The sequence below is a fragment of the Erwinia persicina genome (assembly GCF_014838825.1).
In the GTDB taxonomy this organism is placed as follows: Bacteria; Pseudomonadota; Gammaproteobacteria; order Enterobacterales; family Enterobacteriaceae; genus Erwinia; species Erwinia persicina_A.
Genome location: NZ_JACYMO010000003.1, coordinates 230,687 through 461,372 on the forward strand (window position 1 = coordinate 230,687; position 230,686 = coordinate 461,372).

Sequence of the window (230,686 nt, forward strand, 5' to 3'; positions counted from 1 at the left end):
TGGCAAATAAATAAGAAATCTAACGTCCTGTACTTTTCTCAAGAAAAAGTAGTTTATATCTTAGGTCCGATGAAAGGGTTTTCTGTAAAAGAAGGATGGGAGCTCAAGACCATATCTCTAACTGGGAATGCGGTTGTAACCGTTCAAGAAATCATCAATTATTTAGAGGGCATACAGCATGGCAAAGAAACCGTTGAAGAAACCCGAAAGTGATCTCCGCGCAAATTTCGCAGAGAATAAGAAAGCCTGGGTTAATGGTGCTAAAACAGTGAACAACACCATAGCAGAACAGGCAGGGCAGGACCTGAAAAACGGTGATGGTCGCTTAATGAAAACTTACAATGACAACAACCGTACAATTGATGACATTGATAAGAATGGCTAACGGTGGGGGCAACTGACTGCTATGAACAGTCCTGCAGTTGTCCTAGCTGGCAACTGGCTCTGGTTTCTGGCTGTACAAGGGGCTGTGTAGAGTGGTCATTGTGCTTATCCTGACGCTTATTCACTCGCTGTATGAGGTACACACGAGACGCTCAAAGCTAGCGCAGCTACAGAAGGAGACTGGGGGCTTTCCGTTATATTGGGGAAATTGCAATATTGACGGCAAAGTCACCAGGTATTTCCAGGGAGATGATAAGGCAGGAAATTTGACGTCTGAAGATGGTTTCACCCAGCACGTCCTAAGACAAAAGACGTTGGCTAGGCACCGGATAAACGCTTCTTCTCCTTGCCTGCAAAAGTCTCTAGGCCCGACAGACGTTTTCAGCACCATCGCCTGCATTTCCGGAGACGGGAACGCGACGTCTAAAATGAGAAAAAACAATGTCCTGTGACCGAAGCGCAGAAATTATTTAGTAATAATCGCCCTAGGCAGAATTCATCAGAGATATCAAAAGCCTAGACATATTAAGTATGAATATCTGACATCGAAATATTCATATTGTACAAGATATAGATACCCCTCATAAAGCCCTAGTGGTCACTAATACTGATGATATGGACTGTCAAATTTTTATGACAATCCTATAGTCCTTCCCTGTGCTTAAGTTTATACTGGTGGTGTAGATTAACGGAGGTTCTCTATGAAACACACTCCATCCCCAAAACAGATCGTCCATACTCTGAATCAAGCACGCAAAGCAGGTAGCGTTCAGTTAACTGGTTCCAGGGATGAACGTAAGGCCCAGCTTCGTGCTCTTCGTGAGAAGGACTTAGCCGAAGAAGGGAAGTTTGTTGGGCACACAATCTGGTAATGCACCTAAGAAGATCTACTTCAGCAAAGTAGAAATCGCGAAAAAGTTTGCATCTTCAAGTGATACGTTCGGATTCGATGTAGAAGTACAAGAATCCTATGATGATGATTTAGTTGATCTCCAAATCTTGATGGAAAAGCAAGGTTACATTGAGATTTACGATCCTCATATTCACGGTTACACCGCATGTTATCCTTTGGCGAAAGATTCAAATTCCGTACCTGGATCATCTCCTGATTATACCGGCCTCTATCATGTGAGATTGCAGAGTAACGGTGATGTTGATCCGCTAGTAATTGTTACCTTTCAGGGGATGATGGTCGATCAAAAGCGCTATGAGAAAGCCGTTATAGAAACCATGATTACGCACGACGTAATGTTTGGTGAAAAGGGATCCAAGTATCCCGCTCTGATGAAATCGCAGCGTAAGTTTGTCCGTTCCACATTAGATAGCCCAGAGTAACACAGCCAAAAAGTGACAGCTGAGCCGCCAATGGCTCTGCTGATAAATCAATGCTTTTTTTCCCTTAGAAGGCGCATTCCCTGGCTTTCCCCCCATTTAGGTTGCTGGTTGAGCATGCCTGTTGCCTTGAACTCCGGCCTCCTCCCTGCGACCCATGCCACTTTTAAGTATGCTTTTCGTGATTCTGAGCCGCTACCCAGTAATCAATATACTTTGATGTCTACGATGTCCGCTCCTGGCACATATGCGACAGTCAACATGAGTATTGTTAGGGACAGCAAAAGTGCCAGACCTGAATTGCTGCTTAGCGGGCATATTAACGCCGTCATTAGCATCACTTACTGGTGTCTTGGCAGTGGCTGGGGAAAGTTGGTTGAGGAGGTGCTTATAACCGATTTTATTGAGAACCGTGAGCAAGGCCGGGAATCCTTTCCTGGATTGTGAGGGGTTGAGCAAGCCTACCGGCGCGGTAGTGTTTTGCACACATCAGAAGCGATGCTGCTTGTCTTCTCCTGACCGGACAAAGACCGGATGCTGCCTTGCTGTGATCAATTCACCAGCAGACATACCGGCTGAAAATAGTGTTTATTGGCAGCGTGAAGACCAGCAGAGGTTGGCAGAGTGCCCGAAAGGGTAGGGCGTCGCTAAAAGGAGATGCTCGGGTCGGACTCAAGAGGTAAAGCAGCGACATCTGCGGTCAATACGACCAGAAATCTACCGGAACCCCAGAAAGCAAGAAACCAGCCCGTAGGCTGGTTTCTTTAAATTTTGGTGCCCGGACTCGGAATCGAACCAAGGACACGGGGATTTTCAATCCCCTGCTCTACCGACTGAGCTATCCGGGCAACGGGTCGCATTAAACCTTATGCCGCTGCCAGCGTCAACGGCTTTATTATGAAAAACCGACCGATTGCACTCTTTTCCACCAGCCAGACGCTGAAATGCTTTTTTCTGGCTGTTTTATCTGCAATTGAGTTTCTCATTACCTGCTGGCTGACAGGCTGGCGATGACCGGAAGCCGCCACTCTTTTCTTTCTTATCCCGGTTGTCCGAAAATTACTTACATCCTTTCATTGGGTTAGGTTGAATCATTCAGCACCGTGCTCGCAGCCGTTTTACTGTATCAATGACCATTTTAGCTTCCGCCCCGGACTGCGCGGCAAACGGGTGAAAAACATGCGCAGGGTAAGGCAGATAAAAGTCTGATGCCGGGGGCTGGCATTGAACCCGCTGCTAAAAAATGCCATTATTGCGCAAATTTTGACATCCCTGTCATCCCTGTACACTGAGGTCGTCGCCATGAGAGGTTCAGCGCTGATAAATCGCTTCTGTAACCCGCATCCGCAGATGCCGTGCCGCCGATCTTCATGTTGTCACACCCTGTCGATACTCTCTCTCACCGTGCGGTGAGGTCTTACTACGCTTTACTGTTGGCCATGCGTAAAAGCAGATGCGATCTGATTTTACTGATGTCTACCGGTCTGAGCGGCGCTTCATCGCTGACAGCCTCTGACACCCACTTATCCTTGAACGCCGGGCATTTGTGCTATGACACCTTTAAAAATTGCAGCCAGTACCACCGTGGCAATCCATCTCCAGACCGGGCGCGAAGTCGTCACGCTGGATAATACCGATTTTACCGATGTGGCAGCGGTGGTGCTGTCTGTTTCTGACGCCAGGAGCGGTATGCTGGCACTGTTACGCCACACGGGATTTAACCTGCCGGTGTTTATCGCGCTGGACGATGCCTCGCAGGCCGACAGTCTGCCTGCGGTGGACGGGGTGCTGACGGGCGAAAAGGGCGATGCTTCACTGCTGGAAGCCGCGGCTTCCGGGTATCAGGCTGACTTACTGCCGCCGTTTTTCCAGACGCTGACCAAGTATGTAGCCATGGATAACACCACCTTTGCCTGCCCCGGGCATCAGGGCGGCGAGTTCTTTAAAAAACATCCGGCCGGGCGTCAGTTCTTTGACTTCTTTGGTGAGAACGTGTTTCGCGCCGATATGTGCAACGCCGACGTTAAGCTCGGGGATTTGCTGATCCATGAAGGGTCAGCCAAACATGCGCAGAAGTTTGCAGCGAAAGTTTTCAACGCGGATAAAACCTACTTTGTGCTGAACGGTACCTCCAGCGCGAATAAAGTGGTCACTAATGCGCTGCTGACCCGTGGCGATCTGGTGCTGTTTGACCGCAATAATCATAAATCAAACCATCACGGCGCATTGATCCAGGCAGGAGCCACGCCGGTATATCTGGAGACCGCGCGTAACCCGTTCGGCTTTATCGGTGGTATTGATGCGCACTGCTTTGACGAGACCTACGTGCGTGAGCGGATTAAAGAGGTGGCGCCGGATCGGGCCGGAGACGCGCGGCCGTTCCGCCTGGCCGTGATCCAGCTCGGAACTTACGATGGCACGGTTTACAACGCGCGGAAGGTGCTCGACAGTATCGGCCACCTGTGCGACTACATCCTGTTTGACTCGGCATGGGTCGGCTACGAACAGTTTATTCCGGTTATGGAGGCCTGCTCGCCGCTGCTGCTTGAGCTGCAACCTTCCGATCCGGGGATCTTTGTGACTCAGTCGGTACACAAGCAGCAGGCCGGGTTCTCCCAGACCTCGCAGATCCACAAAAAAGATAACCATATTCGCGGCCAGCAGCGTTTTTGCAGCCATAAGCGGCTGAACAATGCCTTTATGCTTCATGCCTCTACCAGCCCGTTCTATCCGCTGTTTGCGGCGCTGGATATCAACGCCAAAATGCATCAGGGGGAAGCCGGTCGCCGCCTGTGGCACGAATGCGTGGTGCTGGGGATTGACGCCCGCAAGGCGATTCTGGCGCGCTGTGAGATGATTAAACCGTTTATCCCTGATGAGGTCGACGGCAGGCCATGGCAGGATGCGCCGACGGCCACTATCGCCTCGGACGTCCGTTACTTCAGTTTCGCTCCTGGCGCGGCGTGGCACGGTTTTACCGGCTACGAGAAAGATCAGTATCTGGTTGACCCGTGCAAGCTGCTGCTGACCACGCCCGGTATTGATGCTGCCAGCGGTCAATATGCTGCGTTCGGCATTCCGGCGACCATCCTGGCAAACTACCTGCGTGAAAATGGCGTCGTGCCCGAAAAGTGCGATCTGAACTCTATTCTGTTCCTGCTGACGCCGGCAGAGAGCATGGAGAAAATGGCGCGGCTGGTGGCGAAGCTGGCTCAGTTTGAACAGCACATCAAAGAGGATGCGCTGCTGCGCGACGTGCTGCCGACCATTTACCGTAAAAATGCGGCGCGTTACGAAGGCTACACCCTCAAGCGCCTGTGCCAGGAGATGCACGATCTGTATGTCAGCCATGATGTGAAGGATCTGCAGAAGGCGATGTTCCGCCAGCAGAGCTGGCCGAAAATGGTGATGAACCCGCAGGATGCCAACATCGCGTTTATTCGCGGTAACGTCGAACTGGTGCCGATTGCCGAAGCGGCAGGACGTATCGCGGCAGAAGGGGCCTTGCCTTATCCTCCGGGCGTACTCTGTGTGGTACCGGGCGAAGAGTGGGGCGGGGCGGTACAGGACTATTTCCTGGCGCTGGAAGCGGGGCTGAATCTGCTGCCGGGCTTCTCACCGGAGCTGCAGGGCGTGTATGTTGAAACCGACGAGCAGGGCGTAAAACGGCTTCAGGGCTACGTGCTGACGGCGTGATCATGGGCCGGTGGTCGCCGAAAAAAGGGTCGACCACCGGTCATGAAACCGTCACTTCAGGACGGATTTAACGCGTCTTCCCGTGCCTGGCGGACAATCGCTTTCGCGATCCACTTACCAATATCCTGCAGCTCATCGTTGTCGCAGCCCCAGATATCTTTCATCACCAGAAAGATCTCTGAGCCATACACCAGCGACAGCGAACGAATGACGCGATCCATTAGCTCCGGCGGCAGCTCTTTGCTGAGCGGTTCCACCACCTGCGTTAACATCTCTTTGCGGTTGCCACGCACCAGCTTCTCTTTCAACGGCGGTGCATTCACCGCCTGGGACTGCGCCCACTGCGTCAGTGAAAGATGCAGGGCCGCCCGAAGCGTACCTTCATGCTTCAACATGCGCGGAAAAGCAAAACTCAGCAGTTCATCAATCCGGGCGCTGGCATCTGTTTTGGTCGGCTGCCAGCTTTTAATCGGACTGAGCGTCTCGGAGACAATGGCCGAGACCAACGCACTTTGCGTAGGGAAGTAGCGATAGGCTGTAGCGCGAGAAAGCTGTGCCTCCTGAGCGACTTCAGTAATGGATGGAAATGCGCCGCTATCAAACAGCTTCATTGCCGTATCAATCAGTAAGCGACGTGTTCTGGCCCGGGTGGATGTTAACCCCAAAATGCCAGCAGAATCCCTTTGCTCCACGATAACCTCATTTTCCAGTAGATCTGACTCTGTATCGGTCCGGTAACCATTATAACCATGCTACCGGCATTTTACTGCCGGTGATGCGGGGCTGCACCTTTCTCCGGCGTTATAAGCGTAGTCAAAAACAGCTGTAGTCTCATATTTCATTCAATTGATTTATCAATCTTTAAGGTGCTACTGTGAGCCGCTGCCCTTGAGATGTCTTTGCGCTCCAAAGTTATTTACGTTTTTATTTCATTAATATCAACTATTTATTAATATAAATAACAGGTTATCGTAACGCCAATGAAAAATCAGAATGGATCTATCTACGTTGTTGCGACAGCGGATACTAAAGGAAGGGAACTGTTTTACGTGCGCGATCTGATAGTGCAGACCGGCGTGAAAGTCCTGACAGTTGATCTGTCTACTCAACCACTTAGCGAAACTTTTCGCGCAGATATTCCGGCTGAAATGGTGGCCGATTATCATCCCCAGGGCCGCAGCAGTGTGTTCTGTGGTGACCGTGGAAAAGCCATTGATGCCATGGCACAATCTTTTAGGATTTTCCTTAGCCAGCGTAGCGACGTTGCTGGGATTATTGGGCTGGGTGGTTCCGGCGGGACGGCGCTGATTACTCCCGCGATGCAGGCCTTACCCGTGGGCGTGCCGAAGCTGATGGTGTCAACAATGGCCTCGGGCGATGTGTCTGCCTATGTCGGTGCCAGTGATATCAGCATGCTTTACTCGGTGACTGACGTGGCAGGCCTTAACCGTATTTCCCGCCGCGTACTGGGTAATGCGGCCCATCAGATTGCTGGTGCGGTCAAATTCTCGCTGCCTTCTTCCGGTGACGATAAACCGGCCATCGGTTTGACCATGTTTGGTGTGACCACGCCGTGTATAGAGGCCGTCAGCGCCGGGCTGGAGGCTGACTATGACTGTCTGGTGTTTCACGCTACCGGTAGCGGAGGCAGGGCGATGGAGAAGCTGGCAGACAGCGGGATGCTGACCGGGATGCTCGACCTGACCACCACGGAGGTCTGCGATTTACTCTTTGGCGGCGTGCTGGCCTGCGGTGAAGACCGTTTTGATGCCCTGTCGCGCAGCCAGATACCCGGCGTATTATCCTGCGGTGCGCTGGATATGGTGAACTTTGGTCATCCCTCCGGCGTGCCGGAAAAGTATGCTGCCCGCCAGTTCTACCATCATAATGCCCAGGTGACGCTGATGCGGACCACGGTGGAGGAGAACATCGCCATGGCGCAGTGGATCGCTGGTAAACTGAACCAGTGTGAAGGCGAGTTGCGCTTCCTGATCCCCGAAGGGGGATTTTCCGCCCTTGATGCCCCGGGCCAGCCATTCTGGTCACCCGAGGCCGACCGGGCGTTTATCACCACCCTGGGATCCCACTGTCACCAGACTGAAAAACGTCAACTTATCCACCTGCCGTGGAATATTAATGACCCACAGTTCGCCGCTGAAGCAGTGGCACAATTTCGTCAACTGGCGTCGAGAGGAAGATAATCATGCCCGCTTTTACCCGTCAGCAGCTGCTGACTCATTTCAGACAGATGATTGCCCGCCGTGAGCCGATTATCGGCGGTGGGGCCGGTACCGGGCTGTCGGCTAAATGTGAAGAGGCCGGGGGTATCGATCTTATTGTTATTTATAACTCCGGGCGCTATCGGATGGCCGGGCGCGGCTCACTGGCCGGGCTGCTGGCATATGGCAACGCGAATGAGATCGTGGTCGATATGGCTAAAGAGGTTCTGCCGGTGGTGAAACACACCCCGGTACTGGCCGGCGTGAACGGCACCGATCCCTTCTGTCATTTTGATAAGTTCCTGGATGATTTGAAAGCGATGGGCTTTTCCGGTGTACAAAATTTTCCCACGGTTGGCCTGATTGACGGCAACTTCCGCGCCAATCTGGAAGAGACCGGCATGGGGTACGGGCTGGAAGTCGACATGATTGCGCTGGCGCATCAGAAAGAGATGCTGACCACGCCCTACGTCTTCAGCGCGGAGGATGCCGTGGCAATGACGCTGGCCGGTGCTGATATTATTGTGCCGCATATGGGGCTGACTACCGGCGGCAATATCGGCGCGGCAACGGCATTACAGTTGAAGGACTGTGTTCCCCGGGTGAATGAGTGGGCAGCGGCAGCGAAAGCCGTGCGGGAGGACGTGATTGTCCTGTGCCACGGCGGGCCGATATCCAGCCCGGAGGATGCACAGTACATTATGGACAACTGCCCGCAGTGCGATGGTTTCTACGGTGCCAGTTCAATGGAGCGGCTGCCAACGGAAGTGGCGCTGACCGAAACGACCCGCCGGTTTAAAAACATCAGCCGGTAATGTCTGAGTGAAGTTAAGAAGGGCAGGCAAGGTACAGGTTGCTGTACCTTGCCTGTGTTTTAGTAACGGTGATAGCTCTTCTGCGCGTTATTCACCTTATACAGGTAACGACGTGATTCGGCGGACGGATGGCTGGTGGTCAGCTTCTGGTACACCTCGGCAGGCGACAGGCCGTTAATGGCGCTGAAGGCACGGTCTTTATCGCTGGAGAACACACGCAGCACGCTACCCGCACCGCCGTTGTAGGCGGTGATCACCGCATAACGGCGGGAGGTCGGGTTACTGATCCCGGCCAGGTAGTTGCCCTGTAGCAGCGACAGATAGGCCGCACCGGCATCAATATTATTTTCCGGATCCAGCAGATAGCTGCGGCTGGGTTTGCCCCATTTCCCTTTCATGCGGAACACGTCTACTCCGGCGGTATGCTGCACGACCTGCATCAGCCCCAGTGCGTCAGCATGACTGACCGCGTACGGGTTAAAGCTGGACTCAATCTGCATGATCGCCAGGATCAGCGACTGATCGACGCCGTAGCGTTCGGCGGCCTTACGCACCATCGGCAGATATTTGTGCGCACGTTTATCCAGGTGGTTAGGCACCATCGGAATGGTCACCGACCAGATGACGTGCAGCCCGGAGTTACGGCGCTGAAGTTTATTCTGGATCAGGTAGTCGGCAAAGCTGGCGGCGCGGCCCTGCCAGCGGATCGGCTGGCCGGTATTATCCAGTACCTGGCCGTACAGCAATGGCTCTTTACTGATCTGAATATCTTTGGCGTCGGAATAGAGATCGACATTGCCCGGATCTTCCCCGATCAGCAGGGTGGTGATAATGGCCTGACGCAGGCTGGCCGTCGGATTGGTCCCGGCGATGGTTTCAATCGTAATGCTACCGGCATCGAAGTTAATATGGCTTCGGGTGTAGTACTGATCGCTGTATTTAACGTAGTCTTTCGGACCCGCAATCAGGACTTCGTTAATCCCCCAGATATTTTCGATGTTGTGGGCAAACTGTCCCATCAAAATATCAAAACCGTTGGTGTCTTTAATCCAATTTTCATCAGACGCGTTCTGTTTCTTGCCGGAGCAGGAAACCAACAACGGTGCAATAATCAGCAAACTTATCAGTTTTTTCTTCATTTTATTGTACATGCCCACAATTGAGAGGGCCTCATCAGTGAGGCCCAACGACTTATTCTTCCGGCGGGGTATAACCTTCGATATGCACGTCGTGGCCTTCAAACAGGAATTTAATCATCTCCTGTTCCAGCAGCTTACGGTCATCAGGGTTCATCATGCTGAGTTTCTTTTCATTGATCAGCATGGTCTGTTTTGCCATCCATTTTGACCAGGCTTCTTTGGAAATTTCGTTAAAAATACGTTTACCTGTCTCACCCGGATACAGCTGAAAATCCTGTCCTTCGGCGTCACGTTGCAGGAACGTACAAAAAATAGTTCGGCTCATTACTCTTCCTCTTCCGTTACGCGAGCGCTCAATGCCATGGCGTGTGGCTGGCGCAACTGCTGTAGCAGACGCTCTACCGGCGCGGCCAGCCCCACAGCGGGCGGCTGCGCTAAGTTATACCAGAGACCCGGCCCATCATCCATTGCTGCACGGACAGAAGGCAGATCCAGCCACATTGGCACAATATCCAGGTGGAAATGGCTGAAGGTATGACGGAAGGCGTTCATCTGACGTAATTTTCGGTCATCCACTCCGCGCTGCCGCAGGGCCTGGCGCAGTGCTTCCTCGCTGGAGTACTGGGGAAAGCAGAATAACCCGCCCCACAGGCCGACGGGCGGGCGCTGTTCCAGCCAGACCTCCTGTCCTTGCTGCATCAGAAGCAGATAACCGGTCCGCTCCGGGATAGTCTGCTTCGGTTTTTTTCCCGGGTACTGCGCCCAGCTGCTGTGCGCGTAAGCCAGGCAACCGCTATTCAGTGGGCAGATCTCACACTTCGGTTTTGACCGGGTGCAGACCATGGCACCCAGATCCATCATCGCCTGATTAAACTGGCTGACACCCTCGGCAGGCGTGACGGCTTCACTGAGCTGCCACAGGCGCTTTTCAACCTCTTTCTTTCCTGGCCAGCCGTCCACGGCATAGCAGCGTGCCAGCACGCGCTTTACGTTGCCATCAAGGATCGGGAAGTGCTTGCCCAGCGCCAGTGAAAGCACTGCGCCAGCGGTGGAACGACCGATACCCGGCAGGGCCTCGACCTCCTCCAGCGTTTCCGGGAATACCCCACCGTGTTTATCGACGACGGTTTTCGCTGCTTTGTGCAGGTTACGCGCACGCGCGTAGTAGCCCAGGCCAGTCCACAGGTGCAGCACTTCGTCCAGCGGGGCGGCGGCCAGATCGCTGACGGTGGGAAAACGCGCCATAAAGCGCCCGAAGTAGGGGATCACGGTGGCGACCTGCGTCTGTTGCAGCATGACCTCAGACAGCCAGACTTTATAGGGCGTTTTTTCCAGCTGCCAGGGCAGGGTTTTACGCCCGTAGCGCTGATACCATTCCAGTACCTGATGTGAAAACTGCGCTGGCTGCATGATGTGGGTTCCCGTTGTGCCATTCTGAAAATCAGGCAGGGATTCCAGCACAGACATTAAGGGCTGTAAACCGGATATTCACTGCATTTTATTAACCACCCGATGAGGCCGCGCAGCCACCCGAACGCCGATCGGACGCTATACTGCCAGTCAGCCCTGAAGGTGAGCCGGTAAGGGTGTTCTTTATGTTTTCACTTCCTGAAGGCATAATGCCCGCTTTCTACAGTGCACAGCCGCAGGCAGAATCATGAAAAACGATGTTATCTCACCGGAATTTGACGAAAATGGCCGCGCTATGCGCCGTATCCGCAGCTTTGTGCGCCGCCAGGGCCGCCTGACCAAAGGCCAGCAGCAGGCGCTGGATACGCTGTGGCCGGTAATGGGCGTTGAGTTTCAGCCGGAACCGGTAGATTTAACCGCTCTGTTTGGCCGTGATGCACCGCTGGTGCTGGAAATTGGCTTTGGTATGGGAGCGTCGCTGGTGGCGATGGCAGCCAGTAATCCGCACCAGAATTTTTTGGGTATTGAAGTACACTCTCCTGGCGTGGGTGCCTGCCTGGCCACGGCGGAAGAGGCCGGGGTCAGCAATCTGCGCGTGATGTGTCATGATGCGGTCGAAGTGCTGGATTTGATGATCCCGGATAATTCGCTGCGTATGGTGCAGCTGTTCTTCCCGGACCCGTGGCATAAAGCGCGTCATAACAAACGTCGTATCGTGCAGGTGCCGTTTGCTGAATTAGTACAGCGTAAACTGAAACCGGGCGGCGTGTTCCACATGGCAACCGACTGGGAAGCTTACGCGGAGCATATGCTGGAAGTGATGAGCAGTATCGACGGGTATAAAAACCAGTCAGAAGCCGGAAACTGGGTGCCGCGTCCCGAGTCTCGGCCGTTAACGAAATTTGAGCAGCGTGGGCAGCGTCTTGGCCACGGTGTATGGGATCTGATGTTTGAGAGGATTAAATAATGGCTACACAACGCAGTCGTCGTCTACGTAAGAAAATGCACATCGATGAGTTCCAGGAGTTAGGTTTCTCCGTGGGCTTTACCTTCCCGGAAGGGACTGACGAACAGACTATCGACAGCACCGTTGATGCACTGATCAATGAAGTCATTGATCCAAATGGCCTGGCTTTTGATGGCAGCGGCTATCTGCAGTGGGAAGGTCTGATCTGCCTGCAGAAAATTGGCAAGTGCACCGACGAGCATCGTGAGCTGGTCAAAAACTGGCTGGAAGCCCGTAAACTGAACGACGTCAAAGTGACCGAACTTTTTGACGTCTGGTGGGACTGACGGTCTGCCCTCCGGCGTGACCATATAAGGGGGGCGACCATTTTTCTGGTTGCCCCTTTTTTCATATCAAGGAGACGATTTATGCGTAAGGCACTTTTCAGTGGAGCATTACTGCTGCTGGCCGCAGGCCAGGCTCAGGCGGATTACCAGTGCAGCGTTAATCCTCAGGACGATATCATTATCAGCCCGAACCAGGTGGAAGTGGTGGGTGCCAGCGGTAAGCTGATTATTTCCCCCGTTGGTGACGTGCAGCGTAATGGCAAAGTGGCCAGTATCGATGACGCTACGCGTCAGAAAGCCATCGATTATCAGACCGCGCTGCGCCGTGATCTGCCGTGGATCGATAACGGAGCAAAACAGCGGCTGGAAAAAGGCCGTGTGGCGCTGGATCGGGTGATTGTGCAGAAGCTGGGGCAGGACAGTAACGTGCGTCAGCGCCTGACCTCGCTGGACGGGCAGCTCAAGCAGCAGATGAATCGCATCATCGAGCATCGTAGCGATGGCTTAACCTTCCACCATCAGGCCGTGGAGCAGGTTCGTCAGGAGGGGGAGCGTCTGGTACAGAATGCGATGGGCGGCGTGGTGCAGGACAGCCTGAATGAGATGGGCAGCAAATCGACCGGCGGCGATAACCCGTTGCAGGCGATCATGGGCAATCTGGGGGGCTTACAGCAGGCGATTCAGGCCGAGTGGAGCAATCAGGAGCAGGATTTCCAGAACTTTGGTCATGAAGTCTGTAATCGTGTTACCACCCTGGAAGGACAGCGCAAGGCGCTGATCGCCGGGTTGAAATAACGTGCCATTTGATGTGGCGGGCTGACCGAAAAAGAAGGTCAGCCCCTGCGTCATGGTTTATACGCAGGGGGCGGCCGTTTTTTCCGCTCGCCCCGCGGCGTATTATTCTGCCAGGAAAAGCTCCAGCAGCGAGTTCAGGAACAGCTTCCCTTTCTCAGTAATCTGCCACGCCTCTGCCGTTTCCGTCAGATAGCCTCTGGCGATCGCCTCGTCGAGCTGCGTGCGGATGGTACTTTCCGCCAGGCCGGTGTAGCGCGTGTACTCTTCGCGCGGTGCGGCTTCCAGCAGACGGAAACGGTTCATAAAGAACTCAAACGGCTTCTCCGCATCGGCCACTTCGTGTCGTTTATCCAGATATTTGCCGCTCATAAAACCGCGCGGGTGCTTCGTTTTTGCGGTGCGGATAATGATACCGTCCGGCTGGGTCAGCTTGCCGTGGGCACCACAGCCAATACCCAGGTAATCACCAAAGCGCCAGTAGTTGAGGTTATGTTCGCAGCGATAGCCGGGTTTGGCATAGGCGGACGTCTCATATTGCTGGTATCCCGCCGCTGTCAGCAGCGCATCACCCTGTTCGAAAATATCCCACAGGTCGTCCTCATCCGGCAGGCGCGGCGGCCGCGAGGCAAACAGGGTATTCGGCTCGATGGTCAGCTGATACCACGACAGATGAGGCGGATTGAGCGCGATGGCCTGGCGCAGATCGTCCAGCGCCTCTTCCAGCGACTGATCCGGCAGGCCGTGCATCAGGTCGAGGTTAAAGCTGCGCAGCCCGAGGCCTTCGGCCAGCCGTGCCGCCCGCTTTGCTTCTTCTGGTCCGTGAATGCGCCCCAGACGCTCCAGTTTGGCCGCGCTGAAGCTCTGCACACCTATGGAGATACGATTGACTCCGGCACGCTGGTAGCCGCTGAAGCGCTCTGCTTCGACGGCACCCGGATTGGCTTCCATGGTGATCTCAGCGGCAGGCGACAGGGGCAGACGCGCACGCACGCCGTCCAGCAGCATCTGCATCGCTTCGCTGCTTAACAGGCTTGGCGTACCGCCCCCGATGAAGATGGTGCTCACTTCGCGGCCTGACGTCAGCGGCAGATCGAGATCCAGGTCGTTTAGCAGGTGCTGCACGTACTCTTCGTGCGGCACTTCCCCTTTCAGCGCATGGGAGTTGAAATCGCAGTACGGGCACTTCTGCACACACCAGGGAATATGGATGTACAGGCTTAACGGCGGGAGATTAGCCATCTTTCATGGCACTCAACAGCAGGCTGAGGGCCTGGCCACGGTGTGACACCGCCTGTTTTTCCGCTTTACTCAGTTCAGCTGCGGTTTTCCCCAGCGCCGGCACGTAGAAAATGGGGTCATAGCCAAAGCCGCCGACGCCTGCAGCGGTGCGGGTGATTTCGCCCGCCCAGCTGCCGTGGAACACCAGCGGCGTCGGATCTTCAGCATGACGCAGATAGACCAGCACGCAGTGAAACTGCGCCTGACGCTCCCCGTCCGGCGTGGCTGCCAGTGCGGTCAGCAGTTTTTCCAGATTCTGCTGGTCACTGGCGTCCGGGCCCGCATAGCGTGCTGAATAGATACCCGGCGCACCGCCAAGGGCATCGACCGCCAGCCCGGAGTCATCGGCGATCGCCGGTAAACCGGTCATGGCTGCGGCATGACGTGCTTTCAGAATGGCGTTTTCAATAAAGGTCAGACCGGTTTCTTCGGCAGACTCCACGCCCAGTTCCGTTTGCGCGACAATATCCAGCCCAAACGCGGCCAGCAGGTCAGCCAGTTCGCGAACTTTCCCGGGGTTGCCGGTGGCGAGTACAACTTTTTGCATAATCATTCCAGAGCGATAATTTTTAGAAAACAGATTGAGAAACAGATTGAGAGATATAACCAGGAAGTTTGCCCTTCAAGGGAAAGAATCATGGTTAATCCAATAGCCAAAATAATTGGAGCTGCCGCAAGGCGGCAAGGACATGAGACCCCGGGAACTTACTGTAGTAAGTGACCGGGGCGAATGTACGCAGCCAACGCAGCGGCAGTTTCAAGTATGAAGGCTATTTAAAATTGGGCCCAGCCGGGGATATATTCCAGCCCCAGGAAGTTCAGCATATAGAGAACCAGAATGACGGCCATCGCCGAGAAGTCGATGCCACCCATCGCCGGAATAATGCGGCGTACCGGGGCCATCAGGGGCTCGGTCAGCTGGATCAGCACGTAATCAACCGGGTTACGACCCTGGCTTACCCAGCTCATCAGTGAGCGAACGATAATCACCCAGAACACCAGCATGCCCGCTGCTTTAACCAGAATGACCAGGCCCAGATAGAGGAAAATCGGATCCGGTACAAACAGGCGCAACGTCACCGGCCCCAGCAGCACGCTGACGAGATAGGCCAGCAGCAGCGAGGCAGTATCCACCGGTCCGACAGACGGGATGATTCGGCGCACGGGTTTGACGATCGGTTGAGTGATTTTCACCACAAACTGTGAAAACGGGTTATAGAAGTCACACCGTGCCCACTGCATCCAGACGCGCAGTAATAACACTTTGATGTAAATCGCAATCACCGTTGTGACCAGAAAGATCAACGCTAGCATGGGGTTCCTCAGTTGTTGTGATGAGCGGCGGCATGACCGTAGTCGCGCGCGCCGAAAATAGCGGTGCCAATGCGCACCAGGGTACTACCGGCCGCGATCGCGGCGTCCATATCGTCACTCATTCCCAGCGACAGCGTATCCACGCCGGGGATCTCCTGCTGTAACTGCTTAAATGCCGCCGCCATCTGCTGACACACCGCCAGCTGGCGGGCGTAGTCGGCTTCCGGCGCGGGGATTGCCATCAGTCCCCGCAGCCTGAGCCGTGGCAGCGCGGCAATATCTTGTGCCAGCGCAGGCAGGTCAGTAAGGGGAATACCGGACTTGCTCTGCTCATCGCTGATGTTTATCTGGATCAGAACGTTAAGCGGTGGCAGCGTTTCAGGGCGCTGTTCGTTCAGACGGCGGGCAATGCGCAGCCGGTCAACGGTATGACACCAGTCAAAGTTCTCCGCCACCAGGCGACTTTTGTTAGATTGCAGCGGGCCAATAAAGTGCCAGGTCAGGTCGGAATTTGCCAGCAGCTGGATTTTGTCCACGCCTTCCTGCACGTAATTTTCACCGAAGCTGCGCTGACCGGCCGCTACCGCTTCTTCGACCGCGCTCGCAGGTTTTGTTTTACTCACTGCAAGCAGCTCAATCTCATGTGGATCGCGCCCGCACTGTGTCGCCGCCGCCGCGATCCGCTGGTGGACTTGCTGTAAGTTGTGCTCAATCGAAGTCATAGTCAGGGAAAAAATATGGATATTGAGGAATTAGTGGCCCTTAGTGTAAAGCATAATGCAGGCGATCTGCACCTTTGCAGTGGTCATTCTCCATTCTGGCGCTGCAATGGCCGCCTGACACCGATTGAGGGCACGCCGGAAATGACGAATGAGTGGCTGGAAAGCTTCGCTATACGCTGGCTGACGGTTGTGCAGCAGCAGACGCTGGCGGAGGAGGGGCAGGTCGACTTTGCCCTGACGATGCCCGACGGCGTTCGCCTGCGGGCCAACCTTTTTCGTCAGCGCCACGGTCTGTCGCTGGCGCTGCGGCTGATTGCCAGCCGTTGTCCGGACATGGCGTCACTGTGCCTGCCTGCGGTGGCTCACTCGCTGCTGCAGAGGGAAGAGGGCCTGGTCCTGATCGTCGGGGCGACCGGCAGCGGAAAATCCACCACGCTGGCGGCCATGATTGACGAGATGAACCAGCAGCAGCAGCGGCATATCCTGACGCTGGAGGACCCGGTCGAATATCTGCATCACAGCGCACGGTCACTGATCCAGCAGCGGGAGAAAGGGTTGCATTTTACCGACTTTGACGGCGGGTTAAGGGCGGCGCTGAGGGAAGATCCTGATGTGATCCTGCTGGGTGAGCTGCGCGATGCCGGGACGATCCAGCTGGCATTGACCGCCGCAGAAACAGGGCATCTGGTGCTGGCAACGCTGCACACCCGTGGCGCTGCACAGGCGGTGGAGCGGCTGGTGGATGTGTTCCCGGGCAACGAAAAGAATCTGGCACGCAGCCAGCTGGCAGGCAGTTTACAGGCGGTTATTGCCCAGCGGCTGGTGGCCGCCACCGGCGGCAGAGTCGCGCTGTTCGAGGTACTGGTTAATACCCCGGCAGTGGCAAATCTGATCCGAGAGGGGAAAACCCATCAGCTACCGGCACTGTTACAGACCGGCAGCCAGCAGGGAATGCAGACGTTTGAGCAGAGTCTGGCGGAGTGGAAGAGAAAGGGAGTACTGGCTGACTGACCGAAAAAAGAAGGTCAGCCACTACCGTCCGGTCTGAGCGGGCCGTCCTGTTCACCGTCACCAGCGTTGGTGGGGCTGCGATCTGTTTACGTATAATGATTTTCGAACCAGCTTTCCAGAATAATCACCGCTGAGAGCGAGTCGACGCTACCTTTGCTCAGGGCGCGGAAACCGCCGCGCTCAAACAGTTCAGCACGGGCTTCGACGGTGCTCAGGCGCTCATCGTGCAGTTCTATCTGTACGCCAAAACGGCCGTGCAGGCGATTGGCGAATTTACGGGCTCGCACCGTTAATGGCTGCTCGGTGCCATCCATATTTAGCGGCAGCCCTACCACGACGCGGTCAGGCTGCCACTCTTTCAGCAGTGCTTCAATCTTGTTCCAGTCCGGCACGCCATCGTTGGCTTTCAGCGCCGTCAGCGGACGGGCGGTGCCGGTCAGCTGCTGGCCGATGGCCACGCCAATGCTTTTCGTCCCAAAATCAAAGGACAACATAGTCATACTGCTCATCAGGCGTGTCCTGCTTCACTGGCAATATTGTGGATATCCACGCCCATGCTTTTTGCCGCTTCGCGCCAGCGCTCGGCAATCGGGGTATGGAACAGAATATTGCTGTTGGCCGAGGTCGTCAGCCAGGCGTTTTCCAGCAGTTCACTTTCCAGCTGGTCTTTTTCCCAGGCACAGTAGCCCAGGGCCACCAGCACGTTGTCAGGCTGCTCCGGGGTGCCCAGCGTTTCCAGCACGTCACGGGAGGTGGTGATCACCGTGTTGTCAGAAACGCGAATGCTGGAGGTAAATGTCTTCTGCGCGGAGTGCAGAATAAAGCCGCGATCCTCCGCCAGCGGCCCGCCTGAAAATACCGGTTTATCCAGTCTGGCGTCGGGCTCACGCGGCGTCGGTGATATTTTCAGCTTGGTCAGAATGCCGTCAACCGTCAGATTATCCATCGGTTTATTGACGATCAAACCCATCGCACCGTCACTATTATGTTCGCAGATATAGACCACTGAACGTTTGAACAGCGGGTCCTGAAGCGTTGGCATGGCAATCAAAAAATGATGCTGTAAATTCATACTTAATGTTCTGTAGTCTGGTTAACGCCCGGGCGGGTAGCCGCGGGCGTTAATGGGTGAGCAGGGGGCAGTCCGGCCCCGCCGCAACAATCAGGCCAGGCGTTTTTCGATCGCATCCATCAGCATACCGGTGACAGAAATCGGGAATGCGGCTTCGATCTCACGAACGCAGGTTGGACTGGTCACATTAATTTCAGTCAGCTTGTCACCGATAATATCCAGCCCGACAAAGATCAGCCCTTTCTCTTTCAGGATCGGGCCGACGCGGCGGGCAATTTCCCAGTCGCTTTCGGTCAGCGGACGGGCTTCGCCACGGCCACCGGCTGCCAGGTTACCACGGGTTTCACCTGATTTTGGAATGCGCGCCAGGCAGTAAGGTACCGGCTCGCCGTCCACCACCAGCACGCGTTTGTCACCGTCTTTGATCGCCGGCAGGTAATTCTGCGCCATGCAGTAGAAGCTGCCGTGCTCGGTCAGGGTTTCAATAATGACCGACAGATTCGGATCTTCCTGCTTAATGCGGAAGATTGACGCACCGCCCATGCCGTCCAGCGGCTTAAGGATAATGTCGCCGTGTTCCTGCCAGAATTCACGGATCTGGCTGGCATTGCGGGTGACCAGCGTATCCGGGGTCAGCTCTGCGAACCAGGCGGTGAACAGCTTTTCGTTACAGTCGCGCAGGCTCTGCGGCTTGTTAACGATCAGCGTGCCTTTCTCTTCCGCGCGCTCAAGAATGTAGGTGGCATAGATAAATTCGGTATCAAACGGTGGATCTTTGCGCATCAGCACCACGTTCAGATCGCTGAGAGCAATATCCTGCTCGCTGCCGAACTCAAACCATTTGTCATAGTTCTGTTCAACACTCAGCTGGCGGGTGCGAGCCCGGCCTTCACCGCCGCGCAGATAGAGATCGTTCATCTCCATATAATGAATTTCATAACCACGGCGCTGTGCTTCCAGCAGCATAGCGAAGCTACTGTCTTTTTTAATATTAATAGAGGTGATGGGGTCCATCACGATGCCAAGCTTAATCATTGTGTCTCCAAATTGAGCTATATCGTTAGCGATAATGCTCAAGCTATGCGGAATAATGTCTGAAAGTTAGCCCAGGTCGCCAAAACGTACCTGCAGGGCGGTAATTGCCGTCAGTGCCGTTGTTTCTGTCCGCAGTACGCGCGGCCCAAGCAAAATATCGGTAAATCCGAACTGCGCCGTCATACTGATTTCATCAGCCGTCAGTCCCCCTTCGGGACCAATCAGCAGTCTGATCCGCTCTACCGGCAACGGCAGCGTGTTGATGCTGTGTTCAGCCCGGGGATGAAGATTTAATCTTAACCCGCGATCCGCTTCGGCACACCAGGCGTCAAGTGCCATAACGGGACGAATTTCCGGAATGACATTACGTCCGCACTGTTCGCAGGCGGCAATGGCGATTTTTTGCCACTGCTGCATTTTTTTTAACAGACGTTCTGCATCCAGCTTTACGCCACAGCGTTCAGAAAACAAGGGGGTAACGACATTTACCCCCAGTTCAACGGCTTTCTGGATGGTGAACTCCATCTTTTCACCGCGCGACATGACCTGTCCCAGATGCAGATGAAGCGGAGACTCACGGCTGTCGGCGCGGCTTGCGGTGATTTTCACGCGCACATTTTTTTTATCGGCCTGAGTAATCTCGGCGGCAAAAGTCAGATTTGTGCCATCGAACAATTCCAGGGGCTGGCCTGGCACCATGCGCAGTACGCGACCAACGTGATTGGCGGCGTCTTCGCACAGGGCCGTTTCGCGGCCTGTCTCTAACGGTTCAGGGTGATAAATGCGGGGTATACGCATGGCGATCCTGTCAAATGTAGTGCACGAATGCTGTGCAGTGTAGGTCAGTGATTTTACCGCTGGCAAGCCTGCTGTACATAGGGGTTATGATTCCCCTGCACGCGGGCAATACGCCGATCGCGTTCGCACTCCCAGGGCGTGGCCGGATATTGCTTGCTCCATGCGGTCATCAGCTGGGTCTGCTGTCTGGACATTTGCAGCTGGTACTGGTCGCGCATATAGAACCAGGTACGGGCAATGGCCCCACGGGCGCGAACCGGCGGCTCAGCCAGCTTGCTTTTGAAGTCGACTTTCATCGCGCACTGGCCATACTGGGGTTCGCCGCCGTTCCACTGGCTGTACATAAAGTTACCCCGGTCACCGTTCACTTCTCCGATGGACGGCTGCAGGTTGTGCAGGTCGGTTTCCATGCGGCGGTAGTCATCATCCTTCGCACAGTTTTTACGTCCGCCGTTTTGCCAGCACTGACGCTGATGGCCGAAACTCCAGGCCGGAACCACGTGCTCCCACTCAATGCGGCTGGCACGATTGGCATTTTTACGCACCTGATAACCGCACGAGGCAAGGTCAGGAACCCCTTTTTTTCCCTGCCAGTGAATTTTGCAGCCACAGTAGAACGTGCCGGGCGCGCCATTGTTAATCTGCGCGGCATAGGCTTTCGCCTGGCTGAAACTGTTCTGGTGATAGTTATCCAGGCTGAGGGCGTGGCTGAAAAAGGCGGGTAACAGCAGGGCAAGGGCCACAGTGGCCAAAATTTTGCGAGACATATTCCAGAAAATCTGTAATCCATGAAAGAGGCGTGGGAGAGTAACAGATATCGTGGATATTACGAATCACTGGCAGAGATCGATGGCTTAAATCGCCTGCTTTTCAGCCACTTTGCCGGTTTTTTAAGACTCCAGGAAGTCCCCGGCCCGAAGGATATCGCCGCAGTGCAGGCAGCGGTATTCGCTTTCACCGCGAACCACCCGGTTATGACGCCTGACGGTCAGCTGATGCTGCTGGCAGCGGCAGAAATAGGGGAAGGCCCGGCTGCGCACCGAGGCGATTTCAAACTGGTGAGTGCGGCGGGCCGGCACGTCCAGCACATTCTCCATCATCCATTTCCACTCTTTACCGTGCGGGGCGACGCGGCCGAAATGTTTCCATACCAGCAGGTGTGCCAGCTCGTGAGGAACAACCTCATCGATAAAGGCCTGCTGATTTTCCAGCAGCAGCACCGGATTCAGCCGGATTTCCCAGCGCTGAAGCCAGGCGGTGCCTGCTGCGGTGCCACGCTGCTGATAAATCAGGGCCGGTTCAGGATAGTCGCGCTTCAGCCGCTGGTTGGCCTGCTGCAATTTTTCACGCAGCTGACGCATGACGGCCTGTTGCAGGGCGATAGGAAGTCTGAGGGATTTCATGCTGGCAAGAATACGGGGCGACAGCGGGCAATTCAAGGGGCAGGCGCATCACGCAGCGTGCCTTTTGCGTCACAGTTGCAGGCAGTCCGCTTACGCGTTTCAGGGATGACGACGAAGGCAGGGGAGTGACGGGGGCCTGAAGAACGTCGGTACGGTGAGCCCCGTACCGACGAGTGGTCATTACTTAGTTACGCTGACCGATGTTACGCAGTTTTTTACCGGCTAGCAGGTTACGCTCGATGTGCTCCAGCGAAACATTTTTGGTTTCCGGGATCAGCCACAGCGTCAGCACGATGAAGAACAGGTTCAGTGCGCCGTACACCCAGAAGGTGTTGGCATTGCCCAGGTTGTTCAACATGGTCAGGAAGGTTGCCCCGACAATCATATTCGCGATCCAGTTGGTGGCTGTAGAAACGGTAATACCGAAATCGCGTCCTTTCAGCGGCTGGATCTCTGAGCACAGTACCCAGATCAGCGGGCCGGCGCTCATGGCAAAGCCTACGATAAACATCAGCAGCATGGCTACCGCGAAGTACTGCGCGCTCTGAGAATGAATACCCACATGGAGCATGGTACCCAGAATGCCCATACCCGCAGCCATCACAATAAAGCCTAAGATCAGCGTTGGCTTACGGCCCCAGCGGTCCACCAGACCGATGGCGATAAAGGTCGCCAGCACGTTGATCAGACCAACAATTACCGTTCCCCACATCTGCTGAGTGGTGTTAGTGAAACCGGCAATCTCGAAGATTTTAGGCGCGTAATACATGATGACGTTCATCCCGGTGAACTGCTGCATCACCTGCAACAATACGCCCAGATAGACGGCACGACGGAAGTTGCTGTTGTCTTTAAACAGCGACCAGCCGGACTGTTTGATCTTCAGGCTTTCACGAATCTCATCCAGTTCACGCTTTGCCTGTTCACTGGTATCACGCAGACGATCCAGCACGCGCTGTGCGCTGCGGAAGTCGCCTTTCGCCGCCAGCCAGCGGGGGCTGTTCGGCAGGAAGAAGACGCCGACCAGCAGCAGCAAGGCAGGGATGGTGATCACGCCCAGCATCCAGCGCCACTCGCCGGTATAGCTGAAGGCCGTATCTGACAGGTAAGCCCCGAGAATACCGATGGTAATCATCAGCTGATACAGCGAGATCATGCTGCCACGGATTTTCTCCGGGGCAATCTCGGACAGATAAAGTGGGGCCGTATAAGAGGCGACACCGACCGCCAGGCCCAGCAGGACGCGGGCAACGATCAGCATTTCCGGGTTAGGCGCAAAGGCTGACCACAAGGAACCGATAACGAACAGCACGGCCCCGATCATCAGGCTTTTTTTACGTCCGAGATAGGATGACATCCAGCCGCTGCCGACGGCACCAATTGCCGCACCAAACATCATTGAGCTGACAATCCACTCCTGCTGGTGCGGTGTCACATTGAAGTCTTTGGCGATGAAGGGCAGTGCGCCGGCGATCACGCCGATATCGAGACCGAACAGCAGTCCCGCCAGTGCTGCGAGGAAACAGACAAACAGGGTCATAGCCTTGTTAGATGTCCGGCTCCGTTTTTTATTTTCAGGCATAGTTGCCTCCATTAAGTAGTCCCACTTGTTGTTGTTATAGATGTTAGGTAACCCTGGCGCAGCAGACTGTGCTTCAGATCACATTGGTGTAATCGCTTACACGCCTGAAATCGCAGAAAAACACTTTTTATCATGCTGTAACGCTTTGTAACCAGTAACTCATAGCAGTTTATAGCTTTAACTATTTTCCCCCTGAACCACTATCAGACAACGCTGAAAATAGCGCATTTTAGGAATAAGTTGATAAAGAGGGTTATCATAATAGAATGAAATATAAAGATTTATTTAATGTAATCGTTATCATTCCCGGCCAGTTAGCACGTTGTTACACGCGTAAAAAAGGGCACCCGAAGGTGCCCTGATGCAACCGGCTGAAAATTACTTCAGGCCGGCGGCGTCACGCAGCAGTGCCGCTTTGTCGGTTTTTTCCCACGGGAAATGTTCGCGACCAAAGTGACCGTAAGCGGCGGTTTCGCGGTAGATCGGATGCAGCAGATCCAGCATCTGGATCAGGCCGTAAGGGCGCAGGTCAAAGAACTCGCGCACCAGTAGCGTCAGCTGTTCAGTAGAGATTTTTTCCGTACCGAAGGTTTCCACCATGATGGAGGTCGGTTCAGCCACACCGATGGCGTAGGAGACCTGAATTTCACAGCGGTCAGCCAGGCCGGCAGCCACGATGTTCTTCGCCACATAGCGTGCCGCATAGGCCGCTGAACGGTCGACTTTTGATGGATCTTTACCTGAGAACGCCCCGCCGCCGTGACGGGCCATGCCGCCGTAGGTATCGACGATAATTTTACGTCCGGTCAGGCCGCAGTCGCCCATCGGGCCGCCGATGACAAAACGACCGGTCGGGTTGATGTGATATTTGGTGCTGGCGTTGATCCACTCTGTCGGCAGAACCGGCTTGATGATCTCTTCCATCACCGCTTCCTGCAGATCTTTCTGCGAGATATCTTCCGAGTGCTGAGTCGACAGCACCACCGCGTCAATACCGACGATTTTACCGTTGTCGTACTGGAAGGTGATCTGGCTTTTCGCATCCGGGCGCAGCCATGGCAGGCTGCCACTTTTACGCACTTCAGCCTGACGCTGTACCAGACGGTGTGCGTAAGTGATTGGCGCAGGCATCAGCACGTCGGTTTCATTGGTAGCATAGCCAAACATCAGGCCCTGGTCGCCTGCGCCCTGTTCCAGCGGATCGGTGCGGTCAACGCCCTGATTGATGTCAGGGGACTGCTTGCCGATGGCACTCAGTACGGCGCAGGAATTGGCATCAAAGCCCATATCGGAATGAACATAACCGATATCACGCACGGTCTGACGAGTGATCTCTTCGATATCAACCCATGCGCTGGTGGTGATTTCACCGCCGACCAGCACCATACCGGTCTTCACATAGGTTTCACAGGCCACACGCGCTTTCGGATCCTGCTCGAGGATGGCATCGAGCACAGCATCAGAAATCTGGTCGGCGATTTTATCAGGATGTCCTTCTGATACGGACTCGGATGTAAAAAGGTGTTTAGCCATTTTATTCTTTACCTTGACTCTAACGGGTTGAAAATCGACTGCATAGCGTGAAGACTGGGAACCAGCCTGGAAACTCAGACTTGACGCCCCCCACAGGCAAAGCCATGAGCAGTAATACAGGACGCTTGGAAGTTAACCAGTATAGACGGATTAACTTCTGGACGTCTATTTTAGGTTACTCAATAAGCGGATTGCCAGCGTTTTTTGCTCAATAAAGTTTTAAGTAATGTAAAGAGTGGCAAATTATCCTGACAGAGAGCCCATTCAGCACATTTAGATTTTGCATTTACCCCTTCCGGGCTGTATAAAACGCCGCTGCCCGTTGTTGTTCTCTCCCGGTGCAGCAGATGCCTGTCAGTGACGAACCCTTTCGTGCTGGCCTTCACCCTCAGTCTCAGGTTTTCCATACGCCACTGCGGTGTGTGTGGAGGTGATAGCAGTAATGAACCATGATGTCGTTTCATCCGGTCAGTTACGCCATTCGGGCGTGTTCAGTTTCCCCTCATTTATCACGACTCCTTGCCCTTTGAGCCGAAGCGATTGCTGCGTTGGTCATAATCCCGACACCTGCGGCGGTTAAGCTTTCTATACTCACAGCGGTGCTCTCAGATTATCCTGAGAGTGGTCCTTATTACTTCTCTGACCCGTTACCCGGAGTCCGCGACGTGTCTTACAATGTTATACTTAAGAATCCGCGCTTAATGGCCTTTCAAGCTCCAGGGCTGAAAATACCGGCGGGGAATGGGTTATTGCTGCAGGGGACGCCTGTAGCGGATTGCTGTTTTGCATCATTACAACTTGAGGTTCGCGATGTCTGACGACATGAAGACAATTAAGGGTTCGTCAGCAGGCGAACAGGGTGTACTACGCTCCATGCAGGAGGTCGCCATGAGCGATCAGGATGCCAGCAAAATGCTGCGTACCTATAACATCGCCTGGTGGGGTAATAACTACTATGACGTCAACGAGCTGGGCCACATCAGTGTCTGCCCCGATCCGGATGTACCGGAAGCCCGCGTTGACCTCGCCAAACTGGTTAAAGAGCGCGAGGCCGAAGGCCAGCGTCTGCCAGCCCTGTTCTGCTTCCCACAGATTTTACAGCACCGCCTGCGCTCGATTAACGCCGCCTTTAAACGCGCGCGTGAATCCTATGGCTATCGCGGTGATTACTTCCTGGTTTACCCGATTAAGGTTAACCAGCATAAGCGCGTGATCGAGTCGCTGATTAACTCCGGCGAACCGCTGGGCCTGGAGGCGGGCTCTAAAGCCGAGCTGATGGCCGTACTGGCTCACGCAGGTATGACCCGCTCGGTGATTGTCTGTAACGGCTATAAAGACCGTGAATATATCCGCCTTGCGCTGATTGGCGAGAAGATGGGCCACAAGGTCTATCTGGTGCTGGAAAAAATGACCGAAGTGAAGCTGGTACTTGAAGAAGCGGAGCGCCTGAATGTGGTGCCGCGTCTGGGTATTCGCGCGCGTCTGGCCTCCCAGGGTTCCGGCAAATGGCAGTCAAGCGGCGGTGAAAAGTCGAAGTTTGGTCTGTCAGCCACTCAGGTGCTGAAGCTGGTGGAGATCATGCGTGAAGCAGGCCGGATGGAAAGCCTGCAGCTGCTGCATTTTCACCTGGGTTCACAGATGGCTAACATTCGCGATATCGCCACCGGCGTACGCGAATCGGCGCGGTTCTATGTTGAACTGGCGAAGCTGGGCGTAAATATTCAGTGCTTCGACGTGGGCGGTGGGCTTGGCGTTGACTACGAAGGCACGCGCTCGCAGAGCGACTGCTCGGTCAACTACGGGCTTAACGAGTACGCCAACAACGTCATCTGGGCGATTGGTGATGCCTGCGATGAGCACGATCTGCCGCACCCGACGGTGATTACTGAGTCGGGCCGGGCCGTTACTGCGCACCATACGGTGCTGGTGTCCAATATTATCGGGGTGGAGCGCAATGAGTTCAGCGAGCCTCAGCCGCCGCTGGAAGACTCCCCGCGTCCGATTGTCAGCATGTGGGACACCTGGCAGGAAATGCACGAACCGAGCAACCGACGTTCGCTGCGCGAATGGCTGCATGACAGCCAGATGGACCTGTTTGATATTCACACCGGCTACTCGCAGGGTACCTATGACCTGACGCAGCGTGCGTGGGCAGAACAGCTTTATCTGAGTATCTGTCACTATATTCAGCAGCACCTTGACCCGAGCAATCGCGCACACCGCCCGATCATCGACGAACTGCAGGAGCGCATGGCGGATAAGATTTACGTCAACTTCTCGCTGTTCCAGTCGATGCCGGATGCGTGGGGTATCGATCAGCTGTTCCCGGTGATGCCGCTGGAAGGCCTGAATCAGGTGCCGGAGCGTCGTGCGGTACTGCTGGATATTACCTGTGATTCTGACGGCACTATCGACCACTATATTGACGGTGACGGCATTGCCACCACCATGCCGATGCCTGAATACGATATCGATAACCCACCGATGCTCGGCTTCTTTATGGTGGGGGCGTACCAGGAGATCCTGGGTAACATGCATAACCTGTTCGGCGATACCGAAGCGGTTGACGTGTTTGCCTTCCCTGACGGCAGCGTGGAAGTCCAGCTTTCTGATGAAGGCGATACCGTCGCCGATATGCTGGAGTACGTGCAGCTGAATCCGGCAGAGTTGCTGACCCACTTCCGTAACCAGATCAAACAGAGCGATCTGGATGAAGAGCTGCGCGCGCAGTTCCTGGAAGAGTTTGAAGCAGGCCTGTATGGCTACACTTATCTGGAAGACGAATAATCTTCCGGTGATAACGGGGCCATCCGGCCCCATCATCAGGCATTCTTCATCAGGCATCGTTTGCCTGAACGTTGAGGAATCAGATATGGGTTTACTGGATGGGGTGCTCAAGAGTGCGCTGGCCGGCAAACTGGGCACCGATACTCAGCAGGCTTCTGACCTGCTGGCCCAGTTCCTGCGGCAGTTTGTGGATGGCATTTCACCGCAGGGTGAAGTGAAAAAAGACCTCCCGGCCAGCTCAGCGGATCTGGGTAAGCTTTGTTGACGGTATTTTTAAACGTTAACTCAGCCTGAGCCATTACGACTGAATCCCCCTTGTTGGTTTAGCCGCAAAGGGGATTTTTTTCGAGATGAAAAGGGCTTTAGCGTGTTATCCCTCTTTATCTTTTTAGGGTTTATCAGCCAACTTTTTACTGTCCGGAAACATCTCTGCAATGCGCAATGTATAAACCATGGTGGCATTGGGCGGCACGTTGGGCGGGTAGCCTTTATCGCCGTATGCCAGATGCGGGGGAACCACCAGGGTCATTGAGCCATGATTATGAAGTTTTGTAATCGCTTCCTTAAATACTGGTGGGAATGCGGCAACCGGCTGGGACAGCGTCGCTCCGCTGGCTTCCATATCCTGAATAACGGTGCCATCGGTCAGCATCTCTTTTACCACTACGTCAACGCTTGCCCCCTCCACCAGTGGCGTATCACCGGCATAATCAATGCGGTACCAGAAGCCGCTATCAGCCTGTTTCGCGTTTTTCAGCGTTTTAAAATGTTGCAGATAGTCGGTACCGCTTTTGCTCTCACGGGTGATGGTCGCTGCACGGGCCTGGGTGACTTCATTCTCGGCTTCGCTCAGGGCGGTATTGAGTACTTCTTCGCTCAGTCGACTTTTACCGGCAAAGGTATCGACGATGCCGCTCAGGATCAGCTGCTTATCTGTCTCAACCCCCCAGCGCTGGCGCTCCGCCTGCATTTGTAATATCTCTTCCCCTAAGGATATCCCTGCGGCGTAATCCTGTTTTGATTTTTCGCTGTTCAGACTTTCAGGCGTTATTTCCGCCAGTTGCTTTGAGCGTGAAGTCTCCAGTGCGGCTTGTAACCCGGCAATCTGTTTCGCATGTTCGGCCTGCAGCGCAGATTTTTGCTGTTCCGACTCGCGCAGAGACTGGGATTTCATGTCGGTCAGCTGTAACTTCAGCTGACTGTTTTGCGCTTGCAGCAGGGTCATCTGTTCACCCAGTTGTTTCGCTCGTTGCAACAACATGGCCTTTTCCTGGTTGGCCTGCTTGATTCTGTTCACCGCTTCTGTTTCGTCCGCAGTTCTGCCCAGCGCATGGCGGATATTTTTCGCAAAGAGACTTAATGCCGTCAAATCAACAGGAGCCAATTTTTTATCCGCCTGCATCGCTTCAAACTGTTTAATCTTTCCTTGCAGAGCGGCAATAGTCGATTTCAGGTCGGCGATGGTCGCCCGTTGCTGCATCAACTCCGTATCTTTTATCTTCCATGCTCCCGGCCGGGCCGGGGGGAGTTTACCCGCCGGCGCCACAGCAGATTTTGCAGGAGAGGTCGTGCTATTTTCTGCCCTGCCGGGCCGTTTTTCTGAATGGTTACCGTCAGGAACCTCACGTTCCTGATATTGTTGGGCAAACTGTAACAGGGCCGGAATGTGATTATCCGGCTCAGCATGCGCCTGAACGATCGACAGCGGCAGACTGCTTAATCCCAGTGAAGCGATGATCAATGAAGTCAGCTTCATTTAACCGACTCTCCCTGTGCCGCCAGCGCCACCATCACTGCCTGATCGACCTGAGAACAGAGTTTGTTGACCTTGTAGCGATACAACGCATCGACGGTATCCCGCGTCTCCGTTTTAATTTTTGCGCGAACGTCGGAATATTGTGCGGCACCTTTCATCAGCAGATCAAAGTTCTGTTTATAATTATCAAACTGTTTCTGCTCAACATTGTGCAGAGCGCTCAGGGTCTGCTGGCACTGTTTCAGGTGCAGAGTTTCGACTTCTGCCGCAGTAGCCGCAGCTTTTTCTTTAACTTGCGTTGTATTTTCCGCGTCTACCCTGTTCTGGCAACCGGATAAAACCATTGCCAGAGCCATCAAGTTTAACCCTGTGATCCTGTATAAATTCATTATTACCCTATCCTTGTTTAATTGTTTTTCGGCTAATTTATGCGATGTGGATGCAGATGACTTACTGCGCCTCGGCCATGGAATTACCGATAAACCATTCGTAAAGCTCAGTGCTTTTTGTCATGTTAAGAATGTTCATTGCGTTACGTTTATGGCAGCTGACCGTTTTATTGCTGATATGAAGGATATCCGCAACTTTCTTTGAGCACATACCGCAGGAAAGCAAATAGAGCACCTGTTCCTGGCGCAAGGTCAGGGCTTTTTCACACATTGCAATACTGTCTTCCGGGTGCTTGTCATAATTATTATTTAAAGCGTCTTCAATGATTTTTTGCAGAATTTTCTGGTCCTGATGGCGATAAAAAATAAACGGAAAATTTTGTAATGCCAGCCAGTGTTTTTGCTGAGACATAATTAAAATCAGCTTGCCTCTGTACAACGAACCCTTCATTAATGCTGAAGGTAAGGGGCACTCTGAAGAGTTAGATGCCCAAAATATCAGATCTGCCAGAGGATAATCTTGCGGAGAAGACAGAATAGCAATCGGTATTTCCCTCTCGCTGAAATAGCGTTCAATACAGGTTTTCAGCCCCATAGAGAACAGGTTGTTTGAGTCAACAATCAGTATCTTAATTACGCCATCCATTTTTTACTGCCTCCTGTTATTTAATGCTTTACCTGAAATCGTGGGTCGTCAGGGAACAGGGTGTCAGCCTCTTCCCGTAATTGTTTAAACTTTTCATCCTGGCGGAAAGCCAGGATCGACACCAGCGTTCCATAGACATTGCGATCTATTCTGGTCAACAGATAATTTTCTGCCCAGTGTTGATATTCATCTAAAATTTTCTGGTCGCGGGTTTGATTGAAAAGTAATAACTGGTGCTGCTGCTTATCGTAATGCCAGCGCTGCTGATTAACCCACCGGTCGTAATACATCGCCCGCTCAGCCGGGCTAATCGCCGAAAACTGGCTGCGCTCAAACTGTGTGAGCGCGAAATTTCCATACAGGCCAAAGAAGAAAGCAACCAGAGCCGCCAGCGAAAGAATCACCATAATGCTTTTCACTGCGATAGCGGTGATACGTGCGCAGCAAGAGGCGCGTCTTCCCTGGTTCAAATGACAACCCAACAGGGCTGATAATATTAAAAACAGCATCCAGTGAGGGGTTGAAGAGATAAAAGGATATTCCGTCTGAGTGTGTAGCAGGATTGGCAGCAAGCTGGCCATTAACCCCAGACTGATAAATCCCCGTTCCCGGCTAATGCCCCGTGTGCCGTTGTACTCTCGCCATACGCGCCTGAAAACGGTGGCTCCGGCACCAATAAGCACCAGCAGGCCCAGCAGTGCTGGCACACCGCCTTCTGCCCACCACAGTAAAATCTCATTATGTGGATGGCGGACAACCCCCAGGCCCAGCGTTGATAGCTGCTGTGCAGCGCGAAAATGCTGGAAACTGTACTCAAATCCGCCATAGCCCCAGCCAGAAAGCGGCTTCTGGCCGATCATACTGAGTGTTTCCTGCAGCATGATCCGGCGTGCATGGTTGGACTCGGTATGTGCGACCGGCTGAACCGTGCCGCTGACCTGCAGCATAATGGCCCAGGCGATGCCCGCAGCAATCAGTGTGGCTGCCAGCCAGACGCGCTTTTTCGCCAGCGGGAAACCCATAATCAGTAACAGCAGACAGGTGATGCCGCCGCCCAGCCAGCCAATCCGCGACTGGAGTAGAACCAGTACCAGGCTGAATAACATCAGCAGAGTGGCTGACAACAGATCCCCTGTTTTTGAGCCGATTTTTGCCTTGTTTTCTTCACTCAGTAAAAACCGCATTAAGGTTAAAGCCAGCCCGGTGGCGATAAAACTCGCCAGCAGATTAACCTGCTGAAAGACACCATAAGGGCGATGGCCGGATATCGGATAATTAAAAATAGCCGGGATCCACTGCGGGGCGAATAGCTGACATAACGCAATCCCCGCCTGAAGTGCAGTCGCAAAAATGATGGCAGTGACCACCCATCGCCAATAGTCAAAGAACGGACGGTAGCGCATCAGCGAAATGCAAAATATCACCCCTGCCAGTAATCCAGCCCAGCGGGATAAACCGACTTCCAGCCACGGATCGCGCGTGTAAAACAGCGGAACCGCCAGCATACATACACCCAGTAAAATCAGGCGTGTGGTGGGGCCTGGGTGTGCCATGCTTCCGGCGGAAAGCACGATCCCTGTTATGGCAGTGATTGCCGCCAGCATAGCCCAGCTCACAATATTCATGGGTAGTTTCAATCCCGTGCCCCCCATATTGGGTAAGTAAACGGGCAGCACGGCGACCAGCCATAAGATGATAAGCATTATGGGAAAATAACAGATGAAAGAAGAGAGATGACGCAACGGTTTTTTTACACGTTGGGTTATGCACTTACTGGAAAAATATGTGATTACCATCTTCGTAAGACATCCTGCCTCTGTTCTCAACTCACCCTTCCATTGATCACGAAAAGCGCTCATTAGTTAAGCAAAAAAAAGTAATATTTGAATTATTGTATCGCAATAGGTCTTGTTTGTGGTGTAAAAATTACATATATGAAAAATAACAGCATGTTAGTCTGTGGTGTTGTCATTTTTGTGTGTTTTGCTCTGTTGCTGTTACATTTTCCCTGGTTGCTCAATTAAATATTGCGAAGTTATTCTTCTATTATATTTTGGCTTTGAATTAGTTGGTTAGTTTGCAATAATGTTTTCCGACGAAATGTGTTGAGAGTATTCTTATTGGTAATAATTTGATAAGAATTAAACATGTTTTCTCCTTACGGCGTTTAATGCGTTTTTATAGTGTTGATGCAGGAAGTTATTTCTTCTTCATCGGAAAGCTTTTATACAAAGTCATTTAAAGGAATATAGAATGAAACTGAACAAAATTGTTCTGGGTTTAACCTTAGCTATGGGTATTACTTCTTTCGCTCATGCAGCTGACGTGGTTGACCAGGGGCACGGTACTGTAACCTTCACCGGTTCTATCGTGGATGCGCCTTGTTCAATTGACCCGGAAAGTATTGATCAGACCGTTAATCTGGGCCAGGTGTCCAATGTAGCATTAACGGCAAATGGTAATAAAGGGATCTCTACTCCGAAGAATTTTGAAATTAAGCTGGAAAAATGCAACATCGCTGATAAGGGCAAAGCAGTTACCGCGACCTTTACCGGCGCTGAAGGTAACACCGCAGGTATGCTGGGCATGACCGGTACCGCTAAGGGTGCCAGCATCGCCATGACCGACGGTTCTGGTAAAGTGCTGGAACTGGGCAAAGCCACGACCGCTCAGTCACTGCAGAACGGTAACAACACTCTGTCATTCGCCGCTTACCTGCAGGGTGACGGTGCTTCAAGCGGTATTGTCCCGGGTGATTTCAAAAGCGTGACCAACTTTACCCTGTCTTACCAGTAATTAAGTTATTACGCATGCATGTGGTTTATCCACATGCATTTTTTACCCGCAATCAGCGTTGAGCCGAACGATGTGCAGAAAAATAACCGCCTGCATTTTGCTCCAGGCAATGAGCCTTGCTGCTGCCAGTTCTGTCGCCGCCAGCCAGCCACAGGGATGGGGCCGTGTCGGGATGTTCGGGGCGATTATTGAAACGGCCTGTGCGATAGACACTCTCAGCCGCGATCAGACTATTGATATGGGGCTGTTACCCGTCAGTCAGATTGCCCGAAATGGACAAAGCGTTAACCACCCGTTTTCAATTCAACTGGTGAACTGCATTTTGAGCAAAAACGATAAGAATTTGCCTCAATGGCAGCATTTTCAGATCACCTTTGACGGTCATCGCGATGACCAGGCTTTTAGCATAGCAGGTGATGCGCAGGGGATTGCCCTGCAAATAGCTGACAGCAGTGGCAATATTGCCACCCCGGGGAAGCCATTACCGTTGGCCGAACTGACGACAAATAATATGTTATTAAATTACTCTCTACGCTTAGTGAGTAATAACCGGTTACTACGCGCCGGGGAATACTATTCCACGGTGAAGTTCAAAATGGATTATTACTAATCTGTACCAGTCGTCTAATCAAAGTTAGATTAAGTGCTCTGCTGGATTTTAAATAACTTAGCGCGTATTCATTATTGAAATAATGGAAGTGGCACCTGACGGAATATTATAAAAGGTCTGAAGATAATGGCGTTATCTTACTTTAAGGCATTGCCTTCGCGTCCGCGCGTTTTGGGATTAATCATCAGTTATCTTATCAGCGGGGCGGCCATTGACGTTCATGCTGAGGAGTTTTCTTTTAATACCGACGTACTGGACGTAAACGACCGTAGCAATTTCGATTTAAATCAGTTCTCGCGCAGCGGCTATATCATGCCGGGCGATTACGTGATGTCTATCCATATTAATAAGCAAGAGCTGCAAGAGCAGCCTGTGACCTATGTTGTTCCGGAAAACGATCCGAAAGGAAGTGAACCCTGTATCACCCGCGAGATGGTCGAACAGTTTGGCCTGAAAGACGAGATGAACAGCAAGCTCAGCTGGTGGCATGACCATCAGTGTCTGTTGCTTAACAGCCTGCCGGGAATGAGCGCCAAAGGTGATTTGGGTGCGGCGGTGCTGAACCTCGGCATCCCGCAGGCGTATCTGGAATACAGCTCCGGCGACTGGGATCCGCCTTCACGCTGGGATAACGGTATCCCGGGGATCCTGCTGGATTACAACCTGAATGCTCAGACTCAGCGGCAGATGAAAAATGGCGGCCAGAACGCCAGCCTGAGTGGCAATGGCACCCTGGGGGCGAATATGGGGGCGTGGCGTCTGCGTGCCGACTGGCAGACCCGCTATGACCGTCAGAGTCAGGGGGTTAAAAACAACTGGGAGTGGAGCCGCTATTACGCTTACCGGGCGATCCCGCGCTGGGGGGCCTCACTGACCGTGGGTGAAAACTACCTCAACTCGGATATTTTCGACAGCTTCCGCTTTATCGGGGCCAGCCTGGCTAGTGATGACAGCATGTTGCCGCCTAACCTGCGCGGCTATGCGCCCGAAGTGACCGGGGTGGCGAGAACCAACGCTAAAGTGATTATCAGCCAGCAGGGGCGGGTTATCCAGGAAACCCAGGTCGCGTCCGGGCCATTCCGCATTCAGGATCTGAACGATGCGGTTACCGGCCAGCTTGACGTGCGGGTAGAAGAGCAGGATGGCAGCGTACAGGAATTCAAAATTGATACCGCCAGCGTGCCCTATCTGACCCGCCCTGGCATGGTGCGTTACAAGGTGGCCACCGGGCGTCCGAATGACTGGCAGCACCGCACTAATGGCCCGCTGTTCACTACCGGTGAGTTCTCCTGGGGGATCAGTAACGGCTGGTCGCTGTACGGTGGCGGCGTAGCGGGTGGGGATTATAACGCCCTGGCCGTGGGGCTGGGCCGTGACCTGTTGATGCTCGGGGCGCTGTCACTGGATGCCACCCAGTCGCGCGCCCGCCTGCCGGATGAGGATAACACTCTGTCGGGCGGGTCGTATCGTCTGAGCTATTCAAAACGCTTTGATGACTACGACAGCCAGGTGACTTTCGCCGGTTATCGCTTCTCGCAGCAGAACTATATGAGCATGAGCGAGTATCTGGATGCGCGAACATACGGTACCCGTTCGCAGAACAGTAAGGAGATGTACACCATCACCTTCAGCCAGCAACTGCGCCAGCTGGACCTCAGTGCTTATCTGAACTACAGCCATCAGACCTACTGGGATCGCCCGGCTAACGATCGCTACAACCTGACCCTGTCACGCTATTTCGATATGGGGCGCTTTAAAAACATCAGTCTGTCGCTGACCGGCTATCGCAATAAATATAACGGCACTAACGATGACGGCATGTATCTGTCGCTGTCGCTGCCGTGGGGCAGTACCGGGTCGATTGGTTACAGCAACAGCTACAGCCGTAACCAGAATTCGCATCAGGTGAACTATTTCGATCGTATCGGCAACAGCGATAGCTATCAGATCAGTAGCGGCGTTACTAATAGCGGCGCCAGCGCCAGCGGCAGTTACACCCATCAGGGAGATCTTGCCCAGATCAATACCAACGCCAGCTATCAGGAAGGTCGTTACTCCTCCGTCAGTCTGGGGCTGCAGGGCGGCGCCACCGCCACGATGAAAGGCGCGGCGCTGCACCGCAGCGGCAGCTCAGGCGGTACCCGCATGATGATTGATACCGACGGTGTGGCGGAGATTCCGCTGCAGGGCTACGGCGCCAATACCCGCTCGAACCACTTTGGCAAAGCGGTGGTCACCGATGTGGGCAGCTATTACCGCAACCGCATCAGCATCGACCTTAATCATCTGCCGGATAACGCCGAAGCGGTGAGTTCGGTGGTGCAGGCCACCCTGACCGAAGGGGCGATTGGCTACCGGCGCTTTGAGGTTATTTCCGGCGAGAAAGCGATGGCGGTGATCCGCCTGGCGGATGGTTCGGTGCCGCCGTTTGGGGCCACGGTGCTGAACAGCAAGAAGCAGAATGTCGGCATCGTCGGTGACGAAGGCAGCGTTTACCTCAGCGGTATCAGGCCCGATGAGCGGATGAAGGTGAACTGGGGCGGCAAAGCGCAGTGCCAGTTAGAGCTACCCAAAACGTTAGCCATTAATGACCAGGCCAATTTACTGCTTCCCTGCCACGCGCTGAGCGAAGCAAACCCCGAATAGTGAGTCGGGACGCGCAGGTCAGCGCGCGGCCCGCTAAAACAGACCTTTAACGAGACACAGACCATGAAAATGAAATTTAACGCCCCGATACTGACCGGCAGCCTGCTGCTGGCACTAAGCACTCAGTCGGCATTCGCCGCCATCGCCCTCGATCGCACCCGGGTGATTTACGACGGCAGCCAGAAATCCATCAGCCTGAACGTCAGTAACGAGAACAAGCAGTTGCCCTATCTGGCCCAGGGCTGGATTGAAGATGCCAGTGGTAAAAAAATCTCCAGCCCGCTGACCGTGCTGCCGCCGGTGCAGCGCATTGAGCCGGGTGCAAAAAGTCAGGTGAAAGTGCAGGGACTGCCGGCAGTCAACGCGCTGCCGCAGGACCGTGAGTCGCTGTTCTACTTCAATATGCGTGAAATTCCGCCGCGCACCGATAAGCCCAACACGCTGCAAATTGCGCTGCAAACGCGTATCAAGCTGTTCTACCGTCCGGCATCCCTGATGAATACCGCGGGTGCCATGACCACGCCGTGGCAGGAAAAGATCACCCTGCACAAACAGGGCGACCGTTACGAGGTGAATAACCCCACCCCTTACTACGTCACCCTGGTGGACGGCAGCAGCACGGTGAAAGGCGAATCAGCCAAAGGTTTTGAACCGGTGATGGTGGAGCCCAATGGCAAAGCCAGCCTGACCGTCGGCTCCGGCGTGCTGGGCAGCAGCCCGGTACTGACCTATATCAACGATTACGGTGGCCGCCCGCAGCTGAAGTTCACTTGCAGTGGAAGCAGTTGCAAGGCCGAGGCGGTTAAGGACCGTTAATTCAGAGACGTAACCGTTAATGCCGGGGGGGATGCATGCAACAGAGAAAACGGATGAAGAACATAGCAGGATTTTTACTGGCCGACTGGCGAGGACTGATCGTGACGCTGATTACCACCTTTGGTGCTTCGGCATTAATCATCGCCGGAGTGGTGGTGATAACGCAGGCACGTGCCGCCGATAACTGGAATGTGGATGGTGCTAACGGGGTTTTACAGGTACACGGAGCGCTAACTGAGAGCGCCTGCCGCCTGGATATGGCTTCCGACCGCCAGGATTTTTCATTAGGGGAGATCGGCACCGGGCGGTTACGTCATCTTGGTGACCAGGGAACCCCGGTAGAGGTGCAGATAAAATTGCGCGACTGTCTGGCAGAGTCCACCGGCAGCGTCTATGACCATATCGGCAACCGGCTGTGGAGCCGCGAGCAGCCCGTGGTGACGGTCAGCTTTCTCGGCCCGGCAGATGACAATAACGCGCAGCTGTTGAAAGTGGTCGGTGCCGGAGGGATTGGCCTGCGTATCACCGACCTTCAGGGGCGTGATGTTCGTCTCGGGAGCAGCGGCGAACCGCTGCTGCTGACGCCGGGTCAGAACCAGCTGAATTATACCATCACCCCCGAGCGCACCCGGGCACCCTTAAAGGCCGGGGCTTATCAGGCACAGGTTAACTTTGGGCTGAGTTATGACTAGGTTATTGCGCTGGATTATCAGTTTTTCAGCCAGCATCTGCCCATTATTGCTACTCAGTGACTATGCTGCCGCTAACACCAATGTGACGGTGCGAGTGACGGTATTAGCGCCGTTATCCTGCGTGATAAATGGCAATAAGCCGATCATGGTTGATTTTGGCAATGCGGTGCAGACGGGAAAGGTGAATGGCAGCAATTATATGCAGACGGTGAATTATGATATGACCTGTGAAAGTACCAAGACCAATGCTTTGAAAATGAAAATAAACGCCCAGGCGGCAAGTTTTGATGGTAAGGCGGTTCTCACCAGTAACGGCAATTTAGGCATCGCCTTATATAACGGTAATACCCGGCTGGGCGTCAATGAATGGTTTAACTTTACCTGGCCAAATAAACCCGTATTAAAAGCCGTTCCTGTAAAAAACGCAGGCGCTACCCTTAAAAGCGGAGCATTCTCCGGTGCAGCAGTAATGATGGTGGACTATCAATGAGTGAAAAATATATCAGGCTGCTACAGGCAGGGGCTTTTTGCCAGCTGACCGTCATCCTACTCTACAGCGCCCTTTCCCATGCCGCGCCGGGAGATATGACGTTTAAAGGGACACTGATAGACCAACCGGCCTGTACCATCAGCCAGGGGACTGACCCTTACGTAAATTTTGGCAAGGATATACTGACGACTAAAATTGACGGGGTGAACTACAAGAAAGAAGCAAACTATACCATTGTCTGTAGTAATAATGTCAATAATTCACTGAGGATGCGCCTTGAAGGACAGGGGAGCAGTTTTGACAGCAAAGCGGTGTTGACCAGTAATAAGGATGTTGGCGTGGCAATCTATATAGGCAGCACCCGGGTTGGTGTCAATGAATGGTTTAATTTTACCTATCCTACAAAGCCGGTAATCAACCTGGTTCCGGTTAAAAAAACAAATGTGATATTAAAAGGCGGAAGTTTCTCAGGCGCCGTGCAATTTAAGGTGGACTACCAGTGAATAGCCAAAAAAAAACTGCGTCAGCAGCAGGAATAATCGCTCAGCTCTCTTTTTTTATCCTGTTCAGTCCGGCAGGGTTCGCCGCAGAACCCAGCCTGCGTTTTGATGGCACGATGATTGAACCGCCGCCCTGCGTGATTAATGGTGGCACGCCAATCAGCGTTGATTTCGGCAATGCGGTAATGACCACGCGGGTAGACGGGGTTAACTATATCAAGGAAGTCACCTATGGCCTCAGCTGTACCGAAGCGACCTCTAAAACCCTGCGTTTGCAGATAAAGGGGAGTGCAGCCAGCTTTGACAGCACCCGGCTGGCAACCGATAAGGGGGATCTGGCGATTGCGCTGACCGCCAACGGTAAAGCCCTCCCTGTCAATCAGTGGCTTAACTATACCGACCCGTCAAAACCCGTGCTTAAGGCGGTGCCGGTGAAAAAGACCGGCGCCACCCTGGCCGGGGGCGCTTTTAAAGCCACAGCCACCATGATGATCGACTATCAGTAATTGATAAAGACACGGACAGATGCTTAAAAAAATAGTGTGGACACTGCTGGCGGGGATGTTTATGGCTCATCCCGGCAGGGCAGAGGATAATTTCACCCTGAAAGGGATCTTACTTGAACCGCCAAAATGTGGTTTCAACGGCGGGTTAACGGCGCTGGTAAAATTTGGCGAGCGGGTGGGGGTCAATAAAGTAGACGGTAGTAACTACAAACAAAAATTACCTTATCTGATGTATTGCGAAGAGCAGTCTAAACCCTGGGACATGGCCCTGGTTCTTACCGGTAGCGTCACCAGCTATGACAACGCCGCAATACAGACCAATATTAAGGATCTGGGTATTCGGCTGTTGATTAACGGCCAGCCCTTTGCCGTTGATCAACCAGTGCCGATGGTCTTCAGTAAACCGCCGCTGATTGAAGCCGTTCCGGTTAAAAAGCCCGGCAGCACCCTGAGCACCGGTGCATTTGAGGCAACAGCAACGATAGGGATAAATTATCAGTGATGAACCACCACAGTAAAAGTTATTATCCGCTTACCGGCTCAGTCTGGAAGATCCTCGGCTTGCTGCCGCTGTTATTCTGCTCGTGGGTATATGCTCAGGATAACGTGATCATGCGTGGAGCACTGGTCACTGAGCCCTGTATTATTGCGCCGGGTGATGAAAGTATTCAGCTGGATTTTGGCGCAGTGGTGGATAACTACCTTTATATACATCAGCGGACCCTCGGGCAACGGTTTCAAATCAACCTTACTGACTGCGATCTTACTCTGGGCACCATCGTTAAAGTGGCCTTAAGCGGTACGGAAAACACCCGTTTACCCGGTCTGCTGGCAATCAGCGCCGCCAGCAAATCTGCGGGGATAGCCATTGGCCTGGAAACACCGGAAGGCAAGCCGTTACCGTTCAATGAGCAGGGCGGGGCGCGCGGTCTTTTTACGGGCAGGAACAGAATACCACTGAAAGCCTATATCCAGGCGGAACCGCAGGCGATAGCCAATCGCAGTATTCAATTCGGACCGTTTAGCGCGGTAGCGACATTCAGCCTGGAATATCAGTAAAAGTCTCTCTCTGATGAGGAAACTCTATTCGGTAGAGTTGAATTATCTGTTGGTTAATGAGTCATGCTGATACCCATTTACTTAGGAAGAAAGTGAATCTATTATGCATTCAAAAATAGTGTTTATTATTTTCGTTCTGTTTTCAATGCAGTCGTATGCGGGGAAGTGGCCAATTGCCACCAGTGTTACTATTAAGGAAAAAGGCCGACTTGAACTTAACGCTGAAATGGTGGAGATTGGTGCGGCAGCCGATACTAAATTAGGTGATAATAACTATTGGGGTTATGCAGGGATTGTAACAAGACAGGGGAGGATGCCTGGTGTGCTTGGGTCGATGATGGGAAGTTGCATAATAATAATCCCGAAATCATTTCAAACTCAAGGTAAAACATATGAGGAAACAATTGCCTATGCATATAGAGCATGTAGTAAAAGAATCCAGGTATATGATGAATATAGCTCTTGTATAGGATATGCTTTATTTAGTCCCTATCAACTTGATTGGGACCAGGTGTACAGCCCGATTGGTACCTGTTTTCAACTTGCTGATGTTAATCAATGGTGTTCACTCACCACACCAGAGTTGAACATCAATCATGGGGTGATATCGGTCAAAGAAGCCGCCGGAAATCGGGCAAAACAGACGATGAATATTAACTGCACTATACCGTCCAAAGTTACCTTAACTCTGCTTGGTGGTAAGGACACTATCCCCATCGGCGGGGGAACCTCATACCTGACCTCCTCTTTGGGTGTATTAGGTAAAGAGATATCCCTTCAGGCAGGTAACAACTCTGTGGATATTATCTCTGAACTTAATAACGTGAAGGAAGGCGAGTGGAACGCCAGTGCGGTGATGATGATGGAACTTAACTAACGTTGCATTATTTTAGCGGCGATAACCGTGTGCGACTGCTGCTTCAGAAGCATCAGTCGCATTTTTTTATCCTAAGCACGAGTGGTCATTATACATTTTGGTGGGTATTTCTGAATTAGCCGCTGCCCGCTTAATATAGTTCTGATTAATGCATACGCCATAACGTGGCAGGGTAATGATAAAGTCATCGGGCAGGCCGTTGGCGCTTAACAGGGCGCGGGTGCGACAAATAAGCTGGTTGTAGCTGCTTTCTCTGGCTTCGTAGTCTTCACTGTGCCATATCCGCTTAACAATCTCCTCCCGCTGATTGATCCCTTTAACCAGGTAATCAATTAAACGGGTTTGGTTTTTACTAAGCTTTATTTTTTTATTCTTTGGTTTTAATACCAGTTTTTGAACGTCAATAACCAGTATGTCATTTTCAAAGTACGATATTTTTTCCATTTTCAGACGTGACTCTCCGGTGGCTTAAATTAATCCATTAAAGTGAAGCGTTGTGTTCAATCCCGGCGCCTGGGTTTTCTCTCTGTTTTGCGTTTAACTTCCTGCATGAACTTAAGCGGCTTTTACAGTTGAGAAGGTCATTTTTTGACGAAGCCACTTTAGCAAAAACTAATGATTTGTGGATGTATATAATGCATTATCGAGTTACAATAGATTTTGAGCATTGTTTTTTTATTGTAAATAGATTTTTATTCTGATTGTTACTATAGTCGTACATCTACGATAAAATCAGTCAGCACAGGATGGATTCAGCAGTACCTGAACTGATGCTGTGACAGGACGTTCCACTGGCTGATGGATTAACGGTGATGAGAAAATGAAGCGAACGAAACAAGATTGAGCTGTTGATATATCCCGGGGGAATAAAAATGGAGTACCTGATTAACCATAGTGTGAAGTTCAATCCTGTGGACTGCACGCTGTTCAGTCCGGGATTTACGGTTGATATGATCACCATCACTCGCTTAAGCAGCGACCTGTTGGTTTTATTTGTAGAAAACAATCAGGTGCCGCTCAGCAGAGAGACGATCCTAAATAAACTGTGGGAAAATCGTGGATTAAGTGCATCCAGTAATAATCTTAATAACTATGTTTCAATTCTACGCAAGGTGATGAAGCAGTGCGGCAGTCCCGGCGTTATAACCACTATTCCCAAATATGGTTTTTTATTTAATGCTGAGGTTGTGCGGTTAGATGAAACTGAGGTGGTTCCGGCAGACCGGCCTGTCGAAAGTGCGATAAAAGAGCAGGAAAGTTACCATGATGAAATTAAGCCAGAAACAACGCTAAAAGTCGTACCTGAGGCGGGCGATGTTGACATTAAAAAAAGGAATGTGAATCCTGTCTTGTATTTAATGCTGCCTTTAATGATAGTGAGTTTAGCTATTACAGGACTGTTTCCTGAGGTTTATAACTATTTCAGGCTGAGCTCGATCAGAAGTGAAATACTTCGTATTGATCATTGCCGTGTTTATCTGATTGATGATGTTACCCGCAGAATGGACAGTGATTGGGTAACTGCTGAGATTAACGTTATTTTAAGTCGTGAGGGGATAAGCTGCCACGCCAATACGAATATCTATTTTTCAGGCAGAAGAATTCTCGATGAAAAAAAGGACCCTGCTGTTGGTGCTGTATTGAGCTATTGCCCATTTGCAAGTCAGGCACCTTGCGACAACTACAATTATTACCGTTATGAAGGTGCCCATGACCAGAAAAAATAAGGGCTTTCTGTTTTATTTTTTGCTGCTAATCCTGCTGGCAATCGCCAGTTGGTGGCGATGGGATAATATGAAAAATCCCGAGCAGTTTGACTGCTGGGGGCGTTTACATATTCGCAATAGCCTTGTCAGTTGTGTAAGGGAAACTAACGCGGATATCTTTCTGTCGATGCGAAAAAAAGAACAGGGTTATCTGCTAATCTCTGGTAGTTGGGCCTGTAAGGATCTGCCCTTAAACCCATTAAATGGGTTAGTGCATTTCAGTTATGAGAAGGATGGCAGCTATTACTCTCTTCATATGAAGGAGAGAAATGCCCAGTTAGAAGAGATCTTTGGTATGCTGAAATATCCTCAAATTAAGCTAAAGGTGACCCAGCTGAATTCGGGTGACAATATCCTGTCATTGCGCAATGAGATCCTGATGCTGTGCACTAATGATTAGCCGCGGGTGAGGGGGCGTTCCTTTACGGATACTCAGGTGCCCGGCACAGGCTCCATTAACATTTGCAGTTCACTCGCTACAGCTTCTCCCTTTACCTGCCACTCATGCTAAAATCACTCTGTTTGCATGACCGGGCATCTGCCCCTGAATCCTAATCCCTTCCTCGTCGGGCTTAACGACGCGGCGGGGATTTTTTTCATCTATTGTTTGTTGCGGGTTTTCCCCCGCGCCACCGTTTTGAAAGGAGTTGCTATGAATAACACCCTGGGTAACCAGTACGATAACTCGCTGGTGTCTAACGCCTTCGGTTTTATGCGTTTTCCGGTCAATTTTCAGCCTTACGACAGTGATGCCGAGTGGGTGATTACCGGTATTCCGTTTGATGCAGCCACCTCCGGTCGTCCGGGAAGCCGTCTTGGTCCAGGCGCTATTCGTCAGATTTCCACCAATCTGGCCTGGGAAGGTTGCCGCTGGCCGTGGGAGTTCAACCTGCGTGAACGCCTGAACGTGATTGACTGCGGCGATTTGGTTTATGCTTTTGGTGATTCTCAGGATCTGAGCGATAAACTCCAGGCGCACGCCGAGAAATTGCTGGCCAGCGGCAAGCGGATGCTGACCTTCGGCGGGGATCACTACATCACGCTGCCGCTGCTGCGCGCCCATGCCAAAACTTTTGGTAAAATGGCGCTGGTTCACTTCGATGCGCATACCGATACCTATTCAAATGGCCCGACCTTCGATCATGGCACCATGTTCTATACGGCGCCAAAAGAGGGTCTGATCTCGCCTGAGCACTCGGTGCAGATCGGTATCCGTACCGAGTTTGATAAGTCGCTGGGCTTCAACGTGCTGGATGCTGCGCAGGTCAACGACCGCAGCGTGGAGGACATCCTCGCTCAGGTGAAGCAGATTGTGGGTGACCTGCCTGTCTACCTGACCTTTGATATCGACTGCCTCGATCCGGCCCATGCGCCGGGAACCGGTACGCCGGTGATCGGCGGCCTGACCAGCGACAAAGCCAGCAAGCTGGTACGTGGCCTGCAGGGCATGAACATTGTCGGGATGGATCTGGTGGAAGTAGCTCCGGGTTACGACCAGTCTGATATTACCGCGCTGGCGGCTGCCAGTCTGGCGCTGGACATGCTGCATGTTCAGGCAGCCAATAAGGGCTGATGAGCTGACATTCCGACGCTGCTACCGACGGCGTCGGGATATTTCCCGGTGTGAGCCTTGCCTCTCACCTGACGTACTTCGCAAGATAAATGTTTACCGTCACATCTAGTAATTAACTTCCAGAAATCATCTAAATATAATCAATAAAAAATAACAGACATGACGTTATCGCCTGTCCGCTACAGATAACATCACGTAATATAAGAATAATCCCGTCAATCATGAAGCCTGATACTTCCCCTTCTTCATAAAGCCAAACTGAATCTAATGCCAATAAAAAACCAAAAAAGCCACTGGTGATCATTTAATGAGCAATGTGAGTGTTAGTTTTATGGGTGAAACTTTTTTAATTTTTTTTAGTATTATTTACAGTTTTTTTTAAATTATTTTTTAATCTTGATGATTTGTTTTTTGTTTTAAGTAATTGATTTTAATAATTTTATTATTGGGTTTTATTCGATTATTACATCTCATAACACATTATCCCTATTGTTTTTTAATTGTTATTTGTGGTGCGTCAGTTTTTCTCTGTTGTTCTGGTGGAGTCTGAATTCAATCTGAGAGGATATTCTTTGTTTTTCTTGCAAAAGGATTCTTATCAAATTTATAGTAAATTTTATTTTTCGTGATCGTCTGCACACTTACCCTAAATAAAATGATATGCAAATCCATTTCGCCAATATCGCCTATTGACGCATTGATTATCACTTCTATATTGAGCGTATTAGATAAGGAACAAAGTTTCATATTTGAAACAAATGGCAGGAGTAATGTGAATGAGCTGGAATAATGTCTGTAATATTTCGCAGATACAGGCTGACTTTCCTTTCGCCGCTAATATCGAAGGCCGTGAAATAGGGGTTTATCTGGTCGACGGAGAGTATTACGCGCTGGAAGATGTCTGCCCGCATGCGTACGCCCTGCTGAGTCAGGGTTTTGTTGAGGATGGCAAGGTGGAATGCCCGCTGCATGAGGCGGTCTTTGATATTAAAACAGGTCGCTGTCTTCGTGAACCTGGCGAACGAGATTTGACGCGTTATCCCCTCCGGGTGGTGGCCGGGCAGATTCAAATCAATGTGGTGACAGAGGACCAACCGTAATGAGCAATCAATCCGCGTTTAATCCGCAGCTGCCTGAAAGCCGCCAGTTTACACCGCCCAAAGAGGGCGGGAATGGGGCCATCCATGTCCCGGGCCAGTACCAGAATATTATCTGGCAGACGCGCCGCCGGGAGCCGGAACCTTTTGAAGTGACGTTAATTACTGAGCTGGAAGCGCTGTTCAGCCAGGGCATCGCCACGCTGGCACAGCTGGTGCCAGCGCTTAATCAGCAGCGGGTCTTTGACCGCAGCGGCACGCCATGGACGGAAGAGAGCTTCCGGGATTTCCTCCGGGTCAACGGCTACTGAACAGGGAGTGAATAATGAATGTAAAACAGTATCTTGATGAAGGTCTGCGCGGGCTGTGGTATCCGGTTTTGGCCAGCTGGGAGGTGCATTCCGCCCCGGTAGGTATTACCCGACTGGGGCAGCAGATTGTGGTATGGCGTGATGCACAAGGTCGCCTGCAGGCGCTGGAAGACCGCTGTCCGCATCGCGGTGCACGACTGTCGATGGGCTGGAATCTGGGGGACCGCATTGCCTGCTGGTATCACGGAGTCGAAGTCGCAGGAAGCGGAACGGTGACCGATGTTCCGGCGGTGGATCGCTGCCCACTGGTCGGCCAGAAATGCGTCCGCACCTATAGCGTGCAGGAAGCGCATGGGGCGATTTTTATCTGGTTTGGGGTGACCCATGACGAGGCTGCTTCCGAGCTGGTGTTCCCGCAGGAGCTGGCTGACAGCGAGCACTACAGCCATTTCCTCTGCACGGCCGCATGGAACTGCAACTATCAGTATGCGCTGGAAAATGTGATGGACCCGATGCACGGTACCTATCTGCATTCGTCGTCACACTCGATGGCCGAAGGCGATCGGAAAGCGGATATGGTCCTGGCGCTGACCGACACGGGGTTCCTGTTCCAGAAAGAGGGACAGAAAGGCGTCAACTTTGACTGGGTGGAGTTTGGCGAAAGTGGTGCCCAGTGGATGAGGCTGTCCATTCCCTATCAGAAGCGTTTTGGGCCGGGTGGCCCGTTCTGGATTGTAGGGATGGTGGTGCCGGAAGACACTGACCACTGTCGGGTATTCTTCTGGCGTATTCGTCAGGTTGACGGCTGGCAGCGTGATATGTGGCGCTTCTTCTACCGCAACCGCCTGGAGGGTCTGCACTGGGACGTGCTGGAGCAGGACAGAGTGATCCTCGAGTCGATGGCTCCGGCAGCCCGCGATCATGAGTATCTCTACCAGCACGATGTCGGGCTGTCGCGCCTGCGCCGTCTGATGCAAAAGGCGGCGAAACAGCAGATGGCGACGCTGGCAGAGAACGCTGCCGCACCGGAGCCGCGCTGATGGCCGGGCTGTTGGCCGGCCGGCGTATCGTGGTGACCGGTGCTGCGCGTGGACTGGGCTGGCAGTTTGCCCGGGATATGGCTGCGCAGGATGCACGAGTGGTCATGCTGGATATCCTCGCGGATGAGCTTGAGCAGTGCGCCACCCAGCTGCGTGAGACCGGTGCGCAGGTGGAGCACCGGGTACTGGATATTGCCGATCCGCAGGCGATTGAACGCACCTTTACCGCACTGGGTCAGAGCGGGCCCATTGATGGATTAGTCAATAACGCCGCCCTCGCCACCGGTGTGGGTGGCAAAAATATGCTGGAGTACGACATTGATCTCTGGGATCGCGTGATGCAGGTCAACGTGCGCGGCAGCTGGCTGGTGTCAAAAGCCGCCGTGCCGCTGATGCCCCCGGGGGGGAAAATCGTCAACGTGGCATCCGATACTGCCCTGTGGGGCGCGCCGAATCTGATGGCCTACGTGGCCAGTAAGGGGGCCATTATCGCGATGACGCGCTCAATGGCGCGTGAGCTGGGCGAGCGGGGACTTTGTGTCAACGCTATTGCGCCCGGGCTGACGCGGGTGGCGGCGACAGAGTATGTGCCGGCCGCCCGCCATCAGCTTTATGAGCAGGGACGGGCGCTGCGCGGAGCACAGCATCCTCAGGATGTCAGCGGTAGCGTGATCTGGCTGCTGTCCCCGCTGGCGGACTTCGTTACCGGGCAGCTGTTGCCGGTCAACGGTGGTTTTATTTTTAACTGATGTTCGGGAGTGAGTATGTCTGACGAAACCGGCTGCCGTTACCTGATCCCTGGACTGGATCGCGGTTTACAACTGCTGTTGGCGTTTGGGCAGCAGCAGCGAGAAATGACGTTTACCGAACTGCACCGCCTGGTTTCGATGCCTAAGGCGACGGCTTACCGGGTGGTTCAAACACTGGAATATCTGGGCTTCCTGGAGCGTAACCCCCGGACGAATACCTTCAGTCTCGGCATGATGGTACTGAGGCTGGGATTTGAATATCTTGCCTCGTTGGATGTGGCACGCGCCGGTCAGCCGGTGATTGAGCAGCTTCGTGATGCCAGCCTTTGTAGCAGCCATCTTGCGATTCGCGACGGGTCCGATCTGGTCTACATCGCCCGTGTCAGTGCGGCGGGAACGCAGATCAATCAGGTGAGTATCGGTACGCGACTGCCCGCGCACTGCACGTCGCTGGGCAGAATGTTGCTGACCGACCTCAACCGTAGCGAGTTTGAGCAACTTTATCCTGACCCCATACTGCCGGGCAGTGAGCAGGGGACCTTACAGGATCGTGATGCACTGTGGGAGATGGTCCAGCTTGACAGGCAACGCGGCTACGTGGTGGGTGAATCCTTTTTCCGCTGGGGGATCTCCTCGATTGTCTATCCCGTTTTCGACCGCAACCGACGCGTTTGCGCCGTTGTCAGCATCCTGGTTCCTGCAGGAGAGATCCCTGACGCTGACCGTAAGCGACTACAGCAAATGGTGGCTGATGCAGCAGCAAAAATCTCCGGTTATTTAGGGCACCGTTTAAAAGCGGGCTAATGCGTAAAACAGGTAAGGGTGACGCCGCGACCGTTGCGGTGGGGCATCTGCACGCCAAAATTCAGAAAATTGACCAAAAAAGAGGCAGGATCATGAGCGTATGCGGAATTGAGAAGCTGGAGTTTGGCGTGGAGGATCTGGCGCTGTGCAGCAAGTTTATGGTGGATTTCGGGCTTTCCGCGCGTGATGCCAGCCATTTTCAGACGCTGAGCGGGGCAGAGGTGGTGCTGCACCCTGTCGATTGTCAGGATCTGCCGCCCCCCTTTGAACCCGGTTCTACGCTGCGGCGTGTCACCTGGGGCGTCAGCGATCGTGCTGCACTGGAGGCTATCGCGGATAAGCTGAGTGGCCGGGTGCCCTTTGAAGAAAAGCACGGCGCGTTGCACTGCACTGACCCAAACGGTATGGCGTTATGTATCGCCATCAGCCAGCAGCAGGCGGTCACGCTGGACGTTCCTCCGATGAATCAGTGGGGCGATATACGCCGGGTCGATTGCCCCAGCCCTGTCTACAGCCAGGCGACCCCGATTAACATCGGTCATGTGGTGTTCTTTGTAAATGACCTTGCCGAAACCGAGCGCTTCTATCGTGAGGTGCTCGGTTTCCAGGTATCAGACCGTTACATCAACCGTGCAGTATTTTTGCGCACGCAGCCGTGCGGAGGCCATCACAACCTGTTCCTGCTGCAATTACCCACCGGTAAGCGTGGCCTGAATCACGTGGCTTTCAACGTTCGTGATATTCACGAGGTGGCTGGCGGTGGGCTGGCGATGAACAAGCAGCAGTGGAGCACCTTTATTGGCCCAGGCCGCCATCCGGTTTCCTCCGCTTATTTTTGGTACGTCAACAGTCCGACCGGCGGTGCTTTTGAGTATTACACCAATGATGACTGGCTGACAGAGAACTGGCAGCCGCGTGAACTCGAGCACTCGCTGGTTTCGTTCACCGAATGGGCCGTGGAGGGTGGCATCGACTACACCACCCGCCGTCAGCAAAAGCAGGGGGCAGTATGAGCGCCGGAATTGTCATTATTGGCAGTGGCCAGGCCGCAGGCTGGGCGGCGAAAACGCTGCGTGAGGGCGGATACGATCGGCGTATCAGTATCGTGGCAGATGAACCCTGGGATTTTTACGAACGTCCGCCGCTGTCGAAAAGTGTGCTGCTGGACAATGACCCCTCACTGACCCGCCTGTTTAGCGAGGTATCGCAGGCGGCGCTGGATCTGACCTGGTATCGACCGCTGCGGGCAGAAATGATCGCGCGGTCAGAGCAGCGCGTGATGCTCAGTAACGGGCAAACCCTGCCTTACGATCAGTTGCTGATTGCGACCGGCAGCCGCCCACGTATGCCAGGCCGTGAATGGCAAAACCATCCGCGTATTCATACGCTGCGGAGCTGGCAGGATGCACTGACACTGAGGGCCGGCCTCAGCGACTGCCGGCGGCTGGCTGTCGTCGGTGGGGGATGGATTGGACTGGAGATTGCGGCATCCGCACGTCAGAAAGGCATCGACGTGACGATTTTTGAGCGCCAGCCCGCATTGTGTCAGCGCAGTGTCGACCCGGGGGTCTCTGCCGCCCTGCTGGCGCTACATCAGCAGCATGGCGTTGAGCTGCACACCGGCTGCGGTGAGATCCAGCTCTCTTACCGGCAGAGTCTGCCGCAGATCAGCAGTACGCGCACGGCGGTGCAGATATTTGATCGCGTTGTGGTGGGCATCGGCGTTGAGCTGAATCTTGAACTGGCCCTGCAGGCCGGGCTGAACGTCGATAACGGCATTGTCGTGGACGGGCAGGGACGAACCAGCGATCCGCTCATCTTTGCGGCGGGCGACGTGGCACGTCATCCCCAGCTTGGCATTTCTCTTCAGTCCTGGGCCTTTGCCCAAAATCAGGCCATAGCCACCGCACGGGCAATGCTTGACCCGCAGTCCCCGCCTTATCAGGCGATCCCGTGGCTGTGGTCGGATCAATATGACGTCAATATCCAGATCCTCGGTCTGCCCGCCGAGACGGGAACCCCCGTCACCCGTTCACAGGGGGACAGTACGCTGTGGTTCCGACTGGGAGCGGACTGCTGTCTGCAACAGCTGGTGGCATTTAATGACGCGCGCAGTATCAAACTGGCCAAGCGCTGGATGGCGGCGGGAACCCGGCTGGAGGCTGAACGGCTCGCCGACCCTGATTTCCCGCTGATGTCGCTGCGCTGACCGGAGGCGATACTGATGAGCATATCTGAATATCAGCCTGCCACGGCGGCCGTGGATGCGCAGTGCAGCGGGGAGGTTCGCTGGTCGATCCCGCTGGCCCTGTTTGCCTGCGTACTGCTGGCCTTTTTTGACAAGGTGAGCATTGCTGCGCTGTTTTCTGACCCGATCTTCCAGCAGGCGCTGGGGATTGATTTTGATACCACCCGACTCGGGCTGCTAATGAGCGCCTTTCTGCTCAGTTATGGCTGCTCGTCGGTGCTGTTAAGTGGGCTGGGCGACAGGATTAATCCGCTGCGCTTACTGACCATCATGATGCTGTCGTGGTGTCTGCTGATGATCGCGATGGGCTTTTGTCATTCCTACAGCATGATGCTGGTGCTGCGCGTGGCACTGGGTGTGGCAGAAGGCCCCCTGTTCCCGCTGGCTTTTGCCGTGGTTCGCCTGAACTTTCCGCAACATCTACAGGCACGGGCCACCATGCTGTGGCTGCTGGGTACCCCCATCGGGGCGGCCATCGGTTTTCCACTTTCCCTTTTTCTACTGACGCGTTTTGGCTGGCAGAGCACCTTCTGGTTTATGGCGTTGCTGACGGTGCCGGTCATGGTCTGGGTCTGGCTGGCGCTGCGAAATCTGCGTCAGATGCCTGCGGGATCGCGTCAGGTCAGTCTGCCGCGTAAAGCGGCGCGCAGGCGTCTGTTCCGCAGCGTTCATTTCTGGATTATTTGCGTGACGAACATCGCTTTCTTGACCTACCTCTGGGGGGTTAACGGCTGGCTGCCGAGCTATCTGGTGGAAGGCCGTGGCATCCATCTCAGTGATGTGGGCTGGCTGTCGTCACTGCCCTTTATCGCCATGCTGTTAGGGGAAGGGGCAGGCGCATGGCTTTCCGATCGCTTCGATCGCCGTGCGCTGGTCTGCTTTATCTCCCTGGGCGGCGCGGCGGCTGGCCTGCTGGCGGTACTGCATCTGCAACAGACCTGGATGGTGATCGCCGCCATGAGCGTCAGCACGTTTATGTGGGGGGCGGGAGCACCCAACATGTTTGCGTTACTGGCAAAGGTTACGCCGTCCAGTGTGACGGCAACCGCCGGGGGAATTTTCAACGGTCTGGGTAATTTTGCCGGGGCGCTGGCACCTGTGCTGATGGGGGCGCTGATTGCCTCTACGCACAGCATGGACAGTGGCCTGCTTTTTCTGGTGGTGATGGCCGTGCTGGGTTGCATGCTGTTACTTCCGATGCTGAAACGTTACTGAGGAGAGTTAAACCATGTCAAATACTGGAGAAAAAGCGGCTGTCAAACCTGCCAGCCTGCCCATGGATCAGTGGATTGAGTCCCGCATTGCTCGTTTTTCCGGGCGTAAATATGACTGGGAGGCGCTGAAGTTTCAGGCCGATTTTGACCCCAAATACCGACGGGCACAGATGCGCTATATCGGTACGGGGGCGACCGGGGTTGCCGCCGATGGTAATACCGTCCCTGCGGAGAATTTTACCTTCTCGACAATGGTGTTACCGGCAAAATGTGAAGGCCCGCTTCATCTGCATGACGATGTGGAAGAGGTGTTTTTTATGCTGAAAGGGTGCATCACGCTGATGGTGCAGGACGGCGACGGCTATTACGAAACCGTGCTGAACGAGCGCGATCTGATATCCGTTCCGGCGGGCATTTATCGCGGCCTGTTTAACCACGGCGAGGAAGAGGCGCTGATGTGCGTGATGCTGGGCACGGCGAAACCGCATATTCCGACCTACCCCGCCGGACACCCCCTGTCACGAGTTAAGCGCCAGCCGGTATCGTCATGATTGCGTGGCATGAAGCGGGAAGCGGCCCGGCGCTGGTTCTGCTTCATGGCATCAGTTCAGGCAGCAGTAGCTGGCATAAACAGCTGAACGATCCGCGGTTGCAGGGCTGCTGTCGTATCCTGGCCTGGGACGCGCCAGGCTACGGAAAGAGCCTTGCCCTGACGGAGGCGGAACCCGCCGCCGAACGGTATGCCGGGGCGCTGGCACAGATGCTGGATGATGCCGGAGAGCAACAGGTGGTGCTGGTGGGGCATTCGCTGGGGGCATTGATCGCCAGCGCCTTTGCCGTGAGCTATCCGCAGCGGGTTAAGCATCTGGTGCTGGCCGACCCTGCGCAGGGCTATGGGCGGGCGACGGTGGAAAAACAGCAGCAGGTGCTCATCCAGCGTCAGCAGCAGCTGGCAGGAGGTCTGGAGAAACTGGCTGCCACCCGGGCGGTCAGGTTGTTGCGGCCCGATGCTGATGAACGCGATGTGGCTACCGTTGCCGCCGGGATGCGGCGGCTTAACCCATCGGGTTTTCTGCAGGCGGTATCCCTGCTGGTGCATGAGGATATCCATGGCTGGCTGGCGAAAAACTCCCGCCCGACCGAAGTGTGGTGTGGTGAGATGGATACGATAACGCCGCCGGTTCAGGCTCAGGATCTTGCCCGCGGTCAGGGCTTCCCCTACCTGCCGATCCCCGGGGCCGGCCATGCCAGTTATCTCGACAATGCGGCCTTTTTTAACCGCCAGCTGCGGCGGGTGATCACCGGAGAGGAAAATGGATCTTCACATTAGAGGGCGGGTCGCGGTAGTGACGGGCGGGTCGTCGGGCATCGGATTCGCCACGCTCAAACTGTTGCTGGCGGAGGGGGCCCGAGTCGCGTTCTGCGGCCGCAATACCACCCGACTGGCCAGTGCTCACGCCGCACTGCGCGAGGCCTACCCCGAAGCCGACATGCTGGCACAGCACTGTGATGTGCTGGATCAACAGGCAGTAGAGCGGTTTGCTCAGGCGGTCAGTCAGCGATTTGGGGCTGCAGACATGCTGATCAACAACGCCGGGCAGGGCTATGTGGCTAATTTTAGTGATACGCCACGTTCCGCCTGGTTACAGGAGGCGGAACTGAAGCTGTTTGGCGTGATTAATCCGCTTGAGGCGTTTTTACCGGCGCTGGAGCGTTCGGATATTGCGTCAGTGACCTGCGTTAATTCACTGCTGGCCCGTCAGCCGGAAGAGCACATGATCGCCACCTCGGCGGCCCGTGCGGCCCTGCTCAACCTGACGCTGTCGCTGTCGAAGGCGCTGGTCCACAAGGGCATCCGTGTTAATGCGATTTTGCTGGGCATGGTGGAGTCCGGCCAGTGGCGACGGCGTTTTGAACAGCGAGAAGACCAGCAGCAGAGCTGGGAGCAGTGGGCCACGGCCCTGGCGGAAAGACGCGGTATTCCCCTCGGGCGTTTAGGTAAACCGGAGGAAGCGGCGCGGGCATTACTTTTCCTTGCGTCTCCCCTGGCCTCTTTTACCACCGGTGCGGCACTGGATGTTTCCGGCGGATTCTCGCGGCAGCTATAAGGATACCCATGAAAAAAATTATGTTGATCGGCTTTGGTGTCATGGCGCAGGAGGTGCTTGCGCGCCTGCCGGCAGGCGTCACTCCCGGCTGGATCCTCGCACGCGAACATCATCATCCCGCTATTCTTTCCCGTTTTGACGGGCAGGTTAAGGCTATCGTTTCTCCTGAACAGTGCGACGGGGAGCCTGACCTGGTGCTGGAGTGTGCCAGCCAGCAGGCCGTTGGGGAGTATGCAGAGGCGATCCTGCTGCGTGGCTGGCGGCTGGCCATCGTCTCAACGGGGGCGCTGGCGAATGAGGTGCTGCATCAGCGTCTCCGGCGCGCCTGCAGTCAGGGCGGGCAGCTGATCCCGCTTTCCGGGGCCGTGGCCGGACTGGACGGGCTGGCAGCCGCAAAGGTCGGTGGGCTGTTGAGCGTGATGTACCAGGCCTGTAAAAGTCCGGAAAGCTGGCGCGGCAGCCGGGCGGAAACGCTGCTCGACCTCAATACCATTACTACCCGGCAGGTGTTTTTTCGCGGCAGCGCCCGGGAAGCTGCACAGCAGTTCCCGGCCAATGCCAACGTGGCGGCCACGATTGCGCTGGCGGGGATGGGGATGGATCTGACTCGCGTTGAGCTGGTGGTGGACCCTGACACGTTGCGCAATACGCATACTCTTCATGCCGCCGGCAGTTTTGGTGAGCTGTATCTGGAACTTCGGGGGTGCCCGTTAGCCCGCAATCCGAAAACCTCGTTACTGGCGGCGCTCAGTGCCGTGCAGATCTGCCGTCAGCTGATTGACGCGTGAAGGAAAAAGAGATGGAAACAGTAAAGCTGTACCTTGCCGGAGAGTGGCGGGAAGGGCGCGGGGAACGCTTTTGCAGTACTTTCCCCGCTGACGGGACGGTGAATGCCTGGCTGAATGCAGCCAGTCTTGACGACGTAGAGCTCGCCGTCAGCGCGGCTGAATGTGCCTGGCGTCAGCCTGAATGGCGCTACATGCTGCCGCACCAGCGTGCGGCGATCCTGCACCGCGTCGGCGATCTGATCCTTGCCCGACTGGAATCACTGGCAGTATTACAAACGCGGGATAACGGTAAGCCGCTGGCGGAAACGCGTGGGCTGGTGGCCAGTGCAGCGGCCACTGCCCACTACTTTGCGGCCGCCTGTGAGGTAATGGAAGGTGAACTGCCGCCGCCGCGCAGCGCTGATTTCATCACCTTAAGCCATTACGAACCGATCGGCGTGGTCGCCGCCATCACCCCGTGGAACTCCCCGATTGCCAGTGAAATGCAGAAGGTCGCTCCGGCACTGGCAGCGGGTAATGCTGTCGTGCTGAAACCGGCTGAAGCCACGCCGTTAATGGCACTGCAGCTGGCTTCGCTGTTTGAAGAGGCCGGTCTGCCGCCCGGCCTGTTAAGCGTGCTGCCGGGGAAAGGGTCGGTAGTGGGAGAGGCGCTGGCACGACATCCGCTGGTGAAAAAGATCTCGTTCACCGGCGGCACCCGCACCGGACGTCTGCTGGCACACGTGGCGGCTGACAGGCTGATCGCCACCTCGCTGGAATTGGGGGGGAAGTCGCCGACCATCGTGCTGGAGGACGCTGATATTGAGCAGGCCGCGCGCGGCATCTGTTATGGCATCTTCAGCTCTGCCGGGCAGGCCTGCATCGCCGGAGCGCGCCTTTTCGTTCACCGTTCGCTGTATCAGCCACTGCTTGACCGGCTGCTGACCCTGACGAGGGGATTATCTCTTGGCGATCCGTTACAGCCCGGTACGCATATAGGCCCGCTGATCAGCGCTGCACACCGTCAGTCAGTGGCGGAATATGTGGCACTCGCACGGGCAGAAGGGGGGGAGATCCTCTGCGGCGGCAGGGCTCCGGACGATGCAGCTTTCGCGCAGGGAAACTGGTTCGAACCGACGATTATTGCCGGACTCAATAACCAGGCGCGGGTGTGTCAGGAGGAGATCTTTGGGCCGGTGCTGGTCGTGATGCCCTTTGATGATGAGGCCGGATTGATCGCCCAGGCGAATGATTCGATCTATGGCCTGGCGGCAGGGATCTGGACGCGGGACATCACCCGTGCGCTGCGGCTGGCCGGGCAGCTGGAGACCGGAACGGTATGGATCAATACCTACAAAGTGTTCTCGGTGGCGACCCCCTTTGGCGGCGTAAAACAGAGCGGTCTGGGACGTGAAAAAGGACTCCAGGGGCTCAAAGCCTGGATGCAGCAGAAGAGTATCTATCTGGCGACGACCCCGGCCATTAATGGCTGGAGCGACTAACTTCGGACGGAAGAGCATTATGAGTGAGACGATAACGGTAGGGGAAGCTCTGGCGCGTACGCTGGAACAGTATGGCGTAACCACGCTGTATGGCATTATTTCTATTCATAATTTACCGATTGCTGATGCGATCGGCCAGCGGGGTAAGCTGCACTTTGTTCCGGCACGCGGCGAGGCGGGGGCGGTCACCATGGCCGATGCTCACGGTCGTTTTAGCGGGCTGGGTGTTGCATTAACCAGTACTGGTGCCGGGGCAGGGAATGCGGTGGGCGCACTGCTGGAAGCGATGAATGCCGGCACGCCGCTGCTGCATCTGACCGGCCAGGTGGAGAAAGTCTGGCTTGACGCTGACAGCGGGTTTATTCATGAGGCCCGCGATCAGCTGGGTTTCCTGCGTGCCAGCAGTAAAGCTGCGCTACGGGTGCATTCCCCGCAGCAGGCGGTGGCGGTAGTCCATCGTGCTATTCAACTGGCACAAACCCCACCCTGTGGACCGGTCTCTGTGGAGATCCCGATTGATATTCAGAATAGCCAGATACCCGTAACGCTGGTCACGGCTGCGGTGGGGCCATTATCACCTCCGGCTGCGCCAGACAGGGTGATCAACGACCTGGCAGAGAGGATCAGAGGCGCACGCCGTCCGCTGTTGTGGGTGGGCGGCGGGGCACTGGGCTGTGAGGCGGCGGTTTCGAGGCTGGCCGATGCGGGCGTGATGGTGATTTCCAGCGCGCACGGGCGTGGTATTTTGCCCGATGCACATCCGCGCAGTCTGCGGGCCTTCCATAATTCTCCCCCGGTCGAGGCGCTGATGGCGCAGAGCGATCTGACGCTGATTGCAGGATCGCGCCTGCGCAGTAATGAGACCCGCAGCTGGACGCTGACGCTGCCGCAGCCGAGAATTCAGATCGACCTCGATCCCGCCGCCGCCAGCCGTAATTATCAGGCGGATGCGGTGCTTAACTATGACTGCCGCTCGCTGCTGAATGCGGTGGCGGAGCGGCTGTCGCCACGGGTGGATCCGGCGCTGGATAGCGCTATTGCTGATGCGGTAGCCCGGTCAGAGCAGAGGCTGCGTCAGGAGTGCGGCGTGTATGCCGCGCTGAATGATGCCGTGGCAGCGGCATTACCGGCCGACGGTATTCTGGTGCGTGATATCACCGTTTCCGGCAGCCTGTGGGGCAGCCGTCTGCTGCCTGCCAGCGGACCGCTGCAGAATATTCACTCCCTGGCCGGTGCCATTGGTATGGGGCTGGCGATGGCCATCGGCACGGCGCTGGCGAATCCGCAGCGCAAAGTGGTGGGGCTGGTCGGCGACGGGGGACTGGCACTGGGCCTGGGGGAACTGGCGACGCTGGTGCAGGAGCGGGCTAATGTCACGCTGCTGGTGATGAACGACGGGGGCTACGGAGTGATGCGGGGGATTCAGGATAAATACTTCGCCGGACGGCAGTATTATAACCAGCTGCACACCCCGGACTTTACCCTGCTGGCCCGGTCGATGGGGCTGCGGGCGTGGAGCGTCGATGCTGCCACTGACTTTGCCGGTGTGCTGGCAGAAGCGGTCGCCCTGCCGGGGCCGTCGTTAGTCGTGGTCAATATGAAGGCGATCGGGCCGCTGCACTTTGCCGGGCCACCGCAGAAAACACTGTATTGATACGGCGGGTGGGAGGGGGCTGACCAGAACAGAAGGTCAGCCCCTACAGACCGGGGCGACCTGCGTTTCAGTCGCCCTGTGTCACCGGTCAGGCATTATTTACCGGCGGCAATACGCTGTTTGATATGGTCAGCACGCGCCTGGGAAGCCGGGTGTGAATCAAACATGCTGCTTTCATGCGTCCCTTCCAGTTTGGCTAACTTCTCAAAGCTGGTCACCAGCCCCTGCGGGTTGATGTTACGTTTCTTCAGCAGATCGAAGGAGTAGTCATCCGCCTGGGACTCCTGGCTCTGAGAGAACTGGGCATTGACCAGCTTCTCACCGATATCGCCGAGCTGTGACTGCGACAGCGAGGCCGCCACGCCACCGGCTGACGCAGCGGCAGTACGGATTGCCGTGGTGGAGTAAGCCAGCTGCATCGCTTTACGGGAGTGGCCCAGCGCCACGTGACCCATTTCATGGCCCAGTACGCCTTCAACTTCATTATCGGTCATCAGATCCATCAGGCCGCTGTAAACGCGGATACAGCCGTTTGCCATGGCCCAGGCGTTGACGTCTTTGGTCAGGTAAACTTTATAGTTCGCCGGGGTGCCGTTGATATTGTCGCCGAGTGCGGCTGAGATTTTGCTCAGGCGTTTGGCATAAGTGCTGCTGGCCGGGGCGATCTGCGCTTCGCTGTCCATCTGCTGACAGGATTTATCACTTAACTCTTTAACCTGTGCATCGCTCAGTGTGGCGGCCTGCCAGGCCTGCGTACCCGACTGCATCAGCGTGTTTGCATCAAAATTCTGACACCCGGTCAGGGCAGTCGCCAGCGCCAGCGCGGCAAAAGAAAAACGTTTGTTCATTCCAGTTCATCCATTAAGGTAACAAGGTATTTAAAATCAGAAAGTTGCAAAATTACGCCGGGCGAAAAATCGCCGGCGCGAGATGTGTTATAGCGCGTGTTCACGTGGTTGCATAGTCACCATCCTCTCAAACGGCAACATATGTGATTCTTTTTACATCCCGCGCCATGTACATGTTACCCGTATTTCATGTACATTGATGGTCGACTTTCCTTCGGCTTTGCCTGATAACTCATTCATTACAATAGGTTAAGGACGGCGAAGCGTTAAATCCGACCTGGAGTAGAAAATGTCTTCTCGTAAAGAGCTTGCCAACGCCATTCGCGCATTAAGTATGGATGCGGTGCAAAAAGCCAAATCCGGCCACCCGGGTGCCCCGATGGGGATGGCCGATATCGCCGAAGTTCTGTGGCGTGACTTCCTCAACCACAACCCAGAAAACCCACTTTGGGCCGATCGTGACCGCTTCGTGCTGTCTAACGGTCACGGCTCAATGCTGATCTACAGCCTGCTGCACCTCAGCGGATACGATCTGCCCATCAGTGAACTGGCTAACTTCCGTCAGCTGCATTCCAAAACCCCAGGTCACCCGGAATACGGCTACACCGTCGGTGTGGAAACCACCACCGGTCCACTGGGCCAGGGCATCGCCAACGCAGTGGGCTTTGCCATTGCTGAACGCACGCTGGCCGCGCAGTTCAACCGTCCCGGCCACGATGTGGTTGACCATAACACCTACGTGTTTATGGGCGACGGCTGCATGATGGAAGGCATCTCCCACGAAGTCTGCTCGCTGGCTGGTACGCTGAAGCTGGGCAAACTGGTGGCGTTCTATGATGACAACGGCATCTCTATCGACGGCCACATTGACGGCTGGTTCACCGACGATACGGCGACACGCTTTGAGTCTTACGGCTGGTACGTCGTGCGCGGCGTGGACGGACACGATGCAGACGCCATCAAAAAAGCGGTGGAAGAAGCCAAAGCGGTGAGCGATAAGCCTTCTCTGCTGATGTGCAAAACCGTGATCGGTTTCGGTTCACCGAACAAAGCCGGTACGCACGATTCCCACGGTGCACCGCTGGGTGATGACGAAATCGCCCTGACCCGTAAACAGCTGGGCTGGAACCACGCGCCGTTTGAGATCCCTGCCGATATTTATGCACAGTGGGATGCGAAAGAAGCTGGCCGTGCAAAAGAAGCGTCATGGAACGAGAAGTTTGCCGCTTACGCCAAAGCCTTCCCGGAGCTGGCGGAAGAGTTCTCCCGCCGCGTGAAGAACGAACTGCCGGCCAACTGGGAAGCCGAGTCGCAGAAGTTCATTGAACAGCTGCAGGTTAATCCGTCTAAAATTGCCAGCCGTAAAGCGTCGCAGAATGCCATCGAAGCCTTCGGCAAACTGCTGCCGGAGTATCTGGGCGGTTCCGCTGACCTGGCACCCAGCAACCTGACGATGTGGTCCGGTTCTAAGCCGATCAACGAAGATGCGGCGGGTAACTACATCCATTATGGCGTGCGTGAATTCGGTATGACTGCCATCGCGAACGGTATCACCCTGCACGGCGGTTTCCTGCCGTACACGGCGACCTTCCTGATGTTTGTCGAATATGCCCGTAACGCGGTGCGTATGGCCGCGCTGATGAAAATCCGCCAGGTCATGGTCTACACCCATGACTCCATCGGTCTGGGTGAAGATGGCCCGACTCACCAGCCGGTCGAGCAGATGGCCAGCCTGCGTGTGACGCCAAATATGAGCCTGTGGCGTCCGTGTGACCAGGTGGAGTCAGCCATTGCGTGGAAATACGCGGTTGAACGTCAGGACGGCCCTACGGCCCTGATCCTGTCCCGTCAGAACCTGGCCCAGCAGGACCGTACGGCAGAACAGCTGGCAAACGTCGCCCGCGGTGCTTACGTGCTGAAAGATTGCGCCGGTACGCCTGAGGTGATCCTGATCGCCACCGGTTCAGAAGTTGAACTGGCCGTCGGTGCGTATGACCAGCTGACTGCGGAAGGCCGTAAGGTTCGCGTGGTGTCTATGCCATCGACTGATGCGTTCGACAAGCAGGATGCGGCTTATCGTGAGGCTGTGCTGCCAAAAGCGGTCAGCGCACGCGTCGCGATTGAAGCCGGTATTGCGGATTACTGGTACAAATACGTCGGCCTGAACGGCGCTATCGTCGGCATGACCAGCTTCGGTGAGTCTGCTCCGGCTGAGAAGCTGTTCGATCTGTTTGGCTTCACGGTAGAAAACGTGGTGGCCAGGGCGAAAGGCCTGCTGTAACCGTCCGGCATCGCCCTTCGGGGCAGTAAGCTGCCAAAAAGGCATCGCATTGCGATGCCTTTTTTTATGGCGGCAGTCAGTCCCGCACGATGTCAGCCAACTGCGCTGCATCCAGATCCCAGCCTGCGGTGCCTTCCTGCGGCAGGAAATGACCGTCATCCGTGCCAATTTCCTGCTGATACAGGGTATTCAGTTTCTGATTAAGCCACATGATTAACGGACGTGATGCCTGCGGATCGCGGGCGAGGTTATTCATTTCCTGCGGATCGTTTTCCAGGTCATACAATTCCAGATCGTTCAGCGCCAGCAGCTGATCCCAGGTCTGGGGCATATTGTGCTGGCGCAGAGAGAAGTAGCGGGCAAATTTGTACCGCCCGTCAAAAATCATCCGTATGCCCGTGCGTCGCCTGAAATCAGGGGAGAGGGCTTTCATTGCAAAATGCTTTTCATCCGGGGTCAGCGCCTTATCGTCGCGCAGGCGAAACATCTTACGCAGATACTCGCGGTCGATATACAGCATCATGTCGTAACAGTAGAGGGTGGCGTTGCGTATCTGGTGCAGTGTTGCCTGCTCAGGCTGGCGGATCAGCGGGCTGAAATCCACACCCTTGCGGTCCTGCAGCAGTGAGGCGCGCTGCGCCTGGGGCCGCCCGGTCAGCCCCAGCAGGGTGGGAACCAGATCCAGGTGGCTGGTCAGTGCCTGACAGCGTTTACCGCCAGGATAGTCCGGATGGCTGACGATCATCGGCACGTGCACCTGCTGGTTGTAAACGCAGGTGCCCTTACCGTGCATCTGATGATAACCCTGCAGCTCCCCGTGATCGGAGGTGAATACCACAATGGTTTTCTGCCGCAGGCCCAGCGCGTCCAGTTCTTCCAGCAGGCGAACCAGGTGGCTGTCATGATCGCGGATGCAGTTAAAATAGTAGTCGCGCAACTTCTTCCAGCGGCGATCCTCATCAGGGAACTGTCCGACCAGCATGGCTCTGGCCTGCTGATAGTCCCACTGGGCAGCGGGTCTGCCGGCCTGATCAAAAGGCTGATGACGGCTGTCGGGCAGGGGGCTGGTATCCCAGCGGGCAGCATAGAGGGTATTTTCCGGCGGTTGCGCCGGACTCATCGGCTGATTCTCATTCAGCGCCTGATGCCACTGCACCCTTTCCCCCGGGGCATCGGTATCGATAAACATGACATCGTGCGGGTTAACCAGGTTGACGGCGAGCAGCCAGGGCTGCTGCGCATCGGCCATATTTCGCCCTTTGCCGCGTAGCCAGCTGACAGCCTGCGCGGTGGTCAGACTGTCATAGACGTAACCGCCCTTGCGCAGGCCAATCAGGTCACCGATGCCGGAATAATCGTCAAAGCCATATTTCTGCATCTGCTGATGCAGCGGCGCATGATCCATATCGTCGATGTTGCCGGAAGGAACGCTGTTCAGCGAGTGATCGAGCAGAGTAGAGAGGTGCCACTTCCCTTTGTAAGCGGCATAGTAGCCTAACGGCTTTATCAGCGAGGCGAGGGTACCCAGTTCCGGGGAGAGACTCCAGGGCATCCACGGCATGCCGGCATTATCAAACATCCGCGTCTGTGGCATATGCAGACCGGTATACATCACCGAGCGCGATGAGGTGCAGACGCAGCTGTTGATATAATGGCGGGTGAACGTGGTGCCGGTGTTCATCAGGCGCTCACGGCCCGGCACGGGAAAAGGGTAGTGGTCGAAGTAACGTTCCTGATCGGAAGTGACAAACAGGATGTTATAACCCTCTGGGAGTTGCTGCGGTGCCCGGGGAGGAGGGGAAGCCGGGACGGGGACGGGGACGGGGGCGTTGGCTGTGCCGGCGGCCAGGGCCGGGGGAAGTAACTGGCTGCTGGCGAGGACCCCGGCACCTTTCAGCAGGGTCCGGCGCGAAATGCCGGATTTATCTGGATTGTGTTCGGCCACGGGAGGCTCCTTTCTCTGGTGTGTTAATCAGACGTTAAAAACAGAAAGTAAGCGCTTCCCCAGACCGCAGATAGACATAAGGTGTGATCTGACTAAAAAATGGCCAGTGGGGGTGCCGTGTGGCGGAAAGTCCGGGATTTTTTAACAAGTTTTGTCTGATTTTGTGACGTAGATCGAAAGTTGAGGGGCGTAATTGATCCCGATCATTCCTATTATTCCTGACATCAATTATTCTAGCTGAAGCGTTTCAGTTAGCTGTTCCGCCACGACCCGCTTGCCGGCAGACACGGGTAAGGGGGCAAGAATGTCCTGTACAAATCGTGGTGGCTGGCTCAGGCTAATCCTCCGATTTCATAGTGAATTCTGATGCAGGAGTGATATGACGGTTCGCATTGCCATTAACGGATTTGGTCGTATAGGGCGCAACGTATTGCGTGCCCTGTATGAAACCGGTCGCCGTGCTGAAATCACGGTGGTGGCCATCAATGAGCTGGCAGAGGCCGCCGGTATGGCGCATCTGTTAAAATACGACACCAGCCACGGGCGGTTTGCCTGGGAGGTCCGCCAGGAGCGCGATCAGCTGTCCGTCGGTGATGACACCATCCGTCTGTTACATCATGCTGATATTGACGCGCTGCCCTGGCGTGAGCTGAATGTGGATATTGTGCTGGACTGTACCGGGGTTTACGGCAGCCGTGCGGATGGCGAAGCTCATCTGCAGGCCGGGGCGAAAAAAGTGCTTTTCTCCCACCCCGGCGGCAACGACCTGGATGCCACCGTGGTGTTTGGCGTGAATGAAAAAGATCTCCTGCCTGAGCACAGACTGGTGTCTAACGCCTCGTGCACCACGAACTGCATCATTCCCATTATTAAATTGCTGGATGATGCCTGGGGCATTGAATCAGGAACGGTCACCACCATTCACTCGGCGATGCACGACCAGCAGGTGATTGATGCGTATCACCCGGATTTACGCCGCACGCGTGCCGCCAGCCAGTCGATTATTCCTGTTGATACGCGACTCGCCGCCGGGATCACGCGTTTCTTCCCAAAATTTAATGACCGCTTCGAAGCGATAGCCGTGCGCGTGCCGACCATTAATGTGACGGCCATTGACCTTAGCGTCAGCGTGCGGGATGCCGTCAGTGCCTGCGAGGTTAACGCGCTGTTGCAAAGTGCGTCAGAAGGGGCATTTAGTGGTATAGTTGACTACACGGAATTGCCGTTAGTCTCCATTGATTTTAACCATGATCCGCACAGTGCCATTGTTGATGGCACCCAAACGCGGGTCAGTGGTCAGCACCTGATCAAGACGTTAGTCTGGTGCGATAACGAATGGGGCTTTGCCAACCGTATGATCGATACGACCTTGGCGATGGCCACAAGCGGTTTCAGGTAAGGCGCGTACAGCGTCTGTAAAACTTTGAGAATCAACGAGAGGGTTCACCATGTCTGTAATTAAGATGACCGATCTGGATCTGGCTGGTAAACGTGTTCTGATCCGTGCGGATCTGAACGTGCCAGTTAAAGAAGGGAAAGTGACGTCAGATGCACGTATTCGCGCTTCACTGCCGACAATTGAAGCGGCGTTGAAGCAGGGCGCAAAAGTGATGGTTACCTCTCACCTGGGTCGTCCGACCGAAGGTGAATACAACGAAGAGTTTTCTCTGCTGCCGGTAGTCAACTACCTGAAAGACAAGTTGGGCGCAGACAACGTGACGCTGGCCAAAGATTACCTGGAAGGCGTTGAGCTGACCGCCGGTAAACTGGTGGTGTTGGAAAACGTGCGCTTCAACAAAGGCGAGAAAAAAGACGACGAAGCCCTCTCTAAAAAATACGCTGCACTGTGCGACATCTTTGTGATGGATGCGTTCGGTACTGCTCACCGTGCGCAGGCCTCTACGCACGGCGTGGGTAAGTTCGCGCCGATTGCCTGTGCCGGTCCGCTGCTGGCCAATGAGCTGGAAGCCCTAGGCAAAGCCCTGAAAACCCCGGCGCGTCCGATGGTTGCCGTAGTGGGTGGCTCTAAGGTCTCCACGAAGTTCGACGTGCTGAACTCGCTGGTGAACATTGCTGATACCGTGATCGTCGGTGGCGGTATCGCCAACACTTTCGTGGCTATCGATAACAACGTGGGTAAATCACTGTACGAGCCTGATTTTGTTGAAGCCGCAAAAAAACTGCGTGATGAATACAAAATCCCGGTGCCGACTGACTCCCGCGTAGGCACGGAATTCTCTGAAACTGCCCCGTCTACCGTGAAGAAAGTGTCTGAAGTTCAGGACAACGAAGAGATCATGGACTTCGGGGATGAGACTGCGCTGGCCATGGCTAAGTTACTGAAAGAAGCCAAGACTATTCTGTGGAATGGCCCGGTCGGCGTGTTTGAATTCCCGAACTTCCGTAAAGGCACTGAAATTATTGCCAACGCCATTGCAGACAGCGACGCATTCTCCATTGCAGGCGGCGGTGATACGCTGGCGGCTATCGACCTGTTCGGTATCGAAGATAAAATCTCCTATATCTCTACCGGTGGCGGTGCGTTCCTTGAGTTCGTGGAAGGCAAAACCTTACCTGCGGTTGCTATGCTGGAAGAGCGTGCGAAGCAGAAGTAATTAAACCTCAGTGCGGGGTGCATGACGCCCCGCATGAGAACCGAATCCTTTAATACGACCGAAGAAACAGGACAAGCTAACATGTCTAAAATTTTTGATTTCGTAAAACCTGGCGTTGTCACCGGTGATGACGTGCAGAAGATCTTCAAAGTGGCGAAAGAGAACAAATTCGCCCTGCCAGCCGTTAACTGCGTCGGCACTGACTCCATCAACGCCGTACTGGAAACTGCTGCGAAAGTAAAAGCACCAGTGATCATTCAGTTCTCCAACGGTGGCGCTGGCTTCATCGCGGGTAAAGGCCTGAAATCAGACAAACCACAGGCTGCTGCCATCTTTGGCGCAATCTCTGGCGCACACCATGTGCACCTGATGGCTGAACATTACGGCGTGCCGGTGATCCTGCACACCGACCACTGCGCGAAGAAACTGCTGCCGTGGATCGACGGTCTGCTGGACGCGGGCGAAGAGCACTTCGCTAAAACTGGTAAGCCGCTGTTCTCTTCTCATATGATCGACCTGTCTGAAGAGTCACTGGAAGAGAACATTGAGATCTCCAGCAAATACCTGGCGCGCATGGCGAAAATCGATATGACTCTGGAAATCGAACTGGGTTGCACCGGTGGTGAAGAAGACGGTGTGGACAACAGCCACATGGATGCTTCAGCCCTGTACACTCAGCCAGAAGACGTTGATTACGCCTACACCAAGCTGAACGCGATCAGTCCACGTTTCACCATCGCTGCCTCTTTCGGTAACGTACACGGCGTGTACAAGCCAGGCAACGTGAAACTGACGCCGACCATCCTGCGTGATTCTCAGAAATACGTCAGCGAGAAACATGGTCTGCCAGAGAACTCCCTGGACTTCGTGTTCCACGGTGGTTCCGGTTCATCTGCCGCTGAAATCGAAGAGTCTATCGGTTACGGCGTGATCAAAATGAACATCGATACTGATACCCAGTGGGCAACATGGGACGGTATTCTGCAGTACTACAAAAAGAACGAAGGCTATCTGCAGGCGCAGCTGGGTAACCCGGAAGGCGCTGATAAGCCAAACAAGAAGTTCTACGATCCTCGCGTCTGGCTGCGTGCTTCACAGTCTTCGATGATCGTTCGCCTGGAGCAGGCATTCAAAGAGCTGAACGCAGTCGACGTACTGTAATCTTCCCTTTGGTTAAAAAAGGCCCTGATGGGCCTTTTTTTATACGCAAAATCCGGAATTTTTAAGTAATTGTGTGACTTGTTTGGCACAACAACAAATGTTGTTTACCCTTAACTCCACCGGTTGTCGTTACAGCGGCAGTGAATTGAACGCCCGCTCAGGGCAAACAACAGGACAGGGTAATGGACGAGTTAAATGTGGTAAACGGCCTGAATAATGCAGGCGGATGGCTGGTACGTAACCAGGCATTACTGTTGAGCTATGCAGTCAATATTGTTGCGGCTATTGTCATTGTTATCATCGGGATGATTGCCGCCCGCTTCATTTCAAATGCTGTTAATAAACTTCTGGTAACACGAAAAATCGACCCGACCGTGGCGGATTTCCTTTCCGGTCTGGTGCGTTATGGCATCATTGCTTTTACGCTGATTGCCGCTATGGGCCGCGTTGGCGTACAGACCGCATCGGTGATTGCCGCGCTCGCTGCCGCAGGCTTTGCCTTTGCGCTGGCACTGCAGGGGTCGCTGTCTAACCTCGCCGCCGGCGTACTGCTGGTGACCTTCCGTCCCTTCCGTGCGGGTGAGTTTGTCGACCTCGGCGGCGTCATGGGGACCGTGCTCAACGTGCAGATTTTCTCCACCACGCTGAGAACGGCAGATGGCAAAATCGTGGTAGTGCCGAACGGCAAAATCATCGCCGGAAACATCATCAACTTTTCGCGTGAGCCGGAGCGCAGGAACGAATTTATTATCGGCGTGGCTTACGATGCTGACGTGGACCAGGTACTCAAACTGCTGCGTGAGGTGGTCGATGCCGAACCGCGCGTGCTGCAGGAGCGTGGCGTGCAGATCGGCCTGAATGAGCTGGGCGCATCCTCAGTGAACTTTGTGGTGCGCTGCTGGAGCAAGGCGGGCGATCTGCAGGACGTCTACTGGGACCTGATGAAAAACTTTAAGCGCGCGCTGGATGCGAATAATATCGGCATTCCTTATCCGCAGATGGACGTGCATCTGCATCAGGTGAAAACAGCGGAGCAGGCGACTCACGCTCAGGAGTGAACCCGCACCGTGAAACCGGCCCCCTGACTGAGCCAGCCAGGGGGCTTTTTTTGCCCCAAAATGGTGATGATCGGGCGGGGATACGAACGCCGGGGCGTGACGTTATTCCTGCAGGCACCGGTTTTGCGCGCATTATTAGCATTATTTATGCAGCATTAAATCTTTCAATTTCCCCTAATAATTGAGTCGCTATACACTTTGCCGAAATCGTAAAGGGTGAGGTGATTATTGTGTTATCCATTTTTTTTCAGGGCGTTGCCATGGGTGCCGCGCTTATTCTTCCGCTGGGCCCGCAAAACGCGTTTGTGATGAACCAGGGCGTACGCCGTCAGTATCATCTGATGACCGCTGCGCTCTGCACCCTGAGCGATATTGTGCTGATCTGTGGTGGCATCTTTGGCGGTAGCGCATTGCTTAATCAGTCTGCGCTGCTGCTGAACGTGGTGACCTGGGGTGGCGTCGCCTTCCTGCTGTGGTACGGCTGGGGCGCGCTGCGTACCGCATTCAGCGGCGACGTGCAGCTGGCCTCTGCGGCCGCGCTGAAGCAGGGGCGCTGGCGCATTGTGGCCACGATGATGGCGGTCACCTGGCTTAACCCGCACGTTTATCTGGATACGTTTGTAGTGCTGGGGAGCCTGGGCGGACAGCTACCGGAAGAGGCCCGCCGCTGGTTCGCCCTCGGCTCTGCCAGTGCCTCCGTGCTGTGGTTTTTCGGCCTGGCGCTGCTGGCGGCCTGGCTGGCACCGCTGCTCAATACCGCGCGCGCCCAACGAATAATTAACCTGCTGGTCGGGCTGGTCATGTGGGGGATTGCGCTGAAACTGGCGTTGCAGGCACTCTCCTGAAGTTAACAGGAACTCACTATCAGAATTGATGTCCTAGTGTGACGCGCCAATGCGCACTAAAATATCTTGTACCGCCAGATTTTGACGGAACAATACGCTACCGGAACCCGCTTTTTACCCGGTGGCGTTCTCGCTGATGATGATGACCCCATGGAGGATGCTTTGAAGCTCACTAAACTGGCTCTGGCCGCAATGATTGGATTGGGCACGTTGCCACTGGCTGTACAGGCAGATGAACTACCGAATGGCCCACACGTGGTGACCTCCGGTCAGTCCAGCGTGGATGCTGCGCCGGATATCGCCACCCTCGCGATTGAAGTCAGTGTGTCTGCTAAAGATGCTGGCGAAGCGAAAAAGCAGGCTGACAGCCGCGTACAGCAGTATTTTGACTTCCTGGATAAAAGCGGTATTGAGAAGAAAGATATCAATGCGGCTAACCTGCGGACCCAGCCAGAATATGACTACCTGAAAGATGGTAAGTCAGTGCTGAAGGGCTACCGTGCCGTGCGTCAGGTTCAGGTGACGCTGCGTCATCTGGATAAGCTGAATGAGCTGCTGGACGGCGCGCTGAAATCAGGCCTGAATGAGATCCGTTCGGTGGAACTGGGCGTTGCCAATCCGGAAGAGTACAAAGCGAAGGCGCGTAAAGCCGCCATTGATGATGCAGTGAAGCAGGCCGGGGATCTGGCGCAGGGCTTCGGCAGCAAGCTGGGGCCGGTATACAGCATCCGCTATCATGTTGCTAACTATCAGCCAATGCCGATGGCCCGGATGTACAAGGCCGCTGACGCGGCACCGATGACCTCTGCCGCGCAGACTTACGAACAGCAGAGTATTCATTTTGACGATCAGGTCGATGTGGTGTTTGAGCTGCAGCGTAACCCTTAATGCCGGATGGGCTGACCGATACTGACGGTCAGCCCCTGAGCAGAATTCCACCGGGGCCGGGTCCGACCCTGACAGATTGTTATTCCGTATCCTGACGCAGTACGCGATGGCCGTGCGCCAGCAGTGCGTCAGTCACCTTACGCATCAGGCGGCTTTCCGGAGCAAAGCGGTGCCAGTACAGCATCCGGCGCTGCAACAGGCCCGGGGTTAAATCAATCAGCTCCCCTTCCGCCAGTTCGCGCTCGATTTGCAGGTGCGGGATCATACAGCAGGTGGTGCCCTGACGGGCCAGCTGGACAAAGGCTTCTGACGAGTTAACGATGTGGCAGGGCACGCTGCCCGGCGACAGGTCAAAGTTCTGCTGTAAAAATGCCTGATGCATATCATCCAGATGATCGAAGGCCACTGCCGGGGCTTTCAGCAGCGCCGAGCGCGTCACACCGTTCGGGAAGTAGCGGGCGGCAAACTCCTTCGACCCCACAAAAAGATAGTCGAGCGCGCCGAGCTGATCGACCAGACAGCTGGGCAACGGCTGCGGCTGAATACTCACGGCACCGACCACTTCCCCGCGTCGCAGGCGTTCCTGAGTGCGGGTTTCATCTTCCACCTGAAGATTCAGACGCACCGGGGAATCAGTCAGTACCGTTTTCAGCGCGGGCAGCAGCCAGGTTGCCAGACTGTCGGCGTTCACTGCCAACGACAGCAGCAGGGGCGTGGTGCCGCTGATATCGTCACCCAGCCACTCTTCTTCCAGCAGCTCCACCTGGTGCAATAAGGCCAGCAGCTTCTGACCCTGCTCCGTCGGGCGCGGCGGTACGGTCCGCACCAGCAGAGGCTGGCCGAACATATTCTCAAGCTGCTTGATACGCTGCGAGACCGCTGACTGAGTAATACAGAGCTTTTGCGCGGCACGTTCAAAGCCGCGTTCACGAATCACTGCATCCAGCGCCTGAAGCGTTCGATAATCCGGGCGTTTCATTAATCGTTGTACTCTCTTTCAGGTGTGGTTCTGCACTATGCCATATTTTTCGTGTTTTGCCTTTGGCTGGCATCACTGACCTGTCCGCCACTTTGTGGGGTGGGTTCCATTCCTGTCAATCAAAGACCCTGTTAGGCGGTTTTTTTTCTCAGCCTTGCTTTATACTACGCGCACACAGTGACTGACAGGTTTTAAACATACCATGACACAGGATGAACTGAAAAAAGCCGTAGGCTGGGCAGCGCTGGATTATGTCACGCCGGGCACCATCGTTGGGGTGGGAACGGGGTCGACTGCTGCGCATTTTATTGATGCTCTGGCCTCGATCAAACACCAGATTGAAGGGGCTGTCTCCAGTTCGGAAGCCTCCACGGCTAAGCTGAAAGAGTATGGCATCCACGTTTTTGATCTGAACGAAATCGATGAGCTGTCGGTGTATGTTGACGGCGCAGACGAAATTAACGGTCAGATGCAGATGATCAAAGGCGGCGGCGCGGCGCTGACGCGCGAAAAAATTATTGCTGCCGTGGCCGATCGCTTTATCTGTATTGCCGATGCCTCTAAGCAGGTCGATGTGCTGGGGCGCTTCCCGCTGCCGGTCGAAGTGATCCCCATGGCGAGGTCGTATGTCGCCCGTGAGCTGGTCAAGCTGGGTGGGCAGCCTGAGTACCGTCAGAACGTGGTGACCGACAACGGCAACATTATTCTCGACGTGCATAATCTGAAAATTATCGACCCCGTGCGTCTGGAAACCGCGATTAACGCGCTGCCTGGTGTGGTCACTGTCGGGTTGTTTGCTGCCCGCTGCGCCGATGTTGCGCTGATCGGTACGGCTGACGGCGTGCAAACCATTCAAAAATGATCTGCCCGCTGGCGGTTATTTTTACCTAAAAAACATCTTTTCTTTTGCAGGCAATATTTAGTGACTTATGTCACATTCAGGCTGCCTGAAGCGCGATCCTCCTGATGGTTCGCGCTGCACCACGATTTTCTATCGCAATGTTCTGGCCGACCGTGTTGCCATGCTGGCAGCCAGGCAATCGTTTGTATTGCTGCGGGCGTAAATTTTGTTATTTTGACAGAAGGCTATCTTATATCCCCGCTGTTTTTACCCTTTCTGCAGGCTGACGTTACGCCTGTAAACGGGAAAGCCCGGGGGTGAAGCCACATCTGAAGTCAGCTAAATAGGGTCGGGAAATGGCAAAAGTATCACTGGAGAAAGACAAGATTAAATTCCTGCTGGTGGAAGGCGTTCACCAGAGTGCAGTTGATAATCTGCGTTCTGCTGGCTACACCAACATTGAATTTCACAAGGGCGCACTGGACAGCGAAGCACTGAAAGAGTCCATCCGCGATGCCCACTTCATCGGGCTGCGTTCGCGTACTCACCTCACCGAAGAGATCTTCGCCGCGGCAGAAAAACTGGTCGCAGTTGGCTGTTTCTGCATCGGCACCAACCAGGTGGATCTCAATGCGGCGGCGAAGCGCGGCATTCCGGTGTTTAACGCACCTTTCTCCAACACCCGATCCGTGGCTGAACTGGTTATCGGTGAACTGCTGCTGATGCTGCGCGGCGTGCCGGCGGCCAACGCTAAAGCACACCGGGGCCAGTGGCATAAGCTGGCAGTGGGTTCCTATGAAGCTCGCGGCAAAAAGCTGGGGATCATTGGTTACGGTCACATTGGTATGCAGCTGGGCGTGCTGGCGGAAAGCCTCGGGATGCACGTCTTCTTCTATGATATCGAAAGCAAACTGCCGCTGGGTAATGCGACCCAGGTGCAACATCTCTCCGACCTGCTGAATATGAGCGATGTGGTGAGCCTGCACGTGCCGGAAACCCCATCTACCCAGAATATGATGGGGCCGGACGAACTGGCGCTGATGAAGCCGGGTGCGCTGCTGATCAATGCCTCGCGCGGGACCGTGGTCGATATCCCGGCTCTGTGCCACGTCCTGGCCACCGGGCACCTGGCCGGTGCGGCGATTGACGTCTTCCCGGAAGAGCCGGCGACCAACAGCGATCCGTTCAACTCGCCGCTGTGTGAGTTTGATAACGTGATCCTGACGCCACATATCGGGGGCTCCACGCAGGAAGCACAGGAGAACATTGGTATTGAAGTGGCAGGCAAGCTGGCGAAGTACTCAGACAATGGATCGACGCTGTCTGCCGTTAACTTCCCGGAAGCCTCACTGCCGATGCACGGCGCAAACGCCAGTCGTCTGATGCACATCCATGAGAACCGTCCCGGCGTGCTGACGGCGATCAACCTGATCTTTGCCGATCAGGGGATCAACATCTCTGCTCAGTATCTGCAAACCACGCCGCAGATGGGCTATGTGGTGATCGACGTCGATGCACCGCAGGATGTGGCTGATAAAGCCCTGCAGCTGATGAAGGCTATTCCGGGCACTGTACGCGCACGTTTGTTGTACTGACAGACGGGCTGACCGGATAAGAAGGTCAGCACCGGTACAATACCTTTGAGGGGCGACTTTTTGAGTCGCCCCTTTTGCTTTCACCACTGCCACAGCCTGGACGGCGTGATCAGCGCCGGTAATGGGATATCCCACTCCGCGACGGGTAAGCGCTCCACCTGCTGACAGTCATGCGCCAGACCCACCGGCAGAAAGCCGTGCTGCTGCCAGTTCTGCAGTGTTCTGTCATAAAACCCGCCGCCCATACCCAGACGCTGGCCGCTGGCATCAAACGCCACCAGCGGTACCATCAGCACGTCCAGCTCACTAAGCGGCAGCAAATGACGGATATCCAGCGGCGGTTCGGGTATGCGCAGGCGGTTATTGCGCAGTTCGGTATGTTCATCGTAATGCAGGAACAACAGCTGACCGCGAGAGAAAGGGTGCAGAACCGGAAGATAAACCCGCTGCTTACGCTGCCAGAGTTTGGCAATGAGCGGCCGGGTATTGATTTCACCGTCGACAGAGAGAAACAGCGCGATATTCTTCGCTTGCTGTACCGGGGCAAAATTCAGGGCATGGTCAGCGACCTGTACGGCAGCAAGCTGCTGCTGTTCATGGCTGAGTTCTCGCCGGAGGTGGCGGATATGGGTGCGGATGTCCTGACGGTCGCAAAGAGGGAGGCTCATAGCTGGCCACTCCAAAAGCAAAAGGTGTTTTTCAGATTGCCGGGTCTTGCAGAGAGTATAAATAGCAGAAAAAAACAGTGGAGATAAAACGTGGGAATCTCCGAGATGCCGCCGCAGGCTGTAACCCTTGAACCCATGGTTCAAGGTGAGTATGCCGTCGTAACCATCAGGCTTCTCGGACGAACCGAGCTTGCGCACAGGTTACAGAGCGTCACACTCTGTTTGGTATTAATTATCGGCTCAGGGGACGGGCCCGCTTGCAAACATCTCAGAGAATTTTTTACTTCACCGTCACTGTATCACAGCTAACGTTGAAGTGTTATTCGAACTTCGCACCCGTACGTTCAGTTATGCGACCTTGCTCAAGCAATGCCTGTTCAATGGTCTGTTGCAGCATCCGAATTCGTTGTTCCATGTTCGACGCATAGTCACGGGTTTTGACTTTTTCCTGCGCCAGTTCATGGCAAATGTTCAGTGCAGCAATAAATACCAGTTGCTCGGTATTAGTGACTCTAGTGCGAACTTTTAAGTCTTGCAACCGTTGATTGAGGTCTTCGGCAGCCAGATTCAGCGCATCTTGCTGTTCGGGCGGACAATTTACTCTTAATGAACGGCCAAAAATTTGAATATCTACCGGTTGTGCAGACATGCCACCTTCCTGACTGATTACTGCGCCCGCCATCACCCTTACCGCTCAGGGCTTGGGAGGGGCGCTACTATAACTACCCCTAATATAAGAAACAACCCCTTTCTGGAATCGTTGAGGCACCTGGTGGTAGCATACCACGAACTTAACCAGCCAACGACGAACAAAACCCATGTCACTAACGAACATTATGCCGGGCTACAACACGCTGGCTTCAGTACTGACGCAGCAGGGCGTAGGAATGACCCCTGCCGAGATGCATGGCCTGATCAGCGGATTGATCTGCGGCGGCAACCATGACAGCAGCTGGCAAACGCTGATGCACGACCTGACTAATGAGGGTATGGCGTTTTCGCAAACGCTGGCGCAACCCCTGCAGGAGATGCACGAAGCGATTGGCAACACGCTGGAAGATGAAGGCTTCCTGTTCCAGCTTTACCTGCCGGAAGATGACGACATCACCGTTTTTGATCGTGCCGATGCGCTGGCAGGCTGGGTGAACCATTTCCTGCTTGGCCTGGGCGTTGTACAGCCAAAAATTGGGCAGGTGAAAGGGGAAACCGGAGAAGCCATCGACGATCTGCGCACCATTGCCCAGCTGGGTTATGATGAAGATGAAGATCAGGAAGAACTGGAACAGTCGCTGGAAGAGGTGATTGAGTACGTGCGCGTGGCTGCACTGCTGTGTCATGACACCTTTACCCGCGCTGTTCCGACCAATGTCGTGATGAAAAAGCCGACGCTGCACTAACCCGCGGTCAGTCAGGCCGCTCGTGGTGATTTAACGGAACAGCATTCAGGAGGTCAAATGACCCAGCAGGAGTTTTTGCGCCGTCGTCAGGCGCTGTTAGCGAAGATGGCCCCGGCAAGCGCGGCGGTTATTTTTGCCGCCCCGGAAGCAACGCGCAGTAATGACAGTGAGTATCCGTATCGGCAGAACAGTGATTTCTGGTATTTCACGGGTTTTAACGAACCCGAGGCGGCGCTGCTGCTGATCAAAAGTGCGGATAACCACAGCCACAGCGTCTTGTTTAATCGCGTACGTGATCTTACCGCTGAGATCTGGTTCGGCCGCCGTCTGGGCCAGGATGCTGCGCCAGAAAAGCTGACGGTCGACCGGGCGCTCCCCTGGGGAGATATTGGCGAACAGCTGCACCTGCTGCTGAACGGGCTGGATGTGGTTTATCATGCGCAGGGGCAGTATGCCTTCGCTGACACCATTGTCTTCAACGCGCTGGACGTGCTGCGTCGGGGGTCGCGACAGAACCTGTCTGCGCCCGCGACGCTGACCGACTGGCGTCCGTGGGTCCACGAGCTGCGTCTCATTAAATCACCTGAAGAGCAGGCCGTGCTGCGCGAAGCCGGGCGAATCAGTGCGCTGGCACATACCCGCGCCATGCAGAAAGTCCGTCCCGGAATGTATGAATACCAGCTCGAAGGGGAAATTCATCACGAATTTAACCGTCACGGAGCGCGCTTCCCGTCCTACAACACCATTGTGGGCGCGGGGGATAACGGCTGTATTCTGCACTACACCGAAAACGAGAGTCAGATGCGTGACGGCCAGCTGGTGCTGATTGATGCCGGGTGCGAACTGCAAGGCTATGCCGGGGATATAACCCGTACCTTCCCGGTGGGGGGGAAATTTACCGCGCCGCAGCGTGCCCTCTACGATATCGTGCTGGCCGCTCTGCATCGTTCACTGGCGCTTTACCGTCCGGGTACCAGCATCCGTGAAGTGACGGCGGCAGCGGTGGAAGTGATGGTCACGGGGCTGGTTAAGCTGGGCATTCTGCACGGTGATGTCGACGTCCTGATCGCAGAAAATGCGCACCGACAGTTCTTTATGCACGGACTGAGCCACTGGCTGGGGCTGGACGTGCACGATGTCGGCCATTACGGCGTCGACCGCGATCGTCTGCTCGAACCCGGCATGGTGCTGACCATTGAACCCGGCCTGTATATTGCCCCGGATGCCGATGTGCCTGCTGAGTATCGTGGTATTGGTATACGTATTGAAGATGACATCATTATCACCGCAGAGGGTAACGAAAACCTCACGGATACGGTGGTGAAAGATGCCGATGATATTGAAGCATTAATGGCAGCAGCGAAACGCTCATGAGCATAATTATTGCAGGCGGGGGGATGACTGGCGCGACGCTGGCGCTGGCCATCTCACATCTGACACAGGGGCAGCTGGCGGTGACGCTGGTGGAAGGAACCGAACCCGCCAGTCGCACACATCCGGGCTTCGATGGCCGGGCAATTGCGCTGGCGGAGGGGACCTGCCAGCAGCTGGCGGCAATTGGTCTCTGGCCACTGCTGGCCTCCGCCGCGACGGCCATCACCGATGTGCATGTTAGCGATCGCGGTCATGCCAGCTTTGTCTCGCTGACTGCGGCCGATTACGGCGTGTCGGCGCTGGGCCAGGTGGTTGAGTTGCATGAAGTGGGCCAGCGGCTGTTTTCCCGCCTGAAAAAAGCCCCGGGAGTGACCCTGCGCTGCCCGGATAAAGTCGCCAGTGTCGAACGTACCCGGGATCGGGTGAGCGTGATACTGGAAAGTGGTGAGCGGCTGTCGGGCGATCTGCTGGTCGCGGCAGACGGTTCGCACTCCCGGGTCGCTGCGGCCTGCGGTGTCCAGTGGCAGAGTGAGGACTATCAGCAGGTCGCCGTGATTGCCAATGTGTCGACGCAGGTTGCCCATCAGGGGCGTGCGTTTGAACGTTTTACTGAATTCGGCCCGCTGGCGCTGTTGCCGATGTCCGCTGGCCGCAGTTCGCTGGTTTGGTGCCATCCTCTGGCACAAAAAGATGCAGTGGACCGCTGGAGTGACGATCGCTTTATCGCTGAATTGCAGCGTGCCTTCGGCTGGCGGCTGGGCCGCATTACGCAGGTGGGCCAGCGCGACAGCTATCCGTTACGGCTGCAAACCGCCTCGCAGCATATTGCTCACCGGCTGGCGCTGGTTGGCAATGCCGCACAGACTCTGCACCCGATCGCGGGGCAGGGGTTTAATCTGGGGATTCGGGATGTCATGTCGCTGGCCGAAACGCTGGCAGCGGCCTGGCGTGCCGGACGCGAAACAGGCGCTTACGCCACCCTGCAACACTATCAGCAGCGCCGGCAGCCGGATGCACAGGCAACGATTGGTATTACCGACGGGTTGGTCCGACTGTTTGCTAACCGTTATACGCCGCTGGTCGCAGGGCGAAATCTGGGACTGATGGCGATGGATCATCTGCCGCCATTACGTAATTTGCTTGCCGAGCGCACGCTGGGCTGGGTTAAGCGTTGAGGAGAAAGCAGTCATGCAAACCTATGATGTGATCATCGCCGGTGGCGGAATGGTCGGACTGGCAGTGGCCTGTGGCTTACAGGGCAGCGGCCTGCGCATCGCCGTGCTGGAGCGTGAAGCCCCGCAGGTGCGTGATACCAGCGCGCCCCCGGCGTTACGCGTGTCTGCGATTAACGCCGCCAGCGAACGGCTGTTGCAGCACCTTGGCGTCTGGGATGCCATCCTCAGCGCACGGGCCAGCGCCTATCACGGCATGGAGGTGTGGGATCGCGACAGCTTCGGGCGCATTGTGTTTGACGATGAGCAGCAGGGTCTGGCCCATCTCGGGCATATTATCGAAAACGCGGTGATCCATCAGGCGCTGTGGCAGCGGGCAGAGAGCCTGAGCGATATCACGCTGATAGCGCCTGCGGAACTGCAGCAGGTGGCATTCGGTGATAATGAAGCCTTTGTGACGCTGCAGGATGGCAGCATGATGACGGCCCGCCTGCTGGTGGCGGCAGACGGTGCCAACTCCTGGCTGCGTAACAAAGCCGATATCCCGCTGACTTTCTGGGACTACCAGCATCATGCGCTGGTGGCGAATGTTCGTACGGAACAGCCGCATGAGTCGGTGGCCCGTCAGGTGTTTCATGGTGACGGTATTCTGGCGTTCTTACCCCTGAGCGACCCGCATCTCAGCTCTATCGTCTGGTCGCTCCCGCCGCAGGAGGCAACTCGTCTGCAGGCGATGCCGGAAGCGGTATTTAACCAGCAGCTGTCGGTGGCTTTCGACCTGCGCCTGGGGCTGTGTGCGGCAGAAAGTGAACGTAAAGCTTTCCCGCTGATGGGCCGCTATGCGCGTAATTTTGCCGCGCATCGTCTGGCGCTGGTGGGGGATGCTGCACATACCATTCATCCGCTGGCCGGGCAGGGCGTTAACCTCGGCTTTATGGATGCGGCAGAGCTGATCGGTGAAGTGAAGCGCCTGCAGCAGCAGGGTAAAGACATTGGTCAGCACCTGTATCTGCGGCGCTACGAGCGCAGCCGTAAACACAGTGCCGCAGTGATGCTGGCCAGTATGCAGGGGTTCCGCGAGCTGTTTAACGGTAACAATCCGGCGAAGAAACTGCTGCGAGATGTGGGGCTGGCGCTGGCCGATACCCTGCCCGGCGTGAAGCCACGGCTGTTAAAGCAGGCGATGGGACTGCACGATCTGCCTGCATGGCTGCGGTAAGCCACCACAGGAAAGGGGGAGCGCTTCGCTCCCCCTTTTTTTTAACCAGGCGGCCTGTCGGCGACGCTGCGCGTCTCTGGTGCAATCGCTGCCTCTTTTTTGCCCGTCGTTTGAAAAATTCTAATCTTACCCTCTCCTTCGCATTACTTTTTATAATGTTACCTGCTGCTGGTCTTAGCCTTTTTACGTCGGGTGCCTGTTTGAGCTGTATGTTTAAACCAGGTTTGCGGCAATGAATTGCCATTTCTGTGTGTAATAACGCATTTTTTTAGTGAAAAAAACCAGAAAATCAACGGTGCCCCATTTTGATGCGGGGCAGATTCGACCTCGTTTATCTTATGGTTAAATGACGAGTTCGGTGGTAAGTTCATAGTGAAGGTAACGATTGCGTCGGCCGTCCCGGGCGGTAAAAGACGCGCGTCAGCAACCGACTCAGGCACAGGAAAACTATGGTTCAGCAAAGCGAGATTCAGCAAACCCCGTTGTTTGAACAGCACCAGGCCAGTGGTGCCCGTATGGTCGATTTTCATGGCTGGATGATGCCGCTTCACTACGGCTCTCAGATGGATGAACATCACGCGGTGCGCAAGGATGCCGGGATGTTTGATGTTTCCCACATGACCATTGTTGATCTGCACGGTGTCCGCACCCGCGAGTTTCTGCGCTATCTGCTGGCCAATGATGTCGCCCGCCTGACCCAGCCAGGCAAAGCGCTCTACACCGCCATGCTCAACGCTTCTGCCGGGGTGATAGACGATCTGATTGTTTACTTTATGAACGAAGAGTTTTTCCGACTGGTGGTCAACTCTGCCACCCGAGAAAAGGATCTGGCGTGGATAGGTGAGCATGCGGTGGCGTTCGGCGTTGAGCTGATCGAGCGTGACGATTTGGCGCTGGTGGCAGTGCAGGGCCCCAATGCCCAGCAAAAAGCGCAGACACTGTTTAATGACCAGCAGCGTCAGGACGTCAGCGGCATGAAGCCGTTCTTTGGCGTGCAGTCAGGGGATCTCTTTATTGCCACGACCGGTTATACCGGGGAGGCAGGCTACGAAATCGCCCTGCCCAACGAACAGGTCGCCGGGTTCTGGCAGCAACTGCAGGCCGCCGGGGTGAAACCCGCCGGACTGGGCGCACGCGATACGCTGCGTCTGGAGGCCGGTATGAATCTGTATGGCCAGGAAATGGATGAGAGCATCTCACCTCTGGCAGCCAATATGGGCTGGACCATCGGCTGGGAACCCGCAGATCGTGAATTTATTGGCCGTGAAGCGCTGGCGTTTCAGCGTGAAAAAGGCACCGATCAGCTGGTGGGGCTGATCATGACCGAAAAAGGCGTACTGCGTAACGAACAGCCGGTTCACTTCAGCGATGCCGCAGGCAACCAGCTGGCAGGCGTCATTACCAGCGGTTCATTCTCGCCGACGCTCGGGTGCAGCATTGCTCTGGCACGCGTCCCCGCCGGAATTGGCGAACACGCCGTGGTGCAAATCCGCAACCGTGAAATGCCGGTTCGCGTCACCAGGCCCGTTTTTGTCCGCGCCGGAAAACCGGTAACGAAGTAATCTTTTGGAGAGCAATTTAATGAGCAATGTACCAGCCGAATTGAAATACCGTGACAGCCATGAGTGGGTGCGCAAAGAAGCTGACGGCACCTATACCGTGGGCATTACCGAACATGCGCAGGAGCTGCTGGGAGACATGGTCTTTGTTGACCTGCCGGACGTAGGCAACACCTACAGCCAGGGCGAAGACTGCGCAGTAGCGGAGTCCGTCAAAGCCGCATCGGATATTTATGCGCCCCTGAGTGGCGAGATCGTGGAAGTGAACAGCGGGCTGGATGCTGAGCCTGAACTGGTTAACAGCTCTCCGTATACCGATGGCTGGCTGTTCCGCATTAAAGCCACGGATGAGACCGAATTTGAGACGTTGTTAGATGCCGCAGGCTACCAGGGAACAATTGAATAACAGCCCGCTCACTTGTCATTTCGGGACTGGCTCTCTGCCTGTCCCGCCTCTTTGTGCCTGATGCAGGATTGACCACCCATGACCCAGAAACTCAGCCAGCTTGAACACCACGGTGCATTTATTGAGCGCCATATCGGCCCTTCGCAGGAACAGCAGGATGCCATGCTCAACGCCATCGGCGCGACGTCGCTGGCCGAACTGATTGCCTCGATTGTGCCTGCCGACATCCAGCTTCCCAGCCCGCCTGCGGTAGGCGATGCGCTGACGGAGCACCTGGCGCTGGCCGAGTTAAAGGCGATTGCGTCACAGAATCAGCGTTACAAATCCTTTATCGGCATGGGCTATACGCCGGTGCTGACGCCTCCGGTGATCCTGCGCAATATGCTGGAAAATCCCGGCTGGTACACCGCGTATACCCCTTATCAGCCAGAAGTGTCTCAGGGGCGTCTGGAAGCCCTGCTGAACTTCCAGCAGCTGACGCTGGACCTGACCGGACTGGATATTGCCTCCGCCTCCCTGCTGGACGAGGCGACGGCCGCTGCAGAAGCCATGGCGATGGCAAAACGCGTCAGCAAGCTCAAAAATGCCAACCGCTTCTTTGTCGCTGACGATATTCATCCGCAGACGCTGGATGTGGTGCGCACCCGAGCGGAAACCTTCGGCTTTGACGTGCTGGTGGACAAAGCAGAGAAAGTGCTGGAGCTGGACGATGTGTTTGGTGTGCTGTTGCAGCAGGTCGGCACCGGGGGGGAAGTGCACGATTATACGGACCTGATCTCCCGGCTGAAAAGCCGCAACGTGGTGGTCAGCGTGGCGGCCGATATGATGTCGCTGGTACTGCTGCAGGCACCGGGCCAGCAGGGAGCTGATATCGTCTTCGGTTCTGCCCAGCGCTTCGGCGTGCCGATGGGCTACGGTGGGCCTCATGCCGCCTTCTTCGCCGCCCGCGATGAGCACAAGCGTTCAATGCCTGGCCGAATTATTGGCGTATCCCGCGATGCGGCAGGGAATATCGCGCTGCGTATGGCAATGCAGACGCGTGAACAGCATATCCGTCGTGAGAAAGCGAACTCCAACATCTGTACCTCACAGGTATTGCTGGCCAACATCGCCAGCCTCTACGCGGTATTCCACGGGCCGGCTGGCCTGAAGCGCATTGCCAGCCGCATTCACCGGCTGACCGATATCCTGGCGCAGGGATTACAGCAGCGCGGCCTGAAACTGCGCCATGACACCTGGTTCGATACCCTGACCGTGGAAGTCAGCGACAAAGCGGCGGTACTGGATCGCGCCCTGAGCTTCGGTATGAACCTGCGCAGCGATATTCTCAATGCGGTGGGTATCACTCTGGATGAAACCACCACCCGTGAAGACGTAGTGGCGCTGTTCTCGATCCTGCTGGGAGAGGAGCACGGCCTGAATATTGATGCGCTGGATAGCGATGCCAGCGCCATCCCGTCAGCGATGATCCGCACAGCACCGATCCTGACTCATCCGGTATTTAACCGTTATCACAGCGAAACCGAGATGATGCGCTACATGCACAGCCTGGAGCGGAAAGATCTGGCGCTGAATCAGGCGATGATCCCGCTGGGGTCGTGCACTATGAAGCTGAATGCAGCGGCAGAGATGATCCCTATCACCTGGCCGGAGTTTGCAGAACTGCACCCGTTCTGTCCGGCAGAGCAGGCGGGCGGTTACCTGCAGATGATTGGCCAGCTCTCGCGCTGGCTGGTCCAGCTGACCGGGTATGACGCACTCTGTATGCAGCCCAACTCTGGCGCCCAGGGTGAATATGCAGGTCTGCTGGCGATACGCCGCTATCACGAAAGCCGTAACGAAGGGGGACGTCACATCTGTCTGATCCCTGGCTCGGCGCACGGCACTAACCCGGCCTCGGCACAGATGGCGGGGATGACCGTTGTGGTGGTCGCCTGTGACAAACAGGGCAACATCGATCTGCACGATCTGCGTGTGAAAGCCGGACAGGCGGGTGAAGCCCTCTCCTGCATCATGGTGACTTACCCGTCCACGCACGGCGTCTATGAAGAGACGATCCGTGAGGTGTGCCAGATCGTTCATCAGTTCGGTGGACAGGTATATCTGGACGGAGCCAACATGAATGCGCAGGTGGGGATCACCACGCCGGGTTACATCGGGGCGGATGTCTCACACCTTAACCTGCATAAAACCTTCTGCATCCCGCACGGCGGCGGTGGGCCGGGCATGGGGCCGATTGGCGTCAAAGCTCACCTTGCCCCCTTTGTACCGGGCCACAGTGTGGTAGAGATTGAAGGCATGCTGAACGGCCAGGGTGCAGTATCAGCAGCGCCGTTTGGCAGCGCGTCGATCCTGCCGATCAGCTGGATGTATATCCGCATGATGGGCGCTGAAGGTTTGAAACAGGCCAGCTCAGTGGCGATCCTCAATGCCAACTACATTGCGCATCGTCTGCAGTCGGCCTATCCGATCCTTTATGCCGGCCGTGATGGCCGGGTGGCGCACGAATGTATCCTGGATATTCGGCCGCTGAAAGAGCAGACCGGTATCAGTGAGCTGGATATTGCCAAGCGCCTGATCGACTACGGTTTCCATGCGCCGACCATGTCATTCCCGGTGGCGGGTACGCTGATGGTGGAGCCAACCGAATCGGAAAGTAAGGTCGAACTGGATCGCTTTATTGATGCGATGCTGGCTATCCGCAGTGAAATTGATCGGGTGGCAGACGGCGAGTGGCCGCTGGAAGATAACCCCCTGGTCAATGCACCGCATACTCAGATGGAAATCGTCGGCGAGTGGGGCCATCCTTACAGCCGTGAACTGGCGGTATTCCCGGCAGGCAGCGCGAATAAATACTGGCCCACGGTGAAACGCCTGGATGATGTTTACGGCGACCGTAATCTGTTCTGCTCCTGCGTACCGATGAGCGAATACGAGTAACCTTTCGCGTTATCGCCCGCGTGGGTTATGTCGGGGCTGACCTTCTTTTGTGGTCAGCCCTTTTTTATGGGAGAGACGAGATGAACATCGCATTAGTCACCGGCGGCAGTCGGGGCATTGGTCGTGCGACAGCGATTCTGCTGGCCCGACAGGGCTGGCGGGTCGCGGTTAACTACGTGCATCGTACCGCTGAGGCGGAGTCGGTGGTGGCAGAGATCGGACGACAGGGCGGCAGCGCTTTTGCCGTGCAGGCGGATATTGCGGACGAAGCTCAGGTCGTGGCGATGTTTGCTGATATTGACCGCCAGCCGGAGCCGCTGAAAGCTTTGGTCAATAACGCCGGCATCCTCTTTCAGCAGGCCACACTGGAGCAGTTAACCGCAGAGCGTATTAACCGGGTCTTTGCCACCAACGTCACCGGCTGTTTTATCTGCTGCCGCGAAGCGGTGAAACGCATGGGGCACCATTACGGCGGCGGCGGAGGGGCGATTGTTAATGTCTCCTCGGCAGCGTCGAGAACCGGTGCGCCGGGGGAATACGTCGATTATGCCGCGTCAAAAGGGGCAATGGATACGCTGACCCGGGGACTGTCTCTGGAGGTGGCCGCGCAGGGCATCAGGGTTAACGGCGTCCGTCCCGGATATATCTATACCGATATGCATACTGACGGGGGCGAACCGCAGCGGGTGGACCGCCTGGCCTCTGCGATCCCTATGCAGCGCGGCGGGCAGCCCGGGGAGATTGCCAGTGCGATTGCCTGGCTGCTGAGTGACGAGGCATCCTATATTACCGGCACGTTTATTGATGCGGCGGGCGGCCGTTGAAAGGAGCGAACAAAACGTCTTTTTTGGCGCAGAGGTTGCCCCTGATTTCTGATACAAAGGCTGACCTGCTTTTTTGGTCAGCCTGCCGTGGGTTTCTGGCCCTACAGTAGCCAGCCCTGCGCATGTGCGCAGTCCAGGTGCTGTTCCAGGTACTGCCATAACTCAGGCCACTGCTGCGCCAGCGCCACATTACGCGCCTTCACCTGTGTCAGGTGGATGCCGTTCTCTTTCCAGCTCTGCCCCTGATTGTGCAGGTTAAGCATGATAGGCAGCGCGCGGTCCAGCATATTGGCAAAGCGCGACTCTGCGGTGTCTCCCGCCTCGTACTCGTCCCACAGCGCACGGAAATGCTCACCCTGCGCGCCCGGCAACAGGCCAAATATACGGCGTGCCGCAGCAATTTCTTCCGCCTGAATCGCATCACGGGCGGCAGTGTCATAAACCATCACATCACCGGCATCGATCTCGACCACGTCATGCACCAGCGCCAGCTTTATCACATGCGGGACGTCTATCGGGGCCGGGGAGAAGGGGGCCATACTCATAACCGCCATGGCCAGATGCCAGCTGTGTTCTGCCGAGTTCTCCTGGCGCGTATTATCGAGCAGCCGGGTACGGCGCTCCACGCTTTTAAGCTTGTCGAGCTCCATTAAAAACTGCACCACTTCCGTCATCGCGCCGAAATCTAAGGCTGCTACCCTGTCTGACATCGCTGTCTCACTTATCGCTAAAAAAGGTGTCCGTATTGTAAGGTAAACGATTGCGTATTTCGCGCAGGAATGTGCGTGCAGGATGTCGCAGTATATTTTAGCTTACATGTGTACTCTGAAATTATTCTCAGTTACGCTAGGTCTGATGAGATTTCCGTCATGGCATTTTGTGATGGTGGTGGCGGGTAAACCGGGGACAGTAATTGATTATGGTGAAGCAAAAAGTACCGACGGCAGGCTATTCCGTCGCAGAAGAGTGGGCGAACAGCATCAGCCACGGACTCGGCTGCCTGCTGGGGATTATTGGTCTGGTGCTGATGCTGGATCAGGCGATTAATAACAACGCGGGGACGCTGGCTATCGTCAGCTACAGTCTGTACGGCGGCAGCATGATCCTGCTGTTTCTTGCCTCGACGCTCTACCACTCAGTACCGGGTGAACGGGCTAAATTCTGGCTGAAAAAACTCGACCATGCCGCGATCTATCTGCTGATTGCCGGAACCTATACGCCGTTCCTGCTGGTGGGGCTGCGGTCGCCGCTGGCACACTGGCTGATGGTGGTGATCTGGGGGCTGGCGTTGGTCGGGATTATCTTCAAGCTGGTGTTTGCTCACCGTTTTGAAGCCATCTCCCTGATCACCTATATGCTGATGGGCTGGCTCTCAGTGATTGTGCTGTATCAGATGGTAATGCGCCTGCCTGCGGGCAGCGTATGGCTGCTGGCCGCAGGCGGGATCACCTATTCCCTTGGGGTGATTTTCTACGTGTCGAAACGTATCCCTTACAATCATGCCATCTGGCACGGTTTCGTGCTTGGCGGCTCTTTCTGTCACTTCCTGGCGATTTATCTCTACGTGAGGTAGGTGGCAGCGCCCCGCTCATCCTGCAGCGATATCGTAGGGCAGCGGCCGTATGGCTAACTGCCCACCCTCATCGCCCTGCACGCGCAGAACCGTGTCCGGCTCCAGGTCGTTATTCATCACCGCCTGCACCCAGACCTCACCGTTGTCCAGCTGGCAGGCCGCCAGAATGGTTCCGGTGCGACGCCAGTTTTCACCCATCTTCATTTCCAGCGCGCCGTTGGCTGCCGGGACGGTACCCGCTTTACCTGCCAGCCAGTAGAGCGCACGTTTATTTGCGCCACGGAACTTAGCCCGCGCCACCATCTCCTGTCCGGTATAGCAGCCTTTTTTAAAGCTGATGGCATCCAGTGCCTGCAGGTTGGTGGCCTGCGGGATCAGCTGGGCGCTGGTCTCGCTGTCAATCACCGGAAAACCGGCTTCAATATCCAGCGCCAGCCACTGTGAGCTGTCGGTCAGCTGTGCGGCGTCCGCTAGTGCGGTACGCAGCGCTTCGGCTTTTTCTGCGCTGGTAACCACTAAAAAACGCTCGGCGGGCCGGTCGAACCACAGCAGGGTGCTCTCGCCATCCTGCACCACCTGCGTCTGTGCGTCAGGCAGGGCGCTGAACAGATGGGTCAACGCGGCCCTGGCCTGAAAACCGGCTACGCCCAGCAGGACGGACTCATCATCGGGCGTCAGGGCAACTTTGGCAAAGACCGCATACTTTTTCAGCTCTGCCAGCTGGTTATCACGCAGGCTGCGGCGCTCAATAAAGGCCAGTCCGTCGGCGCGGTGGAACAGGCGCAGATTGCTCCACATCTTTCCTTTTGCATCACAGTGCGCAGCAGGGCGGTGCTGATCGGCAGCCAGGGCGGCCACATCCAGGGTGACCTGCCCCTGCAAATAGCTGACACGATCGGCACCGGTAGCCGTCACCAGCGCCCACTCTTCCAGTGACATCAGGGTCAACGGCAGACGCGCCGAGGCAGTGGGTTGACGTGGCGGGAAAGAAATCGTCGGCATAATTCAGTCCTAAAGTCAGCAAGGGATGAAAATTTGTTTCTCATGTTAAAAGAGCCGCCCGGCTTTGCAACCTGTTTCCGGAAATTGCGGCACAAAACGTGTGATAACCCTGCAACCTATGTCGCTGTTTTGTGTCGCAGCCCGCAGGGGAAAAATTGCTGCATCAACAGTGAAGCAAAAAAGCGGTACACTGAGCGCCCTGTTTGGTTAACCGACGCAGAGTGACATGGATATTACAAATAAATCTCGAATTCACTGGGCATGCCGTCGCGGTATGCGTGAACTGGATATCTCTATCATGCCGTTTTTTGAGTATGAATATGACTCGCTCAACGATCAGGATAAACGACTTTTCGTTCGCCTGCTGGAGAGTGACGATCCCGATCTGTTTAACTGGCTGATGAATCACGGCGAACCGGCCGATGACGAGTTAAAACGCATGGTCGCCCTGATCCAGCACCGAAACAGAGAACGTGGTCCGGTGCCACTGTAACCTGCGCATTTCGCGGCATGCGCAGGGTATCTCCCTGCTGCTGCACGGTGGTGTGATGCTGGTACTGCTGCTGGTGCCCTGGCCGGCGAGTGCCTCGCTGGCAAAAGTGGCCCTGCTGTTGCTGACGCTCAGGGAGTGCCTGCGCAGCCGTCGCCGTACCCGGCGCTGGCAGGGGCTGTTTGTCTTGCTGAGTGGTCAGCGGGTCCAGTGGCAACAGGCACAGTGGCAGCTGGTTTCACCGCCGTGGATGACCCGTCAGGCCGTGCGTCTGTCATTACGGGATAGCCAGGGGCGGCATAAGCGGCTGTGGCTGTTTGCCGATGGCATGGATAACAGCGAATGGCGGCTTTTACGCCAGCAATTGCTGAGTAAAAAGGAATGGCGTGATGAGTAGCGCGACCCTGTGGCTGGTAGAAGATGAAGCAGCCATTGCCGATACCCTGCTGTATATGCTGCAGCTAGAGGGATTTTCTACCCGCTGGTTTCCACGCGGGATGCCAATGCTGGACGCATTGCAGCAGGAAGTGCCCGATCTGGTGATCCTTGATGTCGGACTACCGGATATCAACGGTTTTGAGCTGTGTCGCCGTCTGCTGGCGAGCCAGCCCGATCTGCCCGTGCTGTTCCTTACCGCCCGCAGCGAAGAAGTTGATCGCCTGCTGGGGCTGGAGATTGGGGCGGATGATTACGTCGCTAAACCTTTTTCGCCGCGTGAAGTCTGTGCCCGGGTGCGTACTCTGCTGCGTCGTTTGCAAAAACAGCAGCGCATTGCACAGTCGCCAAAGTATAACGTTGGTCACTTTACGCTGGATGAAGCCTCCGCCCGCGTGGAGTGGTGCCAGCAGCCGCTGGCCCTGACGCGCTATGAATATCTGCTGCTGAAAACCCTGTTGCTGTCCCCCGGGCGGGTTTTTTCCCGGCAGCAGCTGATGAATCTGGTATGGAAAGAGGCGGAAGATAGCTTTGACCGTACCGTCGATACCCATATTAAAACGCTGCGCGCCAAGCTGCGTGACATCAATCCACATGAGCAGGTGCTGCTGACGCATCGCGGCCTCGGCTACAGCCTGGTGGCTGGCTGATGCGCATCGGGATGCGTTTGCTGCTGGGTTATTTTCTGATCGTTGCCGTGGCCGCGTGGTTTGTGCTGAGTATCTTTCTTAAAGAAGTTAAACCCGGCGTGCGGCGTGCCACCGAAGGCACACTGGTGGATACCGCCACGCTGCTGGCACAGTTTGCCCGGGCCGATATTCTCAGCGGCCAGCCGCAGAACGGGCAGCTTGCCGCCGCTTTTTCACAGCTGCGCGGCTATCCGGTCAGGGCGGATATTAGCGGCATCGCCAAGCGTCGTAATGAGTACCGTGTCTATCTGACCGATGAGAAAGGCAGGGTGTTGTTCGATTCTGCGGGTGTTGCCCTGGGCCAGGATTATTCCCGCTGGAACGATGTCCTGCTGACCCTGCGGGGTGAATACGGCGCACGTAGCTCGCGCAGTAATCCGGATGATGATGCCAGTTCCGTGATGTATGTCGCGGCACCGGTGCGTGACGGTGCCAGGCTGCTGGGGGTCCTCAGCGTCGGTAAGGCCAACAGCACCATGGTGCCGGTGATCCGCCGCAGTGAACGTCGCATCCTGTGGGCAGGGGCGGCGCTGCTGGGGATCGCGCTGCTGATCGGTCTGATTTTTGTGCTGTGGATAAACCGTTCCGTGGGGCGTCTGGTGCGTTACGCCGACTCGGTCACTCAGGGAGAGGCTCTGCCCCTTCCCGCCATGAACAGCAGTGAGTTGCGCAAGCTGGCACAGGCGCTGGAAAGTATGCGTCTGAAACTGGAGGGTAAACGCTATATTGAGCATTATGCTCATGCGCTGACCCACGAGCTGAAAAGCCCGCTGGCGGCGATCCGGGGGGCGGCAGAGATTCTGCATGAATGCCCCCCTGCGGCGGTGGTTCAGCGCTTCTCGGCCAATATCCTGCAACAGAATATCCGGATGCAGCGGCTGATTGACAACCTGCTTCGCCAGGCAACGCTGGAAAACCGTCCGGAGATCCAGCGGCAGACCGTCAGCCTGCTGCCGCTGGTCACGGGACTGTGCGACAGCCGGGCGGTTCAGGCTCAGGGCAAACGACTGACTTTTGATGCTGACGCACTGGAGGGGCTGTCCGTTCGGGCAGATCCGCTACTGCTGGAGCAGGCGCTGGCCAATTTACTTGATAACGCCCTTGATTTTACGCCGCTGGCGGGAGAGGTTCGTATTGAGGTTAGCCAGAGTGCGGACGAAATGATTTTTCAGGTGCTGGACAGTGGCAGCGGTATTCCTGACTATGCACTGCCTCATATTTTCGACCGGTTCTATTCGCTGCCGCGCAGCAATGGTGAAAAGAGCAGCGGACTGGGGCTGGCCTTTGTCCGCGAAGTGGCGCGACTGCATCAGGGGAGCATCACGTTAACCCCCCGGGCGGAAGGTGGCGTCTGTGCGCAACTAACGATAAAAAATAACGCCTGACTTCACCGTCTCTTCACATAACTTCATTTTCTCCCCATTCAGAGGGGCTATCTTCTGCGTCATACACACAGGAGAATCGCCCATGAATAAATCCCCCGTATTATGGAAAATGTTAACGCTTATCGGCTGCCTGTTACTGCTGCTGGTGCCGCTGAGTATGCTCAGTACATTGATCACCGAGCGCAGCGTATGGCGCGACAACGTGGCAGACAAGCTCAGCCAGAGCACCAGCGGTCCGCAGCGCCTGTTCGGGCCGCTGATTGCCATTCCCTGGAGCGAAATCGTCACGGAAATGCGTGAGGGAAAGGAGGTCACGGTAAAGGTCACCCATCTGCGCTATTTTCTGCCTGAAAGCCTGAAAGTGACGGGCGATCAGAAGGTGGAAGAGCGCAAGGTTGGCATTTACAAGGGGCAGGTCTGGCGCACGGGGGTCAACATTAATGCCACCTTTAATCGGGATCAGCTGGCCGATATTACCCGTCCTGGGGTCACTCTGGGCGATCCGCTACTGGTGATGGGCGTTGGCGACCCACGCGGGATCAGCAGCGTGACGTCGCTGAATATTGGCGATAAGCAGTTCGATTTCCAGCCGGGTAGCCAGCTTCCGGGCAATAGCGAAGGGTTACACGTTGAGCTGCCGCCAGAAGTTTTACAGGAGAAAAGCCTGGCGCTGAATTTCTCGCTTAAACTGCTGGGAACACAGAAGCTGGAAGTGGTGCCTCTGGGTAAAAACAGCACCTTTGATCTGAAGAGCAACTGGCCGCATCCGGGCTTTACCGGCAGCTTCCTGCCGGAACAACGCCAGATCACGCCTGAAGGTTTTACGGCGCGCTGGCAGAGCAGCTGGTTTGCTAACAACATCAACTCGCTGGTGCGGGATGATTTTACCGTGAGTACAGAAACGCTCCCGGCCTTCAGCGCGATGGTGGTCAATCCGGTTGACCAGTATCAGCTGACCCAACGGGCGGTAAAATATGCCATTCTGCTGATCGGTCTGACCTATATGGCGTTTTTCCTGTTTGAAACGCTGACCGCACTGCGCGTTCACCCGATGCAGTATCTGCTGGTGGGGCTGTCGCTGGTGATGTTCTTCCTGGTACTGCTGGCGTTGTCTGAGCATATTGGCTTCAACCTGGCCTGGCTCACCGCAAGTCTGACCTGTGCAGCGATTAACGGCTTCTACCTGCAGGCGGTATTGCAGGGATGGCGGCGCAGCCTGCTGTTCGTCGGCGGTGTACTGGCGCTGGATGCGGTACTGTGGCAGCTGTTGCAGTCGGAAGACAGCGCGCTGCTGCTGGGCACCGGCGTGTTGATGGCGGCACTGGCGGCGGTGATGGCGCTGACGCGTAATATCGACTGGTACCGGCTGTCCGCAGCGGCTAAACCGCAGGAAAGTAGCGAAGCAGGGCAGGACGGGAAGGGACGTTTCGGTCTGTGGAAATAAGCGGCTGAACATGACAGGGCGGACCGTGACAGACGGTTCGCCCTTGCGCAGGGGCCGGTCATTACGTCGACCGGCCCTTTTGCATTATGGGCCAGGATTACAGCAGTTCGGCCATCTCCGTCAGGATCTGTTCACACCACTGTGCAATGCGTTCGTCAGTCTGCTCAAACTGGTTAATATCATCCAGCGCCAGGCCGACAAACTGCTTCCCGTCGGCGGTCAGCGGTTTTTTACTGGTAAACTCATAGCCTTCCAGCGGCCAGTAACCGACAAACTGCACGCCCAAGGGAGCCAGTACCTCATGCAGCATCCCCAGTGCATCCAGGAACCATTCGCTGTATTCCCCCTGGTCCCCCATACCGTAAAGGGCCACTACCTTGCCCTGTAAATTTAGCTGCGGCAGCGCTGTCCAGATTGCTTCCCAGTCTTCCTGCAGTTCGCCAAAATCCCAGGTCGGAATACCCAGGATCAGCAAATCGTAGTTTTCCATCAGCGCCGGAGGATCGTCTTTCAGGTTATGCAGTGTGACCAGATCGTCGCCGATAAAGTCACGGATCTTCTCGGCGGCCATCTCGGTGTAACAGGTACTGGATCCATAAAACAGACCAATATTCATGGTAGTGGCACTCATTTTTCCTAAAGTCTGCCGGCGATTATATCAGAAGCAGGCAGGAATAAGGCATAATGGGCGCACTTTGTACGGCAGTGTGATATGTCATCGTGCTGTTTTTAAAGCATTAAATGGGTTTTAGTCGCGCACTCAGCGTCATGATAACGGCAGACTGGAGAGGTTGAGGTGCAGGATAACGATCTGATTGAGCAGTTTCTTGATGCACTGTGGATCGAGCGCAATCTGGCGCAAAATACCGTGGCGTCTTATCGTCTTGACCTGCGTTCACTCTGCGGCTGGCTGGCGCATCAGCAGCTGTCACTGCTGACGGTAGACGCGGTGGCGCTGCAAGGCTTCCTGGCGGAACGGCTTGAGGGGGGCTATAAGGCCACCAGTTCGGCACGCCTGCTCAGTGCTATGCGCCGTCTGTTCCAGTATCTCTACCGTGAAAAGCAGCGGGCGGACGATCCCAGTGCGTTGTTATCGTCGCCCAAGCTGCCGCAGCGCCTGCCGAAGGATCTGTCTGAGGCGCAGGTGGAAAGACTGCTTCAGGCTCCCTGCCTTGACCAGCCCATTGAGCTGCGCGATAAGGCGATGCTGGAGCTGCTTTACGCCACCGGGCTGCGCGTGACCGAGCTGGTGGGTCTGACTCTCAGTGATATCAGCCTGCGGCAGGGGGTGGTGCGTGTCATCGGCAAGGGAAATAAAGAGCGGCTGGTGCCGATGGGCGAAGAGGCGGTTCACTGGATCGAACAGTTTATTGAGTATGGCCGCCCGTGGCTGCTTAACGGCCAGACGCTGGACGTGCTGTTTCCCAGTAACCGTGCGCAACAAATGACCCGGCAAACTTTCTGGCATCGCATTAAACATTACGCCACACTGGCGGGCATCGATAGCGCAAAACTGTCACCGCACGTGCTGCGCCATGCGTTTGCCACCCATCTGTTGAACCACGGCGCAGATTTGCGTGTCGTACAGATGCTGTTAGGTCACAGTGATTTATCGACCACCCAGATTTACACGCACGTAGCGACCGAACGACTGCGCCAGTTACACCAGCAGCATCATCCACGTGCCTGATTGATATAAAATACAGCCCGCTTAGTGAGGCTATAAGGACATGAAATGAAGAAGCACTACCTGTTACTTTCGGGACTCATCGCGCTGGCCAGTGGACTGGCTCATGCCGACGATGCCGCCATTAAACAGTCGCTGAGTAAGCTGGGCTTACAGCAGACCGAGATCCAACCTTCGCCGCTGCCTGGTTTTAAAACAGTATTGAGCGAAAGCGGTGTGCTGTACGTTACCGACGATGGTAAACATTTTGTACAGGGTCCTCTCTATGACGTCAGCGGCAGCCAGCCGGTCAACGTCACCAATCAGCTGCTGGAAAAGAAAGTGGAAGCACTGAGCAAAGAGATGATCGTGTATAAAGCGCCAAAGCAGCAGTATGTGGTGACGGTCTTTACCGATATTACCTGTGGCTATTGCCGCAAACTGCACGAGCAGATGGCCGACTACAACGCGCTGGGGATCACCGTGCGTTATCTGGCCTTCCCGCGTGAAGGGCTGAACGGCAACGTGGCGAAAGAGATGAAATCGATCTGGTCTGCGGGTGACCCCCATAAAGCCTTTGATGCGGCGATGAAAGGCGAAGCCGTGTCACCGATTGATGGCAAAATCGATATTGGTCAGCAGTATAAATTAGGCGTGCTTTACGGCATTCAGGGCACCCCGGCGATGCTGCTGGAAAACGGGACGATGATCCCGGGTTACCAGAGCCCGCAGGATCTGAAAAAATTCCTCGACAGCCAGAAAAACGGCGGCTGATTTGGTGAATCGTAAAACTGAACTCCGTCGCCGTAAGGCGACGGACGCTGCTGCACTTCCTGCCGATCTTCACCCGCTGTTACATCGTCTCTATGCCCGCCGGGGGATACAGCAGGCCAGTGAGCTGGAGCGGGGGGCGAAATATCTTCACCCCTTCCAGTCGCTGAGTGGTATTCAGGCGGCGGTGACTGTTCTGCAACAGGCGCTGACCGATAACCTCTGCATTATGATTGTCGGTGATTTCGATGCCGATGGTGCCACCAGCACCGCGCTGACGGTGCTGGCACTGCGCAGCATGGGCGGGCAGAACATTAAGTATCTGGTGCCAAACCGTTTTGATGACGGCTACGGTCTGAGCCCGGAAGTAGTCGAGCAGGCCGCCGCCCGCGGTGCCCAGCTGATCCTGACGGTGGATAACGGTATCTCGTCACACGCCGGGGTGGCGCTGGCCAACGAGAAAGGCATTGCCGTGGTGGTGACCGATCACCACCTGCCGGGGGAGACACTGCCGGAGGCGGCGGCCATCGTTAACCCTAACCTTGCAGACTGTGATTTTCCCTCCAAGTCGCTGGCGGGCGTAGGCGTGGCGTTTTACCTGATGCTGGCGCTGCGCGCCCGGCTGCGTGACAGCGGGGTGACAACGCTACCCAATCTGGCAGAGCTGCTGGATCTGGTGGCGCTGGGTACCGTGGCCGACGTGGTGCCGCTGGATGCCAACAACCGCATCCTGGTCTGGCAGGGACTGAGTCGTATCCGGGCCGGTAAGTGCCGTCCGGGGATCCGGGCGCTGCTGGAAATTGCTAACCGCGATGCGCGTCAGCTGGCCGCCAGTGATCTGGGATTTGCCCTTGGGCCGCGTCTGAATGCCGCAGGAAGGCTGGATGATATGTCGGTCGGCGTGGCGCTGCTGCTGAGTGAAGATTTGGGCCAGGCGCGAATGCTGGCCAGTGAGCTCGATGCGCTGAATCAGACGCGTAAAGAGATCGAGCAGGGAATGCAGTCCGAAGCCCTCGCCCTGTGTGACCGGTTGGAAAGCACCAGTGAAGCGCTGCCGTTGGGCATCGCTATGTACCATCCTGAGTGGCATCAGGGGGTGGTCGGTATTCTGGCCTCCCGTCTGAAAGAGCGGTTTAACCGGCCAGTGATTGCCTTTGCACCGGCAGGGGACGGGACGCTGAAAGGGTCGGGGCGTTCGATCGCCGGGCTGCACATGCGCGATGCGCTGGAGCGTCTGGATACGCTGAATCCGGGGCTGATCATTAAGTTTGGTGGTCATGCCATGGCAGCCGGTCTGTCGCTGGAAGAGGCTAACTTTGAGCGCTTCCGTCAGTGTTTTGCCGAACTGGTAGGGGACTGGCTTGATGCCGAATCCCTGCAGGGCATCGTCTGGTCTGATGGCGAACTGATGGCCCAGGAGCTGACGTTACCGACGGCCGAGCTGCTGCGCGAAGCAGGCCCGTGGGGGCAGGCGTTCCCGGAGCCGACGTTTGACGGCAAGTTCAGGCTGCTACAGCAGAAGCTGGTAGGTGAACGCCACCTGAAAGTAATGATTGAGCCGCTGGGCGGCGGGCCGCTGCTGGACGGCATCGCGTTTAACATTGATACGACGCTGTGGCCCGATCCGAGTGTCAGGCAGGTGGAGCTGGCCTACAAGCTCGATGTCAATGAGTTCCGTGGTAACCGTACCGTGCAGCTAATTATCGAGCATCTCTGGGCGCTGTAGCCTGCCCGTACGGCAGAGGAAACAGCGGGCTGACCAAAACAGAAGGTCAGCCCGGGCCTTATCCCGGCCGGCGGCTTAATGCCAGCCTGGCAGCAAACAGCAGAAATACCGTGCCGGTGGTGCGGTCCAGCCACTTCACCACCTTCTCACGCTTCAGCACGCCGGAGAGCTTACGCGTGCTGCCAATCAGTAGTGATGACCACAGCGTGCCCAGTACCACATGGATCAGCACCAGCCCGAACGTCCATAGCACCGGCGAATGCCCGGTTGGAATAAACTGCGGCAGGAAAGAGACATAGAAAATCCCCACCTTGGGGTTCAGCAGGTTGCCAAAAAAGCCGCGCAGGAACGCGTTCTGAGATCCTGTTGCCAGCGCCGCATCACCCATCTTTGTCCGCGGTTTCAGCAGCATTTGCACGCCCAGCCAGGCAAGATACGCGGCCCCGCACCACTTCAGCAAATTATACGCCAGTTCAGAGACGGCAATCAGCGCTCCCAGACCAAAAGCCACCGCTACCGCCCAGGCCAGACACCCGGCATTAATCCCCAGCTGTGCCTGAATCGCTTTTTTCGTTCCCTCCACGGCAGAGGTACGCAAAATCAGCGCGGTATCCAGCCCCGGGGTAAGGGTGAGCAGGGTGGCAGCGAAGGTAAAGGCCAGCAGGGCATCGGTCACGGACATATTCAGACTCCACTTGGTAAGGCGTTCCGGGGGACGGGCACTGAACAGGCAATGCGCGTTCAGTGCTACAAACTGTGCGCTATTTCGGTTAAACTGCGTGGTTACTATTACGCCCTTTTCGATCACCTAAAAAGATTCTAAAACCATGTTTGAAATTAATCCGGTAAAGAACCGTATTCAGGATCTCACTGAACGCAGCAGCGTTCTTCGGGGGTATCTTTGACTATGATGCCAAGAAAGAACGTTTACAGGAAGTTAACGCTGAACTAGAGCAGCCTGATGTCTGGAACGAACCTGACCGCGCACAGGCGCTGGGTAAAGAACGTTCCGCCTTAGAGGCCGTTGTCGAAACGCTGGATCTGATGGAGCAGGGGCTGGAAGATGTCGCTGGTCTGCTGGAGCTCGCCGTTGAAGCCGAAGATGAGGACACGTTCAACGAAGCGATTGCCGAACTTGACGTGCTGGAAAAGAAACTCGGTGAGTTAGAGTTCCGCCGCATGTTCTCCGGGGAATACGACAGCGCCGACTGCTACATGGATATCCAGGCCGGCTCGGGCGGTACGGAAGCTCAGGACTGGGCCAGCATGTTGCTGCGCATGTACCTGCGCTGGGCGGAAGCCCGCGGTTACAAAACTGAGATCATCGAAGAGTCCGACGGCGAAGTGGCAGGCACCAAATCCGCGACTATCAAAATCATCGGCGACTACGCGTTCGGCTGGTTACGTACTGAAACCGGCGTGCATCGCCTGGTGCGTAAAAGCCCGTTCGACTCCGGTGGCCGTCGTCATACCTCGTTCAGTTCGGTGTTTATTTACCCGGAAGTGGATGACAACATCGATATCGATATTAACCCGGCCGACCTGCGTATCGACGTCTACCGCGCTTCAGGAGCGGGTGGTCAGCACGTTAACAAGACCGAGTCGGCGGTGCGTATTACCCACTTACCGACCAACATTGTGGTGCAGTGTCAGAACGATCGTTCTCAGCATAAAAACAAAGACCAGGCTTTCAAGCAGCTGCGCGCGAAGCTTTACGAATATGAAATGCAGAAGAAAAATGCGGATAAACAGGCGGCGGAAGACAATAAGTCTGACATCGGCTGGGGTAGCCAGATCCGCTCTTACGTGCTGGATGATTCCCGCATCAAGGATCTGCGTACCGGCGTAGAGACGCGCAACACTCAGGCGGTTCTGGACGGCGATCTGGATCGTTTTATCGAAGCAAGTTTGAAAGCAGGTTTATAAGGAACTCACATGTCTGAACAACAACCGCAGGCTGCGGACGCCGCACTTGAACTGAACAATGAATTAAAATCACGCCGTGAGAAGCTGGCCGCGCTGCGTGAAGCCGGTCTGCCGTTCCCAAACGATTTTCGCCGTGACCGCACTTCCGATACGCTTCATGCCGAATTTGATGGTAAAGAAAACGAAGAGCTGGAAGCACTGAACATCGAAGTCAGCGTGGCAGGCCGAATGATGACCCGCCGTATTATGGGTAAAGCCTCTTTCGTCACGCTGCAGGATGTGGGTGGCCGTATTCAGCTTTATGTTGCCCGCGACGATCTGGCAGAAGGTATTTATAACGAACAGTTCAAGAAGTGGGATCTCGGCGATATCGTCGGCGCGCGCGGTAAGCTGTTCAAGACGAAAACCGGTGAGCTGTCTATTCACTGTAGCGAACTGCGTCTGCTGACCAAAGCCCTGCGCCCGCTGCCGGACAAGTTCCACGGCCTGGCCGATCAGGAAACCCGTTACCGTCAGCGTTACCTTGATCTGATCTCTAACGACGAGTCGCGCAACACGTTTAAAATCCGCTCACAGATCATGGCCGGCATCCGCAGCTTTATGGTGGGCCGCGAGTTTATGGAAGTGGAAACCCCGATGATGCAGGTGATCCCCGGCGGCGCGGCGGCGCGTCCGTTTATCACCCATCATAATGCGCTGGACATTGATATGTACCTGCGTATTGCACCGGAGCTGTATCTGAAGCGCCTGGTAGTGGGAGGATTCGATCGCGTCTTCGAAATCAACCGTAACTTCCGTAATGAAGGGGTCTCCCCACGTCATAATCCAGAGTTCACCATGATGGAACTCTATATGGCCTATGCGGATTATAAAGACCTGATCGAACTGACCGAAAGCCTGTTCCGTACGCTGGCGCAGGATATTCTGGGCAACACCGTGGTGCCTTACGGCGATCAGGAGTTCGACTTCGGTAAGCCGTTTGAAAAGCTGACGATGAAAGAGGCCATTCTGAAATATCGTCCAGAGACTAATCTGGCCGATCTTGATGACTTTGATAAGTCGGTGGTGATTGCGCAGTCTCTGGGCATCAAGGTCGAGAAGAGCTGGGGACTGGGACGTCTGGTTACCGAGATCTTCGAAGAGACCGCCGAAGCGCATCTGATCCAGCCAACCTTTATTACGGAATATCCGGCAGAAGTTTCGCCACTGGCACGTCGTAACGACCAGAATCCGGAGATCACCGACCGCTTCGAATTCTTTATTGGCGGCCGTGAAATCGGTAACGGCTTCTCCGAGCTGAACGATGCAGAAGATCAGGCAGAGCGTTTCCTGCAGCAGGTTAATGCGAAAGACGCCGGTGATGACGAAGCGATGTTCTATGATGAAGACTACGTGACGGCACTGGAGCACGGTCTGCCGCCAACGGCAGGTCTGGGGATCGGTATTGACCGCATGGTGATGCTGTTTACCAACAGCCATACCATTCGTGATGTGATCCTGTTCCCGGCAATGCGGCCAGGCAACAAGTAAGCGTCTATCGCAGCATCAAACGGTCAGCCTTATCGCTGGCCGTTTTTTTTGCGTCCCTCTGCAAAATAGCCAATAGTTACGTTTTATCACATCGTACTGCAGGGAGAATCCCCATGGCCTGACCTGGTTTTATCCGCCACTGGCAGGAACTGGAGGGAGAGGATAATGAACATTATCCGGACAGCGACGAGCTGATGTCGATTGGCGCCCCGCTTGGCAGAGCTCTGGGCCTGACGCATCTGGGTATTCACCATGAACGCTTACTACCTGGGCGGCGAATGTCGTATCCCCACGCAGAAAGTGCGGAGGAAGAGTTTGCTTTTGTGCTGGAAGGTGAACCGGACGTATGGATCAACGGCGAGCTGTATCGGTTACGGCCCGGAGATGCGGTGGCATTCCCGGCAGGCACCGGTATTTGTCATACCTTTATCAATAATAGCGACCGTGAGGCCCGCTTTATTGTGGTCGGCGAAGCGAATAAAAAAGATAACCGCATCTGGTATCCCAAAAATCCGGTCTATCTCTCAACGCGAGAGGACCGCTGGGAAAACCCGCCAGAACAGGATTTTGGCCCCCACGACGGATTGCCTGACACATTGAAAAAAGAGCCATGAGAAAAACGTTGGGACAGTACGATACCTGTCCGGGCGGCGAGGGGGCTTATGCAGGCGTCATGTGCTGCGGTGAGTATCAGGATTTCACCGCATCATTCAGCCAGTCTTTAAAGCGAGCGTAGGGAATATACAGCGAGACATCTTTATACAGTGTTTTGCCGGTTTTCATGTCGTTAATGCGCTTGCTGTAGCCCACAATCACCCCGCCGATAGAGTCGTCAGAGGCGTTATACACCGCGCCGCCGGACATGCCCTGCACCACGCCCGCATCGGACGCCACCACCACGCAGCTGACTTTATTCCAGGAATTTTTCAGCCCGGTATTGATCAGGTTGGTGCCCGTTGAGGCCACCGGCATCGCGGAGATAAAGCTGTAGCCATACATGTTGATTTTGTCGCCGATCAGGCCATTACGAAAATGCGGGGGAGGGACGTTATCATTTTTATGGTACACCACCGCCAGATCGCACTCAGGATGATACGACTTCACCCGGTACATGGAGAATTTAGCGACATGGGCCGCCGTCAGGCTGTAGTTGGCCGTCAGGGGGATGGTGGTGCCCAGCGTCCCCAGCCCCAGAACGGTTGGGATACCGGTGACAGTCATATCCACCCGGTCATGCGCTTCACTGCTGTACTGATACTTCCCTACGGAACACCCGCCCAGAAAAAGGGCTAGCAGGCAAATGGCGAGTCGCATCGGGTCTCCTCAGTGATGAGTATTTCAGGTAAAGCAGGAAAGGTCATAACCTCGTTAACTGACATATCGGCCGTGGTTCGCAAAACTTTAATGTATCGATTACGCCTGAAATTGTGCTGATGACCTTCAAAGACCCGACAAGGCTCAGTCTCAATTTAAAATCATAGGACGAATCGCAAAAAAGAATCATTAGAAATAATGATGTAATTTGGGTTTAGGGAAAAGTATAGCGAAATACGCTGACGAAATGTGCACTCGATCGCATTTTTTTTGCTCTGCATTGACCTTAATCAGACGATTCTTGCCTGCAAGACAACAGTCTCTTGCAGAATCCGCGCTGTAAGCCTTTCTGCTGCTATGTTTTAATAAGTTGCTGTGACCCAGATCACTCATCCTGAGCGGACTGCGTTAATTTAATTCAATACCCGACTGAGCTCTCTGCTGGCAGAGGGCAGGGTTTCTATTCTCCTGGGAGTGTGTGACATGCCTGTTTCATTACTGGCGCTGGCGTTGAGTGCCTTTGCTATCGGCACCACCGAATTTGTCATTATGGGGCTGTTGCCGGAGGTCGCGAATGACCTGAGGGTGTCTATTCCCTCTGCGGGCTGGCTGATCAGCGGCTATGCGCTCGGTGTAGCGATTGGGGCACCGATTATGGCTCTGCTGACGGCAAAACTGCCGCGCAAGCGGACGCTGACGCTGCTGATGGCGATCTTCATTGTCGGCAATGTGCTCTGTGCGCTGGCCTATACCTATAACCTGCTGATGCTGGCCCGCATTGTGACGGCACTCTGTCACGGGGCCTTCTTTGGTATCGGGGCGGTGGTGGCTGCCAGCCTCGTGGCGCCGGGTAAACAGGCCTCCGCGGTCGCCCTGATGTTTACCGGTTTAACGCTGGCTAACGTGCTGGGCGTTCCGCTGGGTACCTGGTTCGGTCAGATGTTTGGCTGGCGCGCCACGTTCTGGGGCGTGGCGGTGATTGGTGTGCTGGCCTTTATTGGCCTGATTGTCAGCCTGCCCACCAACAAAGATGAAAAACCGGTGCATCTGGCGTCAGAGGTGAGTGCGCTGAATAACGGCAAACTGTGGCTCTCCCTGCTGATGACTGTGTGCTTCGCCGCCGCCATGTTTGCGCTGTTCAGCTATATCGCGCCGCTGCTGTTAGAAGTCACCGGGATTACTGACCGGGGTGTCAGCTGGACCCTGTTCCTGATCGGTGCCGGTCTGACCGTGGGCAATATTGTTGGCGGGAAACTGGCAGACTGGAAAGTGTCCTTCAGCCTGATCCTTAGCTTTTCGCTGATTGCGGTGTTCTCGCTGCTGTTCAGCTGGACCAGCCATTCACTGTGGCTGGCGGAAATCACCCTGTTCCTGTGGGCGATGGCGACCTTCGCCATGGTTCCGGCCCTGCAGATAAACGTAGTCCGCCACGGTAAAGATGCCCCGAACCTGGTCTCAACGCTGAATATCTCGGCCTTTAACGTCGGCAATGCGTTGGGTGCCTGGGTCGGTGGGGCAGTGATTGGCGGCGGCTACGGGCTGACGGCGGTGCCGGTTTCGGCCGCGTTACTGGCGGTGGCCGGGCTGCTGGTCTGTCTGTATACCTTCCGGGGATCGCGCGGCCGCCCGCAGGAGGCCCGCGCTTAACGCAGTCGCTGTGCCAGCCGTTCGCTAAACGGCGCAATATGCTGATGCAGATGCCGACTAAAGGCGTCGGCCAGCGCAGAGGCCGGACGGTGACGCGGCCGGATCAGACTGACGGTGAACGGCACGGCAATGCTGAAACGCCGTATTACCACCCCGCTGTCGGCGTAATCGAGCGCCGTCAGTGGGTTCACAACCGACACGCCCGCCCCCGCTTTCACCATTGAACAGACCGACGCCGCACTGTGTGTCTCCATCACCATACGCCGCTGTACCCCATGCTCGGCAAAAATGCCATCCAGTATCTGCCGGTAGCTGTCGGTGCGGGACAGGCTGATGTAATTCTGTCCGTGGAAATCGGCTGGGGTTAGCGTGCTCCGCTTTGCCAGGATATGCCCGGCGGGCAGTACACAGACTTCATCGCCGGTAAACAGGGCGCTGCGATCGGTACCCGCCGGCGTATGTGTGGTTTCGGTGAGGCCCAGATCGTAACGCTGTGCCGACAGCCACTCCTCCAGTAGTGGAGATTCCTGCGGAATAATATTCAGGCTGAGATCCGGGTAGTGCTGCATAAACGGCTGGCACAGCAGCGGCAGTAGCGATTGGGAAAACACCGGCAGGCAGGCGACTGACAGCTCACCCTGACGAAACTGGCGCAGCCCCTCGGCGGCGCTGATAATGCGGTCAAGCCCGTACCAGGATCGCTGCACTTCTTCAAAAAGCTGCAGCCCCTGCACCGTGGGCTGCAACCGGCCCCGCACCCGTTCAAACAGCTGCAGGCCGGTCAGCTTTTCGAAACGCGCCAGCTCACGGCTGACGGTAGGCTGTGAGGTGTGCAGCAGCGTGGCGGCTTCGGTCAGGTTGCCGGTGGTGACCACGGCATGAAAAATTTCAATATGACGCAGAGAAATGCCTGCCATCGATGATTACCGGGTTAAGCGCAGATAACCCATATCATGGGTGAATAGAGTCCAATAAAAAAGATATTTTTATCCCACATCAGGATGTGGCGTAATGGCCGTATCATCTTATGGAGAATGCTTATGCCACGCCTGCTGACCGACACCACCACCGCCCTGACTCAGGACAACCTGCTGCCGCTGGCACTGCAGTACGATGGCCCGATCTGGGCGTATGATGCCGCGATTATTCATGAACGCATCCGCCAGCTGCAACAGTTCGACGTGGTGCGCTTCGCACAGAAAGCCTGCTCCAACATTCATATCCTGCGCCTGATGCGCAGCGCCGGTGTCAAGGTCGACTCCGTGTCGCTGGGCGAGATTGAGCGCGCGCTGGCAGCGGGCTACGTGGCGGGAGGCGATGAAATTGTTTTCACCGCCGACCTGCTGGATGAACCTACGCTGGCGCGGGTGGCAGAGCTGAAGATCCCGGTCAATGCCGGCTCGGTTGATATGCTGCACCAGCTTGGGCAGGTTTCCGCGGGGCATCCGGTCTGGCTGCGCGTGAATCCCGGATTTGGCCACGGCCACAGTCAGAAGACCAATACCGGCGGTGAAAACAGCAAGCACGGTATCTGGCACGGCGATATGGCGCTGGCGCTGGCGGCTATTCAGCAGTATCAGCTGAAGCTGGTGGGGATCCACATGCACATCGGTTCCGGCGTTGACTACAGCCACCTGGAGCAGGTATGTGATGCGATGGTCAGCCTGGTAGTGAGCTTTGGTCAGGATCTGGAGGCGATCTCCGCCGGAGGCGGGCTGTCAGTTCCGTACCGCTTTGGTGAAGAGACCATCGATACCCGTCACTATTACGGCCTGTGGGATGGCGCGCGTCAGCGCGTGGCGCAGTATCTTGGCCATCCGGTGAAGCTGGAAATTGAACCGGGACGTTACCTGGTGGCGGAGTCGGGCGTGTTGATAAGCCAGGTACGCGCCGTGAAGTCGATGGGCAGCCGCCACTTCGTGCTGGTGGATGCCGGATTCAACGACCTGATGCGTCCGTCGCTGTACGGCAGCTACCACCATATCTCGGCCATCGCCGGAGATGGCCGGCTGCTGGATGAGCAGACGACCCTTGATACCGTAGTGGCAGGACCGCTGTGTGAATCGGGTGATGTCTTCACCCAACTGGAAGGCGGCAAGGTCGAAACGCGTGCCCTGCCTGCGGTTCAGGTCGGTGATTATCTGGTCTTCCACGATACCGGTGCCTACGGTGCATCGATGTCGTCGAATTACAACAGCCGTCCGCTGATCCCGGAAGTGCTGTTTGAAAATGGTCAGCCGCGCCAGATCCGTCGCGCACAAACGGTGGCCGAGCTGCTGGCGCTGGAACTGTAATCCACTCCCTGCGTGCCATATGGGCCGATCATTTTTCCGATCGGCCCGTTGCTGCACACGACTATCCGGCAAACATCTCTTTCCTCAGCAGGACAATCTCTTCCGCCAGATCCCGGCACAGCATCGCATTCATCAGATGATCCTGAGCATGGACCAGAATCAGTGTCACCGGCACCTTGCCACAGCCCTCATCGGCCCCAATCAGCTGGGTCTGGATCTTATGTGCCCCGCGTGAGGCCTCTACCGAGGCTGCCAGCGCCTCATCTGCCTGTTGCCACTCCCGCTTGCGGGCATGCTGGATTGCGCTCATGGCGTGGGAACGTGCTTCACCCGCGTTGATCAGCAATTCCATCATCGTTTGCTCGAAATCCATCACAGCCTCCATTGGTATACCAAAATTGGTCTGATTATCTTATTGGAATACCAGTGATCACTTCTGAGAGATAAATCACAGTAAATAATCAGCGATTGTTTATTTTTGGTATGCCACAACAGCGGAAGTTCAACAAACTATCAATGCCTGGATGCCTGACCCTTTACCTCGAGGATTCACACATGTCTCTACAGGATCGGCTAATCGACTCGCTGGGGAGTTTTGCCACTAAGTTCAACAGCTACCGCTATATTATGGCGATCAAATCATCGTTTATTACGCTGATGCCGGTGATTATCGTCGGCGCGTTTTCGGTGCTGATTTCCAATATGGTACTGGACGGTAAGAACGGCCTGGCGAGCTTTGCGGCGCTGTCGTTTCTGGCAGAACTGAAGCCCATTACTTCCAGTATTAACTACGCCACCCTCAGCTTCCTGAATATCGGTGCGGTATTTTTGATCGGTATTGAACTGGGGAAAATCAACGGCATCAAGACCCTGTTCCCGGGCCTGCTGGCGATTATCTGTTTTGTCGCGGTCACGCCCACCACCTTAAGCATGATGGTCAACGGGGAAATGCAGGTGGTGACCGACGTGCTGGCAAAACAGTTCTCTGATACCAAAAGCCTGTTCCTTGGCATGTTTATCGCCATTCTTTCCGTTGAGATTTACTGCCGTCTGGAGCATGTGGATCGGCTTAAGATCAAAATGCCGGACACCGTCCCGCCCAATGTGGCTGCTTCGTTCTCCGCGCTGATCCCGGCGATCATTACCGTTTCCGCCATTGCCACCTTTGGTTTTATCTTCCACCGTTTTACCGGCATGTATCTGTACGACGCCGTGTACAAAATTGTGCAGGAACCGCTGGAATCGGTAGTGCAAAGCCTGTGGGGCATTCTGCTGCTGATGTTTGTTGCCCAGTTGTTCTGGGTGATCGGCATCCACGGTAATCAGATGGTCAAACCGATCCGTGAACCACTGCTGCTGGGGGCGATCCTCGTTAATATGAACGCCTTTGAGCAGGGGATTGAAGCGCCGAATATCATCACCATGCCGTTCTGGGATGTGTATATGAGTATCGGTGGTTCCGGGCTGACCATTGGTCTGCTGACGGCAGTCATGCTGGCAACCAAACGTAAAGAGATGCGTGAGATAGCTAAACTCTCCTTCGGCCCGGGCCTGTTCAATATCAATGAGCCGGTGATCTTCGGTATGCCGATCATGCTGAACCCGATCCTCGCCATTCCGTTTATTATCACCCCGCTAATCACCGGCTCGATCGGCTACTTCGCCACGGTGACCGGTTTTGCCGGTAAAGCAGTGGTGATGGTGCCCTGGACCACGCCGCCGATCATTAACGCCTGGCTCTCCACGGCCGGATCGATGGGGGCGGTAGTGACGCAAATTGTCTGCATCCTGGTCTCTATTCTGATCTATCTGCCGTTCGTCAAAATTGCCGCACGCCGTGCGGAAGCCGCTGACGCTAAAGCGTTACAGCCTGAACCCGCGAAAAATTAAGGAGTTATGATGAGTACCTTTAACGTCACCATCCCGGACGATTTTATCCTCGGTGCTGCCGCGTCGGCGTGGCAAACCGAAGGCTGGAGCGGCAAAAAATCCGGCCAGGACTCCTATCTCGATGCCTGGTATCAGCACGATCGCCACGTCTGGCATAACGGTTTCGGGCCGGCGGTCGCTACCGATTTTATTAACCGCTACAAAGAAGATGTGGCGCTGATGAAAGCCTCGGGCCTGACACACTACCGCACCTCGATTAACTGGGCGCGCTTTCTGACCGACTATGAAAATGCGGTGGTGGATGAAGAGTACGCGGCTTACTACGACAGCCTGATCGATGAACTGCTGGCCAATGATATTCAGCCAATGCTGTGCCTGGAACATTACGAACTGCCTGCGGTCCTGCTGGAACAGTACGGTGGTTGGGGTTCGAAACAGGTGGTGGAGATGTTCGTCCGCTATGCGGAGCAGGTATTTGCCCGTTACGCCCACAAGGTAACGCGCTGGTTTACCTTTAACGAGCCGATTGTGGTGCAGACCCGGGTTTATCTGGATGCGCTGCGCTGGCCGTACGAGCAGAACACCGATAAATGGATGCAGTGGAATCATCACAAAAACCTCGCCACGGCGAAAGTGGTGCAGCTGTTCCGTGAGAAAGGTTATCAGGGTAGCGTCGGCACCATCCTTAACCCGGAAGTGACTTACCCGCGCTCCAGCGCCGCGCACGATGTCAGGGCGGCCGAGATTTACGATCTGTTCTACAACCGCGTGTTCCTTGACCCGGCGATCAAGGGCGAATACCCGGCAGAGCTCATAGCGCTGCTGGCAAAACATCACGTTAACTGGGAGTACGATGCGCAGGAGCTGGCGATTATTCATGCCAATCGCGTCGACGAAGTCGGGATTAACCTTTATTACCCGCACCGCGTTAAAGCGCCCTCGCGGGCATGGCATGCGGAAACGCCGTTCCACCCGGCCTTTTACTACGAACATTTTGAGCTGCCGGGACGGCGGATGAATACCTCTCGCGGCTGGGAAATTCAGCCCGCTATCGTCTGGGATATGGCGGTACGCATGAAAAATGACTACGACAATTTCCCGTGGTTTGTCGCAGAAAATGGCATGGGCATTGAGAACGAAGCCCGCTTCAAAAACGCCGATGGCGAAATCCAGGACGACTATCGCATCGCCTTTATCACCGAACATCTCTATCAGGCGCTTCGCGCCAGGGACGCAGGCATGAACTGCCAGGGCTATATGCTGTGGGCCTTTACCGACAACGTCTCGCCGATGAATGCGTTTAAAAACCGTTACGGACTGATTGAAATCGACCTGGAAAATCAGCGTCAGCGCCGGATGAAAAAGTCCGCCCGCTGGTATCAGCAGGTCAGTGAACAGCGCCAGCTTTCTGTCACGCTGGACGATGAAGCCAAATAAGGAGCAACTGATGCAACGTATCGTACTGGCCTGCGCAGCAGGCATGTCCACCTCCATGGTGGTGACACGCATGGAAAAAGAAGCGGCCGCACGCGGGCTGGAGTACCAAATCTATGCGATCCCGGAACAGAACCTGCGCGATGAGCTGGAAAATTACCCCGGCGAAGTCGCCGTGGTTCTGCTGGGACCGCAGGTACGCTTCAAGCTGGAAGAGAACCGCAAGCTGACCGACAGCCATCAGATCCCGATTGCGGTGATTGATTCGGTGGCTTACGGTACCCTTAACGGCGCAAAAGTACTCGATCAGGCGCTGGCTTTGGTAAACTAGCGGCCATCAATAGTGATAATGGTTTAAAAGGTGAGGATCCGTGGACAAAGGTGCGCCTGCGCAGGACAAAAAGCAGTATCAGGAAATCGGGCACGATCTGCGTCAGCAAATCATCGAGGGCCACTATCCGGTAGGATCGCGCCTGCCGCCGGAGCGTCAGATCGCCGAGACCTGGGGCGTCAGCCGCACCATTGTCCGAGAAGCGTTACTGATGCTGGAGCTGGAAGGAACGGTGGATATCCGCCAGAGCTCCGGCGTGTACGTGATGCGTATCCCTTCGGAAAGCAGCGATGAAGAGGAAGCGTTCTTTCGCAGCGATGTCGGCCCGTTTGAAATGCTGCAGGCGCGTCAGCTGCTGGAGAGCAATATCGCCGCCTTTGCCGCAAAAATGGCGACCAAGGCGGATATTGAAAATCTGAAGCGTATCCTGGAGCAGGAACAGCGTGCCATCGCCCTTGACGATAAAAGTCAGGACAATGACAAGGTGTTCCACCTGCTGCTGGCCGGAGCCACACAAAATCAGATGCTGCTGGATACCGTTAACAGCATCTGGCGTCATCATGAAAGCAGTCCGCTGTGGCAGCAGTTACGCAGCCATATTGAAACGCGCAGCTACCGTCTGAAGTGGCTGGGCGATCATCAGACCATCCTTGCCGCTTTGCGGCGGCGGGACGTGATGGGTTCCTGGCAGGCGATGTGGCAGCATCTGGAAAATGTGAAGCACAGCCTGCTGGAGCTGTCGGACGCCGACGCCCCGGACTTTGATGGTTATCTGTTTGAATCCGTACCCATTTTTCAGGGTAAGCTGGTGTGAGTTTACTGCGTATAGTGCCATTGAGCGCCGTGCCTGAACACCGGGACATCCTCGCTGACTGGCTGTGGCGGGCGTTTGGCAGTGAAAACAGTCGCGATTTTTTTGCCAGCATCCTCGACAGCAGCCTGAGCGGTGCCGATCTGCCGCTGACTTTTGTGGCGCTGGACGGCGACCGTCCGGTGGGCACCGTCGGGCTGTGGCGCTGCGATTTGATCAGCCGTCAGGATCTGTTTCCCTGGCTGGCGGCGCTGTATGTGGATGAGCCTTATCGCGGGCAGGGGGTAAGCGGGCAGCTGCAGCAGACGATCATTGACCGCTGCCGTCAGCGGGGCGATCGCCATCTCTACCTCTATTCAGCCTGTGCGGATTATTACGAACGTTTTGGCTGGGCGTACATCGGCGATGCGCTGGATTATCCGGCGACAGCGGTACGGCTATACCACAAAACGCTGGAATAACATCGGGGCGGGCATGCCTGCCCCCGGTTTCGGTCGGCCAGTGACGCGGGCCTGACCGGTAATGCTGGCCTTCAGCATGGGACGACCAGAAAACGTCGTCGCGGCGAAAGAGCGCACTGCAGGCCCGGTCTTTAATCAGCACCCCAGCATTACGACGGTGCCCCCACCGAATGACGGCGCACCAGCGTCGGGCTGAACAGATTGGTGATCTCCGGCAGTGGCTGCCCGTGAGCCAGCGCCAGCGCCAGTTCAGCCGCCTGCTGGGCCATCGTCACGATAGGGTAACGCACCGTTGTCAGACGGGGGCGCACGTAGCGAGAAACCAGCACGTCATCGAAGCCGATCAGCGACATCTCCTCCGGCACGCGCACGCCGTTATCACTCAGCACGGCCAGCGCCCCGGCGGCCATCGAATCGTTATAGCAGGCGACGGCGCTAAACGTTTTCCCCTGGCCAAGCAGTTCGGTCATCGCCTGCTCACCGCCTACTTCATCCGGCTCACCAAAAGCCACCAGCCGATCGTTACACGGCAGGTTGTGCTCCTTCAGCGCATCGTAGTAGCCCTGCAGGCGGTCGGTGGCATCGGAGATGGAGTGTGTGGAACAAATATAGGCAATGTTAGTGTGGCCCTGCTGGATCAGATAGCGGGTCGCCAGCCAGGAACCATAGCGGTCATCCAGCGCAATGCAGCGGGTTTCATAGCCCGGCAGCACGCGGTTCAGCAGTACCATGCCGGGGATCTGCTTCATCAGCGGCATCAGCTCCTGGTCGGGAACCTGCTTGGCATGAACGACCAGGGCCGCGCAGCGGTGGCGCATCAGTTGCTCAATCGCCTGACGCTCTTTCTGCTCATTATGGTAACCGTTACCAATCAGTAAAAAGTTCCCGGTTTCCCAGGCGACGGAATCCACCGCTTTGACCATTGCGCCAAAAAAAGGGTCGGAAACGTCCCCAACCACCAGTCCGATGGTTTCGGTTGACTGCTGCGCCAGCGCGCGTGCATTGGCGTTGGGGTGATACTGCAACGACTCCATCGCAATGGTCACCGCCAGGCGTGAGGCTTCACTGGCTTTAGGAGAGTGGTTAATGACACGGGACACGGTCGCTACCGAAACGCCCGCGAGTCTGGCAACATCCTTTATGGTAGCCATGAGTTAAATGCCTTCCTGGGTAAGCGTTTACATTGCCATTAGTGTTGCGGAAAGCGTCAGTGACTGCAAGCCTGCGGAGTGATGCAGAATGTCGCAGACATCGCAAAGCCAGACGATAAAACGCCCTGTGCCGCTGCCCGGTGAAAAATGATATTCTGCTTTTCCAGAAAAACACCTGTTTAACGGATCCTGCAATGACGATTATTAATGTGCCACACCTTGCCCACTGGGGTGCCTTTAGCGCCGTGGTTGAAGACGGAAAACTGCTGCGTTGTGAGCCGTTCTTCGCCGATCAGGATCCGTCCCCGATGCTCAACAGCATTCCCGAACTGGTTTACTCAGATAAGCGTATCCGCAGGCCGATGGTGCGGCGTTCATGGCTGGCGTCACGCGAGAACAGTGACCGCACCCTGCGCGGCCGGGAAGCGTTTGTCGAAGTGGACTGGGATACCGCTCTGGACCTGGTGGCAGAGGAAAATCGTCGGGTGCGCGATCGTTACGGTGCCAGCGCTATTTTCAACGGATCTTACGGCTGGTCCTCGGCCGGGCGCGTCAATCATGCCCGCACCCTGGTCCGCCGGTTTTACAACCTGGGCGGCGGGGGCATTGACCAGCAGGGAAATTACAGCTGGGGGGCCGCGCAGTTCTTTCTGCCTTATGTGATTGGCACCTATATGCCGCTGACCGGACGGGTGACTGACTGGCCGAGCGTGATTGATCACTGCGAAATTTTTATCGCCTTCGGCGGCCTGGCGCTGAAAAACAGCCAGGTGGCTTCCGGTGGGGCAGGGGAGCACAGCCTGAAGCCAGCGCTGTTAAAGCTGGCCGCTAAAGGGACCCCGGTGGTCAACATCAGCCCAATGCGCGATGACTGCCCGGCCTTCGTCAATGCGGAGTGGATCCCCATCCGCCCCAACACAGATGTGGCGCTGATGCTGGCGCTGGGCTATGAAATTGACCGCCTGGGAGCGGTGGATCATGCCTTCCTGCAGTCGCACTGCGTGGGGTATCCGCAGCTGCGTGCTTATCTGCTGGGCGAGAGCGATGGCCAGGCGAAAACGCCGCAGTGGGCCAGCGAGATCACCGGTATTCCGGCATCGCGTATCAGTCTGCTGGCCAGACAGTTGTGCGGCAAACGCAGCTTTATCACCTGTTCCTATTCCGTGCAGCGCGCCCATCGCGGCGAGCAGCCCTACTGGATGATGATTGCCCTCTCCTCCATGCTGGGTCAGCCGGGCCTGCCGGGGGCCGGGTTCTCCTTCGGCCACGGCTCAATGAACAGCGTGGGTAACCCGCGCACGGAGGGGCCATCGCCGCTGATGTCGACCGGCTTTAATCCGATTGCTGACCAGGCCATCCCGGTGGCGCGCATCAGCGATATGCTGCTGAACCCCGGTACGGAATATACCTTCCAGGGACAGACGCACACCTACCCGGATATCCATCTGGTGCACTGGGCGGGGGGCAATCCTTTCCATCATCACCAGCAGCTTAACCGTCTGGTGGAGGGCTGGCAGCGCCCGGATACGGTGATTGTACAGGATATCGTCTGGACGCCTGCGGCACAGATGGCAGACATTGTCCTGCCGGTCACCACCTCGCTGGAGCGTAATGATATTGGCGGCTCGTCTAAGGACCGCTTTGTACTGGCGATGCATCAGGCCATCAAACCGCAGCATCAGGCGCGCAACGATTTTGATATTTTTGCCGATCTCGCTGACCGTCTGGGGTATCGCGATACCTTTACTGAAAAGCGCAATGAGCGCCAGTGGATTGAGCACCTCTACCAGCAGTGCGCGGTGGCACATCAGGGCAAAGGCATTGATTTCCCATCCTTTGATGATTTCTGGCAGACGGGTCACGTCGAGATCCCGGCGTCGGAAAAAGAGTGGGTATTTATGGAGGCGTTCCGCCAGGATCCGGTTGCCCACCCAATTAAAACCGCCAGCGGTAAGATCGAGCTCTTCTCGGAAACCATTGCCGGTTACCAGCTTCCCGACTTTGGCCCTCACCCGGAGTGGCAGCCGCCGCAGGAATGGCTGGGTGCGCCGCTGGGTGAACGTTTCCCGCTGCATATGATCTCTATTCAGCCTCACGACCGTCTGCACAGCCAGATGGATGCCACGCCATCGGTGCAGGCGAATAAAACTGCCGGACGTGAAACGCTATTGATGCACCCGCAGGATGCCGCAGCCCGCGGCATCAGCGACGGGGACGTGATTGAAGTTAGCAACGATCGTGGCACCATGCAGGCAGGGGTGCGTCTCAGCGACGGGATCAGTCCGCAGGTGGTGCTGATCGCGACCGGCGCCTGGTTCGATCCGGGTTTCGGCAAAGCCTGGAAGCCTTACGACCGGGCGGGGAACCCGAACGTACTGACGCTGGACATTGGTACCTCCTCACTGACCCAGGGGCCCAACGCCATGAGCTGCCTGGTGGAGATCAGAAAAGCGGACGTTGACGGCTGAAGCGAGGAGACATTGCAAAAAACCCTACAAATCACATAGCTGGTTACATTTTGCGGGTAACTGTTGCGATTGGCGTGTAGCGGCATATCGTCCAGGATTGCTACAGTTCAAGTCCCAGAGGTATTGATGGGTGAACATCAAAAAGTTTTTATCGCTTTGTTTCACCAACCTGCGCAGATGCGCAGGTTTTTTTTGCCTGCAACGCAGTGAGTAATGGCTAACAATCTGATTTATAAAGTTTTGTTTATTCGCTGATTCCGTCGCGGTTGCCGCGCGACCACTCACGATCTGAAACACAGTTTCCCTGTCATCCCCGCAACATTTTTTGTATAACTGCCAGCAAGTTATCTTCCAGCCCGTTCCGGAACCCACATGCCCCCGTTAAAAAAATTCCTGGCAAAGTCTCAGTCAGCTCCGACGTTTAACCCCGTGCGTTTCAGGCTCGTTTGCCTGGGCGTGGTGGTCTGCCTGGTGCTGCTACTGGCGAGGGTCGCTGATTTACAGCTGATCAACCATCCGATGCTGGAAAAGCAGGCCGATGAGCGTTCGCTGCGAACCGTGACGCTGCCGACCAACCGGGGTACGCTGCTGGATCGTAACGGTGAAGCCCTGGCCCTCAGCGTTCCGTCGCGTGATGTGATTGCGGATCCGCAGCGCGTACTGCAGGCACACCCGGACTTTACCAACGCCAAATGGCAGTATCTGGCCAACGCGCTGGAGCAGCGCCCGGAGCAACTGGCGGCGCAGATTAATGCGAACCCCAACCGCCGCTTTCTCTATCTCGGGCGCAAGGTGGAACTGGGCATTGCGAAGGATATTGTCAAACTGCATCTGACCGGCATCAGCACCGTGTATAACGACAGCCGCTTCTATCCGATGAGCGAAGCCACTGCGCCGCTGCTCGGCATTGTGGGGGCGGATAACAGCGGGCTGACCGGGCTGGAAAAAGGCTTCGATAAGCTGCTGCAGGGCACCCCGGGAGTGGAGAAGTATCGTCAGGATGCCAGCGGTAACATTGTCGCGATGATCAACTATGAGCCGCCGCAGCAGCCGCCGACGGTGCAGCTTAGTATTGATAAATTCGACCAGTACACCATGTACAGTAAGCTGCGCGATGGCGTGCTGCTTAACAAGGCAGACTCGGGGGCGGCAGTACTGGTGAAGATCGACACCGGGGAGATCCTCGGAATGGCCTCCTATCCGTCGTTCAACCCCAACAATTTTGTTGATGTCTCTCCGGCGCAGATGCGCAATACCGCCATTAATGACAGTTTTGAACCCGGCTCAACCGTCAAGCCGCTGGTGGTGATGGAAGGGCTGGAGCGTAAGCTGGTTCGCCCCGATTCGGTGCTGGATACCACGCCTTATCGCGTCAACGGCCACCTGATCCGCGATGTCGGCCATTGGCCGCGTCTGACCATGACCGGCATCCTGCAGAAATCCAGTGATATCGGGGTGTCCCATATTGCACTGGCGATGCCGGCCGAAGTGCTGGTGAACACCTATCATGCTTTTGGCCTGGGCAAACCCACCGGGCTGGGGCTGACCGGCGAGAGCGTGGGCTACTTCCCGCTGCACCGTGAACGCTGGGCAGATATTGAACGTGCCACCTTCTCGTTTGGCTATGGCCTGCGCGTGACGCCGCTGCAGATTGCCCGCGAATACGCCACGCTGGGCTCCTTTGGCATCTACCGGCCGCTCTCTATTACCAAAGTCACCCCGCCGGTCTCGGGCCGACGGGTGGCCGATGAAGAGATCGTGCGTGAAGTGGTGCATATGATGGAAAGTGATGCGTTACCCGGCGGGAGTGGGGTGCGTGCCGCCGTGCCGGGCTACCGCCTGGCGATCAAAACCGGGACGGCAGAAAAAATGGGCGACAGCGGTAAATATGATGGCGGCTATATCAACTACACCGCTGGCGTAGCGCCAGCCAGCAATCCGCAGGTGGCGCTGGTGATTATGATCAACCATCCGACGGCGGGCGATCACTTTGGCGGCTCGGTGGCGGCACCGGTCTTTGGCAATATTATTGGCCCGGTACTCAAGCATATGAACATTGCACCGGATGCGATTTATCATCCGGGCTGATACAACAGGCTTTCCCGCTAACCCACGCTAATGCGTGGGTTTTTTTATCTTTACGCCCTCTGTTGCCTGCCGACTTGTTACAGCGGTGAAATTCGCTGACAACTTTTCCTTACCACATACACTAATCGGCAAAATAAACCTCGTCCATCGCGCTACTGTGATGCCACCACGGTGCGGTACGCATTCCATTGCATCGTGTCAGCCCCCTGAGGTGTTGGTAGCGCTGCAGGGGGCGTTTTTCACCTTCAGGAACCGACGATGATGCCGAAACTTAAAGACAGGACGCCCAAAACCGGCGGCCGTTCAGCGGCTTTTCAGCTACGCATTCACCCTGAACTCCATGACCAGCTGAGGGTGCTGACGGACAATGAAAATGTGACGCTTGCCTGCTGGCTGAAAGAGCTGGCACGGCGTGAACTCAGGAGGAGAGGAATCGAACCACAGGGCTAGTCAGAGCCGTTATCGCGGGAGCAACAGGGCGGCATCCGTCGATGCGAACAGCACGACCGGTTTACTCGTCGCGTTTCGATAGAAAACTTAGCAGACACTTAACAAGCCAGATTTTTGCCCCCGCTATAATGCTTTTCTTTTATGAGAATAATCACTCTCGTTATTAATTTAAATCATTCTAATTGAGACTTCACCATGCGCTTAAGGATCCTTTCCGCGAGTTTAGTTTTTGTGCTGTCTGCCTGTGACCAGACAGCGGCACCTTCCGGCGATGTGCCGGTTAATGTGGGGGTCAGCACGCTGAAAAGCGAAGCCGTTACCCTGTTCACTCAATTGCCCGGCCGGACTACGGCGGTGCGCACGGCAGAAGTGCGCCCGCAGGTCAGCGGTATCGTGCTGAAACGCCTGTTTAAAGAGGGGAGCGAGGTCAAAGCCGGACAGCCTCTCTATCAGATCGACCCGGCGAGCTATCAGGCGACCTACGATAAAGCCATGGCTACCCTGATTAACGCGGATAAAGTCGCTGCACGCTACAAACCGCTGGCTGCCGCCCATGCCATCAGTCAGCAGACTTACGATGATGCTGTTGCCACGGCTCGTGAGGCGAGGGCGGATGTGGAAACAGCGCGGGTCAATCTGAACTACACCCATGTCCGGGCACCCATCACCGGGCATATCGGTCGCTCCCTCACCACGGAGGGGGCACTGGTAACGAACGGCCAGAGCAGCTACATGAGTCTGATCCAGCAGCTTGATCCGATCTATGTGGACGTCAGCGAGTCGTCGCTCGATCTGCTGGCACAGCGCCGCGCGCTGGCAAACGGGCAGATGAAAAAAGCCGGAGACAATGCGGCAGCGGTGACGCTGACGCTGGAGGACGGTTCTCCCTACCCACTGGAGGGGCGTCTGGAGTTCTCCGAAGTAACGGTAGATGAAAGTACCGGCAGCGTCACCATGCGTGCCGCCTTCCCCAACCCGCAGCGCGATCTTCTGCCGGGGATGTTTGTTCACGCCAGCTTCCCCCAGGGCGTGGCAGAGCAGGGCATTCTGGTGCCGCAGGAGTCGATTATGCACGACACCAAAGGTCGGCCGTATGTCTATCTGGTGGATGCGAAAAACCGTATCACCGAGCAGCAGATCGTCACGGGCCAGATGCTGGGCAACAAATGGCTGGTGAATGCCGGTCTGAAGTCGGGCGACAGGGTCGTGGTCAACGGCCTGCAGAGCGTTCATCCGGGATCGCGGGTGTCAACCAGCGCCAGTGAGAGTCAGAGGCCGGAAGCATCAAAGGCAAATCTGACCACCGCCGACCCGTCGGCTCAGTAAGTAAAGGAAACGTGGATGTCTAAATTTTTTATTGAACGCCCTATTTTTGCCTGGGTGATTGCCATTGTGGTGATGCTGGTGGGGGGGCTGTCGATTCTCAGCCTGCCTGTGAACCAGTATCCGAATATCGCGCCGCCGGCGATTTCGGTCCAGATCGCCTACCCTGGTGCCAGCGCAGAAACCACACAGAATACGGTGGTGCAGGTTATTGAACAGCAGCTTAACGGGCTGGATCACCTGCGCTATATCGAATCGCAGAGCAACAGTGACGGCAGCGCCACGATTATCGTCACCTTCAACCAGGGTACCGATCCGGATATCGCTCAGGTTCAGGTGCAGAATAAGGTCTCGCTGGCCGAGTCACAGCTACCGACTGAAGTGGTTAATCAGGGGATTAATATCCGTAAATACCAGTCCAACTTTATGCTGGTTGTCGGGCTGACATCGAGTAATCCTAACCTGAGCAACGGCGATCTTGCTGACCTGATGGTGTCGAAATTACAGGACCCGATCGCCCGCAGTAACGGCGTGGGTGACTTTATGGTGATGGGGTCAGAATACGGAATGCGTATCTGGCTGGACCCGGCAAAACTGTATAAATACCAGCTGGTCCCCAGCGATATTACAACGGCCATCAGTCAGCAGAACGTGCAGGTCTCCAGCGGTAAGCTGGCCGGCTTGCCGACGGTGAATGGAGCCCGATTCAGCGCTACCGTGGTGGGCAAAACGCGTTTGCAGTCGGTGGAGCAGTTTAAAAATATCCTGCTGAAGGTCAACCCTGATGGCTCCCAGGTGCGCCTGCGTGATGTGGGTGGCATCGATCTGGGGCCGCAGGATTACAGCATCTCGGCCACTTACAACGGTGAGCCCTCGGTGGGGATTGCGCTGCGTCTCGCCAGCGGCGGTAACGTGCTGGATGCGATCAACAACGTGCGCAAAACTGTCAACGGCATCAAACCCTCCCTGCCCGAAGGGGTGAAAGTGAACTTCCCCTACGATACCTCGCCGGTCGTCAGCGCCTCGATTAAAGAGGTGGTAAAGACCCTGGTTGAGGCGATCGTTTTGGTGTTCCTGGTTATGTTGCTGTTTTTACAGAACCTGCGGGCGACGCTGATCACCACCATGGTCGTGCCGGTCGTCCTGCTGGGCACCTTCGGTATTCTCGCGGCTTGCGGTTACACCATCAACATTCTGACGATGTTCGGCATGGTGCTGGCCATCGGCCTGCTGGTGGATGACGCCATCGTGGTGGTAGAAAACGTCGAGCGTGTAATGCACGACGAGGGACTCGACCCGAAAGCGGCCACCATAAAATCCATGCAGCAGATCCAGGGCGCCCTGCTGGGTATTGCCCTCGTCCTGTCGGCGGTACTGCTGCCGATGGCCTTCTTTAGTGGTTCTACCGGTGTGATTTACCGCCAGTTTTCGATCACCATCGTGTCGGCGATGGCACTCTCCGTGCTGATGGCGATGATCTTTACCCCGGCGCTGTGTGCCACCTTACTGAAAGCCAGCTCCGCCGAACATAAAAACACCGGGATGGCTGGCTGGTTTAACCGTAAGTTTGATGCCGGCACGCTGCGCTACACCCGCAGCGTTGGGGTGGTGATCTCCAGGCGCTATCTGTTCCTGCTGATCTATCTGGGCATCGTGGTGGCCACCGGCTATCTGTTCACGCGCGTACCCACTTCATTCCTGCCGGATGAGGATCAGGGGGTCATGATGGTGCAGGTGACGCTGCCGGCCAATGCTTCCAGCGAACGCACACAGGAGGTACTGAATAACATTGGCGGCTGGCTGCTGAAAAATGAACCGGAAGTCAGATCCGTGTTTTCACCAAACGGATTCAGCTTTGCCGGACGTGGGGAAAATACCGCCATGTCTTTCGTTCTGCTAAAACCCTGGGATCAGCGCAACAGTAACCAGTCGGTGGCCAAACTGGCACAGCGAACTATGGCGCACTTTGCCTCCCTGAAGGATGCCAAAGTGTTTGCCCTGGTGCCGCCTGCGGTCATGGAGCTGGGCAATGCGACCGGCTTTGACTTCTTCCTGCAGGATGTGAATAACCAGGGCCACGCGGCGCTGATGGCGGCGAGAAATCAGTTCCTCGCGATGGCGGCAAAAGACAAACGGCTGTTCGCGACCCGACCCAACGGCATGGAGGATGAACCGCAGTACCATCTGATCATTGACGATGAGCGGGCAAGGGCGCTGGGCCTGAACCTGGAAGATATCAACGACACGCTCTCCACCGCCTGGGGTTCCAATTATGTGAATCAGTTTATTTACAACGGCCGCGTGAAGAAAGTCTACGTGCAGGGGAATGCGGGTTCCCGCGTCACCCCGGAAGATCTGGACAAGTGGTACTTCCGCAACGCCAGCGGTGACATGGTGCCGTTCTCGGCGTTTGGCAGCGGTAAATGGGAATACGGTTCGCCACGCTATGAACGTTTCAACGGCGTGTCGGCGGTCGAAATTATGGGCTCCCCGGCTCCCGGCTACAGCTCCGGTGAGGCGGTCAAAGCGGTCAATGAGATCGCTGCCAGACTGCCCAAAGGCTTCAGCGTGCAGTGGCACGGCCTGTCCTATGAGGAACAGATGTCGGGCTCACAAACGCCTGCGCTGTATACCATCTCCATCCTGATGGTCTTCCTCTGCCTCGCCGCGCTGTATGAGAGCTGGTCGATCCCATTCTCGGTGCTGATGGTGGTACCGATGGGCGTGCTGGGGACGATTCTGGCCGTGCTGCTGCGCGGGCTGGAAAATGATGTTTTCTTCCAGGTGGGGCTGCTGACCACCGTCGGGCTGGCGGCAAAGAACGCCATTCTGATTGTTGAGTTCGCCAAGGATCTGCATGAGAACGAAGGTAAAGGGCTGGTGGATGCGGCGATGGAGGCGGCCAGACTGCGTATCCGGCCGATCATCATGACGTCGATGGCCTTTGTGCTCGGCGTGATGCCGCTCACCATCTCACACGGGGCAGGTGCCGGTAGCCAGCACTCCATCGGGACAGCCGTGGTGGGCGGGATGATCACCGCTACCTTCCTCGCTATCTTCTTTGTCCCGATGTTTTACGTTGCGGTTGCGCAGCATTTTGCTGGTAAAAGAAAATCGAAAACTGAGGTCGAAGAACATGATGCGTAACGCTTTTTCTCTGGGGATGTTACCACTGGCAGTCATACTGGCAGGCTGTACGATGGAGCCGGACTATCAGCGTCCGGCCCTGCCGGTGGCCGCGCATTATGACCAGAATAACCCCCTTGCCGGCAACGGTGCGGATATCCGCTGGCAGAACTTCTTTACCGATCCGGTAATGCACCGGTTGATCGCCAGCGCGCTGGACAATAACCGCGATCTACGCGTGGCGGCGCTTAACGTCGAAGTGGCGCGTTCACAGGTGCAGATTGACCGTGCGGCGCTGATGCCCTCCGTTGACTTCAACGGCAGTGATGACGTGACGCATCTGCCGGGTAACCTCTACAGTACGAAAAGCAGTGGGCCGGTTACCTACCGGCAGATGAATACCAGCCTGGGCGTAACGGCGTGGGAACTGGACTTCTTCGGTCGGCTGCGCAGCCTGCGCGATCAGGCGCTGGAAGCCTGGCTGGCCAGCGCGGCCACGCAGCGGGCTACGCAGATCAGCCTGATTGCCGAAGTGGCCTCGGGCTATCTTTCGCTCTGTGCGGATAATGCACTGCTGAAGCTGGCGCAGGATACGGCGAAGAGTCAGCAGGATTCCTACGATCTGACCAAACGCAGTTATGACGGCGGCGTGGCCAGCGAGCAGGACCTTGTGCAGGCCGAAACCTCGGTGCGGGCAGCACAGGCCGATATCGCCAGCTACAGTCGTCAGGTGCGACAGGACGTTAACGCCCTCAGGCTGCTGGTGGGCACCGAACTCCCGCCGGATTTACTGGCGGGGGCACATTTACAAAAGGCGTGGCACTTCCCGCCGACGCCGGCCGGACTCCCGTCCGATCTGCTGACGCGCCGCCCGGATATTATCGCCGCAGAACATACGCTGAAAGCGGCCAATGCCAACATCGGGGCGGCGCGCGCCGCCTTCTTCCCCAGCATCTCGCTCACCGCGGCGGGGGGCTCCACCTCCAGTACCTTCAGTCATCTGCTCTCTGGCGGAACGGCGGCCTGGTCGTTTGGCCCGGGTATCAACCTGCCGATCTTCGACGGCGGGGTGAATATGGCCAATCTGGATATCGCCAAACTGCAAAAACGCATTGAAATTGCAGACTATGAAAAAACCATTCAGACGGCATTTAAAGAGGTGGGGGACGCGCTGGCAGGGCAGGAAACCTATCAGGATGAGCTAAAAGCACGGCAGTTGGATGAGGCGGCAAACCAGCGTAATTTCAGCTTCGCAGACGTGCGCTACCGTGAAGGCGTGGACAACTATCTTAACGTGCTGGTGGCGCAGCGCTCACTGTATGCCTCACAGCAGTCGCTGATCACCACGCGCCTGGGACAGCTCAACCAGCAGATAACGCTGTATAAGGCACTGGGAGGTGGCTGGAAATCGTGATGAAAACAGAGTGAATATTGCAGTTCTTACGAAAACCTTACGCCCCTCGTATAGAACCTCCGCAGATAATTAGATGATAATGGGAATTACTATCAACAAGTATTGATGGTGCCGCCGTTCAGCCAGGTCTGACCGACGTTAAATCCCAACTGCGCTGGACCTGTCAGCGCAGTTCTCTTTTTACTGCATCCTGAAGACGTTAACCCCATGATCGCGAACCTACCGAAGAAACCTCACTCCCGGCGAACTCAGTTTCTCTGCCTGATTATGCTGCTGATTGCTGTCGCACTGATCTGGCATTTCTGGCCGCAGGGGCATTCCGCCACGGGTACACCCGGCGGTATGCGGGGGCCGGGCGGGCCGGGAAAGACGGCGGGAATGACCACGCCTGTGCATACCGGTACGGTAGTGCAGGCCGATGTGCCGGTTTATCTCGATGCGCTGGGAACGGTGATCCCGAATGCAACGGTGACCGTCACCAGCCGGGTGGAGGGGCAGCTGGTACACGTCTACTTCAAAGAGGGGCAGAAAGTGGCGGCGGGGGAGTTGCTGGCACAGATTGACCCGCGCAGCTATCAGGCGACGCTGGCGCAGTATCAGGGCGAGCTTAATCAGAATCAGGCGCTGCTGAGAAGTGCGCAGCTGACGCTGGCGCGCTATCAGAAACTGTATGCTCAGGACTCGCTGGCGCGCCAGGATCTCGATACCCAGACCGCCACCGTCGGCCAGTACCGCGGTGCGGTGACAGCGGATCGGGCGCAGATTGACGCGGCAAAACTCAATATTGAATATGCCCGTATTACCGCCCCGATCGGCGGGCGGGTGGGCCTGCGCCTGGTGGACGCCGGTAATCAGGTACAGAGCAGTTCGACCACCGGGCTGGTGACCATTACCCAGACGCAGCCTGCAGCGGTCACCTTTAGCCTGCCCCAGAGCCATATCCCGACGCTGCTGGCCGCCCTGCACCATGACCGGACGCTGCCTGCGACCGCTTTTGATCAGCAGGGCAGCCGCGCGCTGGCGCAGGGGGAGGTGCAGTATATCAGTAACCAGATCGACACCAGCACCGGCTCGGTGGAGCTGAAAGCGCTGTTTGCCAACGGGGATGAGGCGCTGTATCCGAATCAGTTTGTGAATCTGCGTCTGCAAACCGGCACCCTCAAACAGGCTACGGTGATCCCTGCTCAGGCCCTGCAGCTGAGCAGCGATGGCAGTTTTGTCTATGTGGTGAATAAGGACAGTACAGTAAGCCGTAAAGCGGTGACCACCGGGCCGATCTTTGGCAGTGACCGTCAGGCGATCCTGCAGGGCGTCAGCGCCGGGGAGCGGGTAGTGACGGAAGGGATAGACCGTCTGTCCGACGGCAGTAAAGTCGCCGTGGTGACCGCGGAAGAGACGGCTGCCGCCAGCGCCGGTAAGAAAGCGCAATGAATCCGTCGCGCATTTTTATCGAACGCCCGGTGGCCACTATCCTGCTGATGATGGGCGTGCTGATTTCCGGTATTTTTGCTTACCGCACGCTCTCCACCTCGGCGCTGCCGCAGGTGGACTACCCGACCATTCAGGTCACCACGCTCTATCCCGGTGCCAGCCCGGATGTCATGGCTTCATCGGTAACGGCCCCTCTGGAACGCCAGCTCGGACAGATGTCCGGTCTGAGCCAGATGTCCTCCAGCAGCGCCAGCGGATCGTCAGTGATCTCACTGAAATTCTCGCTCGACCTGTCGCTGGACGTGGCCGAACAGGAAGTGCAGGCGGCAATCAATGCCGCCGACAGCCTGCTCCCTGACGACCTGCCTAATCCGCCGACCTATAAGAAGGTTAATCCGGCAGACAGTGCGGTGATCACTCTGGCCGCCAGCTCGGATACGCTGCCCCTGACCCGGGTTCAGGACCTGGTAAACACCCGTATTGCCCTGAAGCTGTCGCAGATTTCCGGGGTCGGTATGGTGACGCTGGCGGGGGGCCACCAGCCGGCCATCCGCCTGCAGATGGACCCGAAAGCACTGGCGGCACACGGCCTGACGCTGGAAGACGTGAATACGCTGATCGGTAACAGCAACGTTAACGGCTCGAAGGGCGGGTTTGACGGCCAGTACCACTCAGTGACCATTGATGCCAATGACCAGCTACGCACCGCCGCGGAATACGGCAATCTGATCCTTACCTGGAAAAACGGGGCGGCGCTGCGCCTGCGCGACCTGGCGCATATCGAAGAAGCCGCAGAGAATACCTGGCAGTCGGCGTGGGCTGACAATCAGCCGGCGATTGTTATCAGCGTGCTGCGCCAGCCCGGGGCGAACGTTATCTCAGTGGTGGACAGTATTAAAGCACAGCTGCCGGCGTTACAGGCGGCAATGCCGGACGGGGTTCGGGTGAGGATACTCTCTGACCGCACCCAGACCATTCGCGCCTCCATCAGCGATGTGCAGTTTGAGTTGATGCTGTCGATTGCGCTGGTGGTCATGGTGACGTTCCTGTTCCTGCGCAACGTGGCGGCCACGCTGATCCCCAGCGTAACCGTACCGCTGTCGCTGGTCGGCACCTTTGGGGTGATGTACCTGGCTGGTTTCAGCCTGAATAATCTCTCGCTGATGGCCCTGACCGTTGCCACTGGCTTTGTGATTGACGATGCCATCGTGGTAGTGGAGAACATTTCCCGCCGTCTGGAAAAGGGGGAAAGCCCGCTGGAAGCGGCGCTGAAAGGCTCGGCCCAGATCGGCTTTACCCTTATTTCTCTGACTTTTTCCCTGATTGCGGTGCTGATCCCGCTGTTGTTTATGGGGGATGTCGTCGGGCGGCTCTTTCGCGAATTTGCCATCACGCTGGCGGTGTCGATCCTCGTTTCCCTGCTGGTGTCGCTGACGCTGACACCGATGCTGTGTGCGACACTGTTACGCCCGGTTCCTGAAAATCGCCAGACGTGCTTCTATCGTAAGGGCGGCGAGTTTTTTGACCGGCTGGTGGCCGGGTACGATCGCCTGCTGACCGTCGTTCTCAACCATCAGCGTCTGACACTGCTGGTGTCGCTGACCACGCTGATCCTTACTGTGCTGCTCTATCTGCTGGTGCCGAAAGGCTTCTTCCCGGCCCAGGATACCGGGCTGATCCAGGGGGTAACGGTGGCCTCGCAGGATGTGTCATTTAAAGAGATGTCGCGGCGGCAGCAGCAGCTGGCGGCGATGATTTTGCAAAATCCGGCCGTCGGGAGCCTCTCCTCGACGGTAGGCATTGATGGCAGCAATACCAGCCTCAACAGTGGCCGCCTGCTGATTAACCTTAAACCGTTTGACCAGCGGGGCGAACGCGCGGATAGCGTCATCGCGCAGCTCCGGCAGGCGACGGCGGGCGTGCCGGGCATCGCGCTTTATCTGCAATCCGCACAGGATCTGACGGTTAACGACCAGGTCACGCCGGACCGCTACCAGCTAACGCTGGATGATGCGGACAGCCAGAACCTGGTGACCTGGTCACCGAAGCTGGTCAGTGCGCTGCGTCAGCGTCCCGAATTCAGCTCGGTGGTCAGTAATTTACAGGACCAGGGACAGGTGGCCTATGTCGAACTCAACCGTGATGCCGCCGCGCGCTTCGGCATCACGGCCTCAGACGTTGATACGGCACTGTATAACGCCTTCGGCCAGCGTCTGATTTCGACGATATTTACCCAGTCGAATCAGTATCGCGTTGTGCTGGAGGTGGCACCGGCCTTCCGGCAGTCTCCGGCCTCGTTCGACGATATCTGGCTGCAACCGTCAGCCGAGAGCAGCACCGCGACGTCAACAACTGACAGCGCCTCCACGACCCGCAGTTCGGCCAGCGGGATGGTCAAACTGACCTCGGTGGCAAGTATTCACCTGCGTACCGGTTCGCTGGTGCATATGCGTCTGAACCAGTTCCCGGCGGTGACGATCTCGTTCAATCTGAGTGACGGCTATTCACTGGAGCAGGCACAACAGGCGGTAAGCGAGGTCTCGGCCTCGCTGGCGGTGCCGCCGTCGGTGACGCTGCGCTACCAGGGGGAAGCCGCAGCCTTTCAGCGTGCCACCGGTAATACGCTGTGGCTGATCCTCGCCGCGCTGCTGACCATGTATGGGGTGCTGGGGATCCTCTACGAGAGCTTTATACATCCGGTGACCATTCTGTCAACGTTGCCCTCGGCGGCGGTGGGCGCTCTGCTGACGTTAATGCTGGCCGGCACGGAATTTAGCCTGATCGCGCTGATCGGAGTGATCCTGCTGATTGGCATAGTCAAAAAGAACGCCATTATGATGATCGACTTTGCCCTGGAGGCAGTTAAAACGCAGCACCTCGGTCCGCGAGAGGCGATCCACCAGGCCTGTCTTCAGCGCTTCCGTCCGATCCTGATGACCACCATGGCGGCGCTACTGGGTGCGCTGCCGCTGATGCTGGCCTCCGGCTCGGGGGCGGAGCTGCGCCAGCCGCTGGGGCTGGTGATCGTGGGCGGTCTGATCTTCAGCCAGGTGCTGACGCTGTTCTCCACCCCGGTGATCTACCTGTGGTTTGACGGCGTGTCACAGCGTATGAAACGCTATCTGCGCCGTCAGGCCGCACGGGGGCGTGAATGAGTCTGCCCCGCCTGTTTATTTGTCGTCCGGTGGCCACGCTGGTGTTGACGCTGGCCCTGGTGTTACTGGGGGCGCTGGGCTATCGCCTGCTGCCAGTGGCCCCGCTGCCAACCGTGGATTTTCCGACCATCATGGTGTCGGCAGAACTGCCCGGTGCCAGCCCGGAAACGATGGCTGCCACGGTAGCGACGCCGCTGGAGCGTGCGCTGGGGCAAATTGCCGGTATCTCTGAAATGACATCGGAGAGTTCGCAGGGCTCAACCAATATTATTCTGCAATTTGCCCTCAATCGCGATATCAATGGTGCCGCCCGCGACGTGCAGGCCGCGATCAACGCGGCACGCAGCCTGTTGCCCACCAGCATGCCGTCACTGCCAACGTATCAGAAGGCGAACCCGTCTGATGCGCCGGTGTTGATGATGGCGCTGTCGTCCACCACCCGAACCAGTGCTGAGCTGTACGATCTGGCTGACAGTAAAATTAAGCAGAAAGTCGCTCAGGTCAACGGGGTCGGGAACGTCTCCCTGCGCGGCAGCGCCCTGCCTGCCGTGCGCATTGATCTGCAACCGCAGCAGTTAAGTCAGTACGGCATCCCGCTGGACCGCGTAAGGGAAGCGATTGCTGGCAGCACCACCAGCCTGCCGAAAGGGAGGCTGGAGGGAAAAAACCAGTCCTGGATGGTGGATGGCAACGGGCAGCTTGACCAGGCCAGTCAGTACCGTAGCCTGGTCATTGCCTGGCGCAATGGCCGCGCGATCCGCCTGAACGATGTCGCCCACGTTTATGATGGGGTAGAGGACCGCTACAGCGCCGGGTTCTATAACGGTTCGCCGTCGGTCACTATCGGCGTTACCCGTTCAGCCGGGGCCAATATGCTGGAAACGATTGACGGTATTAAGGCCCAGCTGCCGCTGATAGAAAAAGATCTGCCCGCAGACGTCAAGCTGACCATGGTGGTTGACCGTTCGCCCAACGTGCGCGCCTCGCTCTATGAAACGGAAGAGACGCTGTTGATCGCCATGCTGCTGGTAATTGGCGTGGTATTCATCTTTCTGCGCGACATACGCGCGCTGATTATCCCGGCGTTGGCGCTGCCGGTGTCGCTGACGGGGACCTGTGCCGTGATGTATCTGTGCGGCTACAGCCTGGATAACCTGTCGCTGATGGCGCTGATTATCGCCACCGGGTTTGTCGTGGATGATGCCATCGTGGTGCTGGAAAACATTACCCGCCATATCGAAGAGGGGCTCAGTCCGGTGCGCGCTTCAGTCAAAGGTGCGCAGGAGGTGAGTTTCACCGTGCTGTCGATGACGCTGTCGCTGGTGGCGGTGTTTATCCCGATCCTGCTGATGGGCAGCATCGTTGGCCGTCTGTTCCGCGAATTTGCCGTCACGCTGACCGCCTCGCTGATTATATCGATGCTGGTCTCCCTCAGCCTGACGCCGATGCTTTGTTCGCGTTTGCTGAAGCGTAAACCGGCGGTGACCAGGCGTCCGCACCCGCTTTATCAGGGGATTGAAAAGGGTCTGAATCACCTGCTGGCGGGCTATGCCGTCGCCCTGGATTGGGTCATGCGCCATCAGCGCCTGACGATGTTCAGCCTGCTGCTGACGGTGATCCTCAACCTGTTTCTGTACTCGGTGGTGCAGAAAGGGTTTTTCCCGAATCAGGATACCGGCCTGCTGATGGGGATGCTGCGTGCCGACCAGAATGTGTCCTTTCAGGCGATGGAGCCGAAAGTTAAAGCCTTTGCTGCGATGATCGAAAACGATCCGGCGGTGGATGGCGTGATGTCCTCGATGGGCAGTGGGGCATTTGGTTCACGGAATACGGCGATGTTCTTCGTGCATCTGAAAGACGTCGATAAGCGCGAGGCTAATGCCAGCGAAGTGGCGAACCGCCTCAGCGGTAAAACACGGAATATCCCGGGTGTGGCGCTGTTTCTGATGGCAGCGCAGGATCTGCATATTGGCGGGCGCAGCGCCAATGCCTCCTTTCAGTACAGCCTGCAGGCGGACAATCTTGATGCTCTGCGCATCTGGACGCCGAAAGTGAAGGCGGCGCTGGAACAGATCCCGCTGCTGACCAGCATCGACTCCGACGCGCAGACCGGGGGACAGGAGGTGATGATCAATATTGACCGCGACCGCGCCACGCGGCTGGGTGTGGACGTGCAGATGCTGGATGCCATGCTGAATAATGCCTTCAGCCAGCGGCAGGTGGCCACCCTGTACAAAACCCTTAACCAGTATCATGTGGTGATGTCTCTTAGCCCCGAATGGACGCGCGATGCAGATACCCTGAATAAGCTCCTGGTCATTAACGACAGCGGTGAACGTATCCCGCTGTCGGCCTTTGCCAGTATCAGCGGCAGCAATGCTCCGCTGTCCGTTAATCACCAGGGTCAGTCGGCCACCAGTACCTTTGCCTTTAACCTGACGGACGGGGCCTCGCTGGAACAGGCGCAGGCGGCAGTGAAAAACGCGATGGCAAAAATCGGCCTGCCGGATACCATTCAGGCGGGGTTTTCCGGAACGGCACAGGCCTTTGCCGAGCTGAGTGCGTCGATGCCGTGGTTAATCCTTGCCGCGCTGGCCGCCGTCTATATCGTGCTGGGAATGCTGTATGAAAGTTATCTTCATCCGCTGACGATCCTCTCTACGCTCCCCTCTGCCGGGGTTGGTGCGCTGTTGCTGATGATGCTGACCGGGACAGAGCTGACGGTGATCGCACTGATCGGCATTCTGCTGCTGGCAGGTATTGTGAAAAAGAACGCCATCATAATGGTTGATTTTGCCCTGGCCGCCGAGCGTAAGCAGGGGATGAGCCCGCAGCAGGCGATCACCCAGGCCTGTCTGATGCGTTTCCGGCCCATCATGATGACCACCCTGGCCGCGTTCTTTGGCGCTTTACCGCTGGCGCTCGGCAGCGGCGGTGATGCCGACCTGCGCAGCCCGCTGGGGCTGGCCATTGCCGGAGGACTTGCTCTGAGCCAGTTACTTACGCTGTTCACCACCCCGGTGGTGTACCTCTGTCTTGACCGCGTCGGTCGTGTCACAAAACACGCGTGGCAACGTCTGCGTCATGCGGATTAACCTGATGATAATGAAAAATAAACTTTCTCCTCTTATGCTGGCATTGCTGGTAAGCGGCTGTACCCTGGGACCGGCCTATCAGCGTCCGACGGTACCGTCTTCACTCTCTTACAAAGAAGCCAGAGGCTGGCAGCAGGCCGAACCTCAGGATCAGGTCAGCAAAGGTGACTGGTGGGCGGTTTACCACGACAGCACCCTGGACGGACTGTTGCGCCAGGTAAAAATTTCGAATCAGAACGTCGCTCAGTATGAGGCGCAGTACCGGCAGGCGCAGGCGCTGGCTGCGGGATCGCGAAGTGACCTGTTTCCGACCGTGACGGCCACCGGCAGTTCGACACGCAGCGGCACCGCCAGCAGCAGTGGAAGCGGGGCTGCGACCGGCAACAGTCACTCGCTGGAGACGTCGGCCTCCTGGGAGCCGGATATCTGGGGTAAATTGCGCCGCACGCTGGAAGAGAACCGCGCCAGTGCCAGTGCCAGTGCCGCCGCACTGGCGAACATGACCCTCAGCGCTCAGTCGACGCTGGCGCAGGACTATTTCCAGCTGCGTATCCTCGACCAGCGCATTGCGCTGTATGAGAAAAGCGTGGCCGCTTATCAGCGTTATCTGACGGTGATTAACAACAAATACCAGGCGGGCAGTGAATCGCGCGGCACGCTGGCCCAGGCGGAAACCCAGCTGGAGAGCGCGCGCGCTTCAGCGCTGGATCTCAGCTGGCAGCGTGCTCAGCTGGAACATGCGATTGCCGTACTGATCGGGCAACCCCCGGCAGCGTTCAGCCTGGCGGTAGCACCGTTGCAGGCCACGTTGCCTGCTATTCCTCCTGCACTGCCTGCGGATTTGCTTCAGCGCCGTCCTGATATTGCTCAGGCGGAGCGTACCGTGGCGGCGGCGAATGCGGCGGTGGGGGTGGCGATTGCCGGTTATTTCCCGGATCTGACGCTTAGCGCCAGCGCGGGGTATACGGGCTCCAGCTTTCGTCATCTGCTGACCTTACCTAATCGCGTCTGGTCGCTGGGGCCAGAACTGAGCGGCACGCTGCTGGACTTTGGTGCCACCTCGTCGAAGGTGGAGCAGGCAAGAGCCGCCTATGACGCTGATGTTGCCAGCTATCGACAGACCGTGCTGTCCGCCTTTGAAGAGGTAGAAAACGCCCTGGTGGCGCTTCATACCTTTGAGGCTGAAATGCAGGCTCAGACACGTGCCGCCGCGTCGGCTCAGGCGTCAGCACGGGTAACGCTTAATCAGTATCAGGCCGGGATGATCGACTATCTGGATGTCGCCACAACGGAGAATACCAGTCTGAGCCAGCAGCAGAATGCATTGACGTTACAGAGTACGCAATGGGTGACCAGCGTACAGCTGATGGCAGCCTTAGGAGGTGGGGGGAAGTGATAAGGCAGAATGGGAATAATGCCGGCTATTTTCGCCGTTTGCGAAGATCTGAGGCCTGAGTTTTCTGGTCAGGTCAGAGGGGGTCGTGGTTGATCTGCTTCGTATATACCCGGCATCGCCCATCTTATATTTTTTATCCGTTATTCTGATCTTCCTTATTAGTCATTTTACTAATGGGCAAGCGTATTACACTTTTTTAAAAGCCCGCGTCAGTGACGTATATTTTCAGGAAGTCAGGGGGTTTTTTATTGTAAAACGCGGGGTTAACGAAATGATGACGTTAAGAGAGAATAATCAGGAGTTTATAACGTTAATTCCCCCTTCGGAGATGCATTATTTATGTTGTCCTGTATGACAGGAATGTCGTTATTACTCTGATCTGAGCGTCACCTGTTCTTTCGCCAAAAGGGGGCGTTGCGCATTTTTTTTTCGCTTTTTTTTCCACTTATATTCAGTCACATATTGAGTTGGGCTGTCATATCCTGCATCGTTAGGGACAATTGTGATCCGCTATGGAGTCGGCATGTTGTTTACATTCTTTCGCGTCCTTTTTCGCATACTCTTCCGAACCCGTCTGACGGGTGACCTCTCAGGGCTGTATAAAGAGAAGGTACTGATTACCCCTAATCATATGTCATTTATTGATGGCATCCTGCTGGCGGTGTTCCTGCCGGTGAAACCGGTGTTCGCCGTTTACTCCTCTATCAGTGAGCAGTGGTACATGCGTCTGCTGCGTCCCCTGATCGATTTCGTTCCGCTTGACCCGACAAAACCCATGTCTATCAAGCATCTGGTACGGCTGATCGGCACCGGCCGTCCTGTAGTGATCTTCCCGGAAGGACGTATCACCGTCACCGGGTCGCTGATGAAAATTTATGACGGGGCGGGCTTCGTCGCTGCAAAATCTCAGGCGACCGTGGTGCCGTTGCGTATTGAAGGTGCCGAATACACGCCGTTTGGCCGCCTGGCGGGGGTGTTTAAACGACGCCTGTTCCCGCGCATCACCCTGACCGTTCTGCCTGCGACCACCATCCCGATGCCGGAAGCCCCGCGCGCACGCGATCGCCGACGTCTGGCGGGGGAGCACCTTCACCATATTATGATGGAAGCCCGCATGGCGGTGCGTCCGCGTGAAACCCTGTATCAGGCGTTTCTTTCCGCCCGCACCCGCTACGGGCTGTTTAAGCCCTGTGTGGAAGATGTCAGTTTTAAACCCGACAGCTATACCGGGTTGTTGAAAAAGGCGCTGGGTGTCGGTCGAATTCTGGAGCGCTACAGTCAGCCCGGGGAATATATCGGCCTGCTGTTGCCGAATGCCACCGTCACGGCGGCGGCCATTCTCGGGGCATCGATGCGGGGGCGCATCCCGGCGATGCTGAACTACACCGCCGGGGTGAAAGGGCTGACCAGTGCCCTGAGCGCCGCCGAAGTGAAAACGGTGTTTACCTCACGCCAGTTCCTTGACAAGGGCAAGCTGTGGCACTTGCCGGAGGGCATTCCGCAGGTACAGTGGGTCTATCTGGAAGATCTGAAAGAGACCGTCACTTTTCAGGATAAGCTGTGGATCCTGCGACATCTGCTGATGCCTGCGCAGGCCGAAGTAGCACAGCAGCCGGAAGATGCGGCGATGGTGCTGTTTACCTCCGGCTCAGAAGGTCATCCGAAAGGCGTCGTTCATTCACATAAAAGCCTGCTGGCGAACGTGGAGCAGATCCGCACCATCGCAGATTTTACCCCGCGCGACCGGTTTATGTCGGCACTGCCTCTGTTCCACGCCTTCGGCCTGACGGTCGGGCTGTTGACTCCGCTGATGACCGGGGCACAGGTGTTTCTTTATCCCAGCCCGCTGCATTACCGCATTGTGCCGGAGCTGGTTTATGACCGTAACTGTACCGTACTGTTCGGCACGTCGACCTTCCTTGGTAACTATGCGCGTTTTGCCAGTCCATATGATTTTGCCCGTCTGCGTTACGTAGTAGCCGGGGCAGAAAAACTGCAGGAGCAGACGCGCGAACTGTGGATGGAAAAATATGGCATCCGCATCCTCGAGGGCTACGGCGTTACCGAATGTGCGCCGGTGGTGGCCATTAACGTGCCGATGGCGGCCAAAACACATACCGTCGGGCGCATCCTGCCGGGCATGGATTCGCGTCTGATTGCCGTACCGGGTATCGAAAACGGTGGCCTGCTGCAGTTACGGGGTCCGAATATAATGAAAGGCTATCTGCGCGTCGAGCGGCCTGGCGTGCTGGAAGCCCCACAAGCGGATAATGGCGAAGGGCAGATGGAAGCGGGCTGGTATGATACCGGTGATATCGTCAGTTTTGATGAAGGTGGGTTCTGTCAGATTCAGGGACGTGTGAAGCGTTTTGCCAAAATTGCCGGGGAGATGGTCTCCCTGGAGATCGTCGAAACGATTGCCCGCAAAGCATCGGAAGACAAGCAGCACGCGGCTACCCTTAAACCGGACGGCAATCGCGGTGAGGCGTTGGTACTGTTTACCACCGACCCGCAGCTGACCCGCGAACAGCTGACCCGCGCCGCCCGTGAGCTGGGCAGCCCGGATCTGGCTGTCCCACGCGATATCCGCGTTCTGTCACAGCTGCCGCTGCTGGGCAGCGGTAAACCCGACTTTGTCACGCTGCGTGAAATGGCAGAAAAACCGGAGGATCAGGCATGAGCACTTCTCAGGTAAGCGGCCAGCCGCTGATGTCTAAGGGCATGATGGCGGTGATTGGCGCGCAGTTCTTCTCCGCGTTTGGCGATAATGCGCTGCTGTTTGCCACCCTGGCCGTGATGAAGTCGCTGGTTTACCCGGAGTGGAGTCAGCCGGTGTTGCAGATGATGTTTGTTGCCACCTACATCATTCTGGCCCCGTTTGTCGGCCAGCTGGCGGACAGCTTTGCGAAAGGGCGGGTAATGATGTTTGCTAACGCCCTTAAGCTGCTGGGGGCCCTGGTGATCTGTTTCGGATTTGATCCGTTCCTCGGTTACAGCCTGGTGGGCATTGGCGCTGCGGCTTATTCGCCAGCGAAGTATGGCATTCTGGGCGAACTGACCGGCGGAGAAACGTTGGTAAAGGCCAACGGCATGATGGAATCCTCGACCATTGCCGCTATATTGCTGGGTTCGGTGGCCGGGGGGTTCCTGGCTGACTGGAATCTGACGGCCGCCCTCGCCGCCTGCGTGCTGGCTTATGCGCTGGCGGTGGCAGCAAATGTGCTGATCCCTAAGCTGGATGCAGCGCGCGGCGGCCAGTCCTGGCACCCGGCCCGCATGTCTGCCAGCTTCTTCCGCGCCTGCGGCACGTTATGGCGCGATGGCGAAACGCGTTTTTCCCTGGTGGGCACCAGTCTGTTCTGGGGGGCCGGTGTGACCCTGCGTTTCCTGCTGGTACTCTGGGTGCCGGTCGCGCTGGGTATCAGCGATAATAAAACGCCGACGCTGCTGAACGCCATGGTGGCCATCGGTATCGTATTCGGGGCGATTGCCGCGGCGAAGCTGGTCACGCTGAAAACTGTCGGGCGCTGTATGCCTGCAGGCGTGCTGATTGGCGTGGCGGTGCTGGCCTTCTCGCTCCAGCATCAGGCCCTCAATGCCTACGTACTGCTGATAATTATCGGCATGCTCGGCGGCTTCTTTGTCGTACCGCTGAATGCGCTGTTGCAGATGCGTGGGAAAGACACGGTCGGGACAGGCAATGCGGTCGCCGTACAGAACCTCGGTGAAAATACCGCGATGCTGCTGATGCTCGGGCTCTATACGCTGGCGATTAAGTTCGGTGCGCCGCCGGTGGCGACGGGCGTCGGCTTCGGTGCGCTGTTTGCGCTGGCGATTGCGGTACTGTGGGGCTGGCAGCTGGCGCAGAAACGGAAAGTCACTGCCCGGCTCTGAGTTGTGACGAGGGTAACGCCAGGGCATATGGCTGCCCTGGCGGTAGCCGTCGAATTAAGGGGCCGGATAGGTAAAGCGACGATGGATCGCTTCCAGCCCTTCCAGTACCTCTTCATTCAGCGTCAGATCGTAGCTGTCGATGTTCATTTTTAACTGTTCCAGCGTGGTTGCCCCCAGTAAGGTGCTGGCGACAAACGGCTGCTGGCGTACAAAGGCCAGTGCCATCTGCGACGGATCCAGTCCGTGCTGCTTCGCCAGCGCGACATACTCGGTAATAGCCCCGACAGACTGTTCGCTGCTGTAGCGCTTGAAACGACTGAACAGGGTGTTACGCGCCCCGGCCGGCTGCGCGCCGTTAAGGTATTTCCCACTCAGTGTGCCAAAAGCCAGGCTGGAATAGGCCAGCAGTTCGACGCCTTCATGCTGGCTGATTTCAGCCAGACCGACTTCAAAGCTGCGATTCAGCAGGCTGTAGGGATTCTGGATGCTGACGATACGCGGCAGTTCATGTTTCTCCGCCAGCTGCAGATAACGCATCACGCCCCACGGTGTTTCGTTCGACACGCCGATATAGCGGATTTTACCGGCACGCACCTGCTCAGCCAGCGCCTCCAGTGTTTCCAGTAGCGTCACGGTCGCTGCGCTGTCGGTGTACTCATAGTTCAGCTTGCCAAAACAGTTGGTCTGGCGCTGCGGCCAGTGCAGCTGATACAGATCGAGATAATCGGTATTCAGCCGCTTCAGGCTGGCATCCAGCGCGCTGCGTATATTTTTGCGATCCAGTGCCTGGCCCGGACGGATGGAGGCATCAGCGCCACGAATTGGCCCGGAGACTTTAGAGGCGAGGATAATCTTGTCGCGATTACCGCGTGCTGCCAGCCAGCTGCCGATATACTGCTCGGTCAGGCCCTGCGTTTCCGGGCGGGGCGGGACAGGATACATCTCGGCTGTATCAATCAGGTTGATGCCGCGGCTCAGGGCATAATCCAGTTGTGCATGGGCGTCGGCTTCGCTGTTTTGCTCACCAAACGTCATGGTGCCCAACCCCAGAGAACTGACTTCCAGGGTGCTGTGGGGGATACGGTGATAATGCATTGCCGGCTTCCTTTTTCATTATTCAAAGGTCAGGGACATCAGGGCGTCCGCAACAGGGGCTTTTTGCCTGGGACTGGCACGTGTCGCACCGAAAACCCGGTTTTTGACTATAACCGTGCTGAACGGGCGGGGGAAGGGGGGATTTATCGGGAAGTGCTACAGAGAGCCACCTTTACCGCGTGGGTCAGGTGGCAACGGGCGCTTAACGCTCAACAATCGATGAGACTTCGTCACCGTTGATCTGCTTTTCGTGACCGCTATCGTCCGTATATTTCACCAGGCCGGTCTCTTTATCGATCTGCGGCTTACCGTCGGTCATAATCATCTTGCCTTCTTTGGTCGCCATGACGTAGTCGCTGCTGCATCCGGACGTTAACACGGCCAGGCCGACGACTGCTGCACCCAAAATCCACTTCATACTTTTCTCCCCTCTTCATTACTCAACCGGTATCAGTGTAGTAATAAACTAATTTCCCTGTAACGATAATAGTATGAGTCTGAAAATAGACGTTGCGCACAACGTACCATTGACATGTTGACCTCATTATACCTTGCCCGGCCAGTGCGGGCGGGCAGGGCGATAATTTTACAGAGGACGCTTTTTATTGCGTGCCAGATTAAGGCATTCCACGGCCATGGAGAAGAACATAGCAAAGTAGATATAGCCTTTTGGAATGTGAATACTGAAACTTTCCAGCATCAGGGTGAAGCCGACCAGGATCAGGAACGCCAGCGCCAGCATTTTTACCGACGGATGACGGTCAACGAACTCACCGATAGCCCGGGCGGCAAACATCATCACCAGTACGGCAATCACCACGGCAGCCATCATGATAATCAGATGGTCGGAAAGACCGACGGCAGTGATCACTGAGTCCAGACTGAAGATGATATCCAGCACCATAATCTGCACGATGGCCCCGAAAAACGAATGCACTTTCGTCGTGTGTTCGCCACCTCCGCCCTCGATCGTTTCATGGATCTCCATGCTCGACTTCCAGAGCAGGAACAGCCCACCAAACAGCAGGATCAGATCACGGGCTGAGAAAGCGTGATCCATCAGGGTAAACAGCGGGTCGGTCAGACGAATAACCCAGGCAATAGAGGCCAGCAGACCAAGGCGCATTAACATGGCACCGGCCAGACCAATACGGCGGGCGGTATTTTGCTGATGCGCCGGCAGTTTGGCGACGACCAGCGAGAGGAAAATAATGTTATCTATCCCGAGAACAATCTCGAGGATCGTTAGCGTGCCCAGCGCGAGCCAGGCATTGGGATCGGCAATCCATTCAAACATGTTAAAAGCACACCTTAAACTTAAACGAAAGCTAAACGACGATTATACGCAAGGTTGACGACAGTGGGAAAATCTTTAGGGCAATTTCTTAAAGAAGAAAATGCCGGGCCAGCAGCGGTGCAGTGAAGGTTTTTTTCAGATAAAAGCCGCGTGGGAGCGTCATGATGGGCTGGCCATCACGACCGATGCCCTCCGTCAGCGCCTTGCTGTTAGCCGCCTTGGGGCGGATTTGCAGTACTTCTCCATGCCGTGCGGTGATCTGTTCGACCTGGCCTAAGACGATCATATCCATCAACTCTTCCCAGTCGCGCTGCAGGCGCTGTTCCTCGCTGGCGTCGGGGCTCCACAGCAGGGGAGCGCCCACATGACGTTGCGCCAGCGGGATGGCACGATCCCCTTCTACCGGGATCCACAGCACTCGCGTCAGTTTATGGCGTACGTGGCTGTTCTGCCAGGTGACGCCGCTGTTTCCGGTCAGCGGGGCGACGCAGACAAAGGTGGTTTCCAGCGGGCGGCCGGCGGCATCTACCGGGATGGTTTTTAGCTCAACGCCGATGCCGGCGAAGTCCTGCTCGGGTTTACTGCCTGCGCTGGCACCCAGATAACGTTCGAGCAGAAGCCCCACCCAGCCTTTGTCGCGCTTAAGATCGCGCGGCACGGGCAATAAGATCTGCTGAGCCAGTTCGCCGAGCGTATACCCGGCCAGCGCAGAGGCACGAGCCAGCAATTCTTCTTCATCCTGTGGAGGAGGAACGATGTGATACGGGTTAGTCATCATAAAGCCTGAGTTCTGTTCAAAAAATAGCCGCGTTTTGCCCACACAGGGAATCTGACTTACTCATCTGGGGAAAACACCAATAATAGCATGATAAACCATGTTTTTTTATTCCTTCATCCTCGCGAATTCACCCTGCTTCCCGTAGTTTTACCCGGGTTGCCACCGACAATGAACAGGATCACCGGGGTACTTATCCACAGAAAAGTGGGATAACTTCCCTTTTATAATAATACTGTTTCCATTTACAGCCTTGACGGCACGGTTTTTACCCCGTTTTGCGGTTTTCATGCCCAACTAATCGGCATATTCTGTGGATAACGTAGTAAGCGTTCGATCTTTCACCAGTTGACGATCCGGGCCAGATGACAAAGCGATGACAGCCGGGGGAAATGCTGTGATTAACGTCAAAACCTAATGATTAATATGGGTTTATTCTGAGTTTAAAAAACGGCGCTTTATCAGCGACAGAAAGTTTTCCCCATCTGTTAACAGAGTTCTGCACAAAGCTATCCACAGAAAACGTGAATAAGATCGCCTTTTTCTCCGGGTTTCTGTTTATAACTTTGTCAAAATGGACAAGTTATCCCAGCCTGGCGTCGTCACATCGCCTGAAACCAGTGGTTTACCGTCTGTAAGGAGTATGAAACAATCAGAACATCCAGTTTTAGTTTGAGGTAGTCCGGTGATCGATGATGATGGCTACCGCCCGAATGTTGGTATCGTAATTTGTAACAAGCAGGGACAGGTGCTGTGGGCCAGACGATTTGGTCAGCACTCCTGGCAGTTCCCCCAGGGCGGTATTAACCCGGGGGAAACGGCGGAGCAGGCGATGTACCGCGAACTTTTCGAGGAAGTCGGTTTGAACCGCAAGGATGTCCGCATCCTTGCATCTACCCGTAACTGGTTACGATATAAGTTGCCAAAACGTTTGGTGCGTTGGGACACAAAGCCGGTTTGTATCGGCCAAAAACAGAAGTGGTATCTTCTGCAGCTGATGTGCAATGACGCGGATATCAATATGCAAACCAGCAGTACCCCAGAGTTTGATGGCTGGCGGTGGGTGAGTTTCTGGTATCCGGTTCGCCAGGTGGTCTCTTTTAAGCGCGACGTGTACCGACGCGTGATGAAAGAGTTTGCCGGCGTGGTTATGCCCCTGCAGGAGAATACCGTACAACGGAATACGCCAGGTTTTCGACGGAAGAGAGGTTAAGCCACGTAGATTATGCTCACACAGCTACGCGAAATAGTTGAGAAAGTGGCGGCAGCGCCCCGGCTTACCGAGGCGCTGGATATTTTGGTTAACGAAATCTGTCTGGCGATGCAAACCGAAGTGTGTTCGGTCTACCTCGCGGATCACGATCGTCGCTGCTACTACCTGATGGCTACGCGTGGGCTAAAAAAGCCGCGTGGGCGCACCGTCGCCCTGGCCTTTGATGAAGGGATTGTCGGGCTGGTGGGTCGACTGGCCGAGCCGATCAACCTTGCTGATGCGCAGAGTCACCCCAGTTTCAAATACATTCCCTCCGTAAAGGAAGAGCGTTTTCGCTCCTTCCTTGGCGTGCCGATTATCAGCCGCCGCCAGCTGCTTGGCGTGCTGGTGGTTCAGCAGCGTGAGCACCGTCAGTTTGACGAAAGTGAAGAGTCATTTCTGGTTACGCTGGCCACACAGATGGCGGCTATCCTCTCTCAGTCCCAGCTGAATGCCCTGTTTGGTCAATACCGGCAAACCCGCATCCGCGCACTGGCGGCAGCGCCTGGCGTTGCCGTCGCCCAGGGCTGGGTCGACTCCAGTCAGCCTTCGCTGGAAAATGTGTTCGCGGCCTCGACTCTCGATACCGTCAGAGAGCGTGAGCGGCTGGCGCTGGCAATGAGCGAGGCTTCCAGTGAGTTCCGCCGCTACAGCAAGCGTTTCACCGCCAGCATGCACAAAGAGAGTGCGGCGATATTTGATCTCTACTCTCACCTGTTAACCGACGCCAGGCTGAAAAAAGACCTGCTGGCGGAAATCGACGCCGGTTCCGTCGCCGAGTGGGCGGTGAAAAAAGTCATCGAGAAGTTTGCCGCCCAGTTCGCCAGCCTGCAGGACAGCTACCTGCGTGAGCGCTCCGGCGACCTGCGCGTACTGGGGCAGCGGCTGCTGTTTCACCTTGATGACACCATGCAGGGCACCAATACCTGGCCGGAACGCTTTGTGCTGGTGGCCGATGAGCTGACGGCCACCACCCTGGCCGAGCTGCCGCGTGACCGCCTGGCGGGCGTGGTGGTGCGCGATGGCGCGGCTAACTCTCATGCGGCCATCATGGTGCGGGCAATGGGGATCCCTACGGTGATGGGGGCCGATATTCAGCCCGAGCTGATGAAAGGACGTCTGCTGATCGTTGACGGCTATCGTGGCGAACTGCTGGTTGACCCGGAACCGGTGCTGGTGCAGGAATACCAGCGTCTGATCAGTGAAGAGAATGAACTCAGCCTGCTGGCGGAAGATTTTGTCTTCCTGCCTGGCGCACTGAAAAGCGGTGAGCCGGTCAAGGTGATGCTGAACGCGGGCCTGAGTGCAGAACATGAACAGATGGTGGGTAACCGGGTAGACGGCGTAGGCCTGTACCGTACCGAAATCCCCTTTATGCTGCAAAACGGCTTCCCATCGGAAGAGGAGCAGGTGGCGCAGTATCAGGGCATGTTGCAGCTGTTCCTCGATAAGCCGGTTACCCTGCGTACGCTGGATGTCGGTGCGGATAAACAGCTGCCGTATATGCCGATCAGTGAAGAGAACCCGTGCCTGGGCTGGCGGGGGATCCGCCTGACGCTCGATCAGCCGGAAATTTTCCTCGTACAACTGCGGGCCATGCTGCGGGCCAACGTGGCCAGTAATAATCTTAATATCCTGCTGCCAATGATCACCAGCCTGGAAGAGATTGATGAGGCAAGACGGCTGATCGCCCGTGCCGCGCGCGAAGTGGAAGAGATGCTCGGTTACACCATTCCGCAGCCGCGCATTGGTGTGATGGTCGAAGTGCCATCCATGATCTTTATGATTAGTCAGCTCAAAGGCCGGGTAGACTTTGTCTCCGTCGGCACCAACGATTTGACGCAGTACCTGCTGGCGGTCGATCGTAATAATACCCGGGTGGCCAGCCTGTATGACAGCCTGCATCCCGCCATGCTGCGCGCGTTAAAAAGTATTGCAGAAGAGACACAGCGTGCGGGGATAGAGCTTTGTTTGTGCGGTGAAATGGCCGGTGACCCGATGTGCGTAGCGCTGCTGGTGGGAATGGGGTATCACCATCTGAGCATGAACGGCCGCAACGTAGCGCGGGTAAAATACCTGCTGAGTCATCTCGACCATGAAGAGGCGCAAACGCTGGCGCAACGCGGGCTGGAAGCGCAGTTTGCCACCGAGGTGCGCCATCAGGTGGCGTCCTTTATGGAACGGCGGGGATTAGGCGGGTTGATTCGCGGCGGCAGGTGAAAGGGGTTTCAGGGCCGTTTGGGTTGCCAGTTTTTTCCTGCTCAAGCGCCGCGTGCTTGTGTATTATCCGCACGTTCAGCTGGCCGGGACAAGACGGCTGGCTGCGGGAATTCCTGAATCGTCATCACTCCTGCTGTCTGCTTAACAAAGTTTACAGTTAGCTGAGAACGCAATAATTCGCATTATGCTATCATGCGCGCCTTATGCAGCCCCTCCTTGTGCGGCTGCCTGTCAGGACTGACTTTAACAATGGTGAAAGATGAATAACGGCTATCTGGCTTTCCCTCAATTTGATCCGGTGATTTTCTCCATCGGGCCGGTTTCTCTGCACTGGTACGGACTGATGTACCTCGTGGGTTTTGTCTTCGCGATGTGGCTGGCTGTGCGCCGTGCTAACAAACCGGGCAGCGGCTGGAAAAAAGAAGAGGTAGAGAACCTGCTGTACGCGGGCTTCCTCGGCGTCTTCCTGGGCGGACGTATCGGCTATGTCCTGTTCTATAACATGCCGCTGTTCCTCGACAATCCTCTCTATCTGTTCAAAGTCTGGGATGGCGGTATGTCATTCCACGGTGGCCTGATCGGGGTGATCGTGGTGATGATGATCTTCGCCTACCGCACCAAACGTCATTTCTTCCAGGTGGCTGATTTTATGGCACCGCTGATCCCGTTCGGTCTGGGCGCGGGTCGCCTCGGCAACTTTATTAACGGCGAACTGTGGGGACGGGTCGACCCGAACCTGCCGTGGGCGATGCTGTTCCCGGGCTCTCGTAGTGAAGATATCGCCCTGGTGGCGACTCACCCTGAGTGGCAGCAGCTGCTGTCGACTTACGGGGTACTACCGCGTCATCCTTCTCAGCTTTATGAGCTGATCCTTGAAGGCATCGTGCTGTTTATTATTCTCAACGTCTTCATTCGCAAATCCCGTCCCATGGGCGCGGTATCCGGGCTGTTCCTGATTGGTTACGGTGCGTTCCGTATTATCGTTGAGTTCTTCCGCCAGCCTGACCAGCAGCTTGGCCTGTTCAGCGGCATCAGCATGGGGCAGATCCTCTCTATCCCGATGATTGTGGCTGGCGTGGTTATGATGATTTGGGCGTATCGTCGTCGCCCGCAAACACAGGCTCGTGGGGAAAAATGAAACAGTATCTGGCGTTAATGCAGCACGTGCTCGAACAGGGCACGCCAAAAAACGATCGTACCGGTACCGGCACGCTGTCGATTTTTGGTCATCAGATGCGTTTCAACCTGCAGGACGGGTTCCCGCTGGTGACCACCAAGAAGTGCCATCTGCGTTCGATCATTCATGAACTGCTGTGGTTCCTGAATGGCGATACCAATATTGCTTACCTGAAAGAAAACAAGGTCTCGATCTGGGACGAATGGGCTGATGAGAATGGCGATCTTGGCCCGGTTTACGGCAAGCAGTGGCGCAGCTGGGGAACGCCTGATGGGGCACAGATTGACCAGCTGACAAAGGTGGTTGAACAGCTGAAATCCGATCCGGATTCGCGCCGGATTATTGTGTCAGCCTGGAATGTCGGTGAGCTGGATCAGATGGCGCTGGCACCCTGCCACGCGTTTTTCCAGTTCTACGTGGCTGACGGCAAGCTTTCCTGCCAGCTTTATCAGCGTTCGTGCGATATTTTCCTTGGCCTGCCGTTCAATATCGCCAGCTATGCGCTGCTGGTGCATATGATGGCGCAGCAGTGCGACCTGGAAGTGGGTGACTTTGTCTGGACCGGGGGAGACACTCATCTCTACAGCAACCACCTTGAACAGGCTCACCTGCAGCTGACGCGTGAACCGCGCGCGCTGCCGAAACTGATTATCAAGCGTAAACCGGCCTCCCTGTTTGACTATCGTTTCGACGATTTTGATATTGAAGGCTACGATCCGCATCCGGCGATTAAAGCACCGGTCGCGATCTGAGGCGTACCGCCCCCTTTCCCGGGGGCGGCACTGCCAGACGCGGTGATAAATTTCTGGTTAATCCCTTCCCTCCTGGAATCCCTCCCTCAACGTAAATGAATATGCCTGCAAGCGGGCAATCACTCTGCATGACGTCGCGCAATAACGCGAACAGGCGCTGGCCCCTGCGGGGTAAAAGCGCACAATGCCGTTCATGAAAAAGCGAAACCTTAACGGATTTACCCTGCTGGAAATGATGGTGGTGCTTACCCTGCTTGCCTTGCTCAGTCTGAGTGGCTGGGGCGGCTGGCAGCGCTGGCAGCAACGCCAGCAGCTCAACGACAGCGCGCAGCAGATCCAGCGTCTTTTACTCCGGCTGCGCAGTGATGCCAACTGGCATAATGTTGTCCATATCCTCTGGCTGAAGCCGGGGGCGCGCTGGTGTCTGGGGGCAGGACCGGTGAGGTGCGATCGTCCCCTGCGACATACCCTCCTGGCACCCCATTCCGCTATCAGCATCCGTTCAATCACCGAGGGTATGGGCTTCTATGGCCTGAATAATACAGCCCGTCCCGGCAGTATCGTTATTGCCAGTGAGGCCGGTGAGCGACGCATTATTGTATCTTCCCGCGGACGGGTGCGTATCTGCTGGCAGAACGAGGAGGCATGCCGGTGAAAACACAGGGGTTTACGCTGCTGGAAATGTTAATCGCTCTGGCTGTCAGCAGCCTCCTGATGCTGGGGGCGGCGCGAATGCTGCCGCAGCTGCAGACGCAAAGTCTGCGCTTGATGCTGCACGCCCGGTTGCACGAAGAGCTGCAGCAGATCATGCACACGCTGGAAAAAGCCGTGCGGCGGGCCGGCTACTGCCACGGGCACTGCCAGGGGGCCGGATTACAGGACACCCGGGGGGCCGACGGTTGCCTGCGGGTGCGCTGGGACGAAAACAGCAACGGCCAGTGGGAGGCCGCCGGGCATCACAACAGTGAGGTGTGGGGCTACCGTCTGCGGGCATCCAGCCTGGAAATGCAGCGCGGCATAGCGAACTGTCACGGTGGCGGCTGGGAGCGCCTGAACGACCCGCGAACAACCGGGATTGATGCGTTTCAGGTGATCCGCACCGGGCGTCAGGTGAAGATCATGCTGAGCGGCTATGTGCGCCGTTTTCCTGATATCAGGCTCGATCTTGAGCACTGGCTGACGGCGGAGAACCTCTGATGCCTCTGGCGACCCAGCGTGGCAGCGGAGCCCTCGTCGCGGTGATGATCGTTCTGCTGATGGGCACTCTGATGCTGCATGCTACACGGCGGCAGTTAAGCGATACTATGAGCCTGGTGGGGGATGAGCAGCGCTATTTCCAGCAATTTACCGGGGCGATGTCAGCACTTGCCTGGGGCGTACGCCTGCGCTGGCCCACCGCAGAACGCTGGCAGTGTCAGCATCAGGCGGAGTATCACTGGCGCGCCTGCATGCAGCCAGCGCTGCTGTTGCTCAGGGCCGACAGCGGACCGGGCACGCTGGCGCTCTGGCGCTGGGTCCGCCCGGGAGAGAAGGGCGCGATAGTGCCACAGCCCAACGGCTGGCTGGATTTTTGCCCGTTAGCCGGGGGGGAAGCCTGTGATGGTGAATAATCGCCTGCTTCAGCGCGGATCCAGTCTGATCGAGGTGCTGTTTGCCCTGCTGCTTTTCAGCCTCAGCTACACGGCCCTGATGCATTATCAGCTGGCGCTGGGGCAGGGATTTCAGCGGCAGTGGCAGCAGCGCGAAGCCTGGCGTAATGCCTTCCAGCGATTACAGGGGAAAGAGACCGCAGGCTGGCAGACACCACAACGCTCACGCAGCGGTCCCGGGGGCTGCCGGCTGCTCACGGCGAAAGCCATCAGCCCGGCAGGACCACAGGCTGAACTGACGCGACTGCACTGTGATGAACCGCGCTGACGGAACCGTGACATTTTCAAGCCGGGCGTAACGGGGTAAAGTAGCCTCCGGCGTTTTATTAAAGGGCATGTGAGTATGTTTACCGTTTACCATTCGAATCAGCTGGATCTGCTAAAGACGCTGGCGTGCTGGCAGATAGAGAATCAGCCGCTGGGCGATCCGCTGCGTTCTGAAGTGGTACTGGTACAAAGCCCGGGGATGGCGCAGTGGCTGCAAATGTCGCTGGCCGAAGAGTTTGGTATTGCGGCCAATATCGACTTTCCGCTGCCCGCCAGTTTTATCTGGGACATGTTTGTCAGGGTGTTGCCAGAAATCCCGAAAGAGAGCGCCTTTAATAAATCCAGCATGAGCTGGAAGCTGATGGCGATCCTGCCCGTCATGCTGCCGGGCGACGAGTTTGAAATGCTGCGGCACTATCTCAGCGATGACGACGACAGCCGTAAGCTGTTCCAGCTGGCCTCACGCGTGGCAGATCTCTTTGACCAGTATCTGGTTTACCGTCCGCACTGGTTAAACAGTTGGGAAAAAGGTCAGCTGATTGATGGCCTGGGCGAATCGCAGCGCTGGCAGGCCCCGCTGTGGGCTGCCCTGGTTGAGTATACCCATAAACTCGGCCAGCCAGAGTGGCACCGTGCCAATCTCTATCAGCGCTTTATCAGCAAGCTGGAGAACAGCCGTGAGCGACCGGCCAGCCTGCCAGACCGCGTGTTTATCTGCGGTATCTCCGCACTTCCCCCGGTCTATTTGCAGGCCCTGCAGGCGCTGGGCAGACACATTGATATTCACCTGCTGTTCACTAACCCCTGCCGCCACTACTGGGGCGACATTCAGGACTACGCTTTTCTTGCAAAACTGCAAAGTCGCCACCGGCGGCATTATCAGGATAACCGTGAAATTCCTCAGTTCCTCGACAGTGACTCCGCGTCCTCCCTCTTTAACGAGGGGGGAGAGCAGCAGCTGAGTAATCCGCTGCTGGCTTCCTGGGGCAAGCTGGGACGTGACAACCTGTATCTGCTGGCACAGATGGAACCCAACGAAGTCTTTGCCTTTGTTGATATTGAACCGGATAACCTGCTGCATACGCTGAAGCGCGATCTGCTGGAGCTGGAAGATCATGCAGCCATTGGCCTGAAGCAGAGCGACTGGTCCCACAGCCGCAGTAAGCGGGTGCTGGCACCGGACGACCGTTCGGTAGCTATCCACCTGTGCCACAGCCCGCAGCGTGAGGTGGAAGTATTACAGGATCGGCTGCTGGCGATGATGGCAGACGATCCCACGCTGACCGCCCGCGATATCATCGTGATGGTCGCCGATATTGATGCCTACACGCCGTTTATTCAGGCTGTCTTTGGCAACGCGCCAGCGGAGCGCGCGCTGCCGTTTGCGATTTCTGACCGTCGTGCCAGTCAGGCCCATCCGGCATTACAGGCGTTTATTTCGCTGCTCAGCCTGCCGGAAAGTCGCTTTACCGCTGAGGATGTGCTGGCGCTGCTGGAAGTTCCCGCTGTCGCCAGCCGGTTTGCGGTTGATGAAGAGGGCCTGCGTCTGCTGCGCCACTGGGTGGCAGAGTCCGGCGTACGCTGGGGGCTGGACGATGACAGCGTACGTGAGCTGGATCTGCCGGCGACGGGTCAGCACACCTGGCATTTCGGTCTGACGCGGATGCTGCTGGGCTACGCCATGAACAGTGATGCGGGCGACTGGCAGGGGATTTTGCCTTATGACGAATCCAGCGGGCTGATCGCGGAACTTGCCGGCAACCTCGCGGAGCTGCTGATGCAGCTGAATCGCTGGCGGCAGTGGCTGAGTGAACCCCGTATGCTTGAGGACTGGCTGCCGCTGTGCCGCCAGATGCTGGATGACTTCTTTACCAGTGACGCAGAAACAGAAGCGGCCCTGGCTCTGATTGAAGAGCAGTGGCAGCAGGCGATAACCTACGGCGTAGAGGCGGGCTATAAGCAGGCCGTGCCGCTCGCGCTGCTGCGTGATGACCTGTCATCGCGTCTGGATCAGCAGCGGATCAGCCAGCGTTTCCTCGCCGGCCCGGTTAACTTCTGTACGCTGATGCCAATGCGCTCTATTCCATTTAAAGTGGTCTGCCTGCTGGGGATGAACGACGGCGTCTATCCGCGCACGCTGCCTCCGCTGGGGTTTGATTTAATGAGCCAGCAGGCGCAGAAGGGGGATCGCAGCCGCCGTGACGATGACCGGTATCTGTTCCTGGAGGCACTTAATTCCGCGCAGCAGCAGCTTTATATCAGTTATATCGGTCGCTCAATTCAGGACAACACGGAGCGCTATCCGTCGGTACTGGTCAGTGAATTAGTGGAGTACATCAGTCAGAGCTTCTGTCTGGAACAGGATCGCGACCGGGATGTCGACAGCAGCGCCGATGCGGTGGTGAAGCATCTGCACCACCTGCACAGCCGGATGCCTTTCGCGGCCGAAAATTTCAGTACCGGCTATGAATTCCGCAGTTTTGCCGCCGAATGGCTGCCCGCGGCCAGCGCAAAAGGGACAGCCCATCCGCCGTTTATGCAGCCGTTACCGGATGAGCCATCAGACGCGCTGAGTTTTGATAAGCTGGTGCGTTTCTGGCGGCACCCGGTGCGGGCTTTCTTCAGCCTGCGTCTGGGGGTCAGCTTCCAGCTCGAAGAGACGGGGCTGCCCGATGCCGAACCGTTTTCCCTGCAGGGGTTGAGCCGCTATCAGGTGAACATGCAGCTGCTGAACAGCCTGATTGAGGGCAGTGAAAGCGAGCGTCTGTATGCCCGCCAGCGTGCTGCCGGGGCGTTACCCTACGGGGCCTTTGGTGAGCTGTTCTGGCAGGAGCAGGAGCAGGAAATGAGTGAACTGGCCGGGCGCGTGCGGGAGCGGCGGGCGGCGGCAGAAAGCTGGGAGATCCAGCTGGAGGTCGGCAACCTGGCCCTCAGCGGCTGGCTACCCCAGGTGCAGGACAGCGGTCTGCTGCGCTGGCGTCCGGGTATGCTTAATTTTAACGACGGGCTGACGCTGTGGCTTGAGCACCTGGTGTACTGCGCGCTGGGCGGAACCGGCAGCAGTATGATGTTGGGTCGTAAAGAGAGTGAGTGGCGCTTCGCCCCTCTGACTGCTGAGGACGCCATGCAGCACCTCAATCGTTATGTTGAAGGCTACCGGCAGGGCATGTGCGCGCCGCTGCTGTTGACCGCATCCGGTGGTGCCTGGCTAAGGGCCTGTTACGACGAAAAAACGGGCGTGCTGCTGCGCGATGACGCCACGCTGAAAAAAGCCCGTGTAAAACTGCTGCAGTGCTGGCAGGGAAATTATCAAATTGACGGGGAGGGCACTGACCCTTACCTGCAACGTCTGCTGCGCACGCTCGATAGCGTCAGTGAACAGGGGATGACCGCAGAGGCGGAACACTGGCTGTTCCCTCTGTTGCAGCACCATTGCCCGAATTAGGGCATGTTTTCAGGACATTCAGCGCTGCATCCTGTATGTTTTTATTGCGTTAAGCGCGCAGATTAATCCTGTGCGTTGGAATCTGTAAGCCGATATTTAACCGGCAGGAAGCCGGTGAATAATAGCCCGTTGAGGAGTTTGAATGCGTCGTTATGCAGTCTGGTTAGCTTGTTTTGTTTCTGTCACGCTGTTTGCCCCGCTGGTTCAGGCGCAGCAAGGCTGGCAGCCGATTACTGACACTATCCGAAAAAGTGAGAAGGACCCTCGCCAGTATCAGGCCATTACGTTAGATAACGGCATGACTGTGCTGCTGGTCTCTGACGCGCAGGCGACGAAATCGCTGGCGGCGCTGACACTCCCCGTGGGTTCACTGGAAAACCCCACCGAACAGCCCGGACTGGCCCACTACCTTGAACATATGGTGCTGATGGGATCGAAACGTTATCCGCAGCCGGATAACCTTGCCGAATTCCTGAAAAAGCACGGCGGCAGCCATAATGCCAGCACGGCGTCTTACCGCACGGCTTTCTACCTGGAGGTAGAAAACGATGCGCTGCAGCCTGCTGTCGATCGTCTGGCCGATGCCATTGCAGAACCACTGCTTGACCCGGTTAACGCTGACCGGGAACGCCATGCGGTCAACGCTGAACTGACAATGGCCCGTTCGCGTGATGGTCTGCGTATGTCGCAGGTGAACGCTGAGACGCTTAACCCGTTGCACCCCAGTTCGCATTTTGCTGGCGGTAACCTGGAGACTCTGAGCGATAAGCCAGGCAGCAACCTGCACGATGCGCTGAAAGCCTTTTATCATCGTTACTACTCTGCCAATTTAATGAAGGCGGTGATCTACAGTAATCAGCCGATGCCTGAGCTGGAAAAAATTGCTGCCGCGACGTTTGGCCGTGTGGAAAACCGGCAGGCGACGGTGCCGGATATCACCGTGCCGGTGGTGACTGACCAGCAGAAAGGCATCATTATTCACTACGTCCCCGCCCAGCCGCGCAAGCAGCTTAAAATCGAATTTCGTATTGATAACAACAGCGACAAATACCGCAGCAAAACGGACACACTGATCGGTTATCTGATCGGTAACCGCAGTAAAAATACGCTGTCAGACTGGCTGCAAAATCAGGGGCTGGCCGATTCAGTGAACGCCGGTGCCGACCCGATGATTGACCGCAACGGCGGTGTATTCGCCATCGCGATTTCCCTGACCGATAAAGGGCAGGCCAACCGTGATGAGGTGATCGCGGCGGTCTTCAGCTATCTGAAAACCCTGCGTACCCAGGGCATTGATAAACGTTACTTTGATGAAGTGTCGCACGTGCTGGATCTCGACTTCCGCTATCCGTCGATTACCCGTGACATGGACTATATCGAGTGGCTGGTGGATACCATGCTGCGTGTGCCGGTGGCCGATACCCTGGTTGCCCCGTATATCGCCGATCGCTTTGATCCCGCAGCGGTCAACGCGCGGCTGGACGCGATGACCCCACAGAATGCCCGTATCTGGTTCATCAGCCCGAAAGAGCCGCACAATAAAACCGCCTACTTTGTCGATGCGCCCTATCAGGTCGATCATATTTCCGCACAGCGCTTCAGCGACTGGCAGAAAGCCAGCGATAAAATTTCCCTGTCACTGCCGGAGCTTAACCCCTATATACCGGATGATTTCAGTCTGATTAAACCGGGTAAGCCTTATTCACGTCCGCAGGAGCTGGTGAATGAGAAAGGGTTGCGCGTGTTCTACATGCCCAGCCAGTATTATGCCAATGAACCGAAAGCGAACATCACGCTGGCACTGCGTAATAAAGCATCAATGAGCACGGCGCAGAATCAGGTGTTGTTTGCACTAAATGATTACCTGGCAGGGGTGGCTCTGGATGAGCTGAGCTCACAGGCCTCGGTGGGTGGCATCAGCTTCTCCACCGGTGAAGATGATGGCGTTTCCTTCAGCGCCAGTGGGTTTACTCAGCGCCTGCCGAAACTGATGGGCCAGCTGCTGGCCGGTTATGCCAGCTTTACGCCCACAGAGCAACAGCTGGAGCAGGCCAAGTCCTGGTACCTTGAGCGTCTTGACGCGGCCGAGAAGGGCAAAGCGTTTGAGTTGGCCATCCAGCCCGCACAGTTACTGTCACAGCTACCCTATACCCAACGCAGCGAACGCCGCAAGCTCCTGCCAGGCATCACGCTACAGCAGCTGCTTGACTACCGTAAAATGCTGCTGGAAAACGCCACGCCTGAGCTGATGGTGGTCGGCAATATGACTCCTGAGGCGGTACGCCAGCTGGCGAATGAGGTAAAACATCAGCTTAACTGTGAGGGCAGCGACTGGTGGCACAGCCAGCACGTTACAGTGGATAAAAAAGTGCTGGCTAACCTGCAACAGCCGGGAAGCAGCACCGACTCTGCGCTGGCTGCGGTGTATGTCCCCCTGGGCTTTACTGAATATCAGAGCATGGCCAGCAGTGCCATGCTAAGCCAGATCGTCCAGCCGTGGTTCTACAACCAGCTGCGCACCGAAGAGCAGCTCGGCTATGCGGTCTTCTCCTTCCAGATGCCGGTCGGCCGCCAGTGGGGGATCGGCTTCCTGCTGCAAAGCAACGTCAAGCAGCCTGCCTACCTGTTAAGCCGCTTTAAGGCGTTTTATCCGACGGCTGAAAAGCGTCTGCGTGAGATGAGCAAAGCGGATTTCGCCCAGTATCAGGCCGCGATGATCAATGAGCTCAGGCAGCGTCCGCAGACGCTGGATGAAGAAGCCGGGCGCTACACCAAAGATTTTGACCGTGAAAACTACCGTTTCGATACCCGTGAGAAAGTGATTGCCCAGGTTCAGGCGCTGACGCCGCAGGCTATCGCTGATTTCTTCCATCAGGCGGTAATGGCACCGACGGGACTGGCGCTGCTGTCGCAGGTATCGGGCAGCCACCACGGCAAGGCTGATTATGCCGCAGAGAAAGGGTTCACCACGTGGAAAGACCTCTCTACGCTGCAGCAGTCATTGCCGGTGAGCCAGGATAAGCCATGAACCCACGGGTACCTGAGCGGCTCGATCCGTTAACCCTGCCGCTGCAGGGCGAGCGCCTGATTGAGGCCTCGGCCGGGACCGGGAAAACCTTTACCATCGGGTTGCTTTATCTGCGCCTGTTGCTGGGGCTGGGCGGCGGCGAGGCCGCCTTCAGCCGCCCGCTGTCGGTGGAAGAGATCCTGGTGGTGACTTTTACCGAAGCCGCCACGGCGGAACTGCGCGGGCGTATCCGCGCCAATATTCACGAGCTGCGCATTGCCTGCGTGCGGGGCGAGAGTCAGAATCCGATGCTGGCGGCGTTGATGGCCGAAGTAACCGACTTATCCCGGGCGGCATCGATGCTGCTGGCGGCGGAACGACAGATGGATGAAGCCGGGATTTTTACCATTCACGGTTTCTGCCAGCGTATGCTCAACCTCAATGCCTTTGAATCAGGAATGCTGTTTGAGCAGGTGCTGATTGAGGACGAAACGCCGCTGCGCCGCCGGGCCACGGCGGACTTCTGGCGCAGACACTGTTATCCACTCCCGCTTCCTGTCGCCCGGGTGGTTCGCCAGCTCTGGGACGGACCGGAGCAGCTATTGAAAACGCTGTCGCCGTGGCTGGGAGGGGAAGCGCCGGCCTTGAAGTCGGCCCCGGCGCCCGATGAAACGCTGGAGCAGCGCCATGAAAAAATCATTGCGCAAATTGATGCACTGAAACAGGCGTGGCTGGCGGCGGGCGACCTGCTCTCGCTGGTCGAATCCTCTGGCGTGGACAAGCGTAGTTATAGTAGTAAGCACTTACCTAACTGGCTGGAGAAAATCACCCAGTGGGCGCAAACGGTGACGGAAGACTATGAGGTTATCAAAGACCTTGAGCGCTTCGGTCAGCGCGTGCTGTCAGAAAAAACGAAAAAAGGGGAGCCGCCCCGTCATGCGCTGTTTGACCAGATTGATGCGTTCCTGGCTCAACCGCTTTCGCTGCGCGACCTGGTGATTGCCCGCGCGCTGCACGAAGTGCGCTTTGTGACTCAGCAGGAGAAACGTCTGCACGCCCAGCTCGGCTTTGACGATCTGCTCGGGCGCTTCGATGCGGCGCTACAGCAGCCCGGCGGTGCGGCGCTGGCAATGGCCATCCGTCAGCGCTATCCGGTGGCGCTTATCGATGAGTTCCAGGACACCGATCCGCAGCAATACCGCATATTTCATACGCTGTATGCCGGACAGCCGGACTGCGCACTGCTGCTGATCGGCGACCCAAAACAGGCTATCTATGCTTTTCGTGGAGCAGATATCTTCACCTACATGAAAGCACGTGCAGAAGTTAGCGCCCACTATACGCTGGAGACTAACTGGCGCTCATCACCCGCGATGGTTGAAGGCGTTAATCAACTGTTTTTACACCAGCGCAACCCGTTCTTATTCAGCGATATTCCCTTTATCACCGTCAGCCCGGCAGAGCCTAACGCCAGCCTGAGCTTCAGCCTCGACGGGCAGGAACAACCGGCCCTGCAGTTCTGGCTACAGCCAGGCGATGGCGTGGGGGTAAGTGATTACCAACAGTTTATGGCACGCCAGTGTGCAGCGGAGATCCGCCGCTGGCTTACGGCGGGTCAGCAGGGTACCGCACTGATTGGTAAGGTGGGAAAACAGCAGCCGGTTCGTGCCTCCGATATCACTATCCTGGTGCGCAGCCGCAGCGAGGCGTCGGTGATGCGGGAGGCGCTGAAGGGTCTGGCGATCCCGTCGGTGTACCTCTCTAACCGCGACAGCGTCTTCACCACCCCGGAAGCCCGCGAGATGCTGTGGTTGCTGCAGGCGGTACTGGCACCTGAACAGGAGCGCACGCTGCGCAGCGCGCTGGCCAGCAGCCTGCTGGGCCTGGATGCGCGGGAGCTTGATGCGCTGAACCAGGATGAGCGCGCCTGGGATGCGCTGGTGGATGAGTTTGCTGACTACCGGCAGCGCTGGCTGAAGCGCGGCGTGCTGCCGATGCTGCGCGATCTGATGGTGAAACGACATATTGCCGAAAACCTGCTGGCCTCCGACAGTGGTGAACGCCGTCTGACGGACCTGCTACACCTGGGAGAACTGTTGCAGGAGGCGGCGGCGACTCTGGACAGTGAGCATGCGCTGGTGCGCTGGCTGGCCCAGCAGGTGGAGCAGCCGGATGGTCAGGTCAGTAATCAGCAGCTGCGCCTCGAAAGCGACCGTCACCTGGTGCAGATTGTCACCATCCATAAATCGAAAGGCTTGCAGTATCCGCTGGTGTGGCTGCCGTTTGTTGCCAACTTCCGTGAAGCGGAAAATGGTGTCTATCACGACCGCCAGACGTTTGAAGCGCTGCTCGACCTGCAACAGGGGGAAGAGAGCGTGGCGCTGGCCGGGGAGGAGAGGCTGGCGGAGGATCTGCGTCTGCTTTACGTGGCGCTGACCCGCTCAGTCTTCCACTGTAGCGTCGGCATTGCGCCGTTGATCAAAGGTACCCGCAAAAAAGAGGGTAACAGCGACCTGCACCGCAGTGCGCTGGGCTATCTTGTCCAGCAGGGTGAACCTGCGGATGCCGCTGGTCTGAGGGCAGCGTTGCTGACGCTGCAAAGCGCAGCGACAGCGATTGTCATTCCGCAGGAGCCTGACGATACGCCGTGGCAGCCGGAACGTGAAGATCCGCAGGTACTGAGCAGCCAGCAATTGCGGCGTTCACTGCGCGACGACTGGCGCGTCACCAGTTATTCCGGCCTGCAACAGCATGGTCATGCCCCGGCACTGGATTTGCTGCCGCGCCTGGACGTGGATGCGGTGGGAGAAGCCAGTGATGAGCGGGGGCCACAGCTGACGCCGCACAGTTTCCCACGCGGAGCGGCACCGGGCACGTTCCTGCACGGTTTGTTTGAAACGCTGGAATTTACCGCTCCGCTGGAGGACGACTGGCTGGCGCGGCATCTGAGTGGGCAGGGGCTTGACGAGGCCTGGTTCCCGGTGATGCGCGACTGGGTTGAGCGCATCCTGCATACCCCCCTGAATGAGAGTGGTGTCAGCCTGCGTCTTCTGACACCGGACGTCAGGCGGGTCGAACTTCAGTTTTATCTGCCGATCTCACGCCTGCTCACCGCCGATGCGCTGGATAAGGTGGTGCGCCAGGATCCGCTCTCTGCGGGCTGTCCACCGCTGGACTTTTATCAGGTGCAGGGCATGCTGAAAGGTTTTATCGACCTGGTCTTCTGCTGGCAGGGGAAATATTACCTGCTGGACTACAAATCTAACTGGCTGGGTGAGGACAGTAGCGCCTACACCCAGGAAGCGATGGCGCAGGCAATGCGGTCGCATCGTTACGACCTGCAGTATCAGCTTTATACCCTGGCATTGCATCGCTACCTGCGCCATCGTCTGGCCGACTATGACTACGAACGCCATTTTGGTGGCGTCATTTATCTGTTCCTGCGTGGCCTGGACGGCACGGAGGGCAGCAACGGGATATACAGCACGCGGCCACAGGCAGATTTTGTCACTGCTCTGGACCAGCTGTTTGCAAACGACGCGGAGCCCGCATGACGCTAATGGAAGGGTTACAGCAGGCACAGCGCCTGCGGCTGCTGCGTCCGCTTGACGTACAGTTTGCGCAGATGGTAGCGACGGCACAGCAGCCAGCGCTGATGCTGGCTGCCGCGCTGGTCAGCCGCGATGCGGGGGAAGGGCATGTCTGCCTGCCGCTCGATCAGCTTCACCCGGAGGCCTTTTTTGCCGGGCGTCATCCAGAGCTGGCGCAGGCCTTATGGCAGGCTGCCGGCACACCCCAGGACTGGTCAGCCTGTCTGCTGGCGCAACATGCTGTCAGTGACGGGCAGTCAGCCACACCGCTGGTGCTGTATCAGCAGCGCCTGTATCTGCACCGGATGTGGCAGAGCGAAGGCGAGGTCGCGGAGTTTGTGCAGCGCCGGCAGCAGACCGTGACGCTGGATGAAGTACCGATGCGCCAGACGCTGGATCGTTATTTTGGCCAACAGCCTGATGACTGGCAGAAGATTGCCGCTGCGGTGGCGCTAACCTGCCAGGTGTCGGTGATTTCCGGCGGACCGGGCACCGGGAAAACCACCACGGTGGCCAAACTCCTTGCCAGCCTGATCGAACTGTCAGCCAGTGCGCCGCGCATTGAACTGGCAGCACCCACCGGAAAAGCTGCGGCCAGGCTGACAGAGTCGCTGGGTAAAACTCTGCAGGAACTGCAGCTTGATGAAGCGATCCTGAGTCGTTTCCCCGGCGAAGCCACCACGCTGCACCGCCTGCTCGGTGCGCTGCCGGGCAGCCAGCGGATGCGTTATCACCGGGGCAACCCGCTGCATCTTGATGTGCTGGTCGTGGATGAAGCTTCCATGGTCGATCTGCCGATGCTGGCCAACCTGATTGCGGCCCTGCCCCCGCAGGCGCGGATAATTTTTCTCGGTGACCGCGATCAGCTGGCCTCGGTGGAAGCCGGTGCCGTGTTGGGAGATATCTGCCGCTGCGCCGAACTGGGCTACAGTCCGGAGCGTGCCGCGCAACTGACAAGGCTGACCGGATGCGAGGTGGCCGGACGTGAAGACACCCGTGCCTCTGCGGTACGCGATACAATTTGCCTGTTGCGCAAAAGTTATCGCTTCACCGAGTCATCAGGTATTGGCCAGCTGGCGCTGGCGGTCAATGCCGGCGAGGTGAAGCGAGTGGAACAGGTATTTCAGGGGGCGTTCAGCGATATCCGGCGGCATGCGTTAAGCAGCAGCGACGATTATCAGCAACTGCTGAATGACTGTGTGGCGGGCTATCGTGGCTATCTCAAGCTGCTGGCGGCTGGTGCCGCTCCGGCGGAGATTCTGGCCGAATTCGGTCGTTTCCAGCTCCTGTGTGCCCTGCGAGAGGGGCCGTTTGGCGTCGCCGGGCTGAATGACCGTATTGAGCAGTCGCTGCGCCAGGCGGGACTGATCCGCCGTAACATGGCGGTCAATGGAAAATGGTTTGCCGGACGTCCCGTCATGATCGCGCGTAACGATCGGGCGCTTGGCCTGTTTAACGGCGATATCGGCATTGCAATGCCGGACAGCGAGCAGCAGTTGAAAGTGTACTTCCCGCTGCCGGACGGCACGATCAAAGCGGTACAGCCCAGCCGCCTGCCGCCACATGACAGTGCGTGGGCAATGACGGTCCACAAGTCTCAGGGATCGGAGTTTGAACATACGCTGATGGTGCTGCCGAATCAGGTCATGCCGGTGCTGACGCGTGAGCTGGTGTATACCGCCATCACGCGTGCCAAACGGCAGCTAACGCTGTACGCCGATAACGGCGTGTTTAACGCCGCAGTGAAGATGCGCACGCAAAGGCGCAGCGGGCTGGTCGATCGTTTAACGAGGGTGTAGGGACGGCGTGGGGATCCTGCCGGGGCGACCAGAACAGACGGTCACCCCGGGAAGCTGATCGCACTGTGCGCGATTAACTCTGCCGTGTATGTGCGTTGGCTTCCCGCAGGTCGACCATCAGCACTTTGGAACGGCGCTGATAGTTGTACATCTGTTTTTTGCTTTCCGGCAGCAGTTCAATATCTACCGGCACAAAGCCGCGTTCCTGGAACCAGTGAATACTGCGGGTGGTCAGCACAAACAGTTTTTTCAACCCCATCTGCCGCGCCTGTAACGCTACGCGCTCCAGCAGTGCCTCGCCGCGTGCCGAACTGCGGTAATCCGGGTGGACTGCCACGCAGGCCATTTCACCAATCTGCTCTTCGGGGAACGGATAGAGCGCAGCGCAGCCGATGGTCAGGTTATCGCGTTCAACAATCGTAAACTTATCGATTTCCATTTCCAGCTGCTCGCGTGAGCGACGCACCAGAATGCCCTGCTGCTCCAGCGGGCGGATCAGTTCCAGGATGCCACCAATATCGTTAATCGTGGCACGGCGGATCTGCTCGGCGCTCTCCATCACAATCTGCGTACCGATACCGTCGCGTGAGAACAGCTCCTGTAACAGCGCGCCGTCTTCCTGATAGCTGATCAGATGACTGCGGCGAACGCCACTGCGGCAGGCTTTAACGGCACCGCGCAGAAAACGCACCGTGCCGGAATGATAATCATCACTGGTTTCCAGTTCTTCGATGCGCTGCTGCGCTTCGTTTGGAAACAGTTCGGACACGATGTCACCTTCGCTGTTTATCACCCCCTGCTCAGAGCAGAAGCCAATCATCTTTTCAGCTTTCAGCTTGATCGCCAGCTGCGTTGCCACCTCTTCCGAGGTCAGGTTGAAACTCTCCCCGGTCACCGAGACGGCAACCGGCCCCATCAGCACGATGGCTCCGCTGTCCAGCTGGCGATGGATCGCCTCTTCATCAATACGACGGATGCGGCCGCTGTGACAGTAGTCTACGCCGTCATCCACGCCCAGCGGCTGCGCAATGATAAAGTTACCGCTCACCACATTAATATGCGCACCCTGCAGCGGCGTATTGTTCAGGCTCATCGACAGGCGGGCCGTGATATCGAGCTGCAAACGGCCAGCTGCCTGCTTTACCAGCTCCAGGGAAGGCGCATCCGTGACGCGGGTGTGCTTATGATAGAGAGGGGCCAGATTGCGCTCTGCAAGACTGGCGTCAATCTGTGGCCGTGCGCCGTAAACCACAACCAGGCGGATGCCCAGGCTGTGCAGCAGGCCAATATCGTTAACGATGCTTGAGAAGTTCTCATGCTCGATGGCTTCCCCACCCAGCATAATGACAAACGTTTTACCACGGTGGGCGTTGATATAGGGAACGGTATGACGAAATCCCTGAACCAGCTCGGTACTACGTTCCTTCACGGCAAATCCTCTTTGAATTATTATTCGATAAAAGTGTATTTTTATTCTTTTATCGGGTCAGGTGCAAGCCCCATTTATCCTTACTTATCACCCGCTACCGTATTTCCTGGTGGCTAATGCCCTGCATTTATTCGCTTTTTTGGGGTGACACTGCCGGGTGGATTCGTTAAAGTTTTTGCAAAATTTATCTTATTGGCTTTTTATTAGACACATCACAGCATCAGGAGCGGCATGACCGATTCAACTTCTCTTAACCGGCGGCGGTTAATACAGGGAGCAGGGGCAGCCTGCTTACTCAGCTTCAGCCGTATCGGCTTCGCCGCCAGCAGTCACGTACTGGCTATCCGTCTCTGGCCTTCTTCTACCTACTCACGCCTGACCATTGAGTCAAATACCGCGCTTAAATATAAGCAGTTTGCCCTGAGCAATCCCGAGCGGGTCGTGGTGGATATCGAAAACATCCGGCTAAATGCCGTTCTGAATCGCGTGGGAAATCTGGTGCGATCGGACGACCCTTATATCAAAAATGCCCGCGTCGGCCAGTTTACCCCCAACACCGTCAGGCTGGTGCTGGAACTGAAGCAGAATGTCGCCCCACGCATCTTCACGCTGGCCCCGGTGGCCGGGATCAATAACCGCCTGGTGCTGGATCTCTATCCGGCCATGTCGCAGAAGTACACGGATGATCCGCTGCTGGCATTGCTGGAAGATTACAATCAGGGGGAGCTGGAGCGCAGCCAGCCCGCCGATGCGGCTTTACCGGGTAAGGCCGGCAGGGACAGGCCCATCGTCATTATGATCGACCCCGGCCACGGAGGCGAAGACTCCGGGGCCGTAGGTAAACATAAGACCCGCGAGAAGGATGTGGTGCTGAAGATTGGTCGCCGTCTGAAGGCGCTGATCGACAAGCAGCCGAATATGCGCGCCTATATGACGCGTAATGAAGATGTGTTTATTCCACTGAAAGTGCGGGTGGCTAAGGCGCGGAAGCAGCGGGCCGACCTGTTCGTCTCTATTCACGCGGACGCGTTTACCAGCCGTGCGGCGCGCGGATCGTCGGTGTTTGCGCTGTCGACGAAAGGGGCCACCAGTACCGCTGCCCGTTTTCTGGCAAAGACGCAGAATGAGTCGGATCTGATTGGGGGCGTCAGTATGAGCGGCGACCGTTACCTGGACCACACCATGTTCGATATGGTGCAAAGCCTGACGATCAATGACAGCCTTAAGTTCGGGAAAGAGGTGCTGTCACGGATGGGAAAAATTAATCATCTGCATAAACGCACCGTGGACCAGGCGGGCTTCGCGGTACTGAAAGCACCGGATATTCCGTCGATTCTGGTGGAAACCGCCTTTATCAGTAACATTGAAGAAGAGCGTAAGCTGCGCACTACGCGTTTTCAGCATCAGGTGGCGGATTCGATTCTGGCCGGGATTAAAGCCTACTTTGCCAGCGGCGCACCATTGGCCCCGCATAAATAGTCATTGGGCGGAAGGGATTCCGCTGCAATTCAGGGGGGGAGGGGGGTAAACGACAGATACAAAAAAACACCCTTAAGGGTGCTTGATTGGTTGCGGGAGCCGGATTTGAACCGACGACCTTCGGGTTATGAGCCCGACGAGCTACCAGGCTGCTCCATCCCGCGTCCGATTGACGCTTTTACTACTTTTACTTCCCCACCCACGACGGAAATTGGTTGCGGGAGCCGGATTTGAACCGACGACCTTCGGGTTATGAGCCCGACGAGCTACCAGGCTGCTCCATCCCGCGTCCGCGTGGTTTGTCGCTTCCATCACGACAACGTTCTTTTACTGCTGCTTAACTCAATCATACTGACTTCAGTTAATTGGTTGCGGGAGCCGGATTTGAACCGACGACCTTCGGGTTATGAGCCCGACGAGCTACCAGGCTGCTCCATCCCGCGTCCGTGGATGCGCACTATACGCCTGATGGGTTTTCTTGCAACCCCTTTTTGCAGATAAGTGGTTAAAATCGTGCTTGTTATACATTTCTTCGCCAGAATGTTGAAAAGTTGCACAAGTGCCGGTGCTCTTTACCACTGGCGCATTTTATTCTGGCGGTGCCTTTGCTATCTTCGCGCAGGGTTCCCGTATAAAGGTAGAGAAGGCATGAAAGCAGGTTGGGCAAAATATCTGGTGACCGGCACACTGCTGGCGCTGCTGGCAGGGTGTTCATCAAAACCCACCGATCGTGGGCAGCAGTATAAGGACGGAAAACTCGATCAGCCTCTGGCGCTGGTCAATCAGCCCAATGCGAAAGGACGCCCGGTCAATGGTAAGGACTTTGCCGACCAGGTTTCTCAGATTCGTTTTGCCTCTTCGGCAATGTACTCCCGGCAGGCGGGGACTTACAGCGCGATAGAGAGCTGGCTGATGGCCGGTGGCGATACCCGCCAGCTGCGCCAGTTTGGTCTGGACGCGTATCAGATGGAAGGAACAGACAATTATGGCAACGTCCAGTTTACCGGTTATTACACGCCGGTAATTCAGGCGCGCTATACCCGTCAGGGCGAATTCCAGTATCCTTTATACCGTATGCCGCCGCGTGCAAAGGGCAGAAAACTGCCCAGCCGTGCGGAGATTTACAGCGGTGCGCTGGATGACCGCTACGTGGCGGCTTACAGCAATTCGCTGATGGATAACTTTATTATGGACGTGCAGGGCAGCGGCTATGTTGATTATGGCGACGGCCGGCCGCTGATGTTCTTTGGCTACGGTGGCAAAAATGGCCATGCCTATCGCAGCATCGGTAAGGTTCTGATCGATCGCGGCGAAGTAAAACGTGAAGACATGTCGATGCAGGCTATCCGCCAGTGGGGAGAGGAGCACAGCCCGGCGGAGGTCCGCGAACTGCTGGAACAGAACCCTTCCTTTGTGTTCTTCAAGCCTGAGAATTTTGCCCCGGTACGCGGTGCCAGCGCAGTGCCTCTGGTGGCAAAAGCGTCGGTGGCGTCTGACCGCGCATTGATCGCGCCGGGAACTGCTCTGCTGGCTGAAATACCCCTGCTGGACAACAACGGTAAATTTACCGGAAAATATGAGATGCGCATGATGGTATCGCTGGACGTTGGCGGCGCCATTAAAGGTCAACACTTTGATATTTACCAGGGAATTGGCCCGGATGCCGGGCATATGGCGGGTTGGTTCAACCATTACGGCCGCGTCTGGGTGCTGAAGAATGCGCCCGGTGCCGGAACGCCACTCTTCTCGTCTGCACAGAATAACGCTTCTCAGGGGGGGCTGCTGGTCAGCCAGTAAACCCCGGCGGGCCGCCTGCCGGCCCGCCGTTCGTTGAGACGCGTTTCGAGGAATAATGAATGATGGTTCTTTCAGACGCCTGGCGGCAACGCTTTGGCGGAACGGCGCGCCTGTATGGTCAGTCAGCGCTCCAGCTTTTTGCTGAGTCACACGTCTGTGTGGTTGGCATTGGCGGCGTGGGCTCATGGGCGGCGGAAGCGCTGGTGCGAACGGGCATCGGGGCGATTACGTTGATCGACATGGATGACGTCTGCGTCACTAACACCAATCGCCAGGTTCACGCGCTGAAAGAGAACGTGGGCCGGGCGAAAACCGAAGTGATGGCCGAACGTCTTCTGGCCATTAATCCGGAGTGTCGGGTGATCTGCGTGGATGACTTTATTACGCCGGACAATACCGCCGGGCTGATTGGCAAAGATTTCAGCTATGTCATTGATGCGATTGACAGCGTGCGACCAAAAGCGGCGCTGCTGGCCTGGTGCCGTCGTAATAAAGTCCCTTTGGTCACCACGGGCGGCGCGGGCGGCCAGATTGACCCGACACAGATCCAGGTGGCAGATCTGGCGAAAACCATTCAGGATCCGCTGGCGGCCAAGCTACGTGAGCGGCTGAAAGGCGATTTTAATATCGTGAAAAACAGCAAAGGCAAACTGGGAATTGACTGTGTCTTTTCTACCGAGGCGCTGATGTACCCGCAGCCGGATGGCTCAGTTTGTGCGTCACGCAGTACCGCAGAAGGGCCAAAGCGGATGGACTGCGCCGCCGGGTTTGGCGCGGCCACAATGGTGACCGCCACATTTGGTTTTGTCGCGGTTTCACACGTGCTGAAGAAAATGATGGCAAAAGCGGTCCGCGAGGGCTAATCCAACGCAGGGGGCTGACGTTCTGTTCCGGTCAGCTCTTTGACACAAGCCCTGGCATAACCCTCTATCCGCAGCGGTAAGCGGCCCCTCTTTTATTCGTTGGCTGCCCGCATTACCGCTGCCGCCATCGCCTGTAAGCCCGCGCTGCGTGAGGCGCTCAACTGCGCCATTAATCCCAGGGCGGCGAACAGGGCCAGCGGATCCTCCTGCTGCAGCTGTGCCGGTGTTTTTCCCTCGACCGCCGTGAGCAGCACGGCCAGCAGTCCGCGCACAATCCGCCCCTCGCTGTCACCGAAGAAGTGCAGCTGTCCGCTCTCCATCACCTGATGGCCCAGCCAGACGCGGTTTTCACAGCCGCTTAATTCAATCTCAACGCTTTTCAATGCCTCGGGTAGCGCAGGCAGCTGTCTGCCCAGCAGGATAAGCTGGCGGTAACGTTCCTCCCACTGTCTGAAGGTGGAAAATTGCGTTATCAGTGAGTCAGCGGTAATCGTGTCACCAAACGGGTGGGGAGCAATCAGGGATAAATTCGTCATTAATCAGCCAGTAGCGTCAGGGCGGTAGTCATGGCCGCGACCAGCGCGTCCACGTCTTCCGGGGTGTTATACGGGGCGAAAGAGGCACGCAGCGTGCCGCTGACGCCTAAAGCCGCCAGCAGCGGCTGGGCGCAGTGCTGACCGGCGCGAACGGCAATACCACTTTCTGCCAGCAGCATCACCACATCGCTGTGATGGACGCCGGCAATATCAAAGGCCAGCAGGCTGGAGTGGCTGGCACGATAGCTGCGGAAGCCAGGCAGTCGCGACAGACGGGCTTCCGCCTGAGAGGCCAGCTCACAGCTCCAGCGTTCGGCGGCGGCCGTATCCACGTGGCTTAACCACTCCAGCGCGGCACTCAGGCCAATGACGCCGGCCACATTTGGCGTACCGGCCTCGAAGCACCAGGGAACGGCCTGGGGGGTGAATCCATCGAAGTCCACGCGGGTGATCATTTTACCGCCGCCCTGCCACGGAACCATTTCTGCCAGTCGCCCGGCCTGACCATAGAGAGCGCCGATACCCATTGGACCATACAGCTTATGACCCGAAAAAGCGTAAAAATCAATATCCAGCGCCTGAACATCCGGCGGGCAGTGAACCACGCCCTGTGCGCCATCCACCATCACTTTTGCCCCGCAGCCATGCGCAAGATCGATAATCTGCTTCAGATCAGGACAGCCGCCGGTAACGTTGGACATCTGCCCGATGGCCACCAGGCGGGTACGGGCATTAAGCAGGCCCGGAAGCAGGTGGAGGTCCGGCAGACGATCCTGACCGATGGGCCACCTGACGACGCGGGCTCCGGTCTGCTCTGCCACCATCAGCCACGGTACCAGGTTGGCATGGTGCTCGGCTTCGCTGACCACAATCTCATCCCCCGGCTGCAGGCGCGGGCGCAGCCAGCTTTGCGCCACGAGGTTAATGGCCTCAGTGGTGCCTTTCGTCCAGACGATGCTGTGACTGTCTGCGGCATTCAGCAGGGATGCCACCTGGGTTCGCGCGTGCTCAAAGCGTTCAGTCAGATGCCGGGCGGCGGCGAACTGGCTGCGGTGAACCGTACCCGCGCTCAGGCGATAAAACTGTTCCGTCGCATCGATCACGCTTTGTGGTTTCAGCGCGGTTGCGGCACTGTCGAGATAGCAGGCCCCCTCGTTCAGGGCGGGAAACTGCTGGCGAAACCGCTGGGGGTTAAATGACGTCATACGTTGTACACATTCCTCTGGGGTGGTTCGTGCTTTTTTAGGACCAGACTGAAATGAATGTGGTTTTCTGGCAAAGCTGAAAAAGCGCGTTATGCTGAATTATGACTGCTTTATGTGTTTACCCGCAAACAGAAGGCTGTCTCAGTAGGCTGTTTTGTTGTGTTTTTTTGCCGCTTTTCTGACAGTTCGTCGGGTATTTCCTGTCTCATACTGGAGAGATAAAAAATGAAAAAATTCGCTGCTGTAATCGCCGCCTGTGCCATGACACTGTCGCTGGCTGCCTGTTCAAGTAACTATGTTATGCACACCAATGACGGCCGGACAATCGTTGCCGATGGCAAGCCTATGGTAGACGATGAAACCGGGATGATCAGCTATAAAGATGCCAATGGATCAAAACAGCAGATCAACCGCTCTGATGTCAAAGAGATGGTCGAGATGGGACAGTAAATTTCAGGTAAAAAAAAGCACCGCGCTTGGCGGTGCTATTAAAAATCAATATGGACAGACAGGGTAAATCTACAGGAATGTGTGGTAGCCAGGCTACCAGACCTGAAAATCGTCAGGTCAAATGCAAACACAACATCACGACACAAGCCAAAAGCCCCTCAAAATTCCGCGAGTTAACACAAAATTTTAATGCGCTTTTCGTTCCGGCTCAGGAAGTGCCGCAACTATAGGTATTTGCTGGTAGTTCCTCAACGGACAATTTATAATGCCTCGGATAAAAAAAACTAATACGTAACTCTGTGTAACAGAGCAACGCCTTGTCGCGATGAAAAGTACCCATTTACCATGTCGAAACGTTTACCTCCTTTAAATGCGCTGCGGGTTTTTGACGCTGCGGCGCGTCATCTCAGCTTTACTAAAGCTGCCGAAGAACTGTTTGTCACCCAGGCTGCCGTCAGCCACCAGATTAAGTCACTGGAGGACTTTCTGGGCCTGAAGCTGTTTCGCCGCCGTAACCGGTCGCTGTTGCTGACCGAAGAGGGGCAAAGTTATTACCTCGATATTAAAGAGATTTTCACCGCGCTGAATGATGCCACGCGCAAGCTGCAGGCCCGCAGTGCGAAAGGCGCGCTGACGGTCAGTTTACTGCCCAGTTTTGCCATTCAGTGGCTGGTTCCGAGGCTGACCAGCTTTAACTCAGCTTATCCGGGAATCGATGTGCGTATCCAGGCCGTGGATCGTGATGAAGAGAAACTGGCTGATGATGTTGACGTGGCCATCTTCTACGGGCGCGGCAACTGGCCAGGGCTGCGCGTAGAGAAACTCTATGCGGAATATCTGCTGCCCGTCTGTTCACCGCTGCTGTTAACAGGGGATCGTCCACTCACTTCGCCCGCCGCACTGGCAGGGCATACGCTGCTGCACGATGCCTCGCGCCGCGACTGGCAGGCGTACACTCGCCAACTGGGCCTTAATAGTATCAACGTACAGCAGGGGCCGATTTTCAGCCACAGCGCCATGGTTCTGCAGGCGGCGATCCACGGTCAGGGGGTAGCGCTGGCCAACAATGTGATGGCCGAGAGTGAAATTGAAGCGGGCAGGCTGGTGTGTCCGTTCAATGATGTATTAGTCAGTAAAAATGCTTTTTATCTGGTTTGTCATGACAGTCAGGCAGAACTGGGTAAAATAGCCGCCTTCCGACAGTGGATCCTGGCAAAAGCGGCCAGCGAACAAGAAAAATTTCGTTTTCGTTACGATCACTGATCGCACTGCCCTCGCCGATATGCGGCAGGGAATAAGAACGGGCAGCAGGGGGCACACCCCCTGTTCTGAAAGAGGATGAGGTTATGTCCAGTCGTGCAATGCTGATTTTCGCCGCCATCAGTGGATTCTTCTACGTGATGCTGGGGGCATTTGGTGCCCATGTGTTAAGCAAGTCGCTGGGAAGCGCAGAAATGGCCTGGATGAAAACCGGGCTGGATTATCAGGGGTTTCATACCCTGGCGATACTGGGTCTGGCGACAGCGATGCTGCGTCGGGCCAATATCTGGTTTTACTGGAGTAGCGCATTTCTGGCACTCGGTACCGTATTGTTCAGCGGCAGTCTGTACTGTCTGGCGCTGTCGCACCTGAAACTGTGGGTGTATATCACCCCCATTGGCGGCACCTGCTTCCTGCTGGGTTGGGTTTTGATGTTGGTTGGCGCACTGCGTCTGAAAAAAAGGGCAGATCGCCATGAATAAAATTTTGCTGTATTGCCGTCAGGGTTTTGAAAAAGAGTGTGCTGCCGAAATCACGGCGAAAGCTGCAGAGCGGGAAGTGTATGGTTTTGCCCGGGTTAAAGATGACTCGGCTTACGTGCTGTTTGAGTGCTACCAGCAGGACGACGCAGAAAAGTTGCTTAATGCGCTGCCGTTCAGTGAACTGATTTTCTCCCGCCAGATGATCCTGGTGGGCGAACTGCTGCGCGATCTGCCGACGGAAGACCGCATTTCGCCGGTGGCGGGTATGCTGACCGGGGTGGTGGAGAAGGGCGGCGATCTGCGCGTCGAAGTTCCGGATACCAATGCCAGTAAAGAGCTGCTCAGGTTCTGCCGTAAGTTTACCGTACCGCTGCGTGCCAGCCTGCGTAAACAGGGGATCCTGCTTAACTATGAAAGCAACACGCGTCCGGTGGTTCACGTGTTCTTTATTGCCTCCGGCTGTTGCTATGTGGGCTATTCGCTGCCGCAGAATAATTCCGCACTATTTATGGGTATTCCGCGACTGAAATTCCCTTCCGATGCGCCAAGCCGTTCGACCCTGAAGCTGGAGGAGGCGTTTCACGTCTTTATCCCTGCCGACGAGTGGGATGAGCGCCTGGCCAGCGGCATGTGGGCCGTGGATCTCGGGGCCTGTCCCGGCGGCTGGACTTATCAGCTGGTGCAGCGCAGCATGATGGTCAATGCTGTCGATAACGGTCCGATGGCCCCCAGCCTGATGGATACCGGGCAGGTGTTCCACCAGCGTGAAGACGGTTTCAAATACCGGCCGACGCGCAGCAATAACTACTGGGTGGTCTGCGATATGGTGGAAAAACCGATCCGTGTGGCTAACCTGATGGCCGACTGGCTGGTCAACGGCTGGTGCCGGGAAGCGATCTTTAACCTCAAGCTGCCGATGAAAAAGCGCTACGAAGAAGTGTCACAGAACCTGGCGATGATCGACGAAAAACTGAAAGCGAACGGGATCAACGCCCAGATTCAGGCGCGCCAGCTTTATCATGACCGCGAAGAAGTCACGGTGCATATCCGACGTATCTGGAGTGCTGCACCGGGGCGTCGCGACGAACGATAACGCCGTCGCGTGCTGTCAGGGTCGATCGTCACTGCGATCGGCCCTGCGTCCGGGCCGATTTTCTCTTATCCTGCCGTTTATGGCAGACGTAAATCCTTCAGATTTCCTTCCAGCACTAAATCAGTTTTCAGCGTGGCCACCTGACGGCAAATCTCAGCCATCTGCTGGTGTTCTGCCAGCTTTTTGCGCCATTTTTCCGGCACCTGGTCCAGTTGCTGATAGAGCGCCTCCAGCGTGCCGAACTGTTGCAGCAGCTGGCTGGCGCTTTTACCGCCAATGCCTGCCACGCCGGGGATTTTGCTGCTGCTGATGCCGGCCAGCCCCCAGTAGTCGGGCAGCTGCGCGGGGGATACGCCAAACTCAGCGGCAATAAAAGGCACATCCAGCCAGCGCTTTTGAAAGTAATCGCGGATTTGAATCGCCGGTGCCAGCAGCTGACAGTAGCCCTTATCGGTAGAGACAATCGTTGCCTGATGGCCTGCGGCGGCCACCTTGCTGGCCAGCGTCGCTGCCAGGTCGTCAGCCTCATCCCCCGCAGAATGCCAGCTGGCGATACCGATGCTGGCAAAGGCCGCGCGCAACAGCGGCATCTCATTACGCAGCGTATCCGGCATTGGTGAACGTCCCGCTTTATAGTCCGGCAGCAGCTGGTGACGCCAGCTGCTGCTGCGGTCGTCGTCGTCAAAGACGGCTACAGCGTGGGTCGGGCGGATGTGGAGCAGCAGCTGTTGCAGGGCATTCAGACAGGTTTCCTGGCAGGGGGACCCCTGTACGGCGTGAATGCGCCGGATCAGATTCAGCGCATCGATAATTAACAGATGTATCATCAGATAACCCTGAGCGGCCCGCAGGCCGCTCTTTTACTTAATGATTTCGTAGCAGGGAATATAAGCGCTGCCCGGCAGCTTCATACGATGCTGGGCAACAAACCCTTGCAGCAGATCGTCCATGCGTCGCATGATTTCCGGATCGCCGTGCAGTTTGTACGGCCCTTTCTCTTTAATGGCCTGGATACCAACGTCCTTCACATTTCCCGCCACGATGCCGGAGAATGCGCGGCGCAGGGCCGCTGCCAGCTGTTCGGCCGGCTGGTCAGATGAAAGATTAAGATTCGCCATATTCTCATGGCTCGGCATAAACGGCATTTGCAGATCGGGGGCAATACGCAGCGCCCAGTTAAAGCTGTAGGCATCGCCTGTTTCACGACGGTACTCTTTGACCTTCGGCATCGCTTTTTTCATCACCCGCGCCACTTCTGCTGCATCATCAATAATGATGGTGTAATGCCTGCGTGCCTCATCACCCAGCGTATTGACGATAAACTCGTCCAGCACGCGGAAGTAATCAGCGCTCTCTTTCGGACCGGTGAGGATCAGCGGCAGCACCTGGTCGTGGTTGTGTGGGTTCATCATGATACCCAGCAGATAGAGCAGCTCTTCCGCCGTGCCCACACCGCCCGGGAAGATAATGATACCGTGAGCGATGCGCACAAAAGCTTCCAGACGTTTTTCAATGTCCGGCATGATGATCAGTTCATTAACCAGCGGGTTAGGCGGTTCGGCGGCAATGATCGAGGGTTCAGTCAGGCCGATAAAGCGGCTGTCCCGGTAACGCTGCTGGGCATGACCTACCGCAGCTCCTTTCATCGGGGCTTCCATCACCCCCGGGCCACAGCCGGTACAGATGTTCAGTTCGCGCAGACCCAGCTGGGAACCGACGCTCCGGCAGTACTGGTATTCAATGGCATTGATGGAGTGTCCCCCCCAGCACACCACGGTGTTCGGCTCTTCCCCCACGTGCAGGGCGCGGGCATTGCGCAGGATAGAAAATACCAGATTGGTAATATGCACCGGATCGTCGCTTTCGAACTGCTGGAAGCGCCCGGCATTGTCGATCTTTCCGTTCAGGAAAAGAATGTCGCGCAGTACGGCAAACAGGTTGGCCTGCAGGGCGCGAATTATACGTCCGTCAACGAAGGCTTCTTCCGGTGGATTGATCAGTTCCAGCTTCACGCCGCGCTCACGACGCAGCACGTTAATGTCGAAACTTTCGAACCGGGAGAGCAGTTCCTGACTGCTGTCGGTCTGGCTACCGGAGTTGAGGACAGCGAGTGAGCAGTTGCGGAAAAGCTGATAGAGATCGCTGCTGGCCGTGCGTTTCAGCATATCGACTTCAAGCTGAGACAGCAGATCCATTGAGCCAAGAGGGCTGACATGTGTAATCAAGTGAACTCCTTTACACCCGCCGGGTGTGCAGTGACTCCACAACCTCGCGGTCGCAGAGAAAAGATATCCTTAAGCAACATCGCGGGCGAACCGCCAGATGGCGGTCTGCCCTTACAGCGATCGTCGTCACGGGCGACTCTTTTTCTGGCCGCCCCGTATCGGAACAGACGCCAAAGGCGTCATCGCGCTGCCCGAAGCCAGAGTAGCCTTTTTCATTGAGATTTAACAACAGGTTAACGTCGGGGCCGCTGATTTACTGGCGAACCAGACGTGAACGGCTGGCAACAAATGTATCGTTAGTGCGCCACGGGTTGATATCCAACCCGCCGCGCCGCGTGTAGCGGGCATACACGGTCAGACTTTCTGGCTGACAGTAGCGCTGAATATCGTTGAAAATACGCTCAACACACTGTTCGTGAAACTCATTATGATTGCGGAAAGAGACCAGATAACGCAGCAGCGCTTCACGGCGAATACGGGGGCCGCGATAGCTGATTTGTACCGAGCCCCAGTCAGGCTGGTTGGTGATCAGGCAGTTGGATTTCAGCAGATGGCTCACCAGTTGCTCTTCTACCCGTTCAGAGGTCGTGGCATCACGCAGGTAGTCAGCACTGAACGCATAGTTATCAATCGTAATGTCCTGCTCATCAATGCACTCACCGCTAAAGCGGCCGACAGGTTGCCCTTCGATTTCCTGCAGTCGGAACAGCGCCACGCTCACCTTGCCCTGGGCACAGGCGCTCAGGTCACGCTCCAGCGTCTGACGGACATCACCCCAGTCCGCAAAAGAGGTCTGATTAAAGCTGTTCAGATACAGCTTAAAGCTTTTCGATTCGATCAGGTTCACGCTTCCGGCATCCAGCGTAACTTCCCCTATCGCGACCTGTGGCAGGCCTTTGCTGTTAAGCCACGACAGCTCATACAGCGTCCAGATATCTGCACCATTAAACGGCAGGTTGTCGGGATAGAGGCCCAGCGGCTCACGGTTAAGGCTGCGCGGTACCGCCTGCAGCAGATCGGGCTGGTAGCTGTCGTGATATTCTGTGGGTTTCCCCAGGGTCAGGCCTTCCAGCGCCTGATGATGCTCGTATGAAGACATGGTGTTACCTTGTGTTACCTTAGGGCACCCACCGTGGCAGATGCGTGAATACGGTTGGGTACTGTCTGCGCGCCAGGCGCGTGAACGATAAGCAGTACCACAGGCAGTCAGTGTAACTCAGCAAGCAAAGAGTGAAAAAATAATGATCGAAGAAACGTCACAGGCATTACGCGATTTTAGTCAGCGCTATTGCGATCTCTGGCAGCAGCATCATGGTCACGCGCCCGCCAGTGCCGACCTGCACGGAATCCCTTCTCCCTGCATCGTTGCCACGCATGAGGATGAGGTCTGGTGGCAGCCTCAACCCTTTACGCTGGCGAAAAATCTTGAGGCCGTTGAACGTGCGCTCGACCTGCGACTGCAACCGTCCGTTGCCGGATTCTACACCGCGCAATTTTCTGGCGACATGAAAGGAACTTTTTCCGGTCAGCGGATGTCTCTTGTACAGGTGTGGAGTGAAGATGACTTCGTGCGCGTTCAGGAAAACCTGATCGGGCACCTGGTGATGAAGCGTCGTCTTAAACATGCCCCCACGCTCTTTATCGCTACCACAGAGTCTGAACTGGAGGTGGTGTCGGTGTGTAACATAAGTGGTGAAGTCGTTATCGAGCAGTTAGGTACCACAAAACGCCAGGTTATCGCCCCCTCAGTTCAGAACTTTCTTATTCTTTTACAACCTCTTAGCGAGCGTTGATCAGAGTAAAACCATTCCTTGTGTGCGATATCTCTCACAAACGCTGTGAGAGATCGCTACGAATCGTGCAGATATCAGATTCGTTCTTTTTGTAAAAATATTGTAGATCATAACGTTATGAGCTCGGTTGCTGATATTTGCGTGTAATACGTTTAAAAAGCACGTCATGGTGTCTTGTTTGCTTATGCTGATCGGGCAGAATAGCACCCAACGCAAAGGATGCGCTGGACTGGAACAGACATCATGATGATGTCACTCACGGAATGAGTCGGACCCGTCTGGATGATGTATCAGGGATAGGCTTCGGGAAGAAGCAAGGACACCTCAGGATGAGGTAAGGGACACCTCCAGGAAGGAGAATGTGAACCGAACAGGATGATTCGGTTGTCAGGGATGTCAAAGGACTTGCATCAGGATGATGCTTCGCTCAGGAGAGCACAGGAATAGTTTTCAAGGATGAGCAGGGAGCATAAAGGTAGCCGGAACGCTGCAAACGAACCAGGGGCACTGTTTATACAGTGCCCCTTTTTTTGTTGAAATTTTTGCCCTGTGCAGCGCCAGTGATATGCTTTGCGCTCATTATCCCCGAAGCCTAATCAGGAGGTTGCTCATGATGCGTGAACAGCAGGTTCAGGAACGATTGCTGGCGATTGAAACGCAGCTTAAAACCGCCGGTCTCTGGCAGGCGATAGCCCCCAATAGCGAGGCGTTTGCCAGCACGGAACCTTTCTGTGTTGATACTATGACGCCCCTGCAGTGGCTGCAGTGGGTTTTTCTGCCACGAATGCAGGCGCTGCTGGATGCCCAGGCCGAATTACCGGTTTCGCTGGCCATTGCCCCCTATTATGAAGTCTGGCTGGAGGGCGAGATCCCTGAACGTGCCCAGCTGCTGCACCGTTTAAATGCGCTTGACCAGCTGTTTGAGTCGCCCAACTGATGCTGGAGATTATTTACCAGGATCAGTGGCTGGTGGCGGTCAATAAACCCTCCGGCTGGCTGGTACACCGCAGCTGGCTGGATCGTCATGAAACGCAGTTTGTGATGCAGACGGTGCGCGACCAGATCGGGCAGCATGTGTTTACCGTACATCGTCTGGACAGGCCCACCTCCGGCGTTCTGCTGATGGCGCTCTCCAGCGAGGTTGCGCGCCTGCTTTCTCAGCAGTTTGAGCAGCACCAGCTGCAAAAAACCTATCATGCCGTAGTGCGCGGCTGGCTGGAAGGTGAGGATCGGCTGGAGTATGCGCTGACAGAAGAGCTGGATAAAATTGCTGATAAATTCAGCCAACCAGAGAAAGCGCCGCAGCCAGCCGTCACGCACTGGCGCGGACTGGTTACCGTCGAACAGCCGGTTCCGGCCGGTCCGTACCCGACCACGCGCTATTCGCTGGTGGAGATGAAGCCTGAATCCGGGCGTAAGCATCAGCTCCGGCGTCATATGACCCATCTGCGACACCCGATCATTGGTGACAGCGCCCACGGCGATCTCAAGCAGAACCGGGCTGCGGCAGCCCATTTTGGTTTGAATCGTCTGATGCTGCACGCCAGCGAGCTGCTCCTGACCCATCCGGTTACCGGTGACCCCCTGCGGCTTTGTGCCGGGCTGGATGGCGTCTGGCAATCGGCGATGGCCCGGTTCGGCTGGCAGCATTGCCTCCCTGACGTGCCGCGGGTTGAGTTCGCGGCGCAAAGCCCGCAGGATAGTGAATAACAATCAGCATTAATAATGGAGAAAAGCATGGCTGAGGTAGGCATTTTTGTCGGTACCGTTTACGGTAATGCCCTGTTAGTGGCAGAAGAAGCGGAACCCCTGCTGGTGGCCGCGGGCCATCAGGTGAAAATTTTTGACGATCCGACGCTGGAAGACTGGCAGCGCTACGCAGAGCAGGTCACGCTGGTGGTCACCTCTACCACCGGTCAGGGCGATCTGCCGGACAGCATAGTCTCGCTGTACAACGGCATCAAAGATAAGCTCGGCTATCAGCCCACCCTGCGTTACGGCATTATTGCGCTGGGAGACAGCAGCTACGATGACTTCTGCGGCGGAGGTAAAAAGTTTGCGGAACTACTGCAGGATCAGCAAGCGGTTCGCGTTGGCGAGATGCTGCTGGTCGATGCAACGGAACACCCGGAACCGGAAGAGGTGACGTCACCCTGGGTAGAGGCGTGGGCGAAACGCCTCGGCTAGCGACGGACCCCATCCCTGCGTGTTGTCTCTGACGGTGTGGCATGCCCACCGTCAGAGCCTTACAGCTTCAGACGTTCTTTTGCCAGCCGCGCTACGTTCTGCATCTCATCCAACAGCTCGAAAAGCTCCGGTTCAACCTGTGTCAGATCCCGGCTGTGGCGCAGGCTCTGCTCCAGCTGCAGGCAGAGCTGTTTCATGCGCGGCACACCGCTGTAGCTGGCGCTGCCATGCAGTTTATGGATGATATCACTCAGCGCATCCGGGTTATCCTCGGCCATATACTGCTCAACCAGCGCCTGCACCTCCGGCAGGAAGTCCACCAGCATCTGTAACAGGTCGCGCGCCAGATCGGGCTTATTCGCCGCCTGACGCAGCGCCAGCGCCCAGTCGAGCGAGGCGGGAACCTCAATCACCTTCGGTAACGTCCGCTGTCCTCCTGGCGTATAGCGGGCCAGCAGGCGGCTGAGTTTTTGTTCGTCGATCGGTTTGGCCAGGTAGTCATTCATCCCGGCCTTGATCAGCTGCTCACGCTCACCGTCCAGCGCATGTGCCGTCACGGCGACAATGGGCGTATTGGCATGCTGGGGCAGGGCGCGTATCACTTCACTGGCGCGGATACCGTCGATCTCCGGCATCTGAATATCCATCAGGATGATATCCAGATGCTGCTGACGCGCCTGAGTAATGGCGGCTTCTCCGCTGTCGCACAGGACGATCTCTGCCACCTGTTCTTCCAGCAGGGCTCCAATCAGTTTGAGGTTAGCCGGGTTATCATCTACCGCCATCACGCGTAACGGCAGGCGGGGACGCTCTGGCAGCGGCAGCGTATCACGACGATGGTGATCGACCAGCAGCGGGATCAGGCGGGTCATGGATATCGGCTTGATCAGACAGGCGGTCACGCCTCGGCCTTTCAGTTCTTCTGCGTAGACCTGCATCTGGAACGGTAGCGCCATGATCACGCTGCCGGCTCGTTGCAGAATCGGCTGCAGCTGCTCACTGCTCATCTCCAGGCTGTGCTGATCGGCCACCGGTAGCCCCATCAGCAGTACGTCGTAGTGTTCGTCCGGAAGGTCGCTGAGTGACGGGCTGTAGCTGATTTTCATCGGCGTCGCCTCCAGCATATCCAGCAGGGCTTTCGCCGCCGTTGCGTTTGGCTCAACGTAAGCCATCCGCTGTCCTTCAATACAGTCCATCACGCGCGGATCGCTGGCGGCATTTGGGTTCAGTGCCAGGTTAACGTGGAACCAGAAGGTGGACCCGTGGTTCAGGCGGCTATGGAAGGAGATTTCCCCGCCCATTTCGTTCACCAGCTTCTGGGTGATCACCAGCCCCAGCCCGGTGCCGCCGTGGCGGCGTGAAATGCTGGCATCTGCCTGGCGGAAAGCCTGGAACAGCTGTGACTGCTGCTTCTCGGAAATGCCGATGCCGCTGTCATGGATCTGGACTTCCAGCTCCATGCGGTTGTTGCTCAGGGCGCGCTTTTCAACGCGAATATCAATATTGCCGCGTTCGGTGAATTTGATCGCATTCCCCAGCAGGTTGACGATGATCTGCTGCATGCGCAGCGGATCGCCGATGGCGTTATCCGGGACGTCGCCCTGAATATTCAGCGTCAGCTCCAGCCCTTTTTCATGCGCTGACTGCGCCAGCAGTACCACCACTTCATCCAGGGTGGCACGCAGCGGGAAGGGAATGGTTTCGAGGATCAGTTTTCCGGCTTCCAGCTTCGAAAAGTCGAGTACATCATTGATAATGCTTAATAAATTGTTCGCTGAGCGTTCGATGGTATGCAGATAGTCGCGCTGGGTGGAGTTCAGCGTGGTTTTCAGCGTCTGGCGGGTAAAGCCGATCACCCCGTTTAATGGCGTACGCAGCTCATGCGACATATTGGCCAGGAACTCTGACTTGATACGTGCCGCTTCCTGCGCGCGTTTTTTCGCCAGGTCCAGCTCAACGTTCTGGATCTCCATCTGCTCCAGCGTCTCACGCAGATCGGAGGTGGCCTGGTCGATATTCTGCTGCATCTCTTCGTGATAGGCGGTCAGCGACATCGCCATGGAATTAATGCCGTTCTTCAGGACGTCCAGCTCACCGAGCATATGGCCTTCCACGCGGCTGTCGAGCTGGCCCCGGCGGATGCGGTCAACGGTGCTGACCATATTGCGAATCGGTCCGGTGACATCACGCATCAGGCGGTAGGCAAACACCATGGCAATACACAGGCACAGCAGCAGCAGCAGAGTGGAGATAAACACTTCTTTATACTGCTGAAGCCGGACCGACTGTAAATCCAGCTCAATAGCAACGTACCCGAGGGGGTTTCCGGTGGGTTTGGCGTCCTGCCCCGGTGATTCATCCGGGTAGTAGGTTTCCGACAGGATCGGCGTACGCAGGATCACCGAGTTGCCGTGGCGCTCCTTCATGTAGCGCGTTGTTAACGGCGTATTATCCGGCAGCCGCAGCAGGTCCGGCGTCTGGTGATAGTTTGAGGTGACAAACAGCTGGTTATGGTCATCAAAAACGGAAATTGCCCGCACAATATCGGAGTGGCGACGGTGCAGCAGGCTGACCAGCTGACGGACGGACTCGCGGCTGTGAAAGGTCATGCCATATTCACTGGAAACGGCCAGCGGTTCGATGATATTCACTCCGGCATCAGTCAGCTGGCTCTGGAGTTCGTTGTAACGGTTAACAACGAAAAAGGTCGAGAGCAGCAGACCGATCATCAGCGTCGGAGCCAGAATTAAGATCATCATTCGAGCCCGCAGGCTGTATTTGGTCATAGTATTCCCTGTTTGCGGCGATGCGCGCTGTGCCGTCCCTGGCGCATTGGGGTCTGTCAGGCCAGTTACAGACGTCCACCGGCAGGTGATGCCCGATTGTTCCTGCTGATAATGATGACGTGTGAACATCAAAGAAACAATGACCAAATGCGTGCGGTAAAAAGATAGCCGTTGCCCCATGATGACGCCCGGACTTAAGGCATTTTGTCCGCGATGCTATGATTGTCACGGATTTCACCGGCAGAATTCTCCAGACTGCGCCCCTATCGCGGGCCTTCAGACTGCGGGCAGATGCAGATTTATGCGAGATTTCTGAATATCAGGGACTATTTTCCGCAAAAACTGGAACAATTTTCGCATAAGCCTAAGCTATGACGGCAGCCACCCGCTGAACGGGGATGGCTCTGCGGATAGTATTGGAAGTTTTGTCCCATTATCGGGAAAATATGGCCGAAAATGTCGCAGGTATCGCTGGCAGTGCAGCATTAGCGGTCAAGGCTGCGTATAATGTCACGACACAAACCCGGGACAGTCAGGTATGAGTGCGGTCCGGCTACCTACAGGATCGGATGCGGCTGTGCGTCGGGGGGGAACCTGTCGGCAGGCGGGGTCCATGGCGCGTTTAGCCGAAAATAAGCCCCTGAACAGAGGCGATGCCAGGAGAGGATATGGTTGCGGTAAGAAGTGCACATCTGAACACGGCTGGCGAGTTTGCGCTCGACCAATGGATCACCAGTCTGGGGATCTCCAACCAGCAGTCATGTGAACGACTGGCCGAAACCTGGCGCTACTGTGAAGCGACCACCCAGGGTCACCCTGATGCTGCACTGCTCCTGTGGCGCGGCGTTGAGATGGTGGAGATCCTGTCGATGCTCAGTATGGACTGTGAAACGCTCTGCGCCTCGCTACTGTTCCCGCTGGCCGATGCCGGTGTGGTCAGTGAAGCCCTGTTAGAAGAGCAGCACGGTAAAGCTATCGTTTCGCTGGTGCACGGCGTGCGTGATATGGATGCCATCCGTCAGTTAAAAGCCACCCACAATGATTCAATGGCCTCTGAGCAGGTCGATAACGTCCGCCGGATGCTACTGGCGATGGTGGAAGATTTCCGCTGCGTGGTCATCAAGCTGGCGGAGCGTATTGCCCACCTGCGTGAAGTCAAAGACGCACCGGAAGACGAGCGGGTACTGGCGGCGAAAGAGTGCACCAATATCTACGCCCCTTTGGCCAACCGTCTGGGCATCGGTCAGTTAAAATGGGAGCTGGAAGACTTCTGCTTCCGCTATCTGCACCCGGATGAATATAAGCGCATCGCCAAACTGCTGCACGAGCGCCGCATTGATCGTGAAGACTATATAGATACCTTCGTTCAGTCGCTGCGCACCGAGATCGTGAAAGAGGGGGTGAAAGCCGAGGTCTATGGCCGCCCGAAACATATCTACAGCATCTGGCGCAAGATGCAGAAAAAATCCCTGGCCTTCGATGAACTGTTTGATGTGCGAGCCGTGCGCATCGTGGCCGAACGGCTGCAGGACTGCTACGGCGCGCTGGGGATTGTCCACACGCTCTATCGCCATCTGCCGAGCGAGTTCGACGATTACGTCGCCAATCCCAAGCCAAACGGCTATCAGTCCATTCACACCGTGGTGCTGGGGCCAAAGGGTAAAACCGTTGAAATTCAGATCCGCACCCGTCAGATGCACGAAGATGCCGAACTGGGCGTAGCCGCGCACTGGAAGTACAAAGAAGGGGCGGCCGCTGGCGGAAGCGCACGCGGCGCTTCCGGTCATGAAGGGCGCATTGCCTGGCTGCGCAAGCTGATCACCTGGCAGGAAGAGATGGCGGACTCGGGCGAGATGCTCGACGAGGTGCGCAGTCAGGTATTCGACGATCGGGTGTATGTGTTTACTCCGAAAGGTGACGTGGTTGACCTGCCGGCCGGTTCGACGCCGCTGGATTTCGCTTACCATATCCACAGTGATATCGGCCACCGCTGCATCGGTGCCAAGATTGGCGGACGCATCGTGCCGTTCACCTACCAGCTGCAGATGGGCGATCAGATAGACATCATTACCCAGAAGCAGCCGAACCCAAGCCGCGACTGGCTGAACCCGAACTTAGGCTATATCACCACCAGCCGGGGGCGCTCCAAGGTTCATGCCTGGTTCCGTAAGCAGGACCGCGACAAGAATATTATTGCCGGCCGCCAGATCCTCGACAGCGAGCTGGATCACCTTGATATCAATCTGAAAGATGCTGAAAAGCTGCTGCTGCCGCGCTACAACTTCAACTCGCTGGACGAACTGCTGGCGGCCATTGGCGGCGGCGATATCCGCCTGAATCAGATGAGCAACTTCCTTCAGTCGAAGCTGAATAAGCCCAGCGCCGAGGAAGAGGACCGCGAGGCGTTGCAGAAGCTGACGCAGAAAACCTCTAACAGCGTGCCGCGCAGTAAAGAGAGTGGCCGCGTGGTGGTGGAAGGCGTCGGCAATCTGATGCACCATATTGCCCGCTGCTGCCAGCCGATCCCCGGCGATGATATCACCGGGTTTATCACCCAGGGACGCGGTATCTCGATCCACCGCGCCGACTGCGATCAGCTGGCTGACCTGATGTCACATGCGCCGGAACGTATCGTCGATGCGGTCTGGGGGGAAACTTATTCCAGCGGTTATTCGCTGGTGGTGCGCGTTACCGCCAACGATCGCAGTGGTCTGCTGCGTGATATCACCACCATTCTGGCAAATGAAAAGGTGAACGTGCTGGGGGTCTCCAGCCACAGCGATACGAAGAAGCAGCTGGCCACCATCGATATGGATATTGAGATATACAACCAACAGGTGCTGGGACGGGTGATTGCCCGGCTCAACCAGGTGCCGGACATCATCGACGCCAGACGATTACATTGATCTGTCAGTTGCCACGTTGTCCTCCGGCAGTGCTCACCCCTGGTCACATACTCGTGTATATGACCAGGGGGATTGCGCGCTGTCGGTGAACAAACTGCCTGCGCCAGTAACGCCACGACGTGGTCTGTTGTAAAACCCCATCAGGCCTGCCAAACCAAAAACGACGTAAATGGATGAAATTATGACTTCTCTCGATCGCCTGCTGGGCATCATGAAAACCCTGCGCGATCCGGAAAGCGGCTGCCCGTGGGATCGCCAGCAGACCTTTGCTTCCATCGCCCCTTATACCCTTGAAGAAACCTATGAAGTCATCGATGCGATTAACCGCGCTGACTTCGACGATCTGCGCGGAGAACTTGGGGATCTGCTGTTCCAGGTCGTGTTCTATGCCCAGATGGCACAGGAAGAGGGGCGCTTTAACTTTGATGATATCTGCAGCGCCATCAGCGACAAACTCGAACGCCGTCATCCACACATTTTTGCCGACGCTCAGGTCAGCGGCAGCGCTGAGGTGCTGGTGAACTGGGAGCAGATTAAAAGCGACGAGCGGGCCGGGAAAGCCCAGCACTCTGCGCTGGATGATATTCCGCAGGCGTTACCGGCGCTGATGCGCGCGCATAAAATTCAGAAGCGCTGCAGCAACGTCGGTTTCGACTGGACTACCCTCGGCCCGGTGCTGGACAAAGTGCATGAAGAGATCGATGAAGTCATGCACGAAGCGCAGCAGGCGGTGATAGACCAGGACAAGCTGGAAGAGGAGATCGGCGACCTGCTGTTCGCCACGGTGAATCTGTCACGACATCTCGGCAGTAAAGCCGAAACCGCGCTGCAAAAGGCCAACAACAAATTTGAACGCCGTTTTCGCCGGGTGGAACAGATTATCGCCGCACAGGGCATGACGATGCAGCAGGCCACGCTGGAAGAGATGGAGGCCGCGTGGCAGGTGGTGAAAGCAGAGGAATAATGGGCTGACACGATTCAACAAAAGTGTGACGTGCATCAACCTCCTGGGGCGGATATTCAGGTAATCTCATGGCGGTAAATGCGGTGGGAAACACACAACCGGAAACGATCAATTGTCGCCACGGGGTGTTTCGGGTATACTATTTTCCCGTCCTGGTTATCCATTCCATCGTCTTTAAACCTACATTCTCAGGTTCAGCATGACAACGAACTATATATTTGTGACCGGCGGGGTCGTTTCCTCTCTGGGTAAAGGCATTGCCGCAGCTTCCCTGGCCGCTATCCTTGAAGCGCGTGGTCTTAACGTGACCATCATGAAGCTGGACCCGTACATTAACGTGGATCCAGGTACCATGAGTCCCACCCAGCACGGTGAAGTCTTCGTCACCGATGACGGGGCGGAGACCGATCTGGATCTTGGCCACTACGAGCGTTTCATCCGTACTAAGATGAGCCGCCGTAACAACTTCACCACAGGTCGAATCTACTCAGAAGTGCTGCGCAAAGAACGTCGCGGTGACTACCTGGGCGCGACCATTCAGGTGATCCCACACATTACCAATGCTATCAAAGAACGTATCATCGAAGGCGGCGAAGGCCACGATGTGGTGCTGGTGGAAATTGGTGGCACCGTGGGTGACATCGAATCCCTGCCGTTCCTTGAGGCGATCCGCCAGATGGCGGTAGACGTGGGCCGTGAGCACACGATCTACATGCACCTGACGCTGGTGCCGTACATGGCAGCAGCGGGCGAAGTGAAAACCAAGCCTACTCAGCACTCGGTGAAAGAACTGCTCTCTATCGGTATTCAGCCAGATGTGCTGATTTGCCGTTCAGACCGTGCCGTTCCGGCAAATGAGCGTGCGAAAATTGCCCTGTTCTGTAACGTGCCTGAAAAAGCGGTTATCTCGCTGAAAGACGTTGACTCCATTTATAAAATCCCGGGCATGCTGAAATCGCAGGGCCTGGATGACTACATCTGCAAGCGCTTCAACCTGAATGCCCCGGAAGCCAATCTGGCCGAGTGGGAGCAGGTGATTTATGAAGAAGCTAACCCCGGAGGTGAAGTCACCATCGGGATGGTCGGCAAATATGTCGAGCTGCCGGATGCCTATAAGTCCGTGATTGAAGCCCTGAAGCACGGCGGCCTGAAAAATCGCGTGACCGTCAATATCAAACTTATTGACTCTCAGGATGTCGAAACCCGTGGTGTTGAAGTGCTGAAGAATCTGGATGCTATCCTTATTCCTGGCGGTTTCGGCTATCGCGGCGTGGAAGGCAAACTGATGACCGCGCAGTACGCCCGCGAAAACAACATCCCTTACCTGGGTATTTGCCTGGGAATGCAGGTGGCGTTGATGGAGTTTGCCCGTAACGTGGCGAACATGCCGGGCGCGAACTCAACCGAGTTCGTCCCTGACTGTAAGTACCCGGTTGTCGCGCTGATCACCGAATGGCGTGACGAAGACGGCAACGTTGAGCAGCGTTCTGAACAGAGCGATCTGGGCGGGACCATGCGTCTGGGCAGCCAGCAGTGCCAGCTGACCGAAAACAGCCTGGTGCAGAAGCTGTATGGCTCTGACACTATCGTTGAGCGTCACCGTCATCGTTATGAAGTCAACAATATGCTATTGAAGCAGATTGAAGCGGCTGGTTTACGTGTGGCAGGCCGCTCAGGGGATGACCAGCTGGTGGAGATCATTGAGCTTCCTGACCACCCCTGGTTTGTTGCGTGTCAGTTCCATCCGGAATTCACCTCAACACCCCGAGACGGGCACCCGCTGTTCAGTGGCTTTGTTAAAGCCGCCAGCGAGTACCAGAAGCGTTTGGCAAAATAAGTGTTTTCATAACCTCTTGAAACCGCATGGCTTCAAGAGGTGCGTCTAAGTTTAAGCTAACTTGTACTGAGGAAAAACTAATGTCCAAAATCGTAAAAGTCATCGGTCGTGAAATCATCGACTCCCGTGGAAACCCGACCGTTGAAGCTGAAGTTCACCTTGAAGGCGGCTTTGTTGGTCTGGCAGCAGCGCCATCAGGGGCTTCTACCGGTTCCCGCGAAGCGCTGGAACTGCGTGACGGTGACAAATCTCGTTTCCTGGGTAAAGGCGTAACCAAAGCGGTTGCCGCAGTTAACGGTCCAATCGCTGACGCGGTCACCGGTAAAGACGCGAAAGACCAGGCCAACATCGATAAGATCATGATCGATCTGGACGGTACTGAGAACAAATCACAGTTTGGTGCTAACGCCATCCTGGCCGTTTCTCTGGCGGCAGCGAAAGCCGCAGCGGCAGCGAAAGGCATGCCACTGTACGAGCACATCGCTGAACTGAACGGCACCCCAGGCAAGTTCTCTATGCCACTGCCAATGATGAACATCATCAACGGCGGCGAGCACGCCGACAACAACGTCGATATCCAGGAATTCATGATCCAGCCAGTTGGCGCGAAAACGCTGAAAGAAGCGGTTCGTATGGGTTCTGAAGTGTTCCACACCCTGGCAAAAGTGCTGAAGTCTAAAGGTATGGGTACTGCGGTTGGTGACGAAGGTGGCTACGCGCCAAACCTGGGTTCTAACGCCGAAGCACTGGCTGTTATCGCTGAAGCGGTAAAAGAAGCGGGCTACGTTCTGGGTAAAGACATCACCCTGGCGATGGACTGTGCAGCCTCTGAATTCTACAAAGACGGCAAATATGTGCTGGCTGGCGAAGGCAACAAAGCCTTCACGTCTGAAGAGTTCACTCACTTCCTTGAAGACCTGACCAAACAGTACCCAATCGTCTCTATCGAAGACGGTCTGGACGAATCTGACTGGGCTGGCTTCAAATACCAGACCGAAGTGCTGGGCGACAAAATCCAGCTGGTGGGCGACGACCTGTTCGTTACCAACACCAAGATCCTGAAAGAAGGTATCGATAAAGGCATCGCTAACTCCATCCTGATCAAATTCAACCAGATCGGTTCTCTGACCGAAACCCTGGCTGCGATCAAAATGGCAAAAGATGCGGGCTACACTGCGGTGATCTCTCACCGTTCAGGTGAAACCGAAGATGCCACTATCGCTGACCTGGCGGTAGGTACTGCAGCGGGCCAGATCAAAACCGGTTCGATGAGCCGTTCTGACCGTGTTGCTAAGTACAACCAGCTGATCCGTATTGAAGAAGCGCTGGGCAACCGTGCGCCGTTCAATGGCCTGAAAGAAGTTAAAGGTCAGTAAGCTGCTGATTTTCTGAGCCGCTCATCCGGCTGAGGATAATCTGAAAAGCCCCGTCTCCGGACGGGGCTTTTTTTTGTTTATTTTTATTTTTCAAAGCGTTAACTGAATTTTGCCTGATGCGGAAAAATCCTGGTTATCTGTTACGGGGCGTTTTATGCGGTTATTTTGTGTAAATTCCTGGTCACTATTTGTAATCAGGATCAGGAAATATGAAATACCGTGCTGATGTTGACGGGCTTCGCGCACTCGCCGTGCTACCCGTTATCGCTTACCACATGGGGATCGGGGGGATACCCGGTGGGTTTACCGGCGTGGATATCTTCTTTGTTATTTCCGGCTATCTGATCTGCGGCATCATTTATAACAGCGCCATCAGCGATAATTTCTCCTGGCTGGATTTTTATAAGCGCCGCTGCCTGCGCATTCTGCCGCCGCTGTTTGTCGTGCTGCTGGCGACAATGATCTTTGGCTACTACCATCTGCTGCCTGCGCAGTTCACCGACCTGAGCAACAGCGCGCTGGCGGCGCTGCTGTCTGCCTCGAATATCTTTTTCTGGAAGACCACGGGCTATTTTGACGGGCCGGCCGATCTGAAACCGCTGCTGCACACCTGGTCGCTGGCGGTAGAGGAACAGTTCTATATTCTCTTCCCGGTCGTGCTGCTGCTGGTGATCCGGCTCTTCCGCCGCCGCACCACGCAGGTGATGCTGCTGGTGATTGCCGGATCGCTGCTGCTGAGTATTTACGGCGTAACGCGCAAGCCAACCTTTACCTTCTATATGCTGCCAACCCGTGCGTGGGAGCTGGCGCTTGGTGGGATTATTGCTATCGCCGGGCTGGAGGCGAAAACCGCCCATTACAGTGCCGCGCTGAAACACGGCATGAGTCTGGCCGGGCTGGGGCTGATTCTGTTTGGCTTCCTGTGGCTGGATACCACTCTGCCGTTCCCGGCGTGGAATGCGCTCTATCCCTGCCTCGGCAGCTTCCTGATTATCCTTGCGGGCCAGCAGTCGGTGGTCTCGCGTCTGCTGGCGCTGAAGCCGGTGGTGTACATCGGTATGATCTCCTACTGCCTGTATCTGTGGCACTGGCCGATTATTGTCTACTCGCGTATGTTCTTTAATATCGAACCCGGAGTACGTGAGCTGGTGATCCTGGCTCTGACTTTCGGTCTTGCCGTTGCCTCACGCTATCTGATTGAGATCCCCTTCCGTTACCGTCTTGCCTGGGTATCGCCGGGGCGTATTGTGACGGCATCAGTCATGGGTCTGGCAGTGATGGCCAGCGGTGCGGTGTATAAAGGGCATATCAGTAACAGCTCGGGGCAGTTTTCAGCGGAAGCGCTGGCGCTGGCGCAGTATTCCGAATACAGCAAAATGCCTGAGTTTGACTACCAGTACCGCCGGGGCCAGTGCTTTGTGGATGGAAAAAACGAAGAGGACAAGCCCTTTAACCGTGAATTCTGCCTGAAGACTTCCAGTACGGCGAAGAACTACGTGATGATCGGCGACAGCCACGCTGCCCATCTGTGGCGTGCCGTCAGTCTGGCTGCGGGCGAGGGTGTGAATGTGATCCAGGCAACCTCAGCGGGCTGTAAGCCGCTCTACAAACAGGATCTGCGTAATCCCTGCACCAGACTGGTCGATTACGTCTACGATGAGTGGATCCCCGGGCATCACATTGACGGCATTATTATTTCGGCACGTTGGGCACCGGAGGATATTGCTCCGCTGCGCGCCACCCTTGACCATCTGAAGTCGCGCTCTGACAATATCATTGTGATGGGGCCTACCGTCGAGTACACGGAGGCGCTGCCCGACCTGCTGGCGTACCAGACGGACGGGCGCAAAGATTTGGTGGCATCCTCGATTAAAAAAGAGGTCAGAGGGACGGATGCCCGAATGCGGGCGGCCATGGCGCAGCAGGGGACGCCTTATATATCGGTCTATTCGATAGTCTGTCCGGGGAACGTTTGCCGTGGCCTGGCCTCTGACGGCCATCCGACCTCGAATGACTACGGACACTTTACCCTCAGTGGGGCGAAGGACGTCGCGAAGCAGGCGATGGTGCAGATGCACGAGAAAAGGTTTATGTAACTTATCAATGCGGGCGGCCAGAAAATGGCCGCTCACGGGGTTTTGTAATTATTTAAAGTAAAGCGCACTTTGTACCGATATTAGCTGTTACCGGGCTAACCCCATGACAGAGTGCGCACCATGCTTAAGAATATAAAAGTCGTCACCAGCATCGTTATCATGCTGATCGTTTTCAGCGCGTTATTGCTCGTCTCCAGCGCGCTCTCCTTTAATGCCATCAGCCAGGACAAGGCCAACTTCACCCGTGCCAGTATTTTGACCGAACAGCAGGGACAGCTGAGTGATGCCTGGCAGACGCTGGTCAAAACACGTGTGACCATTAACCGGGTCGCAATCCGTATCCTCAAAAAGCAGACCGATCCTGCGTCCATGGCGGCAATAGAAAAGCTGCTGGGCCAGGCGACGGAAACGCTGGACGACGCTGGACAGCATTTTGCCCGCTATAAAAGTTATCCCACGGTCGACGGGCAAAACCCGGCGCTGGATGAGGCCATCGTCAGCAGCTATCAGCTGATGTTTGACACCATGAAGCAGTCCATCCAGTTCCTGGGCGCAAATAATTACGAGGCCTACGGTAATCTGGAAGCGCAGAAAGCGCAGGATGACCTGGAAAAAAATTATGACGGCTGGCGGGAGCAGAACAGTAAACTGCTGGCAGTCGGGGTCACGGATAACCACGAAGGCTACAGCCATATGGTATGGACGCTGGGCGCGGTAATTCTGGTGCTGCTGGTGCTGGTTGCTTCGGTCTGGGTGGTGATCAAACGTGTCCTGCTGACGCCGCTGAAACAGCTGCTGGTGCATATCCAGCGCATCGCCGCCGGTGATCTTTCTGAAACCCTTGTGGTGGACGGACGCAGTGAAATGGGGCTGCTGGCCAGTAACCTGACACAGATGCAGCAGTCGCTCGTCGCCACTGTGGGTAACGTGCGCGACAGTTCCAATGCCATCTACACCGGAGCCAGTGAAATTTCGCAGGGTAACAACGACCTCTCTTCCCGTACCGAGCAGCAGGCGGCTTCTCTGGAGCAAACTGCGGCGAGTATGGAAGAGTTGACTGCCACCGTGAAGCAAAACGCAGAAAATGCCCGTCAGGCGTCCCAGCTGGCCAAAAATGCCTCGGAGACGGCGGCGAAAGGAGGCCGGGTGGTCGACGGGGTGGTGAAAACCATGCAGGAGATCGCCGGCAGCTCGAAGAAGATTGCCGATATCACCAGCGTGATCGACGGCATCGCCTTCCAGACCAATATTCTGGCGCTCAATGCGGCAGTGGAAGCGGCACGGGCCGGTGAGCAGGGTCGCGGTTTTGCCGTGGTCGCCGGGGAAGTACGTAACCTTGCCCAGCGCAGCGCTCAGGCCGCCAAAGAAATTAAAACGCTGATCGAGGACTCCGTTAACCGCGTCGACGCCGGTTCGCAGCAGGTTGCGACGGCGGGGGACACCATGACGGACATCGTCAGTGCGGTGGTCCGCGTCACCGATATTATGGGGGAAATTTCCTCTGCCTCGGATGAACAGAGCCGGGGTATCGACCAGATTGGCCTGGCGGTGACCGAAATGGATCGGGTCACCCAGCAGAACGCCGCGCTGGTGCAGGAGTCGGCAGCGGCATCGGCTTCGCTGGAAGAGCAGGCCAGCCTGCTGTCTCAGGCTGTGGCGGTGTTTAAAATCGGCTCACAGAACGCTGCAGCGATCCGTCATGTCGCGCCAGCGTTGAAAACGCCCCGCCTGGCCGCACCGCGTAACGTCACCGTGCAGAATGAGGGTAACTGGGAAACGTTCTAGATCTGTCTGACCGTCGCCTTTTCAGGGCGGCGGTCAACCCCAGTGCAATGACTGGCACGCTTTGTTTGGTCTTCTTCTGTCAATCTGCCATAATCTGCGCCCGTATTTTAGCCACCAGTCGAGATGTTAATGCAGTACCCGATAAATGAAATGTTCCAGACGTTGCAGGGCGAAGGTCTTTATACCGGCGTTCCGGCAATTTTTATCCGCCTGCAGGGATGCCCGGTGGGCTGCAGCTGGTGTGATACCAAGCATACCTGGGATAAGCTGGCCGATCGGGAGACATCGCTGGGAGACATCCTGCTGAAAACCGTGGAAACCGATGCCTGGGGGGCGGCCGATGCGCAGGCGTTAATCGACGTGATCCGCCAGCACGGCTGGACGGCAAAGCATATTGTCATCACCGGCGGTGAGCCCTGCATTCACGATCTGACCCCGCTGACCGCCGCCCTTCAGCAGCAGGGCTTCGGCTGCCAGATCGAAACCAGCGGCACCCACGAAGTGCGCTGTACACCGGACACCTGGGTGACCGTGTCGCCCAAGGTGAACATGCGTGGCGGCTATGACGTGCTGAACCAGGCGCTGGTGCGGGCAGATGAGGTCAAGCATCCGGTGGCGCGTCAGCGCGACGTGGATGCGCTGGATGCGTTGCTGGCGACCCTGAGTGATGATAAAGCGCGGATTATCGCGCTGCAGCCTATCAGCCAGAAGGCGGATGCGACGAAACTCTGTATTGAAACCTGTATCGCGCGCAACTGGCGGCTGTCGATGCAGACGCACAAGTATCTGAATATCGCCTGAGGGCTCGGATAGCGGTGCGGCCAGATAAAGGCCGACCCGCTACGCCCTGTTATCCGCTTACTGCGGCCACTTCATCTCGCCTTTCAGCACTTTTGCACTCAGCTCCAGACTTGAGACTTCCTTCAGTGCCGGATACCGGGTTTTCATCGCGGCCGTATAGCTGGCGGCATCCTGACTTTCAGCCAGCACGGTCTCAGCGGTTTTCAGATACTGTTGGGTGAAATGAACTGACGCCAGCGTCTCGGCTGCGCCCGGCAGGAAATGGCCCGGCACCACGCGCGCGGGCTTCAGGGCCTGAATCGCTTCCAGCTTCTGCTGCCAGGCAGAACGTTCAGCAGGCGTTTGGGCATCGGCCATCCAGACGTGGATATTATTGCCATACACCACCACGCCGCCCATCACTGTTTTCAGCGCGGGCACCCACAGATACGTATTCTGCGGCTGCGGGCCGTCAATGCCTTTCACCTCAATGGTTTCACCATCGACCCGGAAACTGTTGCCGGTTAATACCTCAGGCACCACCAGCGACTGTGGCGCATTCGCGCCCATTTTCGGGCCCCAGAACGCCAGCTTACCGTCTTTCGATTGCTTAATCAGATCGACCGTGGCCGCCGTGGCGATAATTTTAGCCTGCGGGAATGCCTGCTTAATGGTCTCCAGGCCAAAGTAAAAGTCCGGATCGGACTGGCTGATAAACACCGTGGTCAGCCGCTTTCCGGTGGCTTTGATGCGTTTCACCAGGGCTTCAGCGTCATTGCGCTGGAACTGGGCATCGATCAGCACCACCTCATGCGGGCCGGAGATGATTTCGCTGGAGACGGCGAACATGCTGGCTTCGCCCGGGTTATAGACCTCCAGATTCAGCGTTTCTGCGGCATACAACGGTGCGCTGGCGGTCATGGCCAGCAGGAACGTCAGACGGGTTTTCATGATGAGCTACCTGATTACGGGAAAGACATCAGTGTAGGTTGCAAAATACAGCAGATAAACCGACTATCAGGCAACAGATTGTTGCATATATCGGACAGATTATGGATCGCATCACGGCGGCGAAGGTCTTTATTACCATTGTCCAGCGCGGTAGCCTGTCGGCGGCGGCGCAAACCCTGGATATCTCACGCGCGATGGTCACGCGCTATCTCAGCCAGATGGAGAGCTGGGCTGGCGCACGCCTTCTGCACCGCAGCACGCGACGCCTGAGCCTGACGCCGGCCGGAGAACATGCGCTGGCCCGCTGCCAGCAGATGATGGCGCTGGCCGCCGAAATTGAACTCAGCAACCAGCCTGAAGGGGAAGCGCTGTCCGGCCTGCTGCGGGTCTCCTGCTCGCTGTCGCTGGGGCAGAGCGTGCTGATGGCGGCGCTGACCGCCTTTCAGCAGCGTTACCCCCTGGTGCGTATCGACCTGCACATCAGTAATCAGCGGGTTAACCTGGTGGAAGAGCGCATCGATCTGGCCCTGCGTATTACGGCCCAGCTGGAACCGAACCTGATTGCCCGGCCGCTGCACCGCTGCCGGTCGGTGATCTGTGCGACGCCGGCGTATCTGGCGCGGGCGGGGATCCCGATGGTGCCGCAGGATCTGGTTCATCACAACTGCCTTGCCTACTCTCACTTTGGTAAAAGCCTGTGGCACTTTACCCGTCGTCAGGAGAAGGAGGCGGTGGCCGTCAGTGGCAATCTGAGCGGTAATGATTCGGTGATGCTGCTGGCAGCGACGCTGGCTGGTGCTGGTATTTCCATGCAGCCGGTGTACAGCGCGCAGCCTTTTCTTGCCAGCGGTGAACTGGTGGCACTCCTGTCCGATTACCGGCTGGATGAACTGGGGGTGTATGCCATTTATGCCTCCCGGCAGTATCAGTCAGCGCGCCTGCGCGCCCTGCTGGATTTTCTGGTGGAGTGGTTTGCTGGAGAAGACGCGGGACGACGACTGAGCGGTACAGCGCCCTGACGGGCGTGATGCGTGACGGACGGAGGGGGTTCCGCAGGGTATTCCCTGCGGAGGGTAAACATCAATTACTTCGAAACGTCAGCGGCAAAGTAGTGCTGAGAAATGCGCTGATAGGTGCCGTCATCTTTCATTTCGGTCAGCGCCTTATCAATGGCAGCCTTCAGCTCCGGATTACCTTTGCGCAGCAGAATACCGGAATGTTCGGCGTCACTCTGGGTGGCAGCAATTTTTACTTTTGCCTCTGGCTTGTGCTTTTTGAAGTCGAGATATGACAGATTATCGTTAATGGTTGCATCTGCGCGGCCGCTGGCCACCAGATCGACCGACTGGTTAAAGCCATCCGTCCCGACGATCTCCGCACCAAAGCTGCGAGCCAGCTGAGCATAGTTGCTGGTCAGCGTGTGGGCGGATTTTTTCCCTTTCAAGTCTGCGAAGGTCTTAATGGTGTCGTTATCACTGCGCACAATCAGCACGCCTTTAGAGGCGATATACGGCGCAGAGAAATCAAACTTTTGCTGGCGTTCCGGGGTGATGGAAACCTGATTAATGACTGCCTCGTAGCGTTTAGCATCCAGCCCGGCAATCAGCCCGTCCCATTTACCTTCAACAAACTCCGCTTTCACCTTCAGTCGCTTTGCGACCTCGCGACCGATATCGACATCAAAACCGGTCAGAGCCCCGGACGCATCATGGTAGGTAAACGGCGGGTAGGTGCCCTCTGTGCCGATTTTCAGCACGCCTGCCGACTGGATTTTTGCCAGATCGTTTTCTGCCAGTGCAGCAGAAGAAAAACCGAGCTGAATCAGTCCGGCGAATAACAGTGTGGCTATCTTTTTCATGTCATAACTCCTGAATGCAGTCTGTGATGAGGTCTTTAATTATATTTCCCATGAATCGGGCAGGGTGTCTGTCAGGGTGGAAATAAACGCTTTGGTTCGGGGCTTTTCTGCTCGGGTAAACAGGTCACGGGAGGTGCCCGTCTCGACGATCTCGCCCGCTTCCAGAAACACCACGTTATTGGCAATATTTGCTGCCAGCCGCAGGTCGTGGGTGGCCATCAGCATGGTCATTCCTTCTTTCGCCAGCTGTTTCAGTACCGCCACCACTTCCAGCGACAGTTCGGGATCCAGCGCCGAGGTCGGTTCATCACACAGCAGCACTTTAGGCGAGGGAGCCAGCGCCCGGGCAATGGCCACACGCTGTTGTTGACCCCCTGACAGCGTGCCGGGCAGGGCATCGCGTTTATGGCCCATCCCCACCTTTTCCAGCAGGGCTTCTGCCCGCTGCCGCGCCTGCTGAACGGGCTGCTTATGGACGGTTACCAGGCCTTCCATAATGTTTTCTATCACCGTCAGATGAGGAAACAGCTGGAAGTTTTGAAATACCATGCCGGTTTGCTGGCAGATACGGCGAATATCTTTACGGCCCGGGCGGGTACTGCCGGTAAAAACGATGTGCTCATGGCCGATGGTCAGTTCCCCTGCCTGCGGGATTTCCAGCAAATTAATGCAGCGCAATAAGGTGCTTTTGCCACTGCCGGAAGGGCCGATGAGGGCGGTGACGCTGCCTTCATTAATGGTCAGGTTAATCTTCTTTAATACCGGGTTGCCATCGAACTGTTTATCAATGTTGGATAATTTTATCATTATCTCTTACCTTTACTGCGCCATTATTGGCGAGCTTATTTTCCAGTCGGGTCTGTAACGCCGATAATACTGAGCTGATCAGTAAATAGATAATGGCGGCTTCGGTATACAGAATTAAGGGCTGATAGGTCACCGCTGCAATACGCTGTGCCGCCAGAAACATTTCAGGTACGGTAATCACCGAGGCCAGCGACGTGTCTTTCACCAGAGAAATAAAGGTGTTGGACAATGGCGGAACGGCAATTCGCGCTGCCTGCGGGATAATGATACGACGCAGTGCCTGGGCCCAGCTCATGCTGATCGAGTGTGCGGCTTCCCACTGGCCTTTCGGCACCGAGAGCAGCGTGGCGCGTATCACTTCGGAGGTATAGGCCCCGATGTTCAGGGTAAAGCCAATAACGGCTGCCGGGAAGGCATCCAGCGTAATGCCCACCCCGGGCAGGGCATAGAAAATAAGGAAAAGCTGAACCAGTAACGGGGTGCCGCGAATAAGCCAGACATAAAAGCGAACAATGTACTGCAATGGCTTCGGGCCATATAGTCGAGCCAGGGCCACAATAAAGCCCAGCGATAAACCTAGCGCAAATGAAATAAGTGTTAATGGAATAGTGAAGGTGACGCCGGCATACAGCATCGGCCAGAATGAATCAATTGCCAGACTTAACCATGAGGGCATGTTGCACCTGTCCTGAGACACGATTACTGCTATTTTATTTTATGGCGAGAGATTATCACGGGGCAGAAAAAGACGCTTATATCTTGCAGTACTACCATAGATTCGGATGGAATATGCTTTTTTAACGTGGCAATAAAGCGAAACCACTAAAGTAAAAAGGCCCGCGAATGCCGCGAGCCTCCTGGTTCTTATCCGCGATAGACGCAACCGGCGGTGCAGGTTTCTTTCACCATTACGGCGCTTAACAACGGCAGTACCGGTTTCATCTGCTGCCAGATCCATGCAGCCAGCACTTCGCTGGTCGGGTTCTCAAGGCCGGGAATATCGTTAAGATAGTAGTGATCCAGACGATCGTAGATCGGCTTGAACGCCGCTTTGATCTCGGAAAAGTCCATCACCCAGCCGGTATGCGCATCCACTTCGCCAGTAATTTCCAGACGAACCATAAAGGAGTGCCCGTGCAGGCGACCGCATTTGTGCCCTTCCGGCACATTCGGCAGATGGTGTGCGGCTTCGAATTGAAAATCTTTAAACAGCGTAGTAGCCATAGTGACAGTCTCAGTCTTCATCAATAAAACCGCCGCAGGATACCGGAAAACCGCTTTTTTCGCACCCGTTTCCCGGCTAAACGACATAACCGGAAGCACCTGAAAAGTGTGTTGTTTGTAATTCATTGAAAATAATAGTAATAATCAACCTGTTTTGTCGCTAACCCTTACCCGAAAAACCGCTTAGTCATTTTGGTTATTTATTATTTCCAACCCTTATTTAAGGGTTATTATGCTTGCCCTTACCCTGTTGTTTATAGATCTCCGACCTTGGACTTTTCAACGTAATGACAACTCAGGCACCCCCAAACATGCTTCCCCTTAATCCGGAACAGCTTGCCCGCTTGCAGGCAGCCACCGGTGATTATTCACCCACTCAGCTGGCATGGCTTTCCGGTTACTTCTGGGGCATGGTCAATCAGGCGCCTGGTGCGACGGTCGCCAGCGCACCGGCGGTTGAGGTGCCTGCCATTACGCTTCTTTCCGCATCGCAGACCGGCAACGCGCGTCGCCTGGCCGAACAATTGCGCGACGATCTGCTGGGCGAAAAGCTGAACGTTAACCTGGTCAATGCCGGTGACTACAAATTTAAGCAGATCGGTCAGGAAAAACTGCTGGTGGTGGTGACCTCCACGCAGGGTGAGGGCGAGCCGCCGGAAGAAGCCGTGGCACTGCATAAGTTCCTGATGTCGAAAAAAGCGCCGAAAATGGACGGTTGTGCGTTTGCGGTGTTTGGTCTGGGGGACACCTCTTACGAATTCTTCAGCCAGGCCAGTAAAGATTTCGACAGCAAGCTGGCGGAACTGGGCGGTGAGCGTCTGCTGGAGCGCGTTGATGCCGACGTGGAGTATGCCGCGCAGGCAGAAGCCTGGCGCAAACAGATCGTTGAGGTGCTGAAGGCCCGTGTGCCGGACGCCAGCGCCCTCCAGATGACTGCCGCCGCGACGGGCAGCGTGAATGAGATCCACAGCAGTCCTTACAGCAAAGAAGCGCCCCTGACCGCCAGTTTTGCCGTTAACCAGAAAATTACCGGCCGCGACTCCGATAAAGACGTGCGGCATATTGAAATTGATCTCGGTGATTCCGGTCTGCGCTACCAGCCGGGTGATGCTCTGGGCGTGTGGTATGAAAATGACCCACTGCTGGTTCAGGAGCTGCTGGGGCTGCTGTGGCTGAAAGGCGATGAGCCCGTCACCGTTGACGGTAGTACGCTGCCGCTGGCGGAAGCGCTGCAAAAACATTACGAACTGACGGTCAATACGCCGCAGATTGTTGAACACTATGCCAGGCTTTCCCGTAATGAAGCGCTGCTGGCGGAGACGGAAGAGAAAGCCAGACTGCAACAGTATGCGCAGAACACCCCTATTGTGGATATGGTGCGTTATGCCCCTACGGAACTGAACGCGGAACAGCTCACCGGGCTGCTGCGCCCGCTGACGCCGCGCCTTTACTCTATCGCTTCATCGCAGGCGGAAAATGAAACCGAAGTCCATATCACCGTGGGGGCGGTGCGCTACGAGATTGAAGGTCGTGCCCGTTCCGGCGGTGCCTCCAGCTATCTGGCCGACAGGCTGCAGGAGGACGACGGGGTGCGCATCTTCATTGAACATAATGATAACTTCCGCCTGCCTGCCAGCCCGGAAACGCCGGTGATTATGATTGGGCCGGGTACCGGTATTGCACCGTTCCGCGCATTTATGCAGCAGCGCGACAACGAAGGGGCCGGGGGTAAAAACTGGCTGTTCTTCGGCAATCCGCACTTTACCGAAGATTTTCTTTACCAGGTCGAGTGGCAGCGCTATGTCAAAGACGGCCTGCTGACGCATATCGATCTGGCCTGGTCGCGTGACCAGAAACACAAAATTTACGTGCAGGATAAAATCCGCGCTAAAGGGGCGGAGCTGTGGCGCTGGATAGAAGAGGGTGCCCATATTTATGTCTGCGGTGATGCCAATCGCATGGCAAAAGACGTTGAACAGGCATTACTGGAAGTGGTAGCTGAATTTGGTGCAATGGACATTGAATCGGCCGATGAGTTTTTAAGTGAGCTGCGCATTGAGCGCCGTTATCAGCGAGATGTGTACTAATGAGCAATGAAAAATACCCTGGGCCGCTGGTCGTTGAAGGTAAGCTGGTCGACGCCGAGCGCCTGAAGAAAGAGAGTAACTATCTGCGCGGCGGCATTGCCGAAGACCTGCATGACGGGCTGACCGGCGGCTTTAACGGCGATAACTTCCTGCTGATCCGTTTTCACGGTATGTATCAGCAGGATGACCGCGACATTCGTGCTGAACGTGCAGAGCAGAAGCTGGAGGCGCGCCATGCGATGATGCTGCGTTGCCGTCTGCCGGGCGGGATCATGACGCCGACGCAGTGGCTGGCTATCGATAAGTTTGCCGCTGATAACACCATTTACGGCAGTATCCGCCTGACTAACCGCCAGACCTTCCAGTTTCACGGCATTCTGAAAGGCAACGTGAAACCGGCGCACCAGATGCTGCATGAAGTCGGGCTGGATGCGCTGGCAACGGCGAACGACGTTAACCGTAACGTGCTCTGCAGCTCAAACCCGATTGAGTCTGAACTGCACCAGGAAGCGTATGAGTGGGCGAAAAAACTCTCTGAGCATCTGCTGCCGCAGACCCGTGCATATGCTGAAATCTGGCTGGACCAGGAAAAGGTCGCCACCACCGACGTCGAGCCGATCCTCGGTGAAACTTACCTGCCGCGCAAGTTTAAAACGACCGTGGTGGTGCCGCCGCATAACGACGTCGACCTGCATGCCAATGACCTGAATTTTATTGCCATTGCTGAAAACGGCAAGCTGGTCGGCTTTAACCTGCTGGTGGGCGGGGGCCTGTCGATTGATCACGGCAATAAAGCGACCTATGCGCGCACGGCATCAGAGTTCGGCTATCTGCCGGTTGATAAGATCCTGGATGTTGCTGCTGCGGTGGTGACCACCCAGCGCGACTGGGGTAACCGTACTGACCGTAAGAATGCTAAAACCAAATACACGCTGGAGCGCGTGGGGCCGGAGGTCTTTAAGGCGGAAGTGGAGCGTCGCGCCGGCATCACCTTTGAACCGACCCGTCCATATGAATTTACTACCCGTGGCGATCGCTTTGGCTGGGTTAAAGGCATTGATAATAAATGGCACCTGACGCTGTTTATTGAAAACGGCCGCCTGCTGGACTATCCGGGCCGGCCGTTGAAAACCGGTCTGGCTGAAATTGCCAAAATTCATCAGGGCGATTTCCGCTTAACAGCCAATCAGAACCTGATTGTCGCAGGCGTACCGGAGTCTGAAAAGGCGACTATCGAACAGCTGGCGGTGTCGCATGGTCTGATGGAAAACGTCAGCCACCAGCGCGAAAACTCCATGGCCTGCGTGTCCTTCCCCACCTGCCCGCTGGCGATGGCCGAAGCCGAACGCTTCCTGCCGGAATTTGTCACGCGTGTGGAGGGCATCATGACCGCCCACGGGGTGGGAGATGAGCACATTGTCCTGCGCGTCACCGGCTGCCCGAACGGCTGCGGCCGTGCGCTGCTGGCTGAGGTGGGGCTGGTGGGCAAGGCTCCGGGGCGTTATAACCTTCATCTCGGAGGCAACCGCATCGGTACGCGCATCCCGCGGATGCACAGCGAAAATATCAACGAAGAGCAGATCCTGGCGACCCTGGACGAACTAATTGGCCGCTGGGCGAAAGAGCGCGAAGCAGATGAAGGCTTCGGTGATTTCACCATCCGTACCGGTATTATCAGACCGGTACTCGATCCGGCCCGCGATTTCTGGGAATGATGGAGGTGTAATATGGCCGTTCTCGATCTCACTGCACTGAACGACTTACCAAAGGTGGAGCGCATCATGGCGCTCGCTGAAATCAATAATATGCTGGATAAACTTTCCGCCGAGGATCGGGTGATCTGGGGGCTGGAAAATCTGCCGGGTGAAGCCGTGCTGACCTCCAGTTTTGGTATTCAGGCAGCGGTCAGTCTGCATCTGGTGGCACGCCAGAAGCCGGATATTCCGGTGATCCTGACCGATACGGGCTATCTGTTCCCGGAAACCTATCAGTTTATTGATCAGCTGACGGAGAAGCTGGATCTTAATCTTCAGGTGTTCCGCGCAGCGCACAGCCCGGCCTGGCAGGAAGCACGCTATGGCAAGCTGTGGGAACAGGGCGTGGAGGGCATTGAGCGCTACAACCAGATTAATAAGGTTGAGCCGATGAACCGTGCGCTGGCGACGCTGAAAGCGCAGACGTGGTTTGCCGGGCTGCGCCGCGACCAGTCAGGTAGCCGCGCGCATCTGCCAGTGCTGGCGATCAAGAAGGGCGTCTTCAAGCTGTTGCCGATCATCGACTGGGACAACCGTCAGGTATATCAGTATCTGCAGCAACACGGTCTGAGCTACCATCCGCTGTGGGAGCAGGGCTATCTCTCGGTGGGGGATACGCACACGACGCGTAAATGGGAACCGGGCATGGCAGAGGAAGAGACCCGCTTCTTTGGCCTGAAGCGCGAGTGCGGATTGCACGAGTAAATTTACGTAGTGGCCGACCTTTTGTTTCGGTCGGTCATTAAATCGGCACATATTCCCGCGTTCGTTATCCCAGCAGGCCTTGCAGGACGCCTGCAATAAGCACCGCCAGAATAATGGCGGCAACGATAGCCATGGCAGGCTGAAAGGCAATCGTCGTCAGCCCCAGAAGCCCGGCGGCAGCTGCGACACGATGTTCTTCCTTACGTGCCCAGCCAATGATGCCAAGGATCACCGCACCCGCCCCCATCATTGCGCTAATAATCGACAGTATGCGGTCAATATTCCAGCCGACACTTTTTGCTTTTTCAACCAGCGGCTTACCGTGCAGGGCGTCTAAGGCCGCATGCTTAATTGCCAGCGTTTTCGTTGCTACAATGCTTTCCAGTGAAGGGCGGGGAGCAAAAGGACCGGCCATAAAGTGGGTGATGACCAGCAGCAGGGCGATACTGCCCAGCAAAATGCCTGCCCAACCACAAACATCCTTTTTAAACATATGACTTCCTTGTTGATATTTACTTATTCGCAGGCAGGATGGTTTCTTTGTCTGTCAGTGGTGACCTCTGCCATGACTGCCGCAGGCATGATAAACCTCAGATCCCGGTCAGTGCGGCAAACTTATTGGCGGAGCGGGTGATATTCACTTTTGTCACCTCGTAGCTGGCGACCTGCTGGAAGGGGTCTTCCGCCAGAATGGCATCCAGCTGTTTCCTGTCCATCTCTTTCACCATGATCATCCCACCGGTGCGTGGATCTTTACGTCCTGCGCTGATAAAGGCACCGGCGGTAAAGTAACGATTGATCCACGCCACGTGTGGCTCCAGCAGGGCTTCCACGTCTTCCATCGGGCGGGTGTAGGTGAGAAAAACAATGTACATGGATGACTCCAGAGATTAAGGGTTAGCCAGTTCACGGATCAGCGGCAGCAGCACGGCGACAGAATCATGGGCGCGGCGGGTGATGCGGCCAGGTAACCAGTGATCAATATAAGCCAGATTATCGCGCTGTGCCTGGTGACGCAGGGCCAGCGGGAAATGCAGCGCGACCGGGCGCGACAGCTTGCCGCCGGGCGCATCGCTGGCCCTGACCAATAACAGCGGGAAACCGGCGCGGTCAAAAGGCCCTTCATCTTGCGCGGTCTGTGTCGTCGCGCTGATCCCCAGGTGGCGCGCCAGCGACCGGGCGCGATCGCGCGTCTGGCGGGCCACGGCCTTCGGTGTTTGACGGCCGCTAATAAAAGTAAGGTGACTGCCCACAACCAGACTGTCGAGATTAATGACCAGCAGCGTATTGTGTTTCTCTTCGGGAGTCATGCGTGACACATAATCTTCGCTGCCCTGCAGTCCGATCTCTTCGCCGCTCAGGGCCACGAAGCGCAGGCTGTAATGCAGCGGCTGGGTGCTGAGACGCTGTGCCAGCTCCAGCATGACGCCCAGCCCTGAGGCGTTATCGTCAACCCCCTGATTGGTCAGACCGCCGAGGTTAAGCTGCGTTTCGTTATCGTTGTGCGGTGTCCAGCTGTCGCTGTGAGCGACAATCACAATCTGCTGCGCAACCTTACCCTCGCGTGCGGCAATGACCGAGGTGGCATTGACGTTACGCCACGTCTTGTCGCCTGCCTGATGCTGATAAGCATAGCGGGTGGTGAAACGACGCTGGTTTGTCTGATAGCCGAGTGCGGTAAACTGCTGCTGCAGATAGTCGGCAGTCAGCATATCGGCCGGGCTGCCTGCCATGCGGCCGGGAAAATAGGTGGCAATATGGCGTAGCTGCTGTTCGGCAATGCTACCGGTCTTCATGCTGGCGGCATTCGCGGACAGACTGATGCCGCAAATAAAAATGGCTGCCAACGCCCCCAGGCGCATAAGGGTCAACATGGAAGGTTCCTTAATTCGTTATCCTGTAACGAAATGTGCGAATTTTTTTGCGCAGACAGTATGAAATCATGACGCGTTTTAGACAATTTCATTCTCTCTGAAAGGTGCGAAATATCATCCGTTAAGCACATTTTGTTCGCAGCTTTACCGGGTCGTTATTCCATTCAGTAACTACTCATTCCAATTAGTAATTTCATAAGCTTCAAGGGCGGGACGTATAGTCCCTTTAACAATAGTGATATAGACAGGGTTCCCGTGGATTATCTCCCTCTTTTTGCCGACATCAGACACAAGCCGGTGCTGGTGGTTGGCGGTGGCGATGTCGCTGCACGCAAAATCGAACTGTTGCGCCGTGCCGGTGCCCGCGTGCAGGTCGTTTCACACCATCTGTGTGAGGAGCTCGCCGCACTGCACGACAATGACAGCATTGAATGGCTGGCGAAGGATTATCAGCCTGCGCAGCTGGATACGGTGTTCCTGGTGATTGCCGCCACCGATGATGGCGAACTCAATGGCCAGGTGTATCTGGATGCCACTGAACGCCATCTGCTGGCTAACGTGGTTGATGACCAGCCGAAATGTTCCTTTATCTTTCCTTCTATTGTCGATCGCTCCCCGCTGGTGGTGGCGATCTCCTCCAGCGGAACGGCCCCGGTGCTGGCACGGTTGCTGCGTGAAAAACTGGAGTCGCTGCTGCCGGCTAACCTCGGGCAGATGGCGGAAATTGCCGGACAGTGGCGTGGGAAGGTCAAAGCGCGTTTTAACAAAATGACCGATCGCCGTCGTTTTTGGGAAAAAGCGTTTAACGGCTTATTTGCCAATCAGGTGGCATCCGGCAACGTTGAGGGGGCCAAACGCACCCTTGACCAGCAGCTGACCGACCCGGAAGCCCCGCAGGGTGAGATTATCCTCGTCGGGGCCGGGCCTGGAGACAGTGGCCTGCTGACGCTGCGCGGGCTGCAGGTGATGCAGCTGGCCGATGTGGTGCTCTACGACCACCTGGTCAGCGATGAAATCCTTGACCTGGTACGCCGCGATGCCGACCGCATCTGTGTGGGCAAGCGGGCTAATGCGCACAGCGTGCCGCAGGAAGAGATCAACCAGATGCTGGTGGCGCTGGCGAAAAAAGGCAAACGTGTGGTGCGCCTGAAAGGGGGAGACCCGTTTATTTTCGGGCGGGGTGGAGAAGAGCTTCAGGCGGCAGTGGCGGCCGGCATCCCTTTCCAGGTGGTGCCGGGCGTAACCGCGGCGTCCGGGGCGACTGCCTACGCGGGTATTCCGCTGACACACCGCGATCATGCTCAGAGCGTCCTGTTTGTCACCGGCCACTGCCGTGCAGATGGGCAGGGCACGGACTGGCCATCGCTGGCCCGGGCTCGTCAGACGCTGGCTATCTATATGGGCACCATGGCGGCAGGTGACATTGCCAGCCAGCTGATGGCCCACGGGCGCGATCCGGCCACGCCGGCAGCAGTGATTGGCCGTGGCACCCGCCAGGACCAGCAGGTGCTGATAGGCACGTTAGACCAACTTGAAGAACTGGCACGAAACGCCCCCACTCCGGCGCTGTTAGTGATTGGCGAAGTGGTCAATCTGCATCACGAGTTGGCATGGTTCCAACATTCAGCGCAGCAGGACAGACGAGAGTCTCCTGTTGTGAATTTGGCTTGAGGAAAAGATATGGATCAGAAACGACTCACTCATCTGCGTCAACTGGAGGCGGAAAGCATCCATATTATCCGCGAAGTGGCGGCAGAGTTCGGTAACCCGGTGATGATGTACTCCATCGGAAAAGACTCATCGGTGATGCTGCACCTGGCGCGTAAAGCGTTCTATCCGGGGACGCTGCCGTTCCCGCTGCTGCATGTTGATACCGGCTGGAAATTCCGCGAAATGTACGAGTTCCGCGATCGTATGGTGAAAAATATTGGCGCGGAGCTGCTGGTTCACCGTAACCCGGAAGGCGTGGCGATGGGCATCAACCCGTTTGTTCACGGCAGTGCCAAGCACACGGACATTATGAAAACCGAGGGGCTGAAGCAGGCGCTGAATAAGTACGGGTTTGATGCTGCTTTCGGCGGCGCACGCCGCGATGAAGAGAAATCCCGCGCCAAAGAGCGTATTTACTCTTTCCGTGACCGCTTCCACCGCTGGGACCCTAAAAACCAGCGCCCGGAGCTGTGGCATAACTACAACGGCCAGATTAACAAAGGCGAAAGTATTCGCGTATTCCCCCTGTCCAACTGGACCGAGCTGGATATCTGGCAGTATATCTTCCTGGAAAACATTGAGATTGTGCCGCTCTATCTGGCCGCTGAACGCCCGGTACTGGAGCGTGATGGGATGCTAATGATGATTGACGACGACCGCATTGATCTGCAGCCGGGCGAAGTGATCGAGCACCGCATGGTGCGCTTCCGTACCCTGGGCTGCTGGCCGCTGACCGGTGCAGTCGAGTCGTCAGCGCAGACGCTGCCGGGGATCATTGAAGAGATGTTGGTGTCCACCACCAGTGAGCGTCAGGGTCGCATGATCGACCGCGATCAGGCCGGCTCAATGGAGCTGAAAAAACGCCAGGGCTACTTCTAAGGAATCGTGATGAATACAGTAATTGCACAACAGATTGCCGACCAGGGCGGCGTGGAAGCGTGGCTGCATACGCAGCAGCACAAAAGTCTGCTGCGTTTCCTCACCTGTGGCAGCGTCGACGATGGCAAAAGCACGCTGATTGGTCGCCTGCTGCACGATACGCGCCAGATCTATGAAGATCAGCTCTCTTCCCTGCACAACGACAGCAAACGTCACGGTACCCAGGGTGAAAAACTCGATCTGGCGTTGCTGGTCGACGGTTTACAGGCCGAGCGTGAGCAGGGCATCACCATTGATGTTGCGTACCGTTACTTCTCTACCGAGAAGCGCAAATTTATCATCGCGGATACCCCGGGGCACGAGCAGTACACCCGTAATATGGCCACCGGTGCCTCCACTTGCGATCTGGCGATCCTGCTGATCGATGCGCGCAAAGGTGTGCTGGATCAAACCCGCCGGCACAGCTTTATCTCGACCTTGCTGGGCATTAAACATCTGATCGTGGCGATTAATAAGATGGATCTGGTGGAGTACAGCGAGGAGACCTTCGGGCAGATCAGGCAGGACTATCTGGACTTCGCCGGGCAGCTGCCGGGCGATCTGGATATCCGCTTTGTCCCGCTGTCAGCGCTGGAAGGCGAAAACGTGGCAGCCCCGAGCACGGCGATGCCCTGGTACACCGGCCCGACGCTGCTGGACGTGCTGGAAACCGTTGACGTGCAGCGCGTGGTTGAACAGCAGCCAATGCGCTTCCCGGTGCAGTATGTAAACCGTCCTGACCTCGATTTCCGGGGATATGCCGGTACGCTGGCGTCCGGCGTGGTGCAGGTCGGTCAGCGGGTAAAAGTGCTCCCTTCTGGCGTGGCGTCTTCAGTGGCGCGCATTGTGACCTTCGACGGTGACCTGCAGCAGGCCGTGGCCGGGGAAGCAATTACCCTGGTGTTGAAAGATGAAATTGATATCAGTCGCGGGGATCTGCTGGTCGCTGAGGATGCCAGCCTCACGCCGGTGCAGGCTGCCGCCGTTGATGTGGTCTGGATGGCGGAAAAGCCCCTGGTACCCGGGCAGAGCTTCGATATTAAAATTGCCGGAAAGAAAACCCGCGCGCGCGTGGAACGCATCCGTCATCAGGTTGAGATCAATAATCTGACGCAGCATGACGTCCAGGCGCTGCCGCTGAACGGCATCGGGCTGGTAGATCTGATCTTCGACGAGCCGATGGTGCTCGATCCCTATCAGCAGAATCCGGTCACTGGCGGGATGATCTTTATCGATCGCCTGAGCAACGTCACCGTCGGCGCGGGTATGATCCGCCAGCCGCTGGACGATGCGCGGCCCGTTGCTGGCGAATTCAGCGCCTTTGAGCTGGAGCTGAATGCGCTGGTGCGTCGTCACTTCCCGCACTGGAATGCTCGCGACCTGCTGGGCGGTGAGTAAGATGGCGCAGCATGATGAGAATGTGGTGTGGCACGCGCATCCGGTCAGCCGTGAGCAGCGCGAGCAGCAGCATGGCCATCAGGGCGTGGTGCTGTGGTTTACCGGGCTGTCAGGGTCCGGTAAATCCACGGTAGCCGGTGCCCTGGAGCAGGCACTGCACCGCGCTGGCGTCAGCAGCTACCTGCTGGACGGGGATAACGTGCGACACGGTTTATGCCGGGATCTCGGCTTCAGTGATGACGACCGTAAAGAAAATATCCGCCGCGTGGGCGAAGTGGCGAAGCTGATGATCGATGCCGGTCTGGTGGTTCTGACGGCCTTTATCTCGCCTCACCGTGCCGAGCGGCAGAGCGTACGGGAGATGGTTGGAGAAGGGCGGTTTATTGAAGTCTTCGTCGATACACCGCTGGCGATCTGTGAAGCGCGCGATCCAAAGGGGTTGTATAAAAAGGCCCGTGCCGGGGAGTTGCGTAATTTTACTGGTATCGATGCCGTGTATGAAGCCCCGGAAGCCGCCGATATTCACCTGGATGGTGAACAATTGGTAACATATTTAACCACCCAGTTATTAGACCTGCTGCGTCAGCGAGATATTATCAAACCCTGAGAGCTTCGGCTAACGTCCGTTCAGACGGGCGGTTACCCGGCGGAGGGCACTACGGTCCCCTCCGCCTGAGCATCAACGGGATATATATGCACAACGTCACCCCCATGCTGGCACGTAAAGACGAGCGCGATCGGGAAGAGCCTTCATGGGCTGTTCCCGGCGGCGTGATGGGCTTTGTTTCCTGGTGGGTCGCACTGGCGATCCCGTTCCTGCTTTACGGTTCTAACACCTTATTCTTTTTCCTCTATACCTGGCCTTTCTTCCTTGCGCTTTTACCGGTCTCGGTCATCGTCGGTATTGTTGCCACCGTGCTGCTGCGACAGCGCCTGATCTGGTCCGGACTGGCGACGGTGGTGGTGGTGGTCGCCCTGTTCTGGCTGCTGTTTACGCTGCTAACGGGCTGGTAACGGTTGGGTTAATATTTATAATTACGTCGCAACGTTACAAAATCTATCGATGCAGGGCGTCAGCCGACGCCGATCCTGCTGTTTTTTAGCGCGTATTCGCACCTTATTCTGAGAAAGTGGTTCTATTTCACCGGCAGAGTGGAGTCGTACTAAAAGTTATGGGATGATTGAGCCGTTTTTCAGGGGGCGGGGATGGGAAAACTTACGTTGCTGTTACTTGTACTTCTCGGCTGGCTGCAGTATTCGCTCTGGCTGGGCAAGAACGGCATTCATGATTACACACGCGTTAATGAGGATGTTGCTGTGCAACAGGCCAATAACGCCAAGCTTAAAGCGCGAAACGATCAGCTTTTTGCCGAAATCGACGATTTAAACGGCGGTTCGGAAGCGATCGAGGAACGCGCACGCAATGAGCTGGGGATGATTAAACCCGGCGAGACTTTCTATCGCCTTGTGCCGGACCAAAATAAACGAAACGCACAGCAGCGAACCACCCGTCAGTAGCCATCACCATGAGCATCCGTCATTACTATCATGAATAGCGCCGTGTCCTTTCCGGAGATTATCGCCGTCGTCCCCGCTGCGGGGATCGGCAGCCGCATGCTCTCTGAATGCCCCAAACAGTACCTCACCATCGGCAGCAAAACGATTCTGGAACACAGCATCGATGCGCTGCTGGCTCATCCGGCCGTTAGCCGGGTCATTGTGGCTCTCAGCGCACAGGATACGTATTTCCGCCAGTTGCCGCTGGCGCACGATGCGCGCGTGAGCACGGTTACCGGCGGTGGCCTGCGGGCGGACTCCGTGCTGGCCGGGCTGCAGGCGGCAAAAGGGGCCGAGTGGGTGCTGGTGCATGATGCCGCGCGCCCCTGTCTGCATCTGAGTGATTTGACCCGACTGCTGGCGCTGACGGCCACCAGCAAGGTGGGCGGAATTCTTGCCGCGCCGGTGCGTGATACCATGAAGCGTGCTGTTGCTGGCCGCAGTGATATCGGCCATACCGTCGAGCGTGAAGCCCTGTGGCACGCGCTGACGCCGCAGCTGTTCCCGCTGGCGCTGCTGCGCGACTGCCTGCTGCGTGCGCTGAACGACGGCGCGACCATCACTGATGAGGCTTCGGCGCTGGAGCATTGCGGTTACCATCCTGAACTGGTCAGCGGCCGCAGTGATAACCTGAAGGTGACGCGGCCGGAAGACCTGGCGCTGGCGCAATTTTATCTGACCCAAATACAGAGTTAGGAGAACACATAATGCGTATCGGTCACGGTTTTGATGTACATGCCTTTGGCGGCGAAGGCCCGCTGATTATTGGTGGCGTGCGTATTCCTTACGAGAAAGGTCTGCTGGCACACTCCGACGGCGACGTTGCGCTGCACGCGCTGACAGACGCGCTGCTGGGGGCGGCCGCCCTGGGCGATATCGGCAAACTGTTCCCGGACACCGATGAGGCCTATAAAGGCGCAGACAGCCGCGAACTGCTGCGGGAAGCCCTGCGTCAGATTGCTAAAAAAGGCTATCGCGTGGGTAACGTTGATGTCACGATCATTGCTCAGGCCCCGAAGATGCTGCCCCATTCGCCACAGATGCGCATCAATATTGCGGAAGATCTCGGTATTCATATGGATGATGTCAACGTGAAAGCGACGACCACTGAGAAACTCGGGTTTACCGGGCGCGGCGAAGGCATTGCCTGTGAAGCCGTTGCCCTGCTGATAAAGGCGTAACGCATGGATTTAAGCAAACAGGGCTGGCTGCACGGTCAGCCGGTGGCCAGCGGCGTGCTGAAGGCCAGTGCTGAAGACTTCAGGGTCATTGAAGATCTCGGCTACGTGCCGGACGGAGAGGGTGAACAGCTGCTGGTACGCATCCGCAAAAATGGCTGTAATACCCGCTTTGTCGCAGAAGCGCTGGCCAAATTTGTCGGTATTCATCCACGTGACGTCAGTTTTGCCGGGATGAAGGATCGCCACGCGGTGACCGAACAGTGGTTCTGCCTGCGCATACCGGGCAAAATTACGCCAGATCTGACCGCGTTTGAATTGACGGGCGTCGAGGTGCTGGAAAGCGCCCGCCATCGCCGTAAATTGCGGACCGGTGCGCTACAGGGCAATGCTTTCACGCTGGTACTGCGCCAGATTTCTGACCGTGATGCGGTGGAACAGCGCCTGCAGCTGATTGCCCGTGACGGTGTGCCCAACTATTTTGGCAGCCAGCGTTTTGGCCACGAAGGTAATAACCTGACAATGGCGCAACGCTGGGCCGCCGATGAAATCCGCGTGCGCGAGCGCAATAAACGCAGTTTCATTCTCTCTGCCGCGCGAAGCGCGATGTTTAATCAGGTGGTGAGTGACCGTCTGGCGCAGCAGGGCTCCCTGACCCGGGTCCTGCCGGGCGATGCTCTGCAGTTAACCGGACGCGGCAGCTGGTTTGTGGCAGAGGCGGCGGAACGGGATACCTTACAACAGCGTGTTGATGCCAGTGAACTGCGTATCACCGCACCGCTGCCGGGCAGCGGCGAGTGGGGTACACGCGATGAAGCGCTGGCCTTTGAGCAAAACAGCCTGTCAGGTGAAGGTGCGCTGATTGCCCTGATGGATCGTGAACGCGTGGAAGCCGCACGCCGCGCCATGCTGGTTATCCCCCGCGATTTGCAGTGGAACTGGCAGGATGACGTCACGCTGGAGATGGCCTTCTGGCTGCCTGCAGGCAGCTTTGCCACCAGTGTAGTGCGCGAACTGCTGCTGACCCAGGGCAGCGCGGCTGAGGTCGACGAGTAGTTTTTTTATTCATCTGCCCCAGTGACAGAGCCTGCTATCCCAGCAGGCTCTGCTGTTTTACTCCCTTAAGTCAGTTTGTTCACTCTGTATTTCCCCGCTTCGTCCCCCTTCAATTGCTGACAATTTGCGGTGTTCCGCACTTTGGTTACAATGCGCAATAATTTTACAGTTTTGTTAATGGGAATACGGATGAATAAGCCCCATCAGCCTGTGCCGGAGCGCACAACGGCTTTTGTACCTCTGAAGATAATGGCCAGCGGCGTGGCGCTGCCACCCGGCTGTGTGACGTCCGCGATGCTCGACGAGCGTCTGGGATTCCGCCCTGGCTACGTTGAGAAACGTTCCGGGATTACCCATCGCTTTCACGCCGACCATCAGGCGAGCCAGGCGCAGCTGGGGGCCGATGCGCTTGACGCCGCACTGCGTGCGCGGGATATCAACCCTGACAGTATTGACCTGCTGATATTTGCTTCCGCCATTGCGGTGCAGGCGCTGCCGTGCAGCGCCATTCAGGTGCTGAAGCTGTCGCGCCTGACCCCAGGCACGGCGGTATTTGATATTAACAGTAGCTGCGTCAGCTTCGTTTCTGCCCTGCAGGTGGCGGGCGGCCTGGTGAACTGCGGTGCCTACCAGCGAATTGCCATTGTCTCCGCCGAACTGGCCTCGCGCGGTATCGACTGGGAACATGAGGAGTCATCGCTGATCTTCGGGGACGGTGCAGCCTGCGCTATTGTTGAACGCGGCGACGGACGCAGCGGTATTCTCGCCTGCCTGATGGAAAGCTGGCCGGACGGCAGTGAACTCTGTGAGATCCGCGCCGGTGGCACGCGGCGTAATCCGCGTGCCGGCATGTCCGACAGCGATTTTCTCTTCCACATGCAGGGTAAAAAACTGTTCCGCCAGGCATCCGGGCTGATTGAAGATTACCTGGCACGACTGCTCGGCATGGCCGGGCTGACCCTGGCGCAAGTGGCCACCGTGGTGCCGCATCAGGCCAGCCACCTGTCGCTGGAACACATGCGGAAACGGCTAAACGTCAGCAGCGACGCGCTGATCGATATCTATCGCTATCGTGGCAATCAGGTGGCCGCATCGATCCCCAGCGCCCTGCATGAGGCGATCGTCAGCGATCGCTTTGATAAAGGTCCGGTGATGCTGATAGGCACCGCCGCCGGTCTGACCCTTGGCGGCATGGTTCTGCTGCCGTGAAGGTACTGGTGACGGGCGCGACCAGCGGACTGGGGCGCAATGCCGTTGAGTGGCTGCTGGCCGCCGGACATACGGTATATGCCACCGGACGCGATCGCAGCGTGGGAGAACAGCTCAGACAGGCGGGTGCGGTTTTTACGGCTCTTGATCTGTCTGTTGCGACGGAAGCTGAGTGCGCAGCGCTGATCGGTGATGCGGAAACGGTCTGGCACTGCGCCGCCAAATCGTCGCCCTGGGGACGGCGTGAGGCATTCTGGCAGGCGAATGTGACCGCCACGGAACGCCTGACGGCCGCCGCCGGACAGCGGGGGGTGAAGCGATTTATTCATATCTCCACGCCCTCCCTCTACTTTGATTATTCTCCTCAGTTGCAGATTGAGGAACACTTCCGCGCCCGGCGGTTTGCCAACCACTACGCCGCCAGCAAATATGCCGCCGAGCAGGTGGTGTTGCAGCGGGTAGCCAACTATCCCGCGACCACCTTTGTCATGCTCCGGCCCCGTGCCATATTTGGCGCTCACGACCGGGTCATTGTGCCACGGCTGCTGGCCCAGCTTCGGCGTGATAACGGTATCCTGCGCCTCCCCAGGGGCGGCCGGGCGCTACTCGATCTGACATTCGTGCTCAACGTCGTGCAGGCGATGTGGCTGGCCAGCGATGTCCCCGGCCTCGCCTCCGGTGCCGTGTATAACATCACCAACCAGCAGCCCGTCACGCTGGCAGAGGTGCTGTACCCGCTGCTCAATCAGCAGCTGGGTCTGGCCTGCGAGATCCGCTCACTGCCCGCCGGTCTGCTGTATGGCGTAGCGACGCTGATGGAGGGGGTGGCGTTACTGACGCGGCGGGAACCGCTGCTGACCCGCTACAGCGTGGGGGCCGTCAGCGTGGACATGACCCTCAGCCAGCGGCGGGCGATCGACGAGCTGGGCTATCGCCCGCACTATTCCATGGACGAGGCGATTGCGCTGACCGGTGCATGGTGGCGGCAGCAGGGAGTCGGCACACGTGGCTAAGCTGACAACGTTCGAGGTAGGTTACTGCACGCACCGTGGCTGCATGGCGCTGCGCGGAGCCGGACTGCGCGTCTGCCGCTTCCCCGCCCGGGCCTGGCTGCTGGAGGCGAATAACCGACGCTGGCTGTGGGATACCGGTTATGCCAGCCACTTTATCGACCATACCCGTCAGGGGGTTTTCCGCCTGTATCAGCAGCTGACGCCGGTCTATTTCTCGCCGCAGCAGGCGCTGGTGGCACAGCTGGGCCTGGCCGGGTATCAGCCCGCCGATATACAGGGGCTGATAATTTCCCATTTTCATGGCGACCATATTGCCGGGCTGCATGATTTTCCGGGCGTACCGATGATCTGTTCCGGTGAAGGTTGGCAGAAAATCCGTCCGCTGCGCGGATTACGGGCGGTAAAAAACGCTTTTGTGCCGGGGCTGATCCCGTCTGATTTTGACGCGCGCGTGCAGTATGTGGAACGCTTTCCGGTGGTGACGTTACCTGCCGATCTCCACCCTTTTGAACAGGGGTGGGAGCTGCCTGGCAGTCACGGTGAAATTGTGCTGGTTTCCCTGCCGGGGCATGCCGCCGGGCATCTGGGCGCGTTTGTCCGCCAGGATGACGGCTGGACACTGTTGGCCAGTGATGCGGCCTGGTGCCCGGATAACTATCAGAAGCTGCATGGTCCTTCCCGGCTGGCCAGCCTGATCATGGATAACAGTGCGGCTTATTATGCCACCCTAAACCGGCTGAACCAGCTGTGGCGTGGTGGCAAGGTGCGTATTCTTCTGTGTCACGAGGGGGACTTATGATCCCGGTAAGAATGCTGTGGCACTATTTTCGCGCCCGCAGGCTGGCCTTCCGCGACCGTGCCGCGCTGGAGCGCTGGCAGGCGCGGCAGCTCAGACGCTTTGCGCGGCGGGTAATGGCAAAAAGTCCGTTTTATGCCCCGTATCAATCACTGCCGCTGTCGGCCTGGCCTGTCTGCGATAAAGCCCGGATGATGGCCCACTTTGATCGGATGAATACCGCCGGGCTGTCGGTTGACGCGCTGCTTGCATGTGCCCTGAAAAGTGAACGGGAGCGGGATTTTGCGCCGAAGGTCGGGCGCTTCAGCGTCGGCTTATCGTCCGGGACCTCCGGTCGCCGCGGCGTGTTCGTTGTCAGTCCGCAGGAGCAGCGTATCTGGGCGGGGGGCATGCTGGCCAAAATGCTGCCGCGCGGACTGCTCTCCGGCGAGCGGGTGGCGCTGTTCCTGCGCGCTGATAATCATCTGTATCACAGTGTGAATACCCGCTGGCTGAGTCTGGCGTTTTTCGACCTTTTTGCCCCATTTGACCATCATTTGCAGACGCTACCGCAGTTTTCGCCGACGATTATCGTTGCCCCGGCGCAGGTACTGCGCGCGTTGGCGCTGGCGGTACAGAGCGGACAGCTGGTGCTAAAGGTCAGCCGGGTGATCTCGGTAGCAGAAGTGCTGGAGCCTCAGGATCGACAGCTGTTGACGGAGGTGTTCGGTGATGTGGCTGAGGTCTACCAGGCTACCGAAGGATTCCTGGCGGCCACCTGCTCCCACGGTCGCCTGCACCTTAATGAAGAGTTTATTCATATTGAACCGGAGTGGATTGATGAACGCCGGTTTACGCCTGTCATCACCGACTTTACCCGGCGTACGCAGCCGGTGATCCGTTACCGACTGGATGATGTGCTGGTGGCGGCGGCCGAACCCTGCCCCTGCGGGCGGCCAACCCGCGTGCTGGACGCCATCGAAGGGCGGCGCGATGACCAGCTTCTGCTGCGTAATCTGAAAGGCGAGGAGCAGGGGGTGTTTGCCGATGTGTGTAGCCGGGCCATTGCCCGTACGCTGCCGCTGACCAGTGATTACCGCCTGGTGCAGTCGGGAGAGCAGAACCTGCAGCTGCTCAGTGATGCCAGTGAACAACAGCTTATTGCCTGCCAGCAGGCGCTGATTGCGCTGTTTGCACAGCAGGGGATCGCCACGGCGTCGTTACGCTGGGAACTAAGCGTGCGGCCGATAATGCCGCAGTTTGACCGCAAGCGACGGCGAATTATCCGCCTGAAGGGAGAGGAAGGATGACACTGTTACATCGCTTACTGGCGATGCTGGTGGGCTGGGGCAGCGTGGGGGGGATTTATACTTTCAGCGATCGCTGGCAGGGGCCGGGAACGGTGATGCAGCCCGGTCTTATCGACCGCGCGATCCCCTTCAGTCCAGACGCGATCTGGCTTTACCTCTCCTTTTTTCTGCTGATCCCGGCGGGGTACCTGTACTGCCGGGTGGAAAAACTGCGCTGGCTGACGGTCTCGATGATCCTGACGGCGCTGGTGTGCGGAGCCGTCTATATGCTGTGGCCGACCACACTGGTCTACCCGCACGACGGCGGCCAGGGGCTGAGTTCACGGCTGCTGGCCAGGCTGGCAGCTGCCGACTCGACGCAAAACTGTTTGCCGTCACTGCATATGGCGCTGTCGTTGCTGGCGGTATGGGCACTCTACCGGCGTGACCGGCCTGTGCGCAGTGGACTACTGTTACTGTGGGGCGTACTGATTGCGGTATCGATACTGCAACTGCGCCGTCACCTGTTTATTGACCTGGTAAGCGGCGCTGGCGTGGCGTTACTCTGCGGCGGGATCTGCCTGCGTGCAGCACAGGCGTTTACTTTTGTACGGAGAGAGCAGCGATGAGCGAGCTGGTACTGCCGATTGTGGCCATGGTATTGCTGGTGATGGGGGAGGCGCTGGTGCTGCACCGCCAGGACAGGCAGCAGGTGCAGTGGCATGATGTGGTCTTTAACCTCAACTCCGGTCACATCATGCTGTGGCTCTTCCGCGGGCTGGAAGTCACCTGCTATGGCTATGTTGCCCTGCATTTCAGCCAGCACTGGCTGGACGCGCTGCCCACCTGGGGACTGTGGCTGTTTGCGCTGCTGGCGTGGGATTTTGCTTTTTACTGGCTGCACCGCCTGCATCATCGTTTCAGCCTGCTGTGGGCGGTACACGTGGTGCATCATCAGGGAGAGCATTTTAATCTGTCGCTCGGGGTGCGTAACTCCTGGTACTCCTCGCTGACGTCGATCCCCTTCTTCCTGCTGCTGGCGCTAGCGGGCGTGCCGCTGTCGGTCTTTGTAACCGTCTCTATTTTCCACTATACCGTGCAGCTGTTTAACCATAATGCGCTGACCCCAAAGCTGGGCTGGCTGGAGTCGGTACTGGTGACGCCAAATCATCACCGCGTGCATCACGTCTGCGACCGGGCGTATTCCGACAAGAACTTCGGTGGCAGCTTTATTTTCTGGGACAAGCTGTTTGGCACCTTTGCCCGCCTGCCGGAAACAGAATACCGTTTTGGCACTGCGGGGGAACGGGCATCGCAAAATCCCTTCTGGGCCAGCAACCGGCCGCTGTTCCGTCTGCTTAAACTACCGTTTTCGCCGGTGAACGGTGCGGCCACGTTCCACTGTCGTGCACGGGCGCTGATCAGCGGCATGCTGCTGCTGTTTGTGCTGGTGGCCAGCTATGTGTGGATCTACGGCTACGGTTACCAGAACATCAGCAGCGAGCAGGTGACGCTGTTTATGCTGCTGGCGCTGGGGGCAGTCGCGCTGGGGGGCCTGTCAGAAGGGCGGCGCTGGAGCCCGTTACTCTGGCTGGCGGTCGGGCTGGCCTGCCCCTTCTGGTTTGCGCTGTGTCGGGAAACCGTTGAACCCTGGCTTTTCGCAGCCATGCTGGTGGCGCTGCACAGCATGGTGCTGGCGCTGGGCTGGGGGCGTCAGGCGCTGCAGGCGGAGGTGAAACATGGCTGATTCACTCCCGCCGCTGCGCTATCCGCCGGACGGGGAACAGGCGTTCCACCGGGCATTGCAGCGCGCAGCACATCAGTATCTGTCGTCGCATCAGGATCATCGCTTTGCCGGAGGCCGGCAGTGGCTGAAGGCCGGGCTGCTGCTGGGACTGTGTGTCTCCTGTTATCTTCTCAGCCTGTTTCAGTCCAGCCAGAGCGGTTTTTTTATCTGCTATATGCTGTTTATGCTGATGGCGATGCTGCTCAACATCAACGTTAATCACGATGCCAGCCACGGGGTCTTCAGCCGTTCGCCCCGGCTTAATCGTCTTATCAGCCGGGTAGTGACGCTGCCGCTCGGGCTGGATCCGGACTACTGGCGCGTGCGGCACGTCTATTTTCATCATGCTTACGCCAACATTGAACATTACGATCTGGATACCGAGGAGAATGGCTTCTTCCGGCAAACGCCGTATCAGCGCTGGCGGCCCTGGATGCGCTGGCAGCATCTTTACTGGCCGCTGATTGCCGCGCTGTCGTTACCCTATCTGACATGGGTGTTTGACTGGGCAGATCGCTGTGGAAAAACGCCGCTGGCGGATCGGCGTATGATGCCGGGCGTTCGCGGCTGGCTGCTCTTCTGCGGCTTTAAGGTGCTGCATTTACTGCTGGTACTGGCTGTCCCGCTGTGGGCGGCAGAGCAGCAGGGGATGGGGATGGGCGTGGTGCTGTTGGCCTGGCTGTGCTGTCAGATGGTGGCGTCCCTGTTTGTGGTGTTTCTGCTGCTGGGCACGCACTGGGCCGAAGCGGAATTTTATGAGGTGGGGCCGGACGGCACGCTGCCGCAGGGCTGGTATCGCCATAACTTTGCCACCGCCTGCGACTGGTTGCCCGAACCCGCCTGGCTAGGGCATTTCACTGGCGGGCTGAATCTGCACCTGACGCACCATCTGTTCCCCGGCTGGCACCACCGGCATTATCCGGCGCTGGCGGCGATTATCGCCCGGCTGGCCCCAGAGCACGGTATGAATTACCGCTGTATCCGCTATCGCGAACTGCTGCGGCGTCAGCAGGTATTTCTGCGACGCATGGGCGAGCCGGAGGCGACGCGATGACGCCCCCGCCGCTGCGTTTTGCCCGTGAGAACCTGCAGTTTCACCGTGAGCTGACCCGCGCTACGCAGGTCTGGCTCGAGGCTCACGGTGAGCACCGCTTCGCCGACGGCGGGATGATCGCTAAAGTGGTGGTGCTGGTACTGCTGGCTGCGTCCTGCGGCGCGCTGGGGCTGCAACAGACGCACTGGCTGGGTTGGGCCGCCTGTCAGTTTGGCGTCAGTGTCTTTGCCATGCTGCTGGCGATCAACGTGGTCCATGACGCGTCGCATCAGGCGTTTTTCAGGTCGCGGGCCGCTAACCGCTGGCTCAGCGTGCTGGCCGCTATTCCACTTGGTCTGGACCCGGAGTGCTGGCGGGTGCGCCACGTACTGATGCACCATGCCGGGAATAATGTCATGGGCTATGACCCGGATATGGAAGAGAACGGTATCCTGCGGCAGTCACGTTTTCAGCGCCTGCGGCCGTTAATGCGTTATCAGCGCTATTACTGGCCGCTGGTCGCGGCGCTGACGTTCCCCTATTACATCTGGCTGTTTGACTGGCTGGATCGCGCCGGGCAGACGCGCGTCGGTGCCAAAATGCGCCTGCAGGGTGTGAAGGGCTGGACGGCTTTTTTACTGGTCAAACTGGGCCATTTTTTACTGGTGCTGGCGCTGCCGTTTTGGCTGCTGCCGCCGTCACTGGGTATCGGCACCCTTGTGCTGGTCTATCTGGCCTGCCAGATGATGGCTTCGCTGGTGTTTGTCATGCTGATCCTCGGAACGCACTGGGCAAAAGGCAACAGCTATCTGCCCACGGAACAGGGCAAACTGTCGCACAGTCGCTACAGCCATCTGTTCGCCACGACCTGCGACTGGCTGACCCGGCCACGCTGGCTGGGGTACTGGCTGGGGGGGATGAATCTCCATCTGACGCATCACCTGTTTCCGCACTGGTGTCACCGCCACTATCCGGTGCTGGCCGGGATCATTGCCACCGTTGCAGCGCGTTATGGGTATGATTATCAGTGCCTGACCCTGAGCCAGTTGCTGAGTTCCCAGCAGCAATTTTTACAGCAGCTGGGAAATGACCACAGTGAAAAATGACCGGGGCAGGCTGTAAGGGCCGCCCTTCCTCCTTCGGTTAACCAGACATTTACACCTACCACTCCCTCGTGCATCCAGCTAAAATGTTTTCAGCCACACCTCTTCCCAGTCATTCGATGTTATCTGCAGGGAAAGGTGATCAAATTTATCAACAGGTTAGGTGACAATGCGCATTTTGCTGAGTAACGATGACGGTATCCACGCGCCAGGCATTCAGACGCTGGCGAAAGCGCTACGTGAATTTGCCGAAGTGCAGGTGGTTGCTCCGGACCGCAATCGTAGCGGGGCATCGAACTCTCTGACGCTGGAAACACCCCTGCGAACCTTTAACTATCCCAATGGTGATATAGCGGTCGAGATGGGTACGCCAACCGACTGCGTCTATCTGGGCGTCAATACCCTGATGCGGCCTAAGCCGGATATTGTCGTTTCAGGAATTAATGCCGGCCCTAATCTGGGGGATGATGTGATTTACTCTGGTACGGTGGCCGCTGCTATGGAAGGGCGGCATCTGGGACTACCGGCGTTGGCGGTCTCTCTCAACGGGCATCTGCACTACGACACGGCCGCTGCCGTCACCTGCTCAATCCTGAAAGCCTTGCTGCGCGAGCCACTGCGTACCGGACGCATCCTTAATATCAATGTTCCGGATCTGCCTCTTGACCAGATAAAGGGGATCCGTGTTACCCGCTGTGGCAGCCGTCATCCCAGCGATCAGGCCATCCCACAGCAGGATCCGCGCGGTAATACGATGTACTGGATCGGCCCACCGGGTGAAAAGCTGGATGCCGGCCCGGATACCGATTTCGCCGCTATTGATGAAGGCTATGTGTCCGTTACCGCTTTGCATGTTGACCTGACTGCTCACCCCGCGCAGGAGGTCGTCTCTTCCTGGTTAGACAGCGTTGAGGTCAACCGCGAATGGTGAGTGGGCGCATAGAGACGTTGCTGGCACAGCTGCGCCAGCAGGGTATTGACGACGAGCGATTGCTGAAGGCCATTGAAGAGGTGCCGCGTGAGCGCTTTGTTGATGAGGCTTTTGAGCATAAAGCCTGGGAAAATATGGCGCTGCCGATAGGTTCCGGGCAGACGATTTCTCAGCCTTATATGGTCGCAAAAATGACGTCGCTGCTGGCGCTCACGCCTTCGTCACGCGTGCTGGAAATTGGCACCGGATCCGGCTATCAGACCGCCATTCTGGCGCACCTTGTCGGGCACGTCTGTTCGGTAGAGCGGATCAAAGGCTTACAGTGGCAAGCCAAGCGTCGCCTGAAGCAGCTTGACCTGCATAATGTCTCGACCCGGCACGGCGATGGCTGGCTGGGCTGGCCGTCACGGGGGCCGTTTGACGCGATCATCGTCACCGCGGCACCGCCAGAAATCCCGCAGGCGCTGATGTCACAGCTTGATGAGGGCGGTGTGATGGTGCTGCCCGTCGGGGAAGAGCAGCAGGTCCTGCAGCGCATTCGCCGCATCGGTGATGAGTTCATTATCGACACGGTTGAGCCCGTCCGTTTTGTCCCACTGGTTCAGGGGGATCTCGCCTGATCGCCATAACCAGGATATTTCTATACAACTGTTTCGTGGCACCCTGCCTGTGATATTGCTAGTATCTGACTGAATTTGCGCATGCGGGCCCGGTTGCCGTCAGTCATGCTGCTGTTATGAAGTTTTTTTTCGTCAAAGTGTTGCCGTTATGGGGGATTAAATGAGCACGGGAAGCCCAGTATTTAAGTTACGCCGTCTTGCGGCCGTTTCATTAGTAGGATTTTGGCTGGCAGGCTGTTCCAGCAGCGATAATGCGCAGGCCCCCATCAGCTCCGTTGGCGGAAATGACTCCGGCATGATGAGCAGCAATGCTGGTAATTCCGGTAATGCAGGTATGGTCAGCAATGGCGGTGGCGGCAACAGCGGTTTAGTGCCTTCGGCGCGCCCCCCTGCTTCAGGCGGAGGGATGGTAGCTTCATCCTCAGCGGGCCAGAATCAAAATGTGGTCACTGAAAATGGTCGTATTGTGTACAACCGTAGTTATGGGAATATTCCGAAAGGTAGCTATGGCGGCGACACCTATACGGTTAAACGGGGTGATACACTCTTCTATATTGCCTGGATAACCGGTAACGATTTCCGCGATCTGGCCCAGCGCAATAATGTCGCGGCGCCTTATGGGCTCAACGTTGGCCAGCAATTACAGGTGGCTAATGGTTCCGGCACGCCGATTACCGGCGGTAATGCGGTGACGGCAGCGGATGCAAACGCAGGCGGAATGACGACGGCATCCTCTGGTTCACAAATGACTGCCGGAACGGTTGCACACCAACCGGTAATTACGTATTCTGAGGATTCAGGTACACCAAGTGAAGGCAAAATGCTGCCTTCGTCCGGGAAAACTGCTGCAACGACAACAGTTCCGGTTACCGCCCCGACCGTGAGTAGTACAACAGACAGCACCACGCCCGTGGGCAGCTGGCGTTGGCCGACAGACGGTAAAATTATCGATAACTTCTCTGCTTCCGAAGGCGGAAATAAAGGTATCGATATTGCGGGCTCGCGCGGTCAGTCCGTCATTTCCACCGCCTCCGGTCGTGTGGTCTATGCCGGTAACGCTCTGCGCGGTTACGGTAATTTGATTATCATCAAACATAATGATGACTACCTGAGTGCGTATGCCCACAACGATTCGATGCTGGTCCGTGAACAACAAGAAGTGAAAGCGGGTCAGAAGATTGCCACAATGGGTAGTACCGGCACGAGTTCGGTTAGATTGCACTTTGAAATTCGTTACAAGGGGAAATCCGTAAATCCGTTGCGTTACTTACCGCAACGTTAAGCCGGCAGAACCCTGGTGTTCTGCCCTGAGATCACGGGTAGGAGCCGCTTATGAGCCAGAATACGCTGAAAGTTAATGATTTAAATGAAGACGCGGAATTCGACGAAAACGGAGCTGAGGTTTTTGATGAGAAAGCACTTGTCGGAAATGAACCTGGTGATAACGACTTAGCTGAAGAAGAGCTGTTATCACAGGGCGCAACCCAGCGCGTACTGGATGCGACGCAGCTCTACTTAGGGGAGATTGGTTACTCTCCATTGCTTACGGCCGAGGAAGAAGTTTTCTTTGCTCGTCGTGCACTCCGTGGGGACGTGCCTTCGCGTCGCCGCATGATCGAAAGTAACCTGCGTCTGGTCGTGAAGATTGCCCGTCGTTACAGCAATCGTGGTCTGGCACTGCTTGACCTGATTGAAGAAGGTAACCTGGGCCTGATCCGCGCCGTCGAGAAGTTTGACCCTGAAAGAGGGTTCCGCTTCTCAACGTATGCCACATGGTGGATTCGTCAGACGATTGAACGGGCGATAATGAATCAAACCCGAACGATTCGCCTGCCGATTCATATCGTGAAAGAACTGAATGTTTATCTGCGTACCGCGCGTGAACTTTCCCACAAGCTTGACCATGAGCCGAGTGCGGAAGAGATCGCCGAACAGTTAGATAAGCCTGTTGATGATGTCAGCCGGATGCTGCGCCTCAACGAACGCATTACTTCGGTTGATACGCCTCTGGGCGGTGATTCCGAGAAAGCGCTGCTGGACATCCTGGCCGATGATAAAGATAACGGCCCGGAAGATACCACGCAGGACGATGATATGAAGCAAAGCATCGTTAAATGGTTGTTCGAACTGAACGCCAAGCAGCGCGAAGTGTTGGCACGTCGTTTCGGACTGTTAGGTTATGAAGCGGCCACATTGGAAGATGTGGGTCGCGAAATCGGTCTGACCCGTGAGCGTGTTCGCCAGATTCAGGTTGAAGGATTGCGCCGCCTGCGTGAGATTTTGCAGGCTCAGGGATTGAATATTGAAGCGCTGTTCCGCGAATAATTTACGCGGATCCTGTTGTGCGGTACAGCGTACAACGGCCTGATAAACAGTAATGCCTGAGACGGTGACTTCGGTCACCGTTTTTTTTTGGCTGCTGATAACCTCAGACTTCACCACACTGCAGTGCCCACACTGCGGCTTCAACCCTGGACTTCATCTGCAGCTTTTTCAGCAGATGCTTCACATGTACCTTGACGGTGCTCTCACTAATACCTAAACGACGGGCGATCAGCTTGTTACTCATCCCCTGTGCAATCAGCCTGAGTACGTCCCGCTCCCGCGTCGTGAACTCGGGGTTACCGGTCTGTCGCGGAGAGCGCTGCTGCCGGAGGCTGGCCGCCAGCACGGGTGGGAGGGTGTCACTCAGCACCAGCTCACCGGCGGCGGCCCGGTGCAGGCATTCCAGTAGCGCCTCTGGCTCCATATCTTTCAGCAGGTAACCATCGGCTCCCCGCTTCAGCGCATTAATCACATCGTCTTCATAGTCTGAAACGCTGAACACGACAATATGGCCACAGGCATCGATGGCCCGCAGCTGTTCCAGCGTTTCCAGCCCGTTCATGCCGGGCATATTCAGATCGAGCAGGATCAGATCCACTTCATGCTGTTCTGCCAGCCTGACGCCGTCCACGCCATTGCTGGCCTCAGCGACCACCTTCAGCCGCGCGTCAAGACCGATAAGCTGTTTCAGACCGTTACGGATCATCGGATGGTCGTCGATCAATAAAACACTGGCCGGTTTCGTTGAAAGTACCTGCGTAAGCTGTGTTGTCATCCTCTTTTCCTGCTGATGGTGGGGGGGCGTTCCGTCTCTCAAGGTGAAGTTTTAACCTGCGGATTGTCACTGATTCAGAACATCATGCCCATACCTATTTTGTGGTAATACCGAATAGCCAGCCTGTACCTGCCGCATTATCCCTGGCAAAAAAAAGTTACCCAAGAATATGAATTATATGGCTTATTTTACTCATTTTCGCTGACTCTTAGGAAGTATCCTCATTCTGTGGCCGGCTTATCACCTGCCATCGGGTTGATACACGTCAAGTCAGACCGCGCAGGAGGTGTTCAGGATAGGCTGGTTATTACACAGCTATTGAGAAAATTATGTCGAAAATTAACGCATCTTCAGGGAAAGAAAATAGTGCGGTAATCCAGGACTGGCAGCCTGAAAATACCGTGTTCTGGCAACAAACGGGCAAACGGATTGCCAGTCGCAATCTGTGGATATCCGTTTTCTGTCTGTTGCTGGCCTTCTGCGTCTGGATGCTGTTCAGCGCCGTCGCCGTCAATCTTAATAAGGTGGGGTTCAACTTTTCCACCGACCAGCTGTTCCTGCTGACGGCACTCCCGTCGGTTTCCGGGGCCATCCTGCGCGTTCCTTACTCCTTTGTGGTGCCGGTGTTTGGCGGGCGTCGCTGGACGGCGTTTAGCACGGCCCTGATGCTGGTACCCTGCATCTGGCTGGGGTTTGCCGTGCAGAACCCAGCCACACCTTTCGCCGTCTTTGTGATTATTTCACTTCTGTGCGGTTTTGCCGGGGCTAACTTTGCCTCCAGCATGGGTAATATCAGCTTCTTCTTCCCAAAAGCCCGTCAGGGTGGCGCGCTGGGTATCAATGGCGGCTTAGGCAACCTTGGCGTCAGCGTGATGCAGCTGTTTGCCCCCCTCGCCATTTCAGTGGCGATGTTCAGCTGGTTTACCGGCCCCTCTGCCCATGCAGAAAACGGGCTGTGGCTGGAGAATGCAGCCTGGATGTGGGTGCCGTTGCTGGTGATTGCCACACTGGCTGCCTGGTTCGGTATGAACGATCTGGCCGCCGCGAAAAGCTCATTACGACAGCAGCTGCCGGTGCTGAAGCGCGGACATCTCTGGATCCTCTCGCTGCTCTATCTCGCCACGTTCGGCTCCTTTATCGGCTTTTCCGCCGGTTTTGCCATGCTGTCTAAAACGCAGTTCCCCGATGTGGTCATCATGCATTACGCCTTCTTCGGGCCGTTTATTGGCGCGCTGGCGCGTTCGGCGGGTGGCATGCTGTCCGATCGCCTCGGGGGTGTGCGCGTCTCCCTGTTCACCTTCGTGCTGATGGCGGTCTTCACTGCGCTGCTATTCCTGACGCTACCGGGAGAGGGCCAGTCGGGGTCATTTATCGCTTTCTATGGCGTATTTATGGTGCTGTTCTTTGCCGCTGGCTTGGGCAGTGGATCGACCTTCCAGATGATCGCCGTCATCTTCCGCAAAATCACGGTAGACCGGGTTAAAGCCGCAGGCGGAAGCGATGAAGCCGCGCAGCGCGAGGCCGTCACCGATACCAGCGCAGCGCTGGGCTTTATCTCCGCTATTGGTGCACTGGGAGGCTTCTTTATTCCGCAGACCTTCGGCATGTCCCTGTCACTGAGTGGTTCACCCGCCGGGGCAATGAAAGTCTTCCTGCTGTTTTATGTGATTTGCATCGCGATTACCTGGCTGGTTTACGGCCGAAAAAAAATGAAATAAGTGCGCGAACCCTTTTAGTTTTTTTGGAGCATGTCGAATGAGCAAGTTTCTTGATCGGTTACGTTATTTCAAACAACTCGCCGAACCCTTTTCTGGCCAGCACGGGCAGACGCTGAATACCAACCGTGACTGGGAGGATGGTTATCGCAGCCGCTGGCAGCATGACAAAATTGTGCGTTCCACCCACGGTGTAAACTGCACGGGATCCTGTAGCTGGAAGATTTACGTTAAAAATGGTCTGGTGACCTGGGAAACCCAGCAGACGGACTATCCGCGTACTCGTCCGGATTTACCTAACCATGAGCCGCGCGGCTGCCCGCGCGGTGCTAGCTACTCATGGTATTTATACAGCGCGAACCGCCTGAAATATCCTCTGGTGCGTAAGCGTTTAATCAGCCTGTGGCGTGCCGCAAAAGCGCAACACAGTGACCCCGTGCTGGCGTGGCAGTCGATAGTCGAAAACCCCGATCAGGCAAAAAGCTACAAAGAAGCGCGCGGGCGCGGTGGTTTCGTGCGCTCTGACTGGCAGGAAGTGAATGAACTGATCGCCTCAGCCAATATCTATACGGCGAAGGCATTCGGGCCTGACCGCATTATTGGATTTTCACCGATCCCGGCGATGTCGATGGTCTCCTATGCAGCGGGTTCCCGTTATCTTTCGCTGATTGGGGGAACCTGTCTGAGTTTCTATGACTGGTACTGTGACCTGCCGCCTGCTTCACCGATGACCTGGGGCGAGCAGACCGACGTACCGGAATCCGCTGACTGGTATAACTCTGCCTATATCATCGCCTGGGGCAGTAACGTTCCTCAGACCCGAACCCCGGATGCGCACTTCTTCACTGAAGTCCGTTACAAAGGGACGAAAACCGTGGCGGTGACCCCGGACTATGCTGAAATCGCCAAGCTGTGCGATCAGTGGCTGAGCCCGAAGCAGGGGACCGACAGCGCACTGGCACTGGCCTTCGGGCATGTGATCCTGACGGAGTTCCACCAGCAACGTGAGGTGGAATATTTCCGCAACTATGTGCGCCAGTACACCGATATGCCAATGCTGGTTCTGCTGGAACAGCGTGAGGGCGGGTACTATGCCGCCGGCAGGATGCTGCGCGCCAGCGACCTGGTGGACGGTTTAGGTCAGGAAAATAATCCGCAGTGGAAGACCATCGCCATTAATCAGCAGAATGGCGAGCTGGTTGCGCCGCAGGGCTCCATTGGCTACCGCTGGGGTGAAAAAGGCAAATGGAACCTCGAGCAACGTGAAGGGAAAAACCAGCAGGAAGTGGAGTTACAACTCAGCCTGCTGGGTCAGCATGACGATATCGCCGACGTCGGATTCCCTTACTTTGGCGCGATAGATAACCCTAACTTCAAGAGCGTACAGCTGGACGAGATCCTGCTGCACAAACTGCCGGTCAAACGCCTGCAGCTGGCGGATGGTTCTGTTGCTCTGGTCACCAGCGTGTACGACCTGACGCTGGCTAACTACGGGATTGAACGCGGGCTGGATGACGCGAACTGTGCGGCCAGCTTCGATGAAGTGAAAGCCTACTCTCCGGCCTGGGCTGAACAGATCACCGGGGTACCGCGGCAGAACATCGTGCGGATTGCGCGCGAGTTTGCGGAGACGGCAGAAAAAACGCGTGGTCGTTCGATGATCATCGTCGGTGCCGGTCTCAACCACTGGTACCACATGGATATGAACTACCGTGGTCTGATCAATATGCTGGTGTTCTGCGGCTGCGTCGGCCAAAGCGGCGGCGGCTGGGCACACTATGTCGGTCAGGAAAAATTACGTCCGCAAACGGGCTGGTTACCGCTGGCGTTTGGCCTTGACTGGCAGCGTCCGCCACGCCAGATGAACGGCACCTCTTTCTTCTATAACCACTCCAGTCAGTGGCGCTATGAGACGCTGCGCACCGATGAGCTGCTGTCACCGCTGGCCGATAAGTCACGCTACGGCGGCAGCCTGATCGACTTTAACGTGCGCTCAGAGAGAATGGGCTGGCTGCCTTCTGCACCCCAGCTGAATACCAACCCGCTGCACCTTGCCGCCCAGGCAGAGGCGGCTGGCAAGACACCCCTGGCCTTTACCGTGGACGGCCTGAAAGATGGCAGCCTGCGTTTTGCCGCAGAACAGCCTGACAGCAAGGAAAACTTCCCACGTAACCTGTTTGTCTGGCGCTCCAACCTGCTCGGCTCCTCCGGTAAGGGCCACGAGTATCTGCTGAAGTATCTGCTGGGGACAGAAAGCGGCGTGCAGGGCGGCGATCTGGGTCAGCAGGGTGGGGTCAAACCCCAGGAAGTGGAGTGGCAGGATAACCCGGGAGAAGGGAAACTCGATCTGGTCGTCACCCTCGATTTCCGCATGTCCAGTACCTGTCTCTATTCGGATATCGTTCTGCCGACGGCGACCTGGTATGAAAAAGACGACATGAATACCTCGGATATGCATCCATTTATTCATCCACTGTCGGCGGCGGTTGACCCGGCCTGGGAATCGCGTAGCGACTGGGAAATTTATAAAGGGATTGCCAAAACGTTCTCTGAGCTCTGCGTGGGTCATTTAGGTAAAGAGACGGACGTGGTATTGCAGCCGATCCAGCACGACTCTGCCGCTGAACTGGGACAGCCGTTCGACGTCCAGGACTGGCACCGGGGTGAGTGCGACCTGATCCCGGGGAAAACGGCACCGCACATTATGACGGTGGAGCGTGACTATCCGGCCACCTGGGAGCGCTTTACCTCGCTGGGGCCGCTGCTGGACACCCTGGGCAACGGTGGGAAAGGGATCGGCTGGAACACCCAGACTGAAATCGACTTCCTGAAAAAACTGAACTACGTCAAAACTGAGGGGCCGGCGGCCGGTCGCCCAAATATCAACAGTGCGATTGATGCCGCTGAGGTGATCCTGTCGCTGGCACCGGAGACCAATGGTCAGGTCGCGGTGAAAGCCTGGCAGGCGCTGGGGCAGTTTACCGGGCGCGATCACACCCATCTGGCGCTGAATAAAGAGGATGAAAAGATCCGCTTCCGCGATATTCAGGCGCAGCCGCGTAAAATTATCTCCAGCCCGACCTGGTCCGGCCTGGAAGATGAGCACGTCTCCTACAACGCCGGTTACACCAACGTGCATGAGCTGATCCCGTGGCGTACCCTCAGCGGCCGTCAGCAGTTGTATCAGGATCATCAGTGGATGCGTGATTTCGGTGAAAGCCTGCTGGTGTACCGTCCGCCTATTGATACCCGCACGGTACAGCCGCTGCTCAATAAAAAGCCGAACGGCAATCCTGAGATGGCGCTGAACTTCCTCACGCCGCATCAGAAGTGGGGGATCCACTCAACCTATAGCGACAACCTGTTAATGCTGACGCTGTCACGCGGTGGGCCGATTGTCTGGCTGAGTGAAGAGGATGCCCGGGTGCTGGGCATTGAAGATAACGACTGGATCGAGGCGTTTAACGCCAACGGTGCGCTAACCGCCCGTGCGGTTGTCAGCCAGCGCGTACCGGCAGGGATGACCATGATGTACCACGCGCAGGAGCGCATTGTGAATATCCCGGGTTCAGAAATCACCAGCCAGCGTGGCGGGATCCACAACTCGGTGACCCGTGTGTGTCCTAAACCGACGCATATGATTGGCGGCTATGCGCAACTGGCTTACAGCTTCAACTATTACGGTACGGTCGGTTCCAACCGGGATGAGTTCGTTGTGGTGAGAAAAATGAATAACATTAACTGGTTAGATGGCGAAGGCAACGACGATTGCCAGGGAAGCCAGCAGGAGAAAGGCCAATGAAAATTCGCTCTCAGGTCGGAATGGTTCTGAATCTCGACAAATGTATCGGCTGCCACACCTGCTCGGTAACCTGTAAAAACGTCTGGACCAGCCGTGAAGGTATGGAGTACGCCTGGTTTAACAACGTGGAAAGTAAACCCGGTGTAGGCTTCCCTAACGCGTGGGAAGACCAGGAAAAGTGGAAGGGCGGGTGGATCCGTAAGATCAACGGCAGGCTGGTGCCTCGCATGGGTAACCGCGTCGGCGTCCTGTCTAAAATTTTCGCCAACCCCGATGTGCCCGGGCTGGACGACTATTATGAACCGTTCGACTTTGACTATCAGCATCTGCATAACGCGCCTGCCGGTAAGCATCAGCCGATTGCCCGTCCGCGATCGCTGATCACCGGGCAGCGAATGAAGAAGATCGAAAATGGCCCGAACTGGGAGGAGATCCTCGGCGGCGAATTTTCAAAGCGTTCTGAGGATAAAAACTTCGACCATATGCAGAAGGAGATGTACGGACAGTTCGAAAACACCTTCATGATGTATCTGCCGCGCCTTTGTGAACACTGCCTGAACCCGACCTGCGTGGCGACCTGCCCGAGTGGGGCGATCTACAAGCGTGCAGAAGATGGCATCGTGCTGATCGACCAGGACAAGTGCCGCGGCTGGCGGATGTGTATTACCGGCTGCCCGTACAAAAAAATCTACTTCAACTGGAAAAGCGGCAAGTCAGAAAAATGTATTTTCTGCTATCCGCGCATTGAAGCTGGCCAGCCTACCGTCTGCTCAGAGACCTGCGTCGGGCGTATCCGCTACCTCGGCGTGCTGCTGTATGACGCCGACCGTATTGAACAGGCGGCGGCGGTGGAAAATGAAAAAGATCTCTACCAGAGCCAGCTGGATGTCTTCCTTGACCCGCACGATCCACAAGTGATTGCGCAGGCGCTGAAGGATGGCGTACCGCAGAGCGTGATTGATGCTGCGCAGCAGTCCCCTGTCTATAAAATGGCCATGGACTGGAAGCTGGCGCTGCCGCTGCACCCTGAATATCGTACGCTGCCGATGGTGTGGTATGTACCGCCGCTGTCTCCGATCCAGTCAGTATCGGATGCCGGTATGCTTGCCCACAGCGGCGTGCTGCCGGATGTGGAGAGCCTGCGCATCCCGGTGCAATACCTGGCCAACCTGCTGACGGCCGGGGATACCGCCCCGGTACTGCAGGCGCTCAATCGCCTGATGGCCATGCGTCATTATAAGCGCGCTGAAACCGTGGACGGCGTTCATGACGTACGTGCGCTGGAGCAGGTCGGGCTGACGGAAGCACAGGCACAGGAGATGTATCGCTATCTGGCGATTGCTAACTACGAGGATCGCTTCGTGATCCCGAGCAGCCACCGTGAAATGGCGCGTGAAGCATTCCCGGAAAGCAAAGGCTGCGGCTTCAGTTTTGGCGATGGCTGCCACGGCAGTGACGGCAAATTCAACCTGTTCAACAGCCGACGCATAGATGCCATCGACGTTTCGAAGAAAACGGTGCCGGACGCGGAGAAAAACTCATGATCGCGTTGCGTATCATTGCCCGGTTGCTGGACTACCCGCAGCAGGATTTCGTTGACCATCAGCAAGAGATCCTGGATGCCCTGGCGCAGGCAAATGAACTGGATGCACACCAGCACCAGTTCCTCGCGCAGTTTATTCAGCAGGCCGCTGCCCGTCCTTTGCTGGACAGGCAGGCGGAATACAGCGAGCTGTTCGATCGCGGCCGGGCGACATCCCTGCTGCTTTTTGAACATGTGCACGGCGAGTCGCGCGATCGCGGTCAGGCGATGGTAGATCTGCTGGCACAGTATCGTGCCGATGGTCTTGAACTGAACGCTAAAGAGCTGCCTGATTTTTTACCTCTTTATCTGGAGTACCTGGCGCAGGGCGACCAGTCCCGCATCCGGCGTGGGTTACAGGATATTGCACCGATTCTGGCGCTGCTGGCAGCCCGTCTGTCACAGCGGCAGAGCGACTATGCGCCACTTTTCCCGCTGCTGCTGGCGCTGTCCGGCAGCAGTGCCGACCCACAGTCGCTTCAGACGCAGGTGGCTCAGGAAGCGCGCGATGATACCCCCGCCGCCCTGGATGCTGTCTGGGAGGAAGAGCAGGTGGCCTTTATCGCGCAGATGAACCCAGGCGGTGGCGGATGTGAATCCGCACAGAAATCGCATCCGGCTGCGGCAGTGATGCCGCAGTACCTTGATATTTCAGCAGTAACTATGGCGGCGAAAGGAGAGTAAATCATGGAGTTTTTGAATCGTTTCTTCTTTGATATTTACCCCTATCTGGCCGGGACGGTATTTCTGGTCGGGAGCTGGCTGCGTTATGACTACGGGCAGTACAGCTGGCGGGCAGGTTCAAGTCAGATGTTAAGTAAAAAAGGGATGCGCCTGGCGTCGAACCTGTTCCATATCGGCATCATCGGCATTCTGCTGGGGCATTTCGTCGGCCTGCTCACGCCGCACTGGGTGTATGAGCCTTTCCTGTCGGCTGGCGAAAAGCAGCTGCTGGCGATGGGAGCCGGTGGGGTGTTTGGTGCGATGACGCTGATTGGCGGTGCCCTGCTGCTGAAACGTCGTCTGACCAATGAACGGGTGCGGGCGACCAGCAGTTTTGCCGATATTCTGATCCTGACGCTGCTGGTGCTGCAGGCGGCCCTGGGGCTGACGACTATTCTGTTCTCAGCGCAGCATCTGGATGGCAGTGAAATGCTCAAGCTGGCCGGATGGGCGCAGAGTATTGTGACGTTCCAGGGCGGAGCTTCGGCACATCTTGACGGTGTGGCGGTAATCTTCCGTCTGCATATGGTGCTGGGAATGACGCTGTTCCTGCTGTTCCCGTTCTGCCGCCTGGTACATATCTGGAGCGCACCGGTCGAATACCTGACCCGTCGCTATCAGCTGGTACGTAACCGCCGTTAATCTGCAAAGCGGGGGCGAACCGGAACAGCCGGTCCTCCCTCATGGCAAGGACCGATCGTATGACGATCGGTCCTCTGTTTATACCAGTGATTTCAACCGGTAAATCCATTCCAGCGCCTGACGCGGGGACAGGGAGTCCGGATCCAGCGCCTCCAGGGCTTCCATTGCCGGGGAGGTTTCCTCCACCAGCAGCGGCAGCTGCGAACCATCCGCTTTCGTGGCCGCCGCGCTGCCCGACAACGCTTCCAGCTCCTTCAGCTTCTGACGCGCCCGTTTAATCACCTCTTTTGGCACGCCAGCCAGCGCCGCCACGGCCAGGCCATAGCTTTTACTCGCCGCCCCGTCCTGCACGCTGTGCATAAAGGCGATGGTATCGCCATGCTCGACCGCATCCAGATGCACGTTCGCCACCCCTTCAATCTGTTCAGGCAGCGTGGTCAGCTCGAAATAATGGGTGGCGAACAGCGTCATCGCCTTGATACGGCTGGCCAGGCTTTCGGCACAGGCCCAGGCCAGCGACAGGCCATCATAGGTTGACGTACCCCGGCCAATCTCATCCATCAGCACCAGGCTGAACTCGGTGGCGTTATGCAGAATGTTAGCGGTTTCGGTCATCTCAACCATAAAGGTTGAGCGCCCGGAGGCCAGATCGTCGGCCGCGCCAACGCGGGTAAAGATGCGGTCAATGGGGCCAATTACCGCCTGGGTCGCCGGGACGAAACTGCCAATATAGGCCATCAGAGTGATCAGCGCTGCCTGACGCATATAGGTACTTTTACCACCCATATTCGGGCCAGTGACAATCAGCATCCGGCGCTGCGGCGACAGAGACAGAGGATTGGCGATAAAAGGTTCTTTCAGCACCTGCTCGACCACCGGATGGCGTCCACCGGTTAGTTTAATTCCTGGTTTATCGCTTAACGTCGGGCAGCTGTAGTTCAGCGTCCAGGCGCGTTCGGCCAGATTGCTTAATACGTCCAGCTCGGCCAGCGCCGCCGCACTCTCCTGCAGGGCTGCCAGATGCGGTAGCAGCATGTCGAACAGCTGCTCGTATAAGGCTTTTTCCAGCGACAGGGCCTTACCTTTCGAGGTCAGCACCTTATCTTCGTACTCTTTCAGTTCGGGGATAATATAGCGTTCGGCATTTTTCAGCGTCTGGCGGCGCACATAATGGATCGGCACCAGATGGCTCTGTCCACGGCTGACCTGGATGTAATAGCCATGTACGCCGTTAAAGCCGACCTTCAGGGTATCCAGACCCAGCTTTTCGCGTTCGCGGACTTCCAGACGATCGAGATAATCAGTGGCCCCGTCAGCCAGCGCCCGCCACTCGTCCAGCTCGGCGTTATACCCGGGGGCGATGACGCCGCCGTCACGCACCAGCACCGGCGGCGTTTCAATAATGGCACGTTCAAGAAGCTCACGCAGTTCGGTGAATTCGCCCATCTGTCCGCGCAGGGTTTGCAGATGCGCGGTCTGATTACCTTCCAGCTCACCGTTCAGTAGCGGTAGCTGCTGGAAAGCGTGGCGCATGCGCGCCAGATCGCGCGGGCGGGCCGTACGCAGTGCCAGACGAGCAAGGATACGCTCGAGGTCGCCCACCTGACGCAGCAGCGGCGTCAGTGACTCGTGACAATCCTGCAAGGCGCTGATGCTTTCCTGGCGGCGGGCGATCACTTGTACATCACGAACCGGCATATGCAGCCAGCGTTTCAGCATCCTGCTGCCCATCGGCGTCACGGTTTTATCCAGCACCGAGGCCAGCGTGTTTTCAATACCCCCGGAGAGATTCTGGGTGATCTCCAGATTACGGCGGGTGGCCGCATCCATGATAATGCCATCCTGCTGGCGCTCCATGGTCAGCGCCCGGATATGGGGCAGCGAAGTCCGCTGGGTATCCTTGACGTACTGCAGCAGGCAGCCTGCCGCACGCAGGGCATGATGAGCCTGCTCGACGCCAAAACCGCTGAGGT

203 protein-coding genes, 4 tRNA genes and 1 other RNA gene (2 of these 208 cut by a window edge) are annotated in these 230,686 nt (G+C 56.4%); 148 read left to right on the plus strand and 60 right to left on the minus strand.

The genetic code is table 11. The annotated features are described in order from the left end of the window. The 3 genes from IFU29_RS10210 to IFU29_RS10220 all read left to right on the plus strand — a co-directional run. Positions 1-213, plus strand: the 3' portion of a protein-coding gene (locus IFU29_RS10210) for a hypothetical protein (protein WP_191933841.1). It extends 198 nt beyond the left edge of the window; the window shows 213 of its 411 coding nt (coding positions 199-411); its start codon lies beyond the left edge, outside the window; it ends in the stop codon at positions 211-213. Next, a complete protein-coding gene (locus IFU29_RS10215) occupies positions 179-385 on the plus strand; it encodes a hypothetical protein (protein WP_191933842.1) in 207 nt (68 codons plus the stop codon). The genes IFU29_RS10210 and IFU29_RS10215 overlap by 35 nt, the downstream gene beginning before the upstream one ends. An 851-nt stretch (positions 386-1,236) precedes the next feature. Further along, positions 1,237-1,719: a hypothetical protein gene (locus tag IFU29_RS10220; protein ID WP_191933843.1), complete on the plus strand. Its 483-nt coding sequence runs from the start codon at positions 1,237-1,239 to the stop codon at positions 1,717-1,719. A 769-nt stretch (positions 1,720-2,488) separates the two neighbouring features. Here IFU29_RS10220 and IFU29_RS10225 read toward each other — a convergent pair. Next, positions 2,489-2,564 (minus strand) — tRNA-Phe (locus IFU29_RS10225). 703 nt (positions 2,565-3,267) lie between these two features. Here IFU29_RS10225 and IFU29_RS10230 point away from each other — a divergent pair. Next, positions 3,268-5,412, plus strand: coding sequence for an ornithine decarboxylase (locus IFU29_RS10230; protein ID WP_191933844.1), 2,145 nt, complete (start codon positions 3,268-3,270; stop codon positions 5,410-5,412). A gap of 56 nt (positions 5,413-5,468) precedes the next feature. On the opposite strand, the gene IFU29_RS10235 is transcribed toward IFU29_RS10230, so the two are convergent. Further along, positions 5,469-6,122: a TetR/AcrR family transcriptional regulator gene (locus tag IFU29_RS10235; protein ID WP_191934047.1), complete on the minus strand. Its 654-nt coding sequence runs from the start codon at positions 6,120-6,122 to the stop codon at positions 5,469-5,471. Positions 6,123-6,392: 270 nt separating this feature from the next. On the opposite strand from IFU29_RS10235, the gene IFU29_RS10240 reads away from it, so the two are divergent. After that, entirely contained in the window at positions 6,393-7,613 is a 1,221-nt protein-coding gene (locus tag IFU29_RS10240; RefSeq protein ID WP_191933845.1) for a Tm-1-like ATP-binding domain-containing protein, read from the plus strand. A gap of 2 nt (positions 7,614-7,615) precedes the next feature. Then, a complete protein-coding gene (locus tag IFU29_RS10245) occupies positions 7,616-8,446 on the plus strand; it encodes a phosphoenolpyruvate hydrolase family protein (protein WP_191933846.1) in 831 nt (276 codons plus the stop codon). A gap of 59 nt (positions 8,447-8,505) precedes the next feature. Here IFU29_RS10245 and mltC read toward each other — a convergent pair whose 3' ends face one another. From mltC to mutY, 3 genes are read right to left on the minus strand one after another with little or no spacing between them, the layout of a single operon-like run. Continuing rightward, the gene (mltC, locus tag IFU29_RS10250) at positions 8,506-9,585 is read right to left on the minus strand and encodes a membrane-bound lytic murein transglycosylase MltC (protein WP_191933847.1); all 1,080 of its coding nucleotides are present in this window, start codon (positions 9,583-9,585) and stop codon (positions 8,506-8,508) included. Between the two features lie 52 nt (positions 9,586-9,637). Then, positions 9,638-9,910, minus strand: coding sequence for an oxidative damage protection protein (locus tag IFU29_RS10255; protein ID WP_062744330.1), 273 nt, complete (start codon positions 9,908-9,910; stop codon positions 9,638-9,640). Beyond that, a complete protein-coding gene (gene mutY, locus IFU29_RS10260) occupies positions 9,910-10,995 on the minus strand; it encodes an A/G-specific adenine glycosylase (RefSeq protein WP_191933848.1) in 1,086 nt (361 codons plus the stop codon). The genes IFU29_RS10255 and mutY overlap by 1 nt, the downstream gene beginning before the upstream one ends. Before the next feature lie 247 nt (positions 10,996-11,242). On the opposite strand from mutY, the gene trmB reads away from it, so the two are divergent. The 3 genes from trmB to IFU29_RS10275 all read left to right on the plus strand — a co-directional run bounded on the left by trmB (position 11,243) and on the right by IFU29_RS10275 (position 13,083). Continuing rightward, complete coding sequence (gene trmB / locus IFU29_RS10265; protein ID WP_191933849.1) at positions 11,243-11,962, plus strand: tRNA (guanosine(46)-N7)-methyltransferase TrmB; 720 nt, start codon at positions 11,243-11,245, stop codon at positions 11,960-11,962. After that, positions 11,962-12,288: a YggL family protein gene (locus IFU29_RS10270; protein ID WP_062744328.1), complete on the plus strand. Its 327-nt coding sequence runs from the start codon at positions 11,962-11,964 to the stop codon at positions 12,286-12,288. The genes trmB and IFU29_RS10270 overlap by 1 nt, the downstream gene beginning before the upstream one ends. Positions 12,289-12,369: 81 nt before the next feature. Further along, entirely contained in the window at positions 12,370-13,083 is a 714-nt protein-coding gene (locus IFU29_RS10275) for a DUF2884 domain-containing protein (RefSeq protein WP_191933850.1), read from the plus strand. 102 nt (positions 13,084-13,185) lie between these two features. Here IFU29_RS10275 and hemW read toward each other — a convergent pair whose 3' ends face one another. From hemW to IFU29_RS10295, 4 genes are all read right to left on the minus strand, one after another. After that, positions 13,186-14,322: a radical SAM family heme chaperone HemW gene (hemW, locus tag IFU29_RS10280; RefSeq protein WP_191933851.1), complete on the minus strand. Its 1,137-nt coding sequence runs from the start codon at positions 14,320-14,322 to the stop codon at positions 13,186-13,188. Beyond that, the gene (gene rdgB, locus IFU29_RS10285) at positions 14,315-14,908 is read right to left on the minus strand and encodes an RdgB/HAM1 family non-canonical purine NTP pyrophosphatase (protein WP_191933852.1); all 594 of its coding nucleotides are present in this window, start codon (positions 14,906-14,908) and stop codon (positions 14,315-14,317) included. Before rdgB ends, hemW begins: the two co-directional genes overlap by 8 nt. Positions 14,909-15,135: 227 nt before the next feature. Further along, entirely contained in the window at positions 15,136-15,675 is a 540-nt protein-coding gene (locus IFU29_RS10290; RefSeq protein WP_191933853.1) for a YggT family protein, read from the minus strand. Between the two features lie 8 nt (positions 15,676-15,683). Continuing rightward, the gene (locus tag IFU29_RS10295; RefSeq protein WP_191933854.1) at positions 15,684-16,397 is read right to left on the minus strand and encodes a YggS family pyridoxal phosphate-dependent enzyme; all 714 of its coding nucleotides are present in this window, start codon (positions 16,395-16,397) and stop codon (positions 15,684-15,686) included. A gap of 15 nt (positions 16,398-16,412) precedes the next feature. Here IFU29_RS10295 and IFU29_RS10300 point away from each other — a divergent pair, with 15 nt between their 5' ends. Continuing rightward, positions 16,413-17,408, plus strand: coding sequence for a type IV pilus twitching motility protein PilT (locus IFU29_RS10300; protein WP_191933855.1), 996 nt, complete (start codon positions 16,413-16,415; stop codon positions 17,406-17,408). 86 nt (positions 17,409-17,494) lie between these two features. On the opposite strand, the gene ruvX is transcribed toward IFU29_RS10300, so the two are convergent. The 8 genes from ruvX to metK all read right to left on the minus strand — a co-directional run bounded on the left by ruvX (position 17,495) and on the right by metK (position 24,831). Continuing rightward, positions 17,495-17,917, minus strand: a complete 423-nt coding sequence (ruvX, locus tag IFU29_RS10305) for a Holliday junction resolvase RuvX (protein WP_191933856.1) — start codon at positions 17,915-17,917, stop codon at positions 17,495-17,497. Next, positions 17,917-18,480 carry a YqgE/AlgH family protein gene (locus IFU29_RS10310; protein WP_191933857.1) on the minus strand — a complete coding sequence of 188 codons (564 nt, stop codon included), beginning with the start codon at positions 18,478-18,480 and terminating at the stop codon, positions 17,917-17,919. Before IFU29_RS10310 ends, ruvX begins: the two co-directional genes overlap by 1 nt. A 90-nt stretch (positions 18,481-18,570) precedes the next feature. Further along, on the minus strand, positions 18,571-19,515 hold the full coding sequence (gshB, locus tag IFU29_RS10315) for a glutathione synthase (protein ID WP_062744319.1): 945 nt from the start codon (positions 19,513-19,515) through the stop codon (positions 18,571-18,573). Between the two features lie 66 nt (positions 19,516-19,581). After that, positions 19,582-20,313: a 16S rRNA (uracil(1498)-N(3))-methyltransferase gene (gene rsmE / locus IFU29_RS10320; RefSeq protein WP_191933858.1), complete on the minus strand. Its 732-nt coding sequence runs from the start codon at positions 20,311-20,313 to the stop codon at positions 19,582-19,584. Between the two features lie 53 nt (positions 20,314-20,366). Then, entirely contained in the window at positions 20,367-21,080 is a 714-nt protein-coding gene (gene endA, locus IFU29_RS10325) for a deoxyribonuclease I (RefSeq protein WP_191933859.1), read from the minus strand. A 123-nt stretch (positions 21,081-21,203) separates the two neighbouring features. Beyond that, positions 21,204-21,716 (minus strand): SprT family zinc-dependent metalloprotease, encoded by a 513-nt coding sequence (locus tag IFU29_RS10330; protein WP_191933860.1) that lies wholly within the window; start codon positions 21,714-21,716, stop codon positions 21,204-21,206. Between the two features lie 184 nt (positions 21,717-21,900). Continuing rightward, a complete protein-coding gene (locus tag IFU29_RS10335; protein WP_191933861.1) occupies positions 21,901-23,298 on the minus strand; it encodes a sugar porter family MFS transporter in 1,398 nt (465 codons plus the stop codon). A 378-nt stretch (positions 23,299-23,676) separates the two neighbouring features. Continuing rightward, positions 23,677-24,831, minus strand: coding sequence for a methionine adenosyltransferase (gene metK, locus IFU29_RS10340; RefSeq protein ID WP_191933862.1), 1,155 nt, complete (start codon positions 24,829-24,831; stop codon positions 23,677-23,679). Positions 24,832-25,641: 810 nt separating this feature from the next. On the opposite strand from metK, the gene speA reads away from it, so the two are divergent. After that, positions 25,642-27,618 carry a biosynthetic arginine decarboxylase gene (gene speA / locus IFU29_RS10345; protein WP_072277432.1) on the plus strand — a complete coding sequence of 659 codons (1,977 nt, stop codon included), beginning with the start codon at positions 25,642-25,644 and terminating at the stop codon, positions 27,616-27,618. A gap of 85 nt (positions 27,619-27,703) precedes the next feature. Then, complete coding sequence (locus IFU29_RS10350; protein ID WP_191933863.1) at positions 27,704-27,883, plus strand: hypothetical protein; 180 nt, start codon at positions 27,704-27,706, stop codon at positions 27,881-27,883. Between the two features lie 123 nt (positions 27,884-28,006). Here IFU29_RS10350 and IFU29_RS10355 read toward each other — a convergent pair whose 3' ends face one another. The 4 genes from IFU29_RS10355 to IFU29_RS10370 all read right to left on the minus strand — a co-directional run bounded on the left by IFU29_RS10355 (position 28,007) and on the right by IFU29_RS10370 (position 32,034). Next, positions 28,007-29,374 carry an FKBP-type peptidyl-prolyl cis-trans isomerase N-terminal domain-containing protein gene (locus IFU29_RS10355; protein WP_191933864.1) on the minus strand — a complete coding sequence of 456 codons (1,368 nt, stop codon included), beginning with the start codon at positions 29,372-29,374 and terminating at the stop codon, positions 28,007-28,009. Beyond that, positions 29,371-29,730 carry a hypothetical protein gene (locus IFU29_RS10360; RefSeq protein ID WP_191933865.1) on the minus strand — a complete coding sequence of 120 codons (360 nt, stop codon included), beginning with the start codon at positions 29,728-29,730 and terminating at the stop codon, positions 29,371-29,373. Before IFU29_RS10360 ends, IFU29_RS10355 begins: the two co-directional genes overlap by 4 nt. 94 nt (positions 29,731-29,824) lie before the next feature. Continuing rightward, positions 29,825-30,409 carry a helix-turn-helix domain-containing protein gene (locus IFU29_RS10365; RefSeq protein ID WP_191933866.1) on the minus strand — a complete coding sequence of 195 codons (585 nt, stop codon included), beginning with the start codon at positions 30,407-30,409 and terminating at the stop codon, positions 29,825-29,827. A 20-nt stretch (positions 30,410-30,429) separates the two neighbouring features. Further along, a complete protein-coding gene (locus tag IFU29_RS10370; RefSeq protein WP_191933867.1) occupies positions 30,430-32,034 on the minus strand; it encodes a PglL family O-oligosaccharyltransferase in 1,605 nt (534 codons plus the stop codon). 628 nt (positions 32,035-32,662) lie between these two features. On the opposite strand from IFU29_RS10370, the gene IFU29_RS10375 reads away from it, so the two are divergent. The 11 genes from IFU29_RS10375 (at position 32,663) to IFU29_RS10425 (ending at position 41,401) form a co-directional block, all read left to right on the plus strand. Next, positions 32,663-33,205, plus strand: a complete 543-nt coding sequence (locus tag IFU29_RS10375; protein WP_191933868.1) for a fimbrial protein — start codon at positions 32,663-32,665, stop codon at positions 33,203-33,205. A 109-nt stretch (positions 33,206-33,314) separates the two neighbouring features. After that, on the plus strand, positions 33,315-33,815 hold the full coding sequence (locus tag IFU29_RS10380) for a fimbrial protein (RefSeq protein ID WP_244633677.1): 501 nt from the start codon (positions 33,315-33,317) through the stop codon (positions 33,813-33,815). Between the two features lie 126 nt (positions 33,816-33,941). Beyond that, a complete protein-coding gene (locus IFU29_RS10385) occupies positions 33,942-36,461 on the plus strand; it encodes an outer membrane usher protein (protein ID WP_191933870.1) in 2,520 nt (839 codons plus the stop codon). 63 nt (positions 36,462-36,524) lie between these two features. Beyond that, on the plus strand, positions 36,525-37,277 hold the full coding sequence (locus tag IFU29_RS10390; protein WP_423244831.1) for a fimbria/pilus periplasmic chaperone: 753 nt from the start codon (positions 36,525-36,527) through the stop codon (positions 37,275-37,277). A gap of 53 nt (positions 37,278-37,330) precedes the next feature. After that, a complete protein-coding gene (locus tag IFU29_RS10395) occupies positions 37,331-37,969 on the plus strand; it encodes a fimbrial protein (protein WP_244633678.1) in 639 nt (212 codons plus the stop codon). After that, entirely contained in the window at positions 37,962-38,459 is a 498-nt protein-coding gene (locus IFU29_RS10400; RefSeq protein ID WP_191933871.1) for a fimbrial protein, read from the plus strand. Before IFU29_RS10395 ends, IFU29_RS10400 begins: the two co-directional genes overlap by 8 nt. Further along, positions 38,456-38,962, plus strand: coding sequence for a fimbrial protein (locus IFU29_RS10405; protein WP_191933872.1), 507 nt, complete (start codon positions 38,456-38,458; stop codon positions 38,960-38,962). Before IFU29_RS10400 ends, IFU29_RS10405 begins: the two co-directional genes overlap by 4 nt. Further along, positions 38,959-39,465: a fimbrial protein gene (locus IFU29_RS10410; protein WP_342214470.1), complete on the plus strand. Its 507-nt coding sequence runs from the start codon at positions 38,959-38,961 to the stop codon at positions 39,463-39,465. Before IFU29_RS10405 ends, IFU29_RS10410 begins: the two co-directional genes overlap by 4 nt. 19 nt (positions 39,466-39,484) lie before the next feature. After that, entirely contained in the window at positions 39,485-39,967 is a 483-nt protein-coding gene (locus IFU29_RS10415; RefSeq protein ID WP_191933873.1) for a fimbrial protein, read from the plus strand. Continuing rightward, positions 39,967-40,524 (plus strand): fimbrial protein, encoded by a 558-nt coding sequence (locus IFU29_RS10420; RefSeq protein WP_191934051.1) that lies wholly within the window; start codon positions 39,967-39,969, stop codon positions 40,522-40,524. The genes IFU29_RS10415 and IFU29_RS10420 overlap by 1 nt, the downstream gene beginning before the upstream one ends. Before the next feature lie 103 nt (positions 40,525-40,627). Continuing rightward, a complete protein-coding gene (locus IFU29_RS10425; protein WP_191933874.1) occupies positions 40,628-41,401 on the plus strand; it encodes a PapG chaperone-binding domain-containing protein in 774 nt (257 codons plus the stop codon). Between the two features lie 66 nt (positions 41,402-41,467). Here the strand turns inward: IFU29_RS10425 and IFU29_RS10430 are convergent, their stop codons facing one another. Next, positions 41,468-41,845 carry a winged helix-turn-helix domain-containing protein gene (locus IFU29_RS10430; RefSeq protein WP_191933875.1) on the minus strand — a complete coding sequence of 126 codons (378 nt, stop codon included), beginning with the start codon at positions 41,843-41,845 and terminating at the stop codon, positions 41,468-41,470. A 428-nt stretch (positions 41,846-42,273) separates the two neighbouring features. On the opposite strand from IFU29_RS10430, the gene IFU29_RS10435 reads away from it, so the two are divergent. The 17 genes from IFU29_RS10435 (at position 42,274) to IFU29_RS10515 (ending at position 58,234) form a co-directional block, all read left to right on the plus strand. Beyond that, positions 42,274-43,128, plus strand: a complete 855-nt coding sequence (locus IFU29_RS10435; RefSeq protein ID WP_191933876.1) for a winged helix-turn-helix domain-containing protein — start codon at positions 42,274-42,276, stop codon at positions 43,126-43,128. Continuing rightward, on the plus strand, positions 43,112-43,567 hold the full coding sequence (locus IFU29_RS10440) for a hypothetical protein (protein ID WP_191933877.1): 456 nt from the start codon (positions 43,112-43,114) through the stop codon (positions 43,565-43,567). Before IFU29_RS10435 ends, IFU29_RS10440 begins: the two co-directional genes overlap by 17 nt. A 252-nt stretch (positions 43,568-43,819) precedes the next feature. Then, positions 43,820-44,740, plus strand: a complete 921-nt coding sequence (gene speB / locus IFU29_RS10445) for an agmatinase (RefSeq protein ID WP_191927632.1) — start codon at positions 43,820-43,822, stop codon at positions 44,738-44,740. 776 nt (positions 44,741-45,516) lie between these two features. Further along, the gene (locus IFU29_RS10450; protein WP_191933878.1) at positions 45,517-45,840 is read left to right on the plus strand and encodes a non-heme iron oxygenase ferredoxin subunit; all 324 of its coding nucleotides are present in this window, start codon (positions 45,517-45,519) and stop codon (positions 45,838-45,840) included. Then, the gene (locus IFU29_RS10455; protein WP_191933879.1) at positions 45,840-46,148 is read left to right on the plus strand and encodes a recombinase-like helix-turn-helix domain-containing protein; all 309 of its coding nucleotides are present in this window, start codon (positions 45,840-45,842) and stop codon (positions 46,146-46,148) included. The genes IFU29_RS10450 and IFU29_RS10455 overlap by 1 nt, the downstream gene beginning before the upstream one ends. A 14-nt stretch (positions 46,149-46,162) precedes the next feature. Further along, positions 46,163-47,188, plus strand: coding sequence for an aromatic ring-hydroxylating oxygenase subunit alpha (locus IFU29_RS10460; RefSeq protein WP_191933880.1), 1,026 nt, complete (start codon positions 46,163-46,165; stop codon positions 47,186-47,188). Beyond that, on the plus strand, positions 47,188-47,937 hold the full coding sequence (locus IFU29_RS10465; protein WP_191933881.1) for an SDR family oxidoreductase: 750 nt from the start codon (positions 47,188-47,190) through the stop codon (positions 47,935-47,937). The genes IFU29_RS10460 and IFU29_RS10465 overlap by 1 nt, the downstream gene beginning before the upstream one ends. 15 nt (positions 47,938-47,952) lie before the next feature. Continuing rightward, on the plus strand, positions 47,953-48,741 hold the full coding sequence (locus IFU29_RS10470; protein WP_191933882.1) for an IclR family transcriptional regulator: 789 nt from the start codon (positions 47,953-47,955) through the stop codon (positions 48,739-48,741). Positions 48,742-48,833: 92 nt separating this feature from the next. Continuing rightward, positions 48,834-49,754, plus strand: coding sequence for a VOC family protein (locus tag IFU29_RS10475; protein WP_191933883.1), 921 nt, complete (start codon positions 48,834-48,836; stop codon positions 49,752-49,754). Next, positions 49,751-50,950 (plus strand): NAD(P)/FAD-dependent oxidoreductase, encoded by a 1,200-nt coding sequence (locus IFU29_RS10480; protein ID WP_191933884.1) that lies wholly within the window; start codon positions 49,751-49,753, stop codon positions 50,948-50,950. The genes IFU29_RS10475 and IFU29_RS10480 overlap by 4 nt, the downstream gene beginning before the upstream one ends. A gap of 15 nt (positions 50,951-50,965) precedes the next feature. Further along, on the plus strand, positions 50,966-52,204 hold the full coding sequence (locus tag IFU29_RS10485; RefSeq protein ID WP_191933885.1) for an MFS transporter: 1,239 nt from the start codon (positions 50,966-50,968) through the stop codon (positions 52,202-52,204). 13 nt (positions 52,205-52,217) lie between these two features. Then, positions 52,218-52,754, plus strand: coding sequence for a cupin domain-containing protein (locus tag IFU29_RS10490; RefSeq protein WP_191933886.1), 537 nt, complete (start codon positions 52,218-52,220; stop codon positions 52,752-52,754). Next, a complete protein-coding gene (locus IFU29_RS10495) occupies positions 52,751-53,533 on the plus strand; it encodes an alpha/beta fold hydrolase (protein ID WP_191933887.1) in 783 nt (260 codons plus the stop codon). Before IFU29_RS10490 ends, IFU29_RS10495 begins: the two co-directional genes overlap by 4 nt. Beyond that, on the plus strand, positions 53,517-54,311 hold the full coding sequence (locus IFU29_RS10500; protein ID WP_191933888.1) for an SDR family oxidoreductase: 795 nt from the start codon (positions 53,517-53,519) through the stop codon (positions 54,309-54,311). Before IFU29_RS10495 ends, IFU29_RS10500 begins: the two co-directional genes overlap by 17 nt. Positions 54,312-54,319: 8 nt before the next feature. Next, positions 54,320-55,099 (plus strand): aspartate dehydrogenase, encoded by a 780-nt coding sequence (locus IFU29_RS10505; RefSeq protein ID WP_191933889.1) that lies wholly within the window; start codon positions 54,320-54,322, stop codon positions 55,097-55,099. Positions 55,100-55,110: 11 nt separating this feature from the next. After that, on the plus strand, positions 55,111-56,580 hold the full coding sequence (locus tag IFU29_RS10510; protein WP_191933890.1) for an aldehyde dehydrogenase: 1,470 nt from the start codon (positions 55,111-55,113) through the stop codon (positions 56,578-56,580). A gap of 19 nt (positions 56,581-56,599) precedes the next feature. Then, positions 56,600-58,234 carry a thiamine pyrophosphate-binding protein gene (locus IFU29_RS10515; protein ID WP_191933891.1) on the plus strand — a complete coding sequence of 545 codons (1,635 nt, stop codon included), beginning with the start codon at positions 56,600-56,602 and terminating at the stop codon, positions 58,232-58,234. Positions 58,235-58,329: 95 nt separating this feature from the next. Here the strand turns inward: IFU29_RS10515 and IFU29_RS10520 are convergent, their stop codons facing one another. Further along, entirely contained in the window at positions 58,330-59,082 is a 753-nt protein-coding gene (locus tag IFU29_RS10520; RefSeq protein ID WP_191933892.1) for a M48 family metallopeptidase, read from the minus strand. Positions 59,083-59,371: 289 nt separating this feature from the next. On the opposite strand from IFU29_RS10520, the gene tkt reads away from it, so the two are divergent. Further along, on the plus strand, positions 59,372-61,363 hold the full coding sequence (gene tkt, locus IFU29_RS10525) for a transketolase (RefSeq protein WP_191933893.1): 1,992 nt from the start codon (positions 59,372-59,374) through the stop codon (positions 61,361-61,363). Between the two features lie 76 nt (positions 61,364-61,439). Here tkt and IFU29_RS10530 read toward each other — a convergent pair whose 3' ends face one another. Beyond that, positions 61,440-63,308 (minus strand): sulfatase-like hydrolase/transferase, encoded by a 1,869-nt coding sequence (locus IFU29_RS10530; protein ID WP_191933894.1) that lies wholly within the window; start codon positions 63,306-63,308, stop codon positions 61,440-61,442. 379 nt (positions 63,309-63,687) lie between these two features. Between IFU29_RS10530 and epd the strand changes: the two genes are divergently transcribed. From epd to IFU29_RS10560, 6 genes are all read left to right on the plus strand, one after another. Further along, positions 63,688-64,707 (plus strand): erythrose-4-phosphate dehydrogenase, encoded by a 1,020-nt coding sequence (gene epd / locus IFU29_RS10535; protein WP_191933895.1) that lies wholly within the window; start codon positions 63,688-63,690, stop codon positions 64,705-64,707. A 49-nt stretch (positions 64,708-64,756) separates the two neighbouring features. Continuing rightward, the gene (pgk, locus tag IFU29_RS10540; protein ID WP_191933896.1) at positions 64,757-65,923 is read left to right on the plus strand and encodes a phosphoglycerate kinase; all 1,167 of its coding nucleotides are present in this window, start codon (positions 64,757-64,759) and stop codon (positions 65,921-65,923) included. Between the two features lie 81 nt (positions 65,924-66,004). Further along, positions 66,005-67,084, plus strand: coding sequence for a class II fructose-bisphosphate aldolase (gene fbaA / locus IFU29_RS10545; RefSeq protein WP_062744306.1), 1,080 nt, complete (start codon positions 66,005-66,007; stop codon positions 67,082-67,084). Between the two features lie 182 nt (positions 67,085-67,266). Next, positions 67,267-68,142, plus strand: a complete 876-nt coding sequence (mscS, locus tag IFU29_RS10550) for a small-conductance mechanosensitive channel MscS (RefSeq protein ID WP_191933897.1) — start codon at positions 67,267-67,269, stop codon at positions 68,140-68,142. Between the two features lie 230 nt (positions 68,143-68,372). Further along, positions 68,373-68,987, plus strand: coding sequence for an arginine exporter ArgO (gene argO / locus IFU29_RS10555; protein ID WP_191933898.1), 615 nt, complete (start codon positions 68,373-68,375; stop codon positions 68,985-68,987). 162 nt (positions 68,988-69,149) lie between these two features. Next, entirely contained in the window at positions 69,150-69,875 is a 726-nt protein-coding gene (locus tag IFU29_RS10560; protein ID WP_062744349.1) for an oxidative stress defense protein, read from the plus strand. A gap of 79 nt (positions 69,876-69,954) precedes the next feature. On the opposite strand, the gene IFU29_RS10565 is transcribed toward IFU29_RS10560, so the two are convergent. Then, positions 69,955-70,854, minus strand: a complete 900-nt coding sequence (locus IFU29_RS10565) for a LysR family transcriptional regulator ArgP (RefSeq protein ID WP_062744303.1) — start codon at positions 70,852-70,854, stop codon at positions 69,955-69,957. Between the two features lie 202 nt (positions 70,855-71,056). On the opposite strand from IFU29_RS10565, the gene rpiA reads away from it, so the two are divergent. Together rpiA and serA are read left to right on the plus strand one after the other, a co-directional pair. Continuing rightward, on the plus strand, positions 71,057-71,716 hold the full coding sequence (gene rpiA / locus IFU29_RS10570; protein ID WP_062744302.1) for a ribose-5-phosphate isomerase RpiA: 660 nt from the start codon (positions 71,057-71,059) through the stop codon (positions 71,714-71,716). Between the two features lie 335 nt (positions 71,717-72,051). Further along, a complete protein-coding gene (gene serA / locus IFU29_RS10575) occupies positions 72,052-73,290 on the plus strand; it encodes a phosphoglycerate dehydrogenase (protein WP_191933899.1) in 1,239 nt (412 codons plus the stop codon). An 80-nt stretch (positions 73,291-73,370) separates the two neighbouring features. Here the strand turns inward: serA and IFU29_RS10580 are convergent, their stop codons facing one another. The 3 genes from IFU29_RS10580 to zapA all read right to left on the minus strand — a co-directional run bounded on the left by IFU29_RS10580 (position 73,371) and on the right by zapA (position 74,607). Next, positions 73,371-73,958, minus strand: a complete 588-nt coding sequence (locus IFU29_RS10580) for a 5-formyltetrahydrofolate cyclo-ligase (protein WP_191933900.1) — start codon at positions 73,956-73,958, stop codon at positions 73,371-73,373. A 93-nt stretch (positions 73,959-74,051) separates the two neighbouring features. Beyond that, a non-coding RNA gene (gene ssrS / locus IFU29_RS10585) (6S RNA) lies at positions 74,052-74,236 on the minus strand. A 41-nt stretch (positions 74,237-74,277) separates the two neighbouring features. After that, complete coding sequence (gene zapA, locus IFU29_RS10590) at positions 74,278-74,607, minus strand: cell division protein ZapA (RefSeq protein ID WP_062744299.1); 330 nt, start codon at positions 74,605-74,607, stop codon at positions 74,278-74,280. Positions 74,608-74,776: 169 nt separating this feature from the next. Here zapA and IFU29_RS10595 point away from each other — a divergent pair, with 169 nt between their 5' ends. From IFU29_RS10595 to IFU29_RS10630, 8 genes are all read left to right on the plus strand, one after another. Further along, on the plus strand, positions 74,777-75,355 hold the full coding sequence (locus IFU29_RS10595) for a YecA/YgfB family protein (protein WP_062744298.1): 579 nt from the start codon (positions 74,777-74,779) through the stop codon (positions 75,353-75,355). Positions 75,356-75,412: 57 nt separating this feature from the next. After that, a complete protein-coding gene (gene pepP / locus IFU29_RS10600) occupies positions 75,413-76,729 on the plus strand; it encodes a Xaa-Pro aminopeptidase (RefSeq protein ID WP_191933901.1) in 1,317 nt (438 codons plus the stop codon). After that, on the plus strand, positions 76,726-77,904 hold the full coding sequence (gene ubiH / locus IFU29_RS10605) for a 2-octaprenyl-6-methoxyphenyl hydroxylase (protein ID WP_191933902.1): 1,179 nt from the start codon (positions 76,726-76,728) through the stop codon (positions 77,902-77,904). The genes pepP and ubiH overlap by 4 nt, the downstream gene beginning before the upstream one ends. Before the next feature lie 13 nt (positions 77,905-77,917). Further along, positions 77,918-79,120: an FAD-dependent 2-octaprenylphenol hydroxylase gene (gene ubiI, locus IFU29_RS10610; RefSeq protein ID WP_191933903.1), complete on the plus strand. Its 1,203-nt coding sequence runs from the start codon at positions 77,918-77,920 to the stop codon at positions 79,118-79,120. Positions 79,121-79,569: 449 nt separating this feature from the next. Then, on the plus strand, positions 79,570-80,682 hold the full coding sequence (gcvT, locus tag IFU29_RS10615; RefSeq protein WP_191933904.1) for a glycine cleavage system aminomethyltransferase GcvT: 1,113 nt from the start codon (positions 79,570-79,572) through the stop codon (positions 80,680-80,682). Between the two features lie 19 nt (positions 80,683-80,701). Then, positions 80,702-81,085, plus strand: a complete 384-nt coding sequence (gene gcvH / locus IFU29_RS10620; protein ID WP_191933905.1) for a glycine cleavage system protein GcvH — start codon at positions 80,702-80,704, stop codon at positions 81,083-81,085. 78 nt (positions 81,086-81,163) lie between these two features. Continuing rightward, complete coding sequence (gene gcvP / locus IFU29_RS10625) at positions 81,164-84,025, plus strand: aminomethyl-transferring glycine dehydrogenase (protein WP_191933906.1); 2,862 nt, start codon at positions 81,164-81,166, stop codon at positions 84,023-84,025. Positions 84,026-84,105: 80 nt separating this feature from the next. Beyond that, positions 84,106-84,849 carry an SDR family oxidoreductase gene (locus IFU29_RS10630; protein WP_191933907.1) on the plus strand — a complete coding sequence of 248 codons (744 nt, stop codon included), beginning with the start codon at positions 84,106-84,108 and terminating at the stop codon, positions 84,847-84,849. Between the two features lie 101 nt (positions 84,850-84,950). On the opposite strand, the gene IFU29_RS10635 is transcribed toward IFU29_RS10630, so the two are convergent. Beyond that, the gene (locus IFU29_RS10635) at positions 84,951-85,559 is read right to left on the minus strand and encodes an HD domain-containing protein (RefSeq protein WP_191933908.1); all 609 of its coding nucleotides are present in this window, start codon (positions 85,557-85,559) and stop codon (positions 84,951-84,953) included. A 209-nt stretch (positions 85,560-85,768) separates the two neighbouring features. On the opposite strand from IFU29_RS10635, the gene trhA reads away from it, so the two are divergent. Next, a complete protein-coding gene (trhA, locus tag IFU29_RS10640; protein ID WP_191927638.1) occupies positions 85,769-86,422 on the plus strand; it encodes a PAQR family membrane homeostasis protein TrhA in 654 nt (217 codons plus the stop codon). Positions 86,423-86,437: 15 nt separating this feature from the next. On the opposite strand, the gene ygfZ is transcribed toward trhA, so the two are convergent. Continuing rightward, the gene (gene ygfZ / locus IFU29_RS10645) at positions 86,438-87,424 is read right to left on the minus strand and encodes a tRNA-modifying protein YgfZ (RefSeq protein ID WP_191933909.1); all 987 of its coding nucleotides are present in this window, start codon (positions 87,422-87,424) and stop codon (positions 86,438-86,440) included. A 226-nt stretch (positions 87,425-87,650) separates the two neighbouring features. Between ygfZ and sdhE the strand changes: the two genes are divergently transcribed. The 5 genes from sdhE to creD all read left to right on the plus strand — a co-directional run bounded on the left by sdhE (position 87,651) and on the right by creD (position 91,867). Beyond that, positions 87,651-87,917, plus strand: a complete 267-nt coding sequence (sdhE, locus tag IFU29_RS10650) for an FAD assembly factor SdhE (protein WP_191933910.1) — start codon at positions 87,651-87,653, stop codon at positions 87,915-87,917. Further along, the gene (locus tag IFU29_RS10655) at positions 87,898-88,311 is read left to right on the plus strand and encodes a protein YgfX (protein WP_191933911.1); all 414 of its coding nucleotides are present in this window, start codon (positions 87,898-87,900) and stop codon (positions 88,309-88,311) included. The genes sdhE and IFU29_RS10655 overlap by 20 nt, the downstream gene beginning before the upstream one ends. Next, complete coding sequence (creB, locus tag IFU29_RS10660; protein WP_191933912.1) at positions 88,304-88,999, plus strand: two-component system response regulator CreB; 696 nt, start codon at positions 88,304-88,306, stop codon at positions 88,997-88,999. The genes IFU29_RS10655 and creB overlap by 8 nt, the downstream gene beginning before the upstream one ends. Then, positions 88,999-90,423 carry a two-component system sensor histidine kinase CreC gene (gene creC / locus IFU29_RS10665; protein WP_191933913.1) on the plus strand — a complete coding sequence of 475 codons (1,425 nt, stop codon included), beginning with the start codon at positions 88,999-89,001 and terminating at the stop codon, positions 90,421-90,423. The genes creB and creC overlap by 1 nt, the downstream gene beginning before the upstream one ends. 82 nt (positions 90,424-90,505) lie before the next feature. Further along, positions 90,506-91,867, plus strand: coding sequence for a cell envelope integrity protein CreD (creD, locus tag IFU29_RS10670; protein ID WP_191927641.1), 1,362 nt, complete (start codon positions 90,506-90,508; stop codon positions 91,865-91,867). A gap of 97 nt (positions 91,868-91,964) precedes the next feature. Here the strand turns inward: creD and fldB are convergent, their stop codons facing one another. Beyond that, the gene (gene fldB / locus IFU29_RS10675) at positions 91,965-92,483 is read right to left on the minus strand and encodes a flavodoxin FldB (protein ID WP_191934052.1); all 519 of its coding nucleotides are present in this window, start codon (positions 92,481-92,483) and stop codon (positions 91,965-91,967) included. Between the two features lie 180 nt (positions 92,484-92,663). Between fldB and xerD the strand changes: the two genes are divergently transcribed. The 3 genes from xerD to recJ are packed head-to-tail and all read left to right on the plus strand — an operon-like array spanning position 92,664 to position 96,030. Next, the gene (gene xerD, locus IFU29_RS10680) at positions 92,664-93,557 is read left to right on the plus strand and encodes a site-specific tyrosine recombinase XerD (protein WP_191933914.1); all 894 of its coding nucleotides are present in this window, start codon (positions 92,664-92,666) and stop codon (positions 93,555-93,557) included. Positions 93,558-93,602: 45 nt separating this feature from the next. Continuing rightward, positions 93,603-94,307 carry a bifunctional protein-disulfide isomerase/oxidoreductase DsbC gene (dsbC, locus tag IFU29_RS10685; RefSeq protein ID WP_191933915.1) on the plus strand — a complete coding sequence of 235 codons (705 nt, stop codon included), beginning with the start codon at positions 93,603-93,605 and terminating at the stop codon, positions 94,305-94,307. 4 nt (positions 94,308-94,311) lie between these two features. Next, a complete protein-coding gene (gene recJ / locus IFU29_RS10690; RefSeq protein ID WP_191933916.1) occupies positions 94,312-96,030 on the plus strand; it encodes a single-stranded-DNA-specific exonuclease RecJ in 1,719 nt (572 codons plus the stop codon). Between the two features lie 58 nt (positions 96,031-96,088). On the opposite strand, the gene IFU29_RS10695 is transcribed toward recJ, so the two are convergent. Next, positions 96,089-96,712 (minus strand): LysE family translocator, encoded by a 624-nt coding sequence (locus IFU29_RS10695; protein ID WP_191933917.1) that lies wholly within the window; start codon positions 96,710-96,712, stop codon positions 96,089-96,091. A gap of 145 nt (positions 96,713-96,857) precedes the next feature. Here IFU29_RS10695 and prfB point away from each other — a divergent pair. The 3 genes from prfB to IFU29_RS10710 all read left to right on the plus strand — a co-directional run bounded on the left by prfB (position 96,858) and on the right by IFU29_RS10710 (position 100,100). Beyond that, a protein-coding gene (prfB, locus tag IFU29_RS10700; RefSeq protein ID WP_137269027.1) for a peptide chain release factor 2 occupies positions 96,858-97,956 on the plus strand; the annotation gives its coding sequence in 2 pieces (ribosomal slippage) (positions 96,858-96,932 and positions 96,934-97,956; 1,098 coding nt in all). Between the two features lie 9 nt (positions 97,957-97,965). Beyond that, positions 97,966-99,486 (plus strand): lysine--tRNA ligase, encoded by a 1,521-nt coding sequence (gene lysS, locus IFU29_RS10705; protein WP_191933918.1) that lies wholly within the window; start codon positions 97,966-97,968, stop codon positions 99,484-99,486. Positions 99,487-99,617: 131 nt separating this feature from the next. After that, positions 99,618-100,100: a cupin domain-containing protein gene (locus IFU29_RS10710; RefSeq protein WP_191934053.1), complete on the plus strand. Its 483-nt coding sequence runs from the start codon at positions 99,618-99,620 to the stop codon at positions 100,098-100,100. 76 nt (positions 100,101-100,176) lie between these two features. Here IFU29_RS10710 and IFU29_RS10715 read toward each other — a convergent pair whose 3' ends face one another. Continuing rightward, entirely contained in the window at positions 100,177-100,800 is a 624-nt protein-coding gene (locus IFU29_RS10715) for a serine protease (RefSeq protein WP_191933919.1), read from the minus strand. Positions 100,801-101,283: 483 nt separating this feature from the next. Between IFU29_RS10715 and IFU29_RS10720 the strand changes: the two genes are divergently transcribed. Beyond that, complete coding sequence (locus IFU29_RS10720) at positions 101,284-102,447, plus strand: MFS transporter (RefSeq protein ID WP_191933920.1); 1,164 nt, start codon at positions 101,284-101,286, stop codon at positions 102,445-102,447. On the opposite strand, the gene IFU29_RS10725 is transcribed toward IFU29_RS10720, so the two are convergent. Continuing rightward, the gene (locus IFU29_RS10725) at positions 102,444-103,364 is read right to left on the minus strand and encodes a LysR family transcriptional regulator (protein WP_191933921.1); all 921 of its coding nucleotides are present in this window, start codon (positions 103,362-103,364) and stop codon (positions 102,444-102,446) included. The genes IFU29_RS10720 and IFU29_RS10725 overlap by 4 nt on opposite strands. 123 nt (positions 103,365-103,487) lie before the next feature. Between IFU29_RS10725 and lysA the strand changes: the two genes are divergently transcribed. Continuing rightward, on the plus strand, positions 103,488-104,741 hold the full coding sequence (lysA, locus tag IFU29_RS10730; RefSeq protein ID WP_191933922.1) for a diaminopimelate decarboxylase: 1,254 nt from the start codon (positions 103,488-103,490) through the stop codon (positions 104,739-104,741). 61 nt (positions 104,742-104,802) lie between these two features. Here the strand turns inward: lysA and IFU29_RS10735 are convergent, their stop codons facing one another. Beyond that, entirely contained in the window at positions 104,803-105,114 is a 312-nt protein-coding gene (locus IFU29_RS10735) for a PTS lactose/cellobiose transporter subunit IIA (protein WP_191933923.1), read from the minus strand. 182 nt (positions 105,115-105,296) lie between these two features. Here IFU29_RS10735 and IFU29_RS10740 point away from each other — a divergent pair, with 182 nt between their 5' ends. The 5 genes from IFU29_RS10740 to IFU29_RS10760 are packed head-to-tail and all read left to right on the plus strand — an operon-like array spanning position 105,297 to position 109,668. Further along, positions 105,297-106,631, plus strand: coding sequence for a PTS sugar transporter subunit IIC (locus IFU29_RS10740; protein WP_062744271.1), 1,335 nt, complete (start codon positions 105,297-105,299; stop codon positions 106,629-106,631). Positions 106,632-106,640: 9 nt separating this feature from the next. After that, positions 106,641-108,068, plus strand: coding sequence for a glycoside hydrolase family 1 protein (locus IFU29_RS10745; RefSeq protein ID WP_191934054.1), 1,428 nt, complete (start codon positions 106,641-106,643; stop codon positions 108,066-108,068). Between the two features lie 10 nt (positions 108,069-108,078). Further along, a complete protein-coding gene (locus IFU29_RS10750) occupies positions 108,079-108,396 on the plus strand; it encodes a PTS sugar transporter subunit IIB (RefSeq protein ID WP_062744269.1) in 318 nt (105 codons plus the stop codon). Positions 108,397-108,436: 40 nt separating this feature from the next. Further along, the gene (locus tag IFU29_RS10755; RefSeq protein WP_062744268.1) at positions 108,437-109,210 is read left to right on the plus strand and encodes an FCD domain-containing protein; all 774 of its coding nucleotides are present in this window, start codon (positions 108,437-108,439) and stop codon (positions 109,208-109,210) included. A 5-nt stretch (positions 109,211-109,215) separates the two neighbouring features. Beyond that, positions 109,216-109,668, plus strand: coding sequence for a GNAT family N-acetyltransferase (locus IFU29_RS10760; RefSeq protein WP_191934055.1), 453 nt, complete (start codon positions 109,216-109,218; stop codon positions 109,666-109,668). A gap of 149 nt (positions 109,669-109,817) precedes the next feature. Here IFU29_RS10760 and galR read toward each other — a convergent pair whose 3' ends face one another. Then, positions 109,818-110,819, minus strand: a complete 1,002-nt coding sequence (galR, locus tag IFU29_RS10765; RefSeq protein ID WP_191933924.1) for an HTH-type transcriptional regulator GalR — start codon at positions 110,817-110,819, stop codon at positions 109,818-109,820. 194 nt (positions 110,820-111,013) lie between these two features. Here galR and IFU29_RS10770 point away from each other — a divergent pair, with 194 nt between their 5' ends. The 12 genes from IFU29_RS10770 to lplT all read left to right on the plus strand — a co-directional run bounded on the left by IFU29_RS10770 (position 111,014) and on the right by lplT (position 134,659). Further along, positions 111,014-113,287 (plus strand): molybdopterin guanine dinucleotide-containing S/N-oxide reductase, encoded by a 2,274-nt coding sequence (locus IFU29_RS10770; protein ID WP_191933925.1) that lies wholly within the window; start codon positions 111,014-111,016, stop codon positions 113,285-113,287. Positions 113,288-113,659: 372 nt separating this feature from the next. Beyond that, on the plus strand, positions 113,660-115,375 hold the full coding sequence (locus IFU29_RS10775) for a penicillin-binding transpeptidase domain-containing protein (RefSeq protein WP_191933926.1): 1,716 nt from the start codon (positions 113,660-113,662) through the stop codon (positions 115,373-115,375). Positions 115,376-115,636: 261 nt separating this feature from the next. Further along, the gene (locus IFU29_RS10780) at positions 115,637-115,825 is read left to right on the plus strand and encodes a toxin-antitoxin system HicB family antitoxin (RefSeq protein ID WP_191934056.1); all 189 of its coding nucleotides are present in this window, start codon (positions 115,637-115,639) and stop codon (positions 115,823-115,825) included. 195 nt (positions 115,826-116,020) lie between these two features. Continuing rightward, positions 116,021-117,151 (plus strand): efflux RND transporter periplasmic adaptor subunit, encoded by a 1,131-nt coding sequence (locus tag IFU29_RS10785; protein ID WP_191933927.1) that lies wholly within the window; start codon positions 116,021-116,023, stop codon positions 117,149-117,151. Between the two features lie 15 nt (positions 117,152-117,166). Continuing rightward, positions 117,167-120,295, plus strand: a complete 3,129-nt coding sequence (locus IFU29_RS10790) for an efflux RND transporter permease subunit (RefSeq protein ID WP_191933928.1) — start codon at positions 117,167-117,169, stop codon at positions 120,293-120,295. Next, complete coding sequence (locus IFU29_RS10795; RefSeq protein ID WP_274604290.1) at positions 120,285-121,688, plus strand: efflux transporter outer membrane subunit; 1,404 nt, start codon at positions 120,285-120,287, stop codon at positions 121,686-121,688. The genes IFU29_RS10790 and IFU29_RS10795 overlap by 11 nt, the downstream gene beginning before the upstream one ends. Positions 121,689-121,895: 207 nt before the next feature. Beyond that, positions 121,896-123,119, plus strand: coding sequence for an MdtA/MuxA family multidrug efflux RND transporter periplasmic adaptor subunit (locus IFU29_RS10800; RefSeq protein ID WP_191933929.1), 1,224 nt, complete (start codon positions 121,896-121,898; stop codon positions 123,117-123,119). Further along, positions 123,116-126,274 (plus strand): efflux RND transporter permease subunit, encoded by a 3,159-nt coding sequence (locus IFU29_RS10805; RefSeq protein WP_191933930.1) that lies wholly within the window; start codon positions 123,116-123,118, stop codon positions 126,272-126,274. Before IFU29_RS10800 ends, IFU29_RS10805 begins: the two co-directional genes overlap by 4 nt. Beyond that, positions 126,271-129,369, plus strand: coding sequence for an efflux RND transporter permease subunit (locus IFU29_RS10810; protein WP_191933931.1), 3,099 nt, complete (start codon positions 126,271-126,273; stop codon positions 129,367-129,369). The genes IFU29_RS10805 and IFU29_RS10810 overlap by 4 nt, the downstream gene beginning before the upstream one ends. A gap of 4 nt (positions 129,370-129,373) precedes the next feature. Next, positions 129,374-130,765 (plus strand): efflux transporter outer membrane subunit, encoded by a 1,392-nt coding sequence (locus tag IFU29_RS10815; RefSeq protein WP_423244833.1) that lies wholly within the window; start codon positions 129,374-129,376, stop codon positions 130,763-130,765. A 523-nt stretch (positions 130,766-131,288) separates the two neighbouring features. Next, positions 131,289-133,445, plus strand: coding sequence for a bifunctional acyl-ACP--phospholipid O-acyltransferase/long-chain-fatty-acid--ACP ligase (gene aas, locus IFU29_RS10820; RefSeq protein ID WP_191933933.1), 2,157 nt, complete (start codon positions 131,289-131,291; stop codon positions 133,443-133,445). Further along, a complete protein-coding gene (lplT, locus tag IFU29_RS10825; RefSeq protein WP_191933934.1) occupies positions 133,442-134,659 on the plus strand; it encodes a lysophospholipid transporter LplT in 1,218 nt (405 codons plus the stop codon). Before aas ends, lplT begins: the two co-directional genes overlap by 4 nt. Positions 134,660-134,713: 54 nt before the next feature. On the opposite strand, the gene IFU29_RS10830 is transcribed toward lplT, so the two are convergent. The 4 genes from IFU29_RS10830 to mutH all read right to left on the minus strand — a co-directional run bounded on the left by IFU29_RS10830 (position 134,714) and on the right by mutH (position 137,826). Further along, positions 134,714-135,754, minus strand: a complete 1,041-nt coding sequence (locus IFU29_RS10830; RefSeq protein WP_191933935.1) for an NADP(H)-dependent aldo-keto reductase — start codon at positions 135,752-135,754, stop codon at positions 134,714-134,716. A gap of 202 nt (positions 135,755-135,956) precedes the next feature. Continuing rightward, entirely contained in the window at positions 135,957-136,172 is a 216-nt protein-coding gene (locus IFU29_RS10835) for a YgdI/YgdR family lipoprotein (protein ID WP_191933936.1), read from the minus strand. 168 nt (positions 136,173-136,340) lie between these two features. Next, a complete protein-coding gene (locus IFU29_RS10840; protein WP_191933937.1) occupies positions 136,341-137,051 on the minus strand; it encodes a TerC family protein in 711 nt (236 codons plus the stop codon). A gap of 88 nt (positions 137,052-137,139) precedes the next feature. After that, entirely contained in the window at positions 137,140-137,826 is a 687-nt protein-coding gene (mutH, locus tag IFU29_RS10845; RefSeq protein WP_191934058.1) for a DNA mismatch repair endonuclease MutH, read from the minus strand. Between the two features lie 685 nt (positions 137,827-138,511). Here mutH and rppH point away from each other — a divergent pair. From rppH to recD, 12 genes are all read left to right on the plus strand, one after another. Continuing rightward, complete coding sequence (gene rppH / locus IFU29_RS10850; RefSeq protein ID WP_156286951.1) at positions 138,512-139,039, plus strand: RNA pyrophosphohydrolase; 528 nt, start codon at positions 138,512-138,514, stop codon at positions 139,037-139,039. A 12-nt stretch (positions 139,040-139,051) separates the two neighbouring features. Next, the gene (gene ptsP / locus IFU29_RS10855) at positions 139,052-141,298 is read left to right on the plus strand and encodes a phosphoenolpyruvate--protein phosphotransferase (RefSeq protein ID WP_191933938.1); all 2,247 of its coding nucleotides are present in this window, start codon (positions 139,052-139,054) and stop codon (positions 141,296-141,298) included. A gap of 259 nt (positions 141,299-141,557) precedes the next feature. Further along, positions 141,558-142,436, plus strand: coding sequence for a prolipoprotein diacylglyceryl transferase (lgt, locus tag IFU29_RS10860; protein ID WP_191933939.1), 879 nt, complete (start codon positions 141,558-141,560; stop codon positions 142,434-142,436). Continuing rightward, complete coding sequence (gene thyA, locus IFU29_RS10865) at positions 142,433-143,227, plus strand: thymidylate synthase (protein WP_191933940.1); 795 nt, start codon at positions 142,433-142,435, stop codon at positions 143,225-143,227. Before lgt ends, thyA begins: the two co-directional genes overlap by 4 nt. A 193-nt stretch (positions 143,228-143,420) precedes the next feature. Beyond that, positions 143,421-143,882 (plus strand): prepilin peptidase-dependent protein, encoded by a 462-nt coding sequence (locus IFU29_RS10870; protein WP_191933941.1) that lies wholly within the window; start codon positions 143,421-143,423, stop codon positions 143,880-143,882. Continuing rightward, complete coding sequence (locus tag IFU29_RS10875) at positions 143,873-144,424, plus strand: prepilin peptidase-dependent protein (protein WP_191933942.1); 552 nt, start codon at positions 143,873-143,875, stop codon at positions 144,422-144,424. Before IFU29_RS10870 ends, IFU29_RS10875 begins: the two co-directional genes overlap by 10 nt. Further along, positions 144,424-144,837, plus strand: a complete 414-nt coding sequence (locus IFU29_RS10880) for a DUF2509 family protein (RefSeq protein ID WP_191933943.1) — start codon at positions 144,424-144,426, stop codon at positions 144,835-144,837. Before IFU29_RS10875 ends, IFU29_RS10880 begins: the two co-directional genes overlap by 1 nt. Then, positions 144,827-145,144, plus strand: a complete 318-nt coding sequence (locus IFU29_RS10885; protein WP_191933944.1) for a prepilin-type N-terminal cleavage/methylation domain-containing protein — start codon at positions 144,827-144,829, stop codon at positions 145,142-145,144. The genes IFU29_RS10880 and IFU29_RS10885 overlap by 11 nt, the downstream gene beginning before the upstream one ends. A 75-nt stretch (positions 145,145-145,219) precedes the next feature. Then, on the plus strand, positions 145,220-148,588 hold the full coding sequence (gene recC, locus IFU29_RS10890; protein ID WP_191933945.1) for an exodeoxyribonuclease V subunit gamma: 3,369 nt from the start codon (positions 145,220-145,222) through the stop codon (positions 148,586-148,588). 142 nt (positions 148,589-148,730) lie between these two features. Continuing rightward, complete coding sequence (gene ptrA, locus IFU29_RS10895; RefSeq protein ID WP_191933946.1) at positions 148,731-151,616, plus strand: pitrilysin; 2,886 nt, start codon at positions 148,731-148,733, stop codon at positions 151,614-151,616. Further along, positions 151,613-155,149, plus strand: a complete 3,537-nt coding sequence (gene recB / locus IFU29_RS10900) for an exodeoxyribonuclease V subunit beta (RefSeq protein ID WP_191933947.1) — start codon at positions 151,613-151,615, stop codon at positions 155,147-155,149. The genes ptrA and recB overlap by 4 nt, the downstream gene beginning before the upstream one ends. Continuing rightward, positions 155,146-156,984, plus strand: coding sequence for an exodeoxyribonuclease V subunit alpha (gene recD / locus IFU29_RS10905; protein ID WP_191933948.1), 1,839 nt, complete (start codon positions 155,146-155,148; stop codon positions 156,982-156,984). The genes recB and recD overlap by 4 nt, the downstream gene beginning before the upstream one ends. 73 nt (positions 156,985-157,057) lie before the next feature. Here the strand turns inward: recD and argA are convergent, their stop codons facing one another. Beyond that, the gene (gene argA, locus IFU29_RS10910) at positions 157,058-158,413 is read right to left on the minus strand and encodes an amino-acid N-acetyltransferase (protein ID WP_191933949.1); all 1,356 of its coding nucleotides are present in this window, start codon (positions 158,411-158,413) and stop codon (positions 157,058-157,060) included. 231 nt (positions 158,414-158,644) lie between these two features. On the opposite strand from argA, the gene amiC reads away from it, so the two are divergent. After that, positions 158,645-159,892 carry an N-acetylmuramoyl-L-alanine amidase AmiC gene (amiC, locus tag IFU29_RS10915; protein WP_062744241.1) on the plus strand — a complete coding sequence of 416 codons (1,248 nt, stop codon included), beginning with the start codon at positions 158,645-158,647 and terminating at the stop codon, positions 159,890-159,892. An 87-nt stretch (positions 159,893-159,979) separates the two neighbouring features. On the opposite strand, the gene IFU29_RS10920 is transcribed toward amiC, so the two are convergent. From IFU29_RS10920 to IFU29_RS10930, 3 genes are all read right to left on the minus strand, one after another. Then, positions 159,980-160,056: transfer RNA gene (locus IFU29_RS10920), tRNA-Met, on the minus strand. 48 nt (positions 160,057-160,104) lie between these two features. Continuing rightward, positions 160,105-160,181: transfer RNA gene (locus IFU29_RS10925), tRNA-Met, on the minus strand. A 77-nt stretch (positions 160,182-160,258) separates the two neighbouring features. After that, positions 160,259-160,335, minus strand: a tRNA-Met gene (locus tag IFU29_RS10930). A 205-nt stretch (positions 160,336-160,540) separates the two neighbouring features. Here IFU29_RS10930 and mltA point away from each other — a divergent pair. Beyond that, on the plus strand, positions 160,541-161,689 hold the full coding sequence (mltA, locus tag IFU29_RS10935; protein ID WP_191933950.1) for a murein transglycosylase A: 1,149 nt from the start codon (positions 160,541-160,543) through the stop codon (positions 161,687-161,689). Positions 161,690-161,748: 59 nt separating this feature from the next. Continuing rightward, positions 161,749-162,552, plus strand: coding sequence for a tRNA cyclic N6-threonylcarbamoyladenosine(37) synthase TcdA (tcdA, locus tag IFU29_RS10940; protein WP_191933951.1), 804 nt, complete (start codon positions 161,749-161,751; stop codon positions 162,550-162,552). Between the two features lie 92 nt (positions 162,553-162,644). Here the strand turns inward: tcdA and csdE are convergent, their stop codons facing one another. Both csdE and csdA read right to left on the minus strand, forming a co-directional pair. Further along, positions 162,645-163,088: a cysteine desulfurase sulfur acceptor subunit CsdE gene (csdE, locus tag IFU29_RS10945; RefSeq protein WP_191933952.1), complete on the minus strand. Its 444-nt coding sequence runs from the start codon at positions 163,086-163,088 to the stop codon at positions 162,645-162,647. Next, positions 163,088-164,293 carry a cysteine desulfurase CsdA gene (csdA, locus tag IFU29_RS10950; RefSeq protein WP_191933953.1) on the minus strand — a complete coding sequence of 402 codons (1,206 nt, stop codon included), beginning with the start codon at positions 164,291-164,293 and terminating at the stop codon, positions 163,088-163,090. Before csdA ends, csdE begins: the two co-directional genes overlap by 1 nt. A gap of 225 nt (positions 164,294-164,518) precedes the next feature. Between csdA and IFU29_RS10955 the strand changes: the two genes are divergently transcribed. The 4 genes from IFU29_RS10955 (at position 164,519) to rlmM (ending at position 167,578) form a co-directional block, all read left to right on the plus strand. After that, entirely contained in the window at positions 164,519-164,743 is a 225-nt protein-coding gene (locus IFU29_RS10955; protein WP_191933954.1) for a YgdI/YgdR family lipoprotein, read from the plus strand. Positions 164,744-165,088: 345 nt separating this feature from the next. Next, on the plus strand, positions 165,089-166,006 hold the full coding sequence (locus IFU29_RS10960) for a transcriptional regulator GcvA (protein ID WP_191933955.1): 918 nt from the start codon (positions 165,089-165,091) through the stop codon (positions 166,004-166,006). A gap of 83 nt (positions 166,007-166,089) precedes the next feature. Further along, positions 166,090-166,485 carry a DUF423 domain-containing protein gene (locus tag IFU29_RS10965; protein ID WP_191933956.1) on the plus strand — a complete coding sequence of 132 codons (396 nt, stop codon included), beginning with the start codon at positions 166,090-166,092 and terminating at the stop codon, positions 166,483-166,485. After that, complete coding sequence (gene rlmM / locus IFU29_RS10970) at positions 166,478-167,578, plus strand: 23S rRNA (cytidine(2498)-2'-O)-methyltransferase RlmM (RefSeq protein WP_191933957.1); 1,101 nt, start codon at positions 166,478-166,480, stop codon at positions 167,576-167,578. Before IFU29_RS10965 ends, rlmM begins: the two co-directional genes overlap by 8 nt. 77 nt (positions 167,579-167,655) lie before the next feature. Here the strand turns inward: rlmM and xni are convergent, their stop codons facing one another. The 3 genes from xni to queF all read right to left on the minus strand — a co-directional run bounded on the left by xni (position 167,656) and on the right by queF (position 170,902). Next, a complete protein-coding gene (xni, locus tag IFU29_RS10975; RefSeq protein ID WP_191933958.1) occupies positions 167,656-168,405 on the minus strand; it encodes a flap endonuclease Xni in 750 nt (249 codons plus the stop codon). Positions 168,406-168,438: 33 nt separating this feature from the next. Continuing rightward, positions 168,439-169,803: a nucleotide 5'-monophosphate nucleosidase PpnN gene (gene ppnN, locus IFU29_RS10980; RefSeq protein ID WP_191933959.1), complete on the minus strand. Its 1,365-nt coding sequence runs from the start codon at positions 169,801-169,803 to the stop codon at positions 168,439-168,441. A 253-nt stretch (positions 169,804-170,056) separates the two neighbouring features. After that, positions 170,057-170,902: an NADPH-dependent 7-cyano-7-deazaguanine reductase QueF gene (queF, locus tag IFU29_RS10985; protein WP_191933960.1), complete on the minus strand. Its 846-nt coding sequence runs from the start codon at positions 170,900-170,902 to the stop codon at positions 170,057-170,059. 142 nt (positions 170,903-171,044) lie between these two features. Between queF and syd the strand changes: the two genes are divergently transcribed. From syd to IFU29_RS11005, 4 genes are all read left to right on the plus strand, one after another. After that, positions 171,045-171,596, plus strand: a complete 552-nt coding sequence (gene syd / locus IFU29_RS10990; RefSeq protein WP_191933961.1) for a SecY-interacting protein — start codon at positions 171,045-171,047, stop codon at positions 171,594-171,596. A gap of 610 nt (positions 171,597-172,206) precedes the next feature. After that, complete coding sequence (locus IFU29_RS10995) at positions 172,207-172,533, plus strand: YqcC family protein (protein ID WP_191933962.1); 327 nt, start codon at positions 172,207-172,209, stop codon at positions 172,531-172,533. Beyond that, the gene (truC, locus tag IFU29_RS11000) at positions 172,533-173,306 is read left to right on the plus strand and encodes a tRNA pseudouridine(65) synthase TruC (RefSeq protein WP_191933963.1); all 774 of its coding nucleotides are present in this window, start codon (positions 172,533-172,535) and stop codon (positions 173,304-173,306) included. Before IFU29_RS10995 ends, truC begins: the two co-directional genes overlap by 1 nt. A gap of 27 nt (positions 173,307-173,333) precedes the next feature. Next, a complete protein-coding gene (locus IFU29_RS11005; RefSeq protein ID WP_191933964.1) occupies positions 173,334-173,783 on the plus strand; it encodes a flavodoxin in 450 nt (149 codons plus the stop codon). A 59-nt stretch (positions 173,784-173,842) separates the two neighbouring features. Here the strand turns inward: IFU29_RS11005 and barA are convergent, their stop codons facing one another. Further along, entirely contained in the window at positions 173,843-176,569 is a 2,727-nt protein-coding gene (barA, locus tag IFU29_RS11010; protein ID WP_191933965.1) for a two-component sensor histidine kinase BarA, read from the minus strand. Positions 176,570-177,237: 668 nt separating this feature from the next. On the opposite strand from barA, the gene relA reads away from it, so the two are divergent. The 7 genes from relA to queE all read left to right on the plus strand — a co-directional run bounded on the left by relA (position 177,238) and on the right by queE (position 188,334). Continuing rightward, positions 177,238-179,475 (plus strand): GTP diphosphokinase, encoded by a 2,238-nt coding sequence (gene relA, locus IFU29_RS11015; protein ID WP_191933966.1) that lies wholly within the window; start codon positions 177,238-177,240, stop codon positions 179,473-179,475. Positions 179,476-179,656: 181 nt separating this feature from the next. Beyond that, entirely contained in the window at positions 179,657-180,439 is a 783-nt protein-coding gene (gene mazG / locus IFU29_RS11020; RefSeq protein ID WP_198424989.1) for a nucleoside triphosphate pyrophosphohydrolase, read from the plus strand. A gap of 199 nt (positions 180,440-180,638) precedes the next feature. Next, positions 180,639-182,276, plus strand: coding sequence for a glutamine hydrolyzing CTP synthase (pyrG, locus tag IFU29_RS11025; RefSeq protein ID WP_191933968.1), 1,638 nt, complete (start codon positions 180,639-180,641; stop codon positions 182,274-182,276). Positions 182,277-182,356: 80 nt separating this feature from the next. Then, positions 182,357-183,652 carry a phosphopyruvate hydratase gene (gene eno / locus IFU29_RS11030; protein ID WP_062744221.1) on the plus strand — a complete coding sequence of 432 codons (1,296 nt, stop codon included), beginning with the start codon at positions 182,357-182,359 and terminating at the stop codon, positions 183,650-183,652. A 209-nt stretch (positions 183,653-183,861) separates the two neighbouring features. Continuing rightward, the gene (locus IFU29_RS11035) at positions 183,862-185,748 is read left to right on the plus strand and encodes an acyltransferase family protein (RefSeq protein WP_191933969.1); all 1,887 of its coding nucleotides are present in this window, start codon (positions 183,862-183,864) and stop codon (positions 185,746-185,748) included. A gap of 120 nt (positions 185,749-185,868) precedes the next feature. Beyond that, positions 185,869-187,533, plus strand: a complete 1,665-nt coding sequence (locus IFU29_RS11040) for a methyl-accepting chemotaxis protein (RefSeq protein ID WP_191933970.1) — start codon at positions 185,869-185,871, stop codon at positions 187,531-187,533. 129 nt (positions 187,534-187,662) lie between these two features. Beyond that, complete coding sequence (queE, locus tag IFU29_RS11045; protein WP_118663325.1) at positions 187,663-188,334, plus strand: 7-carboxy-7-deazaguanine synthase QueE; 672 nt, start codon at positions 187,663-187,665, stop codon at positions 188,332-188,334. A 57-nt stretch (positions 188,335-188,391) separates the two neighbouring features. Here the strand turns inward: queE and IFU29_RS11050 are convergent, their stop codons facing one another. After that, positions 188,392-189,264 carry an MBL fold metallo-hydrolase gene (locus IFU29_RS11050; protein WP_191933971.1) on the minus strand — a complete coding sequence of 291 codons (873 nt, stop codon included), beginning with the start codon at positions 189,262-189,264 and terminating at the stop codon, positions 188,392-188,394. Positions 189,265-189,365: 101 nt separating this feature from the next. On the opposite strand from IFU29_RS11050, the gene IFU29_RS11055 reads away from it, so the two are divergent. Continuing rightward, the gene (locus tag IFU29_RS11055; protein ID WP_191933972.1) at positions 189,366-190,283 is read left to right on the plus strand and encodes a LysR family transcriptional regulator; all 918 of its coding nucleotides are present in this window, start codon (positions 189,366-189,368) and stop codon (positions 190,281-190,283) included. Between the two features lie 65 nt (positions 190,284-190,348). Here IFU29_RS11055 and IFU29_RS11060 read toward each other — a convergent pair whose 3' ends face one another. From IFU29_RS11060 to queD, 4 genes are all read right to left on the minus strand, one after another. Beyond that, the gene (locus IFU29_RS11060) at positions 190,349-191,122 is read right to left on the minus strand and encodes an amino acid ABC transporter substrate-binding protein (protein ID WP_191933973.1); all 774 of its coding nucleotides are present in this window, start codon (positions 191,120-191,122) and stop codon (positions 190,349-190,351) included. A 39-nt stretch (positions 191,123-191,161) separates the two neighbouring features. Beyond that, entirely contained in the window at positions 191,162-191,929 is a 768-nt protein-coding gene (locus tag IFU29_RS11065; RefSeq protein WP_191933974.1) for an amino acid ABC transporter ATP-binding protein, read from the minus strand. Then, positions 191,907-192,605, minus strand: a complete 699-nt coding sequence (locus IFU29_RS11070; RefSeq protein ID WP_191933975.1) for an amino acid ABC transporter permease — start codon at positions 192,603-192,605, stop codon at positions 191,907-191,909. The genes IFU29_RS11065 and IFU29_RS11070 overlap by 23 nt, the downstream gene beginning before the upstream one ends. Before the next feature lie 188 nt (positions 192,606-192,793). Then, complete coding sequence (gene queD, locus IFU29_RS11075; RefSeq protein WP_191934059.1) at positions 192,794-193,153, minus strand: 6-carboxytetrahydropterin synthase QueD; 360 nt, start codon at positions 193,151-193,153, stop codon at positions 192,794-192,796. Between the two features lie 287 nt (positions 193,154-193,440). Between queD and cysJ the strand changes: the two genes are divergently transcribed. The 3 genes from cysJ to IFU29_RS11090 are packed head-to-tail and all read left to right on the plus strand — an operon-like array spanning position 193,441 to position 197,699. Continuing rightward, positions 193,441-195,240, plus strand: coding sequence for an NADPH-dependent assimilatory sulfite reductase flavoprotein subunit (cysJ, locus tag IFU29_RS11080; RefSeq protein WP_191933976.1), 1,800 nt, complete (start codon positions 193,441-193,443; stop codon positions 195,238-195,240). Further along, positions 195,240-196,955: an assimilatory sulfite reductase (NADPH) hemoprotein subunit gene (cysI, locus tag IFU29_RS11085; RefSeq protein WP_187509528.1), complete on the plus strand. Its 1,716-nt coding sequence runs from the start codon at positions 195,240-195,242 to the stop codon at positions 196,953-196,955. Before cysJ ends, cysI begins: the two co-directional genes overlap by 1 nt. Positions 196,956-196,967: 12 nt before the next feature. Continuing rightward, positions 196,968-197,699: a phosphoadenylyl-sulfate reductase gene (locus IFU29_RS11090; RefSeq protein WP_062744210.1), complete on the plus strand. Its 732-nt coding sequence runs from the start codon at positions 196,968-196,970 to the stop codon at positions 197,697-197,699. Between the two features lie 64 nt (positions 197,700-197,763). Here the strand turns inward: IFU29_RS11090 and IFU29_RS11095 are convergent, their stop codons facing one another. The 3 genes from IFU29_RS11095 to IFU29_RS11105 all read right to left on the minus strand — a co-directional run bounded on the left by IFU29_RS11095 (position 197,764) and on the right by IFU29_RS11105 (position 199,573). Next, positions 197,764-198,192, minus strand: a complete 429-nt coding sequence (locus IFU29_RS11095) for a hypothetical protein (protein ID WP_062744209.1) — start codon at positions 198,190-198,192, stop codon at positions 197,764-197,766. A 97-nt stretch (positions 198,193-198,289) separates the two neighbouring features. Beyond that, complete coding sequence (locus tag IFU29_RS11100; RefSeq protein ID WP_191933977.1) at positions 198,290-198,574, minus strand: YciI family protein; 285 nt, start codon at positions 198,572-198,574, stop codon at positions 198,290-198,292. 15 nt (positions 198,575-198,589) lie between these two features. After that, positions 198,590-199,573, minus strand: coding sequence for an aminopeptidase (locus IFU29_RS11105; protein ID WP_118663335.1), 984 nt, complete (start codon positions 199,571-199,573; stop codon positions 198,590-198,592). Positions 199,574-199,828: 255 nt separating this feature from the next. Here IFU29_RS11105 and cysG point away from each other — a divergent pair, with 255 nt between their 5' ends. The 21 genes from cysG to rpoS all read left to right on the plus strand — a co-directional run bounded on the left by cysG (position 199,829) and on the right by rpoS (position 219,474). Continuing rightward, positions 199,829-201,244 carry a siroheme synthase CysG gene (cysG, locus tag IFU29_RS11110; RefSeq protein ID WP_191933978.1) on the plus strand — a complete coding sequence of 472 codons (1,416 nt, stop codon included), beginning with the start codon at positions 199,829-199,831 and terminating at the stop codon, positions 201,242-201,244. Positions 201,245-201,253: 9 nt separating this feature from the next. Then, complete coding sequence (gene cysD / locus IFU29_RS11115; RefSeq protein WP_191933979.1) at positions 201,254-202,162, plus strand: sulfate adenylyltransferase subunit CysD; 909 nt, start codon at positions 201,254-201,256, stop codon at positions 202,160-202,162. Positions 202,163-202,171: 9 nt separating this feature from the next. Continuing rightward, positions 202,172-203,599 carry a sulfate adenylyltransferase subunit CysN gene (cysN, locus tag IFU29_RS11120; protein ID WP_191933980.1) on the plus strand — a complete coding sequence of 476 codons (1,428 nt, stop codon included), beginning with the start codon at positions 202,172-202,174 and terminating at the stop codon, positions 203,597-203,599. Position 203,600: 1 nt separating this feature from the next. Beyond that, positions 203,601-204,206: an adenylyl-sulfate kinase gene (gene cysC / locus IFU29_RS11125; protein ID WP_191933981.1), complete on the plus strand. Its 606-nt coding sequence runs from the start codon at positions 203,601-203,603 to the stop codon at positions 204,204-204,206. A gap of 86 nt (positions 204,207-204,292) precedes the next feature. After that, positions 204,293-204,613: a DUF3561 family protein gene (locus IFU29_RS11130; protein WP_191933982.1), complete on the plus strand. Its 321-nt coding sequence runs from the start codon at positions 204,293-204,295 to the stop codon at positions 204,611-204,613. Between the two features lie 192 nt (positions 204,614-204,805). Further along, positions 204,806-205,117 (plus strand): cell division protein FtsB, encoded by a 312-nt coding sequence (gene ftsB, locus IFU29_RS11135; RefSeq protein ID WP_062744201.1) that lies wholly within the window; start codon positions 204,806-204,808, stop codon positions 205,115-205,117. Between the two features lie 30 nt (positions 205,118-205,147). After that, complete coding sequence (gene ispD / locus IFU29_RS11140; RefSeq protein WP_191933983.1) at positions 205,148-205,852, plus strand: 2-C-methyl-D-erythritol 4-phosphate cytidylyltransferase; 705 nt, start codon at positions 205,148-205,150, stop codon at positions 205,850-205,852. Positions 205,853-205,863: 11 nt separating this feature from the next. Next, positions 205,864-206,337, plus strand: coding sequence for a 2-C-methyl-D-erythritol 2,4-cyclodiphosphate synthase (ispF, locus tag IFU29_RS11145; RefSeq protein ID WP_062744199.1), 474 nt, complete (start codon positions 205,864-205,866; stop codon positions 206,335-206,337). A gap of 3 nt (positions 206,338-206,340) precedes the next feature. Beyond that, positions 206,341-207,390: a tRNA pseudouridine(13) synthase TruD gene (gene truD / locus IFU29_RS11150; RefSeq protein ID WP_191933984.1), complete on the plus strand. Its 1,050-nt coding sequence runs from the start codon at positions 206,341-206,343 to the stop codon at positions 207,388-207,390. Positions 207,391-207,579: 189 nt separating this feature from the next. After that, positions 207,580-208,599 carry a 3-oxoacyl-[acyl-carrier-protein] synthase III C-terminal domain-containing protein gene (locus IFU29_RS11155; protein ID WP_191933985.1) on the plus strand — a complete coding sequence of 340 codons (1,020 nt, stop codon included), beginning with the start codon at positions 207,580-207,582 and terminating at the stop codon, positions 208,597-208,599. Next, the gene (locus IFU29_RS11160) at positions 208,596-209,612 is read left to right on the plus strand and encodes an SDR family NAD(P)-dependent oxidoreductase (protein WP_191933986.1); all 1,017 of its coding nucleotides are present in this window, start codon (positions 208,596-208,598) and stop codon (positions 209,610-209,612) included. The genes IFU29_RS11155 and IFU29_RS11160 overlap by 4 nt, the downstream gene beginning before the upstream one ends. Next, positions 209,605-210,411: an MBL fold metallo-hydrolase gene (locus IFU29_RS11165; RefSeq protein ID WP_191933987.1), complete on the plus strand. Its 807-nt coding sequence runs from the start codon at positions 209,605-209,607 to the stop codon at positions 210,409-210,411. Before IFU29_RS11160 ends, IFU29_RS11165 begins: the two co-directional genes overlap by 8 nt. Next, complete coding sequence (locus IFU29_RS11170; RefSeq protein ID WP_191933988.1) at positions 210,408-211,697, plus strand: F390 synthetase-related protein; 1,290 nt, start codon at positions 210,408-210,410, stop codon at positions 211,695-211,697. The genes IFU29_RS11165 and IFU29_RS11170 overlap by 4 nt, the downstream gene beginning before the upstream one ends. Further along, positions 211,694-212,305, plus strand: a complete 612-nt coding sequence (locus IFU29_RS11175) for a phosphatase PAP2 family protein (protein WP_244633679.1) — start codon at positions 211,694-211,696, stop codon at positions 212,303-212,305. Before IFU29_RS11170 ends, IFU29_RS11175 begins: the two co-directional genes overlap by 4 nt. Next, a complete protein-coding gene (locus tag IFU29_RS11180; RefSeq protein WP_191933989.1) occupies positions 212,302-213,423 on the plus strand; it encodes a sterol desaturase family protein in 1,122 nt (373 codons plus the stop codon). Before IFU29_RS11175 ends, IFU29_RS11180 begins: the two co-directional genes overlap by 4 nt. Beyond that, positions 213,416-214,516, plus strand: a complete 1,101-nt coding sequence (locus IFU29_RS11185) for an acyl-CoA desaturase (protein ID WP_191933990.1) — start codon at positions 213,416-213,418, stop codon at positions 214,514-214,516. Before IFU29_RS11180 ends, IFU29_RS11185 begins: the two co-directional genes overlap by 8 nt. Beyond that, positions 214,513-215,601, plus strand: coding sequence for a fatty acid desaturase family protein (locus IFU29_RS11190; RefSeq protein ID WP_191933991.1), 1,089 nt, complete (start codon positions 214,513-214,515; stop codon positions 215,599-215,601). Before IFU29_RS11185 ends, IFU29_RS11190 begins: the two co-directional genes overlap by 4 nt. Before the next feature lie 166 nt (positions 215,602-215,767). Next, positions 215,768-216,529 (plus strand): 5'/3'-nucleotidase SurE, encoded by a 762-nt coding sequence (gene surE, locus IFU29_RS11195; RefSeq protein ID WP_191933992.1) that lies wholly within the window; start codon positions 215,768-215,770, stop codon positions 216,527-216,529. Then, positions 216,523-217,149: a protein-L-isoaspartate(D-aspartate) O-methyltransferase gene (locus IFU29_RS11200; protein WP_191933993.1), complete on the plus strand. Its 627-nt coding sequence runs from the start codon at positions 216,523-216,525 to the stop codon at positions 217,147-217,149. The genes surE and IFU29_RS11200 overlap by 7 nt, the downstream gene beginning before the upstream one ends. Before the next feature lie 160 nt (positions 217,150-217,309). Continuing rightward, positions 217,310-218,431: a murein hydrolase activator NlpD gene (nlpD, locus tag IFU29_RS11205; RefSeq protein WP_191933994.1), complete on the plus strand. Its 1,122-nt coding sequence runs from the start codon at positions 217,310-217,312 to the stop codon at positions 218,429-218,431. A 50-nt stretch (positions 218,432-218,481) separates the two neighbouring features. Then, on the plus strand, positions 218,482-219,474 hold the full coding sequence (gene rpoS / locus IFU29_RS11210; RefSeq protein ID WP_118663349.1) for an RNA polymerase sigma factor RpoS: 993 nt from the start codon (positions 218,482-218,484) through the stop codon (positions 219,472-219,474). A gap of 103 nt (positions 219,475-219,577) precedes the next feature. Here the strand turns inward: rpoS and narL are convergent, their stop codons facing one another. Then, entirely contained in the window at positions 219,578-220,249 is a 672-nt protein-coding gene (narL, locus tag IFU29_RS11215; RefSeq protein WP_191933995.1) for a two-component system response regulator NarL, read from the minus strand. A gap of 329 nt (positions 220,250-220,578) precedes the next feature. Between narL and IFU29_RS11220 the strand changes: the two genes are divergently transcribed. The 5 genes from IFU29_RS11220 to narI are packed head-to-tail and all read left to right on the plus strand — an operon-like array spanning position 220,579 to position 228,713. Continuing rightward, positions 220,579-221,967 (plus strand): NarK family nitrate/nitrite MFS transporter, encoded by a 1,389-nt coding sequence (locus IFU29_RS11220; RefSeq protein ID WP_191933996.1) that lies wholly within the window; start codon positions 220,579-220,581, stop codon positions 221,965-221,967. A 37-nt stretch (positions 221,968-222,004) separates the two neighbouring features. Next, positions 222,005-225,766, plus strand: a complete 3,762-nt coding sequence (locus tag IFU29_RS11225; RefSeq protein ID WP_191933997.1) for a nitrate reductase subunit alpha — start codon at positions 222,005-222,007, stop codon at positions 225,764-225,766. Continuing rightward, complete coding sequence (narH, locus tag IFU29_RS11230; RefSeq protein WP_191933998.1) at positions 225,763-227,310, plus strand: nitrate reductase subunit beta; 1,548 nt, start codon at positions 225,763-225,765, stop codon at positions 227,308-227,310. Before IFU29_RS11225 ends, narH begins: the two co-directional genes overlap by 4 nt. Continuing rightward, positions 227,307-228,032, plus strand: a complete 726-nt coding sequence (gene narJ, locus IFU29_RS11235) for a nitrate reductase molybdenum cofactor assembly chaperone (protein WP_191933999.1) — start codon at positions 227,307-227,309, stop codon at positions 228,030-228,032. The genes narH and narJ overlap by 4 nt, the downstream gene beginning before the upstream one ends. A gap of 3 nt (positions 228,033-228,035) precedes the next feature. Then, entirely contained in the window at positions 228,036-228,713 is a 678-nt protein-coding gene (gene narI / locus IFU29_RS11240) for a respiratory nitrate reductase subunit gamma (RefSeq protein ID WP_191934000.1), read from the plus strand. 78 nt (positions 228,714-228,791) lie between these two features. Here the strand turns inward: narI and mutS are convergent, their stop codons facing one another. After that, positions 228,792-230,686: the 3' portion of a DNA mismatch repair protein MutS gene (gene mutS / locus IFU29_RS11245; RefSeq protein ID WP_423244836.1), read on the minus strand. 682 nt of this gene lie beyond the right edge of the window; 1,895 of the gene's 2,577 nt are visible here — the last part of the coding sequence; its start codon lies beyond the right edge, outside the window; its stop codon occupies positions 228,792-228,794.

Bases quoted from the DNA above. Each gene is read 5' to 3' on its own strand.
- IFU29_RS10715 (WP_191933919.1), bottom strand. From the start codon at position 100,800: ATGCGACTCGCCATTTGCCTGCTAGCCCTTTTTCTGGGCGGGTGTTCC.
- mutY (WP_191933848.1), bottom strand. From the start codon at position 10,995: ATGCAGCCAGCGCAGTTTTCACATCAGGTACTGGAATGGTATCAGCGC.
- IFU29_RS10490 (WP_191933886.1), top strand. From the start codon at position 52,218: ATGTCAAATACTGGAGAAAAAGCGGCTGTCAAACCTGCCAGCCTGCCC.
- IFU29_RS11095 (WP_062744209.1), bottom strand. From the start codon at position 198,192: ATGTTTAAAAAGGATGTTTGTGGTTGGGCAGGCATTTTGCTGGGCAGT.
- cysD (WP_191933979.1), top strand. From the start codon at position 201,254: ATGGATCAGAAACGACTCACTCATCTGCGTCAACTGGAGGCGGAAAGC.
- IFU29_RS10390 (WP_423244831.1), top strand. From the start codon at position 36,525: ATGAAAATGAAATTTAACGCCCCGATACTGACCGGCAGCCTGCTGCTG.
- IFU29_RS10275 (WP_191933850.1), top strand. From the start codon at position 12,370: ATGCGTAAGGCACTTTTCAGTGGAGCATTACTGCTGCTGGCCGCAGGC.
- rdgB (WP_191933852.1), bottom strand. From the start codon at position 14,908: ATGCAAAAAGTTGTACTCGCCACCGGCAACCCCGGGAAAGTTCGCGAA.
- IFU29_RS11035 (WP_191933969.1), top strand. From the start codon at position 183,862: ATGAAATACCGTGCTGATGTTGACGGGCTTCGCGCACTCGCCGTGCTA.
- IFU29_RS11185 (WP_191933990.1), top strand. From the start codon at position 213,416: ATGGCTGATTCACTCCCGCCGCTGCGCTATCCGCCGGACGGGGAACAG.
- IFU29_RS11190 (WP_191933991.1), top strand. From the start codon at position 214,513: ATGACGCCCCCGCCGCTGCGTTTTGCCCGTGAGAACCTGCAGTTTCAC.
- trmB (WP_191933849.1), top strand. From the start codon at position 11,243: ATGAAAAACGATGTTATCTCACCGGAATTTGACGAAAATGGCCGCGCT.
- queD (WP_191934059.1), bottom strand. From the start codon at position 193,153: ATGGCTACTACGCTGTTTAAAGATTTTCAATTCGAAGCCGCACACCAT.
- mltA (WP_191933950.1), top strand. From the start codon at position 160,541: ATGAAAGCAGGTTGGGCAAAATATCTGGTGACCGGCACACTGCTGGCG.
- IFU29_RS10240 (WP_191933845.1), top strand. From the start codon at position 6,393: ATGAAAAATCAGAATGGATCTATCTACGTTGTTGCGACAGCGGATACT.
- truD (WP_191933984.1), top strand. From the start codon at position 206,341: ATGGATTTAAGCAAACAGGGCTGGCTGCACGGTCAGCCGGTGGCCAGC.
- IFU29_RS10370 (WP_191933867.1), bottom strand. From the start codon at position 32,034: ATGAATATTGTGAGCTGGGCTATGCTGGCGGCAATCACTGCCATAACA.
- ygfZ (WP_191933909.1), bottom strand. From the start codon at position 87,424: ATGCCGACGATTTCTTTCCCGCCACGTCAACCCACTGCCTCGGCGCGT.
- IFU29_RS11040 (WP_191933970.1), top strand. From the start codon at position 185,869: ATGCTTAAGAATATAAAAGTCGTCACCAGCATCGTTATCATGCTGATC.
- IFU29_RS10515 (WP_191933891.1), top strand. From the start codon at position 56,600: ATGAGTGAGACGATAACGGTAGGGGAAGCTCTGGCGCGTACGCTGGAA.
- IFU29_RS10565 (WP_062744303.1), bottom strand. From the start codon at position 70,854: ATGAAACGCCCGGATTATCGAACGCTTCAGGCGCTGGATGCAGTGATT.
- hemW (WP_191933851.1), bottom strand. From the start codon at position 14,322: ATGGCTAATCTCCCGCCGTTAAGCCTGTACATCCATATTCCCTGGTGT.
- IFU29_RS10470 (WP_191933882.1), top strand. From the start codon at position 47,953: ATGTCTGACGAAACCGGCTGCCGTTACCTGATCCCTGGACTGGATCGC.
- metK (WP_191933862.1), bottom strand. From the start codon at position 24,831: ATGGCTAAACACCTTTTTACATCCGAGTCCGTATCAGAAGGACATCCT.
- IFU29_RS10805 (WP_191933930.1), top strand. From the start codon at position 123,116: ATGAATCCGTCGCGCATTTTTATCGAACGCCCGGTGGCCACTATCCTG.
- IFU29_RS10495 (WP_191933887.1), top strand. From the start codon at position 52,751: ATGATTGCGTGGCATGAAGCGGGAAGCGGCCCGGCGCTGGTTCTGCTT.
- recD (WP_191933948.1), top strand. From the start codon at position 155,146: ATGACGCTAATGGAAGGGTTACAGCAGGCACAGCGCCTGCGGCTGCTG.
- IFU29_RS11055 (WP_191933972.1), top strand. From the start codon at position 189,366: ATGGATCGCATCACGGCGGCGAAGGTCTTTATTACCATTGTCCAGCGC.
- queE (WP_118663325.1), top strand. From the start codon at position 187,663: ATGCAGTACCCGATAAATGAAATGTTCCAGACGTTGCAGGGCGAAGGT.
- IFU29_RS11050 (WP_191933971.1), bottom strand. From the start codon at position 189,264: ATGAAAACCCGTCTGACGTTCCTGCTGGCCATGACCGCCAGCGCACCG.
- IFU29_RS10330 (WP_191933860.1), bottom strand. From the start codon at position 21,716: ATGAAATCCCTCAGACTTCCTATCGCCCTGCAACAGGCCGTCATGCGT.
- IFU29_RS10995 (WP_191933962.1), top strand. From the start codon at position 172,207: ATGATGCGTGAACAGCAGGTTCAGGAACGATTGCTGGCGATTGAAACG.
- IFU29_RS10270 (WP_062744328.1), top strand. From the start codon at position 11,962: ATGGCTACACAACGCAGTCGTCGTCTACGTAAGAAAATGCACATCGAT.
- IFU29_RS10365 (WP_191933866.1), bottom strand. From the start codon at position 30,409: ATGGATGGCGTAATTAAGATACTGATTGTTGACTCAAACAACCTGTTC.
- eno (WP_062744221.1), top strand. From the start codon at position 182,357: ATGTCCAAAATCGTAAAAGTCATCGGTCGTGAAATCATCGACTCCCGT.
- IFU29_RS10725 (WP_191933921.1), bottom strand. From the start codon at position 103,364: ATGGCAGGCATTTCTCTGCGTCATATTGAAATTTTTCATGCCGTGGTC.
- mscS (WP_191933897.1), top strand. From the start codon at position 67,267: ATGGACGAGTTAAATGTGGTAAACGGCCTGAATAATGCAGGCGGATGG.
- gcvT (WP_191933904.1), top strand. From the start codon at position 79,570: ATGGTTCAGCAAAGCGAGATTCAGCAAACCCCGTTGTTTGAACAGCAC.
- IFU29_RS10790 (WP_191933928.1), top strand. From the start codon at position 117,167: ATGTCTAAATTTTTTATTGAACGCCCTATTTTTGCCTGGGTGATTGCC.
- IFU29_RS10965 (WP_191933956.1), top strand. From the start codon at position 166,090: ATGTCCAGTCGTGCAATGCTGATTTTCGCCGCCATCAGTGGATTCTTC.
- IFU29_RS11060 (WP_191933973.1), bottom strand. From the start codon at position 191,122: ATGAAAAAGATAGCCACACTGTTATTCGCCGGACTGATTCAGCTCGGT.
- IFU29_RS10815 (WP_423244833.1), top strand. From the start codon at position 129,374: ATGATAATGAAAAATAAACTTTCTCCTCTTATGCTGGCATTGCTGGTA.
- IFU29_RS10255 (WP_062744330.1), bottom strand. From the start codon at position 9,910: ATGAGCCGAACTATTTTTTGTACGTTCCTGCAACGTGACGCCGAAGGA.
- IFU29_RS11105 (WP_118663335.1), bottom strand. From the start codon at position 199,573: ATGTTGACCCTTATGCGCCTGGGGGCGTTGGCAGCCATTTTTATTTGC.
- IFU29_RS10810 (WP_191933931.1), top strand. From the start codon at position 126,271: ATGAGTCTGCCCCGCCTGTTTATTTGTCGTCCGGTGGCCACGCTGGTG.
- ptsP (WP_191933938.1), top strand. From the start codon at position 139,052: ATGCTCACACAGCTACGCGAAATAGTTGAGAAAGTGGCGGCAGCGCCC.
- IFU29_RS10465 (WP_191933881.1), top strand. From the start codon at position 47,188: ATGGCCGGGCTGTTGGCCGGCCGGCGTATCGTGGTGACCGGTGCTGCG.
- IFU29_RS11175 (WP_244633679.1), top strand. From the start codon at position 211,694: ATGACACTGTTACATCGCTTACTGGCGATGCTGGTGGGCTGGGGCAGC.
- zapA (WP_062744299.1), bottom strand. From the start codon at position 74,607: ATGTCTGCACAACCGGTAGATATTCAAATTTTTGGCCGTTCATTAAGA.
- IFU29_RS10455 (WP_191933879.1), top strand. From the start codon at position 45,840: ATGAGCAATCAATCCGCGTTTAATCCGCAGCTGCCTGAAAGCCGCCAG.
- IFU29_RS10415 (WP_191933873.1), top strand. From the start codon at position 39,485: ATGCTTAAAAAAATAGTGTGGACACTGCTGGCGGGGATGTTTATGGCT.
- tkt (WP_191933893.1), top strand. From the start codon at position 59,372: ATGTCTTCTCGTAAAGAGCTTGCCAACGCCATTCGCGCATTAAGTATG.
- IFU29_RS10430 (WP_191933875.1), bottom strand. From the start codon at position 41,845: ATGGAAAAAATATCGTACTTTGAAAATGACATACTGGTTATTGACGTT.
- IFU29_RS10595 (WP_062744298.1), top strand. From the start codon at position 74,777: ATGTCACTAACGAACATTATGCCGGGCTACAACACGCTGGCTTCAGTA.
- IFU29_RS10580 (WP_191933900.1), bottom strand. From the start codon at position 73,958: ATGAGCCTCCCTCTTTGCGACCGTCAGGACATCCGCACCCATATCCGC.
- ubiI (WP_191933903.1), top strand. From the start codon at position 77,918: ATGCAAACCTATGATGTGATCATCGCCGGTGGCGGAATGGTCGGACTG.
- IFU29_RS10380 (WP_244633677.1), top strand. From the start codon at position 33,315: ATGAGCCTTGCTGCTGCCAGTTCTGTCGCCGCCAGCCAGCCACAGGGA.
- IFU29_RS10800 (WP_191933929.1), top strand. From the start codon at position 121,896: ATGATCGCGAACCTACCGAAGAAACCTCACTCCCGGCGAACTCAGTTT.
- IFU29_RS10290 (WP_191933853.1), bottom strand. From the start codon at position 15,675: ATGCTAGCGTTGATCTTTCTGGTCACAACGGTGATTGCGATTTACATC.
- trhA (WP_191927638.1), top strand. From the start codon at position 85,769: ATGGTGAAGCAAAAAGTACCGACGGCAGGCTATTCCGTCGCAGAAGAG.
- IFU29_RS10425 (WP_191933874.1), top strand. From the start codon at position 40,628: ATGCATTCAAAAATAGTGTTTATTATTTTCGTTCTGTTTTCAATGCAG.
- IFU29_RS10720 (WP_191933920.1), top strand. From the start codon at position 101,284: ATGCCTGTTTCATTACTGGCGCTGGCGTTGAGTGCCTTTGCTATCGGC.
- gshB (WP_062744319.1), bottom strand. From the start codon at position 19,515: ATGATTAAGCTTGGCATCGTGATGGACCCCATCACCTCTATTAATATT.
- IFU29_RS10230 (WP_191933844.1), top strand. From the start codon at position 3,268: ATGACACCTTTAAAAATTGCAGCCAGTACCACCGTGGCAATCCATCTC.
- IFU29_RS10360 (WP_191933865.1), bottom strand. From the start codon at position 29,730: ATGGCTCTGGCAATGGTTTTATCCGGTTGCCAGAACAGGGTAGACGCG.
- ubiH (WP_191933902.1), top strand. From the start codon at position 76,726: ATGAGCATAATTATTGCAGGCGGGGGGATGACTGGCGCGACGCTGGCG.
- rsmE (WP_191933858.1), bottom strand. From the start codon at position 20,313: ATGCGTATACCCCGCATTTATCACCCTGAACCGTTAGAGACAGGCCGC.
- narI (WP_191934000.1), top strand. From the start codon at position 228,036: ATGGAGTTTTTGAATCGTTTCTTCTTTGATATTTACCCCTATCTGGCC.
- IFU29_RS11130 (WP_191933982.1), top strand. From the start codon at position 204,293: ATGCACAACGTCACCCCCATGCTGGCACGTAAAGACGAGCGCGATCGG.
- IFU29_RS10295 (WP_191933854.1), bottom strand. From the start codon at position 16,397: ATGACTTCGATTGAGCACAACTTACAGCAAGTCCACCAGCGGATCGCG.
- surE (WP_191933992.1), top strand. From the start codon at position 215,768: ATGCGCATTTTGCTGAGTAACGATGACGGTATCCACGCGCCAGGCATT.
- IFU29_RS10440 (WP_191933877.1), top strand. From the start codon at position 43,112: ATGACCAGAAAAAATAAGGGCTTTCTGTTTTATTTTTTGCTGCTAATC.
- mltC (WP_191933847.1), bottom strand. From the start codon at position 9,585: ATGAAGAAAAAACTGATAAGTTTGCTGATTATTGCACCGTTGTTGGTT.
- narJ (WP_191933999.1), top strand. From the start codon at position 227,307: ATGATCGCGTTGCGTATCATTGCCCGGTTGCTGGACTACCCGCAGCAG.
- IFU29_RS11005 (WP_191933964.1), top strand. From the start codon at position 173,334: ATGGCTGAGGTAGGCATTTTTGTCGGTACCGTTTACGGTAATGCCCTG.
- syd (WP_191933961.1), top strand. From the start codon at position 171,045: ATGATCGAAGAAACGTCACAGGCATTACGCGATTTTAGTCAGCGCTAT.
- mutH (WP_191934058.1), bottom strand. From the start codon at position 137,826: ATGACTAACCCGTATCACATCGTTCCTCCTCCACAGGATGAAGAAGAA.
- gcvH (WP_191933905.1), top strand. From the start codon at position 80,702: ATGAGCAATGTACCAGCCGAATTGAAATACCGTGACAGCCATGAGTGG.
- epd (WP_191933895.1), top strand. From the start codon at position 63,688: ATGACGGTTCGCATTGCCATTAACGGATTTGGTCGTATAGGGCGCAAC.
- IFU29_RS10770 (WP_191933925.1), top strand. From the start codon at position 111,014: ATGACGATTATTAATGTGCCACACCTTGCCCACTGGGGTGCCTTTAGC.
- IFU29_RS10750 (WP_062744269.1), top strand. From the start codon at position 108,079: ATGCAACGTATCGTACTGGCCTGCGCAGCAGGCATGTCCACCTCCATG.
- cysC (WP_191933981.1), top strand. From the start codon at position 203,601: ATGGCGCAGCATGATGAGAATGTGGTGTGGCACGCGCATCCGGTCAGC.
- serA (WP_191933899.1), top strand. From the start codon at position 72,052: ATGGCAAAAGTATCACTGGAGAAAGACAAGATTAAATTCCTGCTGGTG.
- pepP (WP_191933901.1), top strand. From the start codon at position 75,413: ATGACCCAGCAGGAGTTTTTGCGCCGTCGTCAGGCGCTGTTAGCGAAG.
- narH (WP_191933998.1), top strand. From the start codon at position 225,763: ATGAAAATTCGCTCTCAGGTCGGAATGGTTCTGAATCTCGACAAATGT.
- IFU29_RS10630 (WP_191933907.1), top strand. From the start codon at position 84,106: ATGAACATCGCATTAGTCACCGGCGGCAGTCGGGGCATTGGTCGTGCG.
- IFU29_RS11220 (WP_191933996.1), top strand. From the start codon at position 220,579: ATGTCGAAAATTAACGCATCTTCAGGGAAAGAAAATAGTGCGGTAATC.
- aas (WP_191933933.1), top strand. From the start codon at position 131,289: ATGTTGTTTACATTCTTTCGCGTCCTTTTTCGCATACTCTTCCGAACC.
- IFU29_RS10835 (WP_191933936.1), bottom strand. From the start codon at position 136,172: ATGAAGTGGATTTTGGGTGCAGCAGTCGTCGGCCTGGCCGTGTTAACG.
- creC (WP_191933913.1), top strand. From the start codon at position 88,999: ATGCGCATCGGGATGCGTTTGCTGCTGGGTTATTTTCTGATCGTTGCC.
- IFU29_RS11225 (WP_191933997.1), top strand. From the start codon at position 222,005: ATGAGCAAGTTTCTTGATCGGTTACGTTATTTCAAACAACTCGCCGAA.
- IFU29_RS10350 (WP_191933863.1), top strand. From the start codon at position 27,704: ATGGGTTTACTGGATGGGGTGCTCAAGAGTGCGCTGGCCGGCAAACTG.
- IFU29_RS10500 (WP_191933888.1), top strand. From the start codon at position 53,517: ATGGATCTTCACATTAGAGGGCGGGTCGCGGTAGTGACGGGCGGGTCG.
- csdA (WP_191933953.1), bottom strand. From the start codon at position 164,293: ATGACGTCATTTAACCCCCAGCGGTTTCGCCAGCAGTTTCCCGCCCTG.
- IFU29_RS10385 (WP_191933870.1), top strand. From the start codon at position 33,942: ATGGCGTTATCTTACTTTAAGGCATTGCCTTCGCGTCCGCGCGTTTTG.
- rpiA (WP_062744302.1), top strand. From the start codon at position 71,057: ATGACACAGGATGAACTGAAAAAAGCCGTAGGCTGGGCAGCGCTGGAT.
- IFU29_RS10335 (WP_191933861.1), bottom strand. From the start codon at position 23,298: ATGCCTGAAAATAAAAAACGGAGCCGGACATCTAACAAGGCTATGACC.
- recB (WP_191933947.1), top strand. From the start codon at position 151,613: ATGAACCCACGGGTACCTGAGCGGCTCGATCCGTTAACCCTGCCGCTG.
- IFU29_RS10635 (WP_191933908.1), bottom strand. From the start codon at position 85,559: ATGTCAGACAGGGTAGCAGCCTTAGATTTCGGCGCGATGACGGAAGTG.
- truC (WP_191933963.1), top strand. From the start codon at position 172,533: ATGCTGGAGATTATTTACCAGGATCAGTGGCTGGTGGCGGTCAATAAA.
- lplT (WP_191933934.1), top strand. From the start codon at position 133,442: ATGAGCACTTCTCAGGTAAGCGGCCAGCCGCTGATGTCTAAGGGCATG.
- IFU29_RS10420 (WP_191934051.1), top strand. From the start codon at position 39,967: ATGAACCACCACAGTAAAAGTTATTATCCGCTTACCGGCTCAGTCTGG.
- gcvP (WP_191933906.1), top strand. From the start codon at position 81,164: ATGACCCAGAAACTCAGCCAGCTTGAACACCACGGTGCATTTATTGAG.
- IFU29_RS11180 (WP_191933989.1), top strand. From the start codon at position 212,302: ATGAGCGAGCTGGTACTGCCGATTGTGGCCATGGTATTGCTGGTGATG.
- IFU29_RS10695 (WP_191933917.1), bottom strand. From the start codon at position 96,712: ATGTCCGTGACCGATGCCCTGCTGGCCTTTACCTTCGCTGCCACCCTG.
- sdhE (WP_191933910.1), top strand. From the start codon at position 87,651: ATGGATATTACAAATAAATCTCGAATTCACTGGGCATGCCGTCGCGGT.
- creB (WP_191933912.1), top strand. From the start codon at position 88,304: ATGAGTAGCGCGACCCTGTGGCTGGTAGAAGATGAAGCAGCCATTGCC.
- ispD (WP_191933983.1), top strand. From the start codon at position 205,148: ATGAATAGCGCCGTGTCCTTTCCGGAGATTATCGCCGTCGTCCCCGCT.
- IFU29_RS11170 (WP_191933988.1), top strand. From the start codon at position 210,408: ATGATCCCGGTAAGAATGCTGTGGCACTATTTTCGCGCCCGCAGGCTG.
- rpoS (WP_118663349.1), top strand. From the start codon at position 218,482: ATGAGCCAGAATACGCTGAAAGTTAATGATTTAAATGAAGACGCGGAA.
- cysI (WP_187509528.1), top strand. From the start codon at position 195,240: ATGAGCAATGAAAAATACCCTGGGCCGCTGGTCGTTGAAGGTAAGCTG.
- IFU29_RS10510 (WP_191933890.1), top strand. From the start codon at position 55,111: ATGGAAACAGTAAAGCTGTACCTTGCCGGAGAGTGGCGGGAAGGGCGC.
- xni (WP_191933958.1), bottom strand. From the start codon at position 168,405: ATGATACATCTGTTAATTATCGATGCGCTGAATCTGATCCGGCGCATT.
- IFU29_RS10215 (WP_191933842.1), top strand. From the start codon at position 179: ATGGCAAAGAAACCGTTGAAGAAACCCGAAAGTGATCTCCGCGCAAAT.
- IFU29_RS10735 (WP_191933923.1), bottom strand. From the start codon at position 105,114: ATGGATTTCGAGCAAACGATGATGGAATTGCTGATCAACGCGGGTGAA.
- dsbC (WP_191933915.1), top strand. From the start codon at position 93,603: ATGAAGAAGCACTACCTGTTACTTTCGGGACTCATCGCGCTGGCCAGT.
- thyA (WP_191933940.1), top strand. From the start codon at position 142,433: ATGAAACAGTATCTGGCGTTAATGCAGCACGTGCTCGAACAGGGCACG.
- IFU29_RS10775 (WP_191933926.1), top strand. From the start codon at position 113,660: ATGCCCCCGTTAAAAAAATTCCTGGCAAAGTCTCAGTCAGCTCCGACG.
- IFU29_RS10245 (WP_191933846.1), top strand. From the start codon at position 7,616: ATGCCCGCTTTTACCCGTCAGCAGCTGCTGACTCATTTCAGACAGATG.
- endA (WP_191933859.1), bottom strand. From the start codon at position 21,080: ATGTCTCGCAAAATTTTGGCCACTGTGGCCCTTGCCCTGCTGTTACCC.
- relA (WP_191933966.1), top strand. From the start codon at position 177,238: ATGGTTGCGGTAAGAAGTGCACATCTGAACACGGCTGGCGAGTTTGCG.
- IFU29_RS10785 (WP_191933927.1), top strand. From the start codon at position 116,021: ATGCGCTTAAGGATCCTTTCCGCGAGTTTAGTTTTTGTGCTGTCTGCC.
- IFU29_RS10880 (WP_191933943.1), top strand. From the start codon at position 144,424: ATGCCTCTGGCGACCCAGCGTGGCAGCGGAGCCCTCGTCGCGGTGATG.
- IFU29_RS11155 (WP_191933985.1), top strand. From the start codon at position 207,580: ATGAATAAGCCCCATCAGCCTGTGCCGGAGCGCACAACGGCTTTTGTA.
- pyrG (WP_191933968.1), top strand. From the start codon at position 180,639: ATGACAACGAACTATATATTTGTGACCGGCGGGGTCGTTTCCTCTCTG.
- ftsB (WP_062744201.1), top strand. From the start codon at position 204,806: ATGGGAAAACTTACGTTGCTGTTACTTGTACTTCTCGGCTGGCTGCAG.
- IFU29_RS10400 (WP_191933871.1), top strand. From the start codon at position 37,962: ATGACTAGGTTATTGCGCTGGATTATCAGTTTTTCAGCCAGCATCTGC.
- IFU29_RS10310 (WP_191933857.1), bottom strand. From the start codon at position 18,480: ATGAATTTACAGCATCATTTTTTGATTGCCATGCCAACGCTTCAGGAC.
- IFU29_RS10300 (WP_191933855.1), top strand. From the start codon at position 16,413: ATGGATATTGAGGAATTAGTGGCCCTTAGTGTAAAGCATAATGCAGGC.
- IFU29_RS10875 (WP_191933942.1), top strand. From the start codon at position 143,873: ATGCCGGTGAAAACACAGGGGTTTACGCTGCTGGAAATGTTAATCGCT.
- IFU29_RS11200 (WP_191933993.1), top strand. From the start codon at position 216,523: ATGGTGAGTGGGCGCATAGAGACGTTGCTGGCACAGCTGCGCCAGCAG.
- IFU29_RS10405 (WP_191933872.1), top strand. From the start codon at position 38,456: ATGAGTGAAAAATATATCAGGCTGCTACAGGCAGGGGCTTTTTGCCAG.
- IFU29_RS11065 (WP_191933974.1), bottom strand. From the start codon at position 191,929: ATGATAAAATTATCCAACATTGATAAACAGTTCGATGGCAACCCGGTA.
- IFU29_RS10475 (WP_191933883.1), top strand. From the start codon at position 48,834: ATGAGCGTATGCGGAATTGAGAAGCTGGAGTTTGGCGTGGAGGATCTG.
- cysJ (WP_191933976.1), top strand. From the start codon at position 193,441: ATGACAACTCAGGCACCCCCAAACATGCTTCCCCTTAATCCGGAACAG.
- ispF (WP_062744199.1), top strand. From the start codon at position 205,864: ATGCGTATCGGTCACGGTTTTGATGTACATGCCTTTGGCGGCGAAGGC.
- IFU29_RS10885 (WP_191933944.1), top strand. From the start codon at position 144,827: ATGGTGAATAATCGCCTGCTTCAGCGCGGATCCAGTCTGATCGAGGTG.
- rlmM (WP_191933957.1), top strand. From the start codon at position 166,478: ATGAATAAAATTTTGCTGTATTGCCGTCAGGGTTTTGAAAAAGAGTGT.
- csdE (WP_191933952.1), bottom strand. From the start codon at position 163,088: ATGACGAATTTATCCCTGATTGCTCCCCACCCGTTTGGTGACACGATT.
- IFU29_RS10745 (WP_191934054.1), top strand. From the start codon at position 106,641: ATGAGTACCTTTAACGTCACCATCCCGGACGATTTTATCCTCGGTGCT.
- IFU29_RS10480 (WP_191933884.1), top strand. From the start codon at position 49,751: ATGAGCGCCGGAATTGTCATTATTGGCAGTGGCCAGGCCGCAGGCTGG.
- IFU29_RS10375 (WP_191933868.1), top strand. From the start codon at position 32,663: ATGAAACTGAACAAAATTGTTCTGGGTTTAACCTTAGCTATGGGTATT.
- nlpD (WP_191933994.1), top strand. From the start codon at position 217,310: ATGAGCACGGGAAGCCCAGTATTTAAGTTACGCCGTCTTGCGGCCGTT.
- barA (WP_191933965.1), bottom strand. From the start codon at position 176,569: ATGACCAAATACAGCCTGCGGGCTCGAATGATGATCTTAATTCTGGCT.
- IFU29_RS10485 (WP_191933885.1), top strand. From the start codon at position 50,966: ATGAGCATATCTGAATATCAGCCTGCCACGGCGGCCGTGGATGCGCAG.
- ptrA (WP_191933946.1), top strand. From the start codon at position 148,731: ATGCGTCGTTATGCAGTCTGGTTAGCTTGTTTTGTTTCTGTCACGCTG.
- queF (WP_191933960.1), bottom strand. From the start codon at position 170,902: ATGTCTTCATACGAGCATCATCAGGCGCTGGAAGGCCTGACCCTGGGG.
- IFU29_RS11100 (WP_191933977.1), bottom strand. From the start codon at position 198,574: ATGTACATTGTTTTTCTCACCTACACCCGCCCGATGGAAGACGTGGAA.
- IFU29_RS10355 (WP_191933864.1), bottom strand. From the start codon at position 29,374: ATGAAGCTGACTTCATTGATCATCGCTTCACTGGGATTAAGCAGTCTG.
- IFU29_RS10740 (WP_062744271.1), top strand. From the start codon at position 105,297: ATGTCTCTACAGGATCGGCTAATCGACTCGCTGGGGAGTTTTGCCACT.
- IFU29_RS10795 (WP_274604290.1), top strand. From the start codon at position 120,285: ATGATGCGTAACGCTTTTTCTCTGGGGATGTTACCACTGGCAGTCATA.
- IFU29_RS10960 (WP_191933955.1), top strand. From the start codon at position 165,089: ATGTCGAAACGTTTACCTCCTTTAAATGCGCTGCGGGTTTTTGACGCT.
- creD (WP_191927641.1), top strand. From the start codon at position 90,506: ATGAATAAATCCCCCGTATTATGGAAAATGTTAACGCTTATCGGCTGC.
- IFU29_RS10505 (WP_191933889.1), top strand. From the start codon at position 54,320: ATGAAAAAAATTATGTTGATCGGCTTTGGTGTCATGGCGCAGGAGGTG.
- fbaA (WP_062744306.1), top strand. From the start codon at position 66,005: ATGTCTAAAATTTTTGATTTCGTAAAACCTGGCGTTGTCACCGGTGAT.
- tcdA (WP_191933951.1), top strand. From the start codon at position 161,749: ATGATGGTTCTTTCAGACGCCTGGCGGCAACGCTTTGGCGGAACGGCG.
- speB (WP_191927632.1), top strand. From the start codon at position 43,820: ATGAATAACACCCTGGGTAACCAGTACGATAACTCGCTGGTGTCTAAC.
- galR (WP_191933924.1), bottom strand. From the start codon at position 110,819: ATGGCTACCATAAAGGATGTTGCCAGACTCGCGGGCGTTTCGGTAGCG.
- IFU29_RS10870 (WP_191933941.1), top strand. From the start codon at position 143,421: ATGAAAAAGCGAAACCTTAACGGATTTACCCTGCTGGAAATGATGGTG.
- IFU29_RS11070 (WP_191933975.1), bottom strand. From the start codon at position 192,605: ATGCCCTCATGGTTAAGTCTGGCAATTGATTCATTCTGGCCGATGCTG.
- IFU29_RS10780 (WP_191934056.1), top strand. From the start codon at position 115,637: ATGCCGAAACTTAAAGACAGGACGCCCAAAACCGGCGGCCGTTCAGCG.
- pgk (WP_191933896.1), top strand. From the start codon at position 64,757: ATGTCTGTAATTAAGATGACCGATCTGGATCTGGCTGGTAAACGTGTT.
- IFU29_RS10955 (WP_191933954.1), top strand. From the start codon at position 164,519: ATGAAAAAATTCGCTGCTGTAATCGCCGCCTGTGCCATGACACTGTCG.
- lgt (WP_191933939.1), top strand. From the start codon at position 141,558: ATGAATAACGGCTATCTGGCTTTCCCTCAATTTGATCCGGTGATTTTC.
- fldB (WP_191934052.1), bottom strand. From the start codon at position 92,483: ATGAATATTGGTCTGTTTTATGGATCCAGTACCTGTTACACCGAGATG.
- IFU29_RS10435 (WP_191933876.1), top strand. From the start codon at position 42,274: ATGGAGTACCTGATTAACCATAGTGTGAAGTTCAATCCTGTGGACTGC.
- IFU29_RS10460 (WP_191933880.1), top strand. From the start codon at position 46,163: ATGAATGTAAAACAGTATCTTGATGAAGGTCTGCGCGGGCTGTGGTAT.
- narL (WP_191933995.1), bottom strand. From the start codon at position 220,249: ATGACAACACAGCTTACGCAGGTACTTTCAACGAAACCGGCCAGTGTT.
- IFU29_RS10840 (WP_191933937.1), bottom strand. From the start codon at position 137,051: ATGTTTGAATGGATTGCCGATCCCAATGCCTGGCTCGCGCTGGGCACG.
- lysA (WP_191933922.1), top strand. From the start codon at position 103,488: ATGCCACGCCTGCTGACCGACACCACCACCGCCCTGACTCAGGACAAC.
- IFU29_RS11090 (WP_062744210.1), top strand. From the start codon at position 196,968: ATGGCCGTTCTCGATCTCACTGCACTGAACGACTTACCAAAGGTGGAG.
- recC (WP_191933945.1), top strand. From the start codon at position 145,220: ATGTTTACCGTTTACCATTCGAATCAGCTGGATCTGCTAAAGACGCTG.
- lysS (WP_191933918.1), top strand. From the start codon at position 97,966: ATGTCTGAACAACAACCGCAGGCTGCGGACGCCGCACTTGAACTGAAC.
- speA (WP_072277432.1), top strand. From the start codon at position 25,642: ATGTCTGACGACATGAAGACAATTAAGGGTTCGTCAGCAGGCGAACAG.
- cysN (WP_191933980.1), top strand. From the start codon at position 202,172: ATGAATACAGTAATTGCACAACAGATTGCCGACCAGGGCGGCGTGGAA.
- IFU29_RS10450 (WP_191933878.1), top strand. From the start codon at position 45,517: ATGAGCTGGAATAATGTCTGTAATATTTCGCAGATACAGGCTGACTTT.
- amiC (WP_062744241.1), top strand. From the start codon at position 158,645: ATGACCGATTCAACTTCTCTTAACCGGCGGCGGTTAATACAGGGAGCA.
- IFU29_RS10830 (WP_191933935.1), bottom strand. From the start codon at position 135,754: ATGCATTATCACCGTATCCCCCACAGCACCCTGGAAGTCAGTTCTCTG.
- ruvX (WP_191933856.1), bottom strand. From the start codon at position 17,917: ATGAGCAGTATGACTATGTTGTCCTTTGATTTTGGGACGAAAAGCATT.
- mazG (WP_198424989.1), top strand. From the start codon at position 179,657: ATGACTTCTCTCGATCGCCTGCTGGGCATCATGAAAACCCTGCGCGAT.
- IFU29_RS10395 (WP_244633678.1), top strand. From the start codon at position 37,331: ATGAAGAACATAGCAGGATTTTTACTGGCCGACTGGCGAGGACTGATC.
- IFU29_RS10520 (WP_191933892.1), bottom strand. From the start codon at position 59,082: ATGAACAAACGTTTTTCTTTTGCCGCGCTGGCGCTGGCGACTGCCCTG.